We start from the raw sequence: 224,150 nt of genomic DNA, 5'->3' as shown, positions 1-224,150 counted from the left end.
CGGATTCCTGGTCGACCCCGCTGCGCCCGACGCTGCCTGGGCGGAGCCGATCGAGTGCCTGCTCACCGACGCGGACACCCGCTCACGCATGTCCAACGCGGCGCGCGCGGAGGCGCTGCGTTGGACGTGGCGCGCCTCCACTGAGACAGTGCTGGGCTACTACGACGAGGTCATCCGAAGCGCAAGACGGTGACCTCGGCGGTCTCCCCGCCCGCGTACTCGCGGGTCTCGGCGGTTCCGCGCACCGTCGCTGCCGGGTCGATCTCCTGGTACGGCTCCACCCCCGGCCCGCAGGCGTCGACTTTGCGTGGGTCGAACCACTCAATCTCAGCACGGCCGTCAGCTATCACCCCGATGCCGGAGGCCGTCTCCCAGGCCTTGGAGTTGCCGTCAATGCCGGGCACGTCGCCCGGGTCGAAGCCGAGGCGCTGCGCTTCGGCTTTGTCCGTGTACGGGCAAAACACGTAAGCCCGCTCCACCCCCGGCCCCGCCACGTCCGCGACGGTGAAGTCCCCGGCCAGCGCGGCATCCTGCAGCCCCATTTCGGTTCCGTGCGCGCCGCAGCCGGCCAGCGCGAACACGCTGACTGCGGCGGCGAGCTTACGGCGCATGACCATGGCTACTGGATCTCAGCCGGCTCCTTGCGCTCCGGGAAGACGCGCGGGCGCACGCCCGCGATGTCCTCGACAACACGGACCACCTGGTGGGAGTAGCCGTACTCGTTGTCGTACCAGACGTAGAGCACGAGGTGGTTGCCAGAGGCGATGGTGGCCAAACCGTCCACCACGGAGGCGTGGGTGGTGCCGAGCAGGTCGGTGGAGACGACCTCGGGCGAGTTGATGTAGTCGATCTGCTGGCGCAGGTTGGAGTTGGTGGACACGCGGCGCAGGAAGTTGTTCACCTCGTCCTTTTCCACTTCCTTGTCCAGGTCCAGGTTCAGCACAGCCATGGACACGTCCGGGGTGGGCACGCGGATGGCGTTGCCGGTGAGCTTGCCCTCGAACTCCGGAAGCGCCTTGGACACGGCCTTGGCGGCACCGGTCTCGGTGAGCACCATGTTCAGGCCGGCCGCACGGCCGCGGCGGTTGCCCTTGTGGAAGTTATCCGCCAGGTTCTGGTCGTTGGTGTAGGAGTGGACGGTCTCCACGTGGCCGTGCTTGACGCCGTATCGGTCGTTGATGACCTTAAGCACCGGGGTGATGCCGTTGGTGGTGCACGACGCCGCGGACAGGACGCGCTCGTCGCCGATCATGTCCTCGTTGATGCCGTAGACGATGTTCGGGATGTCGCCCTTGCCCGGCGCGGTGAGCAAGACGCGGTCGACGCCCTTGGACTCGAGGTGCTTGGACAGGCCATCGCGGTCGCGCCACGCACCGGTGTTGTCCACCACGATGGCGTTGTCGATGCCGTATGCGGTGTAGTCGATCTCGGCCGGGTCGTTGGCGTAGATCATCTGGATCGGGGTGCCGTTGGCCCAGATGATCTCCTTTTCCTCGTCCACGGTGATGGTGCCGTTGAAGGCGCCGTGCACGGAGTCGCGGCGCAGCAGCGAGGCGCGCTTGATGATGTCGATGTCGCCCTTCTTGCGCACGACCACCGCGCGCAGGCGCACGCCGCCGTACATCGCCTCGCGGGCGATGAGGATGCGGGCGAGCAGGCGGCCGATGCGGCCGAAGCCGTAGAGGACGACGTCGCGGGCCTCCAGCTCGGAGGAGGTGCCGATGACGTCGGCGAGCTCGCGGTCGAGGAAGGCGCGCAGATCCTTTTCGTCGGAGTGCTTGTACTCCTTGGCCAGGCGGCCCAGGTCGATGGACGCGGTGCCCAGGTCCATCTCGACGAGCTCCTTGAGAATCGGCAGCGTCTCGTCGAGGGCGAGCTCCTTTTCGTCGATGCGGCGGGCGTAGCGGTGCGCCTTAATGATGTCGATGTCGGTCACGCCCACCAGCAGGCGGCCGTAGACCGAGGTCACCGCGTTGTGCTCGCGGTGCAGGCGGCTGATCAGCGGCAGCATCTCCTGCGCCAGGGTGAGCTTGTGGTTCCATTCATCGCGGGGGTTCATCGTTTCGGTCAACGTCGCTCCTTCAGCATGTGGGAATCGGGGGCAATTTTCATACCCGTAATCGCCCCCTTACTCTAGCGCCTGCGCGAACCCGCCGGGCAAGGATCCCCTAGCGTGTGTTCATTTTAATTTCATCTCGGAGGTTTAGCGTCGGCAGTGGCCTTGTCCCCCCTGTAAGGAGCCCGCTTCCCATGTCCATATTTTCCCGTCGTGCTGTATGTGTAGTCGCAGCTGCGTCTGTAGCTGTCAGCAACGTTGCGGCTGCCGGCGCCGACACCGCGACGTACTACTCCACAAAGCAGCCCTACTTCCCTGCCGGAACCATCGACAGTTACAGCAAAGCCCCCGAAGGTTTCCAGCAGATCTACACGAGCTCGGTCAACCGCCACGGATCGCGAGGGTTGTCTTCATTCAAGTACGACGACCTCGCCGGCCAGATGCTCACCGCCGCCAAAGAACGCGGTCAGCTCACGGAACTCGGCGAACGCCTCATCCCGCAGGTCGAGGCGATGAGCAAAGCTAACCGCGAACTGACCGGTCCGGGTGAAGGCGGCTACGGCAACCTCACTGCCTTCGGTCGCGCCGAGTTGAACGGCATCGGCGAGCGCAACGCGCGGCGCAACGCGGAACTGTTCGACGCTATCGACCGCGAAAAGCACTCCATTAGTTTCCTGTCCTCCGGTGAGGACCGCGCGATTGAATCCGGCTGGTACTTCGGCAGCGGCCTGCTTGAAACCAATCCGGAACTTACCGACAACCTCACGTACGGTGCGGCCAACGGCCATGTAGAGCTCGAGCCCCGCCGAGACCTCCTCTACGCGCACAAGGACAAAACGGCGCCGAGCTACGAGGCATACAAAGCGTGGGCCGACGGCGACGTACTCGAAGAAAAGGTGGAGCAAGCCTACGCAAAACCCGCATCCCGCGAGGCGGCCACGAGCCTACTGGAAAAGATTTTCGCGCCGGAGTTCATCGACGCGATCGATCACGGCACCCTGACGTTCGTCGGCGTTGAGAAGAAAGACAAGACCGTTGAGGGCATCGTTGATGCCGCCCTGCAGTTCTACAACCTGTACATCATTGCCCCAGCCATGGAGGAAGAGCCGGCGAAGCCCGCCGAAGGTTGGATCTTCGACGAATACATGGATGAGTCCGACGGCCCGACATTCGCATACCTTCTCGATGTCGAGGACTACTACGAGAAGGGCCCAGCCATTGAGGGCCAGACCGTCTCTTACGACAACTTCGAGCCACTGCTCGACCACATGCTCGACGGTGTGCGCGAGCGCGCCGAGGGCGGTGACACCGCGGCCGAGTTCCGTTTCGGCCACGCGGAGACCATCGTTCCGCTAGCGGCGTTATTGAAACTGCCGGGCTCGGAGAAGGGCGTGCCGGCAAACCAGGTCATGGACTACTCCAACTCTTCGTGGCGTGGCGACAAGGTCGCACCGATGGGAGCGAACATTCAATGGGACGCGTTCCAAAACGACAACGACGACACCATTGTCCGGATGCTGTACAACGAGGCCGAAGTTCCGTTCCACTCCGGCTGTGTGCCGATCGAAGAAGGTTCGATGTTCTACACGATCGATGAGCTTGAAGACTGTCTCCCGCTGGGCGCAACCTCAGACCACGCAAAGGCCCGCCTCACCGAGACCGCAACTCCCGTTCCGTCACCAGAAACGTCGTCCAGCAAGATGGGCGCGCCCGAAGCCATCGCGATTGCCGTCGCAGCCTTCTTCTCGGTCTGGGCCCTGCTCGGCCTTGGTGGGGAGGTCATTGCGCGGCTGATGCCCCATTAGCCGAATAGCTCGTTACGCAGGACGTCCCGGTACTTGCCGGGTTCTGGCTGCGGGGCGAAGTTCGGGGACTGGTCCTTGTCCACGAGCACCGCGCGCACCCCTTCCGCAAAGTCCGGCTCGCGCGTCATCAGCGCGCCGAGACGCCGCTCGTTGTCAAGCGCGCCGGCGAGGTCCTGCGTGGCGTTCGCGGCGAACAGTTCGGCGGCGGCTACCAGCGATGATGGCGAGGCCTGCTCGGTCAGCTCCGCCACGCGCTCGGCCAAGTCGCCGTCGAGCCGGGCACGGATTTCATCCCACGGGCCGGTGAAGACGGTATCGATATCGTCGAGAAGCGAAAGCAGCGTCGACTCCCCCGGCTCAAGCGCGATTGTGTCGAGGTAGCCGGGACCGTCGGCGACGATGCCGTCAAGCACCCCGTCGAGCGTGGCAACCTTGTGCGTGGCCAGGCCGGTAGCCAGCATGTCGTCCGGCGACAAACGGTAGCCAGTCAGCCCCAAAAAGGTGCCCAAGCTTTGCGACGGCACCTTCGGCAGATTCTGCAACACCCACGACATGCCTACGTCGGTGATGTAGCCGATGTTCATCTCCGGCATCGAGGCGAAAGCGTCTTCGGTGACCACCATGTGCGACCCGTGCGCGGACACTCCCATGCCGCCGCCCATGATCACCCCGCTGCACAGCGCGATGTAGGGCTTGGGGTAGTTCGCGATATCCAGGTTCATGGCGTACTCGTCTGCGAAGAACGCGTCCACCTCGGCCTCGTGCCCGGTGAGAATGCCGTCGCGGGCGGCGCGCACGTCGCCGCCGGAGCAGAAATGCTTGCCGGACGATTGGATGACCACCTGCTCGACGGCGTCGTCATCGCGCCACTGCTTCAATGTCGCGTCGATGGCGCGGGCCATTTCCGGATTCAGCGAGTTCAGCGCCTTCGGGCGGTCGAGCGTGATCACACCGGTGGTGCCGCGGACTTCGGTCTTCACAAACTCAGTCATGTCACCAGTGTTCCACATCACAGAAGGTACTGTGGGGACAATGCAGACACCACGGTTGATCGCGCTGGACATGGACGGCACGCTACTGGACTCATCCGGCCAAGTACCGGAAGCGTTTTGGCCCTTGCTGGACGCTGCCCGCAACAAGGGCGTGGTGCTCGCGCCTGCCTCCGGGCGCCAGCTGGCCACGCTGCAGGAGATGTTCCCGGACTGCTCCACGTTCATCGCCGAAAACGGCGCGGTGGTCGCCCACGGCGGGCGCGTCGTTTCCACCACCGCCTTGCCCGCTGCTCCGGTCGCCCGGCTGCTGGCCGCACTGCCGAGTGCGCCGTTCGCCGCCCACGCCGTAGTGTGCACCCCTGACGTCGCCGCCACCACTGCCCTGCCGCCCGAGGTGGACGCAGAGGTGGACAAGTATTACGCCTCGCGCACCACGCTTGTCGACGCGCCTTCGGCCCCCACCGTCAAAATCGCCCTCTACATCGAGTCGGACGCCGAACGCGACGCGCTTGCGTGGGTGCAGGATGTGGTGCCGGAACTGCGCGCGGTGGTCTCCGGGAAGCACTGGCTGGACCTGATGCACCCCGAGGCGGACAAAGGGGTGGCGCTGCGCGAGCTCGCAGGCGCGCTGGACATCCCGCTGTCACACACCGCGGCGTTCGGCGACTACCTCAACGACCTGGGCATGCTACGCGCCGCCGGCATCGCAGTGGCGATGGGCAACGCGCACGACGACCTCAAGGCCGTGGCTGATGAGGTGGTGGGCACGAATGCGGAAGGTGCCGCCGTGGACAAGCTCGCCGTGTGGCTTTCATGATCGATTTCGCACAACCTGCCGATCTCGTCGCCCCACAGCTTCTGGGCTGCGTGATCACGCACAACGGCGTGAGCATCCGACTAACCGAGGTGGAGGCCTACCTCGGCGCCAGCGACCCGGCGGCGCACACCTACCGCGGCAAGACCGCACGCAACGCCGCGATGTTCGGCCCGCCCGGCAGGCTTTACGTGTACTGCTCCTACGGCATCCACCACAACGGCAACATCGTGTGCGCGCCCGAAGGGCAGGGGCAGGGCTGCCTCATGCGCGGCGGCGAAGTCGTTGAAGGGGAAGAACTGGCGCGTAAGCGGCGGCAGCGCCCGGACCGGGCGCACATCCCGTTTGCCAACCTCGCTCGCGGGCCGGGCAACTTGGGCCAGGCGCTCGGGCTGTCACTCGGCGACAACGGCGCGCCGGCGCAGTTGACCATGCGCGAAAGCGAGCCCGAGTGGGTGGCCGGCCCGCGCATCGGCATCTCCAAAAACGCGCAGGCGCCGTGGCGGTTTTGGATCCCCCGTGACGCCACGGTGTCTACGCCGCGGGGATACCCGAAGAAGCGCTAGCTACTTCTTCTTTTTCTTCTTCTTGTCCTTGCCTTTGCCGCGCTCGAGGTTGGCGGCGACGTCGGGGACGTAGCGGAACTCGTCACGGGGCGGGCGCTCGTAGTCCGTGATTTCAGGCCGCTCCGGAATCTCCGGCAGATCCGGGGTGATGTGCTCGTAGGGAATCGTCGACAGCAGGTGCGAGATGACGTTGATGCGGGAGCGCTTCTTGTCCTCGCTTTCCACGGTGTACCACGGCGCCGACGGGATATCGGTGTGAACGAACATCTCGTCCTTGGCCCGGGAGTACTCCTCCCACTTGGTGATGGACTCCAAGTCCATCGGCGACAACTTCCACTGGCGCAGGGGGTCGTTGCGGCGCGACTTGAAGCGCTTGTACTGCTCCTCATCGGACACGGAGAACCAGTACTTGCGCAGCATGATGCCGTCTTCGACGAGCAGACGCTCGAAAATCGGGGCCTGGTGGAGGAAGCGGCGGTACTCCTGGGAGGAGGCGAAGCCCATCACTCGCTCAACACCGGCGCGGTTATACCAGGAGCGGTCGAAGATGACGATCTCGCCGGCGGTGGGCAGTTTTTCCACGTAGCGCTGGAAGTACCACTGCCCCTGCTCCCGGTCGGTGGGCTTGGGCAGCGCCTCGATGCGACAGGTGCGCGGGTTCATGTACTGGGTGATGCGCTTGATCGCGGAGCCCTTGCCGGCTGCGTCGCGGCCCTCCATGATGATGACGATGCGCTCGCCGTTTTCGACTACCCACTGCTGCATGGCAACGAGCTCGGCCTGCAGACGCAGCAGCTCCTTCTCGTATGCCTTCTTGGACAGTTTCGGCGGTTTGTTGTCGTGGCTCATAGGTGCAACCGTACCCGCGACCCCCTGTGAGCACTAAAAACGTCCGCTAACCTGAAAAGGTAGATCAACATGGGTTAGGGGCTACATTGTTGAACAATAAATGAGTTATACTCTCCATAGTTCTATTTAATACGGCCACCGACCTGCAAAAACGCGGTAAGTGGCAACTGATTTCAACACGGATGCCATGCTTGCACACAACGTTTCCGCCGAGATCCGCCGAGCGATCTCACGTGGCGAATTCGCCCCGGGGCAGAAGCTCAACGAGGTCGCCCTCGCCGAGCGTTTCGGGGTCTCCCGCAACACGTTGCGCGAAGCGTTTGCGATGCTGACCTCCGAGGGCCTGTGCGAACGCATCCCGAACCGCGGCGTCTTCCTGACCACGCCGTCGCCAGAGTTCGTCACCGACACCTTCCGTGCCCGTGCCGCCATCGAACCCGCCGCCCTGCTGTGGGGCCCCGACCTGGATGTCGAGCGCCTGGACGAGCTGAACAAAGAAGCGCGCGTGGCCATCGAAGAAGAAGACGACGACCTGCTCATCGCCGTCAACCAAGCTTTCCACCACGTCGTGCTCGCTGCCATGGGCTCGAAAACGCTGGGCGACACGATGGACCAGCTTGACGCCTTCCTCCGCCTGGCCACTCTGCCCATCCTCGAGCGCGACCCCGCGTTCAACCGCCGCTTCATCGAAGCCAATGAGCACGTCGTGGAACTGGTCAAGTCCGGCGACCGCCAAGCCGCCTCCGACTACCTACAGGTGCAGCTCATGGAGCAGGCAGCAGCGATCATCGAGATGATCGAGAAGATCAACAACGGCGCCGTCTAGCCCCCTTGAGTGACAGGTCACATGTGCCGGGCTGTATAACTAGGGCCATGCACATCGACCTCAACGCCGACCTCGGCGAAACCACCGCGGGAAACCCGGTCGCTGACGACGCAGCCATGCTGGAAATGGTCTCCAGCGCAAACGTCGCCACCGGCTTCCACGCAGGTGATCCACACTCCATCGCCGGCACCTTAAGCAATGCCGCAGCCCACGGGGTCACCCTCGGCGCGCACGTGGCCTACAACGACCCGGCAGGCTTCGGCCGCCGCTTCATCGACTACGCCCCGGGCGAGCTGGCGGACGAAACGCTCTACCAAATCGGCGCCCTCGACGCACTCGCCCGCGTGCATGGCATGCAGGTGCGCTACGTCAAGCCGCACGGCGCGCTGTACAACACCATCGTCCACCACGAGGCGCACGCCAAGGCCGTCATCGACGGCATCAAAGCGTTCAGCCCGGATCTCGCCGTCATGCTCCTGCCCGGCGGGGTGGCCGTCGACATCGCGGAGAAGGCCGGCTTGCGCGTCATCCGCGAAGCTTTCGCCGACCGCGGCTACAACCCCGACGGCACGCTCGTGTCGCGCCGCGAACCCGGGGCGGTGCTGCACGACCCGGAGGACGTTGCCAAGCGAGTGCTCCAAGTCGCCTCCACCGGCTCCGTGACCGCCATCGACGGCTCCGAGGTCGAAGTTCAGGCGGAGTCCGTCTGCGTCCACGGCGACTCCCCCGGCTCCGTCGAACTGACCCGCAGCGTCGTGCGCAAGCTTCACGACGAAGGCATCCGCATCGAGGCCGTCCTGTGAGCTACGCCGTCAAACGGGTCGGCACCCGCGCACTGATCGTGGACCTGCCGGACCTGAAAACAGTCATGGACTTCTACGCGGCGCTCACCGCCACGCCGCTGGACCACCAAACCGACGTCGTCGCCGCCGCACGCACCGTGCTGGTGACCTTCGACTCACCCACCGCGACCACAAAAGCCGTCGACGTGCTGGCCGGCTACTCGCCCGACACCGCCGACATGGGCACCCCGCGCGACATCAACATCGACGTGCGCTACGACGGCGAAGACATCGACGCGCTTGCGACAACGCTCGGCATGAACGCAGACAAGCTGATCGACTGGCACACCTCCACCACCTGGGTCGCAGCGTTCGGCGGCTTCGCACCCGGATTCACCTACTGCGTACCCGAAGACGCCTCGCGCGCACTCGAGATCCCGCGCCGCGACTCGCCGCGCACCGCCGTCCCCGCAGGCGCGGTGGCGCTGGCCGGCGAATTCTCCGCCGTCTACCCGCGCACCTCGCCCGGCGGCTGGCAGCTCATCGGCACCACGCACACGCCCATGTGGGACTCCACCGCCACCCCGCCCGCGCTCGTCGCCCCCGGCGACCGCGTGCACTACCGCGCCGTCGACGCGCTGCCGGACGACTCCGAAACCGCGCGCAAGCACCTGGCAACCCCGCCGCGCCGGCCGGTGTTCACCCTCGACGACGCCGGTCTGCAGACGCTGTACCAAGACCTCGGCCGCCAAGGCAACGGCAACCTGGGTGTGACCACGTCCGGGTCCTCCGACCGAGCCTCCGCCCGCACCGCCAACGCCGCAGTCGGCAACAAGCGCAACGCCACCCTGCTGGAAAACGTCGGCGGACTGCGCCTGTCCGCCCTGGCCGAGACTGTCATCTGCGTCACCGGCGCTGACGCTGAGGTCACCGTCGGCGGTCGCCCCGCGCCGCTGGCCACCCCGACGATCGTGCCAGCCGGAGCAGAAGTCGTGGTCGCCCCGTCGCGCCTCGGCTTCCGCACCTACGTCGCGGTACGCGGCGGGCTCATCGCCGACACCGAGCTCGACTCGGCCGCCACCGACATGCTCTCCGGCCTCGGCCCCAAACCGCTCGCCGCCGGCGACACCATCGCGATGTCGCTGACCCCGCCGCAGTCCGCCAACTCACTGCTGTCGAACCCGCTGCGCGTCGAACGCGACGGCGCCGATGTCGTCGGCGTCGTGCGCTGCGTACTCGGCCCCCGCGACGACTGGTTCACCGACGAAGCCGTCGAGCGCTTCTTCAACACCGAATTCACCGTCACCGGCGACTCCAACCGCGTCGGGCTGCGCCTCGAATCCGACGCGCCGCTGTCCCGCTCGCGCGACGGCGAGCTGCCCAGCGAGGGCATGGTCGCAGGCTCCGTGCAGGTTCCCCCGTCCGGCCAACCCGTGCTGTTCCTGCGCGACCACGCCGTGACCGGTGGCTACCCTGTCATCGCGACCGTGATCAATGAAGACGTCGACATCGCCGCACAACTCCCGCCCGGCGGAAAACTCCGCTTCGAGCGCTACACCCTGGAAGGTTAAGCATGACTCTTTCTGCCGTACTCATCGCCAACCGCGGCGAAATCGCCGTGCGCATCGCGCGCACCGCACGCGATCTGGGCATCCGCTCCATCGCCGTCTACTCCGAGCCCGACACCGGCGCCCTGCACACCCAGGTCGCCGACGAGGCCTACCTGCTGCCAGGCAAAACCTCCGCCGAGACCTACATGAACATCCCGGCGCTCATCGAAATCGCCCACCGCGCCGGCGCCGACTGCCTCCACCCTGGCTACGGCTTCCTGTCCGAAAACGCGGACTTCGCCCGCACCGTCGAGCAAGCCGGCCTGACCTGGATCGGCCCGTCACCGGAAGCCATCGAGCTCCTCGGCGACAAGCTCTCCGCCCGCGCCCTGGCGGTCGAGGCCAACGCCCCGCTCGCGCCCGGCACCGGCGAGCCGCTGTCCACCTGGGAAGAAGCGCGCGACTTCGCCGACGAACACGGCATGCCGATCGCAATCAAGGCGGCGTTCGGCGGCGGCGGCCGCGGCCTGAAGGTCGTCTTCGACGAAGCCGACATCGAAGAAGGCTTCGCCTCCGCAGGCCGCGAAGCCAAAGAAGCCTTCGGCCGCGGCGAATGCTACGTGGAGAAGTTCCTCACCCACCCACGCCACGTGGAGGCGCAGGTGCTTGCCGACGCCCACGGCAACGTCGCCGTGCTTGGCACCCGCGACTGCTCCACCCAGCGACGCTTCCAAAAACTCATCGAGGAAGCCCCCGCCCCGTTCCTCACCGACGAACAGCGCAGCGCCATCGAAGAAGGCGCACGCGAAATCATCCGCAAGGCGAACTACCAGTCCGCCGGCACCGTCGAATACATCGTCTCCGAAGACGGCACCGTCTCCTTCCTGGAGGTCAACACCCGCGTCCAGGTCGAGCACCCTGTCACCGAGGTCGTCACCGGCGTGGATATCATCGCCGAGCAATTCCGCGTCGCCGACGGGCTGCCCCTCTCCTTCGTCGAAGAAAAGGGCGGGCACGACGGAATCGACCCGTCGATAAGCGGCCACGCGTTTGAGTTCCGCCTCAACGCCGAAGACGTCACCAACGGCTTTGCGCCCTCGCCGGGCACCGTCACCCGCCTCGACCTGCCCACTGGTCCCGGCATCCGTGTCGACACCGGCGTGCGCACCGGCGGCCAGATCCCGCCGTACTACGACTCGCTCATGGGCAAACTCATCATCTGGGGCCCCGACCGCGACACCGCGCTGCGCCGCGCAAAGCAGGCACTCAGCGAGTTCGAGATCGAAGGCGTGCGCACCGTGCTGCCGTTCCACCGCGACATGGTGGAAGCACCCGAAATCAACGGCGACTCGCTCGACGTGTACACGGACTGGGTGGATCACAACTACTCGCCGTCGCAGAAGCACAACGGCGTCGACATCGAGCACATCTACGACGAGCGCCGCGACGTCGTCGTAGAAATCGACGGCCGACTGCACACCATCGGCTTCCCCGTCGCCATGCTCGGCGGCGGCGCGGCCACGGCCCCGGCCGAAGCGGCTGGCCCGGCCGGCGACGAAGCAGGCGCCGTGACGTCGAAGTACGAAGCCACGATCGTGGAATGGCTCGTTTCCGACGGCGACGTCGTTGCCAAGGGCGACCCGATTGCGACCGTCGAGGCGATGAAGATGGAATCGCAGATCAAAGCACCTCGCGACGGGCAGATCTCGCTTGCCGCACAGCAGGGCGAGCGCGTCAAAGCAAACGCCACCATCGCGACGATTTCCTAGGCTCGCGGGTGTTACGCCGTCGTCCGTTGTTGGGCGGCGGCGTTTCGCGTTGCTAGGTGTTTTGTGGTCCGAAAAGTTGGTCGAGTGCTCCGCGGTCGGTGTTTTTGATGTGGTATCCGCGGGGTGAGATCCACCAGGGCGCGCCGCGGATCATAGTGATGTGGCCGCGTTTTCGCCGCCAGGGATCATCGTCGTTGATGCGGTTGTGATAGCGGCATAACGGCACCAGGTTGTTCATGTTGGTCAGCCCACCGTGTTTCCACGCGTGCACATGGTGGATCTCGCACCCTAGCGCGCCGTGGCGGCAGCCCGGAAACGCGCACACGGGCGAGACCATGCAGGCCAGATCGCGTTGTTTCTGGTTGGCGAAACGCTCGGTGTCGTAAAGGTTGACCGCGCCGTGCTCCGGGTGGAACGCTGCGACTTCCAATGCGTCGCCGAACTCATACTCCAGGTACTCGGCCCCGGTCATGGTGGTGCCGTCAGTCAGCGTCAGCACAACGTCGTCACCGTCGCCTGCGAGGATGCGCGCGTGCGCGTCGATGGGCACCATCACAATCGGCCGCGGCGCGGCGGCGACAACCCCGCCGGTTGTGCCGTCCAGGATGCGCCAGAACTCCTCTTCCATCTGGGCTGCGGCCGGAAGCGCGGGGTCGATGTGTTGGCGCAGGCGGTGCTCTAAGTCTGCGGCGTTGCGGTCGGTGGTGTCGATGGTGATGCGTGCCCGGCCGTTGTTCGGTTGCGAGAACGCGACCTGTTTCTTCGCCGGTGCGTTGTCCTCGCGGGGGATGAGCTCGCGGGCGGCGCGCTCGATGGCTTTGTACCCGCCGGTGACATCCAATAGTTCTAGCCGCAGCCGCCACCGCTCCCCGGCATCTTTCACCCCGCCAACACGCCGTTCGATCAGCCCGAGTTCGTCGAGGGAGAATCCGCGGGCTTTTCGTGCGGCGAGGGCTTGTTTGCGGGTGAACTTCGTTTTTCCGTAGTAGACGTCCTGCATCCGTGCCCACGCGTGTGCCTTGTCCGGGGCGATGCCGGCGGCCAGCGCGACGGGCAGGTCGAAGTGCCGCAGTGTCTCCATGGATTCTGCGGCCATCGCCTGGATGAATGCGTCAAACGGGTTCATGGCCCACACGCTAAACCACCTACAACCCCACCCAGACCCAGCCTGTGGATAACCCTCGACGCAGGCGGGAAAGTTGTCCACAGCGGCGCAGTTTATGGAACCTGGTAGGCCAGATCGCGCGCGTCGGTGACGAGCATCTTGCCCGGCGCGTGGCAGATGGCCAGCTCCGGCTTGGAGTGCATCACGATCGACTGCGGCGTTACTCCGCACGCCCAAAACACCGGCACGGTGCCCGCGGGGATGTCCACGGCCTCGCCGAAGTCCGGCGCGTCCAGGTCGTCGATTCCGATTAATCCCGGCTCCCCCACGTGCACAGGCGCCCCGTGCACCGCCGGGTAGCGCGAGGTGATGCGCACCGCGTCAGACACCAAATTCGCCGGGATGGGACGCATGGACACCACCATTTTTCCGCTGAACACACCGGCGGGTTCGCAGTCGATGTTGGTCAGATACATCGGCACATTGCGCCCCTGCACGATGTGCGCCACCGGCACACCGTGTTCGACAAGCGCCTGCTCGAAGGTGAACGAGCAGCCGATGAGAAACGCGACGGTGTCTTCGGTCCAGTAGGAGGTGGCGTCCGAAGGTTCGTCGATAAGCGAGCCCTGCGAAAACACGCGGTAGGACGGGATGTCGGTGCGGATGTCGCCGCCGGCGAGCAACGACGAAGACAGCTGCCCCGCCTCCAGCACGCCGAGCAGCGGGCACGGTTTCGGGTTGCGCTGCGCGAACAACAGGAAATCGAAGGCGTACTTTTTGTCCAACGCAATCAGGTTGGCCTGGACGTAGCCAGCGGAAAAGCCCGCCGTCGTCGCCACATCGGTGGTGCGGAACAACGCGCGGGCTTGCGCCGGGGTCATCGCAGCAGGCTGCATTCCCATCTCGCTACGCCCAGATCGACGGCAGCTTCGAGATGGAAGCCCAACCCATGAGCACACAGCCCACAAGGACGACCAGACCGATGATGAGCGTCCACTTCGGCGGCTCCCACCCCTTGAGCAGATCCTTGCGGAAAAAGCCCGCCCACAGCACGACGGCGAAAGCGATCGGCAAGATCAGGCCGTTGAACGCACCTGCGAAAATGAGCAGCTTCTGCGGAGCAGAACCGGCGACAAGGAACACCACCGAGGAAATCACTATGAACACGACGGTGAGCCAGCCGCGCTTCTTCGGATCGAAGCCCTGCTTGGTCAAAAAGGAGATGGAGGTAAACGATGCGCCGATCACGGACGACAAACCTGCAGCCCACAGCACGAGGCCGAAGGCGCGGCGGCCGAAGTCGCCAGCCGCCTGGTAGAACACGTCGGCGGCGGTGTTGTCCTTGGACAGGGCTACGCCGGTGGCCACCACGCCCAGCACCGCCAAAAACAGCAGCACGCGCATGACACCGGTGACGATAATGCCGGTGACTGAGGACCGGGTCAGGTAGTCGACGTTTTCCGGGCCGGTGTGGCCTGCGTCGATGAGGCGGTGTACGCCGGCGAAGACGATGTAGCCGCCGATGGAGCCGCCGATGAGGGTGGTGATGACGTTGAAGTCGACGCGCTCCGGTGCCACGGTCTGGCGCAGCGCGTCCGCGACAGGCGGGTTGGAGGAGATGGCGACGTACAGCATGAGCAGGATCATCATCGCGCCGAGGATGCCGACGATGACGTCGAGCGCGGCGCCCGCCCGCTTCCACAGGAACACGACGATGGCGATGATCGCGGAAAGCGCGCCGCCGATCTTCGGGTCGACGGCCCCTGCGGTCAGCGCCTGAATGCCCAGGCCGGTGCCGGCGATGTTGCCGATGTTGAACACCAAGCCACCGATGCCGACGAGGACGGCCAGCACCCAGCCGAGGCCCGGCAGGATCTCGTTGGCGAGTTCGCTGGCGCGCATGCCGGAGACGCCGAGGATGCGCCAGACGTTGAGCTGGACAGCGATGTCCACGATGATGGACAGCAGGATCGCAAACGCGAACGCGGCGCCCATCTGGACGGTGAAAACGGAGGTTTGGGTGAGGAAGCCGGGGCCGATGGCGGAGGTTGCCATAAGGAAGATGGCGCCGATCATGGGGCCGATGCCTCGGGCGGCCGCCGGTGCCTTTGCGGGCTGCTGAGCCGCGGTAGACCCACTACGGGTCTGGTCTGGAGTAGTCACTGGGACACCCCTTTCACGAACTGGGAAATGTGACGTGGGAGATATTAGGGCATAAAAGCGCCCTGGGAGACATCGCGTCACACCCGGGCTCCCCCCACCAGGTGGTTTCCCAGCCGTGAGTGGTGCAGCGGAGGCCTAGGAGACCTTGAATTCCGCCATCTCGTCCCACTCGGTCTTGCCCTCGATGAGGGTGTTGATGATGGTCGGGGTCTCGGCGAGGATCGTCGGGAAGAATTCCTGCGCCGCCTTGAAGTGCTCGGAGTTGACGTGCGCTTCGGCGGCGTCGTCCTGGAAGGCCTCGATGAGCAGGTACTCGTCGGGGTTGTCTTCGTTGCGGTACCAGTCGAAGAAAATGTTGCCTTCCTCAGCGCGGGAGGCGTCGGTGAAATCCTTGACCAGCTCGCGGAAGTTCTCCACGTTTTCGGGCAGGGGCTTGAATCGCACGTTGATCAAAATCATGCGCCCCACCCTAGCCTTCGAGCTGCTCGCCGAGTTCCAGCCATTCCATCTCGAGCTCGTCGCGGGTGTCTTTCACCTCGGCGAGTTCTTTGGTTTTCGCGCCGATGGCTTCGAAGTCGCCGGCCTCGGAAAGTGCCGCGATCTCGGATTCGAGCGCGTCGGCGCGTTCGCCTTCCTTCGCGATCTTGCGCTCCAGCGCATTCATCTTCTTGCGCAGCTCGCGCTCTTCCTGGGAGCTTAAACGCTTCTCGACGTCCTCCGGTTTACCCTCCCCCAGGTCCAAGGGCCCAGTCTGGGTTGCCTGCGCGGCTCGGGTGTCCAGGTACTGCTGGATGCCGCCGGGCAAGTTGGTCAGCTTTCCGTCGCCGAACAGGGCGTAGGTGTTATCGGCGATGCGCTCGATGAGGTAGCGGTCGTGGGAGATGACCACCAGTGTGCCGGGCCAGGAGTCGAGGAGGTTTTCCAGCTCTTGGAGGGTGTCGATGTCCAGGTCGTTGGTGGGCTCGTCGAGAAGCAGCACGTTCGGCTCGTCCATGAGCACGCGCGTGAGTTGGAGGCGGCGCCGCTCGCCGCCGGAGAGGTCGCGCACGGGGGTGCGCTGGCGCTTCGGAGAAAAGCCGAGACGCTCCGCGAGTTGGGAGGCCGACAGTTCCTTCTTGCCGAGGGAGATGTAGGCGGCCACATCTTCGACAGCGTCGATGACGCGGCGCTCCGGATCGAGGTCGTCGAGCTCTTGGCGCAGCCAGCCGATGCGGGTGGTCTGCCCTTCAATCCGTTTCCCGGCGGCCAGCGGATACTCGCCGGCGAGCGTGCGCAGCAGGGTGGTTTTGCCGGAACCGTTGACGCCGACGAGGCCGATGCGCTCGCCGGGCGCCAACCTCCAGGTGAGGTGGTCGACAAGGGTGCGCCCGTCCGGGGCGTCGATGCGGGCGTCTTCCAGCTCGATGACCACGCGACCCTGGCGCTGCTTGGAAAAGGCCATCAGCTCGACGGTGTCGCGCGGCGGCGGAACGTCCTTGATCAGGGCCTCGGCGGCCTCGATGCGGTAGCGCGGCTTGGAGGTGCGCGCCGGCGCCCCGCGGCGCAGCCACGCCAGCTCCTTGCGGGCGAGGTTCTGGCGGCGCTGCTCGATCGCGTCGGCTTGGCGGGCGCGTTCGGCGCGGGCGAAGGTCCAGTCGTTGTAGCCGCCTTCGTAGACGTCGACAGCGCCGTCGTGGACCTCCCAGGTCAAGGTGGCCACGGTGTCCAAGAACCAGCGGTCGTGGGTGACCACCACGACGGCGACCTTGCGGCCCATCAGGTGGTCGGCGAGCCACTGCACGCCTTCGACGTCGAGGTGGTTCGTTGGCTCGTCCAGCACCACCAGGTCCAAATCCTGCACGAGCGCCGCGGCGAGGTTGACGCGGCGGCGCTCGCCGCCAGAGAGCTGCCCCACCGGTGTGTCCAGGCCAAGCTCGGCCACGCCGGTGCCCTGCAGAACCTCGCGGACCTTAGCGTTGGAGGCCCATTCGAAGGTCTGCAAGCCCAGCGGCTCGACGACGGCTTGGCCGACCGTCAGGGCGTCGTCAAGCGAAAAGCGCTGGGTGACCACGGCCATGCGCAGGTCGCTGGTGTGCGAAACGCGTCCGGCGTCTGGCGGCTCGATGCCGGTGAGCACCTCGAGCAGCGTGGTCTTGCCGCCGCCGTTGACGCCGACGATGCCGATGCGCTGGCCGGTTTGCACGCCGAGGGAGACACCGTCGAGCAGCGTTTTCAGCCCCCACGTTTTGGAGACGTTTTCCAGGTTGATCAGGTTAGCCATATCGCCTGTTCATCTTACGCAGGCAGCAACTCGTGCAGCCCTCGGCTGCGCTGCAGCTGGGGCGACGATGTGGGCGCAGGCCAACGCGTCCGAATCCGCCTGGTGGTGGTTGAGCGCAAAGACTGGCGCGCAGTACTCGGCGACGGTGGGCAGGCGGTGGTCGACAAGGTGCGGCAAAAGGCGCTGGCTCATGCGCAACGTGCAGTAGAACTGCTCGGGATAGGTGCCCGTGAAGTAGTAGCGGTCCAGGCATCGCCACACAGCCGCGTCGAAGGTGGCGTTGTGGGCGTACACCGGTGCGTCGCCAACGAACTCCACGATCGCGTCGGCGATGTCGAACCAGCTCGGCGCGCCTTCCACGTCGCCGCGGTCGATGCCGTGGATGTGGCTGAACTCGAACAAAATGTATTCCTCGGGCGGGCGAAGATACGTGCACATCTGGCCCACCACTTTCCCGCAGGCGACCTTGACCAACCCGAAACCGGAAGATCCCCTTTAGGCGCCGGCACGCCAGTGTCTAGGGCGCATCTGCGCCACGCTCGTCCTTGTCTGGAGTCGGCAAAAAGGCAGTCGCACTCGTGCCTAAGAAGACGAGGACAAAGAGCACCCATAGCCCTGGGGGAAGGTAAGGCAGCAGCGCCCCCGGGTACGCCGAGACTGCGACATGGACGGCGACCGTGTACCAGATGCCCACTAGGAGCGCTGTCAGCATGGCAACACAGTACGGAAAGAGGATTGCCCAGAACTCTGCTCGTTGGATCCCGCCTTCGGTACGGCCCAGAAGACGCAGTGGTGAGAAGAACTCATGCAAATTGGCCCGCTTGCCCATCACAGAGACCGCGAGGACCAGGCAGATCGCCAGCAGAGTGTAGGCCGCGGTGGGGACGAAGCCGGCGGTTCCGTCGCCGTGGGGCCCGTACATGATCTGGCTATCCATATCCACATGCCGTACCCAATCCTGCGCGGACTCCACCCGGAGATGATCCGGTGCGCTAGCCGATTCGGCGACCACGGGAAGCCCCCATTCCGGTTCAACCGGAGACTCGCTAGAAATACCGGAGAACGGCACCATGAAGTCTGGGTAGAAGGGGCTGTGAGCTTTCACCGGCGCCGCGGGCGAGAGTAGCTGCCCTATCACGTGGTCATTCGATCCGGCCAGAGAATAGTCATTCGCCTTCTCCATCGGTACGGAAGTCTCCCCCGCGGATTCGAAGTCCGAAGGCTGCCAGTAGACCACCCCACGGCAGTCATCGCCGATCTCCTCACATACACCGTCTGCTTCCTGCGCTTCCAGTAGGCGAAAATCTTGGCCAACGACGACTGGGACCGTTTGGAAATTCTGGGAGCCTACGTAATTTGCCGCCCATAACGCGGTCTGTGCGCCCGTGAAGCCTGCCAGCGGAATGGCTACGAGCGCGGTAGCAAGCCCCACCCTCGAGGTCGTCCCGACGGTTTCGGAGGAGCGGATGCCTAGCGCGGGTGCCGACCATCCGCTCACCTTTTTGACCGCTGCAGCTGCCCAGCGAGCTAGCGCCCGGGCGAAGGTGCCGGCAAGTGTGACAGCGAGGAACGGCAAGGTGAAGACGAATATCAACACGACAGGCCCTGGCGGAGTTGTCACCATACACCAGATACCCGCGGCAATATTGACCACTGCGAGCACTAGGCCAACCAGCCCCACCAAGGATTTGGACTTACCTACTGTCGCCGCTCCCCGATCCCCGGTTTTGGCCAGCACCTTGTCGACGTTGAGAATCCCCACGCCGAGGAGGTACAGGGGGACTAAGACCAGCAGTGACGACCAGGCAACGTCAATGGGCGAGCCCCAGTGATCTGGCAGCTGCTTGTTGAGCCCTAGCAGAATCACCTTGAAAAGCGGCGTCGCTAACAACCGTCCCAACACGACCGCCGAAGCGCTTGCCAGAAGCGCCAGGCACGCCCCTTGCAGGAGCATGTGCCTGGTGAAAAACGCCCTGCCTATGCCGAGAACCCGCAGCGCTTGCACGGTATTTCGGTGGTCAGCGATAAAATTCTGATGCGCCAACCGGACCCCGGCGAATGCCGGGATGATCGCAATCAGGCTCATATTCGTCACGCCGGCCTTGAAGTCGCTGCTTCCGCCAGTCGAGAATGCGACGTAAAGGATGGTGCCGACGAGCGTGCCTATTACTACCGCAGCCAGTACGATTCCCCCGATGAAGGGGCGCGCCGTCACCGACAGCTCTCTCCGGTAGGCGGCGGTGGGAGTCATGGGCTTCATGGGCTATGCCCCCATCTGCAGCAGCGTTTTTGCCTGCCCGTCGAAAAGCTCACGGTGGGAGCAATAGACCACTATCGCTCCCCGCTTCGCCGACTGGCGCAACAAGTCCTCGACCACGGTGACATTCGCTCCATCAAGCGCGCTGACGGGCTCATCCATGAGCACCAAGTCCGGTTGGGAAGCTAGTGCCTGGGCCACCGCAACGCGCTGGCGTTGACCCCCGGATAGCTCCGCCGGCAGGGCTTCTGTGAAAGGCTGCATGCCCAACGTGCCAAGCAGCTCTTCCCTGCCCTGGGCGTCGAGGCCCCGTCCGGCGACGTGAACTGCCAGCTCGAGGTTCTCCCGGCAGCTGAGGCTAGGCAGGAGGGTCGGTGCCTGTGGTGCGTACCCGACGTGCGTGGCCCGCCACGAGGTTAGCTTCTTGGCCGCGCCCTTTCCGAACCGTTTACCGTCGATGGTTACTCTGCCTTCACTGGGTGAGCGCAGACCGGCTAACAGATCCAGAACCGTGGATTTACCGCTTCCCGATGGGCCCCGGACTTCGTAGATGCCAGGCCGTGACAACGACAGCGCGGCATCCCGCAGAATATATGGCCCATATTTCGAGTATCGAAAAGAGATTTTATTCCAAACTATTTCGACCATCACAATTCCTGTTGTTAGAGGGCATACGCTACTCGAGCACCACAACATTATCGGCAATTGCACGAACACGTTTATCGTGAGTGACAATTACCCAATTACAGGTGCTGCGATATTCACGTAGCGTTGTAATTGCGTGTGGCGTCGATTAGAGGCATGCCCGGCACATTACGGCGCGCACCGACACAACCGGCCAGAATTTAGCTCATATATTCGACTACGGCGCCTCGGTCTGGGCCTTCGGCGACGAATACCTCGTAGCTGTCGAACTGCTCCGCCAGTTGCTCGGCAGCGAACCGCGCGGCGCCGGCATCGTCGCAGAGCACGGCCACGGTGGGACCCGACCCGGAGACGACCGCGCGGCGGCCAGCGTCTGCGGCTACACCGAGCACGCGCTTGAGCACCGGCCGCATCGACAACGCGGGCACTTCCAGGTCGTTGTGCAGCGCGGCGGCGACGCGCGCCACGTCGCCGGAGGTCAGCGCCTGGGACAGGTCGGTGGCGTCCAAATGCGGCACGAGGGCGGGGTTGCCGTGCCGGAGGTCGTCGAGAAGCGAAAATGCGCCGCCGGTGTTGATGCCAATCTTCGGGTTGATAAACACCCAGTGCAGCCGGCCGCGCGAGAGCATCTCCACCAGTTCGTCGCCACGGCCGGTGCCGAGTGCGGTGCCGCCCATCAGCGAAAACGGGACGTCGGCACCCAGGGATGCGGCAAGCTCGTGCAGCACCTCCGGCGAAAGCGGCTCGCCGTACTCGGCCACTAGCGCGTTGGCTGCCACCAGCGCCGCCGCCGCGTCCGCAGACCCGCCCGCCATGCCGCCAGCGACGAAGACGTGCTTGTCCACCTCGATGCGCACACGCGGCAGCTCGATCCCGGCGCGCTGCGCCACCGCTTCGACGGCGCGCCACGCCAGGTTGCGCGGCCCGTCAATGTCCTCGTCCGGCTCGTCCACGAAAAACGTGGTGCGCATGGATTCGACTACGGGCCCGTCTCCGGGATCGCCGTCGAGAAGCAGCCGCACCACCTCGCGCCGATCCACCGCGTGAAAGACGCTGACCAGGTCGTGATAGCCGTCCGTGCGCGCCTCACCCACGCCGAGATGCAGGTTCACCTTGCCCGGCGCAGAGGCGACGATCTCGCGCACCTGGCCGTCAGCCATGGCGCGCCTCCCCGAGGCGGATAAAGTCGGCCACGGTGAGCTTCTCCCCGCGCAGGCCCGGGTCGATGCCGGCGGCGCGCAGCGCGTCCTCGGCGGCCGCGGCCGAGCCGTAGATGCCGGCCAGCGTAGAGCGCAACGTCTTGCGGCGCTGGGCGAATGCGGCGTCCACCAGCGGAAAGACAGTTTCGCGCAGGTCGCGCGGCGCGGAGTCGGAAACGTCGATGCGCACAAGCCCCGACTCGATGTTCGGTGCCGGCCAGAACACGTGCTTGCCAATCGTGCCGGCGCGCGACACGTCACCGTAGAACGCGGCTTTGACGCTGGGCACGCCGTAGACCTTGGAGCCCGGCTGCGCGGCGAGGCGGTCGGCGACCTCCTTTTGCACCATCACAAGCACTCTGCGTATCGACGGCAACTCCGCCAGCATATGCAGCAGCACCGGCACCGAGACGTTGTAGGGCAGGTTTGCCACCAGCGCCGTCGGCCCGACCGGCAGGTCCGCGCGCGCAACCTGCAGCGCGTCGGCGTTGACCACCGTCAGCCGGTCCGCGAACTCGGCCGCGCGCGCGTCCACGGTGGCAGGCAGGCGGCCAGCCAGACGCGGATCGATTTCCAGCGCGGTGACACTTTCAACCGTGTCGAGCAGCCCCAGAGTCAGCGAGCCGAGGCCGGGACCGACCTCCACCACCCGGTCGCTGGGATCCAGCTCCGCGGCGGCGACGATGCGGCGCACCGTGTTCGGGTCGTGCAGGAAGTTCTGGCCCAGCTTCTTGGTGGGCGTGACGTCGAGCTCGGCTGCCAGTTCGCGGATCTCGGCCGGGCCGAGCAGGTGCGACTGCCCCATCTAGCGGATACCCAGGCTGGCGGTGCAGGCCGGCCAGGCGCCCCAGCCCTGCGAGGCCTGGACGCGCTCGGCAACAGCGATCTGCTGCTCACGGGTGGCCATGTGCGCGCTCGGCGCGTACGCGGTGCCGCCGTAGCCGGCCCACGTGGACGGAGTGAACTGCAGGCCGCCCTGGAAACCGTTGCCGGTGTTGATCGCCCAGTTACCGCCGGACTCGCATTGCGCAAGGGAGTCCCACACACTGCCGTTCGCCACAGCCGGGGCAGCCGCGCCCGTGTTGGACTCGCTTTCCTCAGCCTGCTTGGTGCCGCGCGCGATGACGGCCGGCTTCGCCTTCTTCACTTCCTTTTCCTCAGCGACGCCCTCAGACTCGACCACGCCGTTGACGGTGACGGTGCGGTGGATGACCTTGGTCTCGCCTTGCTCTCCCTGCTCGCGCACCTTCTCCTCGCCCTCGTCGAGGGTGTCGTCTTCGACGTACTCGGCCGGAGCTTCCACCACGACAGTTTCCGGGCGATCGGTGGTGCTCACGCGGTCCAGCACGATGTCCATGCCCGGCACAATCTCGTCGGTAAGCGCGACGTTGAGGCGGTCGTCAGAATCAAAAGTCACACCGCGCGCGGCCAGCAGGTCCCCGACCGTGTTCGCGGCGGCAGAGACGTAGGACAGCTTTCCGCCGTCGCGCAGGGCCACGATCTTCGGGGTGGTGACGGCGACGTTCATGCCGTCTTTTACAGGCTGGTCGCGGTCCACGTCCACGGCGGACGCGCCGGCGACGCCAGCCTGGTCGATCAGCTCGCCGACGGTGCTGGCGGTGGAGGTGATCTGCTGCGCAACCCCGTCGATGACCACGGCGACCGGCTTCGCGGTACGAACGGTCACGGTGTCGCCGTTGGAAAGCTCCTCCCCCGGCGCCGGGTAAACCAGGTCCTCCGGCGCGACCTCGACACCTGCAGAGTCGAGCACGCCGGCCACGTCTGCGGCGTAGGTGCGCACGTTGGTTTCCTCGCCGTTGACGTCCACGGTGACCTGCTTCTGCGTGGCAAGGGCCGTGCCCGCGCCGCCGAGCATGACGGCGCCGGCGACTGAGCCGGCGACTGCACGCTTGGTGGCGGTGCTCTTCGGGTTAATCCGCTTCATCTGACGGGACATGTGTTTCCTCACGGGTCGGTTTGGCTGAAGGTGTTCAGCACACAACCCGGGTAACGATACGGTAACGGCTGCGGCGTTTCAAGGACCGACGCTCCAGCTCACACCCCGTACACCCGCGAGAATGTCTCTCCAATCTCTCGCGCCACATCGGCCACTTCCATGCCGCGCGCATCCGCCAAAACCTTCGCGGTGTGCCCAATCAGTGCCGGCTCGTTCTTCGCCCCGCGGAACGGCTCCGGGGTCATGTACGGCGCGTCCGTTTCCACCAGCAGCTGGCCCCGCGGAGCCAGCGCCGCCGCCTGGCGCAGCTGTTCGTTGCGCTTGAATGTGACGTTGCCGGCGAAGCTGAGCACGTAGCCGCGCTCAATCGCCTCTTTTGCCACCTCCACCGGCGAAGAGAAGCAGTGCAAAATCACGTGCTCGGGCTTCGGCGCATCCGCCAGAATGCGCATCATCTCCTCGTCGCCCTCGCGGTTGTGGATCATCAGCGCCTTGCCGGATTTCACGGCCAGATCGATGTGCCAGCGAAACGCCTCTTCCTGCACCTCGAGCGGCGCGGTGCCCTCTGCGTCGTGCGCGAGCCAGTACGCGTCAATGCCGGTCTCGCCCACCGCCACACAGCGCTCATCCTGCGCCATTTCGGTCAGGCGGGCGCGAGCAGCGTCGTCAAGCTCGTGCGCCCTCGTGGGGTGGATCGCGCACGCCGCGAAGACGCGATCGTGCAAGTGCGCGGCTTCAAGCGCCAACTCCGCCTCCGCCAAACCGTCTCCGACGGTGCAGATGCGCTCCACACCTGCCTCGCGCGCACGGGCGACGAACGCGTCGACCTCTTCTTTCGTGCGCGCGCCGCAAGACGCGAGGTGGGTGTGCGCATCCACCAGGCCGGGAATCGGCTCGGCGGGCACGGGTGTGGGACGCGGTTTCTTTTTGCTCATACGATGCACCCTATGGCATTTGCAGACATCGATTCAGCCACCCAGAGACAAATCGAGGCCGATTTGGCCGAAGCCGCCGGGCGCGGCATCAACGGCTCGCCCGCCGACATCGTCGGCTCCTTCGAAGCCGAGCTGGCCGACTACCTCGCGCTTCCCCCGGATGTGCGCCGCTCCTTCCCCCGCGGCGAGACCGCGCGCCTCTACGGCACCGCGCTCGGCCAAGCGCTCGTACGCGAGGGCTATGCGTGGCAATTGCTTAGCGACGCCTACGGCACCGACCTCGTCGTCGTCAAAGACCCCGGCGGGGCCGCAGAGAAATACACCGCCCCGCTGGTGGTGGTGGACCAGCGCTTCGAGGACGAGGAACCCGGCAAGCTCACCGAGTTCTTGGGGCAATTCCTGTGACCAATTCGATCATGCCGCTGGTCCGGTCGGAGTTTCGCCGACGCGCGCGTCTCATCCCCCACCCGCATGTGGAATGCGGCGCGACCCGCTGGCTCGCTTCCCACGGGCAGGCACTGTTTCCCCACCCCCGCCGCGAAGGTGTGGAACTACTCAGGTCGGGGCGCACCCTCATCTACAAACCGCGCAACCCTAAGGGCTCGCTGCTGTGGCTCCACGGCGGCGGCCACATCATCGGCCACCCGAGCCAGGACGGCCCGTTGTGTGTCAACACCGCCGCGGAAGTTGGGGTCACCGTGATCGCCCCCCGATATCCGCTCTCCCCGGCCCACCCGTTCCCCGCTGGCTTGAACGCGGCGCTTGACACGTGGGCGTGGATGCACGAGCACGCCAGCGAGTTCGGGGAGCCGTTCGCCATCGGCGGCGAAAGCGCGGGTGGCGGTCTGGCCGCCGCGGCATGCCAGCGGCTGTACGACGAAAACGGCCCCCAACCCCGGGCTCAGTGGCTGTTCTGCCCCATGCTGGACGACCGCCCCACCGCGGACCGCAGACGAGACGTCCCGCGTGACAGGCCGGTAGCCAACAACGAGCAGACCCGCTTTGCGTGGACTTCCTACCTGGGCCAAGCGCCAGGAAGGGCATACGTGCCTGAGTACGCGGTGCCCGCTCGTCGAGTGGACTTGTCAGGGCTGCCGCCTGCATGGCTGTCAACCGGCGACATCGAGCTGTTCTACGAGGAGATCTGCAGCTACGCCCGCCGCTTGCGCGAAGCCGAGGTACCCGCGCAGCTGGAAATCATCGAAGGCGCGCCGCACGCGATTGAGCTTTGGGCGTTCGACATCGGCGTGGTTAGACAGATGCTCGCTTCGGCGCGCGCCTGGCTGGGCGACCGGCTCTAGCTACTGCACCGGGCTACTGCACCGGCGCCCACTCCGGGCCGGTCTCGCCCAGCTCCGGGTCCAGCTTGGCAATCAGCGGCTGCGGCTTTGCAAGCTCGGTGCCCGGGACGACGTCGACACGCTGCCACACCGCCTGCTGCTGCGAGTAGTCGCCGGTAATCGTCGGGTAGGTCTGGCCCTTGTCCGGCAGACCGGCGCCGACAAGGTTGTAGTCCGCGTCGTCGACGACTTCCTCCACGCGCGGTTCCGCAGCCCAGATGCCGGTGCGGCCGAGGGTCTCGTGGACCTTCTGCGCGGTGTGGGGCAAATACGGGGTGAGCATGGCGTTGCAGTCGGAGACGACCTGCAGCGCCGTCCACAGTACGGTGGCCAGGCGCTCGCGCTGGCTGTCGTCCTTGGCCAGCTTCCACGGCTCCTGCTCCGCGATGTAGGCGTTGGCCTCGCCCACAACGTGCATGACCTTCGTAATCGCGGACTTGAAGTGGGCCTTGCCCAGCTCCTCGCCGGCGGTGGTGAAGGTTTCCTCGGCCAGGTTGAGGATGCGCTCGTCGGACGCCTCCAGCGGGCCCGGCGCCGGGATCTGGCCGAAGTTCTTGTGCGCCATGGACACGGTGCGGTTGACCAGGTTGCCCCAGCCGTTGGCCAGCTCGTTGTTCACGCGGCGGACAAACTCGTCCCAGGTGAAGTCGGTGTCGTTGTTTTCCGGGCCGGCCACCGCGATGAAGTAGCGCAGCGGGTCCGGGCCGAACTCCGCCAAAAAGTCCTTGACGTAAATGACCACGCCCTTGGACGAGGAGAACTTGGAGCCGGACATGGTCAAAAACTCGGAGGAGACCACCTCGGTAGGCAGGTTCAGCTCGCCAAGCTCGTGAACCTCGCCGCCCTTGGAACCCTTGCCGGCGTAGCCGAGCAGTTCCGCCGGCCAGATCTGGGAGTGGAAGGTGATGTTGTCCTTGCCCATGAAGTAATAGCCCTCGGTGGCCGGGTCCTGCCAGAACTCCTTCCACGCGTCCGGGTTGCCCGAGCGGTGCGCCCACTCAATCGAGGCAGACAGGTAGCCGACCACCGCGTCGAACCAGACGTAAAGCTTCTTCGACGGGTTGTCCTGCCAGTCCTCCACCGGGATCGGAATACCCCAGTCGATGTCGCGGGTCATGGCGCGCGGGCGCATGTCCTCGAGCAGGTTCAGGGAGAACTTCAACACGTTCGGCCGCCACTCTTCGCGGGTGGACAGCCACTGCTCCAGCGCGTCGTGCAGCGCGGGAAGGTCGAGCATGAAGTGCTCGGTCTCGATGAACTCCGGGGTCTCGCCGTTGATCTTGGACACCGGGTCGATCAGGTCTGCGGGGTCGAGCTGGTTGCCGCAGTTGTCGCACTGGTCGCCGCGCGCGTCGGTAGCGCCGCAGATCGGGCACGTGCCCTCGATGTAGCGGTCCGGCAGGGTGCGGCCGGTCGACGGGGAGATCGCGCCCTGCGTGATCTCGCGGATCATGTAACCGTTGTCGTTCAGCCCGCGGAACAGCTGCTGGACCACCGCGTAGTGGTTGCGGGTTGTGGTGCGGGTGAACAGGTCGTAGGACAGGCCGAGCCCGGCCAGATCCTGCACGATCTGGCGGTTGTAACGGTCCGCCAGCTCCTTGACAGTGACACCTTCCTTGTCCGCTTGCACGAGCAGCGGGGTGCCGTGCTCGTCGGTGCCGGAAACCATGAGCACGTTCTTGCCCGACATTCGCTGGTAGCGGGCGAAGACGTCAGAGGGGACGCCGAAGCCGGCGACATGGCCGATATGGCGCGGGCCGTTCGCATACGGCCACGCCACGCACACAAGAACGTTGTTTTCCATGTCCACTACCTTACGTTGACCCCGACTGCCCGGGCGCACCGGCTGAGGGAACTCCTCGGCGCAGCATCATCCACAGCACCCACCCGAACAGGGCACAGACCGCAGCCCACAGACCGAACGCCTCCGAGGCACTCGTCGCGTCAGCGACAAGCCCCAAGAGGGGCCTCGATACAATCATCACAGCGCCACCGAGGAGCGCCACCAGCGACAACATGGTCGCTCGGTTGCTCGTCGTCGCAAGTTCGGAGACCCAAATGTCACAGTACGTCGTGCCCACAGCGTAGAACACCCCGAGTGCGACAAGACTGACAATTGAGACCCACACAGGTGCGGCGTGAGTGAACCCGAGCCACGCACCGAAACACATCGCAGCGATCCCAGCGACGGATCCCACGAGGATCGTCTCGCGTCGCGCAGGGATCCGACCCACCAGCCATGCGCCGGCAAGTTGGGCCAGCGCAAAGCCTGCGAAGAGAAACGAAATGCCCGTCGGATCGAGCCCAGCTTGCAGGCCCAGCGGCTGAAAGACCATCTGAATGCTCCACCCGGCCACCAGAACGATCGCCCCGGCGCCCAGGGCGAGCCGCTGCGGAGGCGAAATCGCTCGTGCTCCCATGCGCAACGCGCGCGCCGAATGCGCATTGCCGCTGGCGCGGTGCGGGATTGCAGGAAGGCCCATCGCAACCGGAATGACTGCAAGAGCGAGTACTGCGGTCACGATGAACGGCAACGTGGGTGCAAGCTCATAGAGCCAACCCGCTGTCACCAAGGAGAAGAGCATCGCAGCCGCCGCGCAGACTCGTCGCACGCGGACGAACTCCGTTGCGCGGATGCTCCCGCCGCCTTCTACCTCACTGCCCAGTTCCCACGCGTAAGCGGTGAGCAGGCCTGACACGAGCGCCCAGAGCACACCCCAGACAGACCAGGCGAGCAGGAGGCCTGCCATATTGCTCACGGAGGCAATCAACAGGAACGTCAACGCAGTGCCCCCGAGTGCGATTCCGAGCGACGCTTTTCGCCCGATTCTGTCCGACAACCAGCCAGCCGGCACTTCTGCGAGGGTGGCCACGAGCCGGAACACGCCGTCGGCGAGTGCTGCCTGACCTACGGTGAAACCTCGGTCGAGGAGAAACAGCAGCCAGACTGGGAACCAGAACTGGACCTCCAAGGCGATGACAATGATGCTTAAGCGCGTGCGCAGGTTCATCACTGCTCGCTCTTCTTCCTCGCAGCGACAAAGGCGATCACCATAAGTACGGAGACAATCGTGGAGATCAGCAAAATGACGTCCATCGGCTGTGTGGCGATCCAGGTGGTGAGTTTTCCCGCACCGAGGTCGTAGACGGTTTGATTCGGATCCGCGGATGCGCTGCGCCCCAGACTCACCACTGCGAGCGCGGTTCCGAGGATGGATGTGACACCGATGACCATCAAAATGAGGTCCGTGAAGAATCCCGCCGAGCGGGCCCGTTCGCTTTCGATAGTGTCCAGCCGCGTCTGGCAGATCTGCAGTTTCATCTGCACGGGGTCAGCCAGCACGTCGTCGAAGTCCCAGACTTCAAGGATGCGTTCGGTTTCTACCCGTGAGCCGGGATTGACGTACTTGCCTACCTCGGATTTCTTCAAGAACAGTGCCTCGGCAAAGTCCATTTCCTGACGTAGCTGCTGGCGCAGTTTGCTGGTGGAGATGTCCTCCGACGGCGACATGGACCACGAAAGGATCTCAGTAAGGTTGCCGTCGATGCGCCCCATCGCGGAATAATAGAATTGGGCGCGCAGCAACGCTTTCCAGTTCTCCTTGACTTCGCTGGCGTTGTCTGCGGTTTCCTTCAGGTAGACGTAGTTCATCCAGTCCGCCGAGTGGGTGATCTCTCGAGTTGTGAGTCTCTCAACGATCTCGTCGGAATGCCTGGAGTTACTCAGCCAGTCGATGGCGAACTGACGTTGATGAGAGGCGCCGGCCTCGATGGCAGGATCGAAGATGAGGGCGCGCGAGGCCCAGGCGTGGACGATTGGCTCGCCGTTGTCGAACACGACGAAATCCTCGTAGTTCGGTGACTCCTTGATCGCCGCACATAGGGTGCCGTAGCTGTCAGCGACGATCCGGTCGTTGACCTCGGTCGCGGCGGCTTGGACGTCACGTTCGATGTCGTGCGCCGTCTGGTCGGAAATGGTGACAGTGAGCGAGGTCTCCACGAGCAGGATGCCGAAGTCGCACAGGCTCCATTCCACGCCGGTGACGTCGATGCCTCGCTCCGTGGAGCAGACGACGTCGCGTGGCACGCTCAGTTGCTGCTTCAGCACGGCGATGTCGTTGGGCAGGTCGATGCTACTGGTCGACTGGTACTGCAGACCGTGCTGGTTCGGATCTTGGCGCATGTGCTGCGCCCCGACCGCAGTGGCGACCCTTTCCCAGAACGCGTGGTTGGCTTGGGTCTCTCGAAACTCCACTCCCGGCTGCACGAGGCAGTGCACGCGCAGCGGGGAGATGAGACGGAACTCTGCCTTAAACACCACTCACCTCCACGTGTTCCAGATCGACGGTGGCGATTCTGCCCGCCAGCGGCCCGTCGAGCATTTTCACTTCGAGTCGGCTGCCGGGGTGCAGCTCGTCTGGCCAGGCGACCACCCGTGCGCGCACGCCGGGCGGAATTGCCCCGAGTGGCTCCCCAGCGGGGTCGGACACCTCGACGAGCCCATCACCGACGAGGATCACGTCGTCAGGGACACCGCCGAGCGAGGACACGAGCTCACGGTAGCGTTCGGACTGCTTGAACTGCTCCAACGACTGGTTGAAGCGTTCCATGACCGCACCCGACAGGTCGCTTTTGCGCACGAGGAAGTAGACGCTGTCTGTGGAGGAAAGCGCGGGGTTGTCACTTTCGACGATTTCGAACCAGCTGGCATCTCCGACGAATTCTGCGCTGGTAAGGGTGGCGTTGCCCACGACATCGGATTCGGCGAGGAGGTCGATCTCACCGTCGCGAAGCGCCTGGAATCCGGCGCTCGTTGAGGGGAAGTCGCGGAAGTCGGCGCCTGAGGCATCAAGCTGCGGCCAGTAGTCGTAGCCATCGATCCTGCCGACTCGGACCTGTGAAAGATCGCCGGCCAGTACCTCGGAAGACACGGGTTCGTCGCTGCGTTTGAACAGGACGTAGCGGAAGTCCACGAGTGGCTCGGAGTACTCGAACTTGTCCAACCGCTCTTCGGATTTCACCATCGGGAAGATGCCGAACGCAGTACCGGCATCCACCTTCTCCAGGCCGCTGTCCCAATTGTCTTCGGTAACCTGCGCGGCGTAGCCACTACTCGCCAGCACCGAGACGACAATTTCGCCGACCGTGCCACCATTCTCCTCCACGGGATTGACATACGGCTCCCAGTCTGAAGTGAGCACTTGCACGGACTGCACAGCGCGCGGGGGCTGGACGCGCACGAGGAGAAACGACGCCACGATCGAAAAAATGCAAATGAACAGCAAGACGAGTCGCATCCAGCGGGTTCGCTGCTTGTCCTTAGTTGGAGGAATCACCTAGTGCTCCTTCCCGTGCGGACACCGACGCATCGTAGAGGTCGCCGACTTTGACGCCAGCATCCTTAGCCACGGATTTCACGGCGTCTTTCATCCGCGCTCCGTCGTCGACAAGCGACAGCACGCGGTCCACCAGGTCTTCCGGTTCCGCGTCTTCGGCGGCGCCGCCCTCGATTACCAAGGTGATTTCGCCGCGAACCCCCTCGGCAGCCCAGTCGGCGAGTTCGGCGAGGGTGCCCCGTTTGACCTCCTCGTAAGTTTTGGTGAGTTCTCGGCAGACTGCGGCACGGCGGGTCGGGCCGAGGACGTCGCGGGCGTCGATAAGCAATTGCTCGATGCGGTGCGGGGACTCGAAGCAACACACTGCGCGGCGCTCGCCGACGAGCGAGGCGAGCCACGCGCGGCGGGCACCGGATTTGCGTGGCGCAAAGCCGTCGAAGATGAAGTGGCCGACGTTGAGACCAGACAACGCCAGCGCGGTTGTCACTGCAGACGGGCCGGGGAGGCACGTCACCGGCACGCCGGCATCGTGCGCCGCGGCGACGAGCGCGAGCCCGGGGTCAGACACAATCGGCATCCCGGCGTCCGTGACCACGAGCACCACACCCGCACGTGCCGCCTGCAGCAGCTCGCCACGGCGCGTCTCCTCGTTATGGTCGAAGTTGGAAACCACCCGCCCACTGATCTCCACCCCAAGCGCGGACGCGAGGGCGCGAGTGCGGCGCGTGTCTTCGGCGGCCACAACGTCGGCCTGGGCGAGCGCCTGGCGCAAACGCTCGGAGGCATCGTCGATATTGCCCAGCGGCGTGGCGGCGAGCACCACACCAGTTGTCGGGAGTGCGGGGTGAGTGTCGGCCATAAAGTCACAGCATACATAGGAAGCGCTAATATCTTCCCCCGTGACCACTATCGCGAGCACCCCGAACCCCGCCGGACCGCCCTCCGGCACCGAGGCAGCGCCGCCCGGCACTTCAGGCGCCCTGAGGCCTACCCGCCCGGCGCCCGAAGCACCTGTGACTGTGCCGTGGACGCGCCGCGACACGATCGCCGCCTGGGCCATCGGAATCTTGGCGCTGCTCACCCGCTTCATCGGCCTGGTGCAACCCACCAGCTCCGACACACCGGTCTTCGACGAGAAGCACTACGTGCCGCAGGCCTGGGACATGGTGCGCAGCTCCTTCAACCCCGTCCTCGGTGGCATCGAGTCCAACCCGGGCTACGGCCTCGTCGTGCACCCGCCGTTGGGCAAGCAGCTGCTGGCTATGGGCGAGACGCTGTTCGGCTACACCCCACTGGGGTGGCGCCTGATGACTGGCTTGTTCGGCACCGCCGTAATTGTCTTCGTGTTCCTGCTGGCGCGGCGAGTGAGCCAGTCCACCAACATCGGACTGCTCGCCGGCATCATCGCGCTGTTCGACGGCGTGCTGCTGGTCTCCGCCAAGTTCGGCATGCTCGACGTTTTCCAGGTCCTGTTCGTGGTGATGGCAGCCTGGACGCTCGCTGGCGACATGCGCCAGGTCCACCACCGCTGGCACGACGCGTGGCTGGCAGGCAAGCTCGAAGACGCTGGCCCCTTCGGCCCGCGCATGGGCTTTCGCTGGTGGCGCTTCGCCACCGGTGTGCTGCTCGGCCTGACGTTGGCGGTGAAGTGGTCGGGCCTGTACTACATCATGTTCTTCGGCCTGCTGTCCGCCTTCTGGGACCTGTTCCTGCGCCGCCGCTACGGCGTTGAAAAACCCATTTCGGGCACTCTGCTTCGCGACGTCCCTTCGGCGCTCGCCTCCATCGTGCTCATCCCCGCCGTGCTGTACCTGTGGTCTTGGCGCGCCTGGTTCGCCTCCGAGACCTCCGTGTACCGGCACTCGCTGTCTGACGGCACCATCGCCGGTTCCGAGTGGCCGTGGCTGACCAATCTGCCGGAGCCGGTTGCCGGCTGGTTCTACTACCACTTCTCGGTGCTGAAGTTCCACGCCTCCTTGACCTCCTCGTCCGGCCACTCCCACCCGTGGGACTCCAAGCCGTGGGCGTGGCTGGTCTCCGCGCGCCCGATCCTCTACTACTCCGCCACGGATCTGGATTGCTCCGTCGCTCCCGGCGACGGCAAGTGCCGCGAGATGATCTACATGTTTGGCACCCCCGCCATCTGGTGGCTGACTGTGCCGGTGCTGCTGTGGGCGTGCTGGGTGTGGCTGACGCGCAAGGATTTCCGCGTCATCGTCCCGGTGGTTGCGTTCGCCGCGGGCTTCCTGCCGTGGCTGGCCGCCTTCGACCGCCAGATGTACTTCTTCTACGCCACCGCCCTGGTGCCGTTTACCGCGGTATTGCTGGCGTTGGCGTTGGGCAACCTGGCTAACAAGGGCGGGCCCGTGACGTGGTCGTGGGTGAACAAGGTCGCGGGCTTTGAAATGCGCTGGGGCCAGCTCGCCGCTGTGGTCTACGTGGCGCTGGTGGTGGCCAGCTTCATCTACTGGTCGCCTATCTTCTACGGCTTCCGCATTCCGGACAGCTACTACGAGTCGCTGATGTGGCTGCCGAGCTGGAAGTAGCGCTCGCAGATAATTTCAGCCCGGCCGGGGTGTGCTCCCCCGGCCGGGCTTTGTGTTTCCCGGTTGTGCTCTCCCGGCGCCGCGGCAGACGTCCTAGTAAGGGCGGGCGTCCAAAAGCTGCCACGCCCGGCGCAACGCCCCGCCGCGGTCGGCGACCCACGTCCACACCAGCGCAACCAGGCTGAGCAGGGGGATGAGCACCCCGGCGAGCTCGAACTGCCCTGTGCCGAGCACCGCGTCGCGCACGGCGAAGCCGACGGTGAAGGTAAACATGGTGCCGACAATCAGCAGTACCCCGGGGATCTGCTGCGGGCGCCACGCCGTGAAGCCGAGCGCCAGCGCCACGCCGAATCGCACGGAGGCGGTGGAGGCGACCACGGGTTCGTCCCCGCCGGCGATGATCAGGCGCACAGCCCACAGCACCCACACCACGGCCATCACGCCGAGGAGTACACGCCCGACAGCGATGCCCACCTCGCGGCGGCGGGCGAAGCGGCGCCACTCGTCGTCCACGCCCGCGAGGATGACGGACGAGAGGTCCTGCGGCGGCGCAAATGCTTCTATGTCATCGCCGTGGAGTTGCTGGGTCAGAGCGAGGGAGCGGTCTAAAAAGGCGCGGCACTCGGGGCACCCGGACACGTGGGCGTCCACGACGGCGTCGTCGAGACCGGACGGTTCCCCATCGATACGCGCGGACAGCGCCTTTTGCACTTCCTCGTGGCTAATCACGGGTGAGCACTCCGTCCAGGCTGGCGCGGCCGGTGCCGAAGACGGTGATGATAAACAGCGACGCGGCCAGCACGAGGACGTATTCCACCCCGCCGCCGTCGACGAAGAAGCCGTGGCCCAGGTGCACGAAGTACCCGGCGGAAAGCACCAGAAGGGCGAGGATGGAGGCGGTGATCGTCGTTAACAGCCCCACCGCCAAAAACGCCCCGCCGATGAGCTCGACCGTGCCGGTGAGGTAGGCGGACAGCTGCGGCTGCGGCACCCCGAGCGCGGCGAATAGGCGGCCGGTTTCCGCCATGCCGATCTCGAACCAGTGGTTGTAGCCGTGGGCCACGAACACCGCACCCAGCACGAGCCGGAGCACAAGCAGCGCGAAGTCGCGGACAGCGGGCCTATTCATGCCGATTAGCGTACCCGTGGAACCGAAGCGGGTAGAACTGAGTCCAATACCTATGACTGAACTTCACCTCACACCAGAACTAGGCTGGCCCGTCAACGGCGAGGACGGGCGTGCGCGCCCGCCGTGGGCGGCACATGATCCGCTGCTGCGCGACTACTACGACACCGAATGGGGCATGCCCGTCACCGACGAGCAGGGCATGTTCGAGCGCGTGTGCCTGGAAGGGTTCCAGGTCGGGCTGTCGTGGCGGCTGATATTGCAGAAGCGCGAGGCGTTGCGCGCGGCGTTTGCGAGCTTCGACCCGGAGGTGGTGGCGGGCATGAGCATCGAGCATTTGCTTGACGACGCTTCCTTGATCCGCAACCGGCGCAAACTGGAGGCTGCGGTGAAAAACGCCCAGGCCACCCTCGGACTAAGGGAGGAAGGAACGCATCTCGGCGAGTTTGTGTGGTCCTACCAGCCGGAGCGGACCCCTGCCCCGCGCACCATGGAGGAGGTGCCCACCCGCTCGGCTGAATCGGAGCAGTTGGCGAAGGACCTGAAAAAGCGCGGCTTCAGCTTCGTCGGCCCGGTAACCATGTACGCGCTGATGGAGTCCACCGGAATTCTGGACACCAACCTGGTGGGCACCTGGCGCCGCGGCGCGTCCGGGGTGTGGGCGTAGGCGCTTTTAGTCGTCGTCCATCTCGGCGAAGGCTTCCTCCACCGAGTCGTGCTCCTCACGGGCGGCCTCCCACACTTCCCTCGCGGCGGAGAGGTTGATAGCGGCGATGATGGCGCCGACCACGATGTCGAACCAGGCCGTCTCCCACACGAACGTGAGCAGGCCGGCGGCGATGATGAGCAGGTTGGCCAACGCATCGTTGCGGGCAGCCAGCCACGCACCGGTAGCTAGCGACGAGCCTTCGCCGCGCAGCTGCATGAGCAGGATGGCGCAGATGACGTTGACCACCAGCGCGCCGAGCGCGATGCCGGTCAGGCCCTCCGGCGACGGCGCGACCGGGTTCATGATCTTGGCAATCACGGTGACAATCGCCGCCACGGCCGGGATGAGAATCAGCGCGGCGAGCACGCTGCCCGCGGTACGTCGCCGTGCAGCCGGCCAAGCCACGGCGAAAAAGACGAGCAGGTTGATGGCCGTGTCTTCGAGGAAGTCCGCAGAATCTGCGAACAAGGACGCCGAGCCGATGGCCACAGCGCCGAAGAATTCGACGAAGAAGTAGCCCAGGTTCAGCAGCGCCACAATAAGCACCGCGCGACGGATCTTCTGTGCCCCCAGAGAATCGGCCACTGTACTGCTCCTTTTGTACTTTGAAATACCGCGAAGCAGTGTAGCCGACCTACAAAACGTCACAGGACCCGGCCAGTTCTTCTTCGAACTGTCCGGGTCCCGTGGGATCTGTGGAGCTAAGGGGAATCGAACCCCTGACCTTCGCATTGCGAACGCGACGCTCTACCAACTGAGCTATAGCCCCTCGGTGTTGAAGTACGTTACTCCTCCCCCGCGCGCAGGCTAAATCGGGAGCGCACGCGGGGTTTTCACCGGAAGTTAAGAGGCGCGGGTGCCGTAGCCGCCGAGCTCTTCGTAGTCGTCGTAATCGGGGCCTTGCGTGGGCGCGAAGCGGGTGGACGGCAAGGTGTCGAAATCCGGGCTTTCGTCGTCCAGGTCCAGCACCACGGAGCCGGCGCGCAGCCGTGCGTCGCGCGGATTCTCATGCGAAGTGCTCATGGCCACACCCATCCGGGCACGACGCAGCTGACGCAGCCGGCGCTGGTGGAGGGCGCGCTCCTGGAGCACCACCCTGCGCAGGGCGATCATGAACCACGCGGTCGTAGCAACGGCCGCCGCGGGCAGCACCCAGGCCCACCCGCCGGCGACAAACGCGATGACGAAGGTGACCACGCACGCCGCGATGAGCACCAGGAGGGTTCGCTGGCGGCGCTGGAAGCGGGTGGCGGTGTTCTTCTTTTCGCGCTCCGGGTCGTAGCCGCCGCGGCCGCGGCGGGAAGCGGCAAAGGCGAGGTCTTCTTCAGAGGCGTTGTCGGCCGTGGCGGTGTCGTCGCTGTCTGCGTCAGCGGCGTCGGCATCCGACTCAGCGTCGTCATCGGTGTCCTGGAGGCGGTCGGCGTCCGCGGCTGCGGCATCGGTGCCGTTCTCGCTGTCAGACTCAGCGGTGGCGCCGTGCTGAGCGTAGCCATAGTCCTCGGGTGCGGTGTAGGACTCGTCGAGGTCGTAGCGGTCTTCCTCTGCGAAGTCTTCGGCCTCTGCGGCTTCTTCGTCGGAATCATCCTCCGCGGTGAGGAGCTTCACGGACGTCGAGCCGCCGGCAGCGTTGGCCGCGACCTTGGTGGATCCGCCCGTGGGTGCGGCGTCAGCCTCTGCTGCCTCGGTGTCTGCGCTGTCGGCGGCATCCACCTCGTCGGCGGAGTCGGCTTCCTCGGCGGCAGATTCCGCCTCGTCATCGACGTGCTCGATCACTTCCCCGTCGACATGGTCCGCAGCGAAGTCGCCCTCCGTGGCGCCCGGGCGGCGGAAGATGGAGCGAAGAGCGGGAGCGTCGTCGATAAGCACCTGCTCATCCGCGTCGGTGGCCTCGACCACCTCGTAATCCTCGTCCTCGCTGTGGCGGTGGATGTCGGCCGCGGTCAGCTTCGGGCGGCGGCGCTCGGCCAGCTGGGCAGTGCCGCCCTCGTGCAGCACACGGGTCTCCTCGTAGCCCTCACCGGAGCGACGGATCGGTTTGTTGTTGCCGATCATCAGCGGGGCGAGAACGATGATCCAGACGACGAGGATCAAAATGATCATTAAGCTCGGGCTGCCCATCGGCATTTGCCACCTTTCCGCGTAAGTTACACCCTCAAATTCAGAAGTCCACGGTATCGGCCCGCGCGCGCCCGAACGGATCGGCGCGCCGTGGAGGACAGCTGTTTTTCGCGCTTAGCGTGCGCGCCCGGCATCGCGCAGGCGCTGCACAGCGGTGGTGGCAAAGTCGTCGACGTTGAGCGCCACGAAGTGGTGGTCGCGCCACTGCCCGTCAATGTGGAGGTTCCGGCGCAAAAACCCTTCCTCGCGGAAACCGTTGTGCTCCAGCACCTTCCCCGAACCGGGGTTGTGCGGCAGGTAGGTAGCGGTCAGGCGGTGCAGCCCCACGCGCCCGAAGGCGTGGTCCACCCCCAGCGCGCACGCGAGCGTTGCCACCCCGCGGCCCATAAACGGCGAGTACACCCAGTAGCCGATCCAGCATTCGGAGACGATGCCGTGCTGGATGTTGCCCAGGGTGACCTGACCCGCGAACTCGCCGTCCACCTCGATCACCAGCGGCACCACCGTGCCTTGGCCGGCCAAGCGTTTCAGGTTCAACCACGTGCTGCGCCACGCCGCGCGTGAGTGCGCGTCCTCCCAACTCCCGTCCACCGTGGGTTCGACGGGTTCGAGCCAATGCTTATCCACGATCCTGGTCCCCGACCACTCCGCCCCGTCGCGGGAGGACAGGGGGCGCAGGCGCACGGAAGCGCCGTCGACAAGCGTGGCGCTGGGCGTGGTCTCGGGCCAGCCTGGTGTGGGCTGGCGGAACATCTCGAACACGATGCGGCGGCTTAGCTGCGTTGGCGGAGGAATTCGACGTCCACGATGTCGCCCGGTCGCACATGCGTCGTCTCTTCCGGCAGGTGGATCATCGCGTTCGCCTCGGCGAAACCGGCGAGCAGGTGCGTCGGCCCAGCCTCCAGTGCGGACAGGGGCTCGACCAGGTAGTCGCCGCTGTCGGCGTCGCGCATCAGCCGGGCGCGGATATAGCCACGGCGGCCCGGAATGGAGCTCAGCTCGCGCAGCGAGCGCGCCTTGACGGTGCGGCGCGTCACCGCGGTCTTACCCAGCGAACGGCGAATTGCCGGGCGGATGAATGTCTCGGCGATCACCAGCGCGCTGACAGGGTTGGACGGCAGGAGGAAGGCGGGCACGCGCTCCTCCCCCATCAACCCGAAGCCCTGGACGGAGCCGGGGTGCATGGCCACACGCGTGGTATCCACCTGGCCCAGCTCGCGCAGAATCTCCTGGATCGGCGCCGCGCCGGAACCGCCCACCGCGCCCGTGACCACAACGAACTCACTTTTTGCGATGTGTCCGGCGACGGTTTCGCGCATGCGGCGCGGCTCGGCGTTGATGATGCCGGCGCGGTGCACGTCCGCCCCCGCTTCCTTGGCGGCTGCGGCGACGACGTAGGAGGCGATGTCGTAGACCTGGCCCAACCCCGGGCCGCGGTCCAAATCCACAAGTTCCAGGCCGTAGCTCATCACGGTCACGCGCGGGCGCGGGTAGACCAGCAGCTTGTCCCGGCCGGCTGCGGCCGCCAGCCCCACCTGGGCGGGGCCGAGCACCGTGCCCTGGCGCACCGCGATGTCCCCCGGTTGGATGTCGTCGCCCGGCTTGCGCACGAAATCGCCCGTGCGCACGGGCCGCTGCGGGGTGACCCGCTTGCGGCCGCGGTCTGTCCACTCCAGCGGCAGGACCGCGTCGGCGAGGGTGGGCAGCGGTGCACCGGTGGCCACGCGCACCGCTTGGCGCGGCTGCAGGCGCAGTGGTTTCTGGGAGCCCGCAGGCACCTCCCCCACCACGGGCAGCGCCTGCTCGCGGACCGGCGGCGGGACGGCGGGGGCATCCTGCTCCTCGCCTTCTTCGCCGCGCTCGGGGCGGCGCTCCGGGCGACGCAGGCCGACGGAGCCGCCCACGTCTACCGCTCGCACGGCAAACCCGTCCACCGCCGCCTGAGGGAAGCCGGGCACTTGTTTGGTGGAGGTGACCTCCTCAGCACACATGAGCCCGAGGGCGTCTGTCAGCGCCACTCGGATCGGCTCAGGGGCGACCGCGGCATCCACTACAGCTGCTAGCTGGTCCTCTACGCTGCGCATGGCCGGTGCCCCTTCCTGTGGTAGTTACGTGCGAGTATTACGCGTTGTCCTGCGTCTTGGCTGCGAGCTCCGGGTGTTCTGCTTCGTACTCGGCGATGATCTTCTTCACCGCGGTGTACAACGCCGGGCCGTACTTCGCATCCCGCAAACCAAAATCCACATTCGCCGGGATATACCCACCCGGGTTACCCAAATCATGGCGCTTGCCCTCATGCACCACCACATGCACCGGATGCCCCTCAGAAATCATCAACTCAATCGCATCCGTGAGCTGCAACTCCCCACCCTTGCCCGGCTCAATCCGACGCAGAGCATCAAAAATGCCCCGATCCAACAAATACCGACCAGTGGCCACCAACGTCGACGGCGCATCCTCCACAGCAGGCTTTTCCACCATGCCACGCACCTTCAACACCTCAACACCATCAACCTGGGCCTCAGCATCCTCCACGTCAAACACGCCGTAGTTGAACACCTCATCGCGAGAGACGTTAAACGCGCACAACACCGACCCACCAAGCTCGCGGCGCACCGCAACCATCTTGTCCATCACACCAACCGGCAACACCAAATCATCCGGCAACATGACAGCCACAACATCTTCATCGTCATCCAACGCCGACTCAGCACAGCCAACCGCATGCCCCAAACCAAGCGGCTCCTCCTGAGTCACCGCCACAGCTTCAATCAGCCCATTGGCACGCGCGACCTTCTCAGCCTGCGCATCCTTGCCGCGGGCAACCATCAACTGCTGCAGCTGCTCAAACTCGCCGAAATGACGCATGATCTCTTCTTTATTCGGCGCGACCACCACAGCAAGACGCTGCGCCCCAGCCGCAGCAGCCTCCTCCGCAATCAACTCAATGCCAGGAGTATCTACCACCGGAAGCAACTCCTTCGGCACCGTCTTCGTCGCCGGCAAAAAACGCGTACCCATCCCCGCCGCAGGCACAACAACCGTCTTCACCGAAGCACTCACGTCCTGCACGGGCTGGTCAGTAGAATTCCGCATAAACGCAAAGCCTACAGCCCACACACGGCACAACCCGGCTACGACCCGGCAGAGTCAAGGAGCGCACACACCAAATTGGACACGCCCCGCCCCCACCCCAAAGCAGCGCTGCGCAGCGCCCACCTCGCGGATCGTCGCGCGTTGCGCGGCACGCAACGCAAGAGCACGCTTGACCAGGCGATTGTCCAGGCCTCATTGGAGTGTCTGGAGGATTTCGGGGCATCCGGCACCAACATCGCCGCCTACAATCCCCTGCCCTCGGAGCCCGGCCCCGCGGATTTCGCGGCCCGGCTCGCGCCCGCCGCCCGCGCTGTGTTTCTGCCCATCTCGTTAGCTGACGGGGTGCTCGCCTGGGCGCAGGCGGGCCAGGACGATGCTCTGGGCTCGCTGGGAATTGCAGAACCGCGCGGGGCTCGTTTCACCTCCGCGGTGCTGCGCTCCTGCGGGATGCTGGTGGTGCCTGCTTTAGCCGTCGATAGGCAGGGGATGCGCCTGGGCAAAGGCGCCGGGTACTACGACCGCGCACTCGCGGGTCTGGACGTTCCGGTCGCGGCTGTGGTTTTCGACTGGGAAGTCGTGGAGGCCGTGCCGCACGACGCGCACGACCAAGCGGTGGACGCGGTGATTACGCCAGAGGGTTTTTTCCGCGTGTAGGGAACCGCGCACCGGGCGCGTGCGTCCAATTGTCATGGACATCTCCGCGCGACTTTCTTCCCTCCGCACCCCTGGCTACCGGCGCTCGGTGTTTCTCCGCAGGGCCGCAGCCATCGTCCTCGTGACGGCCGCCATCGCGCACGTGCTTGTCGACGCCTCACAGTCCGACCCACCCATCCTCACCTTCGCCCGCGACGTCGCGCCCGGCAGCGTGCTCACCGCTGACGACTTGGAGCTGCGCCGCTTACCGGCGGAATCGGTGCCTGAGAATGCGCTGCATGAGTTAGCGCTGGCGGAAGGGCAGTTGCTCGCCGCAGCCGCCGCCCGCGGCGAGGTGGTCACTAATACCCGCCTGGTCGGGCCCGATCTGGCGGGGCTTCTCACCCGCGACGAACCCGACGGCGACACGTTTTCGATGGTGCCGGTCCCGCTCGCGGAACCGGACGTGTTACCCCTTTTGCACCACGGGGCGGTTGTGGATGTGGTGGGGCAAGGCCCGCGCGTCGTCGCGGTCGGCGGCAGGGTTGTCACCTCAGGGGAGGGCGATGCAGTATTGGTGCTGCTCAGGCAGGATGAGGCGGCTGCCGTGGCGGCGGCGTCGCTGAGCGAACCGCTCACGCTCGTGTTGAGCAACCGTCCACCTGCACTTACTATCCCGAATTATGCTTCAAGGTTTTAAAGAATTCATTTTGCGCGGCAACGTCATTCAACTTGCCGTCGGTGTTGTTATCGGTGCGGCATTCACCGCCGTGGTCACTGCGTTCTCCGACGCCATCATCAACCCGCTCCTCGCCGCACTGGGCGGCGTGGACTACTCCGGCCTGGGCTTCCACGTCCGCGAGGGCAACGAGGCGACTTTCGTCGACTTCGGCGCCGTCCTCACCGCCATCATCAACTTCCTGCTCATCGCCGCTGTGATCTACTTCCTGCTTGTTGCTCCGATGAACAAGCTGGATGCCGCCCACAAGCGCCACAAGGGCATCGACCCGGAGGAGCCGGAGCCGACCGACACCGAGCTGCTCACGGAGATCCGCGACCTGCTCGCCGGCCAGAACCCGAACAACGTGCACAAGCCGTTGAACTAGCCGGCCTTCAGGCGACTGGACTGCGAGCTAGTCGCCGTAGTGCGGAGGCCGCTCCGTCTCATAGAACTCGCGGCCCGTCAACCCCGGCTCCTCCTCGCCGAGCAGCACTTCGCGCTCGGCGTCGAGGGCCGGGTTTTCGTTTGCCTCAGTCTGTGGCGCGGTGTCCGCGGACCTGTCGTAGTCCACGTCCGCGACGCGCACCGCTCGCCGTCGTACCCGGCTCATTCACGCCACCTAGACCGAGTACTGGTTCAGCTCGTTGATGAGGTGACTCACCAGCGGAGCTGCAGTGGACACGCCGTCACGGATGGCCTGGCGGCTAGAGGCGAGGTTGAGCACCACCGTGGAACCGGAGACTCCGCAGACTCCGCGCGAAGTGCAGGCGTCCACTGCGCCGCACGCCTGGCCGGAGGCGCGGATGGCCTGGCTGACGCCTGGCACCATCTTGTCAATGACAGCGCGGGTCGCCCCCGGGGTCTTGTCGCGCGGGCCGACACCGGTGCCGCCGAGCGTGAGCACGAGGTCCACGCCGCCGACGACACCGGTCTCGATGGCCTTGCGGATCTCGGACTTCTTGGACTTCACGCGCACCACGCCGTCGACCTGGTAGCCGACCTCGCGCAGCAGCTCCACCACCATCTCGTCGGTGTTGTCGCCGGGCGCGTCGTAGCGGTGGTCGCCCACGAGCACGACGATGGCGCACGGCGAGGTCGGGGAATTTTCCTCCAGCTCGGCGGCGCGCAGCGTGGCATCGTCCGGCTCAGTGATGTCGAGCGCGTCAAACAGTTCCGGCATCGTGGTCAGGCTCCCTTTAGGCAACGTGGCGTGGATTGGACAGATAAGAAGTTACTCGGAACTCAAGGTCACCTCTACCGGAATGGTGTCGGTCTCCCCCTCCCGCTGCACCTCCAGTGTCACCGTCTCGCCGAACTCCTTGGAGCGGGTGGCCGCGATCAGGGCATCTGCTGAGTCGATGGGGCGGTCGTTGAGGCGGGTGATCGTGTCGCCGGTTTTCAGTCCGGCCCGCTGACCGGGGCTGTCCGGCTCCACCCCCGCGACCACGGCGCCGCCGCCCATGCTCTGCATCACGCTGACGCGCACGCCGAGCATCGGCTGGGAGGCCTCTCCCTTTTCGATGAGTTGGTCCGCCACACGCTTGGCAAAGTTCGACGGGATAGCAAAGCCGAGACCGATGGAGCCGCCCTGGCCTCCATCGCCCATGCCCCCGGAGGACAAGGACGCAATTACGGAGTTCATGCCGATGAGCCTGCCGTTGCGGTCCACCAACGGGCCGCCGGAGTTGCCGGGGTTGATCGCCGCGTCGGTCTGGATGCCGTCCATGAGCGAGCTTTCCCCGCCGCCCTGTGAGGCGCGCACGGGGCGGTTGAGTGCCGAGACGATACCGCTGGTCACCGTCGCCGACAGTCCCAGCGGGGAGCCGACGGCGACCACTTCCTGGCCGACGCGGAGGTCGTCGGAGTTGCCGAACTGCATCACCGGCAGGTCGTTGACGCCTTCGATTTTGATCACGCCGATGTCGGTGTTGACGTCGGAGGCAATGAACTGGGCGGGGTGGCGTGAGCCGTCGTTGAGCGTGACCTGCATTTCGGAGCCCGGAGTGTCGGCCCCGGCGATGACGTGGTGGTTGGTCAGCACGTAGCCGTCCGCGGAGATGATGGAGCCGGAACCTTCCGCGCTCCCCCGCGGCGTGGCCACCTCGATGGAGACCACGGCCGGCAGCACCTGCGCCGCCACCTGCTCCACAGAGCCCGAGGGGGCTTCCTTCGGGTCCGCGACCGTCGGGTTACGCAGTTCGCCTTGCGACGTCCCTTCGGCGTCCCCCGACTCCTTCACCGTACTGCTGGAGGTGGAGCTGGTTGCGGATGTGCCGTCGGACTGGGACGAGCCGGCGAGGTAGCCCGCGCCTCCGCCTGCGACGAGCGCGGTGGCCAGTGCGACTGCGAACGCCGTACCGACGGCGCCTTTGCTTCGTCGCTGCTGCGCCGGCGGCTCCGATTGAACCTGGTAGACGCCACTGTTTTCGGGGAAGCTGGAGGTTTCGCCCGGGTAGTTCAGTTCACTCATGAGCCGCTATTATGCCCGGCCGTCCTGTGGTTGGTCTTGAGGGCGTACAGGGCAATTCGTAACACTTGCTGTGCGCTTGCTGTGCGCGCTGACCTTGTGTGTCAGCTGTAACTCTTGCGCGGGATCACACGGGCGGTGTTCCCCGCCGCAGCGCTGTCAGTGTCCGCCGCGTCCGCGGTGTCCGTCTCGGGCGGGTGCCCCGGGAACACGACACGGAAGCGTGCGCCGCCGTCGTCGGATTCCTCCGCCACGATCGTGGCGTTGTGGCGGTCGAAGACCTGCTTGACAATGGCCAGGCCCAGCCCGGAGCCCGGCATGGAGCGCGACTCCGGCGCGCGGTAGAAGCGCTCAAAGACCTTTTCGCGCTCTTCCGGCGGGATGCCCGGGCCGGAGTCGTCCACGATCAGCACCGCGTTGCGCTTCGCCGCCTTCAACGACACACGCACCGTGCCGTCCTTCGGCGACCACTTCGCGGCGTTGTCGATCAGGTTGATGGGAGCGCGTCCCATTGCGAAGCGGTCGCCGTGGATGACCCACGGGTCCGCCTCGAATTCGAACGCCAAGTCGGGGCGGCGGCGCCGCACGCGGTCGAGGGCATCTTCCAGCACCTCGTCCAGGCGGAAGTCCTCCGGCTCGGCGCCCTGAGCTTCGTCTCGAGCGAGGTTGACCAGATCGCCGATGAGGATGGACATCTCCTCCATCTGCGCCATCACATCGCGCTCGAGATCCTTTCGGTCCTGCTCGGAGATCTGGTCCTGGCGGCCGGTGTTGTACAGCATCATCAACAGCTCGATGTTGGTGCGCATGGAGGTCAGCGGCGTCTTCAGCTCGTGGCCGGCGTCGGCCACCAGCTGCGCCTGCCGCGTCTTCGAATCCTCCAGCGTGGAGATCATCTTGTTCACCGAGGTGGTGATCTCCGCGAATTCGTCGTCGCCTTCCACGGGCAACTCGGTGAGCTGGTCGGACTGGTTCGCGGCGTCGATCGCCCGGTGCAGCCTGCGCACCGGGCGCAAACCGACTGCGGAGATCGCCGCGCCAGCGATCCACGCCAGCAGGCCGCCGGTGCCTGCGATGACGAGGGCCGCGGCGCCCCAGCTGCCGGAGACAATGTTGAACACGTCCAACTGCTGCGACATCGCCACGGTCACACCGGAGTCGCTGCGGCGTACCATCACGCGCTCGCCCGCGACCGTCCGTGTCGAAAGCATGTCGCCCGACGACGTCGCGGCGTACGGCCCCGCAACCGGGACCGGGTCGCCGTAGTAGACGTTGGAGCCGGGCGCTGCCGCAGCGACCTTCACCCACGGCATCGCGCGCCGGAACTGCGCGAGTACGTCCTCGTAACCTTCGGCGTCGTCAGCCTCAAGCTCCTGCAGCTGCAGCGCGACCCCGTAAGTGCGCGTGCGCAAGTCGTCATCCATCACCGTCAGCCGGGTCGTCTCCGACAGCCGGTAGGTAAACAGAGCTGTCAGGAGGATGACCACGGCGACGATCAGGCTCGCAAGGACGGAGAGACTGCCCTTCAGGGACCGGCCGGCATTCGCCGGGCGCGTGTCAGCCTCTTCTGCGTAGCGCCGCAAAATCACGGAGCGGCCTCCCGCATGACGTAACCGACGCCGCGCACTGTGTGGATGAGACGGGATTCGCCGCCGGCCTCAGTTTTGCGGCGCAAGTAGCCGATGTAGACCTCGAGGGCGTTGCCGGACGTCGGGAAATCGTAGCCCCAAACCTCTTCCAAGATCGTCTGACGCTCCAGGACGTGGCGCGGGTTCTGCAGCAACAGGTGCAGAAGCGCGAACTCGGTGCGGGTCAGAGAAATTGCGCGGCCGTTACGTGTGACGTCGCGGGTGGAGGTGTCCATGACCAGATCCTCGAACTGGAGGCGGGTCTGGTTCTGCTCCGCCGCCTTACGCGCCTCGGAGCGGGTGCGCCGCAGCAGCGAGCCCACGCGCGCGAGCAGCTCTTCCAGCGCGAATGGCTTTGGCAAGTAATCGTCCGCGCCTGCGTCGAGGCCGGCCACCCTGTCGGAGACGCCGTCGCGGGCGGTGAGCATCAAAATCGGCCCGTCGTAGCCGGAGGAACGCAGCGTGCGGCACACCCCCAGACCGTCCAGCTTGGGCATCATCAGGTCGAGGATGGTCAGATCAGGCTGCTCCACGCGGATCTGGTCGAGCGCATCCTCGCCATCTTCAGCGAGGACGACGTCGTATCCGTTGAAGCGCAGCGAGCGGCGGAGGGACTCGCGAACCGCCTGCTCGTCGTCGGCTACCAGAATTTTCATAGGAATATTATGACTTATATTCTCCTCAGAGTTGAATCGACACGAAAAAACCGGGCCCCACCTGGGGATCCCGGTTAATTCGAAGGGCTAGATAAACCCTTAAAAACTTAGAACTGCTCGACGTCGATCAGACCAGCCTGAGCGGCCTTGACCAGACGGCGTGGGATGCGCACCTCCTGGCCGTCGATCTTGACGGTCTGCAGGTCGGCGTTGTCGGCCTTCCACTGGGAACGGCGCATGCGCGTGTTGGCGCGGGACTTCTTGAACTTCGGAGTTGCCATGGTGAGTCTCCCTTTCCCCTCTACTTGGTTTTCTTCTTACGGCGGGCCATACCACCGAAACGCTGGTTGAACTTCTCCACGCGGCCGGCGGTGTCCATGAGACGCTGTGCGCCGGTCCAGAACGGGTGGGACTCAGCGGTCACGTCGACCACGATGAGCGGGTACTCGTTGCCGTCCTCCCACTGCTCGGTGCGGGCGGAGGTCAGGGTGGAACGCGTCAGGAACTTGTGGCCCGTGTTCGCGTCCTGGAAAATCACCGGGTGGTAATCCGGGTGAATGTCTTTCCTCATATGATTCGTCTCCCTCAGGATTGAACTACGGGTCGGTTCTTCGTGCTCTCGCCACGCGAAGATCGTGCCCGAGTTGGGTGCGAAATGGTCTTTGCATCCGGCGGTCGCCGGACAACCCGCAGTATCTTACAGTTCACGTGCGCGTTTACCTAATTAAGCTCGCTGCTTTACGACGTCCCTTCGGCCCCCACACCTATGCATCGCCACCCACTTTTCCTTCCCGCTGCTGCACTCCTCGCCTTCGCCAGCCTTGCCGCAGCCGACACTGACGCCGCCGCAGCTCTCGCGCTGCGGCTTTTGCCCGTGCTCGCGTTTGCCGCCGGCATGTCCGTAGTGGTCAACCTGGCCGCCCGGGTCCACCTCTTCGAATGGCTGGTGGCCCAGCTCGAGCGCGCTACCTCGAGCCGGGAGGCGGCCTTCGCGGGCTTTTTGACCCTCGCCGCGGCATGCACAGCGTTTTTCTCCCTCGACACCACTGCCATCATGCTCACCCCGCTGGCCATCCAGCTCGCGGCGCGGTTTCACCTACCCCAACCTGCCGTGGTGCTCGCGGTGGTCTGGATTGCCAACCTGGCTTCGATGCCGCTTCCGGTGTCCAACCTGACCAATCTGCTGGCGCTTGGCGGCGGGGCATTCGATTCACAGCAGCACTTCCGCCACGCAGCCCTGCAGCCGGCCTCGGCCGCTTTCGCCGTGGCCGCGGCGGCGTGCTACCTCGCCCGCTTCGCATACCGCGGAGCCGCCGGGCACGTAGAGCACGACAGTCAGCAGCACCACTACCCGCGCCCCGGAGCCGCGCTGTTGGTCCTGTGCGCCACGATGCTCGCCCTGCTCGGCCCGGTGCCCTACTGGGTCACGAGCACCGTTGCCGCCGCCGCGATGTGGATCGCAGTCGGTACTGACGGCAGGCGCGGCGGCATCGCCCCTTTGATCCCATGGCCCGCGCTGGCACTGGCGGCCGCACTTTCAGCAACGGCGACACTGTGCACCACGGCCGGCAACGTCGCGGGTGCGGTGCAGCACCTCCAAGGCGCGCACCCGTGGTTCATCGCCGCCGCAGGCGCAGCGGCCGCGAACGCGATCAACAACATTCCCGCCTACTTCGCGCTTGAACCCGCGGCCGACGACCCACTCAGTGCGATGGCACTACTTATTGGGGTCAATGCGGGGCCGGTGGTCACACCTTGGGCGTCGCTAGCCACACTGCTCTGGGCAGACCAGCTGAAACGCTCTGGCGTGAAGGTGCCGTGGAAGCACTTCACACTCTGGGGGCTGGCGGTGGCTCCTGTGGCGGTAGGCGCCGCGACGGCCGCGCTGCTGGTGGCCGCGTAGTATTCGCGCAGCGCGATTATGAGATAGGCGGGCAAGGCGGTATGGTTGGCTCTCGCTGTTGTCGAAGTACACGTATACGCCTGCGTCAACCGATTGCATTTGCGCCGGTCGCGGACCCTCACTCCGTTTCCTACCTGGCGCTTTACCTCACATAGCGATCGTGTCGTGGGCGGCAAGAAGAGTAAGGAAGCTAACCCATGTCGGCACATTGCCAGGTCACGGGACGTAAGCCGTCGTTCGGCAAGACCGTCTCGCACTCGCACCGCCGCCACTCGCGCCGTTGGAACCCCAACGTGCAGAAGCGTCGGTTCTACCTGCCCTCCGAGGGCCGTACCATTACCCTGAACGTCTCCGCTAAGGGCCTGAAGGTCATCGACCGCGACGGTATCGAGTCCGTCGTCGCTCAGATCCGCGCACGAGGTGAGAAGATCTAATGGCACGTAACGATATCCGCCCGATCATCAAGCTCAAGTCCACTGCGGGCACCGGTTTCACCTATGTGACCCGTAAGAACAAGCGCAACAACCCGGATCGCATCACGCTGAAGAAGTACGACCCGGTTGTGCGCAAGCACGTCGAATTCCGCGAGGAGCGATAATCCATGGCGAAGAAGTCTAAGATCGCTAAGAACGAGCAGCGTAAAGAGATCGTCGCCCGCTACGCGGAGCGTCGCAACGAGCTCAAGGCAATCATCAAGAACCCGGAGACCTCCGACGAGGACCGTCTTGATGCGCAGTTCGAGCTCAACCGTCAGCCGCGCGACGCCTCCCCGGTGCGCGTGCGCAACCGTGACTCGCGTGACGGCCGCCCCCGCGGCTACCTCCGCAAGTTCGGTGTTTCCCGTGTCCGTATGCGCGAGATGGCTCACCGCGGTGAGCTGCCTGGCGTCCGTAAGTCTTCGTGGTAAGGAGGACTCACATTATGAAGCGCAACAATTCGCGTAAGCCGCGCATTGAGCAGTCCCGCCGCCCGAAGAAGAACCCGCTGAAGGCGAAGGGCATCGAGTCGGTCGACTACAAGGATGTTGAGACCCTGCGTCTGTTCATCTCCGACCGCCACAAGATCCGTTCTCGTCGCGTCACGGGCCTGACCCCGCAGCAGCAGCGCCAGGTCGCTACCGCTGTGAAGAACGCGCGCGAGATGGCTCTTCTGCCGTTCACCACCCGCTAATTAGCCGGTTGACGATGACAGCGTAGAGTCTTCGGCTCTTGAAGCACCCGCACTCCCCTCCCCGGAGGGTCGAGAGCGGGTGCTTTTCGTCTATAGTATTCCCGCGCAACTACTCACTCCGATCAGCATCGAGAGGTACACACGGCATGGCGAAACCGGTCGGAAGACCACGCAAGCAGAGCCCCCGCCGCAAGGGCGCCACAGCGCGCGATGAGATCCTTGACGCCGCCTCTGAGCTGTTTACCCGAAAAGGGTTTGCCACCACGTCCACGCACGACATCGCCGAGGCAGTAGGCATGCGCCAGGCCTCGCTGTATTACCACTTCCCGTCCAAGCGCGACATCTTCCTCACGCTGCTGATGAGCACGATCCAGCCAGCGCTCGAGCTCGCGTCGGACCTGGCAAAGACCGACGAGGCCGCGGCGGTGAAGCTGTGGGCCCTGGTGGCAGCAGAATCGCGCATCCTACTGTCGTCGAATTGGAATATTGGCCGGCTGTACCAGCTGCCGGCGCTGCTTTCGGAGGAGTTCACGGAGTACCACGAGGCCCGCCAGCAGCTCGAGGCGATCTTCCGCCGCCTTGCGGGGCAGATCGTGGGCGAGGACGACCCCCGAATCGAGCTGCCGTTCCACATGACGCTTGCGGCGATCGAGATGCGAGACAACACCGGCGTTGCGCCTTATCCGCTTGTCGACGACGCGTTGCCGGCCCCCGCCGTGACCATCGCGGACGCCGTCTTGGATGTGCTCCACACAGACCTGCCCGAGCGCCGCACCGAGCGCATGCTGGAGCTAATGGACCTCGTTGGCGGCGACGAGAACTAGCTAGGGCTGGCAGGCTGCCGCCGGAAGCTGCGCCGTCGACGCGGCAAGTCGCTGCGCGGCAGCGGTGAGCATGTTCTGGCCCGTTTCGTAGGTGCCGTCCGCTGGCAGCGCCGTCAGCGCCACCGGCGACCAACCACCGTCGCCGCGCGCCACGAGACCGAACTGCCTGACGTGGTAGCTGCCCGCGGTGTCCGGGCCCCACCCGCCTTTAAATATCGACCCGACGACGCCGAGGCCGTACGACTGCAAGGGATCTACCTGCCTCATCAGTTGCAGCACCGCACCGCCGCCGACGGAGCAGGCGAGGTTGTTCGCCAGCACCGCTTCATCAGCGACGCTGAGCTGGGTCTGCCCGAAGGTGCTGAATTCGGGGCGCAGCGCTGCGGTATTGACTCGTGTGGGCACTCCAGCGTCTGCGAGTACCGCATCGACTGCCTCCGGCCCGACGGCACTGTAGAGCCGCTGCGCGGCATCGTTGTCGGAGGCGGTGATCGCGGCCCGCACATCCGCCTCAGCGTCCAACTGCGCGAGTGTGGCGGCCACAGCGATGGGCACCTTGATTGTGGACCAGGCCGGGCTCGGCGCCGAGAAACCGGCGGCGACGGGACCGTGCTCCCCTACCGTTGCGACACCGAGCTGGCCGCCAAACGCCGCCGCATTCTCCGCGACGACGGTGCCCAAAAACTCCTCTGGAGTGGTTGCCTGTGAGGTGGGCGCGGCAGGTTCGGCCGCGGGCTGCGCCGGCTGATCCTCGGGGACGAACGAGGTGGATGTCACCACCACGGTGTGCTGTTCGCCGATCCCAGCGCATCCTGCAAGCGCGGCCAAGCAGGCAAGCGCGACGGCACACCCGCGGACGCGTGAAGCTACCAAATCCTGACCCGCGCGTTATTGCCGCCGACGCAGTACACGGTTGCACCGCCCGCACAAGACATGCGGAAGGAGGTCTCGGTGGCCGGGCTGTAAGCGGTCACTGTGATGTCGGGCGAGCCAGTGCGCGCGTACTCCTGCTGAAATGCCAGGTACACGTTAGCGGCGAAGCCGTCGGTGGTCACGCCCGTATCTGGCGCGTAATTGGAGTAGGAACGCTCCTTTTTCGGCGCTGCGGGCGCAGCGGGCGCCGGGGTGTTCTTCTCGGAGCTCGGCAGCGTCTGCGTTTCCACCACGGTGCTGGTTACAGGCTCGCTGGAGCCCGAAAACGCACCGGATCCACCCAAAAATGCCAGCACGCCGACCAGGGCCGCGAGCAGCACGCCGACCAAGGCAATAAGCCAGGCGTTCGGTCCACCGCGTTTCTCTGGCTGCTGGTAGGAGCCCTGGTACTGCTGGTTGTACGCGGGTTGCCCATACTGCTGCGGGTACTGCTGCCCATATGGCTGCTGGCTGTACTCTGGCGGCACTGCCCCGAACTGTTGCGTCTGGCCGATCTCCGGATCCGTCGCATGTGGCTGCTCCGGATTCCACTTACTGGAGCCTTGGTACGTCATGCCCGCGCCTTTCCTGCGGCCACTTTCGAAGTGCCGCCGAACTTTCGTGATATGTCAGCGAAAATTCTAGCCCACCCCCCTAGCCTGCGGACCGCAGGTCAGCGTGATTTTTTAGCAGCGCGACGTGGGTAGGTCTCCGCGCATGGAGGCCAGGCCGTCGGCGAGCTCATCCAGCATGGCGAAGCTGCCCTGATGGCCCTGCGGGCTGTAGGCGGTAATCGCCACCGCGATGTCTCCGTTCGGCCCTGGGATGAGGCCGAACTGCCGTGCCAGGTGGCCGCCGTCGTGGTTGTTCCAGCCGCCCTTGAAGTGGGCGCCGCCGATGCGGCCCAGGCCCCACCGCTGGTAGTCCACGATTCGTCCCATCATCTCCAGCACGGGCTCGTGGCCCGGCACACAGCGCAGACCGGATGCGAACGCGGCTTGGTCGCTGGTGGTCCACATCGTGCTCATCTGGTAGCCCGCGGGGGTGGTCGTGCGCGCGCCGGCCTGCGCGATCACGTCCGAGTACTCGTTGGCTGGAATCTGAGCGAACATGCGGTGGGCCGCCGGGTTGTCCGAACGGGTCACCGCCGCCTCCGCGTCCGGCCGGAACTGGGGCCCGTGGCGCAGCGCGGCGATGGAAAGCGGCACCTTCATGGTGGAAAAGGCTGGCTCCGGCCGGTTGTCGCCGGCGGTGAAGCCGCCCACGGACACCGCTGCGCGTCCGCCGTGGCGGGCCACAACGTCTGCCACGAGGCGATCCAGCTTCGCTTGCACATCAACCGCGGGTGCGGCGGGTGCTGCCTGCCCCGGTTGCGCCGCGGCCTTGGGGGTGGTCAGCGGCAGCGGGAGGCGGATGGCGTTTTTCACCTGCGGCGGCAACTGGTTGTAGGCCTGCACGAACGGCTGCCCGATCACCGGGATTTGGTCGATGGCGGTGTAGGCGGGAGCCGACGGGAGAGTCAAACCGGCGGCAAGAGCCATCGCGGCGAGTTTGGAGGACACGGGACGGACCTTTCTAGTGGGCGAAGTGGCGGGTGCCGGTGAAGTACATGGTCACGCCGGCTTCCTTCGCCGCAGCAATGACCTCCTCATCGCGGATGGAACCGCCCGGCTGGACCACGGCCTTCACACCGGAGTCAGCGAGCAGCTGGAAACCGTCCGCGAACGGGAAAAACGCGTCGGAGGCGGCCACCGCGCCATTGGTGCGGTTGCGGCCCTCGTCCAGGGAGTTCGCGCGGTCCACGGCGAGCTTTGCCGAATCGACGCGGTTGACCTGGCCCATGCCGATGCCTACCGACGCACCTTCGGCCGCAATCAAGATCGCGTTAGATTTGACGCACCGCACAGCACGCCACGCAAACTCCAGGTCCGCCAGGGTCTGCTCGTCCGCGGCCTCGCCGGCAGCAAGGGTCCAGTTGGCGGCGCTGTCGCCTTCGGCCTGGTAGGAATCGCGCTCCTGCACGAGCCAGCCGCCGGCGATCTGCTTGCGCTCCTCTTCGAGCTGCTTCGGCTCCACTTCGAGGATGCGCAGGTTCTTCTTCGTCTGCAGCAGTTCAAGCGCGGCCGGCTCGTAGGACGGCGCGATGACCACCTCGGTGAAGATCGGCTTGATCTGCTCCGCCAGCTCGAGGGTGACCTCGCGGTTGCAGGCGATCACGCCGCCGTAGGCGGAAACCGGGTCGCAGGCGTGCGCCTTCTGGTGCGCGTCGGCGATTGAGGTGTCCGACACCGCCACGCCGCACGGGTTGGCGTGTTTGATGATTGCCACGCACGCGCGCTCGTGGTCCCAGGCGGCGCGCCATGCGGCGTCGGCGTCCTGGTAGTTGTTGTAGCTCATTTCCTTGCCGCCATGCTGCTTCGCGGCGGCCAGGCCCCAGCCTTCGCTCTCGAGGCGAGCGGCTTGGTGCGGGTTCTCGCCGTAGCGCAGCGTAGTGGAACCCTCGCCGGCAGCGTCCGCGCCGAGTTGGGAGGACATCCAGGAGGAGACCGCGGCGTCGTAACGCGCGGTGTGCGTAAAGGCCTCCAGCGCGAGCTGCTTGCGCTGCTCCAGGTCGAAGCCGCCCTGCTGCACAGCCTGAGCTACCTCGCCGTAGCGGGCAGGGTCGACGACCACGGCCACCGACGGGTGGTTCTTCGCGGCGGCGCGGACCATGGACGGACCACCGATATCGATCTGCTCGACGCATTCGTCGTAGCTTGCGCCCGACGCCACGGTTTCTTCGAACGGGTACAGGTTGACCACCACGAGCTGGAACGGCTCGATGCCGAGCTCTTGCAGCTGCCCAACGTGGCTTTCCTTGCGCAGGTCGGCGAGGATGCCGGAGTGCACGCGCGGGTGCAGCGTTTTCACACGGCCGTCGAGCACCTCCGGGAATCCGGTCAGCTCGGCCACCTCGGTCACCGCCACGCCAGCGTCGGCGATGCGCTTCGCGGTCGAGCCGGTGGAGACAATTTCCACCCCCGCCTCGCCGAGCGCGCGGGCCAGATCTTCCAGCCCCGTCTTGTCGTAGACGCTAATCAGGGCGCGCTTAATCTCGCGCTTAGACATTGAACACAACCTTTCCGTTGACAAGTTCGGCGTGGTGCAGCAGATGCACAATCTGCTCGCGCTCGGCCTTCTTAATGCGCTCGTGCAGCTCAAATTCGGTATCGCCCGCCTCGACCTCGACGGCACGCTGTGCGATGATCTCGCCACTGTCCAGCCCGGCGTCGACGTAGTGCACCGTGCAGCCGGTGACCTTGACACCGTGGTCGAGCGCGTCGCGCACAGCGTGCGCGCCCGGGAACGCTGGCAGCAGCGACGGGTGAGTGTTGATGGTGCGGCCAGCGAATTCTTTTACAAACGCAGGTCCGAGCAGGCACATGAAGCCCGCGGAAACCACCAGGTCCGGATCGACGGACGCGACTGCGGCGACCATCTTTTCGTTCCACGCGTTGCGGTTTTCCTCCATGGGCACCACCGCTGTGCGGATGCCAGCGTTTTTCGCTCGCTGCACCGCCGGACAAATTTGATCCGCCACCACGAGGTCGACGCGGTAGCGGCTTTCCTGATTGTCAATGATCGCTTTCAACAACGTTCCGGTGCCCGACGCGAGGACGGCTACCGATTTCGCAGAGTCACACACAGCGATAAGTCTAACTACTGGATTTTGCGGTTGCGCGTTGCCTCACCAGCGCCACCCCGCGCACGAGCGCGCCTGCCAGCGCGACCCAAATAAACAGCGAGGACGCAAGCGTGAAGGGATCCGGCCCCACAATGCCGAAGGCCCCGGCGACGCCGGACGAGAAGATGCCCAGCAAAGCCCCGTAGAACGCAGCCCACGTTGCGGCAGCCGCGACGCCCTCGAGGGACAGTGGCTTGACGACGAACGCATGCGCCAGCACCGCTGCCGGCACCACCAGCAGCGCCGGAGCCCACTGCGGCATGGTGGCGGGGATAGCCGCGAACAAAGGAAGCGGCGGGTAGGCGGCGTTCGACGTCGCGAACAGGTTCACACCGGCGCCGGCGTAATTGAAGCTGCCGCCGAGCAGCACAGCCAGCTGCGCCACCGCGGCGTTGGGCAGGTACAGCAGGCTCAGTCCCGCCAGCGCCACCGCACCACCGACGCCAAGCTGCGGAAACTGGGAGGTGAGCTCGCCGACCCGGCCGTAGCCGAACGCCAGCGCGACGAGGTACACGACGCCGGCGGCAGCGAGCAGGCGCAGCATCAGGTTGGCCGCCCCCGCCGCAGCGTCCACCGCCTGCGCAGGCACCCCGCTGCGCTTAGCAAGGGCGTGCCACACCACCCGGCGCACCCCGAGGACAAATCCGACAAGGTGCACGATCAACGGGTAAGCGAACGCGGACACCGCCGGAGGCATGGACAGCGCATACACGTGGGACGCGTCGAAGACCATGAACAGCGCGATGGCGCTGACCACCAGCGGCAATCCGAGCACAAGGCCCAGCAAAGCGAGCAGGTCGAGCACGCTCACACGCCCCGCGGTGGCCTTGCGCACCTGGGTCGCCACCACCGCCGCTACGGCGACGGCGGGCAACAGGGGCATCGCGGAAAGCGTGACGCCGTCGATACGCAGCGGCACCCCGTGGAGGGCAAACCATGCCTCGCCGACGGCACCCGGGAAGTACGCCAAGTGCCAGCCGCCGATGAGGATGACGGCGAAACAAAGCGCGACAACGCCTAGCACCAGCGCGAGATTGGGGACCAACGCGTACGGGAAATAGTGGCGCACGCGTTCCTTGGTCGTCGTCGGCACTGCTTTGCGCGCGTCCTGGCGCTTGATGCCGGTGAACTTGCGTATTGACGCGCCCTTGCGGCGCTGTCGGCGCGCATCCGACGGGCGCGGCCGCTGGCTGGGTGTGGTGCTCATCGCGTCCTACTTTGCCACCCCGGCCAGCATGCTCCCCACAGTGACACCCGGACGGGCCCCTCCAGCAGACTTCGGGGCGGCGTGGCGCGCGCGTGCGCGAACACGGGGGTGTAACGTTCCCCCGATTACCCACGATTACGCGCGCCTACGCGCGATTTAAGAGTATTTTCAGCATTCATCTTGCTCCGATGAAACCAATTCGTTACAGTAGCCTCTCGTAGATAACAGGAAGGTCACAATCCAGCCGTGAGCAGCGGGAGACGATGACCAACGGAAGATCTCAAAGAGGGCTCATGTTCAACTCCAACAAGCAGGGCGGCAAGCACCGCAAGCAGTCCCCGAACAAGGGGCGCGTAGCCGTCGTTGCAGCGGCGACCGGTGCCGTATCCACCGCCGGCTTCTCCGGCTTGGTTGCCGGTGCCCTCACCAGCAACCAGGGCGGCGAGCAGGACGTGAACATCAAGCTCGCGGCTGAGACCAACGAGCTGCAGAACTCCGGCGCCGGCGCAACCGAGACCTCCACCAAGGAGACCCCGCAGATCCTCGCCATCGCCGAGTACAAGCCCGTCGAGAACCTCTCCGAGCAGCTGGACAAGGCCGTCCAGCACTCCGATGAGGTAGCCCGCCAGGACGAAGCTGCGCGCGCTCCCCTGTTTACCAAGCCAGCGGAAGGTGCGTTCACCTCCCCGTTCGGCATGCGCTGGGGCTCGATGCACACCGGTGTCGATATCGCGAACTCCCCGGGCACCCCGATCCGCGCCGTCGCCGCCGGCACCGTGATCGACTCTGGCCCGGCGCAGGGCTTCGGCAACTGGATCCGTATCCGCCACGACGACGGCTCGATCTCCGTCTACGGCCACATGCAGACCCTGAACGTCGCAGTCGGCGAGAGGGTCGAGTCCGGCCAGCTCATCGCTGGCATGGGTTCCATGGGCTTTTCCACCGGTTCCCACCTGCACTTCGAAATCTGGCCTGACGGCGCCACCCCGTCCGACCCGGCCCCGTGGCTGGCAGCCCGAGGCATCACCCTCTAGAGCCCTCTAGACAATCTCTCCCCCCTTACAACTGGGGCCGTCCGCACACATCGATGGCGGACGGCCCCAGTTTTTGTTTGCCCGAAGTTTACGGGGGTAAAGGTCCTACCCCCGACCCATATACCATGCGTAACATTTTTCACTTCAGCAACACACGGAGTGAGCTGGACGGACACCGAACAGTTCTCAACTTTTCGAACAAACGTGCACGTCACAGCATTGCCAAGGCCCCTTTCGGCGGTTAAATTCAACGCCTGTGTGCGTGGCCGAGACCGCGCCGAGCCCGCTTAAGCGTAAAAACGTTAGAAAAGGTATCCCGCAACAATGAACCGACGTCTCACTTCGAGCATCGCAGCCGTCTCGGCAGCAACGGCGCTGGCGCTCGCCCTCGCGCCCGCCCCCGCCTCCGCGTTTACCGTCACTGTCGACGGCGCCTCCGTCTCGGACGCTGGACAGGCCCTCGGCGCCGTGACCAAGGCCGCCGACTCCATCAAGGAAAACGGCGCGACAATCTCCGCAGGCGACTACAAGATCGTCTACGACCCCCGCGCCCTCGATGCCCCGCTCGCAGCCGCCTTCGCCCCAGCGCAGAGCAGCGACTGGGTCGCACCGCAGCGAGGCCGCACCGCCGACGGCCGCACGGTGGTCACGCCGGCTTCCGGCCACTTCACGTCCGGCTTCGGCCCGCGTTGGGGCACGATGCACCGGGGCATCGACATCGCCAATTCCCTGGGCACGCCGATCTACTCCGTCATGGACGGCACCGTCATCGCCGCGGGCCCGGCTCAGGGCTTCGGCAACTGGGTAGTAGTCAAGCACGACGGTGGCGAGGTTTCCGTCTACGGCCACATGAGCCAGTACGACGTCTCCGTAGGCCAGCGCGTCAAAGCGGGCCAGAAGATTGCCTCCATCGGCAGCGAGGGCCAGTCCACCGGCCCGCACCTGCACTTCGAGATCAAGCCGGACGGCGTCAACCAGGTGGACCCGGTGCCGTGGTTCGCCGCCCAGGGCATCAAGATCTAGCGGGCTAGAGCTTCTCCATGGGCACGCCGCCAATCGTCATGAGGCGGACCGTGCCGGACGAGCCGAAATCGATAGTTACCGTCTCCCGGACGCCGGAACCCTCGACAGCCTGCACCGTGCCCAACCCGTACTTGGCGTGGTTGACCCGGTCCCCCACCGCGAGGTTGAGGTTCTTGTGCACGGTGGTCCCGCTGCCGCCCCTGCGCGAGCGGGCGGGCGGGCGCGAGCGAGACGGTGTTCCCCATGCGTCAGAGCTGAAGGAGCGCTCCGGCTCCAACCGGCGCCAGTCGATGAGGTCCTCCGGGACCTCTGCGAGGAAGCGGCTGGCCGGGTTGGTCACCGGTGAACCCCAGGAGGAGCGGAGGGTAGCGCGGGTGAGGTAGAGCTGTTCCTTGGCGCGAGTAATGCCCACGTAGGCCAAGCGGCGCTCCTCCGCCAGTTCCGCGGGATCGCCCAGGGCGCGCAGATGCGGGAACTGACCGTCCTCCCAGCCGGTGACGAACACGACCGGAAATTCCAAACCCTTCGCGGTATGCAGCGTCATTAGCGTGACCACGCCCTGCTCGTTTTCCGGAATCTGATCCGCGTCTGCGACGAGCGAGACCTTCTCCAAAAACGCCTGCAGGGAGCCAGGGGCTGGCTCCCCTTCCTGCATGACCTCATTGAGTTCCTCGTCCGTCATGTACGCCACCTGGTTGGCGGCCTCGGAGGAAAACTCGCGGGCCACGGAGACCAACTCGTTGAGGTTGTCCAGGCGTGCGCCGTCCTGCGGGTCGTTGGACGCCTCCAGGCCGGCGCGGTATCCTGTGTCTTCCAGCACGCGCGTAATCAGCGCGCCAAGATCGGGCATGCTGGTGACCTCGTTACGCATCTCCGGCATGTCGTCTCTGATCTGACGGATCATCTCCACGAAGCGCGTAATCGAGTTCGTGGCAGCTTTTGCCAGCATGTCGACGTTGCCGGAGGTAGCGTCGACAAGCGATCGCCCGAAGCTTTGACCGTTGCTTTCCGCGTGCAGCGCCACCATCGCCTGCGCCTTGTCGCCGATGCCGCGCTTGGGCACGTTGACGATGCGACGCATGCTCACCGTGTCGTCCGGATTCTCCAGCACCTTGAGGTAGGCGACGATGTCGCGGATCTCGCGCCGCTCGTAAAAGCGGGTGCCGCCGACAACCTTGTACGGGATGCCGGAGCGGATGAAGATGTCTTCGAGCGCGCGGGAGGCGTTGTTGGTGCGGTACATCACCGCCATGTCGGAGTACGGCACTCCCCTGTCTGCGAGCGAGTCAATCTCGGAGGCGATGAACCGGGCCTCGTCGTGCTCGTTGTCCGCGACGTAGCCGACGATCTTCTCCCCATCGCCCTGATCCGTCCACAGCTTCTTCGGCCGACGGCCCTCGTTCTGCGCGATCACCGCGTTGGCCGCGCCGAGGATGTTCTGGGTGGAGCGGTAGTTCTGCTCCAGCATGATCGTTGTCGCGTCCGGGTAGTCGCGCTCGAATTCCTCGATGTTGCGGATAGTCGCGCCACGGAAGGCGTAGATGGACTGGTCCGAGTCGCCCACCACCGCAAGCTCCGGTGCGTCCGGACCGCTGCCGACGAGCGTGTGGACGAGCTCGTACTGCGCATGGTTGGTGTCCTGGTACTCGTCCACCAGCACGTGGCGGAAGCGCCGGCGGTAGTAATCCGTGACCTGCGGGTGCTCCTTGAAAATGCGCACGACCTCCCCAATCAGGTCGTCAAAATCCAGGGCGTTGGACTGGCGCAGGCGGCGCTGGTACTCCGCGTACACCTTTGCCACCGTGGTCTCGAACGGGTTGTGGGTGCGCTCGGCGTTTGCCAGCGCCACATCCGGACCAATCAGCTCGTTTTTCAGGTTGGAGATCCCGTTGGCCAACACGCGCGGCGTGAACTTCTTCAAATCCAGGTTGAAGTCCTTGGCAATCATGCCCAGCAGCCGCCGCGAATCGTCCGAGTCGTAGATAGTAAAGTTGGTGTTCAATCCCGGCACCAGCTGTGCCTGCTGGCGCAGAATGCGCACGCACACCGAGTGGAAGGTGGCCACCCACATCCGCTCCGCCTCCGGGCCGACGAGCTGGCCCACGCGCTCCTTCATTTCGGCTGCGGCCTTGTTGGTGAAGGTAATGGCCAAGATCTGCCACGGCGCAACGCCGCGGTTTTGCAGCAGGTAGGCAATGCGGCGGGTGAGCACCGCAGTCTTGCCGGAACCGGCGCCCGCGACAATGAGCAGGGGGCTGCCCTCGTGGATGACGGCGGCCTGCTGCTGCGGATTCAAACCCAGGGTCAGATCAGTCATGGCCGTAACTGTACTAACGCCTCCGACACGACCCGCGCGGGTGTTCGAACTGGCATAATCTACATCCATGAGCGAGCTTGAAATCCGCATGCCTTCCGGCACAGACGACCCATTATCTGACGCGGAAATTCAGGCGTACCGCAAAGAGATCGACAGGCTCGACCGCGCCATCCTGGACGCGGTGAAGCGCCGCAGCGAAATCTCCCGCGCCATCGGCAAAACCCGCATGGGCTCCGGCGGCACCCGCCTGGTGCACACGCGCGAGGTGGCGATTATCAACCAGTTCCGCGACGAGTTGGGAGAAGAAGGCCCCGGGCTGGCACAGATCCTGCTGCGCCTCGGCCGGGGCAAGCTGGGGTAAATCCCCTATCTGTCCTCGACGGAGCTTGCGACGTCAGCTCTCCTCGACGGAGCTTGCGACGTCGAGCACGACCTCGAACTCCAGCAGCTCCGCCGACTGCGAGACGGGCTTGCGCGGCTGCTCGCCGTCCCCGCCTTCGCGCGACTCGCCGTGCCCGGCGCGGCCTGCACCTTCCCACCACGCGCGGTAGGACTCTTCGTCCGCCCAGCGGGTGAACACGAAGTATCGGTCCTCGCCCTTGACCGGGCGCAGCAGCTGGAAGCCCTCGAAGCCCGGCTGGCCGTCGATGGCATGTTTGCGCGCGGCGAAGCGGCGCTCCAGTTCCTCTCCGGCACCTTCGGGGACGGTGATTGCGTTGATCTTCACAATGCTCATGGGCGCCATTATCCACGGCGTGTCTAGACGGCGCCTGTGCGTGGCGCGACCGCGCCGCATACCCGGCGCGTTTTGGCTACGTTTGATCAAGGATTCTCTAACCGCTCTGTCGACCGCCACGTGGGAGGCTCACATGCACGACATCACGTCCACCAAAAGCTGGGGCAAGCTGGAAAAACTCCATGCGGAAAAGTCCCGCACCACGCTGCGTGACCTCTTCCGGGCGGACGCTCAACGCGCGCAGCGCTACACCTTCGACGCGGCGGGGCTGCGGGTGGATCTTTCCAAGAATCTGGTGGATGAAGACGTCGTCAAGCAGTTGCTTTTGCTTGCCGACGAAGCGAAGCTGAGCGACCGCATCGAGGACATGTTTACCGGCAAGCACGTCAACTCCACCGAGGACCGTGCCGCGCTGCACACCGCGCTGCGCGCCCCGGCGGACAGTGCGTTGGAGGTGGACGGCCAAGACGTCACCGCTGACGTGCACGACGTCCTGGACAGGATGCGTCAGTTCGCCGCCTCCCTGCGCACCGGCGAGTGGGTCGGGCACACCGGCAAGACCATTACCAAGGTGGTCAACATCGGCATCGGCGGCTCCGACCTCGGCCCCGCCATGGCGGCAAAAGCGCTGCGCACCTACGCCACTGCGGGTATTTCCGCGGAGTTCGTCTCCAACGTGGACCCGGCCGATATGTCGCGCGTGCTCGACGAGGTGGATGCGGAAAAGACGCTGTTTATTGTCGCCTCCAAGACCTTCACCACCCAGGAGACCCTGGCCAACGCGCACGCGGCAAAGCGGTGGCTGCTGGAGCAGTTCGACGGGGACGACTCCGCGATTGCGAAGCACTTCGTGGCCGTGTCCACCAACGCGGAGAAGGTGTCCGAGTTCGGCATCGACACCGCCAACATGTTCCCGTTCTGGGACTGGGTAGGCGGACGCTATTCCATGGACTCCGCGATCGGGCTTTCCCTCATGGCCGTGATCGGCCCCGAGGACTTCATGCGCCTGCTCGACGGCTTCCACGCCATGGACAAACACTTCCGCACCACCGCGTTCGAAGACAATGTGCCGGTGCTCATGGGGCTGCTGAATGTCTGGTACCGCAACTTCCACAAGGCGCAGACCCACGCGGTGCTGCCGTACTGCCAGGACCTTTCCCGGTTCCCGGCCTACCTGCAGCAGCTGACCATGGAGTCCAACGGCAAGCACACGCGTATCGACGGCGCAAGCGTCGACTGCGACACCGGCGAGATCTTCTTCGGCGAGCCGGGCACTAACGGCCAGCACGCGTTTTTCCAGCTCATCCACCAGGGCACCACGCTTGTGCCGGCAGACTTCATCGGTTTTGCCAAGCCGCGACAGGACCTGCCCACGGCGACCGGCGAAGGTTCCATGCACGACCTGCTCATGGGCAACTTCTTCGCGCAGACCAAGGTCATGGCGTTCGGCAAAACCCAGCAGGAGATTGAAAACGAGGGTGTGGCGCACGCGCTCGCGCCGCACAAGGTAATGCCCGGCAACCGCCCCACCACCACCATCCTGGCGGAAGAACTGAGCCCGTTCAGCCTTGGGGCACTGATCGCGCTGTACGAGCACATCGTGTTTGTCGAGGCCGCCGTCTGGGGCATCAACCCCTTCGACCAGTGGGGCGTGGAACTGGGCAAGGCGCAGGCGAACGACCTCGCCGCCGCTGTCGCCGGCGAGGAGGAGCCCGACACCGGAGATTCCTCCACCGACGAGTTGATCACCTGGTACAGGAAGCACCGCTAATGGGAGACGCAGTTTCCTCCGAGTCCTACACTCCGCGCCAGCGCACGACCTATCGGCGGCGCCTGGAGGACGAGCTGGAGCGCTTTGACCGCCACCTCCAGGACGCGGATTTCGTGGATCACGGCACGATCGGGCTCGAACTCGAGCTCAACTTGGTGGACGACGCCATGCAGCCCCACCCCAACAACCAGGTGGTGCTGGGGCTGTTGGACGAGGAGTACCAGTCCGAGATCGGCGCCTACAACGTGGAGATGAACCACCCGCCGCTGAGCATCGAGGGTGACGGGTTGGCACGGCTTGCCGAAGGCGTCGCCAAGCGCCTTGAACGCGTCCGCAACGCTGCGGAAGATGCTGGCTCGCACCTGGCGATGATCGGCACACTGCCCACGATGACCTCGCAGTTTTTGGACTCCGAGGAGTGGATGACCGAGGAGAACCGCTACGCCGGCTTAAACAACACCATCCTGGAATCGCGCGGCGAGCTGGTCAAGATCGACCTGCGAGGCGAGGAGAAGTACACCCACTACTTCGACACCATCGCACCCGAATCCACCTGCACCTCCATGCAGCTGCACCTGCAGGTCGCACCGGACCGCTTCGCCAGCGCGTGGAACGCCTCCCAGGCGATCGCCGGTGTGCAGTTGGCGTTGTCGGCGAACTCCCCGCTGTTTTTGGGCCACAAGGTGTGGCACGAATCGCGTATCCCGGTGTTCAAGCAATCCATCGACACCCGCACCAAGGAGCTGATCAACCAGGGCGTGCGCCCGCGCGTGTGGTTCGGTGAACGGTGGATCACCAGCGTGTTCGACCTGTTCGAGGAGAACGTGCGCTACTTTTCTCCCCTGCTGCCGGAAGGACGCATGGCGGCGGGCGCGCCGTTCATGAACGGCGATAATCCCGGCCTGCACTACCTGAACCTGCACAACGGCACGATCTGGCGCTGGAACCGCCCTATCTACGATCCGAACGGAAAGCTCAGCCACATCCGCGTGGAAAACCGGCTGCTGCCGGCGGGCCCCACGGTCACCGACATCGTCGCGGACGCGGCGTTCTACTACGGCCTGGTCAAGGCGCTGTGCAACCAGACGCGGCCGGTGTGGTCGCGGCTGAGCTTCGAGGCGGCCAACCGCAACTTCCTCGCCGGCGCGAAGGACGGCATCGGCGCCGAGGTGGAGTGGCCGACGTTGGGGACGGTGGCTGTGGCGGAGCTCGTGGGCGATTATCTGCTCGACCTCGCGCACGAAGGCCTGCGCACGCTCGAAGTGGACCAAGATTGCGCCAAGAAATACCTCGGGGTGATCGAAGGCCGTGTGCGCACCAGGCAAAACGGTGCAGCGTGGCAGCTTGCCGCGCTGGACAAGGTGGCGGGCGACGCGAAGCCCGCCACCAGCGAGCGCGCCGAAGGCCTCGCCCGAGTGTTGCGCCAGTACATGAAAACTCCCAGGCAGACGCGCCGGTGCACACTTGGACGCTCGAGGTTGAATAGGGCAAGATAGCGCCTTATGCAGAGCATCATCGACTGGATTGTGGGTCTCATGGAGACCCTGGGCGCGCCCGGCGTCGGCATTGCGATCCTCCTGGAGAATCTGTTCCCGCCCATCCCCTCCGAGGTGGTGCTGCCGCTGGCAGGCTTCACCGTCGCGCAGGGCTCGTTGAACATGGTCAACGTGTTCATCTGGTCTGTCCTGGGCTCCGTCATCGGCGCCTACGTCCTCTACGGCGTGGGCGCGTGGCTGGGCCTGGAGCGGCTGCGCAAAATTGCCGACTGGATGTGGCTCGTGCGCACCTCCGACGTTGATGCGGCGATGAGTTTCTTCACCAAATACGGCAAGCCGAGCGTGTTTATCGGCCGCCTCATTCCCGGGGTGCGCTCGCTCATTTCCATCCCCGCGGGCCTGGGCAAGATGAACCTCGTCACCTTCGGCCTGTGGACCTCCCTCGGCTCCGGCATTTGGAACGCCATCCTGATCTACCTGGGCTACGTTCTCGGCGCGAACTGGGAGAAGGCCACCGGCTACGCGGACGCCTACTCCAAGGTGATCTACGTCGTGCTCATCCTGATCATCCTCGGGTTCCTCGTATTCTTCATCCGTCGTGCGGTGCGCGACCGGAACGCTGAGCAGGCGCAGGCTGGCACCGCGGACACCACCAAATAACCCGCTCTAGGTCGCCCTCCCCGCCGAGGAGCCCCTTGGCAATCAGGGTGCCGCACCGCCTGCACGGCTTGTTGTTTCGCCCGAACACGTAGCTCGTCTCCCCCGCCCGCCTGACACCTGTGGTCACGCGGACGGGGGAATCTTTATTCGCCCACATCAGCCGGCGCGCGAGGTGCACATGCTTTTCGACGTCCACGTCCCGCACCAACTCCGCCGGATGCGTCCCCGCGAGAAAGTTGATCTCCGCGCGGTACTCGTTGCCGATGCCTGCGAGGTTGCGCTGGTCCAGCAGAGCCCGGCCGATCTCGCGGTCCGGTTCGGCCTCGATGCGCCTGACCGCCTCGTCGACATCGAAGTCTGGGTCGAGCAGGTCCGGGCCGAGGTAGCCCATTTCTAGGGCGTACTCGCGGGCCGGGAAGACGCGCACCAGGCCGAGCCAAAAGCCAACGAGTTCGATGTCGGCCTTTGGTGCGTCGTTAAGCGAAAGCACCACGCGGGCGGCGTGAGCGGGCTTTTTCCAGCGCGTGCCTGCGCGGTGCATGGACCACGTGCCCTCCATTTTCAGGTGCGTGTGCAGGATCTGCGCCTGATGGTTTGGTGCGCCGAACTGCATGAACAGGTGCTTGCCGTAGGGCCAGACGCGCTCGCAGGTCATGGCGGAAAAATCGACGGTGGCGTAGCGGGGCACGCGGATAGATGTGGCGGTGACCTCGCGGTTTTGCATCCATTGCAGGCGTTTGGAGAGCTGGTAGACAGAATCACCTTCGGGCATAATCGGATTTTATGTTCGACTTCCTGCGCAAGGTATTCAGCACTGGTCCGACTCCGGAAGAATCGCTTGTCGGCTTCTTCCCCGACATGGATGCGGCGATCGAGTGGGCGCGCGGCGTTTTGGAGGAAACGGGCACCGACCCGAAAACGCAGTTTGTGCGCGCGGTGAAAGACGTGCGCGAGGCGAACCCGCGACTTGGACTTTTGGCCGCGAACCACCTGGTAAAGCAGCTAGTTTAGCACGTATGTTCGAACGCTGGTTTGCGGTGTCTGCCGCGTTGCTACATTGACCCCCATCACCCGCGAAAAGTGCGGAAGGGAGGGTGCAATGAGCAACGTCACTGAGCTCGTGGACAAGGTTGTCGACGGCCTCACGCAGCTGCGCCTGCTTCTCGACGATCCTTCGGCCCTCCCCCTCGCCACCATCACCCACGATATCGCGCGCCTCGAACGCGCGATGGACAAGAAGGCCTACGTGGACGCGGCTTTCGCCCAAGCCTGCGTGCTCGCGGACGCGGGAAAGCTGGTCGGCGCGAACTACCCGGACGCCTACCTGACCGAAAAGCTCGGCATCTCCCGGGGCGAGGCCTACAACCGGCTCGCCCGGGCCAAATCGCTCTTCGCGCCGCCGCCCGAACCGGAGCCGGAGGAGTTCCTCTTCGACGACGAGGAAGCCCCGGACAACGACCGCACCGCAGCCGAAGACGCCGCCCGCAAGGCCGCCGACGAGGAGGCCGAGCGCCGCCGCAAGGACCAGGAGGAAGCGCGCAAGCGGGCGGACGAGATCCCCGCCGCGAAGCAGGACATCATCCGCCGCGAGCTGGACAAGCTGCTCAAAGCGGCAGAGGGCGAACGGATGCGCATCTACGCCCGCGCAATGGAGCAGGCGAAGTACCGCGACGAAAAAGACCTGCGCCTTTACGTGAAGCGCCTGGTGGACGCCGCGAACAAGCCCCACGCGAAAGCGAACCCGAACGCGGGCTTTGAAAAGCGCGACGCTTCATTAGGCAAAGAAAACGCCGACGGCACCTTCGATGTGCGCCTGAGCATGACCGCGGGCGACTACGCCCTCTACAAGGCGCTGACGGATAAGGGGCTGGCGCCCAACTCGAACATCCCGGCCGAGCTACAGGGCGAGCGCGATCCGCGCACCCGGGGCCAGCGCCGCTACGACCAGTTCATGCGAATCTTGCGCAAGTACGAGGAGGGCGAACAGGCCGCGAACGGTGGCGCCGCCTCCGTGGTTGTCTCGATCACGTTGGACGACCTCGCAGCGGCCGACGCCACCACGATGTTCCAGACCAACGTCGGCGTGGAGCTCAACGCCTTCGACCTCGTGCGCCTCGGCATGGACGGCACGAGCGACTTTCTTCTCACCGTCGACGGGCTGTCCGGGGTGCCGCTGCACCTCGGCCGTTCGAAACGGCTCGCCTCGGTTGGCCAGCGCATCGCCATGTTCGCCGTCCAGGGTGTGTGCTCCTGGGCTGGCTGCACCGCCTCAATGAGCGAGTGCGAAGCCCACCACATCATCTCCTGGCTGCGCTACGGCACGACCGACATCGAGAACCTCACCGGCCTGTGCCCCACCCACCACAAGTGCAACAACGACCACCGGGACGGCTCCTTCAACAAGGGCTACATGGATTACGACCCCGACACCGGCACCGCCGTGCTGGTCAAGGCCGATGGCACCCGCCACACCAACACCACGGACCCCGCCATGCACTCCGCCGTCAACCGGATCCGGGAGAAACGGGCCCGCACCGGGGCGCCGACACCTGCGCCGTCCACTCCTCCTTCCAGCGCCCCGTGGCCCACCTCCCCGCCACCGAGGCCCGGCGCGCCCAACCCGAGGGTGAGCCACCGGATGCCGCTGCGGCCCTAACGGTTGTCCTGCTGCCCTAGTCGTCGAAGTTCAGGCCCTCGGCCGGACCTCGCCTGTCACTGTCGCCGGTTTGCCGGGCGGGTCCGTCGCGCCCGTCGAGCTCCCCGAGCGCCTCGGTCACGCTGCGCCCGCGCCGCTTCGGGGGCGCCGACGCACGCCCGCCGATCTTCACGCCCTTGTGCGTCACGGTCGCGCCGTACTCCTTGAGCGAGAACGCCGGCCCGCCGTCAAGCTTCTCCACGCCCAGCGGCTGCATCCGCCCGTCGCGCACCGCCTGGGTCAAGGCGCCGACGACCAGTGGCATCGGGTCTCCCACCCCGTCGGGGAAGGTGTCGTAGAAGGTGGTCATGGTTTTGCCGCCGCGGGTGATGTGGGCGGCGAGCAGGCCGTCGATGAGCACCACCATCGCCCCGGCCGAGCGGGTCGCGCCCTGGGACGGCCACGGCAACGCCGCGCCGTAGGGGTTCGCGGGGTCGGTGGCGGCCAGCACGTGCACGTGCGGCTCGCGCGCGCCCGAGGGCCAGCCCACCACATCGTCGGAATCCTGGTGGCCGCGCAGCCGGTCGATGGTCGCCGGGGTGGAAAACTGCGAGGCGCCCAGCCCCTCCACGAGGTAGCCGCGCATCGCCTTGCCGGAGGCCTCGAAACCGGACAGGGTTTTGTAGGCCAGTGCGAACCCACCGAGGATGTCTTCAGCGACCACGGAGCCGCGGGTGACCACCCCGTAGCGGTCCAACAGCGACTCGCCGAGCGCGACCGAGCGGCGGGTGGCGTCGCCATCGGGCGTGGGCGTGAGCGACCAGCGCCCCACCATGTCCGGCGGCACCGCCGAGGCGAAGCTGGTCCGCCCCGAGCGCACCCTGCTGCGCGAGGGCCTGCGGCGCGCCCGGTGCGCCGTCTTCCCGCCCGCCAGGCGCGCCCGGATCGGTGCAAAGGAGTCGGGGGCCAAAAACCCTGCCTCGACCAAGTCCCACATGGCCTCGCGCAGCTCCTCGGTTGTGGTGGTGGGTTCGAGCAGGTCGGAAAACAAGAACCCGCCGCCGCGGCGCACTTTCTCCATCACCTGGGACTGGGTCAGAGAAAGCAGCGGCTCCTCCACCTGAGGCATGAGTTGGGCGGCGTAATCGGCGGGCAGCAGCATGATCCAGGGGTCGCGGGCCCCCGCCTTGCCGGCGCCGACGACGGTGATCTCGCCGGAGGCGGTCAGCTCGTCCAGCATCACCGGCGAGTAGTCCCCCACCCGCGCCGGCAGGATGTGCGTCTCCCAGGCCGAGGCCGGCAGGCGCACCCCGGCGAGCTGCTCCAGCACCGAGTAGACCCCGTCCGCCCCGCGCAGCGCCGGCGTGACCCCCACCGGGGCAACGTTCGACCACGCGGGCAGGAAGCGCCCGTAGGCGGACTGCGACACCGGCCGGGTCTGGGCGCGCGCCGCCGCGAGCGAGCGGGACCGGATGATGCGCAGCACCTCGGCGGCGACGTACTCCTCTTCCTCGATGCCCTGCCGGTAGCGGCCCGGGATGACCTTGTCCTTGTCCACCAGCCGCGACAGCGGCTCGTGCGCGACACCGACCGCGAGCCCGAAGGCGTCGGCGAGGTCCCGGCGGGTAAACGGCCCGCGGGTGCGCACCCATCGGCCCACCAGCTGGGCGAGCGCGTCGGGGATGGTCTGCACCTGGGCGGGCACGCCGGGCGGGATGGGGACGCCGAGGGCGTCGCGAAGCAGGGGCGCGTCCAACACCTGGGCAACGTACTCGCGCCCGCCGATGCGCACCCGCATCATTCGCGCGCCGAGCGCCTGCTCCAGGGAACGCAAGGGGACGGTGGTGTAGAGCGCGAGCTCGTCGATAGGCACGGGCCCCACGATGCGCAGGGTGTCGGCGAACTGCTCGGAGGTCTCCGCACGCCCCACGCGGCGCAGCGACGCGTCGACCTCGGCGATGATGTCGGCATCCAGCAGCTCGCGCAGCTCCACGGTGCCGAGCAGCTTGGCCAACAGCGACGGGTCCAGCGACAGCGCCGCCGCCCGCTTCTCAGCCAAGGGGGTGTCGCCTTCGTACATGAACGCGCCGGTGTAATTGAACAGCAGCGAGGAGGCGAAGGGGCTGGGCTGGTCGGTGGTCACCTCGGCGATGCGCACCCGGCGCGTGTTGATGTCGCGCATGACTTCCTGCAGGGCGGGCAGGTCGTAGACGTCTTGGAGGCACTCGCGGACCGTCTCCAAGATGATGGGAAACGACGGGTAGTTGCGCGCCACGTCCAAGAGTTGCTCGGCGCGCTGGCGCTGCTGCCACAGGGGCGCGCGCTTGCCAGGGTTGCGGCGCGGCAGCAGCAGGGCGCGGGCGGCGCATTCGCGGAAGCGGGAGGCGAACAGAGCGGAGTTGCCCACCTGCTCGGTGACGATGTCGGCGATCTCGTCGGCGTCGAATTGGAAGATCGCCCCGTCCGGTTCCTTTTCGCCTTGCGGCAGGCGCAGCACGATGCCGTCGTCGCCGGCGACCGCTTGGGCGTCCATGCCGGTCTCCTGGGCGACCCGCCAGCCGGTGGCCAGCGCCCACGCGGCGTTGACGCCCTTGCCAAACGGGGTGTGCAGAACCACGCGCCAATCCCCCAGCTCGTCGGTGAAGCGTTCCAGCACGAGCGTCTTCTCGTCGGGCAGGATGCCGGTGGCTTCCTCCTGTTCCTCGAGGTATTGCAGCAGGTTGCGGCGGGCGCGCTCGTCCAGGCTTTCATCCAGCGAGCTTGTTGCTTCTCGACGAAACGCACCTACAGCCTTGCCCAACTCGTAGGGGCGGCCCAGCCCGTCGCCGTTCCAGAACGGCAGCCGGCCGGTGTGGCCCGGCGCCGGGGTGACCTGCACCTGGTCGCGGGTGATGTTCTCGATGCGCCAGCTGGAGGCGCCGAGGGTGAACACGTCGCCGACGCGGGATTCGTAGACCATCTCCTCGTCGAGCTCGCCGACGCGCCGAGGTCCTCTGCCCCCTTCTTGATCGCTCGCGATCAAGAAGACGCCGAACATGCCGCGGTCCGGGATGGTGCCGGCGTTGGTCACCGCCACCCGCTGCGCGCCGGGCCTCGCCTTGAGCACCGAGCCCTCAAGGATGGCGCGCGGGCGCAGCTCGGCGAAGTCGGTCGACGGGTAGATGCCGATGACCAGGTCGATCACCGAGTCGAACACCTCGCGCGCGAGGTCCCGGTACGGCCAGGCGCGGCGCACGGTGTCGTACCACTCGTCCACGTCCAAATCTTCCACCGCGACCGCGGCCACGGTCTGCTGGGCCAGCACGTCGAGCGGGCTGCGCGGGGTGTGCAGCTCTTCGATGAGACCGTCGCGCATGCGGGGCACCGTCACCGCCGTCTGCACGAGGTCAGCGCGGTGCTTCGGGTAGAAGGTGCCCTCCGAGACCGCGCCGACGGTGTGGCCAGCACGGCCCACGCGCTGCAGGCCGGAGGCCACCGAGGGCGGCGATTCCACCTGGATGACCAGGTCGACCGCGCCCATGTCGATGCCCAGCTCCAGCGAGGAGGTGGAGACCACCGCGCGCAGCGAGCCCTCCTTGAGCATAGTCTCGGTTTGGGCGCGCTCGTCCTTGGACACCGAGCCGTGGTGGGCGCGCGCGATCACGGCGGCGGCGTGGCCGGCGGTGTCCACGGACTTCATCAGCTGCGCCGGCGGGCGCCGCGTCGCAGGCGACAGGGCCTCCGGGTCGTGCTCTTTGGCCCACAGCTCGTTGAGTTGACTGGTCAGGCGCTCGGCGGTGCGGCGCGAGTTCACGAACACGATGGTGGAGCGGTGCGCCATCACCTCGTCGTAGATGGCGCGCTCGATGTGCGGCCAGATGGATCCTGCCGCCCCCGGCGGCGGGGCCGGCTCTGAGCCTTCCAACGAGAGTGCATCGTCGAAGACGGCGTCGCCGATGGTGGAGGCGTCCTCGGGCACGGGCAGGTCCGACATGTCTTCGACGGGCACGCTCACGGCAAGCTGCCAGCGCTTCTTTGCGGGCGGGTTGATGATGGTGGTCTTCGGCCCGAGGAAGTTCGCCACCGCCTCGATCGGGCGCACCGTGGCCGACAGGCCGATGCGTTGGAAATCGCCGGCCAAGCGCCGCAGCCGCTCCATGGACAGGGCGAGGTGCACGCCGCGCTTCGTGCCGGCGAGCGCGTGGATTTCGTCCACGATGACCGTGTCCACCGTCTTCAATATGCCCGCCGCTTTCGAGGTGAGCATGAGGTAGAGCGACTCGGGCGTGGTGATCAAAATGTCCGGCGGCTTTCGCACCTGCCGGTTGCGCTCGGACTGCGGGGTGTCGCCGGAGCGCACGCCGACGGAGATGTCGGGCATGTCGCGGCCCAAGCGCTGCGCCACCCGCGCGATGCCGGCCAGCGGCGCGCGCAGGTTGTCTTCCACGTCCACGCCCAACGCCTTCAGCGGGGAGATGTAGAGCACCTTCACCCCGCCGTGGGTGGAGGTCTGCGCGCCGTCGATGGGCAGGGCCTGCTGCCCGGCGCGCTCCACCAGGGAGTTCAGGGACCACAAGAACGCCGCCAGGGTCTTGCCGGAGCCGGTGGGCGCGACCACGAGCGCGTTCTCGCCGTCGGAGATCGCGCGCCACGCCTGTTCCTGCACCGCGGTGGGGGCGGCGAAGACGTCCTCGAACCACCCCGCCACCTGCGGGTGGAAGCGGTTCAGAATCGGTGCGCTCATCACGGCAACCTTAGCGGTAGAGTCAGGCGCATGACTGCTCAGTACTCGGATTCTCGGCTGACCAACCTCATCGCCGAGGGCACCGGCGAGATCTTGAAAGGCGTGCGCGGGGTGGGCTTGCTCCGCGGCCGCGAGCTTGGCGAGGCCGGCGACGAGCTGGCCCAAAGCTGGATCTCCCGGGTGCTCGCGCAGCACAGGCCTGACGACGGGGTCCTGTCGGAAGAAGCCGCCGACGACCACGAGCGCCTGAGCAAGAACCGGGTCTGGGTCGTCGACCCGCTCGACGGCACGAAGGAGTTCGCCACCGGCCGCCAGGACTGGGCGGTGCACGTGGCGCTGGTGGAAGACGGGGTGCCCACCCACGCCGCCGTGGGCCTGCCGGATTTGGGCGTGGTGTTCAAGTCCTCGGACGTGCGCCACGTCTCGGGCCCGTTCGCCGGCAAGGTGGCCATGTCGCGCAACCGCCCCCCGGCGGTGGCGCAGCATGTGGCCGAGGCGCTGGGCTGTGCGGTGGAGCCGGTCGGTTCTGCTGGCGCGAAGGCGATGCACGTGCTGCTGGGCGATTACGACGCCTACGTCCACGCCGGCGGCCAGTACGAATGGGACCAGGCCGCCCCGGTGGGCGTGGCGCTGGCGGCGGGGCTGCACGCCTCGCGCCTGGACGGCTCCCCCTTGCGCTACAACAACGCCGACACCTACATTCCCGACATCGTGATTTGCCGGCCGGAGCTGGCGGACGACATCTTGGAGGCGGCCGCCCGCTACCACGACGAGCACGGCACGTTTGAAGGAGTAGCCCAGTGATTTCCACCCCGTACGAAGACCTGCTGCGCGACGTGCTGGACAACGGCACCGACAAGGGCGACCGCACCGGCACCGGCACCCGCAGCGTGTTCGGCCGCCAGATCCGCTACGACCTGTCGGAGTCCTTCCCGCTTTTGACCACCAAGAAGGTCTACTTCAAGGGGGTCGTCGGCGAGCTGCTGTGGTTCTTGCGCGGCGATTCCAACGTGGGTTGGCTGCAGGACAACGGGGTGCGCATCTGGAACGAGTGGGCCGACGAAAACGGAGAGCTCGGCCCGGTCTACGGCGTGCAGTGGCGCTCCTGGCCCACCCCGGACGGCGAGCACGTCGACCAGATCGCCGAGGCCCTGGAGACGCTGAAAAACAACCCGGATTCGCGCCGCAACCTCGTCTCCGCCTGGAACGTGGCGGAGCTGGACAAGATGGCGCTGATGCCGTGCCACCTGCTGTTCCAGCTCTACGTCGCCGACGGCAAGCTGTCCATGCAAGTCTACCAGCGCTCCGCCGACATGTTCCTCGGCGTGCCGTTCAACATCGCCTCGTATGCGCTGCTGACGCACATGTTCGCCCAGCAGGCAGGCCTCGAGGTGGGCGAGCTGATCTGGACGGGCGGCGACTGCCACATCTACAACAACCACCTCGACCAGGTGCGCGAGCAGCTGTCCCGCGAGCCGCGCGAGTACCCGCAGCTCAAACTGCGCAAGGCGGCCTCGCTGTTCGACTACACCTTCGACGACGTCGAGGTCGTGGGCTACGACCCGCACCCCACCATCAAGGCGGAGGTGTCCGTCTAGTGCTGGGCGCGATCTGGGCGCAAAGCGCCGACGGCGTCATCGGCGACGGCGCCGGCATGCCGTGGCACCTGCCCGAAGACCTGAAGCACTTCAAGGCCACCACGCTCGGCCACCCCATCATCATGGGCCGGCGCACCTGGGAGTCGCTGCCGGTCAAGCCCTTGCCGGGCCGCGTCAACCACGTGCTTTCTTCGCGCGCGCCGGGCGCGTGGTCGCGCGGGGCGTACGTCTCCCCCGACATCCCGGACCTGCAGACGGACGCCTGGATCATCGGCGGCGCCCAGCTTTACGAGGCCACCATCGACGAGGTCGACGTGATCGAGCGGACGCTTATCGACGTCCTCCCGGACATCCCCGCCGCGCAAGCCGTCTACGCGCCCCGGATCGACGGCGAGTTTGAGCTGGTGCGCGACGGGGACTGGAAGACGTCGACAAGCGGGCTGCGCTACAAGTTCCAACGCTTCGAAAGGACCCAACAGTGACCACCCCTGAAACCCCTGAAACCACTGCCCACGTGACCATCTTCGCCGCCGACTGGTGCCCGTTCTGCCGCAAGCTGCGCGAGCGGCTGGACCGCACCGAGACCCCGTACGAAGTAGTCGACGTGGACGCCGACGGCATGGACGAGGTCAACGCGTGGATCGAGTCCGTCAACGACGGCAACCGCATCGTGCCCACCGTGCTGTACTCCGACGGCACCCACGCCACCAACCCGGAGGCCTCCGCGGTGCGCGCGAAGCTGCGCGAGCTCACCGGCGAGGCGTAGCCTCTACCCCGCCTGCACCACAACCATCCAGATGGCAACGAGGTGTAAAACCGCCGCCACGACCGTCGCGGTGTGGAAATGCTCGTGGTAGCCGTAGTAGTGCGCTGATCTCCCCGGCCACTTAAAGCCGTACACCAGCGCACCGAGGGTGTAGATCACCCCGCCCGCGAGAAGTAAGTGCACCACCGCCGCACCCGCTTCGCGCCACAGGGTGGGTAGGAGCGGGACGATGACCCACCCCAGCCCGACGTAGACCACCACATCCAGCCAGCGCGGGTGGTTGATCCACACGAGGTTGAGCGCCACTCCCCCGATGCCGCCCGCCCATGCGACGGCAAGCATCACCGCCGCAGTCTTCGGTTCGAAGACGGTGAGGCACAACGGGGTGTATGTCGCGGCGATGAACACCGAGATCGTGGCGTGGTCCGCCCGGCGCCACCACTGGACGGCGCTGGCGGTACGCCACGGCCAACGGTGGTACATCGCCGAGACCCCGAAAAGCAGAAACAACCCGGCACCGTACATGGTGACCCCGAGGGCCTGGACCCAATGCAGCGTCATCCACGCGAACGTGATCAGCACCGCCGCAGCGAGCGCCGAGAGTATTGCCGCACCAAAGTGGAACCAGCCGCGGATCACGGGGCGCGTGCCTCGATCAGCCACAACGTAGCTGCGCTGCACTTGGCCCTGTTGGAGTTTGTGGTGCGGTTTCGTTGCTGTCACGGATCACCTCCGCTGTCGTCGTTGACATGGCATTTGCCTGAGCCCCTTCCTAACCTACGGTATGGTAGGTAATCTAGCCGAAGTCCCGCAACGCCGCCTCGGCCGCCCACCAGCCGGGCATGCCGTGGACCCCGGCGCCCGGGGCCGTCGACGCCGACGCCATGTACAAGCCTTTGCGCAGGCGGTGCGGTTGACGCAAGAGCAGCTGGGCGCCGTCCATCGCGCCGCCGGCGATGTCGCCGCCGACCAGGTTGGGGTTCCACGCCTCGAGCGCGGCCGGCGGGGTCTCGATCGCCTCCCGCACCACCGCGCGAAAGCCGGGCGCGAACCGCTCGATCTGCCCCGTGATCCGCTCCGCCACCTCGCCCGGGTAGCGCTGCCGGTAGCCGTGCGGCACGTGCGCGTAAGTCCACAGCACCAACCCGCGTGAGGGGTCAGCCGCGTACTGCTGGCTTGCCATCACGAACGGGCGACGGGGCAGCAGGCCGGCGGCCACCTCGTTTTCGGCGCGCACGATCTCGTCGACCGTGCCGCCCACGTGCACCGTGGCCGCCTGCCCCACCCGCGGGTCTGTCCAAGGCACCGGGGCGTCGAGGAGGAAGTCCACCTTGTGCACGCCCGGCCCGTAGCGCCACCGGCGCATCGACCGGGCGCGGCGGGCAGGCAGCGAAGCGCCGTTTAAGCGCACAACCTGCGCGGGCGTGAGGTTGACAACGACGGCGTCGGCGTCTGGCAGCGTGCGCACCTCCTCGCCGCAGCGCACCACGCCCCCGTGCTCCTCCACAATCTGGCGCAGCGCCGCGGTGACCGTCCCGGATCCACCCTCGGCCACCGGCCAGCCCCGCGTCATGCCCAGCGCACCGAAGAGGAGGCCGAATGCCCCTGTCAGCGGGCGCGACGGCGAGGTGATCGCGTGTGTGGCGCTGCCGGCGAACAGGGCGCGGGCCTCCTCGGTACGAAACGCCGCCCGCCCCAGTGCCGCCGCAGGCCACAGGCCGCGGGCACCGAACCGCGCCAGGGCCAGCGGGCGCCTTGGAAGATGCGGCAGCGGGGCGAGCACATCCGCGAGCAGGCCGTCAACACTCTCCACCACCGGGGCGTGCAGCCGCGACCACGCGATATCGTCCACGCCGAGGCCCGCCGCGGTCTGCTCCAGCGAGCCCGCCAGCACCGCCGCGCCGGCCTCCAGCGGGTGCGCCATCTCGTACGGCGCGCGCAGCCACCGCACCCCGTAGCGCTCAAGCTCCAGCGCGCGAAAGGCCGGGCTGGCTGCCCCGAAGGGGTGGCAGGCGGCGCCGAGGTCGCGGAACGAGCCGTCGTCAAGCATCTGTGTGGCGGCCGCGCCCCCGACCTCGCGTGAGCGCTCGCGCACCTCAACCCGCCACCCCGCGGCGGCAAGGCGCGCCGCCGCGGTCAGCCCGTTCGGCCCCGCGCCTACGACCACAGCAGTTCGTTTCACCCTGACCATGCTAAACACCGGTGCTACCCTGCGACAGATGAACAAGAAATCAATTGGATGGGCGCTGCACTGGCTCGTACGCATGGCGGCGTTTGTCATGCTCATGCCCTACGCGGGCGCCAAACTCGTCCTGATGCAGATGGGCCGGCCGGATTTTCCGGAGCTTTTGATCACGCTCGGCGAGAAGTCACCGATGGGGCTGCTGTGGACGTTCATGGGCTTCTCCCCCGTCGTGCAGTTCTTGGCGGGGCTGGCGGAGTTCGTCGCCGCCGTGCTGGTGCTGTTCCGGCGCACCGCGTGGCTGGGCGGGCTCATCGGTTTCGTGGACCTGGCCGTGGTGTGGCTGCTGAACATGACCTTCGACGTGCCGGTGAAGATCCCCGCGGCCATCCAGGCGTTGCTGTACCTGCTGGTGTTGGCGCCGTGGCTGCCGCGGCTGTGGCGCTTTGTGGCCGGGCGCAGCGTCGAGGCCGTGGATGCGCCGCGCGCGATTACGAACGAGAAGGTCCACCGCGTCACCCGCTTCTTCCCCGCTTTGGCTCTGGTGGTCTCCCTCGGCGCGGCCGGGTTCGCAGTGGCCACCAACGTGCCCAAGGCGCTCGACCGCGAGGGCACCGAGCTCTCCGGCCTGTATGCGGTGGCCGGCGGCGACATCGAAGCAGCTCCCGAATTGTCCGACGACCAGCGCTGGGCGGCGATCGCCTTCGGCTCCATCGACGGCCCCGCGGCAGGCAGCTTCCACTGGGTGGAGGACGCCGAAACCCCCGAGGGCTCCTTCCACGGGTTCGTTGCCTTACGACGAGCCTCCGGCTCCCTCCAAGAAGGCTTCTACACCCTCAACGGCGACCGCGTCACCATCCAGCTGACCGCCCCCATGACCGACGACGGCTACAACGCCGCTCCGCGCGGGCCCGTCGTGGAAACCCGCGAATTCACCTGGCTGGCCAGCGAAGGCACGATCGAGCTTGCCCCCGCCGGCGGCGAGGCCTTCGTGCTCACCCCGTCCGAGCTGGGCACCACCCTGCTGGACCGGCCGTTTACGTGGGTCTCCAAGCCGTTTAACCGGTAGGTTTGGCGGAAAAAATTGGCGCCCCAGAGAGGAATCGAACCTCCGACACCGGCTTTAGGAGAGCCGTGCTCTATCCACTGAGCTACTAGGGCAATGGCGTTAGGTTACCGCAGCCTGCTGCCGCGCCGGAAACCGCCGCCGCGCAGGCGCGCCGTTGCCCGCCCGAGTTTGAGCACAAACCGCCACTTGGGGCTAGAGTGACGGATGTGACTACCTTTGATCGCCGCTCATTTTTGAAGTCCGCGGGCGCCCTGACCGCCGCAGCCGCCGTCGCGGGCACCGCCTCGACCGCCCTCTCCCCCGCCGCGCACGCGCAGCAGCGCCGCGTGCTTGGCACCGTGGTGGATTACTCGGCGGCGGTGCCCTCGGCAAGCGCTGTGAAGGCAGCGGGCCACATGGGCGCGGTGCGCTACGTCTCCGAGCGCCGCCCCGGCGCCGAGTGGATGCGCGGCAAGCCGGTAACCATCGGCGAGACGCGCGACTACAAGGCGAACGGCCTGGCGGTGGCCTCCGTTTACCAGTTCGGCCGCGCCGAGACCGCCGACTGGAAACGCGGCGCGCTCGGCGCCGCCGAACACGCACCGAAGGCGATGGCCCTGCACGCCGCGGCAGGCGGGCCGGCCGGGCGGCCAATCTACGTGGCCATCGACGACAACCCCACCCTCGAGCAGTTCAACAACCAGATCAACCCGTACCTCAAGGCCATGGGGGCTGCGTTCAACGCCGCCGGCTTCCAGCTCGGCGTGTACGGCAACTTCTACACCATCGCGTGGTGCCTGGAAGACGGCATCGGCTCCTTCTTCTGGCAGCACGACTGGGGCTCGCGCGGCCAGATCCACCCCCGCGCCAACATCCACCAGGTGGCGGGCCGCCAAGCCTACATCGAGGGGGTGCAGGTGGACGTCAACAACGTGTACGCCTCCGATTGGGGCCAGTGGACCCCGGGGCAAGGCTCGACCCTCGCCCACCTCACCCCGGACGATTGGGCGAACCTTTTGCAGGGCAGCAGCCAACTGTCCTCCTCGTGGCTGAGGTAACGCATTAAAAAAGGGCCCGCGCCGGCGGGCCCTTTTCCTGTTGGTGCCTAGTGGTCGACCGGAGCCTCCACGCCGACACCGGTCAGCGAGCGGACCTCCATCTCGGCCTGCAGCTCGTCGAAGTTGTCAGGCTTGCCCAGGTAGGTACCCACAATGCCAGCGAGGAAGCCGAGCGGGATGGACACCAGGCCCGGGCTGGTCAGCGGGAAGATGGACCAGTCCGCGTTGGGGAACATCGCGGTCGGGCTGCCGGAGACCGCCGGCGAAAGCGCGATCAGCACCAGCGCGGAGATCAGGCCGGTGTAGATCGACGCCACCGCGCCGGTGGTGTTGAAGCGCTTCCAGTACAGCGAGTACAGGATGGTCGGCAGGTTCGCGGACGCCGCAGTGGCGAACGCCAGGGACACGAGGAAGGCCACGTTCTGCTGCATGGCCAGGATGCCCAGGACGATGGCGACGACACCCAACACGACCACGGTGATGCGGGAGACGCGGACTTGTTCTGCTTCGGTGGCTTGGCCGTCGCGAAGCACTGCGTCGTAGACGTCGTGCGCGATCGACGCGGAGGCGGTGATGGCCAGGCCGGCGACGACCGCGAGGACCGTCGCGAAGGCGACCGCGGAGATCAGCGCCATGAAGATGGAGCCGCCGAGCTCGAACGCGAGCAGCGGCGCCGCCGAGTTCGCACCCCCCGGCGCGGCGAGGATGCGGTCCGGGCCGACGAATGCGGCCGCGGCGTAGCCCAGCACGAGGGTGAGCAGGTAGAACGAGCCGATGAGCACGATCGCCCAGGTCACAGACTTACGCGCTTCCTTGGCGGTGGGCACCGTGTAGAAGCGCATGAGCACGTGCGGCAGGCCCGCGGTACCCAGCACCAGTGACAGGCCGAGCGAGACGAAGTCCAGCTTGGTGGTGGTGGTCTTGCCGTACTTCAGGCCGGGCTTGAGAATGTCGCCCGCCTGGTAGCCCTTCTCGGCGATGTAGCTGGAAGCGGTGTGCGAATCGATGGCTTTGTCGAACACTGCGGTCAGGCCACCCTTGGCCATGATGAACGCGAGCACGGTCATGATCAGCACGCCGGCGATGAGCAGCACCGCCTTGATCATCTGCACGTAGGTGGTGCCCTTCATGCCGCCGACCAGGACGTAGATGATCATGATCACGCCGACGATGCCCACGCAGATCGCCTGCGCGGTAAACGAGTGCAGGTTCAGCAGCACGGACACCAAGGAGCCTGCGCCCGCCATCTGCGCGATCAGGTAGAACAGCGAGACAAAGAGGGTGCCGAAGGCGGCGGCGACGCGCACCGGCTTTTGGCGCAGGCGGAACGACAACACGTCCGCCATGGTGAAGCGGCCCACGTTGCGCAGCGGCTCCGCCACCAGCAGCAGCGCGACCAGCCACGCTACGAAGAAGCCGATGGAGTACAAGAAGCCGTCGTAGCCGTTGAGCGCGATCGAGCCGACGATGCCGAGGAACGACGCGGCGGAGAGGTAATCGCCCGCGATGGCGAGGCCGTTTTGCGTGCCGCTAAACGACGCACCTCCGGTGTAAAAGTCTGCCGATTCACTCGTGGTCTTGCCGGCGCGGGTCACGATGTAGAGAGTGACAACGATAAAGATGCCGAAGATCGCGATGTTGAGGATCGGGTTGCCGGTCTCACCCGATTCGGCGGCGAGCAGGTAGGTCTGCATGGGTTAGCCCTCCATCTCTTCGCGGATGTGAGCCGCGCGCGGCTCGATGTTTTTGTTCGCCCACTTCACGTAGATCCAGGTGATCAAGAATGTCGTGAAAAACTGCGCCAGGCCCAGCCAGAGGCCCAGGTTGAGGCCGAGGAAGTCCTTGGCCATCACGTCGGGGGCGAAGGTGGCGAAGACGACGTAGAAGACGTACCAGACAAACGCCGCAATCATCACCGGGAACGTGAACCCGCGGAAGGTGCCGCGGAGATCTTGGAATTCGGGGCTTTGCTGCATGGCCACGAACTCATCAGGAGTTGGTTCGCGGCGTTGCGGGACAGCGGTAGAACCTGCCATTGCCTCGATCCTTTCTTATGCACGGGAATTCGGTCTTGCCTCGCCGGGTCTATGTCATCCCCGACTCAACAATGTGAATGTAACCTATCACACATACAACTGTTCAATGTCTCATAACTCTCTTTATGTTCGCGCATAGAAAAACCGCCCGGCCACGCAGATGCGTAACCGGACGGTGAAAGGGGACCTTCTGCCCTACCCCGGGAAGGTCAGCGGGTCGCCGGAGAGGCGCTCTCCCTGGACAGCGTCGAGGGCGGTGACGTCTTCGTCGTCAAGCGAAATGCCTACCGCACCCAAATTTTCCTCCAGCCGCTTTGGGTTGGAGGTCTTCGGCACCACAGAGCAGCCGAGCTGCAAAAGGTACGCGAGCGAGACCTGCGCCGGGGTCGCGCCGTGCTTGTCCGCCACCGCACGGATCGCCGGGTCGTCGAAGTTGGAGCCGCGGGCAATCGGCGCCCACGCCTCGGTGACGATGTCGTGCTCGTCGTGGTACGCGCGCAGCTCGGGCTGGGTAAACCCGGCGTGCAGCTCCACCTGGTTGAGCACCGGGGTGATGCCCGTGGCCTCGATGATCTCGTCGAGCACCTGCGGGTAGAAGTTGGCCACACCCGCGGACTGCAGGCGGCCCATGCCCTGCAGCTCGGCGATCTGCTCGAACGCGCGCACGTAGGTGCCGTGCTGTGGCCACGGCCAGTGCACGAGGTACAGGTCCACGAACTCGAGGTCGAGGCGCTTGAGCGACTCGTGGTACGCCTCGGCCACCCGCTCCTGGTCGTCGTTCCACAGCTTGGTGGTCACGAACAACTCTTCGCGGGTGACTTCGCCGGCCTTGATCGCGGCGTTGATGGCCTTGCCCACCTCGACCTCGTTGTCGTAGAGCGCGGCGGTGTCGATGTGGCGGTAGCCCAGCTCAATTGCGGTGCGCACGATCGGCTCTACCTCGTCGCCGGCGAGCTTGTAGGTGCCCAGGCCGAGGAGGGGGAAATCGTAGCCGTCGTTCAGGGTGGTCACTGGGATGCGCATGGCCGGCCTCCTAGCTGGCGTCGAGCAGGTCGATGATAAATACGAGCGTGCGGCCGGACAGCGGGTGGCCGCCGCCTGCGGGGCCGTACGCCTTCTCCGGCGGAATGGTCAGCTGACGGCGCCCGCCGACCTTCATGCCGGGGATGCCTTCCTGCCAGCCCTGGATCAGGCCGGTGAGCGGGAACTCTGCGGCCTCGCCGCGGTCCCATGAGGAGTCGAACTCCTCGCCCGTTTCGAAGTCCACGCCCAAGTAGTGGACCTTGACAAACCCGCCGGCCACGGCCTCTGCACCTTCGCCGACGGTGATGTCCTCGACGACGAGGTCTGCAGGTGCCGGACCCTCCGGCTTGTCGATGAACGGCTTTTCCATAGCGTTGAAACTCCTTGCAAGTTTGTGCGCGGTATCAAAAGAAACCGCCGAGAACTTCCGCCCAAAATTATAAGGGTAGAGCAGTTCTCGGCGATGGCACCACGAATTAGCGCTTGCTTATCCGTGACTTCAAGCGCGCTTAGCGCTGGTCACGCGGCACGAAGTTGCGCTGTTGGTAGCCGGTGTAGATCTGGCGCGGGCGGTTGATCTTGGTGTTCATCTCCAACTGCTCGCGGTACTGGGCGATCCAGCCCGGCAGGCGGCCGATGGCGAACAGGACGGTGAAGAAGTCCGTGGGGAAGCCCATGGCGCGGTAGATCAGGCCGGTGTAGAAGTCCACATTCGGGTAGAGCTTGCGCTGGATGAAGTAGTCGTCGTTCAGCGCAATCTCCTCGAGCTTCATGGCCAGGTCCAGAAGCTCGTCGCCGCCGAGGTGCTCGAGCACCTCGTGTGCGGTCTCCTTCACGATCGCGGCGCGCGGGTCGTAGTTCTTGTACACGCGGTGGCCGAAGCCCATGAGGCGGACGCCCTTTTCCTTGTTCTTCACGCGGTTCATGAAGTCGGTGGCGTCGCCGTCGTGGTTGTTCTTGATGTCCTCGAGCATCTCCAGCACCGCCTGGTTTGCGCCGCCGTGCAGCGGGCCCGCCAGGGCGTTGATGCCGCCGGCGATGGAGACGAACATGTTCGCCTGCGCGGACGCGATCATGCGCACGGTGGAGGTGGAGCAGTTCTGCTCGTGGTCCGCGTGCAGGATGAGCAGCTTGTCCAGGGCCTTGGTCAGCACCGGGTCGACGTGGTAGTCCTCGGTCGGGTAACCGAACATCATGCGCATGAAGTTCTCGCGCGGGTTCAGGGAGTTGTCCGGGTACATGTACGGCTTGCCGCGGGATGCGCGGTAGGCGTAGGCGGCCAGCATGGGCACCTTGGCCATGAGGCGCACGGTGGCCTTGTCCAGCTGCTCCTCGTCCAGCGGGTCGAGCTGGTCCTGGTAGTACGCGGACAGAATGTTCACGGAGGAGGCGAGCACAGCCATCGGGTGAGCGTTGCGCGGGAAGATGTTGAACGCGGCCTTGAAGTCCTCGTCCAGCAGGGTGTGGTGGCGCAGGTCGGAGTTGAAGCTTTCCAGCTCGTCGGTGGTGGGCAGCTCACCGTTGATGAGCAGGTAGGACACCTCGTTGAAGGTGGCGTTTTCCGCCAGGTCCGCGATGTCGTAGCCGCGGTAGCGCAGGATGCCTTCGTCGCCGTCGATGTAGGTGATCTTGGATTCGGTGGAGCCGGTGGAGACGTAGCCGGGGTCGAAGGTGACCAGGCCGGTTTCGCCGAGGAGCTTGCCCAGCACGACGCCGTCGTTGCCCTCGGTGGCGCGCATGATGTCCATCTCGTACTCGCCGCCCGGGTAGTGGAGTACGGCCTTGTCCTTGTTCTCAGTAGCCACTGATTTCCCCTTCCAGGTAGTTTTGTCGGCTGTCGTGTGGGACCTTCCAGGGTTACGTCCCGGCAACCTATTTACGTAAGGCACTGTAGCAAAGTTTGTGACGCGTCTGACAACTTGCTCCACCTTCAGAACGCGCCACAGATAACATGCGTGTTTGTGCAAACCTACCCGCGAATCCCAGCGCAGCTGCTCCCCCAAGACGGCCGTTTCGGCAGTGGCCCATCCCGCGTCCGGCCAGCCCAGCTTGAGGCTGTGGCCCGCTCGGATGCGATGGGAACGTCACACCGCCGCGAGCCGGTCAAGCACCTCGTGGCTGGCATCCGGGAGGGCATCGCGCAGCTGTTTGACCTCCCTGACGGCTACGAGGTCGCCCTCGGTACTGGCGGCGCCACCGCGTTCTGGGACGCCGCCGCCTTCGGCCTGATTGAAAGGCGCTCCGCCCACCTGCGTTACGGCGAGTTCACTTCCAAGTTCGCCGCTGCCGCCGCCCGCGCGCCGTGGCTGGACACCCCGATCACCCATGACGGCACCGACTCCGCCGCGTTGGCGGACGCTGAGGTGGATGCGGTCGCCTGGGCGCACAACGAGACCTCCACCGGTGTTGCGGTGCCCGTCGCCCGCGCCCACCCCACCGCGCTTTCGCTTATCGACGCCACCTCTGCCGCCGCCGGCCTTCCCGTCGATATCAGCGCCGCGGACGCGTACTACTTCTCCCCGCAGAAGGGGTTCGCCTCCGACGGCGGGCTGTGGCTTGCGTGCTTGAGCCCCGCCGCAGTCCAACGCATCGAGCGCATCCACGCCAGCGGCCGGTTCGTGCCCGCGTTTTTGGACTTGCACACCGCAGTGGAGAATTCGCGCAAGAACCAGACGTACAACACGCCGGCGGTGGCCACGCTGGTCATGCTCGAAGCGCAGATCCGCTGGATGCTCGAGCACGGCGGCTTGGAGGCGATGGTGGCGCGCACCGCACACTCGTCGCGGATCCTCTACGGCTGGGCCGACGCCCACGAGCTGGCCGAGCCCTATGTGCGCGAGCCCGAATTGCGCTCGCAGGTGGTGGGCACGATCGACTTCGACGAAGGCGTTGATGCCGCCGAGCTTGCTGCGGCGTTGCGCGCCAACGGCGTGGTGGACACAGAGCCGTACCGCAAGCTCGGCCGCAACCAGTTGCGGGTGGGAATGTTTCCCGCCGTGGATCCGGAGGACGTGCGCGCGTTGACTCAATCGGTGGACTGGCTGCTGTCTGCCGGTGTGGGCAGCCGTTGACGTATATAGGCGTCCGTTAAGCTGGACGCGTATCTGCCCGGCGGAAAGGTGACTCATGCGCGAGCTGTACTTCTTGGAGGAGGAGTCGACGGAGACGTTCTTCGTCCTCCGTGACGACAACGGGATGCGCTTTCAATTAGCGCGCACCGAGCTCGAGCCAGTGCTTAGCGACGATCGTTCCGACTCCCCCGCCACCGAACCGCACCCGGTGGCTGAGCAGGCCGCCGAGCCAGAGGTCGCAGAGGCGGAGCAGGCAGAAGCACCTGCACCCGCGCCTGCGCCTGCGCCGGTGGAGCGCACCTTGCCGGAGCCGGACCCGCTGTACGCGACGCCGCTGTCGCTGCGCCCGAACGAGATCCAGGCCCGCCTGCGCGCCGGCGCGACCGCCGCAGAGCTCGCCGAGGAAATGGGAGTGGCCGAAAGCCGCCTCGACGCCTACGCCCACCCGGTGCTGCTGGAGCGCACCCAGGTGGCCGAGGCCGCGAAGCAGTCCCACCCGGTGCGCGAGGACGGACCGGCCAAGCAGACCCTCTTCGAGATCCTGGCCACGGCGTTCGCGGCACGCGGGCATTCCATCAGCGACGCGGAGTGGGACGCCACCCGCGAACAGGGCGACAGCTGGGTCGTCCACGTGACCTGGAAGGCGGGCCTGACGGAAAACGAAGCACTGTGGACCTTCAAGCACGCCATGGGCTCGGGCGCGCAGACGGAGGCGCGCAACGCCATGGCCGCGGACCTGACGGACCCGGACTTCGCCCAGCCGGTGCGCTCCCTTTCCGCTGTGCGCTCCGAGCGCTCCGAGCGCGACGACCGTGAGGACTGGGAAAACCGCGACGGCGATCACGAGGTGGCGCAGTTGCCGGTTGAGGGGCAGCCGGAGGTCGTCGATACGCGTGACGACGAGCTCGAGGGCGAGTTCCTGCGCCACCCCGACGAGGAGGAGCAGCCGCAGAAGCGTCGCCGCAAGGCTGTCACCCCGCACTGGGAGGACGTGTTGCTGGGCGTTCGCACCAATACCAAGCGCCCGAAGCGTTAAACCTCCTAGGATGTACGCATGAGTTTCCCAGCGGTAGTTACGCTTTGGTTCGTCAACACCGCCGATCCCGCCGGCGTGCTCGAGCGCGAGCCGAAAGCCGACCGCGGGTTCGGCCGTAAGCTGCTCGCCCAGGTCAACCCCGCCTGGCCGATCACCCCGATCGGCTCGTTCCCGCTGAACCGCTCCTCGGTGCCGGGGCGCGACGAGTTCTACATCGCGGGCTTTCCGGGGGTGTCGGTGGTACGCACGCTTGTCGACGACGCATCGACGCTGTCCACGAAGACCCCCTGGCTGACGGCCCTGCCGGCCTCCGATGTCTTTGTCATCGCCACCGGCACCGACAGCGACTACGGCGGGTTCGCCCACTTCACCGGCGAGACCGTGGTACGCAGCTTTTGCGCCACCCGCACCCACGTCATTGAGGACACCGGGCTGCCCGAGCCGTTCGAGGCCCCCTACTGGGCCGGCGAGCGGGCGGAGCAGGCGGGCGGCATCGCGCTGCCGTTCGAGCCGCGCGACCTTGCGCTGTCAGCGGAGCGGCACTGGCTGGGCGTGGACATCGGCGCCGATGGGCCGGACATCAACGTGGTCGGCTACGCGGTGGACGGCCGCCCCGAGCCGAAGATCGAGGAGAAGAAGGCCCCCGCAGTGAAGTCCGTGGATGCGGTGGCCGCCAAGTTCGCCGAAAAGTCAAAGGCGTACGACGATTACGAGGACGCCCCGGCAGAGCAGACCAGCGACGAGTTCGCTGAGCTGGCGGACGCCTCGGTCGCGGCCGCGAAGCGCGTCGGCCGGGGGCTGCGCAGGCGCGCCGCCGAGCTGTGGGCTGCCCTGTCGGAGCGCATCCGCCACATCGACAGGTAAGCCTCGCCCCCTCTAGCGCGAGCTCGCGAGCGCTAGCGGTTTCGTTCGTAGAACGCGATGGCGGCGGATGTCGCCACGTTCAGCGAGTCGGTGCCGGGCGCCATGGGGATCTTGGCCCGCACGTCGGTGGCGCGCATCGCGTGCGGGGTCAGGCCGGGGCCTTCGCCGCCGACAAGGAAGGCGACCTTGTCGTGGTCTTGGATGGCTTCTTTCAGCTCCACCGCGTCGTCGGCCGGGGTGAGCGAGACCAACCACCAGCCGTCCTCGCGCAGCTGGTCCAGGGAACGCTGCCACGTGGTGGGCGTGCCCTCGAGGTGGGCGAACGGGGTGCGCAGCACGTGCCCCATGGACACGCGCACGCTGCGCCGATACAGCGGATCGGCGGTGGCGGCGCCGAAGAGCACGCCGTCGACGCCCATGCCTGCGGCGTTGCGGAAGATCGACCCGATGTTTTCGTGGTCGCCGACGCCCTCCAGGATCACGAGGGTGCGCGCCCCGTCGAGCACCTCCGCTACGGACAGCGGCTCCGGTTTATCGGCGGAGACTAAAAGCCCGCGGTGCATGTCGTAGCCGGCGACTTCACCCATGATTTGGCGGGTGATCTGGTAGACCGGCACGCCGCGCCGCTGAAGCTGGTCGCCGTAGTCGGCCATGAAGGACTCTAACCGGCCGCCGAAGCCGAAGACGGCGCGCACGGGGAAACGGGATTCGACCAGCCGGCCCGCCACGAGCGGACCTTCGGCGAAGACGAGGTTTTTGTCTTTGTCCGAGTGTTTGAGGTCGCGGATGTCGTCGAGGCGGGGGTCCGAAGGATCGTCGATAGGCAGGAGCATCTTATCCGAGCGCCGCCATGATCGGGCCCTGCGCGAAGTAGACGACGAACAGGGCGGAGATGAGCCACATGATCCAGTGGATGTCCTTCGCCTTGCCGGCGAACAGGCTCATCAGCGCGAACGAGATGAAACCGACGCCGATGCCGTTGGAGATGGAGTAGGTCAGCGGCATAGTCACGATGGTCAAAAACGCCGGCAGTGCCACGGTGAACTCGGACCACTCGATCTGGCCGACCTGCATCATCATCAGGGCACCCACGATGACGAGGACGGGAGCTGCCGCCTCGATCGGCACGATTTCGTACAGCGGCGTGAAAAACATCGCGGCGAGGAAGAGCACGCCGGTGACCACGTTGGCCAGGCCGGTGCGCGCGCCGTCGGCGATGCCGGCGGAGGAGTCCACGAACACGGTGTTCGACGACGCCGACGTCGCGCCGCCGACGACCGCGCCGAAGCCCTCCACGACCAGGGCACGCTTCATGTCCGGCAGGATGCCGTTGTCATCGGCGAGGCCCGCCTGGCGGCCCAGCGCGGTCATGGTGCCCATGGCGTCGAAGAAGTTGGCCAGCACGAGGGTGAACACGAGCAGAGACGCGGAGATCACGCCGACCTGGACGAATGCGCCGAACAGGTCGATGTTGCCCACCACCGACAGGTCGGGCACGCCGCCGAAGGAGTCCGGCAGCGCTGGCACGGCAAGGTTCCAGCCTTCCGGGTTGTCCGCGGAGGAGCCGGCGCCGGTAAGGGCCTCGACCACCATGGCCAGCACGGTGGTGAGCACGATGCCGATAAACAGGCCGCCGCGGATGCCACGTACCACCATGAAGCCACAGATGAACAGACCGACGATGAACACGAAGGTCGGCCAGGACGCGATGGAGCCGCCGGTGCCCAGCTGCACCGGCACCGTGGTCATCGCGGCGTCCGGGATGCGGCGCACGAAGCCAGCGTCCACCAGGCCGATGGTGGCGATGAACATGCCGATGCCCACGCTCATGGCCACCTTCATGGAGTTGGGGATGGCGTTGAACACGGCGGTGCGGAAGCCGGAGATGGCGAGCAGGACGATGATGATGCCGTCGATGACCACAAGGCCCATCGCCTCCGGCCAGGTCAGGCCCTGCTGCCCCACCAAGGTCACGGCTACCAGGGTGTTAATGCCCAGGCCCGTGGCGATGCCGAAGGGGTATTTCGCCACGATGCCGAAGAGGATCGACATGATGCCGGCGGCCAGTGCGGTGGCGGCGGCGACCTGCGGGATGCCCAGCACCACGCCGTCGCGGTCGGCGGTGGTGCCGATGATCAGCGGGTTGAGCAGCACGATGTAGGCCATCGCGAAGAATGTCACTACCCCGGCGCGCACCTCGGTGCCGACCGTGGATCCGCGCTCGGTGATGTGGAAAAAGGAGTCCAGCGCGCCGCGCGGCTGCGGCTGCCCCTTATGCAGTTTTGCTTCCGTGGTGGTGCTCACGTCGCATTAGTGTCGCACCCTGCCTGCGAAAACGCCAATCGTTGGTGCACCCCAACGATTGGGTCGCGGGCTACTGGCCCACGGTGGTGTCGGAGTGCGCCCCGCAGCCGAAAGAGGAGGCCACCACGTGCCCGTCGGCGGAGTATTCGTTGGCGCACACCCCGAAGTTCTCCCCCACCGGCTCACCCAACGGGATGTAGAAGGCGCAGGAGCGGCACGACAGCGTCGCCTTTTCCGCGAACTCGCTGTTGGGCCCGTACTCGCCGGTGCGCCAGCGCTTCTTCGCGTCCTCGAGGCCGGCAGTGGTGAGGTAGCGCTTGGTCTCGCGGCCGGTGAAGGTCACGGCGTCGCGGGAGAAGGAGTCGTCGGTGACGCGGTCGTCGTCGGGCGCGAGCTCCATGATGTCGCCGGGGCCCAAGTCGCCGGGGCGCAGGCGCTCTGAGTACGGCACCCAGTCGGGCGCTTCGAGCGCGCCTTGCGAGGGCACCAGCGCGACCTCGTTGACGGTGACCCAGTTGGCGCCGTCGGCGCAGGCGACCACGGCGTTCCACTCCCAGCCGGTGTAGCCGGGCACGTCCGCTTCGAAGCGGTGCGTGGCCACGTTGCGGCCCAGGCCGGTCACGCCGATGTGGTCGCCGACTTCCCCGTCGGCGATCTCTGCCAGCGCGTCGCGCGCCGTTGCGACTGCGTCCGCGGACAGCAGCGGGCTGTGGGTGCGCTGTTTGCGGGATCGGTTGTTGGATCGTGACACGGTTCCCCATTATTGCCCACGTGGTGCAGGATGGTTGCCATGGGTCGATTCACTGTTGCCGCCGTCTGCTCTCTGCTCGCGTTCGCCGCCGGCTGCTCCTCCCCCGAAACCGCGGGCCCGGAGACGCAGCGCCTAACCGCGCACGTGCAGGAGCGGCTGCCGTTCGATCAGGCCAGCTTCACGCAAGGCCTCGAGGTTTCCGAGGACGGCACCATCTACGTCGGCACTGGCCAGGAGGGCGAGTCGCGGCTGTACACCCGCACGCCCGCCGGCGAGGAGCAGCGCTCTGTAGACCTCGACCCGCAGTTCTTCGGCGAGGGCATCACACTTGTCGACGACATTCTGTGGCAGCTGACCTGGCTCGACGGCACCGCCATCCGCCGCGACGCCGCCACGCTGGAGGAGACCGGCCGGGCGAGCTACGACGGTGAAGGCTGGGGCATCTGCAAACTGGACGAGAAGGACGAGCTGTTGTTCTCCGACGGTTCGTCGCAGCTGCGCCGCATGGACCCGGACACCTTAGAGGAGCGCGAGCGCTTCACTGTCACCATGGACGGCCAGCCGGTCGAAGGCCTCAACGAGCTGGAGTGCGTCGGCGACGAGGTCTACGCAAACATCTTCACCACCACCAACATCATGCGCATCGACGCGGATTCCGGGAAGGTCACTGCCGTCATCGACGCCTCCGGGTTGCCCAACAACGCGCAGCCCGACCCGAACAACGTGCTCAACGGCATCGCGCACATCCCGGGCACCGACGAGTTCTACCTGGCCGGCAAGCGTTGGCCGGACATGTACCGCGTGACGTTCGAGCCCGAGGATTAGCCAAGTAGGATTTCCCGCCATGGCGAACAAACGCGCAACGACACAGCAGTGGAAAGTCCTTGCCATCGCACTGATGGGCGTGATCATCCTGGTGGGAGGCGTCTACGCCTTCCTCACCTTCCAGGCCAACAAGCCGGGCACGCCGGTGCGCGACCTGAAAGTCTCCGTCGCCGCGGGCGAGGAACGCCAAGACATCCCCACGTACACGGTGTGCGAGCTCGACGTGGAGTGCCCCGGCGGCGACGCGCCGCGGATGCACCTGGCGGATTCCTCCGCCCCCGGCGAGGTGACGATCACGGTGCCCGAAGAAGTCGAGCGCAACAGCTGGCGCCTGCTGCTCATCTACGACGACCCGGCCGCAAACACCGAGCGCGTGTTCACCTCCGGCGAGTCCGGCGAAGAAACCGCGCCGGCTGTCACGGACACGGGCGCGAAGCTGGTTGTCGCGGAGGTGTCCACCCTGGACATTGAAAAAGGCGATGACGGGGAGGAAACTCCCGTCATCGCCACGTGGTCGGTCGGCTTCGACTAGGCCGAAGGTGCGTCGCTAAGCATCCAGCTCGCGGGCGACGGCGCGCAGGATCTCGGCGACCTGGCGGCCCTCCTTGCGGTCCGGGTAACGGCCGTTGGTCAGCGCGGGCTGGACCTGCGTCTCAATCAGGGTCATGACGTCGGCCAGCATGCTGCCCAGCTCCTCCGGCTTGCGGCGGTGCACCGGGCGGCGCTTCGGCTCGTCGAGCACCTTCACGCGCAGCGCCTGGGGGCCGCGGCGGCCGGCGGCGAAATCGAACTCGATGCGCTGGCCGGCGACCAGCTCGTCCACGCCATCGGGAAGCACGGACTTGCCGATGAAGACGTCATCTTCGCCCGGGTTCGATGCGAAGCCGAAGCCCTTTTCGGTGTCGTACCACTTCACCTTTCCAATAGGCATGGGCATCCTCCTTTAAGGTTCCGGTAGCGGCCCGCCTGTTGCAGGCCAAAATAAAGGACTTACATTACACGGCAGCCCCGAAATCCGCGACTGTGGCCCAGAACACGGAAATTCCCGAAGTGCTCAACGACCTGCAGCGATGCCGACCCCGCCAGCCACAGCCACACCATTTCGTGCCAGTTGCGTGACACAATCGTTACAAATGGTTAGGCTGTCCCGAGAATTGGCGGTCAACGACGAGAGGAAACGAATCATGGGACGCCACTCCAAGAAGACCACCTCCACGGGCAAGAAGGCTCTGGCAGGTACCGCAGCAGTTGCAGCACTGGCAGGCATCATCGCCCCGCAGGCAACCGCAGCACCGGATTCCGACTGGGACAAGCTCGCACAGTGCGAGTCCGGCGGCAACTGGGCAATCAACACCGGCAACGGCTACTACGGCGGCCTGCAGTTCAACTACGGCACCTGGCAGGCCTACGGCGGCGGCGAGTTCGCCCCCACCGCAAACCTGGCCACCCGCGAGCAGCAGATCATCGTCGCCGAGCGCACCCTGGCACAGCAGGGCTGGGGCGCATGGCCGGCCTGCTCCGCGCGCTACGGCCTGAACTCCGCGCCGACCAACCGCGACGCGCAGGCGGCACCGGCTCCGAAGCCGGCACCGCAGCCGGCACCGGCTCCCGCTGCACCGGCCGAGGCTCCGGCTGCGAAGCCGGCCCAGCAGGCCGCATCCGTTGAGACCGACGCCCTGTACCGCCAGTTGCGCGACGCCATCAACGCACTGGGCTTCCAGGTCCCGGCATCCGTCCAGGACAACTACGCCGCGAACCGCAACGACTACAACGCGTTCTACACCTCCAACCAGCAGCTCATCGACGCTGCACTGGCAGGCGACTACGCCAAGGTTGCCAACCTCATCGGCGGCAACTTCAGCGCCCAGGTCGACAACACCCTCGCTTCCCTGCAGCAGACCTACCTGCCGCGCTAAACGCGAGATACGAAAACCCGCCCGCCTGCGATGCAGGACGGGCGGGTTTTTGCTTACGCGCCGGCGCCGGGTTTAGCGGTTGATGCGCGTGGTCGGGTGCACGTAGCCGGTCTCCTCCGCCTTCAGCGGCAGGATCAGCTCGTCGCCGAACGGGCTCGAGGCACCGGTGAGCTTGGAGGAAATCTCGGTGACCGGGTGGCCGTTACCAGGGGTGTGCGTGGGCCACGCCGGGTTTGCGCGACCGATCTTCTCTACATCTTTAGCCATGCCCCTCATTCTTTCACGCCGGGGAAGAAAACGCACGTAAACTCACCCCCGCAATGTCTACCTTCCCCGAATTTCTGCATTCGCTTAGCGACGATCAGCTTCGCACCCTCATCCAATCGCGCCCAGACGCCTTCTTCCCCACCCCGCCTTCCGCCGGATCCCTGGCTACCCGCCTGTCCCTGCCCGGCTCGGCGTCGCGGGCGCTGATGCAGCTCACCGCGGCCGACCTTTTGGTGCTGGAGCGCCTGGCGGACGCTGGCGCGGAGCTCGACGCAGTGGACGCGGCCGAGTTCGGGGACATCACCCACCTGCGGGAGCTCGCCCTCGTCTACGGCGCAACCGACGCGCTGCGCATCTCCCCCGGCACCCTGTCCGCGCTGCCGCCGGGCTGGCGGGTCAGCGATACGATGCCGCCCGGCGCGGCCGAGGCTCTGGCGGATCTGCCGGCGCGGCAGCGCAAGGTGCTCGAGACCCTCGCCGCCTCTGGCGGGGTGGGCACGACCGCTGCGGCCACGCCGGATGCGGACCCGGCGGAGCCGGTGGCAGCACTGCTCGCCGTGGGGCTGCTGGTGCGGGTGGACGCCACCACGGTGCGCCTGCCGCGCCCGGTGCGCGACGCGATGCGCGGGATCGCGCCCCGAGAGTTTCCGCTCACCGAGCCGCCTGCCCCCGGGGTAGACCAGGCCGCGGTGGATGAGGCGGCGACCTCGCAGGGCCTCGATGCGGTGCGCCAGATGCGGCAGCTGGTCATGGAGCTTCTCGATGCCCCAGTGGCCCTAAACAAGGACGGCACCGTCGGGGTGCGCGCGGCGGCGAACTTGGAAAAGACGCTCGGCTTTGACCCGCGGCTGCTGATCACCCTCGGCGAGTCCGCCGGCCTGATCGGGCGCGGCAATGTGGACGACGAGGACGTCCTCGCTGCCACGCGCGACGCGCTGACCTGGATCGACGCGACACTTTCGGACCAGTGGGCCATCCTGCTTGCCGGGTGGGCCGCCTCCCCGTGGCGCGCCGACACGGAGGCGAAGCTGCTGTCTGCGGACATGCACGCGCCCGCCGTGCGCCACGCGCGCCTGACCATCCTGCGCCACGCCGGGCGCGCCGACCAGCTGTTATTCCACGCGCCACTTGAAGCCTCCGGGTTTTCGCCGCAGTTGGTCCGGGCGGTGGTGGATGAGGCGGCGTTCGTCGGCGCGCTCGCCGGTGCGCCGGAGCTGGCGCAGTCGTCGCCGCTCAACGCGCTGCTTTCGGGCGCAGACGTCGCCGCCGCCACCCGAACGCTCGTTCCCTCCCCGGTGGACACACTGATCGCCCAGGGGGATATGACCATGCTCGCCCCCGGCCCGCTCGAGCCGGACATGGCGTCCTTTGTGGAACGCATCGCCGAGTTGGAGTCGCCCGGCGTGGCCAGCGTGTGGCGGATCACCGAGGCATCGGTGCGCCGCGGCCTGGACGGCGGGCTCACCGCCGACGAGGTTCACTCCTGGCTGTCCGCCCACGTCATGGGCGAGGTGCCGCAGGCGATCACCTTCCTCATCGACGACACCGCCCGCACTCACGGCGCCATCCGCGCCGGCGCCGCGCTGAGCTACATCCGCGCGGCCGACCCGGCGCTGATCGCTACCGCCGCCGAGCGCTGCGGTCTGCGGGTGCTCGCCCCGACCGTGGCGGTGTCGGACCTGCCGCTGCCCAAGCTCATGTCCCAGCTGCGCGCGGCCGGGATGCAGCCCACCGCCGAGGACGACACCGGCACGACGCTGAACATGGCACCCGAGCCAGCGCTGGTGGCCGCTACCCCGTCGTCTCTTCCCCGCACGCCGCGGGCCACCGAGGAGCAAGCAGAGGCCATTGTGGCAAAGCTCAAGGCGAGCGAGACGGGCGCCGACTCAGGCTCAGGCTCAGGCGAGGCCTTCGAGACGCTGCGCGCGGCCGCGCGGGCGAGGCGGCATGTGACCGTAGGTTTCGTCGATAAGCAAGGGCGCGGCCGCACACTGACCGTGCTGCCGCTGAGTGTCACCGCGGGGCAGGTCGACGCGCTCGACGAGGCCGCCGACCGTGTTGTGCGCATCGCCCTGCCACGCATCACCAACGTGGTGCTGGCCTAGGGTTTCGCGCTCCGGTTGCGGACCTCTCAAAGTTCTTTAAGGTTCCAGTTGTCCCTATCCCGTGTCTGAGAGGGAATTCCCATGCGCTCGCGCTTTATCGCCATTGCCGCGGCGACCTCGATGGTCGCCACCACCCTCGTCGCCCCGGCAGCGTTCGCCGATGTCGACGCCACCAACGACTACATTGCCGCGAACTTCAAGAACCCGTTCGAGCTGCCCACCGACAAGCCGCAGGACGTCGTCCTGCAGGCTGGCGCCACCGAAAGCTCGGTGCTGCTGAACTGGATCACCGCCAAGGGTGTCACCGGTCAGTCGGTGCGCATCCAGGAAAAGGGCGGCGAGACCAAGACCATCGAGGCGAAGTCCACCGATTCCAAGGTCACCGTCACCGAAGGCAAGATCAAGGACCCCGAGGTGGAGCCTGTGTGGGCCACCGTGGCAAACCACAAGGCGAGCATCGACGGCCTGAAGGAGAACACCGAGTACACCTACTCTGTGGGCTCCGAAAAGACCGGCTGGTCCGAGGAGTACACCTTCAACACCGGCACCTACGGCGACAAGTGGAACTTCCTCGTCTTCGGTGACCCGCAGCTCTACAGCACCAAGGACTTGGCCGAGCAGACCGCCGGTTGGAACAACACCGTTACGCAGGCCACCAAGCGCTTCCCGGAGACCTCGTTCCTCTACTCCGCGGGCGACCAGGCTAACCACTCCGCGTTGCAGGAGCACGGCGGCTTCATCTCCCCAGAAGCCCTGCGCAAGTACCGCACCGTGGTGACCATGGGCAACCACGATTACTACCACGCGCCGAGCTACGAGGCGATGTACAACCGCCCCAACGTTGAGGACGAGAACTACTGGTTCACCTACAACAATGCGCTGGTGATCAACATGGACACCAACGACTGGGAGGACTTCGACGACGACGCCGCGTTCCTGCGCAAGGTGGTCAAGGAGCAGGGCGCCGACAAGGACTGGGTCATCCTCACCTACCACCACTCCACGTTCTCCCAGGCGTACCACCAGGAAGACCGCGGGATCCAGTACTGGCGCGAGCGCATGACCCCGGTCATCTCCGAGCTGGACGTGGACCTGGTGCTGGGCGGCCACGACCACATCTACACCCGCTCGCACCTGATGAACGGCTACACCCCGGTGGACTCCGGCCGCGTGGCTGAGAAGGGCGAGACGCTGGAGAAGAAGAAGGGCGAGACCCAGTACGTCACCTCCAACTCCGCTTCCGGCTCGAAGTACTACCAGTTCTTCGACTTCAAGAGCGGCGAGCGAAACGAGGACGTCAAGGAGAGCTTCGACCAGACCGTCAAGGAGAAGACCATCCGCGACTACACCGCGGTGTGGAACCAGAACGGGGTTCCGGACTACACCAACGTCGAGGTCACCCCGGAGGGTCTGACCGTGACCACCTACGACACCGGCGACGGCGATGTGGTGGACGCCTTCACGCTCAAGCACGCAAAGGAGGAAGCTCCGGCGCAGACCGAGGACGGTTCCTCCATGGGCGCCATCGCCGGCATCGTCATCGCGATCGTCGCGGCGCTGGCTGCTGCGGGCGGCGCGGCTTACATGGGCCTGATCCCGGGCGTGCAGCTCCCGCAGTTCTAGCACCCCGCCAAACACCAAACCCCCAAGCGCGCCAAGCACTTGGGGGTTGCCTCGTAGCGACTAGCGGCTGACGCGCTCCAGGATTTCCAGGATGTGCTCGTAGTCCTTACCGGTCGCGGCGGTCAGGCCCAGCTCGCAGGTGCGGTTGGACGACGCATGGCACTCCGAGCCCAGCTCCGCCGCCTGCTCCGCCTCGCGCTTCGTGGCCGCGTGCGTCAGCTCGGGGTGCAGCATGCCGCGGTCGCCCGCGTACCCGCAGCAGTTCCACTCCGCCGGCACGCGCACATCTTCGGCCGCAGCGCCAGCGACGCGCGCAAGCGTATCGACGATCCCGAGGTGCGTCGCCGAGCACGTCGGGTGCAGCGTCACGGAGTCCACCTTGTGCGTGACGTTGATGCGCTCGAGCACCTGGTCCTCCACGAACTCGATGGCGTCGATGACGGTGATGCCGATGCCCTCGGCCATGTCGCGGAAGCCGTGGGTGCAGCTGGACGCGTCCACCACCACAGGCAGGCGCCCGCCGTCGGTGGCGGCGATGATCTGGTCGTTCACGCGGCGCTGCATGATGTCGTGGCCCGTGCTCATGCCTTTCGACGCCCACGGGGTGCCGCAGCACATCCCGTCGATGCCCTCCGGGACCGTCAGGGCGAGCCCGGCGCGCTCCACCAGCTTCGCAAACGCCGCCGAGGCGCCCACGCCGTTAGCCTGCGGGCCGAACATGGAGTTCACGCAGGCCGGGACGAACACGCCCGCCGGCTCCGCGCCCGGTGCGCCGATGCGCTCGCCGAACGCCTTCGAACGCTTCGCGCCGCCCTTGGACAGCTCGGGGCGGTACTGCGGCACGGTGTCATCGCCCACCAGGGTGCGGGCGACGTCGGTGACCTTCTGCACCAGCGAGGTGGGCATGTAGTACGCGCCGGTCAGCGCCGCAGACGCCAAGGTGTTGCCCGGCCCCCACGCCTTCGCGGCGGCCGCCCAGCCGGCGGACTCCACCGCGCCAGCTTGGCCGCGGCGCAGCGACTTGATGAACTTGCCGGTGTCGATCTTGACCGGACAGGCCGTGACGCACATGGAGTCCACGGCGCAGGTGTCGATGCCGTCGTACTGGTAGGCCTCGTCGAGGTGTTTGACCAGTTCGGTGTCGCCGTCCTGGATCGCCTTCGCCCGCGCGCGGCGCACCACGATGCGCTGGCGCGGCGTCATAGTCAGGTCGCGCGAGGGGCACACCGGCTCGCAGTAGCCGCACTCCACGCACGAGTCGATCTCGTCTTCGACCTGCGGGTTGAGCTTGAAGTTCTTCATGTGCTCGCGCTCGTCGTCGGTGATGATCACGCCCGGGTTCATCACCCCGCGCGGGTCGGCGGCTCGCTTGAGCTCCACCATGACCTGGTAGAGCTCGTCGCCGTACTGGCGGCGCACATACGGCGCCATGACGCGCCCGGTGCCGTGCTCCGCCTTCAGGTTACCGCCGGCGCCGAGCACCAGATCCACCATGTCCTCGTTGAACCCGTCGTAGCGCTTCAGGTTTTCGTCGCCTTCGAAGCGGTCGGTGATGAGGAAGTGGATGTTGCCGTCCTTTGCGTGGCCGAAGATGACGGCGTCGTCGTAGCTGTAGGCGTCGAAAAGCTGCTGCAGCCCGCCGCACGTGTCGGCGAGGTCGGCCACGGGCACCGCGATGTCTTCGAGCAGCGCAGTGGTGCCGGACGGGCGCGCCTCAGCGACCTGCGCGTAGAGGCCCTTGCGGAAGGCCCACGCCTTGGCGGCCTCAGCCGCGTCGGTGGTGAACTGCGCCGAGGTTTGCAGGTCGAAGCCTTCCAGCAATTTCGCGCCGGCCTGCTCGTATTCGCGCAGCTGCTCCGCCTCGTTGGCGTGGTACTCGATCAACAGCGCGGCCTGGCCGGACAGCTCGAAGCCGGTGATTTGCTCCGGCACCGAGTCGAAGGTGCGGCCGACCTTGATGGAGCGCGAATCCATCAGCTCCAGCGTGGCCGCCTGCGAATCGAACAGCGCGGGCAGCGAGCGCGTCGCCGCATCCAGCGTCGGGTACACGGCAATGGTGGTGGTCTTCAGCTTCGGCACCTCCACCGTGCGCAGCACCGCCTCTGCAATGAAGGCGAGCGTGCCCTCGGAGGCGACCAGCAGGTGCATGAAGATGTCCAGGGGCAACTCATAGTCCAAAAACGCGTTAAGGCTGTAGCCCATCGTGTTCTTCAGCGCGAAGTGGCGCTCGATGGTGGCCACGGATTCCTTGTTCTCGCGCACGCGCCGCTTCAGGTGCTCCAGCTTTGCGACGAGCTCCGCCTCCTCCCGCGCAAACTGCGCCTCCGCGTCCTTATGCGCCGTGTTGATGACGGTGCCGGACGGCAGCACGAACGTCATCGATTCGATGGTGTTGTAGGTGTTGAACTGCGTGCCGCAGGCCATGCCGGAGGAGTTGTTGGCAATCACGCCGCCCATGGTCGCCGCGCCCTCGGAGGCCGGGTCCGGGCCGATCTTGCGGCCGTAGGGGGCAAGGTGCGCGTTGACCTGACGCACCGTGGAGCCGGGCTGGACGCGCACCCGCGCGCCGCCGTCGAGGACCTCCACGCCGCGGAAATGCTTGCGCACGTCGACGAGCATGCCTGCACCGCCGGCCTGGCCGGACAGCGAGGTGCCGCCTGAGCGCAGCACTACCGGGGCGCCGGATGCGGCCGAGGCCCGGAATGCCGCCGCGACGTCGTGGGCGGTGCGGGCCTCGACCACCACGTCCGGGGTGTAGAGGAAGTGGGACGCGTCGTGGGCGTATTTGATGCGGTCGATGGGGCGGGTGGAAAGGGTCTGGTCGGAGCCGAGTTCGCGGGCGAGATGCGCTGACGGGGAGGAAACAGTTGCAGTCATAGGGCCATGTTATCCCTTCGGAATCGCACGATCTTTCATCGCAACCCCTTGACAAACCGTTGTGTTTATACAACACTTCAACGCATGTCACCGAAGAAGCTACCGAAGGACCCGATTTATAACCGGATCCGCGTCCTCCGAGCCGAACGTGACATGTCGCGTGCCCAGCTCGCGGAACTCATCGACGTCAACCCGCAAACCGTCGGTGCCCTTGAGCGCGGCGACCACTCTCCCAGCCTCGACCTAGCGTTTCGCATCTGCGACGTCTTCGAGCTGCCCGTGGAAGCCGTGTTTTCGCGCACCGAGTTCGCCCCCATGTCGAAGGAGCTGTACACCAAATGAACCGCATCACTTCCATCCGCGACCAAGACCCGTTGAACACCAAGAGGTTCCGCAACCCCCGCGACACCCGCCGGTTGATCGTCGCATTCTTCGCCGGCATCGCTGTGGCCATTGCGGGCACCGTGGCCGGGCAGGTGTCCGATGCTCGTGGGCCGGCGCTTGCCACCCTGGTCGCCGGAATGCTGGTCAGCATGTACTCCTGGTCCATGCTGCGCGGCGCCAACAACAACATCGACACCGCCCCGGATGAACAGGTCGACGAGTACGAGCGCCACGTGTTGGACACTTGGCGCAAGCGCGCACTCAAGGCGTACTCCGCACTCACCGGCATCGGGGGCACCGTCTTCTTGCTGCTCGGGGCGCTGCGCGACTCCCCCAGCTCCACCGCACTCATGGCTTGCGGGTACTTCCTGCTGTTTACCTTCCTCACCGTTTACCCGCTGCCCATGGTCGGATTCGCCATTACCTTCAACCGCAAAGAGGAGGAAAAATGACAACTATCGAAATACGAAACCTGCACAAACGCTTCGGCGGCGTCCAGGCGCTCGACGGCATGGATTTCACCGTCCACGGCGGCGAGATGTACGGCTTTGTCGGCTCCAACGGCGCCGGCAAGTCCACCACCATGCGCATCGCGCTGGGCGTGCTCGCCGCGGATTCGGGCGAGGTGCTCCTCGACGGGCAACCGCTTGACGACGACTCCCGCCGCCGCATCGGCTACATGCCCGAAGAGCGCGGTTTGTACGGCAAAGAAAAGATCCTGGACCAGCTCGTGTTTCTGGCCAAACTCCACGGCGTCGACGGCGCCGCCGCCAAAAAGCGCGGCACCGAGCTGCTCGAACAGCTGGGGCTGGGTGAGCGGCTGAACGACAAACTCGACGATCTTTCGTTGGGCAACCAGCAGCGCGTCCAGCTCGCCGCGAGTCTCATCCACGACCCGGACATCCTCATCCTGGACGAGCCCTTTTCCGGCCTCGACCCGGTGGCGGTGGACGTGATGAGCACGATGCTCACCGACCGCGCCCGCGCGGGTGTTCCGGTGATCTTCTCGTCGCACCAGCTCGACCTGGTGCAGCGCCTGTGCGACCGCATCGGCATTGTCACCCGGGGCCGCATGGTGGCCGAAGGCTCCGTCGACGAGCTGCGCTCGGGCGGGCCGGTGCGCTACCGGGTGGGCACACGCGCACGCGGCTGGATCCCCGAAAGCGCTGTCCTGGTCAGCGAAGGCGCCGACCACGTCGTCGTCGAAACCGCCGCCGTGGATAACGACCAGGCCATCCTGCAGGCCGCCATGGCCGCCGGCCCAGTCCACGAGTTCACCCGCGTCGTGCCGGATCTGGCCGACATGTTCAAGGAGGTTGTGCAGTAATGAAGCCTTACTCCCCTATGCACACGATCACTACTACCGCCAAGCGCGAGGTGCAGATCCTGCTGCTGAAGAAGGGCACCATCATCTCGCTGGTGATCCTCCTGTTGGCCATGCTGGGATTCATCGGCTTCGCCGCCTGGCAAAAAGACAAGGACGAATCCGACGAGGCTGGCCCGGCGGTCGCCGCGGTGGGCGTGGACGCGCAGCTGCTCAACGACGCCGGCTACGACGGGCGCGCTGCCACCGACCGTAGCGAAGCCGAGCAACTCGTCCGCGACGGCGACGTCGAAGCCGCGCTGGTGGCTGAAGGAAACCAGTGGGAGGTCATCAGCGACGGAATGCCGTCGACGAGCATCCTCACCGGACTCGAGGGGCTGTCGCAGCAGTACTCGCGGGCAGAGACCCTGGACAACCTGGGCATCTCCGCCGCAGACTACGAGGCCGCCTCCCCGCAGATCGAAGTCGTACCGGTAGACGTCAACGACGGCGGCGACACCGAGCAGCACTTCATCCGTCTGCTCACCACGTTTGTCGCGCTCTTGGTGGTCATCTTCACCGTGATCACCTTTGCCGCCCAGGTGGGCAGCCGCGTCACCGAGGAGAAGTCCTCCCGCGTGGTAGAACTCGTTCTCTCGTCCGTACGCCCCCTGGACTTTTTGGCCGGCAAGCTGCTGGGAACCTTCGCCATCGGTTTCCTCTCCACCGCCCTGCTGCTTGTGGTGGGTGCCGCAGGCCTGCACTTCTCCGGCCTCGCGGACGACATCGAGCTGGATTGGTCCGTCGTGCCCATCCTGCTGGTCGCGTGGGCGCTGGCGATGCTGTTTTTCGGCGCGCTCTACGCTGCAGCGGGCGCAATGGTGCAGCGCACAGAGGACCTGCAGTCCACCCAGATGCCGATCCTGCTGCTGATCATGGCCACTGCCTACATCCCTGGTTTCGGCTGGATGAGCACCGACGCCACCTGGATGCAGGTGCTGAGCTGGATCCCGCCGTTTTCCATCTTCGCCGCCCCGCTGTCCTACGCCGCCGGCGACTTCACCGCGGCCCAGCTGGCCGGATCCTTCGCCCTCGCCGCACTGGCGACGGTGCTGGCGGTGTGGTTCGCCGCGCGCATCTACAAGCGTTCGATCCTGAACAACGGCAGCGTGACCAAGTGGTCGCAGGTGCTGCGTAAGGCGTAGCGGGGGCTAGCGGAGCTCGTCGATAAGCGCCTGCGCATCCACGTCGCCGCGCTCCGCCGCGACCCGCAACGCGTCGAACTTCTGCTCGCGCTCCTCCACCAGCCGCAGGCCCTCGCGCAGGACCTCGCTGGCGGAGGCGTAGCGGCCGTCCTGAATGAGCTGGGCGATGAACTTGTCGTAACGTTCTCCGAGTACAACTGAAGTGTTCTTAGCCATAACCGGCACGATACCAACGTTTAGGAGAACGACGTATGGCTCTCGGCGACGGCCCACTGATCGTCCAATCGGACAAGACCGTCCTGCTCGAGGTCGCGCACGCGGACGCACCCAAGGCCCGCGCCGCGCTCGCCCCCTTCGCGGAGCTCGAGCGCGCGCCCGAGCACATCCACACTTACCGCATCACCCCGCTGGCGCTGTGGAACGCGCGCGCCGCCGGCTTCGACGCGGAACAAGCCGTGGACACCCTCGAACGCTACTCGCGCTTCCCCGTGCCGCAGGCGCTGCTCGTGGACGTCGCCGAGACCATGGCGCGCTACGGCCGGCTGAAGCTGGTCAACCACCCCGCCCACGGGCTCATCCTGGAGGCCGACGACCCTGCGATCCTGGTCGAGGTCACCCGCAGCAAAAAGATCCAGCCGCTGATAACAAAGCCTATCGACGACCTCACGGTCCCCGTCCACCCCTCCGCCCGCGGCCAAATCAAACAGGAGCTGACCAAGCTGGGCTGGCCCGTGGAAGACCTCGCCGGCTACGTCGACGGCGAATCCCACCCGATCGCCTTGAACCACGACGGCTGGAAGCTGCGCGACTACCAGCAATACGCCGCCGAATCCTTCTGGGAAGGCGGCTCCGGCGTGGTGGTCCTGCCCTGCGGATCCGGGAAAACCATCGTGGGTGCGGCATCCATGGCGCAGGCGCAGACCACCACGCTGATCCTGGTCACCAACACCGTCGCCGGCCGCCAGTGGCGCGACGAGCTGCTGCGCCGCACCACCCTGACACCGGAAGAAATCGGCGAATACTCCGGCGAGAAGAAAGAAATCCGCCCCGTCACCATCGCCACCTACCAGGTAGTCACCCGCAAAACGAAGGGCGAGTACAAAGCGCTCGAGCTGTTCGACTCCCGCGACTGGGGCCTGATCATCTACGACGAAGTCCACCTCCTCCCCGCCCCCGTGTTCCGCATGGCCGCCGACCTCCAGTCCCGCCGCCGCCTCGGACTCACCGCCACGCTCGTGCGCGAAGACGGCCGCGAAGACGACGTGTTCTCCCTCATCGGACCCAAGCGTTACGACGCCCCATGGAAAGAACTCGAAATGGCCGGCTACATCGCCACCGCCGAATGCGTGGAGGTGCGCACCACGCTCACCGACGAAGAACGCCTCACCTACGCCACGGCGGAGACCCGCGAACGCTACCGATTGGCTGCGTGTTCGCGCGGGAAACTGGAAGTCGTCGATAAGCTGCTGGCGCAGCACGAAGGCCAGCAAACCCTGATCATCGGCGCATACGTGGACCAGCTCGAAGAGATCGCCGCGCGCATCGACGCGCCGCTCGTCGACGGCAAGACCTCCACCAAAAAGCGCGAACACGCCTTCCAAGCCTTCCGCGACGGCGAGATCTCCACCCTCGTGGTGTCCAAAGTGGCCAACTTCTCCATCGACCTGCCCGAAGCCGCTGTGGCGATCCAGGTCTCCGGCACCTTCGGCTCCCGCCAAGAAGAAGCCCAGCGCCTGGGCAGGTTGTTGCGCCCGAAAGCCGACGGCGCCGAGGCAGTGTTTTACACCGTCGTCGCCCGCGACACCCTCGACGCCGAATACGCCATGCACCGGCAACGCTTCCTTGCCGAACAAGGCTATGCATACCGGCTCGTGGACGCCGCCGACCTCTAGACTTGTATGCCATGAACGGCATGAAAGTATTTAAGTTCGACGTCGACGAGGACTACGCAAAACAGCACAACGAAATGGTCCGCGACACCCGCAGCCTGGTCGCCTCGGGCGTGGCCATCTTCGTCATCTCCTTGATCGCCGGTATTGCGATCTGGTTCCTCGTCGACCCCGCCTCGCCGTGGCGCTGGCTCGGCTCCGTCGGCCTCGTCCTCTTCGGAATCCTCATGCTGGTCGTGGCCCTGCTCATCCCCCGCCGCGTGGGCGGCGTGCAGGAACTCTACGACGCCCACCCACTCGCGCCGGCCATCATCACCGAACGCGCCGGCACCACCGTCACCCTCACCGCCCTGGCGAACATCAACGTCGACCCCTCCCTGCCCCCGCGCTGGGCCATCACCTCCCGAGTCATGCAACCCCTGCCCAACACCCCCGACAAGGTCGGCACCAAAGTCCCCGTCGCCGCCGTGGGCGCGCAGCGCTCCGCCCGCGACCAGCAGCACTGGCAAACCATCACGCCCATGCCCATCGCGTGGGGCACGCCTGACGAATCCATCGTCACCGAGGCACGAAAGTCCATCCCTCAGGAGCAGTGGAACGTGCTCGAGCGGGCCCGCAAGAAGACCGAACTCGTCGAGCGTTCCAAGAACTCCCTCGTGGAGCTCTAGCGCATCATTTTTTTGGGGGGTGTTGGCTACTACTGCCGGTGTGGTTGTTCGATCGCATACCGGTGTGCGGGGTGCCGGCTGTTTGGGCCCCGGGGTTTCGTGGGACTATTCGGCCAACGCCCCGATATCCCGAATCGTTTACGTGTATAGAACTGCAGCCCGGTGGAGCGGCTGAGCTTCGTAGAATAAGCTCTTCGGGGTTTGCGGGAGGTGGGGGAAGCTCCGATTTTTAGATAACCGACAGCGTGAAAGGAAGACGTTCTTGACTATTTTAGCGGTAAGTGAACTGCCTATTTGGCGCCTGGACGAACTAGTCGAGTCACAACCGCGTACTTCAATCGGGGATCTTCTGCTACGAATCCGCTTCTTTGAGGACAAAGATAGTTTTGCAGAATTTACCGTAAATGAGTTAGTACATCTTTACGGTTATAGCGATTTCTCTTCCTTCGTCAAACAGTACAAAATCTGGCATCAAATCGGAGCATTTGAGTGGCTCCCCGAGCAGCGTGTAAATCAGGAGAAGATCCCTCAGAGCGATTACATGCCCAAGACATTTATCTACGGCGGGAGAGTTGAGTCAATTCCCCCCTCTCAAGAGTGGGGAGTTGACTATTGGGGCACACGCCGATCTCCCATAGAGGATTGGGAGATCCCGCAAAATATCCCCTAGAGAACGCGCGCTACACCGACATGTGCATGCAGGTGTTGACTCAAGACTATTGAGCTGAATGGAGTTTATGCTTACTAGCTCGGCGACCACCTCTAAAACCGGACTCGCAGCGACCTCCCGCTCTCAACCTGTAAAAATGCATCTGAGGTGTACATAATAGCTACACTTTTCTTAAGGAGCGCACAACCCCCACACCACACAGCTTCACCACACGCCTACGCAGACTCCCCCACCAACCGATAGCCTCGCCCCCAACAGCCCTTAGCCTCCGTCGACACCCTTGCGGATGCCGACGGCTCACACTAAGACAGCTACGCGCAAATCACACCAATGTGAGACACGCCGAGCCAGACACACTTTTTGACCCTTAACCCTCAACCGTGACGCCACGGCCTGGGTATGCAGCTCTATTTGGGCATATGAAAAGGCACCCGCTGACACTGTTGTGTGTCAGCGGGTGCTTTTTGTGAAGTTGTTGGGTCGGCGGTAACCTACTCTCCCACTCCCTCCCGGGGGCAGTACCATCGGCGCGGGCGGGCTTAGCTTCCGGGTTCGGAATGGGACCGGGCGTTTCCCCGCCGCTATCAACCACCGACACACCTTGGGGGGCATGCCTGGGTCGCGTGTGCGACTGGTGTATGCAATTGTTCGGCCAACCGACACTGGTGTGTGGTTGGTGTGTTGTGTCAGTGACTGCACAGTGGACGCGAGCACAATTCGTGTTGTGTTTCGTGCGGTGTTTACAACCCTATGTTGGTTGTTTGGTGTTGGTGTTTATTGGTGTATTAGTACCGGTCGCCTCCACACATTGCTGTGCTTCCAGGTCCGGCCTATCAACCCAGTCGTCTCCTGGGAACCTCAAATGAAACCTCATCTTAAAACAGGCTTCCCGCTTAGATGCTTTCAGCGGTTATCCCTCCCGTACGTAGCCAACCAGCCGTGCTCCTGGCGGAACAACTGGCACACTAGAGGTACGTCCGTCCCGGTCCTCTCGTACTAGGGACAGCCTTCTTCAAGTTTCAACGCGCGCGGCGGATAGAGACCGAACTGTCTCACGACGTTCTGAACCCAGCTCGCGTGCCGCTTTAATGGGCGAACAGCCCAACCCTTGGGACCTACTCCAGCCCCAGGATGCGACGAGCCGACATCGAGGTGCCAAACCATCCCGTCGATATGGACTCTTGGGGAAGATCAGCCTGTTATCCCCGGGGTACCTTTTATCCGTTGAGCGACACCACATCCACAAGTAGGTGCCGGATCACTAGTCCCGACTTTCGTCCCTGCTCGACTTGTAAGTCTCGCAGTCAAGCTCCCTTGTGCACTTACACTCTAAACACCTGATTGCCAACCAGGCTGAGGGAACCTTTGGGCGCCTCCGTTACATTTTGGGAGGCAACCGCCCCAGTTAAACTACCCACCAGGCACTGTCCCCAACCCAGATCATGGGCCAAGGTTAGATATCCACTACGGTCAGAGTGGTATTTCAACAACGACTCCACACACACTGGCGTGCATGCTTCCAAGTCTCCCACCTATCCTACACAAACCGCACCGAATGCCAATACCAAGCTATAGTGAAGGTCCCGGGGTCTTTTCGTCCTGCCGCGCGAAACGAGCATCTTTACTCGTACTGCAATTTCACCGGGCCTGTGGTTGAGACAGCAGGGGAGTCGTTACGCCATTCGTGCAGGTCGGAACTTACCCGACAAGGAATTTCGCTACCTTAGGATGGTTATAGTTACCACCGCCGTTTACTGGGGCTTAAATTCTCCGCTTCGGACAAAAGTCCTAACGGGTCCTCTTAACCTTCCAGCACCGGGCAGGCGTCAGTCCGTATACATCAACTTAACCGTCTTCGCACGGACCTGTGTTTTTGATAAACAGTCGCTCCCCTCTCTTCTCTGCGACCCCAACACGCACACCAACCGTATGGAAGGCAACGCGTTGAGGTCCCCCTTCTCCCGAAGTTACGGGGGCATTTTGCCGAGTTCCTTAACCACAGTTCACCCGCTCGCCTGAGTATTTTCTACCTGACCACCTGTGTCGGTTATGGGTACGGGCCGTACACACACATCGCTAGAGGCTTTTCTCGGCAGTCCAGGATCACCAACTTCACCCATTCGGGTTTACGCATCACGCCTCACACTTGTGACAGCCGGATTTGACCTAGCTGTCGTGCCACACGCTTGCACCGCAATCCAATCAGCGGCATAGGCTACCTCACTGCGTCACCCCATCACTGACCTACAACGGATCAGGCCCCACGCATCACCACCAACCATCCCACCGCAAGGGTGGAACACTGTCGGCGGGTCAGGGTGGTTAGTATCACCGCTTCGATACTGGGCGCGTGCATACGGGTACGGGAATATCAACCCGTTGACCATCGACTACGCCTGTCGGCCTCGCCTTAGGACCCGACTCACCCTGGGAAGACGAACTTGACCCAGGAACCCTTAGTCATCCGGCGGGCAAGATTCTCACTTGCCATTCGTTACTCATGCCTGCATTCTCACTCGCATGCAGTCCACCGCTCCTTCCGGTACGGCTTCACCCCACACACGACGCTCCCCTACCCAAACAAAAAATGTTTGCCGCGGCTTCGGCGGTGTGCTTGAGCCCCACTACATTGTCGGCGCGGAACCACTCGACCAGTGAGCTATTACGCACTCTTTCAAGGATGGCTGCTTCTAAGCCAACCTCCTGGCTGTCTTCGCGATCCCACATCCTTTTCCACTTAGCACACCCTTAGGGGCCTTAACCGGCGATCTGGGCTGTTTCCCTCTCGACTATGAAGCTTATCCCCCACAGTCTCACTGCAATGCAACACTATAAACCGGTATTCGGAGTTTGGCTGACGTCGCTAAGATGATAGTCCCGCTCAACCAACCAGTAGCTCTACCTCCGGCAAGCTCACATCACGCTGCACCTAAATGCATTTCGGGGAGAACCAGCTATCACGGAGTTTGATTGGCCTTTCACCCCTACCCACAGCTCATCCCCTCAGTTTTCAACCTAAGTGGGTTCGCGCCTCCACAACCTCTTACAGCTGCTTCACACTGGCCATGGGTAGATCACCCCGCTTCGGGTCCAGGACATGCCACTTGCCACCCTCTTCGGATTCGCTTTCGCTACGGCTCCCCCACAGGCGGGTTAACCTCGCGACATGCCGCTGACTCGCAGGCTCATTCTTCAAAAGGCACGCCATCACACACGAAAAGGTGCTCTGACGGATTGTAAGCGCATGGTTTCAGGAACTCTTTCACTCCCCTCCCGGGGTACTTTTCACCATTCCCTCACGGTACTTAATTCACTATCGGTCACACTGAGTATTTAGGCTTACCGGGTGGTCCCGGCAGATTCACAGCAGATTCCACGAGCCCGCTGCTACTCGGGGAAAACATAAACAACACAACCACACATGCCTTCACGTACAGGACTCATCACCTACTCCGGTGCACCATCCCAGATGCTTCCGCTGACACGTATAAATCATGCTCACAGTCGACAGCCTGCAAACGTCTACGCCCCACAACACCGCACACGCAACCCCTGTCAGGTATCACACGCACACGGTTTAGCCTCATCCGCTATCGCTCGCCACTACACACGGAATCACAATTGTTTTCTTCTCCTACGGGTACTGAGATGTTTCACTTCCCCGCGTCAACCCCCACACAGACTATGTATTCACCTGCGGGTAACACCACACAACTGATGCTGGGTTTCCCCATTCGGACATCCTCGGATCAACGCTTTGTTGGCAACTCCCCGAGGCATAACGCAGCCTCACACGTCCTTCATCGGCTCAGCATGCCAAGGCATCCACCATACGCCCGTAACAAAACACACGGACACACAAACAATCAAGGTATAAACACCAAAACACAAAAAAGAAAGATACTCGCGTCCACTATACAGTTCTCACACAACACAACCCCACCCCACCAGCGCAAACACAAACATTCACACCAGCAGAAAAGCAGGGCCCAAAAGGACAAACCAATGCTGCCCCAGACACCCAACAGTGCACCAACTACATACTCTCATCACGCAAGCAATCAAGCCCACCAACACCATGCAGCACACACCCACAACCAGGCAGTCCAACCACCAACCACATTCTCGGCCGGCAACCAACCACCCACAGGTGCATGTCCACCCAGTGAACAATTTAAAACAAGTGGCAGTCACACACTCGGCGACTCAACCACCACACACCCACAACTGCGGGCAAACAAAAAACTCCTTAGAAAGGAGGTGATCCAGCCGCACCTTCCGGTACGGCTACCTTGTTACGACTTCGTCCCAATCGCCGATCCCACCTTCGACAGCTCCCATGACAGGCCACTGGCTTCGGGTGTTACCAACTTTCATGACGTGACGGGCGGTGTGTACAAGGCCCGGGAACGTATTCACCGCAGCGTTGCTGATCTGCGATTACTAGCGACTCCGACTTCATGGGGTCGAGTTGCAGACCCCAATCCGAACTACGACCGGCTTTCAGCGATTCGCTCACCCTCACAGGCTCGCACGCGCATTGTACCGACCATTGTAGCATGTGTGAAGCCCTGGACATAAGGGGCATGATGATTTGACGTCATCCCCACCTTCCTCCGAGTTAACCCCGGCAGTCTCTCACGAGTCCCCACCATAACGTGCTGGCAACATAAGACAAGGGTTGCGCTCGTTGCGGGACTTAACCCAACATCTCACGACACGAGCTGACGACAACCATGCACCACCTGTACACCAACCACAAAGGGAAACTACATCTCTGTAGCGATCTGGTGCATGTCAAGCCCAGGTAAGGTTCTTCGCGTTGCATCGAATTAATCCACATGCTCCGCCGCTTGTGCGGGCCCCCGTCAATTCCTTTGAGTTTTAGCCTTGCGGCCGTACTCCCCAGGCGGGGCGCTTAATGCGTTAGCTACGGCACGAACCCCGTGGAAGGGACTCACACCTAGCGCCCACCGTTTACGGCATGGACTACCAGGGTATCTAATCCTGTTCGCTACCCATGCTTTCGCTCCTCAGCGTCAGTTACTGCCCAGAGACCTGCCTTCGCCATCGGTGTTCCTCCTGATATCTGCGCATTCCACCGCTACACCAGGAATTCCAGTCTCCCCTACAGCACTCAAGTTATGCCCGTATCGCCTGCAGTCCCGCAGTTAAGCTGCGGGCTTACACAAACGACGCGACAAACCACCTACGAGCTCTTTACGCCCAGTAATTCCGGACAACGCTCGCACCCTACGTATTACCGCGGCTGCTGGCACGTAGTTAGCCGGTGCTTCTTCTCCAGGTACCGTCACAAAAACGCTTCGTCCCTAGCGAAAGGAGTTTACAACCCGAAGGCCGTCATCCCCCACGCGGCGTCGCTGCATCAGGCTTGCGCCCATTGTGCAATATTCCCCACTGCTGCCTCCCGTAGGAGTCTGGGCCGTATCTCAGTCCCAATGTGGCCGTACACCCTCTCAGGCCGGCTACCCGTCGACGCCTTGGTAGGCCATTACCCCACCAACAAGCTGATAGGCCGCGAGCTCATCCCACACCGAAAAAACTTTCCACCACAACATCCAAGAAGTGGTCCTATCCGGTATTAGACCCAGTTTCCCAGGCTTATCCCGAAGTGCAGGGCAGATCACCCACGTGTTACTCACCCGTTCGCCACTCGAGTACCCAAGCAAGCTTGGGCCTTTCCGTTCGACTTGCATGTGTTAAGCACGCCGCCAGCGTTCATCCTGAGCCAGGATCAAACTCTCCACAAAATATGTTTCAGCAGAAACAGGCCGTGAAAAGCCCAATACCCAACCAAAAACAAACCAAACCAACACCACAAAAAACGCAGCATCAGACTGGCACAATCCAAAAATTACAAAGGTTCAACACCACCGACCCCAACCCGACGGGGCAAAACAAGGGCCGATGAAAAAATACGTGAAACATGAAAACCACACCCCACGCACACCGAACCAAACAATGACGCGATCCATCAATGGAATTCAACCACGCCACCACCGGCACACACCCAAACAGGCACGCACCACACAGTGCACGAAAAGGCAGGCAAACACACCCACGCAACAAAAGTACATTGGCACACTATCGAGTTCTCAAACAACACCAGCACACCCACCAGCCAGAACCACAACACGATCCCAACCGAACAAGCGGCTTCACAAGAAGCTACACACCGAAGCAACCAAAAGTCAAACCCAAATTCAACTCCCGTTCACCTCAACGGCAACCCCTATTCACTTAAACCATTCCCCCTGACCGACCAAAGCCGCTCAGAAGCAACAGATGGATATATAACCACGAACCATAAACCAACACAAACCGCCAGTTCAGTGCCGATTTTAGTGATACGCGGCAATCGGCCCATGCGGCCCGTCGATCACCTGCACCGGAGTATTGAAGATCTCGGTGAGTAGATCGTCGCGCATGATCTCCTCCACTGTGCCGAAGGCGAACACTTGGCCGTCTTTCGCGGCGCAGATGTAGTCCGCGTACCGGGCGGCGAAGTTGATGTCGTGCAAAACGATGACGATCGTGCGGCCGAACTGCCGGGCTGCTGTGTGCAGGTGCTGCATCATCTCGACGGAGTGGGAGATGTCCAGGTTGTTCAAAGGCTCGTCGAGAAGCACATAGTCCGTCTCCTGGCACAGCACCATGGCCACATAGGCGCGCTGCCGTTGGCCGCCGGAGAGCTGGTCGAGGTATCGGTGCTCGAGCTCGCCCAGACCGAAAAAGTCGATGTATCGGGAGATGATCTCCTCGTCCTCGGCGGTCAAACGCCCGCCCGAGTAGGGAAAGCGGCCAAAGCCGACGAGCTGGCGCACGGTCAGGCGGGTGACAAAGTGGTTCTCCTGCCGCAGGATGGACACCACTTTCGCCAGCTCTTTGGGGTTGGATGCAGCCACGTCCATCTGTCCGATGCGCACGGAGCCGGAATCGAGGGCGAGCAGCCTGCCAATCATGGTGAGCAGCGTGGATTTACCTGCACCGTTGGGTCCCACCAGCGCGGTGATGCCACCTGCCGGAATTTTCAGTGAGACCGGCCCGATGGCGGTGTCGTCGCCATAAGCCTTGCTCACCTCGTTGAGCTCGATCACAGTCTCCCCTTCCGTAGTACGACGATGAGGAACGTCAGGCCGCCCACCAACTCGATGATGATGGATACGACGCCCTGCGCGTAGAAAATGTGGTTCATGGTGAAGTACGCGCCAGCCAGGATGCAGTAGCCCAGCAGCGCGGCCAGCGGGAACACGTAACGGTGGTCGTAGGTGTCCGCGAGTTGGTACGCGAGCGTGGCCACCAGGAATCCGAGGAATGTCATGGGCCCGACCAGCGCGGTCGATATCGCCATGAGCACCGAGACCAGCACGAGGGTATAAATCGCGTGCTTTTTGTGGTTGACGCCGAGGTTGAGCGCCACGTCCCGCCCCAGCCCGAGCACGTTCAAGCGGCGCGAGTTGGCCAGCATCAGCGCCACCGCGACCACCACCAGCGGCACGGCCAGCGGGTAGTACTGCGGGTCCGCGTTGTTTACCGAGCCGAACAGTCGCGCGGTGAGCACGTCGAATTCGCTCGGGGTAAGCAAGCGCTGCATGAAGGTGGACACGCTTCCCAGTCCCCCGCCGAGCACGATGCCCACCAGCAGCATGGCGTGCATGTTCGGGTTGTCGCCGGCGAGCAGCCAGGTGTAGAGCACCAAGCTCAGCCCCACCATCAAGACCAGCTGCACAACGAACATCTGCAGTGTGTGTGCGTTGGCCAGACCGGCCGCTCCGAGGAAGTAGACAGTCGCGGTGTGGATGGCTACGTAGAGCGCTTCAAACCCCATGATCGAAGGGGTGATGATGCGGTTGTTGGTCACTGTTTGGAAGGCGACTGTCGCCACCGCCTGGCACAGCGCGACCAGCGCCATGGCGATGACGGAAGTCATGCGGCGCTGTGCAATCAGCCAGTAGCCGCGGGTGCCGAATTCCATCGGGTTGCCCCATGCGAGCAGGCCCGCGGTGAACAGCACTGCGGCCACCGCCAGCGCTGCGGTGATCAGCCAGTAGCGCTTTTTGCTTTGCGACGATTGGAACGCTCCGACTTCACGCATGCCGGCCTCGTTTCACAATCAAGGTGATGAAGACGGCCGCGCCGACCACGCCCAAAATGACGGACACCGGCATTTCAAAGGGGGCGATGATGATGCGTCCGAGAAGGTCGCACAGCGTGACCACGCCGATGCCGGTGAGGCAGACCCAGGGAAGGTTGGACCGGAGGTCGTCGCCACGCAACATGCTCACGATGTTGGGGACGATGAGGCCGAGAAACGGCAGGTTGCCCACCACAACTGTGACCACGCCAGTGGCCACCGCAACGAGGCTGGTGCCCACCAGCACGATGCGGTTGTAGTTCAGCCCGATGTTGGTGGCGATGTCCTCGCCGAGGCCGGCGGCGGTGAGGCGGTCGGCGTAGAAGAACACGGCGACGACTACGAAGAGCACCACCCAAAGCACCTCGTATTGGCCGGCAATGACGCTGGTGAACGAGCCGGCGAACCAGATGCCAAGGGATTGCAGCATGTCGGTCTGCAGTGCGATGAACGTGGACACCGCACTCACCACAGCACCGAGCATGATGCCGACGATGGGCACCACCAGGCTGGAGCGCAGCGTGACCCGTTGCAAGAAGGCGAAAAAGACCATGGTGCCGATGAAGGCGGCGCCCACCGCGAGCAGCATGCGCGTCATCACCGACCCATCGGGAAACAGCAGGAACGACGCGAGCAGGCCCAGGCCCGCCCATTCGGTGGTGCCCGTGGTGGTGGGTTCGACGAAGCGGTTTTGGGTGAGCATCTGCATGATCAACCCGCTCATTGCCATCGCGGCCCCCGCGAGCACCAGCGCGATGGTGCGCGGGACGCGCGTGGCGCCGAACATTTCCCACCCGTCGGCAGAGCCCAAAATGTCGTACTGCCCAACTGCCAGCGAAGCGGCCAGAAGCGCGAGAACGAAAACGACGCCCACCCCGAGCTTCCAATCTAAAAGCTTGGGGCGGGTTGCGGTCGGCGTATCAGTCATCGATGACAGGCTACTTTTCCGCCTCGAGCTGCTCGGAGATCTGGTTGAGGATCTCGGTGTAGGTGAATATAGATTCGTTGGTGTACGTATCCGCCGGCGCCACGTACACATGGCCGTCCTTGACCGCGGCCACGTTCTTCAGCGGGGCGGAATCGTTGATCACGGACAGCGCTTCCGGCGAATCCGAGATGGACTTCACGCCTGCGTCGCGGTCCAGCACGAACAGCCAGTCCGGGTTGGCGTTGGCGATGGCTTCGACAGAAATGTCGTCGCCCTGGTGGTCGTCAGAGGCGTTAGCCACCTCCAGCGCTGGGGTGAAGCCGATCAGATCGAACAGCGGGCCCCACACACGGCCCACGCCTGGGGCGACGTAGCCGATTTCACCGCCGGAGACGTTCAGCGCCATCACTTTCTGCTCGGGGTTGTAGGCGTTGCGGGCGCGCTGAACTGCCTCGGTGAACTCCTGGACAGCCTGCTCCGCCTCGGCCTGCTTGCCAAAGATGTCGCCCAGCTCGAGGGTCTGGCGGATCAACTCCCGGTCGAAGGGCTCGTTGTCACGCGGCTCGAAGTCCAGCAGCGTGGCGTCCGGGACGAGCTTTTCAATGTCCTGGTCGTACTTCTCAAACCGCTGTCCGGAGATGATCACGTCCGGTTCGGCGGCGACGATGGCCTCGAGGTTCGGCTCGCGGTGGTTGCCGATGTCAATGATGTCTTCGTCGTCCGCGATGCCCGGAATGGAGTCGGGCACGAGCTGGCGCGCCGCAGCGACCGGCTTGATGCCCCAGGAATCCAGCAGCTCAAAGGAGCGGTTGTCCAGGGCGACCACGCGCTTCGGCGGCACTGCCACCGTCTTGTCGCCGTAGTTGTCGGTCACAGTGACGGTGCTGTCAGAGCCGTCAGACTGCGCGGAGGTCTCCACAGAGGTGGCCGTCTCGCTGGGGTCGGTCTCGGCGGTGGAGCACGCCCCCAGGGCGAGGGTGCCTGCGGTGGCGAGGGCGATCAGAGCGGAACGCGAAAAACGGTTCATGGTCGTCCTCCTTTCTATAGTCCAGGTTAGGGTTACCTGACCCATCTTAGGCTAACCAAACTTGAGAGCCTATCCCGCCCCCGACTTACGCCTTCTCGATCACCGCCGCAAGGCCCTGACCACCGCCAATACACATTGTCACCAAGGCGCGCTGCGCGTCCGTGCGACGCATCCGATGCGCAGCAGTGACCACCATGCGCGCACCTGTGGCGCCGACCGGGTGGCCCAGGGAGATACCGGAGCCGACTGGGTTGAGTCGAGGGTCGTCTTCAGAGATCCCCCACGCGTCAAGCACGGCCAGCGCCTGCGCGGCAAAGGCCTCGTTGAGCTCGATGAGGTCGATGTCGTCGAAGGTCAGGCCAAGCCGATCGAACACTTTCCGGGTCGCATCCACCGGACCGATACCCATAGTCTCCGGCGCCACGCCGGCCATGGCCCAGCCGCGCAGCACGGCGTACGGGTCTAGGCCGAGCGCTTGCGCCTTTTCCCGGGTAGTGACAATCATCGCGGCCGCCCCGTCGTTCTGTCCGGAGGCGTTGCCAGCGGTCACGGTGGCGCCGTCCATCGCCTTGCCCATCACCGGACGCAGCTTGGCCAGGGACTCCTCGGTAGTGCCGGGGCGGATGTGCTCATCTTTGTCCACCACTACCGGCTCGCCCTTGCGCTGCGGGACGGATACCGGGACGATCTCCGCGTCGAAGTCACCGGCGTCCTGCGCTGCGGCCGCGCGCGTGTGGGAGGCCACCGCCAGTTTGTCCTGGCGCTCGCGGGTGATGGAGTACTCCTCGCGCAAGTTTTCGGCGGTTTCAATCATCCCGCCCGGGATCGGGTGGTGCTTGCCGCCGGCCTGTTCGCGCCCTTCCTGCAGGCGATCCTTCAACTCCATGGTCCCGCCTTTGACGCCCCAGCGGACCTTGCCGTCCACGGTGTATTCGGTGTTGGACATGGATTCCGCGCCGCCGGCGATGATCAGTTCCGCCGCGCCCGAGGCGACGTGTGCGGCCGCGGTGGCCACCGCCTGCAGGCCGGAGCCGCAGCGGCGATCCAGCTGCATGCCTGGGACGTTGACCCCCAGTTCAGCGTCGAGTGCGACGACCCTGCCCAGCGCGGGTGCCGCACCGTTCGGCGACGCCTGGCCGAGGATGATGTCGTCCACCGCGTCGCCGGCAATGCCAGCGTCTTCGATCACGGCTTTGACCGCGGTGGCGGCCAGCTCCTGCACCGGCACGCCCACGAACGCGCCGCCGTAGCGCCCCACCGGGGTGCGCTTGGGGTTGCAGATCACGATGTCGTTCGGGTCACTCATTGTCACTCCTTGAGGTTGGTTGTTTGCAGGTCGCGCTCGACGGCGCGCGCCGTCGCCTGCAGCGGGGGCAGCAGCTTGTCGACGACCTCCCGGCACCCCACCGCCCCGGCATGCGCCGAGACGTTCACCGCCGCCACGGTCGCGCCGGACCGGTCGCGCACGGGACACGCGACTGAGCGAAGCCCCATCTCGAGTTCTTGGTCGACGATGGAGTAGCCCTGCCTTTGGACGTCGTCAAGCACCTGCCTGAACGCGTCCTCGCTGGTCACTGTCTCAGGCGTGATGGGCTCGAGTGTGGTGGCGGCGAGGTATGAGTCGAGCTCGCCGGGCGGAAGGCCCGCCAGCAGCACACGCCCCATCGCAGTGGCGTAGGCGGGAAAGCGCGTGCCGATGGTGATGTTGACGCTCATGATGCGGTTGGCCGCGGCGCGGGCGACGTAGACCACGTCGGCACCGTCGAGGACGGTGACCGAGCTCGACTCGTTGAGCGAGCGCGACAGCGCGTCGAGGTGCGGCTGGGCGATGGTGGGAAGCCCTAGGCTGGACAGGTAGGAATACCCCAGCTCCAGGGTCTTTGGGGTGAGCCAGAAGACGGTGCCGTCACTGGCGGCGTACCCCTCGGCGACAAGCGTGTGCAGGAAGCGGCGCGCCGTGGCGCGCGGCAGACCGGTGGCCTCCGCGACCTGGGCGAGAGTCTGCCGGGGGCGCTGCCCGTCGAAGGCACGGATGACCGCAAGCCCGCGGGAGAGGCTCTGAACGAGTTGCACATCACTGCCAGACATGTATGTGATCCTAACCGATACAGGTTCGCTTTGTGAACCCTTGTGCAGTCAGCGCACAACAGTTACGATGCCCACATGATTAACAAGGTGGTTTCTACAGCGGAGGAGGCGGTCGCCGACATTCACGACGGCGCCTCCATCGCCGTGGGCGGCTTCGGCCTGGTGGGCATCCCCGCCAGGCTGATCGACGCACTTCGCGCCCAGGGCGCCGGCGATCTCACGATCATTTCCAACAACCTGGGCACCGACGGCTTCGGCCTGGGCCTGCTGCTGGCGGACAAGCGGATCTCCCGCTCCATCGGCTCCTACCTGGGCACCAACAAGGAGTACGCGCGCCAGTACCTGGAAGGCGAGCTCACCGTCGAGTTCACGCCGCAAGGCACGCTGGCAGAGCGCCTGCGGGCAGGCGGCGCCGGCATCCCGGCGTTCTACACCAAGGCCGGCGTGGGCACCCCGCTGGCCACCGGCGAGATCCCCACCCGCTACAACTCGGACGGCACCATCGCCGAATACTCCCGCCCGAAGGAGCTGCGCGAATTCAACGGCGAGCAGTACGTTATGGAAACAGCGCTCACCCCGGACTTCGCGTTCGTGCACGCGCACAAGGCAGACCGCTTTGGCAACCTCGTGTTTTCCAAGACGGCGCAGAACTTCAACCCGGATGCGGCGGTCGCCAGCAAAATCACTGTCGTGCAGGCGGAGGAAGTGGTCGACGAGATCCCCGCAGCCGAGGTCAACCTGCCCGGCATCTACGTTGACCGCGTGGTGGAAGTCGGCCCGCAGGAAACCGGCATCGAATTTAGGACGGTGAGCGAGTAATGGCCTGGAGCAGGCAAGAGATGGCGGCACGCGCCGCGCAAGAGCTGGAAAACGGCCAGTACGTCAACTTGGGCATCGGCATACCCACCCTCATCCCGGGCTACCTGCCCAAAGACGTTGAGGTCGTGCTCCACTCCGAAAACGGCATCTTGGGCGTGGGCCCCTACCCCACCGAGGACGCGGTGGACCCAGAGCTGATCAACGCCGGCAAGGAAACCATCACTGTGGCCCCGGGCGGGTCCTTCTTCGGCTCGTCCACGTCGTTCGGCATGATCCGCTCCCGCGCCATCGACGTGGCGGTGCTGGGGGCGATGGAGGTCTCCCAGTTCGGCGACCTGGCCAACTGGATGATCCCGGGCAAGATGGTCAAGGGCATGGGCGGCGCGATGGACCTCGTGCACGGCGCGAAGAAGGTCATCCTGCTCATGGAGCACACCACCAAGAAGGGCGATTCGAAGGTGCTGCCGGAGTGCCGGCTGCCGCTGACGGGCGCGAAGTGCGTGAACCAGATCATCACCAACCTCGCCGTGTTCACCGTGGACGAGAAGCAGGGTCTGACCCTGACTGAGCTCGCACCGGGCGAGACGGTCGAGTCCGTGCGCGAAGCCACCGAGGCGCCGTTCGAGGTCGCCATCTAAGGCCCCCACACCACTAAAAGCCCCAGGCCGCGTCTGCGACCTGGGGCTTTCGGTTATCTATCTCGCGTTACTCGAGTGCGCTACTGGTAGTCGCGACCGTGCATCTTCTGAAACTCGATGCCGTGGCCCTGGCCGGAAAGGAACAGCGTGGACGCGTCAAGCTGGAACAGCTGCGGGTTGGACTGCAAGACCATCTTCAGGTCGTCTGCGTCCTTCTGTGCGCCCGGCTCGCACGCCATCTTGGTCTCGGTGAAGTCGCTGAGGTGCAGCGCGCCGGTGTTGTCGATCTGGTACTTGGCGGTGCCGGAGTTGCAGCCGTCGTTGAAGTGGAGCACACCGTTCTCGCGGAAGTCCAGGGTAATGTTGTTGTTCTTCTTCGCCTGCAGCGAGGTATCCAGCGCAGAGGCGAGACGATCATCCGTGAGGTGGTCGGCGTTTTCAGGGATGAGCTGGATCAGGTCGGAGCCGGCCGGGTTCTCCGGTGCCGGGGCGGGATTTCCGCCGAAGCCGGGGACCAAGTTCGAGCTCATCTGCACAAACTGGTCGATGCTGGGTGCTTCAGACCGCTCCTGAGCGTCGGCCGCGCCGACACCGAGGACGCCGCCCGCAAGGGCCACGACTGCGGTCGCTGTGGACAACTTTCTGAAGGTCTTGGTTGAAGTAACCATGGCCCTCACGCTACCGAGCCAAAACCGGGATTCAAGGGGCTTGAGGCAACGCCAACACAACTCCGATTCAACGTTGAATCAGCTCAAAGCTTTGCGACGTCCAAAGGTTGCCCCCGAAAACCACAAACCCGCTGCTCCCGTGAGAAGCAGCGGGTTTCGCGCCGGATGGAGGCGCTGCCAGGTTATCGCGAAAGTTCCAGGGCCTTGCCCTGCGCGACGAGCGCGACGGTGTCCTTGTCAATCCGGTACACGGCCGGCTTCGCCTGCAACATCGCCTTGACCTCGTCGGATTTGTTCATCTTCGACGGGTCGCACAGGCGCTGGGTGACAGCGAGGTTGCCGGCTTTCACGGTGCCGCCGTCATCCAGCGTGTAGGGCGCGCTTCCGGCATTGCAGCCGTCGTAGAAGGACAGCTTGCCGTCCTGACCGAAGCTCACGCTAATGGTGCCGTCACCCTTCGCGGTCAGCGGACCCGCAAGGGCTGCCTTCGCGTCGGCGCCGGTGAGCGGCTTGGCGTCCGCGGGCAGATCGCGCAGGAGCACGTAGTTGCCGCCCTTGTGAATGACAGAGCCACTAAACGCAGACCAGCCCATCTGTGTCCAGCCCTCAATGTCGGTGGGACCGCTGGAAGACATCTGTGCGTTGGCGTTACCTGCGCCGATAAAGCCGCCAGCGAGGGCGGCGAGAGCAGTTGCTGCGGACAACGTCTTTACAGTCTTTGAGGTCATGGGGGCCAACCTACCCGGCCTCGAGCAGCTTGAAACGGTTGCCACGAAGCTTTTAAGTACCCCGGATGCCCCTTTCACCCAACGGCCAGCGAGCGCTAGGACGGCCTAGAAGAGCACGACCTCGGCGGATTCGCTGCCAGCAGGCCACACGGAGTCGTCGTAAAGCGGCGGCTCAGTTTGCTCTCGCGGGTAGCCGCCGAGGATTTCCATCATCCATCTCGGTGTCCCCAGCTCACCGCTGCCAAACTGCTCGCTTTCCATAAAGGACTTCACACCGCAGTCGAACATCGGCTTGTCCGCTAGGTTCATCATGCAGCCGATGTTGCCGGACGGGGTGACAAACAACGCATTTTGCACGGGGCTATCGCCGATGCTTTTGATCGTTCTGATCGGCCGCGCTGCACCTCGGTCGCGCCGCTGCAGCCGACAACCAAGAAGGCCGTGGCGGCGAGTACTGCGATGGTGTTGAGTTTGGGGTTCACGCCACCGGAGACTCAATCCATTTACTTCGACGCTGTTTTGAAACGGAGCAAAAATCCCTGCGACCTCCCCACAAACCCTGAGGAAGCCCTCCTGAGAATGCGCTAATTTGGACCTTGCTCTGGGGCTCTTGCTCAGGGTTTGCCGCGCAAGCCGACGCGATCCGTGACAAATTGCAGGCAACGCACTACCCTACTTGTTGATACGTCACCAAAAGGGGTGTTGAGCAATGAATGCATTCGGTTTCTTAAGTTTCGGGCACTACGCGTTCGGTGGCCAGCGCGGCCCGTCCGCGGAGAAGATCGCCAAAATCCACCTGGAGATCGCCCAGGCCGCCGACGAGATCGGCGTGAACAACGCGTCCTTCCGCGTCCACCACTTCGTGCCGCAGGCCTCCGCCCCGATGCCGCTGCTGGGCGCTGTCGCCGCCACCACCAAGAACATCGAGGTGGGCACCGGCGTGATCGATATGCGCTACGAAAACCCCCTCTACCTCGCCGAAGAGGCCGCCTCCCTGTACCAGCTCTCCGGCGGGCGTGTGGCTCTGGGTGTCTCGCGCGGCGCGCCCGAGGTCGCCGAGCGCGGCTGGGAGGCTTTCGGCTACAGGGGCGAGGCCCCCAACGGCGCGGACGTGGCGCGCGCCCACTTGGACACCTTTATGGCCGCGGTCGACGGCAACGGCTTCGCCACCGCCGCACCCCTCGACCGGCAGTACCCCAACATGTTCCAGCCCGGCTCCGCTCTGCCGGTCTTCCCCATGGCACCAGAACTGCGCAAGCACATCTTCTACGGCTCGGGAACTCACGCTTCGGCGGAGCAGACCGCTCAGGACGGACTCAACCTGATGTCTTCCACCCTGGTCTCCGAGACCACCGCCGAAACGCTCGGCGAGATCCAGGTCGACCAGATCAACCGCTACCGCGCTGCCTGGAAGGAAGCGGGCCACGACTGGACCCCGCGCGTGTCCGTCTCCCGCTCCATTTTCCCCATCGTCGACGGTGCCGACATGCAGCGCTTCGGAATGCAGGCCTCCGGCTCCGACCAGGTCGGGGTGCTGCCGGACGTTGGCGCTTCCACCTTCGGCCGCACCTACGCCGCCGAGCCGGACAAACTCATCGAGCAGCTCAAGGCCGACCCGGCTGTCATGGCCGCGGACACGCTGCTGATCACCATCCCCACCGGCATGGGCGTGGACGTCAACGTGAAGCTCCTGGAAAACTTTGCCACCCACGTGGCCCCCGCACTGGGCTGGCAGCCGAACACCGAGGGCCCCGTCACCGGCTACCCGGCCAACTAGCCCCCGTGCAACAAGAAACCCGCTGGCCGTGTTGTGGCCAGCGGGTTTCCTGTATTTCGGTGGAGCCGCCGGGAATTGAACCCGGGTCCTTCACCACCGCGCCAGGGCTTCTCCGTGCGCAGTTCGCACGTTGTCTCTCATCGGCCCTCCGGATCAGGCGAACATGTCCGAATGACGGGCCCAGTCAGTGAAAGGTGTCCCTTCCAAGGCCCCACTGACAGAGCCGGAAGGCAAGTCCCCTAAGTCGACGCCAGGTACCGGGTCGGGGACATCCCCGGCCTGACGGACACGCAGGTCGCTGGACCTTTCTAATTAGGCAGCGAGGGCGTAGTCACGCTGAGAGTTCTTCTCTGCGTTTATTAGTTACAGCGACGCTTACGGTGGTCTCCTGCCTGCACCGGCACGCTTCCCCTGGCTTAGTAGATGAAGTCGAAACCAGAATCGACCCCTTCAACTACGAAGAAACGTAGGAGAAGGAATTTTAGCGCACGCGCCCGAGAAGCACAAGAGGCTTTACGACGTCAACGCCGGACGCACCCGGAGGAACTCCACCACAGCGTCCGGGCCGGCGTCCACGGCCAGGCGCGCGGCCTTGGCCACCTCGTCGGCGCCCATCTTGGGCATGCCGTCATCGCCGGCGAGCATGTCGGTGTCGGTGCGGCCCGGGTGCAGGGAGGTCACGCGCACCTTGCCTGCTTCTTCCTGCGCCAGAGACTCGGTGAACCCGCGCAGGGCGAACTTGGACGCGCAGTAGGCAGAGTTTTCTGCCATGCCGTGGAATCCGGCGCCCGAGTTGATGGCGATGATGAGGCCGGAGGAACGTCGCAAAGCAGGCAGCAACGCGCGGGTCAGGGTGACGGGCGCGAAGAGATTGACCTCCATGATCTCGCGCCACTTGTCGTCCGTGAGCTCGTCGAGCGGCCCGCCCTCCATCACGCCCGCGGCGAGCACGAGGACGTCCAGCTCCTCGATCTCGCTCGCGGCCTTCAAGATCGCGTCGGTGTCGGTGAGGTCCGCCTCAAACGGCTCGGCGCTCGGCAGCGCAGCCACGATGTCGGAAGCGTCCTTCGACGCGCCCGCGTAAATGTGGTGGTCGCTGCCCAGCTCCTGGGCGACGGCGCGGCCGATGCCGCGGGATGCTCCGGTAATCAATGCCTTCTTCATAGGCACCAACCGTAGCGAAACCGGAGCTTAAGCCTTGATGCCCTTGAGCTTGCGGCCCAGCTCGCGCGTGATTTCGCGGTCCTCGGTGCGGCGCTTGATGGCGCGGCGCTTGTCGTAATCCTGCTTACCTTGCGCAAGGCCCAGCTCAACCTTCGCGCGGCCGTCCTTGAGGTAGAGCGACAGCGGGATCAAGGTGCGGTTGCCGTCGCGGACCTTGCCTTCCAACGAGTCGATCTCGCGGCGGTGCAGCAGCAGCTTGCGGGTGCGGCGCGGCGGGTGGTTGGTCCAGTGGCCGCGCGAGTACTCAGGGATGTGCATGTTGCGCAGCCAGACCTCGCCATTGTCGATGGTGGCAAACGCCTCCACCAGCGAAACCTTGCCCTCGCGCAGCGCCTTGATCTCGGTGCCCTGCAGCACCAGGCCGCACTCCCAAGTGTCCAAGATGTTGTAGTCGTGGCGAGCCTTCCGGTTCGTCGCGAGGACACCGGTGTTTGAAAGCTTCGTCTTCTTGTTCTTCTTGGACATAAGGGGCTCGAGTCTACTACTTGCGCACGTAGGAGCGAAGCGCCACCTGCGCGGCAAGGCCGCCGAGCACCATGGCCACCACGCCCACCAACGGCATGACCGCCCACACGGTGCCGTCCGGCACACGCGCGATGAGCTGGTTGGCGTAGAGATCCCCCAGCAGCGGGTCCACGACAAACTGCTTGCCGGCCCACACCCCGATGGTGGCCAGCACCGCGCCGACAAGCACGCTCAGCACTGCCTCCAGCACGAACGGCGCCTGGGTAAACCAGCGCGAGGCGCCCACCATGCGCATGATGCCGATCTGCTCACGGCGGTTGTACGCGGCCAGCTGCACCATGTTGGCGATGAGGAACACCGCCGCCAGCGCCTGCGCCGCGGCCACCGCGAAGGCCACATTGCGGAAGGTATTCAGCGTACCTGCGGCGGAGCGCACCGTGTCCGCCTGGTCGGAGATGACCGCCACCTGATCCATGTCTCGGATCTTGTCCAGCGGCGCGGTATCCGTCGGGTCCGCCAGCCGCACGTGCAGCGCCGCCGGCAGCGCCTCCGGGCCGGTTTCACGCACCAGCTCCGGCTCGGATTCCTGGAACAGCTCCTTGAAGCGCTCGTAGGACTGCTCACGGGAGCGGAAGGTCACCTGCTCCACGCGGTCGTCGGCCTGCAAGGTGTCGCGCACCTGCCTGCAGCGCTCGGACGAGCAGTCCGTGTCGTTCGCGGAGATATCCTCGTCCAACTCCACCATCACCTCGACGCGGTCCAAGTACAGGTCCTTCGTCTGCGTGGTGGCCTTGGAAATAAGCACGCCGGTACCCACCAGCACCAGCGACAGTGCGGTGGTGATGATCAGCGCGATGGTCATGGTGAGGTTACGGCCGAGGCCTTTGACACCCTCGCGGAAAATAAACTCCCAGTTCACGGCTACCTCCTCACGTCTCCGTACACGCCGTTGACCTCGTCGCGCACGATCTTGCCCAGTTGCAGTTCCACCACTCGCTTGCGCATCTCGTCCACCGCGCGGGCGTTGTGGGTGGACATGACCACGGTGGTGCCCATGCGGTTGATGCGGGCGAGCAGCGCCATGATTTCGTCGGCGGTGCCGGGGTCGAGGTTGCCCGTAGGCTCGTCGCAAAGCATGAGCCTGGGCTTATCCACGAACGCACGCGCAATGGCCACGCGCTGCTGCTCGCCACCCGACAGCTCCTGCGGCATGCGGTTGGCCTTAGAGGCCAGACCGACAAGCTCCAGCGCGTCGGGGACGAGCTTGGCAATGCGCTCCTTCGACTTGCCAATGACCTGCAGCGCGAACGCGACATTGTCGTAGACGTTCAGCCGCGGCAGGAGGCGAAAGTCCTGGAAAACGTAGCCGATGGATTGGCGCAGCTTGTTCACCTGCTTGCCGTTTAAGGCATTGACGTGGAAGTCGTCGAAGTAGATGTCGCCGGAGGAGACGTTTTCCTCGCGGATGAGCAGCTGGAGGAAAGTGGACTTACCGGAGCCGGACGCGCCGATAAGGAACACGAACTCGCCGTCGGGGATGTCGAGCGTGACGTCGTCGAGCGCTGGGCGCGACGACGTGGGGTACGCCTTGGTCACATGGTCGAATCGGATCACGTGGCTCACTCTACCTGTTGCTGATGTGACGATAGTGAATCTTGGCTGGGAACCCCACACATGCAAAGCGCCCCGCTCCCCTTCCACAGGGGTACGAGGCGCTCAGGCGATCGCCTTTAGTCGTTGACGTAGAGGTACTGCTTGTTCACGAACTCGTCAAGGGCGAACACAGACAGCTCGCGGCCGAAGCCGGAGCGCTTCACACCGCCGAACGGCAGCACCGCGGAGAAGTACTGGCCGAGGTTGACGTGGATCATGCCGGTGTCGATCTGGTCTGCAACCTTGATCGCGCGCTCGGTGTCGTCGGAGAAAACGGCGCCGCCGAGGCCCTGGTAGGAGTTGTTGGCCAGCTCCACCGCCTCCTGTTCGGTGGATACCTTGTAAATCTCCGCCACCGGGCCGAAGAACTCCTCGTAGTAGACGTCCGAGCCGACCGGGACATCCGTGAGCACCGCCGGGGTGTAGTAGGCCGACGTGGCGTCCAGCTCACCGCCGGTGCGCAGCTTCGCACCCTGGGCAACGGCGCGCTTGACCTGGTCGTCCAGGTTCTCGGCCGCGTGGCGCGAGGACATGGGGAAGTACTCGTTTTCGCCCGGGTTAGCCGGATCGCCCTTCTTGTAGCCCTCAGCGATGGCGACCATCTCGTCGACGAACTGGTCGTAGATGTCCTCCATGACAATGATGCGCTTGTTCGAGGTGCAAGCCTGGCCAGCGTTGTGCACGCGCTTGTCCCACGCCTCCTGGGCGGCAGCCTTCACATCGGCGGCGTCGAGGATGACGTACGGGTCGGTGCCGCCGAGCTCAAGCACGACCTTTTTCAGGTTCTTGCCCGCGGTCTCCGCAACCTTCGCACCGGCGCGCTCGGAGCCGGTGAGCGAAACACCCTGCACGCGCGGGTCGGCGATGATGTCCTCGATCTGCTCGTGGGTGGCGTAGACGTTGATGTACACCCCGTCCGGCAGGCCCGCGTCCTTGAGCACCTGCTCGAATGCGGCGGCGGACTTCGGGGTGATTTCCGCGTGCTTGAGGATGATGCAGTTGCCGTTCATCAGATTCGGGCCGGCGAAACGCGCGATCTGGTAGATCGGGTAGTTCCACGGCATGATGCCCAACAGCGTGCCCAGCGGCAGGCGGCGCACCACGGCCTTGCCGCCTGGGACGTCAACCTTCTTGTCAGCGGAGTGCTCCGCTGCGTTGTCGGCGTAGAACTGCAGGATGTCGCCGGAAAAGTTCATCTCCCACTCGCCTTCCGGGATGGGCTTGCCCATCTCCTCGGCGGCAATCTTTGCCAGCTCGGTTGCGCGCTCCTTCAGCAGCTGCGCCGCCTTACCCACAATCTCTGCACGCTCCTCGTAGGAGGTCTGGCGCCAGGTCTTGAAGGCCTCCTCGGAGCGGTTCAGGACGTCCTGGATTTCCTGGTCGGTGGCGAAGTCGAAGGTTTCCACCACTTCGTTGGTCACGGGGTTTTGCACGCGGTACTGGTTGGCCATGTTTTTCCTTTCGGGTTACGTTTACGTCTGCTGTGAACTCTATCACTACGCGCCGGGCCTGTAAGCCCCGTCGCTCATTTTGATGCCCTTGTCCTGCCCCATGTAGGAGGTTTCCTGCGTCAACGCGTCGAGCAGCGTCTGGTGGTTTTGCTCCACTTCCTTCGCCAGCGCCTCCGGGTTTGCCCGCAACAGGTCGAAGCGCTGCTGCACGAGCGGCAGGTCCAGCTCCGCAAACGGGCGGGACACGGCGTGCGGCACGTCGAACTGGTCTGCCACCTCGTCGCCGTGCATGAGGCGGGTGGCGGTGTACATCCAGTCGTCGATGGATTCGTCCGGGAACGGCAGCAGCGCCTTCGCGTTGACTCGGAAGCCGTTGAACAGTGCCTCGACCAGAGCGCGGGAAGCGTCGTTCGGCTCGCCGTCGACGAAGTGGATCGCGTCAATGGTCTCCTGCGAGGCATCGATGTCCGTCTCCGGCTCAAGGAGGTCGCCCGGGATGCCCAGCATCAGACCCACCACCTTCCACAGGTAGAACAGGTCCTGCTCCTCCTCAAGCGTGAGGCGGTACCCGAGGTTGCGCAGGTAGGTAAACGCGATGTACGTGAAGTCGAACCAGGTGCGGAACATGTCCAGCTCGCTAATCGGCGCGCCCCACTCGGAATAGTCCAGGCCCAGCTGCGTCTGCACGCGGCGCACGTGCGCGTGCATCGCGCGGACCATGCCGGTGTGGATGTAGCTGACGTTGCCCGGCTTCAGGCCGTCTTTGAGGTAGACCGAGTAGATCCAGTTTGTGGTGTAGGCCAGGCGGTGCACGGCACCTTCCGTCAGCTCGCCGGTGTTGACCAGGATGTCCGCGATCGACGGCGCGGAGTAGGTGTGAATCAGCGCGCCCGGGCCGAGCGAAAGGTTCTGCGCCAGGACCGGGATGGCCAACGCCGCTTTCTGTCCGCGCTCCAGGCGCTGCCAGTCCACTCCGTCGAGGGCGGCATTAATGTCGTCGATAAGCGCCTTGACCTCTGGCAGTGTGTCCTCACCTGCCTCGCCGCGGGCGAGCGCCTCACGCAGGTTCGGCATGACCTCCTTGCTCTTGTGGCCGCTGGTGTACAGGGCGTCGGCGATGGGGTCCATCGCCCAGTACGCCTGCTCGAAACGCTTGGCGCGGGCTTCGCCGAACTTTGCGACGAAAGCTTCGCGGCTGCCACGCGCCGCAGGCCAGTCCGCGCGGTTGTAGTGGTCCTGCGCGAGCGGGTTCTCGGTAAAGGTCTGAGTCATTGTTCGCTCCTTGTGTGGGGATATGGCTGGGCCGCGCCGGTTAGCGCAGGCCCTCCTTGGACGTGTCGTGCAGCTTGTACTCGGCCTTGACGTGCGGCGCCTTTTCGGCGACGTAATCCTCGATCTGCTTGAACACGTCGGACCACGGCGGCTTGCCGTCCGCCGCCTTTTTCGCCTTGGCGGCCTGGGCGCCGGGTAGCGCGTCGCGCACCCGGTAGATCAGCGCCTCGGCCTTCGCCTTGAGCAAGAAGGCGATCTTCCAGTGCAGGTAGGCGGTGCCCTCGAAACGGGAGCCTTTGACCATAAATTTGGTGTCTTCGTCGCCGATGATCAGCGACAGCGCGCCGAGCACCTGCGCCGGCATCTTCGGGTCCAGGTCCTCGAGGATGCCCATGAGTGCGGTGGCCACGCGGACGTGGTAGTCCGACGAGTAGCCGCCGTTGGCGTAGATGAAGTCAGTCATCTTGCGCATCTCGTCGCCGTTTTTGGGGATCAGCCGCTCTTCCGCGCCCATGAGGTAGAGCACCCACGCCCAGTACATGGCCACGTCGTCCCACTCCTCGCCGGAGTGCGGGCGGCCGAAGAACTCGTCCACACCGATGGGCATCAGCGCGAACCAGCCCTCGCCGGAAACCAGGAAGGACGAGCCGATCGGGCGGCCGAACTCGTTGTAGTGCTCCGGACCCCACAGCTTTTCCAGGCCGCGGTTGGCCTGCGCGTGCAGCAGGCGCACGCGCACAGCTGCCTTCAACCCGTCGCTGTAGCGGTGGAACACGCCCTTTTTGCCCAGGTCGACGAAGAACTTCACCGTCTCGATGATGCGGGTGAACGACTCAATTTCGAACATGGCAGTCTCGCCGGTGGCCGCAGAGGTGCGATCTTCCATCGTGGTGGCCCAGTAGGCGAAGCCGATGGAGAGCAGCTCCGCTGACGGGGTGACGTTGTAGTAGGCGATGCGCCCGCGCTCGGCGGCCTCGAGGTCAATCCAGTCCGGGATGTTGTCCACCTCGGAGAAGAACTCCACAAGCTCCGGCGACGGGTCGGCGACTTTGTCTATGCCCTCGTTGAGCGCGGTTTCAAAATCGGCGCGGGATTTTTCTGCGCCGTCGCGCTTGAAGGCCTCCGCGAGCTTCCAGCCAGTTTCGTCGGTCTGCCACATATGGTCGTCCAACAGCTTGGTTTGGAAGCTGGTGTAGCCCTCCCACTCGTCGGCGACGGTGTGCCACCGGTCGAAAAGGTTGTGACGAAGTGTCGCCCAGCCCGGCTTACGGGTGCGGCGCTTTGGAGCCGGGCGCAGCGGCATACCGTCGCGGTAGAAGTAGCGGAAGTCCTCGAAGGGGTTCTCCGACATCGGCAGGATTTCCGGGCGCACCGGGTGTTGGTACTGATGCTCCTTACGAGCATCGACGCTGGCAGTCATGTTTTCCCTTCCATTGAAGATAGGGGCCCTAACAGTGGGCGGATGAGCATGTTGACCTTGCCGCAAAACCAGTGAAGGTGATCTCAACACCACTCACCAGTGTTGAGTGAGCAATAATCACATCTGTCTGTGTTGTCGATCACTTTTGGCGTGCGTTTATACTATCGGTTACAAAACGCGCCGGCAACAGGTTTTGGCGTTTTCTTTCTCAGCCAGAAATTCAGCGAGATTCGCAGTGGAGGACGACATGAGAAGCGGAAGAGGTTTTGGCGGCTTGACCGCGCTTTTCGCAGGCAAGACAAAGGACTCGGACCCGAATGCGCAGGACCGCGAAGACGCAATGCGCAACCGCCAATTCAAGGCAGCAGCGTCCACCGCAGCCGAGGCGGACTCCCCCACCGTCGAGCTGACCGCCGTGGCCGTCGAACGCTCCCACGGCGTCGCGCTGATCACGTTAAAAACCAAAGACGGCTCCCCTATCCCCGGCTACGAACCCGGCTGCCACGCCGACTTTTTGCTTCGCACCGACGACGGCGAAGAGCTCGTGCGGCCATACTCCCTTTTCCCCTTGCACCGCCTCGGCGCCGAAGGCAAGAGCGACGCGGTCTACGGCATCGAGGTCAACCTGGAAAGCAATTCCCGCGGAGGATCCGCCGCCGCCCACAGCATCGAGCCGGGCGACACCGTGCGCATCAAACCGCCGCGCAACAACTTCGGCCTAGCCCCGGATGCGAAGCGCTCAATCCTGGTGGGCGCCGGGGTGGGTATCGCGCCGATCTTTTCCCTCGCCCGCGAGCTACAGATCCAGCAGGCGGACTATTCCGTGCTGTACTTCGCCTCCAGCCAGGAGCGCGCGCTGATGCAAGAGATGATCGATACCTACCTGCACGGGCAGACCAAGAGCATCTTCGCCTCCGGCGAGCGCGAGAAGCAGGCCGGCTACATCGAGGAAGCGCTCGCTGCCTCCGACACCCCGGCGTCTGATACTCATCTCTACGTCTGCGGTCCGCGCGGTTTTATGGACGGGGTGATCGAGGTCGCCTCCGCACACCTGCCCCAGGCCAATATCCACTTCGAGGGTTTCCGCGCCGCGCAGGAGACGCTGGCGGGCAACCACAACGCGGACGGTGCGTTCGAGGTCGTGCTCAACGGCGAGACGTACACGGTGCCCGAGGACGAGTCGGTGCTGGATGTTTTCGAGGACGAGGACGTGCCGATTATGTCGCAGTGCGCGGAGGGCACCTGCGGCACCTGCATCATGCGCGTGGTGGAGGGCACCCCGGATCACCGCGACAGCATCTTCACCGAGGAGCAGCACGAAAACGGCGCGTTTGCCACGTGCGTGTCCCGCTCGTTGTCCCCCAGCCTCACGCTTGAGCGGTGGAGAAACTTGCGTGGCTGACCGCGCCTAAAGCAGCCGCACCATAGCAACGCCGACGAGCACGACGGCGAGTCCGACGAGACGGTACGCCGTGGGCACGCTGCGGCGCCCGCCGGTGCCAACACCGAGCGATTCGAGCACCTGGCCGCAGATGATGTTGCCCACCAACGCGGCGATGACGGTGGTTCCGGTGCCCAACAGCGGTGAAAGGGCCGCACCGCCGAAGACGAACAGCGCGCCGAGCAGGCCGCCGAGCCACATCCACCACGGCCCGGGTGCGACACCGCCAGCCAACGCCTGGCGCGGCCCGGGCATGAGCAGTGCCATGGCGAACAGCAGCACAAGGCCCACCACCAGCGAGATCTGACCGGCCTGGATGGGGCTGCCCAGGGCTCGTCCGAGGTGGCCGTTGACAGCAGTTTGCGTCGCCGAGCCCATGCCCATGACCACGCCGAAGCCGCGAAGCAGCCACAGCGTGGCGCCTTGCGCAGTGCCGTGAAGGGTTGGTCTGCGCCCGATCTCAAGCACCATGACAATGCCGCCGACCACGATCAGGGCGCCGAGCAAGCGCAGCGCCCCCACTGCAACGCGCGGGGATTCGAACAGTCCGAACTGGTCGATGAGCAAGCCCATGATCACTTGTCCCAGGATGGGCAGGATCACGGTTTGCACCGGTCCGAGTTGAGGGAAGAGCACGATGTTGCCGGCGATAAACATCACGCCCATGAATCCGCCGAGCCACGCCCACCACGGCTGCGCGGCCGCCACGGCCATGTCCGGCACGAGCTCGCCGGCGACGGCGAACGCGATGGCGGAGGCGGCGACCACCGCGATGATGAAGGAGAGGAAGGTTGCCCCGATCGGGGATCCGACGCTTTGGCGCAAACGGGTGTTAATTGCGGTCTGGACGGGCACGATCGCGCCCACCAGCATCGCGAGAAGCAGCAGCATCTTTGTCCTCCCTCAACTCGAACAGGCAGCCGGGCGAGAAACGCACCCGGCTGCCTGCCTTCTTCCGCACCGCGACGGCTACTCGTCGGTGGGGATCGTGTCCATGTTCTCCAGCATCTTGGCCACGTAGCCGGTGTTGAACTCGCCGCTGCGGAACTTGTCGCTGTTGATCAGCTGCGCCTGGAACGGCGCGGTGGTGACAACGCCGTCGACCTTGAGTTCGCCGAGCGCGCGCAGGGTGCGCTCAATGGCGTCGTCGCGGGTCTCGGCCCAGCAGATGAGCTTGCCCACCATGGAGTCGTAGAACGGCGGGATGGTGTAGCCGGTCTCGATGTGGGTGTCCATGCGTACGCCGAAGCCGCCTGGTGCGCGGTAGTGCTCGATCTTGCCGGGGCGTGGAGCGAAGTTCTCGTTCGGGTCCTCGGCGTTGATGCGGCACTCGATGGCGTGCCCGCGGATTTGGATGTCGTCCTGGGTCAGGCGCAGCTTCTGCCCGGAGGCAATGCGCAACTGCTCTTGAATCAGGTCCACACCGGTGATCATCTCGGAGACGGGGTGCTCCACCTGGATGCGGGTGTTCATCTCGATGAAGTAGTACTTGCGCTCAATGTTGTCGAAGACGAACTCGACGGTGCCCGCGTTTTTGTAGCCGACCTCCTTGCACAGGTTGATGGCGGCTTCTTGCAGGCCAGCGCGCAGCTCGTCGTCGATCGCCGGCGACGGCGCTTCCTCGATGAGCTTCTGGTTGCGGCGCTGCGAGGTGCAGTCGCGCTCGCCGAGCGCGATCGCGTTTTCGCCGTCCGCGAGCACCTGAATCTCAATGTGGCGGATGTCGGTGAGGAAGCGCTCGATGTAGACCGAGGAGTCGTTGAACGCGGACTGCGCCTCGTTCATGATCTCGTTGAGGTCTTTTTCCAGCGTGTCCTCGGTTTCCACCACGCGCATGCCGCGGCCGCCGCCGCCAGCTGCGGCCTTGATCAAAAGCGGGAAGCCCGTTTGCTTGGCGACGTCTAAAGCTTCCTCGAACTCGGTGACCACACCATCGGAGCCGGGCACGGTGGGCACGCCCGCGGCCTGCGCGATTTTCTTCGCCTCGATCTTGTCGCCCATGCGGCGGATGTGCTCCGACGACGGGCCGACAAAACCGATGTTTTCGTCCTCGACCATCTTGACAAAGTCGGCCTTTTCGGAAAGGAAGCCGTAGCCCGGGTGGATGGCAGCCGCCTTGAACGCCATCGCCGCGGACACGATCAGCTCTGGGCTGTTGTAGCTTTTCGCGGCGTTGGCCGGGCCGATGCACACGGCCTGGTCTGCCTCCTTCACCGGCAGAGAGTCGCGGTCGCCCTCGGAGTAGGCGAGAATCGACTTGATGCCGAGCTCCTTGCAGGCGCGGATGACCCGCAGCGCGATCTCGCCGCGGTTGGCAATGAGGACGCTGTCCAGCAGCTTTTCGGATTCAGCCATGGGGTACCTACTTCGGTTCGATGATCATCAGCGGCTGGCCGTGCTCGACGGCGTCCTCGTTGTCCACGAGGATCTCGGTGACGGTGCCGGCGGTCTTGGCCTCGATGTTGTTCATCAGCTTCATCACCTCGACGATGCAGAGCACCTGGCCGACCTCGACGGTGTCGCCGACCTTGACAAACGGGTCCGCACCCGGCTTCGGGGCGGCGTAGAAGGTGCCCACCATCGGGGCCTTGACCTCGACGCCGTTGCCAGAACCGGCCGGAGCGGCCGCCTTCGGGGCGGCGTCCTTCGGCGCTTCAGCCTGTGCCGGTGCAGGCGTCTCCTGCTGTGCTGCCTCAGGTTGTGCCGGTGCGGGTGCCTCAGCCTTCGGCGCCTCCGGGGCCGGGGCTGCCGCCGGTGCGGGCGCTGCCGCCGGGGCTGCCTTGAGATGGCTCAGGCCGCCCGGAGTCTTGGACAGCGCCAGCTCGATGTCGCCGTACTTGATGCTCAGCTCTTCGATGTCGCCGGACTGGTTGACCCACTCGAGGAGGGACTTCAGCTCGTTGAAGTTGGTGGTCTCAGACATGGTTACTGCTCTCCTTTTTTGGTCAGGTTGATTTCAAGGTCGTCGGTCTTGAGGTGGAATTCGCCGGATGCGGTGGTTTCGTAGATCTTCTGCACAAGCTTGGTCAGCTCGCCGCCAGGCACACCTTCGCCCTGGCCGGCGCGGCCTTCGGCGACGAAGCGGCGCATCTCGTCGACGTTGTTGCCCGGGATGTTCGCGCGCAGCAGCAGGGTGTCGATGTCGTCGTCCGGGTACTGCTCCTTCAGGCCCGGCAGGCGCGGCTCGAGCTCCGGGCGGCCTTCCTGAATCTCGGAAGAGCCGTTGGCCTTGATCTTTTCCAGCGCGTCCGGGTCGATCGGGGCGAGCGGCTCGCCGTAGTGGCCGAGCGCGTACTTCTTAATTTCGTTGGGCACCACGGAGTAGCGCTCGCCGGAGATCACGTTCATCACAGCCTGGGTGCCCACGAACTGGGCAAACGGGGTGATCATGATCGGGTACGCGAGTTCTTCGCGCACACGGGCAGTTTCGTAGAGCAGATCCTCGAAGCGGTCCGACAGGCCCGCGGTGGCCAGCTGGGACTCGAAGTTGGTGAGCATACCGCCGGGCAGCTGGTGCATGTAGTGCACGCCGTCGAACGCGCGCGGCTTGCCCACCGGCTTGTCCTCGCGGTCCGCGATCTCCTGCAGCTTCTTGCTGGCGTTGTCCACGCGCTCGTCGTCGATGTTGACGGTGTAGCCCAGCGCACGCAGGTCCCGGGCCAGCGCCTGGGTTGCCGGCTGGCCCTGGCCGTTGGCCAGCGGGGCGATCGACGTGTGAATGGAGTCCACGCCGAGCTCGGCCGCGTAGATGTAGGTCAGCGGCGACAGGCCGGTCAGGGAGTGGGTGTGGACCTCCAGCGGCAGGTCGTTGCCGATCGCGCTGCGGATCGCCGGGATCAGCGTCTTCATGCGGTCCGGGGTGAGCAGGCCGCCGGCGTCTTTGAGCATGATGCGGTCCACGTTGGTGCGCTCGACCAGCTCCTGGGCCTTGTCAATGTAGAGCTCGTCGGTGTGCACCGGCGACAGGCAGTAGGACAGGCAGCCGTAGGTCTCGGCTCCGAGTTCCTTGGCCAGGATGAGGGTGTCGGCGATGTTGTCGATGTCGTTGAGGCCGTCGAAGGCACCGATGACGCGGAAACCGTTCGCATAGAGGCGCTCGACCCAGGCATGGATGACGTCGTCAGGCAAAAAGTCGAAGGACGCCAGGTTGCGGGATCGCACCATGGAGCGGAACTTCGTGTTCGGCGCCGCCTCGTGGACCTTGCGCACACGCTCCCAGGGGTCCTCCCTGAGGTAGCGCACCGGCACGTCGAACTGGATCGGTGCAACCAGGTCCACATGCTCGAAGCCGGCGTTGGTGACGTCGTCGAGCAGGTCCATGATGTGCTCGGTACGCATGCGGGTGGCCCAAATGGACTGGTGCGCGTCGCGCAGCGTGGTGTCGATGATTTTGATTTCGCGCTCGCTGTCCGCAGGTCGACCGCCCGCGGCGAAGATCTCAGCGAGGCTTTCCGTGCTCAGCTCTTCTGGACTGAGTGCAGCCATTGCTCCTCCTTTGTTACGCCAGACCGTGGCAACTGCCGTGTGGCTAGCCACCGTTGCGCTCAATGTACGCGCCACAAAGTGTGGCGCGCGACTCATTTCCTAACAAAGTTGTGAAACCGCACCTTGTCCACCGATATGCAAGGTAAGCCACTCCCCCCGTTCGTGGGTGCGCATGGAGCACTCGAGTTCGCATAACGAACACACAACTAAAGGTGCAACCACGGGAACGGGCTGGTCAGAGCGGTTTCGGCAAACTGCGCGACTGCTGTCAAATCGATCTTGGGTGTTTTGCGTCATTCCCACGCCGGGAACGTGACCCAGCTAATACATTTCCGTTCAAGCACCCGAGCCCGAAGGAGGACCCGTAAGTACGAAACAACGATTTGATCTGGGCACAACCCATATCGCGGCGGAACGCCCAGCCGACAGGAAGTCGCTGGGCGCCAGCCTCATCGGACAGCTCCTCGAATGGTTCGAGTGGAGCTCCTACGCTGTATTCGCCCCGTTTATCGCAGCCGCCTTCTTCGACAAATCCGACCCCACCTCCGCCCCTGCTGGCCACGTTCGGCGTCTTCGCCGTCGGATTCCTGGTCCGCCCGCTCGGAGGCATCGTCTTCGGCCGCATCGCGGACCGCGTGGGACGCAAGAACGTGCTCATGATGACGATCATCATCATGGCGGTCTCCGCTGTGATCATCGGCGTAATGCCGACCTACGAGCAGATCGGCATCTGGGCCTCCGTGGGCCTGCTGCTGGTGCGCGTGATTCAAGGCTTCGCGCACGGCGGTGAATCTGCAACCGCCAACAGCTACATCCCCGAGATTGCCCCGCGCGATCGCCGCGGAAAGTGGGGCTCGCTGGTCTACATGTCCATCTTCGGCGGCTCCGTGATCGCCTACACCCTCGGCGGAATCATCTCGCTTGTGCTTTCGGACGAGCAGATCGGCGCCTGGGGCTGGCGCGTCCCGTTCTGGCTGGGTGCGGCAGCGGCCTTCGTGGCCCTCTACCTGCGCCGCCACATGCAGTAGTCGGAGCACTTCAACGAGATCCAGGAGGGCGGGGCGGACTCCTACGACCACCTCGCCGAGACGCGCCCCCAGACCCCGGCGCGCGCGAACTGGGCCAACATCTTGCTGGTCATCGGCATGGTCTCAGGCGTGACCGCGGCCCACTACACCTGGACCTCCTACGTTTCCACCTACGCCATCACCCACGAGGGCATGTCCACCCAAGGCGCGTACTGGGTGTCCGTCTTCGCCCAGACCTGCGGCCTGATCGCCCTGCCGCTGTGGGGCGCACTTTCAGACAAGATCGGCCGTAAACCAGTCATGTACACCTTCGCCATCGCGGTGGGCCTGCTGCAGATCCCGCTGATGGGCATGATCGATTCCCGGCCGTGGACCATGCTCGTCGCTGCCACCGTCGCCGTCGTGGCGGTGGCCGCGGGTGGCGCGCTGCTGGCGCCGGTGATGGCGGAGGTCTTCCCCACGTCCCAGCGCACCAGCAGCATCGGTTTCGCTTACTCGCTGTCAGTGGCCGTGTTCGGCGGCACCGCCCCGTACATCTTCCAGTGGTTTGCCGCCCACGATTTAACGCACATCTCCGGCATCTACGTGGTGGTGCTGTGCGTGCTCACGCTCATCAGCATGAAGATCCTGCCTGAGACCAAGGGCATCGACCTTCGCGACGCCTAACGTCCCCCGCCCCCGGGCGCAGCAGCGGCAACCGCTCCTGCGCCCTTTCATATTGCGCGGCTTAATCGGACTCTTGCTGCTGCGCCATGCGCCAGCGGATGCCGGCCTCCAAAAATCCGTCGATGTCGCCATCGAGCACCTTCTGCGGGTCGCCCACCTCGTACTCCGTGCGCAGGTCTTTGACCATCTGGTACGGGTGCAGCACGTAGGAGCGCATCTGGTTGCCCCAGCTGGCGTTGCCGCCGGCGCCAAGCGCGTCCATCTCCGCCTTTTCTTCCTGGCGCTTCTTCTCCAGCAGCTTCGACTGCAGCACGTTGAGCGCCGACGCCTTGTTCTGAATCTGGGATTTTTCGTTTTGGCAGGTCACCACAATGCCGGTGGGAATGTGGGTGATGCGCACCGCGGAGTCGGTGGTGTTCACGCTCTGCCCGCCGGGGCCGGACGAGCGGTAGACGTCGACGCGGATGTCCGAATCCGGGATGTCGATGTGGTCGGTCTGCTCCACCACGGGCAGCACCTCCACCTCGGCGAAGGAAGTCTGTCGGCGGCCCTGGTTGTCAAAGGGAGAGATGCGCACGAGGCGGTGCGCGCCCTGTTCCACGGAGAGCTGGCCGTAGAGGTATTCGCCGTGCACGACGAAGGTGGCGGATTTGATGCCGGCCTCCTCGGCGTAGGAGATGTCGTAAACATCCACCTTGTGTCCCGCCTTTTCGGCCCAGCGGGTGTACATGCGCATGAGCATCTCGGCCCAGTCCGCCGCGTCCACGCCGCCGGCGCCGGAGCGGATGTTCACCACGGCCTCGCGCTGGTCGTACTCGCCGGAGAGCATGGTTTGCACTTCCAACGAGTCGATCTGCACGGCTACGTCGGCCAGCTCCTCGTCGGCCATGGAGGCGTCGCCTTCTTCTTCCGCCAGTTCGTACATCACCGGCAGGTCGTCGATACGCGAGCGCAGCGAGGTGACCTTCTTCAACCGCGCCTGCACGTTGGAAAGCTCGGTGGTGACCTGTTGGGCGTGCGCGGGGTTGTCCCACAGGCTGGGGTCGCCGGCTTGCGCTTCGAGCTCGCGGGCGCGCTCACGTAGCACGTCGAGGTCCATCACCTTCTCAATTGTGGAGAGGGTGGAGCTTAAGTCCTTGATTCGTGCTTGAGTCTCCGGCTGCATAAGGGGGAAGTCTAGCGAACCGCCTGACGCGGCGGCCAAGACGGGATACAGTGGCCTGCGACCCCACACGGGCGCCCGGGGCACCGGGCTGAGATCGCGCTTTGGCCTGCGCGAGCACCGTTCGAACCTGTCTGGTTAGCACCAGCGAAGGAAGTAAGGAGATGGTCATGTCTGAAAAGCATGCCGACTTGTACGCAAACGAAATCCACCCGAAGCACTCCTACGCCCCAATTATGCGCGACGGCCTGGAGGTTCCGGAGACTGCGATCGAGTTGGACGACTCCCCCACCGGCCCGAACGCGCCGTTCAAGATCTACCGCACGCGCGGGCCGTACGCGGAGCCGGAGGTGGGCCTGCCCAACCTGCGCGGCGAGTGGATCACGGGCCGCGGCGACGTAGAGGAATACAGCGGCCGCGAGCGCAATCTGCTTGACGACGGCCGTTCCGCCGTCAAACGCGGCAGCGCCAGCGAGGAGTGGCGGGGTGAATCGCGCAATCCGCTGCGCGCCAAGGACGGCAAGCGCGTGACCCAGATGGCGTACGCGCGCCGCGGCGAGATCACCCGCGAGATGGAGTTTGTGGCGCTGCGCGAGCACTGCGACCCGGAGAAGGTGCGCGCGGAGGTCGCGGCGGGGCGCGCGATCATCCCGAACAACGTCAACCACCCGGAAAGCGAGCCGATGATCATCGGCAACGCGTTTTTGACCAAGATCAACGCCAACATCGGCAACTCTGCGGTGACCTCGTCCATCCGCGAGGAGGTGGACAAGCTGCGCTGGGCCACCCGCTGGGGCGCGGACACGGTCATGGATCTGTCTACCGGCGACGATATCCACGCCACCCGCGAGTGGATCCTGCGCAACTCCCCCGTGCCGATTGGCACGGTGCCGATCTACCAGGCGCTGGAGAAGGTCGGCGGCGTCGCCGAGGACTTGACGTGGGAGATCTTCCGCGACACCGTCATCGAGCAGTGCGAGCAGGGCGTGGACTACATGACCGTGCATGCCGGCGTGCGTCTGCCGTACGTGCCGCTGACTTCCAAGCGCGTCACCGGCATCGTCTCCCGCGGTGGCTCCATCATGGCCGGCTGGTGCCTGGCGCACCACAAGGAGTCCTTCCTCTACGAAAACTTCGACGAGCTCTGCGAGATCTTTGCCAAGTACGACGTCGCGTTTTCGCTTGGCGACGGCCTCCGGCCCGGCTCTGTGGCCGATGCCAACGACGCCGCCCAGTTCGCCGAGCTGAAAACCATCGGCGAGCTGTGCAAGCGCGCCTGGGACTACGACGTGCAGGTCATGATCGAGGGCCCGGGCCACGTGCCGCTGAACATGATCCAGGTCAACAACGACAAGGAGCAGGAGTGGTGCGGTGGCGCACCGTTTTACACGCTCGGACCCCTGGTCACCGACATCGCCCCGGGCTACGACCACATCACCTCTGCCATCGGCGCCGCCAACATCGCGGCCGGCGGCACCGCCATGCTGTGCTACGTCACCCCGAAGGAGCACCTGGGCCTGCCCAACCGCGACGACGTGAAAACCGGCGTGATCACCTACAAGGTCGCCGCTCACGCGGCGGACGTGGCGAAGGGGCACCCGGGCGCGCGCGACTGGGACGACGCGATGAGCAAGGCCCGTTTCGAGTTCCGCTGGCACGACCAATTCGCACTCTCGCTGGATCCGGACACCGCGCAGTCCTACCACGACGAGACGCTGCCGGCGGAGCCCGCGAAAACGGCGCACTTCTGCTCCATGTGCGGGCCGAAGTTCTGCTCCATGCGCATCAGCCAGGACATCCGCGACGAGTTCGGCGACCAGATCGCAGATCTCGGCATGCCGGCCTTCGACTTCGACGCCGGGCAGAAGCCTGTCACCGGGGCTGCGGCGCGAAGCGGAGAGCAGGAGATGGCGCAGGAGTTCCGCGACCTGGGCTCGAACGTGTACTTGGAGGAAAACGAGGACACACGCGCAGCTTCCCCGTCTGCGCAATAATGGCCGCGTGACCGATACGCAAGCCTTTATCTCTGACCACCGAAACGACTCCGATGCCGAGCTCGCCGAAGCGTTGGTGCGCCACGCGGGCCAGCTCGCCCTGCGCATGCGTGCGCAGGGCGTGGGCACGGACTACAAAACGTCCATTTCGGACGTGGTGACGGACGCCGACCGTGCGGCCGAGGCGTTTGTCGCCGAGGTGCTTGAGGCGCTGCGCGGCGACGACGGCGTGCTCGGAGAAGAAGGCGCGTCGCGCGCCTCTCAAACCGGCCGCACCTGGGTGATCGACCCGGTGGACGGCACGTACAACTTCTCGCAGGGCTCCGGCTACTTCTGCTCCGCGCTGGCGCTTGTAGACGACGCCTCGGCGCGCACCCCCGCCATCGGCGCAGTGCACCGCCCCGCCACGGACACGACGTGGCTGGCGGTCGACGGCACGGCCACGCGTGACGGGGTGGAGTTGGGGATGTTGCCGGAGGCGTCGTTAAGCGAAAGTGCTTTGGTGACGTACCTGCACCCCACGGACATGGCCGTCGACGCGCGGCGCGAGGTGTGGCTCAAGCCCGTGCGCGAGGCGGCGACAATCCGCATGATGGGGGCCGGTTCTGTGGACCTGGCCAACATCGCCTCGGGCCAGATGGGCGCGTGGCTGCAGCACAGCGTGGCGGACTGGGATTGGCTGCCCGGCAAGGCGCTCGTTGAGGCCGTGGGCGGGCGGGCCGAGAAAGTCGACGCAGGCGGGGTGACCTGGTGCGTTGCCGGCAACCCACGGATGGTCGCCGACGTAATCGCAGCCCTGGAGAGCTAAGGCAGGCGGAACCCGCCCGGGATGTCTGCCAGCACCGAGTCCATGCGCAGCGCGGCTGTCGGCGCGTGGATGGGCCCCTGCAGCGGCGTACGGCACGCCACGTTCAGCGGCGGGCCCCAGATACCGCCGCTGACCAGGCCGATGACGCGGTCGTCCACCATCAGCGGCGCGCCGGAATCGCCCTGCATGGCGCAGACGTGGTTGGTGTTGCGCGCCTCCCAGTCGCTGAAGGTGTAGCCGCAGGTGGTGCCGGAGGCCACGCCCGTTTTGCACACCACGCCGCCGGGACGCACTGGCGCGCCGCCGAGGTGGTTGACGGTCACACCGTTGTAGGAGCGGGTGACCTCCGTGTTCGCACCCAGGGTGATCACCGCGTAGTCCAGCTGCGGATTGACGTGTGTGATGGTGCCGGTGCGGCCGAGCTGCCAGGCGTCCGCGGAGCTCACCGCGTCGCCCACCTTGCCGCAGTGCCCGGCGGTGATGGCGATCTTCTCCCCGCGGTCGTTGTAGCCGGCCGCGGTGGTGGTGCACATGACTTCCTTGCCGGGCTCGGAGCCGACGTAGAGCGGGGTGCTCGGGCCATAGAGGGCGCGGCCGTGGCGCATCGCGTCCTCCGCCTCCGGGGGTGTGCGCGGGGCGTCGAAAAACGAGCCGGGCACGCGGTGCAGCACTTTGTCTGCCAGCGGCTTGGCCGCCAGCGTCTTGGACACCGGATCGGTGCGCCAGACGTAGTTGAGCACGTCGCCGACCGGTGCCTCCGCTTCTTGGGCGTGCGCCGCTGGGCTGCCTGCGACCACCGAGGTCACAAGCAGCATCGTGGCGGCGAGAAGGCGAGCGGCGGGCGAACGGCGCATAATTTCCCCAATCACATTGGCAACATGAGTAACAACAGAGATATTCAACCACATCTCTTTCGGCTTTGGGAGCGCTTCGGCACAGCTTCCGCGCACGTAGCCCGCTCCCCCGCAGTCGGGTAACTTATCGCCCATGCACGACAGCCGACAGCACACAGCCACGCAACCCCGCCTGATCGTTCCCGACCTCGCCCGCGGCACCGCGCTGCTTGGCATCGCCATGGCCAACGTCGCCCAAGCTTGGATCATCAACGACTGGTCGGAGGACCAGTCCCGCGTCGGCTGGTCCGTCGGCGGCGTGCGCCCCGACAGCGTGCTCGACCAGTTCGGCGCGGTGTTCGCCGCCATGTTCATCCACGTGCGCGGCCTGCCCATGTTTTCCACGCTGCTGGGCTTCGGCTTCGGGCTCGTCGCCGCCAGCCTCTACCGTAAGCACTACCCCGCCAAGCAGGCCCGGCGCGTGCTGTGGCGCCGCTATGGCTTCCTCGCGCTGTTCGGCCTCGCCCACAGTTTCTTGCTGTTCTACGGCGACATCATGCTCACCTACGGGTTGGTGGGCATCGCGCTGGCCGCCATGCTCACGCTGAGCTCGAAAACGCTGCGCATCATCGCCTACATCATCCTCGGCCTGTTCACCGCCTTCGGCACATTCGGCGCGGTAGCGTCCGTGTACTTCGATGCCACCGAGGGCTTCATCGAATCGGACCCCACCATCACCTTGGACACCCCGGCCGCGTACTTTTCCTCCAACTTCTCTATGGCGGTAGGCATGCTTGGGCTGCAGCCGTTCGCAGCGCTCCAGCTGTTGGCGCTGGCCCTCATCGGATACGTGTGGGCGCGGGAGCGGGTGCTTGTCGACGTCGCCGCGCACCGGCGCACCCTCACCACCTGGACCGTGATCACCGGGCTGATCGTGCTGTGCGTCGGCCTGCCCTGGGGCCTGGCCGCCGCCGGCGTATTGCCCGCCGAGTGGGAGATGCCGTTTTTCGTACTCAACCAGGCAGTGGGGTATCTCACCGGGCCCGGCATCCTGGCGGCGCTGGCGCTGGCTACGGACCGGCTGCACAACGAGGTCCCTGGCTGGGCCCGCGCCTTCGTCGCCTTGGGCAAGCGCTCCATGTCCGGCTACCTGGCGCAATCCGTGCTGTTTATCCTGCTGTGCACGCCGGCGTTTCTGGGCATCGGCCTCGAAGCCTCGGTGACCGGCAAGCTGCTCATCGGCTTCGCCGTCTGGGCAATCAGCCTGCTCCTCGCGGTGGCCCTGGAGCGCGCGGGCAAGCAAGGCCCCTTCGAGTGGGCGCACCGACACCTTTCCTACGGCAAGACAGGAAGGATTGAGCCGAAATATGATCAGCCTCAAGTCACTGCATGAGATGACGCCGCTTGAGATCCACCAGCTGTACAAGCTGCGCGTGGACGTCTTCGTGGCGGAGCAGAACTGCCCCTTCAACGAAATCGACGACCAAGACGCGCACCCGGACACCCGCCACATCCTCGCTTGCGACGGCGATACCGTGGTCGGCTGCGGTCGCGTCTTCCCCACCGGCACCGGCTCGCGCTTCGGCCGGTTTGTGGTCCACCCCGACCACCGCGGCTCTGGGCTCGGCCCGCAGATTGTGCGCGCCGGCATCGAGTACTCCGAGCGCTTCCCCGGCGATCTCGTCGTCGAGGCCCAGGCTGGGCTGGTGGGCTACTACGAGCAGTTCGGCTTGGTTGCCGAGGGCGACGAGTTCCTCGACACCGGAATCCCGCACCGCCGGATGCGGCTGCAGCGCGGGCAGTAGCGGCTAGTCGGGACGCCGCTCGTCGACAAGCGTCTCGCTCTCGCCGCTGCGGTCGAGGCGGAAGCCTTCCGGGAACTTCCAGGAGTCGTCCTCCGCGTCGTACTCCAGCTCGGGGCGCTCCACCTCGTTTCCTTGCGAGTCGTAGCCCGGCGCGGGCTTGTTCTCGCCCTCCTCGAGCTTTTCCGCCGTATCGGTTTTCTCCCAGGTGCGCGAGCGGGTCTTGCGTGCCGCTGCGGAATCGTCGTTCATCGCCTTGACCAGCGAGTACATCATGATGAAGTACATGAAGAAGAACGGCAGGGCGATGATGATCACCACTTGCTGCAGCGCGTCGATGCCGGAGTCGTTGATAAACAGCAGCGCGCCGGTGACCAGCCCGACGGCGACGACCCAGCCGACCCGGTAGTAGGTGGGCGACTTGTTCTCCTCGCCGGAGGCGAACATGTCCAGCACCATCGCGGCGGAGTCCATGGAGGTGACAAAGTAGAACACGATCACCACCAGTGCCAGGGCTCCGGTGACAGTGTAGAGCGGGTAGTCCGCCAGCAGGGTAAACAGTGCCTGCGGCGTGTCGCCGTCCTCGACGACCGGCTTGGTCAGCACGCCGGGGTTCTGCTCTTCCATGTCGATGGCGGCGCGGCCGAAGATGGAGAACCAGAGCAGGTCGAACGTGGTGGGCAACAGCAGCGTGCCGCCGATGAACTCGCGGACGCTGCGGCCGCGGGAGATGCGGGCGAAGAACATGCCCACGAACGGCGACCAGCAAATCGTCCACGCCCAGTAGAAGGCAGTCCAGGTGGCGTGCCAGCCCGGGTTGTCGTTGTAGGAGTCAACCCAAAACATCAGCTCCGGCAGCGACTGGGCGTAGATGCCGAAGGATTCGGTGATCTGGCCTAATAGCTTCAGCGTGGGGCCGGTGACCAGCACGAAGATCATCAGCAGCACGGTGCCGGCGATGTTCAGGTTGGACAGGATTTTCACGCCTTTGTCCAGGCCGGTGGCCACCGAGATGGAGGCGGCCAGTGTGATAGCGCAGATGATGGCGATCTGCACGGGGGTCACCAGAGGGACGTCCCAAAGAATGTTCATGCCCGCAGAGACCTGCAGCACGCCGAGACCAACGGAGACGGCGAGGCCGAAGACGGTGCCGATGATGCCTAAGGCGTCGAGAAGCTTGCCCGGCGCTTCGTAGACCTTGCCTCCGAGCAGCGGCGCGAACATCGACGACATTCGCGCGGGCATCTTTCGCTTATAGACGAAGTAACCTACGGCCAGCCCCGGCAGGGTGAAGATGACCCACATGTGGATACCGAAGTGGTAGTAGGTGAACTGGAACGCCTGGATGATCGCGTCGCGGCTCATGGATTCGTACCCGCCGCGCGGCGGGTTGTAGGCGTGGTTGAGCGGCTCGGCCGCGCCCCAGAACAACAGCGTCGCGCCCATGCCGGCGGCAAAAAGCATGGCGAACCACACCGGGTAGGAATACTCCGGCTCATCGTCATCGTCGCCCAGGCGCAAGTTGCCGTAACGGGAGACGAATACGCAGATGAGAAACACCAGCGTGGCGGAAATGCCGCCGATGTAGAGCCACGTGAAGTGGTCCATCAGCCAACCGGAGATGGCGGCGTATGTTTGCCGCGCCTGGTCGCCGAACGCCAGCGTGACACCCACGAAGACCAAAATGAAGCCGAGAGCGGTGAAGAAAATAAGGGGATCGGATTGCAAACGGCGTGTGCGCGCCATGCGGAGTCCTAACTGGAGATGAGAGAAAAGGTTCGAAATAGCGGCGTTAGCGGCCCGGCTTGATCAGCGCGCCTGCCGCAGACGACGTCACGGCGGAGCCCACCAGCACCCCGACGGTGTAGAGGATTCCGGTCACCCCCAGCATCTGCAGCAACCAACCGAAAAACAACGCGCCGACAACGGCGCCAGCAATGGCAACGACCCAACGGCCCATGAGGAACACACCTTCCAAGCTTTGTTGATGAATTTGCTGTATGTCCGCACCACGGTACCGGCTTGCTAAGATAAGTCCCCGGAAAATGGGGTTGAGAGGACGATTTCACGTGGTGTCGAACGAACAGAAATTGCTCGAGCGCTTCATGTGGCTTTCCATCGCGGCGGCCGTGCTGACCATTGCGTTGAAGGCCACCGCAGCATGGGTCACCGGTTCCGTGGGGTTCCTGTCGGACGCGATTGAATCCGGTATCAACCTCATCGCCGCGGCAGTGGGCCTGTGGGCGTTGAAGCTGTCGGCAAAACCCGCGGACGCGAACCATAACTTCGGCCACTCCCGTGCCGAGTACTTCTCCGCCCAGGTGGAGGGGTCGCTGATCTTGCTGGCTTCTGTGGCCATCATCGTCACCGCCGTGGACCGGCTGATTCACCCCGTGCCCGTGGAGCAGCTGGGCATCGGCCTGGCCTTTTCCATCGTGGCCACCGTAGTCAACGGCGTGGTCGGCGTGGTCCTCATCCGCGCAGGCAAGAAGTACCGCTCCACTACCCTCGACGCGGACGGCCACCACCTGCTCACGGACGTGTGGACCACCGTCGGCGTCATCGTCGGCATGTTCCTGGTGTGGCTGACCGGCTGGCAGCCGCTCGACCCGATTGTGGCACTGGTTGTGGGCCTGAACATCTTGTTCACCGGCTACAAGCTGCTCAAGGGCGCGATCCAGGGGCTGCTCTCCGAGGCGCTGCCGGAGGAAGAAACCGCCACCGTCCACAACTATCTCGACGAGTACGCCAAGGACCACGGCGTGAGGTTTACCTCCGTGCGCACCACAGCGGCCGGGCGCGAGCGCATGGTCAACTTGGTCATGCAGGTCCCGGGCGGCTGGACAGTCGACACCGCGCACGACCACGCCGACGCCATCGAGGAAGGAGTGGCGGCTGCGCTCGGCGGCGCGGAGACGATCGTGCACGTGGAGCCGCTGGGCCACCCCACCCGCACAGGGCCGATGACGGTCTAGGCTGGCTGGCATGGCTGACTCGATCAAGGACCCAGAGGTGTACGAGGCCCTGCTGCGCGAGGGCAACTCCAAGTCCAAGGCCGCGGCGATCGCTAACGCCGCGGCGCGCGACGGCCGCAGTGAGGTCGGCGAGCGCGGCGGCGAGGCCGGCTCCTACGAGGACTGGACGAAAGACGAGCTGTACAAGCGCGCCCAGGAGCTGAATATCGAGGGCCGCTCCGAGATGACCAAGGACGAGCTGATCAAGGCGCTGCGTGACTAGGCTCGATCTACGCTGCTACTTCGTCACCGGCCAAGGCCCTGACGTGGTCGAACGCGCCCGGGCAGCGGCGGCCGGCGGCGCGGGCGTGATTCAGGTGCGTTCAAAGCCGATTTCCGCGCGCGAGCTTTACTCGCTCTCCCTCGCCGTCGCCGAGGCGGTTCACGCCGTCAACCCGCGCGCGCGAGTGCTTGTCGACGATCGCGTGGACGTCGCCCTCGCCCTGATGGACAAAGGCGTCGCCGGGGTGCACGTGGGCCAAGACGACTTGGATGTGCGCGTGGTACGCGAGCTGCTCGGCCCGGACGCGATCATCGGCTTGACCACGGGCACGCTCAAACTGGTGCGCGCCGCCAACGAGGTGGCTGATGTAGTCGACTACATCGGCTGTGGGCCGTTTCGCGCCACCCCGACGAAGGACTCCGGTCGCGCCCCCATCGGTTTAGAGGGCTACCCGGAGCTGGTTGCCGCCTCCGAGTTGCCGCTGGTGGCCATCGGCGATGTCACCGCAGACGACGCCTACGCGCTTGCGGCTCAGGGCGTGGACGGGCTGGCGATCGTGCGCGGCATCATGCACGCACAGGATCCGGGCGCGTATTGCGCACGCGTGGTTGCGGAGTTCGAAAGGGCCCAAAAGGCCGACGCTTAGGCGCTACCCTTGAAGGCTGTGAATATCTCGGTCGTCGGCGCAGGCATCATTGGTTTGACCACCGCACTCACACTCGCGGACCGCGGCCACACGGTCGCAGTGCACGACCCGGCGCCAGCCTCCGGCGCAACCCATCACGCAGGCGGCATGCTCGCCCCGACGGCGGAGGTGGTGTACAAACAGGACCCGCTGTTTCCCCTCATGCGTGCCTCTGCCGAGTGGTACCCCCAGCTCATCGCGCTGACCGCCAAGTACTCGGATTTGCCCACCGGCTATCGCACGGACGGCACGCTTGTTGTCGCCCGCGACACCGCGGACAAGACCCATCTGGATGAGCTGCGCGAGTACCAGTCCCGACACGGCATGGCTGTGGACAAGCTCACCGTGCGCCAGGCCCGAAAGCTCGAGCCGGCGCTCTCCCCCGCCATCAACGGCGCTGTCAGCATCGACGGCGACCACCAGGTGCAGCCCCGCCTGTTTACGCGTGCGCTTATCGACGCCTGCCGGTCCGCGGGCATCACCTTCACCACCGACCGCATCGACAGTCTTGAACAGCTCAAAGAGGCCGACCAGGTGGTCGTTGCCAACGGTCTCGGCGCGCAACAGCTCGTCGCGGGCCTGGACCTGCGCCCCGTCTACGGCGACGTTCTGCACTTGCGCGTGCCCGAGCACCAGTACCCGCTGCTTACCCGCGTGGTCCGCGGGTTCGTGGAAGACCGCCCCGTCTACCTCATCCCCCGCGAAGACGGCACGCTGACCATCGGCGCGACCACCCGCGAGGACGGCCGCGGTCAGCCCCAGGTCCAGGGCATCCACCAACTCATGCGCGATGCCATCGAGCTTGTGCCCGCCCTGGAGGAGTGCGACTTTATCGAGGCCACCGCCGGGGCTCGCCCGGGCACCCCGGACGACCTGCCGTATTTGGGCCGGGTGGACGAGCGCACCGTCGTCTCCACCGGCTACTTCCGCCACGGGATTTTGTTGGCGGGGTTGGGGGCACGGGTTGGGGCGGAGCTCGTCGATAGGCAAGAGCCCTCAATAGACTTATCCGCGTGCGACCCGAGGAGGCATTCATGAACATCACGCTCAACGGAGAAGCAGCCACCACCGCCGCCACGACGGTAGAGGAACTGGTGGCGGAAGTCCGCGCGCCCGCCGACGGCACCGCGGTGGCCATCGACGGCGATGTGGTGCCGCGCTCGCAGTGGCAGCGACCGCTGCGCGAGGGCTGCGCCGCCGACATCCTTACCGCAGTGCAAGGAGGCTAAACGTGCTGGAGATTGCCGGAAAGCAGTTCGGCTCGCACCTGATCATGGGCACCGGCGGGGCGAGCTCCTTTGACATGCTGGAGCAGGCGCTTGACGCCTCCGGCACGGAGCTGACCACGGTGGCGATGCGCCGCCACTCCGCCACAACCGGCGGCGGCGAGAGCGTGTTCGACCTGCTGAAGCGCCTGGACATCGCGCCGCTGCCGAACACCGCGGGCTGCCGCACTGCGCGCGACGCGGTGATCACCGCGAAGCTGGCGCGCGAGGCGCTGGGCACCGACTGGGTGAAACTCGAGGTCATCGCGGACGACCGCACGCTGCTTCCCGACGTGGTGGAGACCGTGGACGCCTGCGAGATGCTCGTCGACGAGGGCTTTACCGTGCTGGCCTACACCTCCGACGACCCGGTGGCCGCCAAGCGCCTAGAGGATTTGGGCGCGGCGGCGGTGATGCCGCTGGGCTCGCCGATCGGCACCGGGCTTGGAATCCTCAACCCGCACAATATCGAGCTGATCTGCTCGCGCGCGGAGGTGCCAGTGCTTATCGACGCTGGCGTGGGCACCGCCTCCGACGCCTCGCTCGCCATGGAGCTGGGCTGCTCGGGCGTGCTGCTGGCGAGTGCGGTGAACCGCTGCCAAAACCCGGTGGCGATGGCGCAGGCCATGCGGCACGCGGTGGAGGCCGGCAGACTTGCGCGCACCGCCGGGCGGATTCCGAAGCGCGAGCACGCCGTGGCGTCCTCCACCTTCGACGGCCTGGCCAGCTGGGCGGACGAGGTTCTGTAAGTGCTGCCCGACAACGAACTCAAGCGCACCGCGCGTCAGATGAACCTGCCCGGCTTCGGACCGGAGCAGCAACAGCGTCTGCACAACGCCCACGTGCTGGTCATCGGCGCGGGCGGGTTGGGCTGCCCCATCATGCAGACGCTGGCCGCCACAGGCATCGGCCGCATCACGGTGTGGGACGACGACACAGTCGATCTGACCAACATTCACCGCCAGATTCTCTTCGGCGCGTCCGACGTGGGCCGCAAGAAGGTCGACGTGGCCGCCGAGCGGTTGCGCGCCCTGCAGCCGGACATCCAGGTCACGGCAGTGAACGACCGGCTCACCCCCGACAACGTCATCGCGGCGCTCGAGGGCATCGACCTGCTCATCGACGGCTCCGACACGTTTGCCACCAAGTTCATGGCCGCCGACGCCGCCGAGGTCACCGGCACGCCGCTTCTGTGGGGGTCGGTGCTGCGCTACCGCGGCGACATCGCACTGTGGCACTCCGGCCCCGGCGCTCCTGACACCGGTGTGGGGTTGCGCGACCTCTACCCCACCCAGCCGGATGCGGATTCCGTTCCAGACTGCGCCACCGCAGGCGTGCTCGGCGTGACCACCTCTGTGGTCGGCTCGCTCATGTCTACTGAGGCGGTGAAGTTCCTCGCCGGCATCGGCGACGTGCAGGTGGGCAGGCTGCACATGTACGACGCGCTCACCTGCACGTTGCGCCAATTCAACGTCGTCCGCGATGCGGCGCGCCCGTTGGCCACCGAGCTGGGCACCTACGTCGAGGCGTGTTCCGTGAGCCATGAGGGGCAATCGCTTTTCGACGCCCTCACGGCCCACCACCTACCCTCCCTCGACGTCCGCGAACCGCACGAGAAGGCGATCGCGGATCTGCCCGTGCCGGGGATAAACCTCCCGCTCAGTGAGGTGGAGCGGGATCCGGAGTCGGTATCGAGGGTGCTCGAGCAGTTCTCGCCCGGCGACGAGGTTGTTGTGTATTGCGCTGGTGGTGTGCGCTCGGAGCGATTCGTCGAAAAGCATGCGGCCCTGGCCGAAACATTGGGAATTTCTTTGAAATCTTTGCCCGGAGGCGTGCAACGCTGGACATAAACTGCAATACTTTTGTCATGCAGATCACAAAGACCGCCCCCATCGTTGCTACAGCCACCCTCATCGCCGCCGCTGCCGCGCTCGCGCCGGCCGCATCCGCAAACAGCGCCGCCTACTCCAACACCGCAGGCGACGTCCGCTGCGAGATCTACCAAGTCAACGGCACCACGAAGACCATCTGCGTGTCCGACCCCGCACGCAAGGCACAGCCGGAGTGCAACCCGCCGGGGCAGCTCGCCCCGGCCGTCAGCGTCGGTGGCGGATCCGCCGAGGTACACTGCTGGAACCAGGGCTTTACCAACCCGCCCCAGAAGCTGAACCCCCTGCAGGTCAAGCAGCTCGGCTCCGCCTACATCGCCCCGGATTTCTCCGGCAATCTGTACGTGGCGGACATTGCCACCCGCGCGATCATCCGCGCCGGCGCCACCAACCAGGTGCTGTTCAAGCTCTAAACCCAAATTCACAAACACCCGTTCGACTGTGAAACTATTCGCGTCGGGCGGGTTTTTATAATGTCCGCTTGTTCCACCACAACCGCATAAAGGAGGCGCCCTTGGGCGAGATATTGAGAGCCGCCGTCCGCTGCGCACAGCCGCCGTCGCTCTTCCCCCGAGAACTGTATATGTTGGCCGACATCGCGCTTAACGCCGACGACCACTCAGGACCCGTCCTGGACACCGATGGCACCGTGCGCGAGGCCCGCAGAGGTTACGTGCGAGGACTGGGAGATCCAAAGGACACACTCGGACTGAAAGCGAACATGCTGGAAACCCGCATGTTCATCTTCATCGCCACGGGCTGGCTCGCACCGGTCCAAGGCCCGGAGCACGACGGCGCGTACCAGCTCAACGTGCCCCGCCTGCAGCGGCTGCTCGACGCGGCGGAGGCGTCGATGGCCAGCGGTGAGCCGGATCCCGGCGCGCTTGCGCAGGCGGACCGGGAACTGCCCGGCGACTTTGACGCCGAGGCCCCGGATCTTTCAGACCAGGTGGACCGCCTGCTGGTGCACAACCCGGCTGTATAGATTGGGTTGCTCTTAGGACGCGCTCCCCTCTTGCCGGCGGATGCGGCCCCGGCGCGCAAACCACGCCACAGCAAAGGAGAGAACGAGTGCGACGAGCACGCCAAGGTTGGCATCTGCCCAGTGCTCGCCGACCAGCGGCAGGAGGTAGCCCTGCCAGTTGTTCCAGGCCGCTTCCTCCGCGAAGAGGTTGGCCACCAAGCCCCACCCGATCACCGAGGAGACGGCCAGGATGCTGATGGAGACCCAGTCGACGGCGCCGTAGCGCCCTTTGGCGTTGTAAAGCGCGTGCTCATCGTAGTCCTTGGTGCGACAGTAGATGTCCGCAATGAGGATGCCCGCCCAGCTGGCTAGCGGCACGCCAAGAGTGATCAGGAAGGATTGGAACGGCCCGAGGAAGCTTTCAGCGAAGAAGACCACCCAGATGGTGCCGAGGGTGAGGATGACACCGTCGATCGCGGCGGCCGCGGGGCGTGGGATATTGATGCCCAAGGTCAGAAGTGTCAGGCCCGAGGAGTAGATGCCCAGCACCGCGCCGGAGACCAGCGCCAGCACCGCGGTGATCAAAAACGGCACGAGCACCCAGGTGGGAAGCACCACGGCAAGCGCGCCGATGGGATCGTCCGCGATCGCCTCCGCCAGCGCCTCGTCGGACGCGGCGAGCAACAACCCGAAAACCACCAAAATCGCAGGAGCGATAGCGCCGCCGAATGTGTTCCAGAAGATGATGGCGGAATCCGGGGTGTCGCGGCGCTGGTAGCGCGACCAGTCGGCGGCGATGTTGATCCAACCCAGGCCGAAGCCCGTCATCACCATCACCAGCGCACCGACCACGCTGCCCGTAGAACCGGAGGGGATGGCTTGGACCGCGGCCCAGTCGATGCGCGGGATGGTCAGCGCCATGTACAGCACGGTCACCGCGCCGGTGATCCAGGTCAGCACTGATTGCAGCTTCATGATCGTGTGGTAGCCCAGCACCGATGCTGCCACGATCAGCCCGGCGACGATCACGGTAGCGATGACCTTGGTAGCGGTGCCCGGGTTGCCGCCGAGCTCGCGGATCACCGTGGTGGTGGCCAGCACCGCCATAATCGACAGGAACGTCTCCCAGCCGATGGACGTCAGCCACGAGACGATGCCCGGCACCTTCTGCCCCTCCACGCCGAACGCGGCGCGCGAGAGAACCATCGTCGGCGCGGACCCGCGCTTGCCGGCCACGGCGATGAGCCCGCAGAGGAAGAACGAGAAGGTCACCCCGAGTGCGGTCACCAGCGCGCCCTGCCAGAACGACAACCCGAACCAGAGCACGAACGAGCCGTAGGAGATGCCGAAGACTGAGATGTTGGCGGCGAACCACGGCCAAAACAAATCGGAGGGTTTCGCGGTGCGCTCGGATTCGGGGACGATGTCGATGCCCAGGGTTTCCACCACGGGCGTGGTGCTGCGCACCTGTGTGTTGTCTGTCATACACAAACTATACGACGTGCTCACGCACGCATAATGGCGTTATGAAGTTTCTTGCGCTTTCCACCAGCGTCCACCGCTACACCGGCTCCGGCATCCACACCGGCATGTGGCTCGGCGAGTACACGCACTTCTACGACGTGCTCACCGAGGCCGGCCACGAGGTCACCCTCGCCAGCGTCGACGGCGGCGCCGTTCCCATCGACCCGGTGAGCCTGAAAACCCCGGTGATCCAGCTCGGTGGCACGAACAAACGCTACGAGGACCCCGAGTTCATGGACCAGCTCGATAACACCCCGGCAATTTCCGACGTCGACCTCGACGATTACGACGGCATCTACCTCATCGGCGGCCACGGCACCATGTTCGACTTCGCCGCCGACGAGGTGAAGAAGGCCGTCGCCCACTTCGCCGACAACGACAAGATCGTTGCCGCGGTCTGCCACGGCCCGTGCGGTCTGCTCGATGTTCCCCTTGCCAGCGGGCGCATGCTTCTCGACGGCCGCCGGGTCACCGGCTACTCCTGGACCGAGGAGAAACTCGCCCGCCGCACCGAGGAAGTCCCCTTCAGCCTGGAAGAGAAACTGCGCGCCCAAGCCGGCGAGTACACCACCGCCAAGATCCCGATGACCAAGCACGTCGTCGTCGACGGCAAGCTCATCACCGGCCAGAACCCGACGTCGGCTGCGGGTGTGGGCGAGGCTGTGCTGAAGACGCTTGGGAAATAACGCCCTCCTTATCTAGCCCACTCGTTCGATCACGGGTGGGCTTTCCGCTTTTCGTGTCGTCCCTACCGGATAGAGGGTGTCAGGAAATTTGTGTGTGAGGCTCTGATCTAAAAGGAGTTTCACCGATAATGACTACTGTGTCACCGAAGAAAGGCCACGACCCGTCGAGGGTCAACGCGATCAGCGAGAAGCTGATAGATAGCCCCGAGCTCGCAAAGCTCATAGGGGAGCTGTCCACCTCCACCGACGACGCCAGCGAGCTGGTCAAGGGGGCTTTTGCAGGCATCGATCAACGCCGGCCTGCAGGCGGAGATGGATGCCCATTTGGGCTATGAACACTCCGACCGCAAAGCTAAAGCCCAGGTAGAGAATGCTGGTGGTGATCACCGAAACGGGTAATACACCAAGACCGTGGATTCTGGCTAAGGCCCGTTGGAAGTGACGTGCCCAGGGATCGGGCAGGCACGTTTCAGCCGCAGATGGTGCCCAAGGGCGCGCGCAGGCTCACCGAGCTCGACGACATGATCATCTCCCTATACGCGGGCGGGATGATGGTGCGTGATATCCAGCACCACCTTGTGACCACCCTCGGGGTGGACACGAGCCCGGATACCATCAGCACGATTACTGACGCGGTGCTTGAGGTGATGCTGTGGCAGAACCGCCAGTTGGACGAGTTCTACCCGGCGATCTTCCTCGACGCGCTTCGGGTGAAGATCCGCGACGGCCACCGTGTGGTCAATAAGTCCTGCTACATGGCTGTCGGTGTAGACATGGACGGCATCAAACATATCCTGGGCTTGTGGAACGCCGATAACAAAGGCGCCGCATTCTGGGCGTCAGTGTGCGCTGACCATGCCAACCGCGGGATCCAAGACGTATTCATCCTCTGCTGCGACGGACTCAAGGGCCTGCCCGAGGCGGTGGAAGCGACCTGGCCGAATTCCATGGTACAAACCTGCATCGTGCATCTGATCCGGGCGGCGAGCAGGTGGGTGTCCTACCAGGACCGCAAACCCGTATCCAGTGCTTTGCGGGAGGTCTACACCGCGCCGAACGAAGACACCGCGCGTGCCGCCCTGGACGCGTCCGAGCTGGGGACGGAAGTATCCGCAATCGGTCAAGGTGTGGCGAGATGCGTGGGATCGGTTCGTGCCGTTTCTGCAGTTCCCGCTGGCAGCCCGCAGGGTGCTCTACACCACGAACTCCATCGAATCGCTGAATGCTGAACTGCGCAAAGCCACCCGTAACCGCGGCCAATTCCCGAACGACACCGCGGCGCTGAAGACCCCATGGTTGATGATCTGCAACATCGAGGACAAGCGCGCCGCTCAGCGTGCGAAGAAGGCGAAACGGGCAACTGAGTGCAACGGCTACATTGAAGAGGCGAAAGCCAACGGGTGGAAACAAGCCATCAACCAGCTAGCCGTGGCGTACCCTGACCGGTTCGCGGACTACTTGTAAACCAAGCCCCGCACACAAAGAATCGGACACTCTCGCGCTATGTCGCCCGCGACTACGAAGAAGCAAAGAAGTACCCCGAAGAGTCAATGCGTTGGCTCGCCGAGAACTTCATTCCCGGCGGTATCGACGCAGTCGCCGGCGGGGACATGAACTTCGACGAATCGACGCCACACATCCAGTTTCAGGCGGACACCCTCTCCCCTCATCCGGACAAGCCCGGTACGCTGCGTTGCCGCCCTGGCATCGCGTACAACACAGACCCCACGGTGCGGTACAAAGACGACCCGAAGAAGGGCAAGCAGATATCGGGCCAACAGAAGTTCATCGATGCACAGCGAGGGCTTCGTGCACACATGCACTCGTTGGGTTATCCGGTCGAGCTGGAAGTCTCTGAACGACACGACGAGTCGCTGAACCTCGACCGCTACACCGAGCAGCAAGACCGAGAGCGGGATCTCAAGAACCGCGAAGGTGAAGTGGAAGTCAAGAAGCGCTCCGTGCAGCGCGACATGGACGCGATCGAGCGTGATCGCGAGCAGGCAGCAAAAGAACTCAAGCAGGCCCAAGAAGCCAACGAGAAAGCGCAAAGTGTGCTGCAGCACGCCGAAGAACAGGCCCGCGCTGTTGCTGAGCGCGCACTTCGTGAATCACGCGAGAAAGCCGAGCAGGACGCCGAACAGACCATGGGCCTTGCCGAAGCGCAAGCAGACGAGCTGCTCGAACGAGCCGAAGAGACTGCACGGGCCAAGGCGGGCGAGATTACAGCCGCAGCTCGCAGCGAAGCGGAGTCGATCACACGTGAAGCCGACGAGGCCCGTAAGCAGGCTGAGCGCGACGCCGAAACGATCCGCAGCAAAGCACGAGATGAGGCCACGAGCATCCGCGACGAGGCCACACGCGACGCTGCAGTAACGCGCAAGGATGCCCGCGATGAGGCTGATCAGATCCGCCGCAACGCGCACACGGACGCCGAAGATGAAGCCGCCATCATCATCGAAGAAGCGGTGAAGTCAGGACAACAGTTGGAGCACTTGGATAAGAAGTTCCTGGTGCAAGAACTGCATCGCAGCCCAGAGTTGCTTGAGCGTTACACGCTGTTCAGGCAGTCGCAGACCTCAGGCAAGAAGGGCGGGGCGCAGCAGCGCGCACGCGAGCGCATCGAGAAGCGCCGCCAGCGGAAGCAACAGCAGCGTGATCGTGATGGCGGTATGGAGTTGTAGCGCTGCTCTCCCCTGCCCTGTACGGCCTTCTGCGGGCCTAACAGGGTGCCGTCGGCGTCGTCGGCCATCGGCTGCGGTTAAACGGCTGATATCCAGCGAAAATCGAAGAAATCTGGGCCACGCTGAGCGGAGTGTCACTACGCTGCGCAGCGAATTGGCCTGTTAAGTGGCGGAGAGAGTGCGCAGCACGTCGGCCGGGACAAAGGCGCGTGTGCTGCGCAGAAGAGACGCCCGCAGAAGGGCCGGCAGAATGACGGTGTCATTCTGTTACGCAGTAAAGGTGTCAATAGACTGGCGAGCCACTTCACTGCCCAATTTGCGTGTCATTAAAGTGTCGGGGCGTTTCATTGCGCAGTAAACGTGTCGATGAAATGGCTGCCCAATACACAGTGCAATCAACGTGTTAATGAAATGTCGCAGACACTACGCAGCGCAGTGAATTGTGCAGCAGAAAAGCCAGTCAATGCGCCACTGAACCGCACAACGAAACAGCACGGATGATGTGCAGCACATTGGCGCGTGAAATGCACCGTGAAATGTCAGTGCACCTAGAGCTGCACCACCGCTACTCCCCCGCGACGTCCGTACGACGACTTTGACCTGGCGTAGACATAGAGAAAGCGCTGGGTGTTGCTCCCAGCGCTTTGCTTGTGCGACCTGAACTGGTCTGTTGTTGTCAGTCGTTACTTCACAACCGGGGTGAGGACTGCAAGACCGCTTGAAGGAACTCGCTTCTGATCACCTTTGGAGTCGTGAGCCGAGAGGTAGACGGTAACGGTGCCTCCGCCTCGGACATCGAGAGTACGCTCAACGACCTGACCGGCCGGGACAGTAAACGTGCCAAGGAGTTGCCCGTCTCGCTTCACCGTAACCCGGCTTTCGATCGTCCGAAAGGTCACGCCGGTGCCAAAGAACGACTGAAGCCCTCAGGGACGGCTGTCGGTCAATTGAGGGAGATCCCCGCGTCGTTGAGCGCTGCCCGCCCGGCGGGAGTGAGACGCACGGCCCGGGTACGACCCCTGCGGGAAAGCCATTCCTTATCCAGCAGAGTCTTGCAGATTCCCGTGCCGAGAGGGCCGGCGAGGTGGAAGCGGCGTTCGGTGGAGTCCATGCACGACCTGCCCGTGTCGAGCATCTTCGGGGGCACACCCCACTGTATGAACAAGCGATGACCTTGATTAGTGACCTGACAGTGCGAGTCGATGAACTCGTGCTCTTCCAGTTGTTCAGCCAGGCGCACCCCGAGCTTACCGGCGAGGTGCTGATAACAGGTGCGGCCTTCACGTAGGTTCGCATTCGCCCGTGACGCGCTGAGGCTGTGAGGAGTGGGCAGGGGCGAGCGGGCGACCACGCCAAGGCTCTCGACCACTCGTGCGATGTCTTCCCCGGCCAGGCGAATGTAGCGGTGCCGGCCCTGCCGAATGTCGTGGACGAGACCGTGGGTGACGAGCACGTCAACATGCTCGCTCGCCGTCGACCGGGCCAGGCCCGCGTACCTGCCCAGTTCACCAACCGTCCAGGCCCGCCCGTCCATGAGCGCAGCACACATGGCCGCCCGCGACGAGTCAGCCAGAGCCGACGCGACTGTCGAGATATCCGGGACCGCTTCAGGAAACACGCGCGCAACCATGTCTCCAGTGTGCACCCGGAACTGTTCGGTGACGACCGAACAATCGCAGGCGTAGTTTGAACTCACCAGATTCATTGCATCAGGAGACGAAGGGAGCGATCGCGATGAACGGGGACCGCCAACGGCTACGCGGGCACTACGATGAGGACTTCTACAAGCGCACCTACTTCGGCCACCCGCCCGCCGAGGCTTCGCTGGAGTCTCGCGTATGACCGCGCATCGGCGCACGGCGCTGGTCGCGACCCTCCTCGGTTTCTTCATCGTCATGCTCGATACGACCATCGTCAATGTCGCCCTCGCCGAGATCGGCACTGACCTCGACATGACGGTGGGCTCGCTGCAGTGGGTCGTCGACGCTTACACCCTCGTGTTCGCCGCGTTCCTTCTCACAGCTGGGGCCGCATGCGACCGTCTCGGGGCCCGCAGGGTCTACCTCGCTGGCCTGGTGGTCTTTGCTGTGCTCTCGGCCGTGTGCGCCCTCGCTCCCACAGGCGGGTTCCTCGTCGCTGGTCGCGCCGTCCAGGGCGTGGGCGCGGCAGCGATCGTGCCGGGCTCTCTGGCATTGCTGTCGGCTGTGTACGACGATCCGAAGGAACGAGCACGCGCCATCGGGCTGTGGGGCGGCGCAGGAGGTGTTGCCGCCGCGATCGGACCGGTCCTGGGCGGAGCGCTGGTGTCGACGATCGGGTGGCGGGCGGTGTTCTGGGTCAACCTCCCCATCGTCGCGATCGGCTGTCTGCTCACCTTGTGGGCAATTCCCGTGCTCACGGGCAGTCGCGCGAGACGGGTGGACCTACCCGGACAGGTGCTCTCCGTGCTCACGCTGGTGGCAGTAACCTATGCAGTCATCACCGCAGGCGAACACGGATGGTCACCCTGGCAGGTAGCCGTGCTGATCGCCGGGGGCGTCTTCCTCGCCCTGTTCATCATCGCAGAGCGACGACACCCGGACCCGATGCTGCCGATGGCCTTGTTCACTCGTGCCCGGTTCTCCGTGGCCGCAATGGTAGGGCTCGCGCTCAACTTCAGCTTCTTCGGACAACTCTTCGTGCTCTCCCTCTTCTTCCAGCAGTACCTGGGATACGAGCCGTGGCTGGCAGGCCTCGCGCTGGCACCACAAGCGTGCAGCGCCGTGGTCGCGTCACCGCTGGGCGGCCGTGCCGTCGCCCGGTGGGGCGCGTTCCCCACCATGCTCACCGGCCTGGTAGTCGGCACGATCGGCTTCAGCAGCCTCGTGCTGCTCACCGCAGAAACCCCTTACGTGGTGGTCGCGGTGTTGACCTTCACAGCTGGATTCGGGATGGCCTTCGCGATGCCGGCCGCGACCTCGGCCGCAGTGGCCTCGGCCCCGCCGGAACATGTCGGCATCGCAGGAGGAGTCATCAATGCCGCCCGCCAGACCGGCAGCGTCGTCGGCGTCGCAGTCCTCGGCGAAATGGTCGCCAGTGGAGCGTTCCTCACAGGCTTCCACACAGCCGTCGCGGTCGCCGGTGGAGTCTTCGGTGCCGCAGCGCTCGTAGTTGCTGCCACCATCATCAGTCACCTACAGGAGCCAGTTACACCTGAAGTTTAGAATCATTGTGTGATGAAGCACCATCGGAGGAGGTCGAAGAAGCTGCTCTCCCCCCCCCAACTTTGCAACAGCACCTATACGAGCCAGGTGCGCGTCATGCGGGCAGCCCATTCAACAACGGCTGCACCAGTCAACGCTGCGTCGGTCGCGGCCTGTGTTTGTTTTGTACTCCATAGTCCATTAACTGCTAGCATCGCGGACATGGGTAGACCACGAACGTTTGACGAGGCGACGGTGCTGGATGCCGCGGCCGCGCAGTTCAGGGTGCGTGGATTCGCGGACACGTCGACTGAGCAGTTGTGCGCGGCGGCCGGGGTGCGGCGGAGCAGCCTGTACAACGCCTTCGACTCCAAGGATGAGCTGTTCGTTCGAGCACTGGAGCGCTATGTCGAGGTCACTGGTGAGAGTCAGGAGGCGGTGCTCGCCGATGCCGAACTGGATGGCTTCGCACGCGTGAGCGGTGTTCTGAATCTCATGATCGCCGAGGAGTACGAGGCGTCCACTGAAGGGCACGCGGCCGGGTGCATGGTCGTGACGACACGCATGACGCCGGACCGCGGCAGTCAGGACCCGCGCGTCGCCCGCATCCTCGACCGTGCACTGGGACGCCAGCTCGCGATGCTGGAGCACGCCGTCAGGGCCGGCAGGTTCGACGGCAGCCTCCGGCCGGACCTGGACGCTCGGGACACCGCACTGCTGGTCGTCACCCTGATCTCAGGGATTCGCGTCATGGCACAGGCCGGCTCCGCACCCGAGGAACTGCGGCGGATCGTCGCACTCGGCCTCAGTGCCCTGACACCTTGATACGCTACTACTGAGAAATCCGTGAGCTGTCGGGCTCACCTGCACCTTTATTTTGTACTAGAGAATCCACATTGGAGACCGAGCAATGAAGAAATACCTGTACGTACTGATGCTCACGATCATGGTGGTGGTCATGAGCGAGTTCCAGACCGCGGGGATGATGCCGCAGATCGCCGCAGACCTGGGCGTCTCGACCGGCCAGGTCGGGACGGTGGTCACTTTGTACGCGCTCGGCATGGCGCTCGGAGGCCCGCTGCTGGTGTACCTCCTGCGGCATCGCCCACCTAAAGCCTCGCTGTTGATCGTCATCGGAACCTATGCCGCGCTGGAGGTCCTGGTCCCGCTGATCCACGAGTTCTGGTGGCTGGCACTGCTTCGCGTCCTGACCGGATGCCTCTCCGGCGCCGCCTATGGCATCGCCGTGTCCTACAGCGCCCGACTGGCCCCGAGTCCGGAGAAGATCGGCGAAGCAGTGTCCATCGTGCTCGGCGGCATCATGATCGGAACCGTCATCGGCCTGCCGCTGTCGCACTTCCTCGCGGCCCGCTGGGGCTGGCAGTCCAGCTTCTACACCCTAGGCATCGCGGCCTTCGCCGTGTTCCTCATCAGCCTGCTCACCCTGCCTGCCCGTGAAGCCGCCACCCAGGAAGCCGCCGCACAGGACCTGCGCAAGCTGCGCTCGCCGAAACTCTGGTCCAGATACCTGGTCAGCCTGCTGACCATCGGCGCAGCCTTTGCCGGCTTCTCCTACTTCACCCCGCTGCTGGAACAGAACGCCGGCTTCGCGACGAATACGACGACCCTGATCCTGCTCGCCTACGGGATCGTGTCCTTCATCGGCAACCTCATCGTCGGCAAGTTCGCCGACCAGCACGCCATCGGCATCCTGCGCATCGGACACACACTGCTATTCATCTCACTCGCGCTCCTTGGAGCCTTCAGCAACGCACAGCCGCTCGTGCTGGCCATGGTGCTCATCGTAGGCGTCGCCGGAGTGCCGATGAACCCCGCCCTGGTCGCCCGCGTCGCCGAAATCGGAGGAACCGGGAACATGGTCAGCACGGTGCACACCTCCCTCATTACCATGGGCGTCGCCCTGGGATCAGCAATCGGCGCGCTCGCCATCGGCCGAGCCGGTGACGATCCCTCCGCAGCCATGTGGATCGGAGCAGCCTTCGCCGTTCTCGCCACACTCACCCTCGCAACACAAGCACGAGGCAGAAGACAACCTCTTCGACCGCCCCATGCAACTGAAACAGTAGATTGTGTCTGATCTGCTGATCTGATCAGATCACATCTCCAATCGGCAGGCCCGTCGATCTCCTGGACCATCAAACAGACGTAGCTACTTTCGCATCCCAACGGCGTTCTCGTCACCATGTAGCGCTGTGGAGGCGATGCACTCATTGCGGAAAGGGCAAGGCACGATGTTTGTCTACGGGCAACCGAACCCGGACGCGGTGATCGTCAACCGGGTCTTCGAGACGGCCTGAGAACGCCCACACGCAGCGGCCATCAGGGAATGAGAAACTGAGTCTTCGCTGCTCTCCCCCCAACTTTGCAACAGCACCTGAAATGGGGACCGACGGTCTCAAGGTCCGGGGCGACATTCGCAGGGGTCAGATCTTGTATTTCTGGGAGTCGTAACGGGTACCTGGTCTTGTAGGCCCAGGAGCTCCCACAGGTGGTCGACAACCTGCACTGGGCTCTTCCGGGGGCAAGGTTGGATGAATCGCTCTTCCGGGGGCGAGGTTGGATGAATCCCATCTCAGCGACACGGGAACTGTACGAATCGATGTATGGGTCGACCACGACCTCGGCGGATCTAGTATTTTGAAGAGAAAAAATAACCCCGCAGGGAAACCTACGGGGTGTTGTTGTAACTAGAACGGTGCTTGTTCAGCGTCTGCGAGCGCTGCGGTCGCAGCGTCGTTGCCTCGACGGGCTGCTCGGGCCGCGGACTCCTTCTTGGAATCAATCAACTGCACCGTGTCGATGCGTGCGACCAGCGGGTAGTGCTTCACACCGTCCTTGTCGGTGTAGACGTCGGTTTTCAGCGAGTAGCTCACCGCGACGCGATCGCCGGAGCCGATGCAGCCGAACACGCCGGGGTTCTTCGCGTCCTGGACGTAGCCGGTCAGCTCCACGATCTCGGACTCAACCTTGCCGGTGGCCTTGTTCTTGAAGGTGTTGCGCGCATAGACGCTGAGTTTCACCGTCGCGCCGCCGTTTGCGTGCTCGAACAGCTTCGGTGCGCGAGCTGCGTTGCCGACGATGGTGCCGTTGTTGAATGGGTTGGACATGGTGGTTCTCCTTACGTGAGGGGTGTGAATTGCCGTGCAATTTGGGTACTTAAGCAGCGGCTTTGCTGCTGCGGGGTGGTTGCGCTGTCGTTACAGCACTGCCCAGGGCAGCGGTGTGCCTGCCGCCTCTAGGTCGCGCAGTTCTTGCGCTGCGCCCGGATCGGCGTCCTCGCCGTCGATGCCGTCGGCGAGCTGGTAGAGCAGTTCCAGGTCGGTGTGGATGAAGTCGCGCATCAGGTGCCTCCTTGTTCGGATTGATGGTCAATCCGTCTGTTGGAGACAGCTCTGGTGTCTAGGGGTCGCTCCCCTGTCTCGTTGAGGTATCTGTCTTCGCAAGCCACGGCCCCGCGAGAAAAAGAAACCCCGTTGCATCGCTGCAACGGGGTGTGTGGTGCTACTCGGTGAACAAGATCGTGCGGGTCTTCTCGGCGCCCTCGCGGACGAGTTCAACCATCCGCTCGCCTTGGCCGATGTCGGTCAGCTTGGCCACCAGCGAGGCGAAGTTCTCCTTCGGCCCGATCTCGGTGGCTCGCTGCGCAGCCACGCCAGCTAGCCCCGGTTGGCCGGTGGCGTGGGCGAGCACGGCAACAGTGGCGGTGAGCTGCGCACGCATCCCCGGCCAGCTGGTCGGGACAGCGCGCATAACCTGCTCTATGAACGCAAGGCCAGCCTGCGGGTCATCGAGCAGTGCCGCAAGCAGCGTGTCTCGCAAGCGCGGCGTGGTGAAGCATTTCAACGCAGACCGAACAGCACGAATGCTCGGCTGGGTCATCTCCGCCGCCGCCTGTTCGTATTCACGCTGCAGCATGTCGGAGAACATGGGCGGGACAAAGGCTAGCGCGTCTTCGATGATGTCGGCGTGCTCGGCGGCGTCGATGCCGTGATCGGTGCTGTTCAACCGTGCCTCGATGTCGCCTTTGCTCGGCTCCGGCAGCTCGCCGGTGTGCTCTAGCATCTGCTTAAGCGCCGCCGATGCGGCGACCTCGCCGACAACGCCGTGGCGCGGCTCGTCGATGAGCGGATGCTGGTACACGGACCACCACGCAGCCCCGGTGACGATCTCGGGCACCTGCACCACCCCGAGCAGTGGCGGTAGGTGCACTGCCCCGCTGGTGAGATACGTGGCCGTCTCGTCGAAGATCGGTTGCGCAATGTCATCGCTGATCATGTACGCGATAACAGCGTCGAGTTCGAGGTGGTGGACCCAGGCTGCGAACCGCTCGCGGCTCTCGGTGAGCTTCTCCACGGCCTCGTCCAGGTCGAACCGTGCGACCGGGCCGAGGCGGATGGTGTCGGCGCCCTCGTCGTCGACGAAGAACGCGAGGATCAGCGAGTTGTTCGGGTAAAACCCGAGGATGCCGGGGAGGTTCGCGAGAATCTCGCCGTGGGATGCAAGCGTGTGAGAATGGGTGGACATGGCAGTGCTCCTTTGCACGAATACGGGGTGTATGTGGTCAATCCCGTATTCGGCCCGGCTCTGCCGGTCGCAGGCGTATCCCAGCAGTGCAGCACTCATGTGTGCCGAGCGTCGCTAGCGCAGCCTGATGCCTTCTCGCCGGGTGCGAGCGCTAGCGACGCAGCCTGTGCCTAAGCGTCGGCTTCGATGCGCTTGAGAGCGCGATAGATCGTCGGCCGCGAGACGTTGAGTGTCCTGGCTACTGCGCTGACGGACTTGCCGCCCTCAATAAACTTTCTCCCGAACGCCACGGTTGAGCAGTCTCACCCCCCGAGATAGGCAGACCCCCCGAACTGCCGGCTCCCGTGGCGTTCCTTCGTTGCCGCCGACCTCGCAATCACTAAACAATGCCCCGAAAACCTGCGCCGCTTCGTTGGAGCGTCGCAGTTCCGTTTGGTGCAGGATTTTGACCCTAGTGCACCAGCTAGTGCACCAAATGGTGATCCGCTCACAAAATGAAGAAGGCCCCTACCAGCATTTGCACTGGTAGGGGCCTTATCTTAGTAGCGGGGGCTGGATTCGAACCAACGACCTCTGGGTTATGAGCCCAGCGAGCTACCGAGCTGCTCCACCCCGCGTCGGGCGTTTATGTGATTATCGCCTGTCGCCGTAACCGGCAACGTGGAATTACTATACATACACCAACGATTAGCGCCAAACCCCCTGTTCAAAGGTGGTTTGGCGCTATCGTTTCTGCCCTCGAGTGGCGCGCTGGCGCGCGCCGTGCCTACTGGACCTACTGGGCCCGCTGGTACTCCTCCACCGCGCGATCCAGGCGGTCCAGGGCGCGGCCGTACTCCTCGAAGGAGCCGTCGCGTGCGCTCTCCAGGTTGCGCAGGGCGTCGTTGATGTTGTTCATCGCCTCGTCCTTGTTCACCTGCGGAGCGTCCTCGCTGCCCTCCGGCTGGGCCTCGCCTTCCGGCTTCGCCTCCTGGTTCTCGCCTTCCGGCTTGGCGTCGCCGCCGGCGTTCTCGTCCACAACCTCGATGTCCTGGGCGGCCGAGGAGTGGATGCCAACCTGGTCAAGCGCCTGGGAGATCGTCGGGGCGTAGCCCACCTGGCCGCGGTAGAACACCAGCACGCGCAGCAGCTTCGGGAAGGCCGATGCCTGGTCCTTGCGCTGCGAGTAGATCGGCTCGATGTAGAGGATCTCGCCGCCGCCCACCGGCAGGGTGAGCAGGTTGCCGTTCTTCAGGTCGTTGGTGCCCTCCCACAGCGTGCGGTCGCGGGCAACCTGGTCGGAGGACATCAGGGCGTCCTGCGCCTGCTTCGGGCCCTGGGTCTGCTTGTTCGTTGGCAGCACGCGCACGGTGATGTCGCCGTAGGTCTCCGGGTCGGAGGACACCGCCATGTGCGCGGACAGGAACTCGCGGTTCAGGCCGCGGAACGGGGTGATCAGCTGGAACGACGGCTTGTCCGTCTCCGGGTCGGCCGCCACCACGTAGTACGGCGGCTGGTTCAGCTGGCCGCGGCCCTCCGGCGCGGTCGGGTCGTTCGGCACGGACCAGAAGGCGTCGTTGTTGAAGAACACGCCCGGGTCATCCACGTGGTAGCGCGCCAACAGGTCGCGCTGCACCTTGAACAGGTCCTCCGGGTAGCGCAGGTGCTCACGCAGAGAATCCGAGATGTCGGACGCCGGGCGCACCGTGCCGGGGAAGGTTGCCTGCCACGCCTTGAGCACCGGGTCGGATTCGTCGAAGGCGTAGAGGTCCACGGAGCCGTCGTAGGCGTCGACGGTGGCCTTGACGGAGTTGCGGATGTAGCCCACGTTGTCCGTGATCAGGCGCTGCGTGGTGCCGTCCGGGTTCAGCGCGTCCTGCGTGGTGGACTGCAGGGAGGTGCGCGTGGAGTACGGCAGCTGGCTCAAGGTGGTGTAGCCGTCCACGATCCACTTCACGCGGCCGTCCACCACGGCCGGGTACGTCTTCGAGTCCGTGGTCAGCCACGGCGCGACCTTTTCCACGCGCTCGCGCGGGTCACGGTCGTAGAGCACCTTGGAGTCTCCGCCCACGCGGTCGGACAGCAGGAAGTTCAGCTCCTGGTACTTCACCGTGTAGGCGAGGCGGTTGAACACGTTGCCGATGTCAACGCCGCCCTTGCCCTCGTAGGTGTAGGTGGAGTTGTCCGTGTCGTACTCCACCGGGCCCTGGCCGGTCTCGCCCACGATGGCGTAGTCCAGGCCGTCTTCTGCGGAGGCGATGACGGGGCCGTAGTAGATGCGCGGCTCGTCGACCTTGATACCCAGTTCCTCAGCGTCCTCAGCGGCCTGGGCGGCGGCGTTGGACTGCAAGTCGGAGACGGTGAAGATCGGAAGCCCGCCGCGGGTGGAGCCGGCGTCCTGCGCCGCCTCGTCCACGGTGTTGGCCTGGGCAGCGATGAAACCGTTGCCGTGGGTGTACACGGTGTGGCGGTTAATCCAGTCGCGCTGGTTTTCACTCAGGGAGTTCGGGTTCATCTCGCGGGCGGCGACCACGAAGTCGCGCAGCTCGCCGTCCACGTCGTAGCGGTCCATGGCCAGCTGGTCCGGGAAGCCGTAGAAGTTACGCAGCTGCTGGTTTTGGGTAAACGTCGGAGAAATAATCTCCGGGTCCAACAGGCGCAGATTCGCAATCGTGGCCTCATCTTTCGCCACATCCGTGTTGGAAGTGTCGCCCGAGCCCCAGTTGTCCAGGTAGGTCACCTTGTCGTCCGTGAGGCCGTAGGCCTCGCGCGTAGCCTCGATGTTGCGGCCGATGTAGTCGTACTCCTTGGCCTGGCGGTTCGGCTTGACGGAGAACTGCTCCATCAGCGCCGGCCAGACGTTGCCCACCACCAGCGAGGACAGCAGCATCAGCACGGTAGCCAGCACCGGGATGCGGAAGTCGCGGTAGACGATGGAGGCGAAGAACGCGGCAGCAACCACTACGGCGATGACGGTGAGGATGATCTTTGCCGGCAACATGGCGTTGACGGTGGTGTAGGAAGCACCGGTGAAGATGTCGTTGCGTCCGAAGAGCAGGTAGTAGCGCTCCAGCCAGTAGCTGACCGCCTTGAGCAGCATCCACAGCCCGGCGGTGACGGCGAGCTGGATGCGGGCATCCTTGCTGATGTAGCCGGATACACCGGAGACCCGGTTTCCAATGCGGATGCCGCCGAGCAGGTAGTGGGCGGCGGTGCCGACGAGGAAGGCCACCAGCAACAGCAGCGACAAGGTGTCCACCACTGCGGAAATGCCCGGCAGAGTAAACGCGTAGAAGCCCAGGTCGCGTCCGAACTCAGCGTCGGAGGAGCCGAACTGTCCGCCGTTGAACCAGAGCATGAACACGCGCCACATGCGCTGCCCGGCTAGGCCGGACAAGATAGCCACCACGACCGGCACCCACACCAGCAGGCCGCGAACGGATTGCTGCACCTGCTGGCGGTACTGGGCCGCCTGGTCGAACGGGGCGGCGTCTTCCTTCGGCCGGCCGCGCCAGGCAAACCTGGCGGCGGCCCAGGTAATCAGACCGCCGACAATGGCGAAGATGGCAAATAGCACCACCCGAGCCAGGATCACACGATTGAATACGCCCCTGAAGTCCACTTCCCCGAACCAGAGGAAGTCGGTGTAGAACCCGACCGCCATCGGTAACAGGATGAGGATGATGCCGAGGACACCGAGGGTTGTGAGCAACCCAGTGTTCGGTTTCTTGGCGCGTGGTTGTGGCCGATTGAGGCGGGTAGCCAAGCCTGCTCCTTAGGAATTAGTGTGTGCAACGCAGTTAAGCTTCAAGCTTAAATACTCCAACGTCCAAGTTGTCCGGAGGGTTCCCGTGCGCGAACAGCAAGCATTAAATAAGGCCATGCTGGAGGCCGTCGAGTTCGTCCACGCAGAAGGGTGGGATGCGCCGCCGACACTGTTCGGGCTCGTGCCCACGCAAATGCTTGTCGACGAGCTGGTTGACCTGGATGATTCTTCCCCGCTGACCCTGGTGGTCCAAGACCTGCCGGAGCACATTTTGCCCGGCTCGGAGGAGCTCGGCGAGTACGTCTCGCGCATCGCCTGGCCGCGCGAGGTCGAAGGCGTGATCCTGGCGCAGGAGATTGTGTTCAAGGACGCCTCCGCCGGCGCGGACGCCGAGCCGCGCCCGGCGCGCCTGTTTTCCGGGGTGCTGCGAGACGAAGACATCGAGCAGACGCTGCTGCAGCTGCGCCTGACCGAAGAGGAGCTGGAAGAGCGCGGGGCCTTCGCCCAGGACGACATCGAGCTGCGCGGCGGCCCGGGGGTTGCCCCCGGTGTGGTGGCGGCGCTGCGCTACGGGCTCGAGCAGGACCCGGACGAGCTGGTTTAGGATGACACACGTGTTCACTTCCCGGTCCCGTTCCCTTCCCCTGCTCGCTGCGGCTGCCGCAGCGGCGCTGACGCTTTCCGCGTGCTCGGACGATTCCGACGCGGACGCGGGCGATACCCGCGCCCCGGAGATCACCTCCACCGAGACCCCACCCAGCGACACTGATACCGCTACCGACACCGCCACCGAGGCCACCACGGCCGACGAGTCGGAGACAGCCGGAGAGACCTCGCGGGAAACGGCTGAGGAATCAGCGGGGCGAACGAGCACAGCCACTACCAAGAAGTCGGCGACGGAGACGACGTCGTCAAGCACAAGCTCCCGCAAGCACGAGGCGCAGGCGCTGGATGAGGTGCGCGAGCTCTTTGCCACGCTGGCGCCGCCGGAGTTCTTCGACCAATTCGACGACTGCTCCGCGGGCGGGCTCAGCGGCACCTACGACTGCTCCGGCGAGAGCATCGGGCAATTCCAATTCTTCGACTCCGAAGCGAAGGCCGCCTCCACAACACAGCTGCTGACCGAGCTGCGCTCCTCCCGCGTGGTGGAAGACAACGGCGACCGCGTGGTGGGCTGGTCCACGCTGGGTACCTCCGCGATCATCACTGTGGTGGACAACCGCGCCGGCCAGGTGATGCAGCAGCTGATCTCCTCCGACCAGGAAGACCCGCGCCAGCGCATCTACGACCTGGGGCTGGCGAAGAAATAGCGAGAAGTAGCTAGCAGGAGGGCACGTCGCGCCCCGCGGCGTAGTCCTCCAACGCGTCCACAGCCTCGGTGAGGTTGCCCACCTTTGCCACCGTCATGTGCTCGGTGTGCACCCGCTTGACCGCGTCGCAGTTGCCCGCCGGCGCCAAGAACAGCTCCGCCCCTTCATCTTCCGCAGCGCGGAGCTTGTGCTCGATGCCGCCGATCGGGCCTACCTCGCCGTCTTCGTTGATCGTGCCGGTGCCGGCGACGAACTTGCCTCCGTTGAGCGCGCCGGGGGTGAGCTTGTCAATCACAGCCAGCGAAAACATCATGCCCGCGCTCGGGCCGCCGATGTCGTTGAGGTTGTAGTTCACGTGCAGCCCGCCGGCGGGCTCGGACGTCATCAAAATGCCCAGCATGGGTTGGCCCTTCTCGTGGGGGTTCTCCCCCAGCGTTACCGTCTCGGTGCGCTCGGCACCGTCACGCTCGACGGTGACCTCCACTTCTTCGCCCGGCTCCATGGCGCGCACGGCCTCCTGCACCCCGCCAGGGGTCGTTTCCGGCTTGCCCGCAACGGCGGTAATCAGGTCCCCTGGCTGCAGGATGCCGTCAGACGCGCTGCCTTCCACCACGTCGTGGACCGCGACCGTGGTGGGGCGGTCAAGGTAGTGCATGGCGGCGACGGTGGCGGACGCCTCCGAGGCGACGAAGGCCTGCTGGTTGGCTTCGCGCACCTGCTCTTCGTCCAAGTCCGGCGGCATGATCTGCTCCACCGGGACGATGGTGTCGTCCGTGGCAATCCAGCGCCCCAGGGCCTGGCCCAGCGTCATGTTCGTGCGCACCGACACCGTGGTCATGTTGAGCTGGCCGCCGGTATCGAGCGTTTCTGCGCCCACGACGTCCACCACGGGCTCGCCGCCGACCTCGCCGAGCGTGTCAAACATGGGGCCCGGCCCCTCCGCCGCGTACGGGACGGTGAGGCGGATATCGGTGCCCGGGATGTGGTCTGCGGTCAACGCACCCGCAAGCAGCACCACGGGAATGGACCCCCACACCAGTGTCGACCACCGCCGGTTCCGTGCTTCGCGCGCTTTGGACATAGGCGCAGATTCTAGCGCAGGCCGCTTGAAACTCCGTTGCTAGCTCTCAGCGAACCCATGAGCTGTCAGGCTGGCTGTATTCTGGCGGCTATGACTAACGGATTTGGTTTCTCCTTTCCAAACGACTCGAACGACGACGGCGACAACGACGCCAACAAACGTGGCGACGGCAACGGCCGCGACAACGACGGCCGCGGCGACGCGTCCAACCCGTTTGCGGCGTTCGGCTTCGGGGGAAGCTTCGGCGGGGGCAAATCCGGTGCGGCAGGCGGGGGCGGCCTCGGGGACATGTTCAACCAGCTCGGCCAGATGCTCTCCGGCATGGGCACGTCCATGAACGCCCAGGACAAGAGCGACGCGGTGAACTTTGAGCTGGCGGCCCGGATGGCGCGCCAGCGCATCGCGGGCGCCAACCCCGTCTCTGACGCGGACACCCGCGCGGCGGAGGAGTCCGTGCGCCTGGTGGAGCTGTGGCTGGATGAGGCAACCGACCTGCCGGCCAGCGGCGCAACCGCGAAGGCGTGGAACGCCGAGCAGTGGCTCAACCAGACGATGCCGATGTGGAAGCGTCTGGTCAACCCCGTGGCGGAGCACATGAACCGCGCGCAGCTGGACAACATGCCAGAGCAGGCCCGCGAGATGATGGGCCCGATGGCTGGGATGATGAACCAGATGAACTCCATGCAATTTGGCATGAAGCTCGGCCACGCCCTCGGCGACCTGGCGCAACAAGCGCTCACCGGCACGGACTTCGGCTTGCCGGTCGCCCCAGCCGGCACCGCAGCGCTGCTGCCGCGCAACATCGCCGAGATTTCCAAGGGCCTCGACCTGGCGGGCCAGGAAGTGATGGTCTACATCGCCGCCCGCGAGGCCGCGCGCCAGCGTCTGTTCCGCCACGTGCCGTGGCTGGTGGAACGCATCGTCTCCTCCGTCGAGGAGTACGCCGCGGGCCTGGAAATCGACACCTCGCACATCGAGGAGATCGCCCGCAACCTCAACCTCGAAGGCGGCGACCCGCAACAGATCCAAGAAGCGCTGCAGAATTTGCAGGGCGAAGACCTCTCCCCTCGCGTGGGCACCCGCAACGCCGGGGCGACCTCCCGCCTGGAAACCCTCATCGCGCTTGTCGAAGGCTGGGTCGACGTGGTGGTGGCCGAGGCGCTGGGCGAGCGCATCCCCTCGACGCCGCAGTTGGCGGAAGCGTGGACTCGCCGCCGCGCCACCGGCGGCTCTGCCGAGCAGGCCTTTGCCAACATCGTGGGCATCGAGCTCGGCGCGCCCCGCACGCGCGACGCTGCGGAGCTGTGGCGCCGCATCGACACCGCCGTCGGCACCGAGCGGCGCGACCAGGTGTGGAACCACCCGGACTTCCTCCCCACCGCAGAGCACCTGGACAACCCCGCCGCGTTCATTGACACGCTGCTGGACGACCAGCCGGACACCGACTTCGACGACGAGTTTGCCAAGCTCGAGCAGGAGTTGCGCGACAACCCGCAGCTCAAGCGCGAAGACGGCGACGGCAAGGACGACGGCCGCGAAGACGGCACGGAACTTTAAGGGCCACGCTTCTAGGCGCCGAACTTGAGAGGCGCCTACCCGAAGCGCTGGTAGGCCTCCAGGTAGCCGCGTGCCCGCTCCGCGTTGGGCGCCCGATCCGCCCACGCGTAGAACTCCTTGCTGTGATTGGGGATGAACGTGTGCGTCAGCTCGTGCACGATCACCGCGTCTAGCACGTAATCCGGCACCTGCTTGAGCCGGTCGCTGATGCGGATATCGCCCGTGGCCACGGTGCACGAACCCCAGCGCGAACGCTGGTTCGACACCCACCGGATAGAGCCGATGCGCGCCTGGCCTTCCAAAACGGCGGTGTTGAGGGAATCGGCGCGGGCCCGCAAGGAGGCGTCGTCACGCGGGCGCGCCTTGGTCTTTTGCTCCAGCTTTGAAAGCATCTGCTCCACCGCCTCCCGCTCCTGCGCTTTTGTGAAGTGGGCGGGAATGCGGATCTCCGCCACCCCGCCAACCAATTTCGCCTGCACAGAACGCGTTCTGCGCGCAGAGCGGATCACGCGGTACGGCGTCGCGGCGCCGTCAGTTTTCCTGCCAGCCATGGCAATGCATTGTAGGATCCCGCCGTGGGGGTGGATGCAACGATGATCAACGACCACACGCGGGTAAAACTCGCCTTCGGCGCACACCCGTTTCTGCGCGCCAACAACGTCATCCAATTCGGGGCGGACGCTACGCGCACGGGCATGGTGACCACGGACAACGCCGAAGAAGTCTCCGCGCTGCTCGCCGGACTTGTCCGAGGACGGCAGCTGGGGTGGGTGGTGGACCAGCTCAGCGCAGCCATCGGGGCGGACGCCGCGCGAAGCCTCGCAGACGACCTAGTCAGCTACCGCGTCCTCGTCCCCGCGGCGGCACCTGGTGTACTGCTGGTGGGACACGGACCGCTCGCGGCGGCGCTGAGCGCGCAGCTGCGCGACGCCGGCGTGCAGGTGCGCAGCCCCGCCCGCAACGAGGCGCTGGCAAAGTTTCTGCTCCGCGGCGACCGGTGGATGCCCGTGGCCGCAGTCAACGCCACTGCCCTGTTCAACGAACTGGCCGCGCACACCCGCCAACGCCGGGGGCCCGTTGTGCCGGTGACGCAAACGGACGCACGGGTCATAGTCGGCCCCGTATGCGCCCGCCCCGGCCCGTGCCCGCTGTGCGTGCGCCTCTACCTGTTGGACCGGGACCCGAACTGGCCCGTGGTGGAGCAGCACGCGCCGTTAAGCGTCAAGGGCGAACCGACAGCTGCGGCCGCGGGGGCAGCCGTCGCTTCAGTGGTGCTGCGGCGCCTCGCCGGAGTTCCGGACCCGCCCGGGGTGTCCGCGCCCGCGCCGCGCGCAGGCCACCTGACGGTGGTGGACCCGTTCGCGCCGGTGCCGGTGACCGCGGCGCAGCTGCCGCCGCACCCGGACTGCTCCCTGTGCTTCTAGGTGCCCGCCTAGCGGAACTGCTCCAGCACGCCCAGCACCCCCGCGCCGTAGTTGTCCACCTTCACCGGGCCGATGCCGGAGACCCCGAGCAGTTCCCGCTCGTCTATCGGCATCGCCTCCGCGATCGACATCAAGGTCGCATCCGTAAACACCACGTACGCCGGCTGCCCGGCCGCGCGCGAGACGTCGAGCCGCCAACGCTTCAGCGCCGCGTAGACCGCCTCGTCGAAGTTCGGCTCGCACTCTTCGTGCCTGCCCAACGCCTTTTCCGCCGGCGTGGCCAGCAGGTTGCGGCACACGCTGCAGCGCTTCGTGCGCTTGAGCCGCTCCGGCGACTTCTCCACCTCGAGCTCAGGCACCAGCCCGTCCAAAAAACGTGACCGGGAGCGGTTTTTGTGCCCGCCCTCCTGCCGCGCCAGCGACCACGACAAATGCAGGTGCTCGCGGGCACGGGTCACGCCGACGTAGAACAGGCGGCGCTCCTCTTCAATCTGCTCGTCGCCCGCCTTGATCGCGTGCGAAATCGGCAGAGTCTTTTCCACCAGCCCGACCAAAAACACCGCGTCCCACTCCAAGCCCTTCGCGGCGTGCAGGCTGGCCAAGGTCACCCCGTCCACCGCCGGCGGCTGCTTCGCGTCCGCCCTCCGGCGCAGCGAGACCATGACCTCTTCCATGTTCGATGCCTCGCGGGTGCGCATGATCTCCTCGATCAAGTCCACCAGGGCGCTGAGGGACTGCCAGCGCTCCCGCGCCTGCGCACCCTCCGGCTCCGTCGGTGTCAGCCCGAGCGGGGCCAGCGCGGCACGCGCGACGCGCACCGGATCATCCGGCAGGTCCGCCCGTTTCGTCGCGCGCACCAGCTGCGCGAACGCCTCGCGGATCTCCGCGCGCTGGAAAAAGCCCTCGCCGCCGCGGACCTGGTAGACAATCCCTTCGTCCGCCAGCGCCGCTTCGAAGGCGGCGGACTGGGCGTTGATGCGGTACAAGATTGCGATTTCGCGGGCCGGAACGCCGTCGTCAAGCAGCTTGCGCACCCGCCGGGCCACAGCGCGCGCCTCGGACGGCTCATCGTCGTAGCCGTTGAACTGCGGCTGCGGGCCGTGGCCGCGCATGCCCTCGAGTTGCAGGCGCGTGCCCGCGATACGGCCCGACGCCTTGCCGATGACCGTGTTGGCCAAATCCGTGATCTCCACCGTCGAGCGGTAGTCGCGCTGCAGCTTCACGACGGTCGCGTGACCGTACGTCCGCGAAAAATTCAACAAGTAATCCGGAGTCGCACCCGTAAACGAGTAAATGGTCTGGTTGGCATCGCCCACCACCGTCAGGTCGTCCCGCGTGCCCAGCCAGCCTTCCAGCACCCGCTGCTGCAACGGCGTGACGTCCTGGTACTCGTCCACCACAAAGGACTGGTACTGGGCGCGGAACTCCTCCGCCACCGCCGGCGCGTGCTCCAGCGCCCCGGCGACGTGGATGAGCAAATCGTCGTAATCCAGCAACATGCCCTCCGGGCTCGTCTTCGCCTCCTCGTAGAGGCGGTAGACCTGGGCGACCTTCTGCGCGTCCGCCGGCGGGGTGCGCGCAGAATCGCCGATGCGTTGGACGTAATCCTCCGGGCCGATCACGCTGGACTTGGCCCACTCAATCTCGCTGAGCAAGTCGCGCACCATCTCCTTGCCGGTGTCCAAGCCGGCGGCGCGGGTGGCGCGGGCGACGAGGGGAAACTTGTTGTCCAGCACCCGCCACGGCAAATCACCCGCGATTTGGGGCCAGAAGTACCGCAACTGGCGCATCGCCGCCGAGTGGAACGTGCGCGCCTGCACCCCACCGATGCCCATGGCGGTGAGACGGTCACGCATTTCACCAGCCGCACGCTTGGTAAACGTCACCGCCAGCACGCGCGTTGGTGCGACCTGCCCGCGGTCGATGAGGTTGGCAATGCGGTAGGTGATCGTGCGCGTTTTGCCCGTGCCCGCACCGGCGAGGATGCACACCGGCCCGCGCGGCGCTTCCGCAGCGACACGTTGGTCGTCGTCGAGCACGCTGAGGTCTATGGCCACGGGTGGGCTCCTTCCAAAAAGTGTGGTTCGGTTCGTGCCCAGCGCTCGATCAGCGTGCGGGCGATGGTGCCTTCAGCGGCCAAGCGCAACGTGGGCAATTCCTCGCGGGTAGCCCAGACCACACGCGACAGTTCCCCATCGGTGGGGCCGTGGGCATCCACGTCCGCGCTGCGCGCCGTCATCCCCAGCATCAGCGCACCAGAGGCCGGCCACGGTTGGGAAGACACGTAGCGCACGTCGGTTGCGCGGCGGCCGGTTTCCTCCCGCACCTCCCGCGTAAACGCCGCCTCCAGCGTCTCTCCCACATCCACGTACCCCGCCACGAGCGTGAAGTAGCCGGGCCGGCGGGAGTTTTCTACCAGCAAAATGCGCTCGCCGGCGGGGTCTTCCACCACGCCGATCACGCACGGGTCCAGCCGCGGGAAAATCGGCGTGCCACTGGCGCCGCGAGCGACAATGCCGCCGTCGCCCCACTGCAGCTCAGAGCCGTCCGTGGGATCGAAACGGTAGCGCTCGCGGGCGCGGACAAGGCCGATAGCGCGCGCGGCCAGCGGGTGGTTCGCGTGGGAACGGGCATCGCCGGTTGCGCCCGCCGGCCCGGCGAGATCAGCGGCGTCGATACCGTGCACACGGGCCGCGGTGACCTCCGCAGCGATACGGACGTGGCTGGACGTGGCGGCGGCGGCCGGAGGGACGTCGATAAGCAAAGGCTCCCCGTTCGCGCCGAGCGGGAAGCGCCCGGCGGCATCGATGAGCAGCAACATCGCGCTAGTCCTGGCCGGTAATCGCGCCGTTCATGCGCACGTACAACAGGCGATCGCCCGGCTCCACCGTCTCCGCCTCAGGGGAATCGATGCGGTAGAGCTCGCCCGAGCGCACCACACCCAGCACAATGTCCGCCAAGTGGCGGGGGTTTGCACCGACCTCGTCGTCCGCGATCTGGCGCTCCGCCACCGCGAACCCCTCGTCCGGGCTGAGCAGATCCTCCATCATCTCCACCACCGGCGGAGTGACGGTAGCGATGCCGAGGAGGCGGCCCGCGGTCTCAGACGAAACGATCACCGAATCCGCACCAGACTGCATGAGCAGGTGCTGGTTCTCGCTTTCCCGCACACTGACCACGATCATCGCGCTCGGCGCCATCTCGCGCACCGACAACGTGATCAGCACCGCCGTGTCGTCCGAAGACGGCGCCACAATTACGGAACGCGCCCGGCTGACAGCCGCCACCCGCAACACGTCCGACTTCGTGCCGTTGCCGTGCACCGTGATCAAACCGCGCTTTTCCGCCACCGTCAGCGCGGCGGGGTCCGGGTCGATGACCACGATCGACGACGGCGCTGCGCCGCCTGCGATAAGCGCATCGATGGCGGACCGGCCCTTGGTGCCGTATCCGATGACAATCGTGTGGTTACGCACGCTATTCCTCCACTGTTGGATCCGGAGCGTCTTGCGGGAATCCTCCGTGAGCACCGACAAGGTGGTGCCGACGAGGACCATGAGGAAGGCCACACGCGCCGGTGTGACCAGGAAGATGTTGACCAGGCGCGCCGACTGCGTCATCGGCGTGATGTCGCCGTAGCCGGTAGTAGACAGCGTCACCGCGGAGTAGTACAACGCGTCGATGAACGTTAGCGGCTCCGAGTAGCCGTTGCGATCCAAGTACGCCACAAACGCGACAGCGACGATCAGCAGCAGCGCGTAAGCGAAACGCCGGGCGATCAGCGCCCACGGCGTAGCGCGAGCCGCCGTCGGAATATTGACCACGTCCAGCAGGCTGTGCACCGGGATCTCGGTGAGGTTTGTCGCGTCTGCGCGTAGCGACAACAGGCTCCGAAGCTTCACTACTGCCGCTCCTCGCTTTCCATCTCAGTTCCATCGCCTTGCAGGCCCGCATCAGCGGCCGAGCCTGCCGCCGCGCCGCCAAGCATTGTCTCCAGCTGCGCGAGATCCGGCAAAGCATGCGGCGCGAACGTCTCGCCGGTACGTACGTAGAAAAATACAGCCCGCACCGGCTTGCCGTCACTTGCGATACGGCGCCACGCCTCACGGTAGACCGCCAGCTGCAGTTGCGCCGATTCCATCGCGTCCCGGCCGGGCTTTTCACCCGTCTTCCAGTCCACCACAACCCAGCCGTTTTCATCCGAAAACACCGCGTCCATGCGCCCGCGCACCACCGAATTGCCCAGCGCGAGCTCGAAGGGGTGCTCCACATACGCCGGGGTGCGGTTGGCCCATTCGCTTGCCTCGAAATTGCGCTGCAGCCGCTCCAGCGTGGTGCGGTCCACCTCCGCCTCGTCGCTGCCCGGCAGCTCGTCTTCAGTCAGCAGAGGGCGCGCGCCGTAGAACTGTTCCAGCCACTCGTGGAACGCGGTGCCGCGCTTGGCGTAGGTGTTGGGCTTAAACGGCACAGGACGGCGCGCACGCCGCGCGAACTGCTGCGGGTCTGCCTTCAGGGCGACGACGTCGGAGGCCGTGAGCTCGCCCGGCATCACCACCGCCACATCCGCGGCCTGCGCCGCCTCGTGCTCCTCGATCAAGGCTGTGGCATCGCGTTCCCACAGCGCGAACAGCTCGCCGTCGGTGTAGTCCGGCAACTCGTCTATCGCGGCACGCACTGCCTCCGCGGCGGCGAGGTCCTGCTGCGCTGGTGCATAGTGGGGCCAGCGGCCAGTCTCCGGTGCCGCAGCCTGGCCGGGGGCGCCTGCTTCGTTGCCGGGCTGGGCTGTGCCGGTGTCGAGCCCGTCGTCCCACACCACCACGCTCGATTCCGGGACGCGCTCGCGCATCGCGGCGAAGTGGGAGTACGGCTCGGCTTCTTTCGCCGCCCCGTCGCGGCGGCGCGAACCAGTGACGATGAGCCGTTTCGCCGCTCGGGTCACCGCCACGTAGAACAGCCGGGAGGTCTCCTCCGCCAAATCGCCGGCGACCTCCTTGAGCCAGGCCTTGCCTGCCTTCTCAAAGTCGGTGCGGTTTTCCACCTCCGCGAACACTGGGTAAATGTCCGGGTCGCCGAACGTGTCGGTGGGCAGGTAGCGGGTGAACGTGAGGAAAGTCTCCGTCTTGGCCTTGTACGTCTCCGCGTCCGCGTGTAGCACCGCAACCGTGTCCCACTCCAGGCCCTTGGCCTTGTGCGCGGTGAGGATCTGCACGCGGTCTTCCTTGACCGCCACCGCCCCCGGTGTCAGCCCGTCCTCGAAGGCGCGGGCGAGGTCGAAGAAATTCAGCAGCCCGTCCAGACTCGCCCCGGGGTAAGCCGCGACCTCCTCGAGCAGTCGGTCCAGGTGCACCGCGCCCGTTGCGGATCCTCGGGCGAGCACCTCCGTGCGAATGCCAAAGACGTGGATGATGTCTGCAAACAAATCGCTCAAGCGCTTGCCCAGGCTATGCGTGCGCAGCCACCGCAGTTTCGCCGCGGTATCGCGCATCCGCACCAGTCCCTCCTCGCTGTAGCGCTCCGGCTCGCCCAAATCCGCCAACGCGTCCGTGAGGCCTTCCGGCTTGTCCGTGCGGGCGGAGATTTCCGCGGCACGCGCCACTAAATCTGCGAGCTGCTCATGCAGGTGCTCCTCCGCTCCGGCAGCCGCATCCGCCTCCTCCTCAGCAGCCTCGTGTGCACTGTTGGCCCCCCGCAGGTTTTTCGCTCGCGACGCCAGCGCATTTAGGTCGGCCAGCCCCAGCCCGACTGCAGGTCCGCCGAGGATGCGCAACGCCGCTGCCGTGTCCTCCGGGCGCACCAGCATGGTGGCAATGGCCACGGTGTCGGCGACCTCCGGCACGTCTAAAAGCCCGGCAAGCCCCACGATCTCGTAGGGCACCCCGCGCGCCTCAAGCGCCGCAGCAAGCGGCGGCGAGTGCCGGTTTTTCCGCACCAGCGCCGCCGCCGAAAACGGCAGTCCACCTTCTTGCGCAGCCCGGTATTCCTGCGCGAGGCGGTCCGCAACGAAATCGATCTCGCTCTCCTGGTCGGGGAAAAACCCCAAAGTCACGTCACCGGCATCCGCACCGGGGCGAGCCGACAGAGCCGCAACCGCTCTGCTTTTCCCTGTACCGAGCACCGCGTCGGACACGCCGTTCGCCAACGCCAGCACCTCCGGCGGGTTGCGCCAGGAGGTGGTCAGCTGCTTTTTCGGCGCCGTGCCGTCAGCGGTGGGGAAATCCTCCACGAACGCTTCCAGGTTCGCGGCCGTGGCGCCGCGCCAACCGTAGATCGCCTGCATCGGGTCCCCCACTGCCGTCACTGTCAGCGCGGGGTCCGCGCCGTTGCCGAACAGGCTGCGCAGCAGCACTCGTTGCGCATGGGAGGTGTCCTGGTATTCGTCCAGCATGACCACGCGGAAGCGGGAGCGTTGCGACGCCCCCACCACCCGGTGGTCCCGCGCCAACTGCGCGGCCACCGACATCTGTTCGTTGAAGGTCACCACCCCGCGACGGCGAAGCTCCGCGCCGAGCTCTTCCACCAGGGGCAGCAGATTCGCGCGTTCTTCCTGCTTGGAGCGCCAGCGGGTGAGCACCTTCGTGAACTCCACCCGCGCGCGCGGGCCGGTCGGGTACGACTCCGTCTCGGCGAGGAAATCGTGCGCGTGCTCGCGCACCCAACCCGGCGCGGCGAGCTCGTTGCCCATGGAGGTGTTCAGCGCCAGCAGGTCCTCCACGACAGTGGCGAGCGAGGGGTTGGATCCCAGCTGTGTGAGCAGCCCGCCGGAGTAGTTGACCACCACGTCGGTGGCGATAGCGTGCAGCTCCGCGTCGGTGATCAGCCTCGCGTCCGGCTCCACCGGCACCAGCAGTCCGTACTCGCGGATGAGTTCCCCGGCGTATGAGTCATAGGTCGATACTGTCGGCGCGATGACCTGGAGATGTTCCGCGAGCTCGCCGGACGGGTCCAGCCGACGCACCAACTCCGTGTTCTGCGCGAGCGCACCCAGCCGGTCTCTGATGCGCTTGCCCATCTCCTGTGCCGCCTTGCGGGTAAACGTCAGCCCCAGCACCTCGTCGGGGCGGGCGAACCCGTTGGCCACTAGCCACACCACACGTGCGGCCATGGTCTCGGTTTTTCCGGCGCCGGCACCTGCGACGACCAGCAGCGGGCCCGGGTCCGCACCGATGACGTCCGCTTGCTGTTCGGTGGGCGGGTACTGCTGCCCCAGGTAGCGCGACAGCAGCACCGGTGACATGGGGTTCGGGTTAGGCATGGTGAATCGTCGCTCCTTCCGGCTGAACGGGGCACAAAGCGCGCACCGCGCAGCGGTCGCACTGCGGGCCGGTCACGGCCATAAGTGTGGGGCCTGCGATCTCTTCGGGCAGCCCGTCGAGCGCGGCCGCAAGCTCGGCAAATTCTTCGTCGGTTTTGGCGGCTTGCTCGCGCGTGGTCAGAGAAGTCTTGCCAGCGTTCGGATACACCAGCACCGCACCGCCGACCTCGAGTGGATCGGTGTCATGGGCTGCGGTGACCACCTTGCCGTCGACGAACTGGCCGTGCGACAGCGCCAACTGGTAGGTGGCCAGCTGGGGGTTGTCCGCTGTCGCAGCAACGGTCGGCGGCGTCGCCCCGGTTTTCAGGTCCACGATGTGCACCGCCCCGCGCTCATCGCGCTCAAGCCGGTCCAGCCTGCCGCGGATTCTCACGTGCTCGCTGACCTGCACGTCCACGTCCGCCTCCACAGCGAGTTGCTCGAAGGCGCCGCGACTGGCCTGCAACCATGAATATGTGCGCTCGAGCATGGCCCGGAAATCCGCGATGTCGCGCTCCACTTTCCACTCGGGCGAGCTATCCGCCGCCCGGCGCGCCGCCACCGTCGCCTCGAGCGCCGCCTCTTCGTCGACGCCTTGGCCAAGTGCTTCGAAAAAGGCGTGCGCCATCGAGCCGTAGACCATGTCCAGCGTTTCGTTCAGGCCGGCCATCCGCTCCAGCACCGCGCGCATGGGGCACGCGAGCAGCTGCTCCACGCGCGACGGGGACAGCGCCGGCGCAACGTTGAGCGCTGTGCTTGTCGACGGCTCCGTGGTCGACCACCACTGCCCCGGCGCCGCCCCCAACACACCAGCGTGTGCGAGACGCGCAAGCTGTCGCGCCGCTTGGCGGCGCTGCGCTTCTGCCGCGTCCGGGTCTGTGAGCACGCGGCGAAACTCCGCGATGAGATCGTCGTGCGCGAGCACTCGCACCACAGACACATCGTCATCGGCGTCTGCCCCCTGCACACGTGTGCTGCGTACCGCCTCCTCTAGCGTGCCCGCAACACGTACTGGCCGCGCCGTTATGCGAAAGTCCCGGCAGAACTCCTCCACGAAGCGGGACCGCTGCTCAACCTCATCGCCGTCGTCGCTTTCCACAGCAGTGACAAGGAGCTGCTCGGTCGCACGGCTGGTAGCTACCGTGAACAGCCGGCGTTCTTCGACCAGGCGCTCGTTGACGTGGGAAACCGGCACTGCCGGATCCACCCCCTCGTCGATGAGGTCCACCAGATCCTCCTGGCGGAATAAGGAACCGGTCTCCCCCAAGCTCGGCCACGCCATCTCTTGCACCCCGGCCACAATCACGCGACGAAACTCCCGGCCGGTCGCGCCGTGCGCAGTCAGAAGCGCAACGGCGTCCGGGGTGGCGTTGCGGCGGTCGCGCACACCTGTGGGCAGTTCTTGTTCGGTGATTGAGGCGACGAAGGACTCGATGCCTGCGCTCGGCCTGCGCTCGGTGTGGTCGCCCGCCGCATCGAACAGCGCCATCACGGCGTCCAAGTCTCGGTCCGCCTGCGAACCTGTTGCGCCACCGCGCAACGCCGCGGCCAACAGGCGGTTGGACAGGCCCGTGGCGTGCCATAGTGCCCAGAGCACTTCCTCGACGCTGCCCCCGTCTGCCAGCGCCGCACGCCCAGCGTCGAGCACGTCGCGCACGTGCCGCAGGATGTCCAGCTCCCGGTCCGTGAGCACCGTGCCGAAATCTGGTAGCCCGGCCTGCGTAACAAGCAGTTCACGCAGGGTTTCTTCCGCGCGCGTCTCCGGCGCCCAACGGCGCAGGCCTCGAAGCAGCCGCCGCAGGGTCACCGGGTCCGCACCGCCGACCGGGCTGAGCAGCAAATCCCTCCACTGCGCGGCCGACAGCTCCTCGTACAGCGCTCGAACGCCTAACAGCAGCGCCGCGCCAATGCGCTGCTCGCCTAACACCAGGTCCGTGGGGTTGAGCGAGACGGGTACCCCAGCGTGCAACAGCGCTCGCCGCACCGGCTCCAGCAGCGGTGTGGAGCGCACCACCACTGCCATGTCCCGGTAATCCACTTCGTCTTCGAGGTGAGCGCGGCGCAACGTGTCGGCGACCAACGCGAGTTGGGTGCCGCCGCTGTCTGCGATTGCGGCGGTTTTCTCCGGTGTTCTGCGCGTGGCGCCGAGGTCGATGACCTGGTGGTCCAATCCACCCATGGTGCGGAAAAACTCCGGCGAGGCGCCGCGGAAGTGAAACACAGACTGCTCCATGTCGCCGCCGACCACCCCGAGTTCCGCCTGCGCTAAGAGCCGCTGCACCAACTTCGCCGACGCTGGCGCGAGGTGCTGTGCGTCATCGACGATGACGGTGTGCCACTGCGCCGGCAGCTCCACCTCGAGCGCGGCAGCAACCAGCTCCGAGGCAGACATCCTGTGCGCGCCAGACAGCGCCATCACCTGCTGGTACTCGCGCAAGAAGGAGCCCGAAGCGGACCAGATGTCAATGCCGTGGCGCCGACCTAACTGGATGAGTTCTTCCGGCCCTAAACCGCGCTCGATGGACCGCAGGAGGAAGTCTCGCAACTGGCGGGCAAAGCCCACCATCGGCAGCGCAGGCCGCAATTCCTCGGGCCAACTGCCCCCACCGTCCTCAGCGTGCCCTTGCAGCAGCTGTCGGATCACCGCGTCTTGTTCGGCGCCGGAAATAAGGCGCAGTTCACTGTCGAGCTCTTGGCGCACAAGCGCGAACGCCAATGAGTGCACGGAGCGCACGACCGGCTCGTCTGAGACGAATCCGGATGCCGCCAGCGTGTCTGACAGCTCCGCACGCAGCCGCGCGCCAGTCTCCTTCGAATCCGTAAGCACCAACACCCCGCCCGGGCCTGCGTTTCCGCCGTGCTCGGCGCCAATTTCCGTGCACCGCCGAATGGCCGCCGAGGCAGTATCCAACAGAAAGCTCGATACTCCCGACCCCGGCTCTCCCGTGACTTTGTAGAGCCCTGCTTTGGGTAGCTCCACCGGCCATTCGCGCGCGTGCGCCGGACGCGAGCGCGACACGAGGTACGCCCTCGGTTCGAGTGCGGTCGGGGGCACCGGGGAAGGTCGAGTATTGGCCATGCCGAAGATTGTGTCACTCACTCCGACACAAGTAGCGCTTCCACCAACTCAACTTTCGAACGTATGTCCGAACCGGCGGCCTTTGCGCAGGCCGCACGGTATTCCAGAGCGCGGCGCACGAGCGCCTCCAAATCCGGCACGTGCGCCCATCGCTCCAGCACGGCCGCATCCACCAGCCCGGCCAGCAGTCCGTCCACAATCACCAGAGCCGCACTCAAACCTCGGGGGCGCAGGCCCGACGAGGGCACCAGGTCTGTCAGCGTCGGCACTGCGTCTCCTGAAAAGAGCAGGCAGGAGGCGAAGTCCACGTGCGCCACCACGTCGTCAGGCTGCGGCGTGTAACCGTGCCACACCGCCCGCTCGGCAGTGGCAAACACGTCGCCCCGGTCGGCGGAGGGCGCTTCGATGCCAGCCGCGGCTTCGTCGTAACGCAAGGCGGCAGCGACTGTTTCGTCGATACGCGAAAGCACTCGTCCCTCGACGAACTCGTTGGCCTTAAACCCTCCGACAACGAGGCGCCCGTCAGTGGCGCGCACCGGGCGGGATACGGCAATGCCGGACCCGAACTCGCCTGCGTGCTCTCGCACCTTGCCAGACCACGCTGCGGTAGCGCTGGCCCGGGCAACGACGACCCTGCCGAAGCGCACGCCGTTGTCCCACTCTGGCCCCAGTGGCACGCCGGCGCGGCCATCGAGCTGGAACGCCGACAAAACGTGGCCGGGGATATCACCCGGGGTGCGCGAATCCTTGTGCTCGCCCACAGACAGCCCCCTTACTGCACCGCCGGACGCGGGTACGGCCACGGGTTCGGCCGGCACGTGTCCGGGTTGTCCGGGTACGGCTCTTCGGGGCTCATGGCCCGCAGCTCGGAGTTTTTCAGGCTCAGGGTCTGCTGCATCATAGTCGGCGCGAGCGCGTTCGGCGCCGGGCAAGCCTCGTGCTCCGCAAAGCCCACTGCGTGGCCGACTTCGTGGTTGATCACGTACTGGCGGTAGCTGCCCACATCCCCCTGGAACGGCACCGCACCGCGCACCCAGCGCGACTCGTTGATCAATACCGTGTCTTCACCAGTGATGCGGGTGCGGCAGCTCGTCTCGGTACCCAACTGGGCCCCGCATAGCTCAGCCGTAGTATCCAGGGACGTCAGCCGGATTTTCAACGTCGGATCGTCACCGGCGCCGACGTGCTCGAAGCGGAAGCGCGGATCGTTGGTCCAGCCGCGGGGATCGCTCAGCGTCGCGTCAACCATGTGCGCGAACGCCTGGTCCCCGCCGTAGCCGGAGGTGTCAATGCCGTGCTCCACCTCGACGGTGTAGCGCACCACCAATTCGGTCCCCTCGCCCGCGGTCATGCCGGGAGTGCCCACCTCGTAGTACGTTCCTTCACCCTGAGTGGTGTACGGCCCGCCCGGCGGCAGGTCATGGGGGTCAAACTCGCCTTCCGCAATCTTTGCTGGTTCCAGCGGCGCGACCCCACCATCCGCGTCTTCTTCGAGCGACGCCGGCGAAGACGCTTCTGCCTCCTCCGAAGCCGTGGTCGTCCCCAACGCTACGTCCTCGGGATTTTGGAACATGTTGATCAGCATGAACACCGTGATCACTGCGAGCACAGGGATGGCGTAAGCGCGCCAGCCGTACTCGCGCGCGAACTCCGCCAACTTGCTGTCTTCTACCGCGCCCTCGTGCGCGAACTGCGGCCGGGCGGGGCGGATGTCCCTTCCACGCGTCGTGCGCGTGCGCGACCGGCGGCTCGGACGGGAGGCGTGCTCGCCGCGGCGACGGCGGTGTTCCGTCCTCGACGTGTCGTCTTCGGGTTCAAACTCCCAGGAGTCGAACCAATCGCCGAAATCGTCGTCGCCGGACTGGCGGTGCGCCTTACGGGACTCGTTGTCCCACGCGCCCCGCTCATGTGCGCCGTGCCGTTGTGCCATAAATGCGTAATTTAGCGCATGAACCCGACGGAGCGGGCCGCGGTATTGCCCTGCTCCACGTACACGATGCGCTCGGTTCGGATGAGGTAAGCGCGACCCTTGTCGTCCTCCAACTTGAGCGTGGCCTGGTCGCCTGCGATGGCCTGCTCCACGGTGGAGATGATGTCGTCTTGACCTTCAGGCAGTTTGATCGTCAGTTCGCGGGGGCTGTCTGCAAGACCGATCTTGATATCCATGGTGTCGCTCACTGTCCTTCACTTCATTCGCTTCGGCGTTACGCCGCGGTTACGCGGCGGCGGGCTCATCGGGCCTATCTAGGCCCGCCCGCGCAGTAGCCCCATTGTAACGGCCTGCCGTTAAGATGAACGCGTGCCCTATTCAGCTGAGAGTGAACACAACCGCGCCGAAGCCGGCGCCCCGGCCGGCAAAAAGACACAGCCGCCGACGTTTGCTCAGCTGGGTGTCGCCGCCGAGATCGCCGACGCGCTCGCCGCACGAAACATCGTCCGCCCGTTTTCCATCCAGGAGTTGACGCTCCCCCGCGCTTTGATAGGCCGCGACATCATCGGCCAAGCCCGGACAGGCATGGGCAAAACGCTCGGCTTCGGCGTGCCGCTGCTGGACCGCGTCTTTGACGACGCGGACATCGACGAGCTCGACGGCACTCCGCGCGCGCTGGTTGTCGTGCCCACGCGTGAGCTCGCGGTGCAGGTGGGCGACGACCTCACCCACGCCGCTTCCCAGACCCCTGTGCGGGTGACCACCATCTACGGAGGGCGCCCCTACGAGGATCAGATCGCCGCGCTGGCGGATGGCGTGGACGTGGTCGTCGGCACGCCGGGCCGCCTCATCGACCTGTATGACCGCGGGGATCTGGCCCTATCTGCGGTTGCCATCCTGGTGCTCGACGAGGCGGACGAGATGCTGGCTATGGGGTTTTTACCGGACATTGAGAAGCTTTGGGCAGCGGTGCGCCCTGACGCGCAGACCATGCTGTTTTCTGCGACGATGCCGGGGCCGATCCTCGCCTTGGCGCGGGCGAAGATGCGCAAACCGGTCCACATCCGGGCTGAAGCGCCGAGCGCGTCGCGCACCCACGACACCACCCGCCAGGTGGTGTTGAAGTCCCACCGCATGGACAAATCCGAAGTCGTCGCCCGTATCCTGCAAGCTCAAGGTCGCGGGCGCACCATCATTTTCGCGCGGACGAAGCGCTCCGCGGCGGAGCTGGCGGACGATCTCGCCGGGCGCGGCTTTACTGTGGCCACGGTCCACGGCGACCTCGGCCAGCGTGCGCGCGAGGAGTCCCTCGATGCTTTTCGACGTGGTGCGGCCGACATCTTGGTCGCCACCGACGTCGCGGCCCGGGGCATCGACGTCGACGATGTCACCCACGTGATCAATTTCCAGACTCCGGACGATCCGATGACGTACGTCCACCGCATCGGCCGCACCGGCCGCGCGGGAAAGAACGGCACGGCTGTGACGCTGGTCGGCTACGACGAAGTGCGCAAGTGGGCGGCCATCAACGATGAGCTGAAGCTGGGCATCCGGGATTTGCCCGAGTGGTTTTCCACCTCACCGGAGTTGCATGAGGCACTGGATATCCCGGAGTCAGCGACGGCACGCGTTGGGCGCCCGCGTAAAGTGCTCGGGGCACGCCCAGCACAAGCTCGAGGAAGGAAACGGCGATGAACGCTCCCTTGCGCCGCACCCGCGGAGATCTGCTCGCTACTGGAGTGATCGCAGGCGTCTCAGCACTGCTGCTGGGCACCGCATTCTTTACTGCCCCCGCGCGCGACGCACACCTGGTCTCGGCTGCAGAAGAACAGCAGGACTTCGGCCAACTCGCCGTGGTGCCGAAATCTTTCAGCGAAGGCTTCACGCTGCCGGACACCTCCGGCCGCGACCAGCCGCTGGTGGCGAACGGTTTGATCATCACGTACAACGACCACACGCTGACCGCTACCTCTCCGGAGGGCGAGACGGTGTGGACGTACGAGCGACCCAACGAGCTGTGCTTGGTGGATCAGGCCTGGGGCAAGGTCGTGGCCACTTACCGCGACAATGCGGGCTGCGGCGACGTGGTCGCCATCGACGCGAAAACGGGCAACTACGCAGGCACCCGTTCGGCCATTGCGCCGGAAAACGTAGTGCGCCTCGCGTCCAACGACCGTGTCGGCTACGCCAGCTCCTCGCGCGCCGAGGTGTGGCGCTCCGATCTGGTGCGCACCGTCGAGTACGGCTACGTGGAGGCGAAGCAGGAGCCGGACATGCAGCCGCACGAGTGCACCATCACCTCGGCACTGACCCGCACTGAGCTGGTGGCAATCACGGAGGTCTGCAACGACGGCACGTATTTGCGCCTGCAGGAGGCCACGCCGGAAGATTCCCGCAAGCCCGAGGTGCTCGCCGACGTCGAAATCAGCCCGGACGCCTACCTTGTGTCCATTTCCCAGGACGCGGCGGCGGTGTATGACCCGACCACCTCTGAGGTCCGCGGCTACAACACGGAAGGCACGAACATCAGTTCCTCGTCGGTGCCGCAGATGGACAGCCCAGAAATCGGCCCGGACGGCACGATCAAGAACTTGCCGGTGGCGGACCTGCCGCACCATATGTCGTACTGGGAAAACAATTCCCTGCTGCTCATGGAGCCGTCTGCCCTTGCCGTGACCGGTGTTTTCCAGGGAGCATTGGGTACCGGCTTCTCCGCCGGGGAGAAGTTGCTCTACGCCTCTGACGGCGGCATCGCGGTTGTGGACTGGGATAAAAACGCGGTGGACAAGATCATCCCGGTCAACCGTGGTGGCTACACCGGTCCAGTCCACATCTCCTCCGCCGGGGCTACGGTGGTGGAAAAGCGCGGCGACGAGGTCGTGGTAATGAAGGCGAACACCTAATCCCCCTGTCCCCCTAGCGCGGCGCTTTCTAGCGCCGCGCTTTTCGTTGCGCGTAACGCGCTTCGTTGAACTCGCGCGATGCGGGGTGGAAGATCCCGATCAGAGCGAGTGCAGCCGATGCCAACGTGGCCGCGCCCAACAGCGGAATTCCGCCGCGGAACATGTAGATGGCTACACCGGCCAAAATCGCCTCAACCAGCACCACCGCGCCGATCGCACGCGGGTTGCCCCGCAGCGTCGACACGGCGGCGAACCCGACGTAGCCGAAGATGATGAGTAGGAACAGCGCGGTGCCGATGTTGACGTAGTTGGCCGCCGGTGACTGCGATTCCAGCGTGGAAGTGTGCTCGGTGAATTGAGAGATGATCAGGGATGCCACATAGACGACGATGGCGGCGCACTGCACCAGCACAACGATTGCGCTGAAGCGCATGAGTGCGGGCACGGTTCCGGGCGTGGTCTGAACGGGCTCGTTGTTGGTTTTCACATCGAAGTAGTGTAGGCCCCACTCCCGTGGGCTCCCATTCACCCGGAGCGATTTGACGGTGACACAAGCCTCAGCGGACTACCGTTTTCGCAGTTCAAAACCATAAAACAGCCAGCATTCCCCGGCCACTCCCAGAACTCCGCCAGATAAATACTGGGTTACATTCTATGATTCCAGTCACAATTTGGCATACACCCCTAGCGCAGTGTAGGTGAACGTGCCATTATTTCCGGGTAGCAAAAACAACGGGCTGGTTACACAGCCCTTAACCCTCCGCCACCACAGGGTTAACGCCCGGTAAACCGGAAGACGGGTCCCGCATCCAACGGGAAGCTCCGCCTGGTGCCAGGAATCAAACTTCGTTTGCAACGCATCCGCTCGACGCGGGTGTTTGTGGTGCGCACGTAATTGCACATGGAACACACACCCGATCTTTAAAGGAGAGTCATCATCATGGATTGGCGCCACGAAGCTATCTGCCGCGACGAGGACCCGGAACTGTTCTTCCCGGTCGGCAACTCCGGTCCGGCCCTGAGCCAGATCGCCCAGGCCAAGCTGGTCTGCCACCGCTGCCCCGTCACCTCCCAGTGCCTGAAGTGGGCACTGGAGACCGGTCAGGACGCCGGCGTCTGGGGCGGCCTGTCCGAGGAGGAGCGTCGCGCGCTCAAGCGTCGCAACAAGGCACGCGCCCGCAACCGCGCCCGCCTCTCCGCATAACAGGGCTCCGGATTACCCCGTGCGCTGCACGGGGCGATACAGTGGAACATCTGTAACCGGTTACCCATATTCAAGGAGGCCCCATGAGCAAGCGTGGTCGCAAGCGCAAGGATCGTCGTAAGAAGAGCGCAAACCACGGTAAGCGCCCTAGCGCATAAGCGCTGCAACGAAGTGTAAAAGCGGGTTCTTCCCTATTCGGGAAGGACCCGCTTTTGGCTTGCCGCCTGGCCTTACTACTTGTTCATGAACAGGACACCGTAGCCGATACCCAGGGCAGCGAGGGCGACGACCACACCACCGATGATGGCTGCGACGTTGACTTGGGAGCCAGCAGCCTTGGAGTCGACCTTCTTTTTGGCTTTCTTCTCGGCCTTCACCTCCTTGGCAGGCTGCTCAGCCTTTTCAACCTTTGCCGGTTCCTCAGTCTTTTCTGGCTTTTCGACCTCGACAGGCGCTTTCTGCCCCACCGGCTTCCCGGTGGGGAGCGAGCCCGGCATCGCTTCTGCTTTGTTGGCCGCGTGACCCACCTGCGGGGCATTGTTGTCGTCCGCGACCTCGACCGGCGCGGGCTTTTCCACCTCAATACGCTCTTCCGGCTGCTCGATCTCGACCTCGTCCTCCGCCTTGGCGCGAGCGCCGATGGATTCGGCGTAGGCGCCGATGCGGATGTTGTCCATCTCCAGCGAATCCCAGTCAGCCGGCACCAAGAGCTTGCCTTCCGGAGTATCCGCGAAGTACGGCTGTTCGGAGTAGTTGAAGTAGTCGAACTGGCGGTCGTAGTTCATCACCGAGTGGTACGCCTCTTGCATCGGCGACCCCTCAGCAATGCTGCCGGTGTACTTCTGTGCTCCCCAGTGGCGCAGGCCGAGAGTGTGGCCAAACTCGTGCAGGATGGTGTTGCGTACCTGCTCGTCCGTTGCACGGCCGCCCGGGTTTGCAACGTAGAAGGAGTTGTCGCCCACCAGGGACAGGCCCGTCGTGTTGGAGCCTGCGCGCATCCGGTCGCCGAGCACGCCAGGACGGAAGATGTTGGCGCGATCGCCGAGATCCTCCACCGTATTCAGCAGCTGGATCGCTTCGTGGATGCTGCCGTCGAAGTACACGGGGCGGTAATCCAGGGTCTCGCCCCCGAAGCGCTTCGCGTAGTGCGGAATATTCGAGTAATGCGCGCCGGCATCGATGTGAAGGGTGATGCCGTGCGCATCGAACAGATTCACTAGCTCGTCCAAGGACTGCTTGGACGGGGCGTAAGAGGCACGGTTCGCGTCTGCACACTCCTGAAGCTTGCGGGTATCGCAGCCGAGGGTGTCGTATTCGGATGCCATCCAGTTCAGCTGGACAAACAGGTCCGGGCGGTTCGGGTCCGCGCCCCAGTCCGGCAGAGGGATCTCCGTGCCGTCGGCCAGCACGACCCCCTCTTGTTCCCAGATGTCCGGGAGACCGTCACTGTCGGAGTCCGCCATGGCAGCGGTGTTGCTAACCATGGGAGCCAGCTCGAATTCAGCTGCCGCTTCTGCGACGTTCACGCCGGAGAAGGCGATTGCTGCAGCGAGGCCCGCTGCGACACTGTTTCGGAATGCTGCTCGCATCTCGGTTTCTCCTTGGATTCAGTCCCGGTTGCTTGGGGCTTTTTCTCTTTGTTACAGCCAAGAGTTTATGCACTGTTTATGCGCAGGTAAAACGCAGAAAGAATGCCTGAAAAATTCCCCAAATCGTTGAACATTGTTTACGGATTGTTCAACGTTTCTACACGTTCTTGCCTGCGGATTGTTCACCAATCCACCGTTGTGGATATGATCTTTAAAAACATTGTTCAACGATCTGCTCCGTCCCCGTGGAGGATGGTTGAACAATCCGCCGTTAATGCATTTTATGCGTGTCGAGACATATCCACACATTGGAGCCAATCCCCGCTATGACCTGCGCCTTTGCACGTATAGACAATTCATAGTTTCTCAGTTATCGGTTTTTCCATTCCCCGAACCCCGCGGACAGGCCAGATTGTTCAAAAGTCCGCGGATTGTTCACCAATCCCGCGTTACGCTCTACCCCCGCTTTTTACCCCCGTTGCGGGACGATGGGGCGTCGATAAGCAAACAACGCTCCTCCCACACGAAAAACCCGCAGCCGAAAGGCTGCGGGCAACCACGAAAAAGCGCCTAGCGGTAATGAACTTCGGTGTAGGTCACCGTGGTGAGAGAGGCAACGATGCGCTGGCGCAGAGGTTCTGGGGCCTTGGCCGGCCCGCAACACTCGCGCACTATGGCGCGCACGTCACGCTCGGACTGGGCAACGGCAAGACACTCCGGGCACGCGGCCAGGTCCTTGCGGATTTCCTCCCTGCGCGCCGGCGGGGTGTCCGCATCGAACAGCTCGCACAGCAAGCGGTGAGTGGCTTCGCAGCCATGAGCGTCGGTGTGGGTGTGTCCGGTGGACATTACTTCTCCTTCGCGTCCTGTGCGGTGTCTTGCGTGCCGGCAGTGCCAGCAGTGCCGGCGGATGTTGCCATATCGGCGTGGTCGAGGCCGATGCCTCGCTCCTGTGCCACGTCTTTCAACATCCCGCGCAGCTGTTTTCTTCCGCGGTGCAATCGGCTCATCACAGTGCCGATGGGAATGTCCATCACCTCCGCGATTTCCTTGTAGGCCATCCCCTCTACATCCGCGTAGTAGACCACCATGCGGTAGTCCTCGTTCAGCGCGTTGAGCGCGTCCGAGATCCGGGAGTTCGGCATGGATTTCAGCGCCTCAACCTCGGCGGACTCCAAGCCGGTGGAGTCGTGGGAGCTGGAGGTGTAGAGCTGGTTGTCCGTCACCTCGTCCGCAGACGTCTCCAGCGGGCGGCGCTGCTTTTTGCGGTACGAGTTAATGTACGTGTTGGTCATAATCCGATACAGCCACGCCTTGAGGTTGGTGCCCGGTGTGAAGCTGCCGAAGTTTTTGTAGGCCTTTAAGTAGGTCTCCTGCACCAGGTCTTCTGCGTCTTGCGGGTTGCGCGTCATGCGCAGCGCGCCGCCGTACAGCTGGTCCAAAAGCGGCATCGCTTCCTCGTCGAAGCGGGCCTTCAGGTCGTCGCTTACGCCGTTGTCCGGCTCGGTTTCGGGCATGCCCGCCATTGTAGGGCCCCATTTGTGCGCCGCTACCCTGTCCCCATGGCCGAGAAGACTCACGCACTGTCAGCACTCAAAGGCACCGCGCACGAGGTGCTCACCTACTCCCCCGGCCAGGACCACTTCGGCGAGCATGCCGCAGCCGAGCTCGGACTGGATCCGGCTGCGGTGCTCAAGACGTTGGTCATCGCCCACGAGCGCGACTTGGCTATCTGCTGTGTGCCAGTGGCCGGGCACCTGTCGCTCAAGGCCGCGGCAAAGGCGCTCGGCTGGAAGCGCGCGGAGATGGCGAACCCGGCCAAAGCGCAGCGCGCCACGGGTTACGTCGTCGGCGGCATCTCCCCGCTCGGCACGATGCAAAAGCTTGCGACGCTTATCGATGCCTCCGTGGCCGACCTCCCAGCCATCACCGTCTCTGCCGGCCAGCGCGGCCTTTCGGCCCGGCTGGCCCCGCAGGACCTAGCCGCGCTGACTGGGGCGCAGTTCGCCGAAATCAGCGCCCCCTAAGCGTCGCTTCCGCCCATCAACCCCATCAACCCCATCAACTCCGCGTAATCGTTGCGGGTGTTGCCCACCTCCTGGGCTGCCTCGTTGAACACCAGCTGCTCCGCCACACGCGAGGGCCGCACGAGCTCCAGCGCCTCCTGCGGGGTGCCGTCGACCCAGGTGCGGATCTCGTCCGCGCGCAGAAACAGCGGCAGCCGGTGGTGCAGCCAAGCCATGTTCTCTGTCGCGTCGGTGGTCACCATTGTCGTGGAGAGCCGGTCCAGTCCCGTCTCCCACAACGCAGCGGCGAACAGCATCCCCTCCGCCGCGCGCACGAAGTAGGGCTGCTTGCCGTTTTCCGTCTGCTTCCACTCGTAGTAGCCGTCGAGCACCATCAGGCCGCGGCGGGCTTTGAACGCGCTGCGAAACGACGGTTTTTCCGCCACGGTCTCGCCGCGGGCGTTAAACAGCGGCGGGCCGGTTTCGTCCTTCTTCCAGGTCGGCAGCAGCCCCCAGCGTGCGGCGTCGATACGCGCGTGGCTCTCCGCCACCCTGATTAGCGGTACCTGCTGGGTCGGCGCGATGTTGTAGCGCGGCGGCGGGGTGCCGTCGGGCGCATCCACGTCCGAAATGCCGGGCAGCGCCTCCACTGCGTCAATGAGGTCCTCACCTGAAGTGAAAAGAACGAATCGTCCACACATGCGCTCCATTATTATTGCCTGCATGACCGAGATGTGGCCCGCACCGTTTCATCCCAGCCCCATCACCCACACGCAACGGGTGCCGGGGTCGAAATCCATGACCAACCGCGCCTACATTCTTTCGGCGCTCGCGTCCGGGCCGTCCACCATCACAGGAGCGCTACGCTCGCGCGACACGGACCTCATGGAGGCCGCGCTGGCCGCCATGGGCACCCGCATCGAGCACGACGGCGACACCATCCGCGTCACCCCGGGCGAGCTGCACGGAACCGAGGTGGACTGCGGGCTGGCCGGCACTGTGATGCGTTTCGTGCCGCCGGTCGCGGCGTTCGCGGAGGGGCCCGTGCTTTTCGACGGCGACGCGCACGCCCGCAACCGTCCTATGTCCACCATTCTGGACGCGCTGCGCGCCTTGGGCGTCGACGTCGCCGGCGAGACGCTGCCGTTTACGGTCCACGGCACCGGCTCCGCAGAGGGCGGACCGGTGGAGATCGACGCGTCCGGTTCGTCCCAGTTCGTCTCCGGACTGTTGCTGTCAGCCGCCCGGTTCGAGCGCGGTGTGCAGATCCGCCACACGGGCGCCACCTTGCCATCCCTGCCGCACATCGAGATGACGGTGGCCATGCTCGCAGACACCGGCGTGCGCGTGAAGGCCGAGCAGAATTCCTGGTCTGTGGGCACGCAGGAGATCCGCGGCACGCACTGGGTAATCGAGCCGGATCTGTCCAACGCCGCCCCGTTTTTGGCCGCGGCGGCCGTCACCGGCGGCGAGGTGCGCATCCCCCACTGGCCGGTCGTCACTACCCAGCCGGGCGCGACCATGCACCCCATCCTGGAACGCATGGGGTGCGAGGTGGAGCTCGTCGCCGAGGGCGCGGGCCACACTCTGCGTGTGCGTGGCCCGGAGCCGGGCACCCTGCGCGGCATCCGCATCGACATGAGCGACATCGGCGAGCTCGCCCCCACCGTCGCGGCGATCGCCGCCTGCGCCACCACCCCCAGCGAGCTGACCGGCATCGCGCACCTGCGCGGACACGAAACTGACCGCCTGTCGGCGCTGGCGCGCGAGATCAACGAGCTGGGCGGCGATTGCGAGGAGCTTGGCGACGGGCTTCGCATCACCCCCACCCGCATGCGTGCAGGCGTCTGGCACACCTACGACGACCACAGGATGGCCACCGCCGGCGCCATCATCGGCTTGGTGGTCAAGGGCATGGAAGTGGAAAACATCGACACCACGTCCAAGACCCTGCCCGGATTCGCCGAGATGTGGTCGGAGGTGGTGGCGCAGTAATGGGCCGCAGCTTCGCCGACTACGACGAGTCCGACGTGCGCGTGCGCCCCGGCAAGGGGTCGCGGCCGCGCTCGAAGAACCGCCCGACGCACGACGACGCCGAATTCGGTCTCGTGGTGGCTAAGGACCGCGGTCGCTGGGGCGTGGTGCTCGACGGCTCCGGCACGCGCCTGCAGTGCACCCGTGCCCGCGAGCTGAAGCGCACCTCCATCGAGGTCGGCGACCGCGTCGGCGTTGTCGGCGACACCTCCGGCGCCAAGGACACGCTCGCCCGCATCGTCAAACGCGAAGAGCGCTCCTCGGTGCTACGCCGCACCGCCGACGACACGGACCCCTACGAGCGCATCATCGTGGCCAACGCGCAGCTGATGCTCATCGTGGTGGCCGCGGCAGATCCGCCGCCGCGCACCGGTTTTGTGGAGCGCGCGCTCATCGCCGCGTTCGTCGGCGGCGTGACGCCGGTGGTGTGCGTGACCAAGTCGGATCTCGCCGACCCCTCAGACTTCGAGCGCGAGCTGGCGGACATGGGCGTTCAAGTGCTGCGCACCGGCGTCGACGACGGTGTCGACGCGCTGGGCGAGCTGATTCGCGGTCGCATCTCCGCGTTGATCGGCCACTCCGGTGTGGGCAAATCCACGCTGGTCAACCGCATCGTGCCGGACGCTGAGCGCGAAACTGGCGCGGTCTCCGGCGTAGGCAAAGGCCGGCACACCTCCACCCAGTCCGTGGCGCTGGAGGTGCCCGGCGGTGGCTGGATCATCGACACCCCCGGCATCCGCTCCTTCGGCCTCGCGCACGTCGCCCCCGAAGCGATCGTTGAGGTGTTCCCGGATCTGGCGCTAGCCGCCGAGCAGTGCCCGCGTGGCTGCACGCACCTCGGCCCGCCAGCGGACCCGGAATGCGCCTGGGACGAGCTGGACCCGGCCTCACCCGTCGGCCGGCGCGCACTTGCGGTGCGGGGCCTGCTTTCGGCCCTGCACTCCAACAACGACTGGGAGTTAAAGCAGCTCGACGAGCACCGGTAGCTCGCTCGGGTCGTAGAACGCCATGTAGTTGTCCTGGGCATCCCCCACGGCCAACTCGGCGTCCTCATCGCCCAGATCGGCGGCGTCGACGACCTCGATCGCCTTCGCGGTAGCCGCTTCGGCCTCAGCGATGTCCACGTGGATCGCCGCGACATCCTCCAAAGACACGGGGCCGGCGAGCTTGACCACGGATTCTCCCATCTCCGGATCCGGCGTGGCCTGGCTGTCCGGTACGTCGGCCGAGACAACCACGCGGCGGTGCGGGTGGCGCTCCTCGTCGCCGATGGCCAGCAGACGGATCGAAGCCAGCGCCGCGTCGTCGAACGCGACCGCCTCAATCTCTTCCTGGTCGCCGGAGGTGAAAAACTCGTGCAGCGCCTCGGTGGCGGCGAACGCCCAACCGTTGCGCGCGTGGATCAGCCGGTGCTCCTCCAAGGAGGCGAGCATGCCAAAGGTTGCGGGAAGGTAGACGCGCACTAGAACTCGCCCTCGACGTCGAACAGGGACTGGATCTCCACCGCGGTGCGGTCGATGGCGGTGTGCAAAATGCCGATCATGTTGTACTCCACCGCCGCGCGGACGTTCATGATGTCGTCGTCGACCATCACGCAGTCGTTCAAGTCCACGCCGATGGCGTCAGCCGCGGCCTGGAACGCGGCGCGCTCCGGCTTTTCAGCCCCGATCTCGCCCGAGAGCACCACAGCGTCAACCACGCCGTTGAACTCCCACTCGCGGATCTTTTCCGCCATCTCGCCGTCGCCCTCCTCGTTGGAGAGGATGCCCACGGAGATCTCTTTCTCCTTCACCGCCTGGATGAGGGGCTTCCAGCGCTGCTCGTCCTCTGCACCGGTGTCCAACACGCCTGCGTAATCGATGATCAAGCCCTGCACGGAATCCCTCTTTCGTTGGTTGCGTCGCGGATGCCTAGTTTAGTGTGCACACCCTTTACACGGGCGGCTACGAACGGGAACAATGATACCTACCCCGCAGCCTGCCCGTCCCCCTCCACCACGCATTCCCGTGCGAGCGAGGGAGGAACACCCGCCATGTACTACACCGCCCCAGGCCACAGGCACATCCAAGTGCTCGTGCCGCAGGCGCACCGGGCGAGCGCCGCGCTTTCCCGGCCCGCAGGCACTGACCGGCCCGCGGGTTCGGTCACGCACACACCTGCCGCCGATGTCGAGCCGGTTGTCGCGGAAGCGCTCAACGCCGCGCTGAGCAAAGACCGGGCCACGTCCATGATGGCCTGGCGCTTCGCCCCGGCCGTGCGCGCCCACATCCGCGCCCGTCAACGCGCCGCCGTGCTGGCGAGCCAGAACAAACGAAGCGCCCCCGCGGCGGGCAGAGTGCGAATCCGCACCTGCCACGCCCGCGAGGGCGGGGAATTCTTCGGCACCGTCGAAGCTGCAGACGGCACCAAGAAGGCTTACGCAGCGAAGATCCAGGACGGCAAGCTGATCTCCTTCAAGGTGTTGTAAGCGTCAGCTCGTCGCCAAGCAACCTGCTAGATGGCGGTGGAGCCACCCTCAGCAGCCTGCTGCGGCGCCTCGTCCTGCGACTCGAACTGCTTGCGCATGGCGAACAGCTGGCGCACCGTCTCTTCCTGAATGCCCTCGTTCATGGCGTTGAACATGTCGCCGCCTTCTTTCTGGTACTCCACCAGTGGGTCGCGCTGCGCCATCGCGCGCAGGCCGATGCCCTCCTTCAGGTAGTCCATCTCGTAGAGGTGCTCGCGCCACTTCGTGTCGATGATCGGCAGGATCACCATGCGCTCGAGGTTGCGCATCTGCTCCTCGCCACCGATGGCGGAAACGTTCTCCTCGAGCTGGTCGTACTGGGCGTTCGCGTCGTCGAGCAGCGCCTGACGCAGCTGCTCGGGAGTCAGCTCGCCGGCGCGGCCGTACTCGTCGCCGTCGACGAGCTCCTGCGCGGACACCTTCGGGCCGTAGAGGGAATCGAGCGCGTTCCACAGCTCGTCCAGATCCCAGTCCTCCACGTAGCCCTCGGCGGTCGCGCCGACGACGTAAGCGCCGATGGTGGACTCGATCATGCGGCGCACCTGGCCAGCGATGTCCTTGGAGCCCAGGATCTCCTGGCGCTCGCGGTAGACCACCTTGCGCTGCTCGTTGAGCACCTCGTCGTACTTGAGCACGTTCTTGCGCATCTCGAAGTTCTGGTTCTCCACCTGAGACTGCGCGCCCTTAATAGCGTTGGAGACCATCTTCGCCTCAATCGGCACATCGTCCGGCACGTTGAGGCGGTTCATCATGTTTTCCATGGACTGTCCCACGAAGCGCACCATGAGCTCGTCGCGCATGGACAGGTAGAAGCGGGTCTCGCCCGGATCGCCCTGACGCCCGGAGCGGCCGCGCAGCTGGTTGTCAATGCGGCGCGACTCGTGGCGCTCCGTGCCGATGACGTACAGGCCGCCGGCCTCTCGCACCTCGTCGCCGAGCTGCTGGGAACGCTCCTTGGCGGCCGGCAGCTGCGCGTCCCACGCCTCCTGGTAGCTCTCCTCGTCTTCGAACGGGTCCAGGCCCTGTGCCTGCAGCTTCGCGTCCAGCAGGATTTCCGGGTTGCCGCCGAGCACGATGTCGGTACCGCGGCCAGCCATGTTGGTGGACACGGTCACCTTGCCGGGCAGGCCCGCCTCAGCGATAATACGGCCCTCTTCCTCGTGGTACTTCGCGTTGAGCACGTTGTGCTCAACGCCCTTGCGGGTGAGCAGCTGCGACAGGTACTCCGAGCGCTCCACGGACGTGGTACCCACCAGCACCGGCTGGCCCTTGGCCGCGTGCTCCGCAATGTCCTCGGCAACTGCGGCGAACTTGGCCTCCTGGGTCTTGTAGATCAGGTCGTCGCGGTCGCGGCGCTGGTTCGGACGGTTCGGCGGGATCTGCACGACGTCCATCTTGTAAATCTGGTGCAGCTCTGCCGCCTCAGTCTCAGCCGTACCGGTCATGCCGGACAGCTTGTCGTAGAGGCGGAAGTAGTTCTGCAGCGTCACCGTCGCCAGGGTCTGGTTCTCGTTTTTGATCTCCACCTGTTCCTTGGCCTCGATGGCCTGGTGCATGCCCTCGTTGTAGCGGCGGCCCGCCAGCACGCGACCGGTGAAGCCGTCCACGATCATCACCTCGCCCTGGCGGATGATGTAATCCTTGTCGCGCTCGAACAGCTCCTTCGCCTTGATGGCGTTGTTGAGGTAGCTGACCAGCTGCGAGTGCTCCGGTGCGTACAGGTTGTCAATGCCCAGCTGGTCCTCGACGAACTCCACGCCCTCCTCGGAGATGCCCACGGTGCGCTTGCGGTGGTCCACCTCGTAGTGGATGCCCTCGCGCATGCGCGGGGCGAGCTGGGCGAACACGGTGTAGAACTGGCTCGAGCCGTCCACGGGACCGGAGATGATCAGCGGGGTACGCGCCTCGTCGATCAGGATGGAGTCCACCTCGTCAACGATGGCGTAGTTGTGGCCGCGCTGCACGATGTCGTTGACAGAGCGCGTCATGTTGTCGCGCAGGTAGTCGAAGCCGAGCTCGTTGTTGGTGCCGTAGGTGATGTCGGCGTCGTACGCCTTCTTGCGCTCGGCCGGGCGCATGTCCGACAGGATCACACCCACCTCAAGGCCCAGGAAGTGGTGGATACGGCCCATCATCTCGGCGTCGCGCTTTGCCAGGTAGTCGTTCACGGTGACCACGTGCACGCCCTTGCCGGACAGCGCGTTGAGGTACGCGGGCAGCACCGAGGTCAGGGTCTTGCCCTCACCGGTTTTCATCTCGGCGACGTTGCCGAAGTGCAGGGCTGCGCCGCCCATGATCTGCACCTTGAAGTGCTTCTGCCCCAGCACACGCCAGGAGGCTTCGCGCGCGGTGGCAAACGCGTCGAGCAGGATGTCGTCCAGGCTGGCGCCGTCGGCGAGCTGCTCTTTGAACTCGGCGGTCTTGGCCTTGAGCTCCTCATCGGTCAGCGCGGAGTACTCGTCGTCGAGTGCCATCACCTGATCGGCGATTTTGGCGAGGCGCTTGACGGTGCGCCCCTCACCGGCGCGGAGCAGCTTTGACAGTCCAAACACTTCTGCAAAGTCCTTTACTGATGGATGACAGGGCCATGGTGATACAAACCGCCATTGTACGCACGCCTGCCCCGGTATAGACAACCTCATAGGCACTCCACAGCAAAGCCTTTTGCTTGGTAGCGACACCTGCCCCGGACCGGAGCCTTTTCAGGGCCCAGTCCGGGGCAGGTGTTGCGATGTCGCGCCGCGAAAAACGGACCTACTCAGCGACCTCCGCATCAGCCTCAGGCGCAAGCTCGATCAAGCCGTAATCGAAAGCGTGACGGCGGTACACCACCGCCGGGCGGTTGGTCTCCTCGTTGACGAAGAGGTAGAAGTCGTGCCCCACCAGCTCCATCTCGCTGAGCGCGTCGTCCACGCTGCGCGGAGTGTCGGAGTGCACCTTGGAGCGCACGATCTGGCCGGGAGTGAGGTCCTCGACCTGGTCAGCGTACGGGTCCACGTCGTACTTGCCGGCCTCCTTCGCCGCACGCTCTTGCTCGGCCTTGGCGTCCGCCTCCATCTCAGCGGCGATCACGCCGGTGCTCTTCGGCGCGCGGTGGCCGGACAGTGCGATGTTACGGCGTGCCTTAACCTTGCGCAGGGAGCGCTCCAGCTTGTCCACCGCAGTTTCGAGGGCCGCGTAGAAGTTCTCTTCCTTGGCTTCCGCGCGGGCCAGGTGGCCCGAGCCCGTGGCGGTGATCTGGATGCGCTCCGCCTCCGCCTCGCGGCGGGGGTTCGGCTCGTGCTTCAGCTCCACGTGGAACGACTTCAGCGTCGGGTCAAGCTTTTCAATCTTGGCCAGCTTGCCGTTTACTCGTTCCTGAAAGTGCTCCGGGACCTCGACGTTGCGCCCGGTGATGGTGACCTGAGCTTCCGGGCTCAGTGTCTCACCTTGGGCCGGATTGCGGTCTGCAGAAGTCATCTGCGTCCTCCCTTGCGGTAGTAGGAACTGTGTCCACCACCACCATACAACTGGTTATGACCAATTCCGTCGGTTTCGGTGAAAGTATGCGCAAAACCACCCTTTAAGCCGCGCACAGCGTCACACAGGCGGCCACGTCTGCGCCCCGGGAGAGCAATACAGCGGTGCTGGCTTGCAGTGTCGCACCCGTGGTGACCACGTCGTCGACCACCACAATCCGTCCTTTCGGCACCCCGGTGATGCGCACGCGCCCGGCCAGGTTGCTGCGCCGCGACGCCTCGTCCAGGCCGGACTGGTCGGCCGCGCGCGGGTCGAGCGCCAGCACGGCCGTGACTGCCCGCCCGCTTGCCCGGCACACCTGCTCCACGGGGTCCCCGCCGCGGGCACGGGCGGATCTCGCTCGTGTCGGCGCGGGCACGAGCACCGCCTGGTCCGGAATCTCACCGCGCGCCTCCAGGTAGTCCAGCGCGGCGGCAAGCACGGCGCCGACGTGGCGGCGCACCGCCAGATGGTTGCGCTCCTTCATAGCCAAGATCACGCCGCGGTGCGGGTCCGCGTAGGGCCCGAGGGCGAACACCGGGGCGTGCGGGGCTGTTTTGGGAAAAACTCGCTGCGGCGGGGCGGCCAAGCCGCGCCGGCACGCGCTGCACAGCAGCTCCCCCGGCCGGCGGCATCCCGCGCACCAGCGCGGCAGCAGCAGCTCACTCGTTTGCGCGAACACGTCCCCCATGTGCCATCCCCCTTCCCGAATGGGAGGTTAGCGCGAGGTGATCGGCAGCGCACGCACACCCTCTAGGCCCGGCACCTCCCGCCAGATCGGGTTGTCGGCGCCGGACGCGGGCACTTGCAGCAAGGCGTTGGCGTCGGTGACGTACAGCGTGCTCGGGGAGGCGGCTACCGCCACCACCGGCGCGGAGATGTTGCCCGCGGACATGGCGGTCATGGAGGAGCCGTCTTGTTCCACGCGCATCACCGGCGTGGAGGTGGTTGTGCCCACCAGCAGCGAGCCGTCCGGGCTCCACTCGGCGGAGATGACGCTGCCGGCCAGCTCTTGGGCGTACTCGTAGACGTTGACGACGGAGCGCTCGCCGGAGGTCTGCCGGCGCACTATGCCCGTGTAGAGGTGACCGTCGATGACCATCACCACCCGAGTGCCGGTTCGCGACAGCCGCAGCACCGAGATGTTGCCGTTGACACCTTCCGGCAACTCCACCTTCACCTCGCCGGTGGTCAAGCTGTCGGTGGCCGCGGACTGTACCGTGCGCAAGATCCGCTTGCCGTCGGCCACCGCCCACACCGCCGAGGCATCCGGCTCGAAAGTGGGGCGGGTGAACGTACCCGCTCGCATGACCTCCGACTCCCGGCCACCGAAGGTGCCGACACGGAAGATGTCGTCCGCCGCGTCGCCGGGTGCGCCGAACACGGCCGCCCATTCGCCGTCGCCGGCAATATCGACTGACGTGACGTCGGACGCGGAACCGAGGCTGCCTTCCACCGCCTGCGTCGACTCCGCCCCGACGCGCACCACTTTGCCCCCGGTCAACGCATACAGCGTGGTTTCGCCGACCGATTCCACGATCGGGCTCGCGGCGATGAAGTCGTCGGTGTCGAGGCTGTCCGCGCCGTCGATAAGCATCTCACCGTCCGCCTTGAGCACGTACGGCCCGGTCACGCCCGCGGTGGCGAGTGTCCAAACCACCTGCGCGGCGAAGCGGGCGCGCTCTTCCTGGCTGACCCCGGAAAAGCCGGTGAAGGTGTAAGCGCCGTCCTGCTCGCCGGTGTAGGACACGCTCGACGGCAGCGAACCTGTCAGCGCCGGCCGCAGACGCTCCGACGGGCCCTCCATGAGCAGCCCGATCAGGTCGCTGGCCAACGTCTCGCGCTGCGAATGCACCCAGCGGCGGTCCGTGACCAACTCACGGTCGTCCGCGTCGAAGAAGTACAGGTTGTAGGGCTGGTATTGATTTCGCAGCTCCGTGCGCTCGAGCACCACCCCTTCGGGCAGGGAGGTGATGCGCCACTGTCCGTCCACCATCTCCATGTCGATCGTGGCTTCGTACGTGCCGCGCTCCGGAGAGTAAGACCCGCCCTGCCGGATCGCGCCCACCACGTGCCCGTGCACCGAGTAGCTGCGCTGCCCCACCGACGAGCCCGGCAGGGTGGTCATGCCGATGTTGTCTACCACCAGCTTTTGCCCGTTGGGGTCCCAGGCCGCCGCGGCCGCGTCTGTCAGGTAGGCGCGCGCCGCTTCGTAGTCCGCATCCGAGCGCGCGGAAGCGGCGTAGAAGTCGCGCAGCAACAGGTCGGGTTCTTGCCCGTCTTTCGGCCCGGCCGCCTGCGTCTCAGTCTCCGAGGGGGAAAAGGTGCGGATCACGTGCGGCGCCGAGTTCGTCGGCAGCGAGGCACATCCGGCCGCGGCCATGGTCGTCGCCGCCACCAGGCAGGCAAGGGTTTTACGCGCGCGCATCGCTATCCTCCTGAAGCGTTTGCTTATCGACGTCCTCCGGTTCGCCGCTCGCCCCGTCTCCAGCGCTCCCGCCTGCTTCGGCCGCGTCCGCCTCGGCCGCGTCAACGACGTCGGCTTGGTCCGCCCGCGGGGCCTCGAGCGGCAGCGGAGCCTCAGTGAACCCGGCTTCGACGTCGCGCGGCAGCACGAGACGGAACTGCGAGCCCACACCGAACTCGCCGACCGCGTCCAGCACGCCGCCGTGCAGCTGCGCGTCCTCGCGCGCGATGGCCAGCCCGAGCCCTGTGCCACCGGAGTGGCGCTTGCGGGATTTGTCCGCGCGCCAGAAACGGTTGAACACCAGCTCGTCCTCGCCGGGCTTGAGCCCCACGCCGCCGTCGGTCACGGTGATCGCCACCGCCTCGTCGTTCGAGCGCATCCGCACCGTGACGGGGTTGCCCTCAGAGTGGTCGATGGCATTGGCGATGAGGTTGCGCACCACCCGTTCGATGCGGCGGGCATCCCCCTTAAGCATCTGCGGCTCGTCGGGAATGTCGAAGATGACGTCGACGTCGAGCTCCTCGGCCAAGTGCTGCGTTTGCTGCCAGGCGGACTCCACCGGCTGGCGCGCGTCCACGTTCGCCTCGGACAGCTCGGCCACGCCGGCGTCGTGGCGGGAGATCTCCAGCAGGTCGTTGAGCAGGGCCTCGAACCTGTCCAGCTCCGTCGTCATCAGCTGGGAGGCGCGCCTGGTGGCGGGCTCGAGCGAATCCTCGTTCGCCGCGATCATGTCGGCCGCCATGCGCACGGTGGTCAGCGGCGTGCGCAGCTCGTGCGAGACGTCCGAGGTGAACTGGCGCTGCAGGGAGCCGTACTCCTCCAGGTTCGCAATCTGCTTGCTCAGCGTATCGGCCATGTCGTTGAAGGACATGGCCAACACGGCCATCTCGTCCTCGCCGTCGACAGGCATGCGCTCGCGCAGGTGTCCGGACGCGAAGCGCTGCGCCGTGCGGGAAGCGGAACGCACCGGCCCGACAATCTGCTGGGAAGCCAGCCAAGAAATGCCCATCAAAAGCACCACCACAATCACCGCGGCAGAGGCCAAAATGCCCCGCATCAGCGCAACCGTGGAGGCCTCACTTTGCATGTTCATGACCAGGTACAGGCGCAGGTTCGGCACCTCTGCGTCGGTGGGGGTGCCCACAATCAACGCGTCGTAGGCGGAGCCGTCCGGCCGTTCCACAGTGGCAAACTGGTACGCCACGTTGCCGTGCGCGACGTAGTCGCCCAAGCGCTGCGGAATCTGGTACGCCTCCGGCGAGGAGGTGACCTGGCCGTTGGGGGATTCGACCACCAGTACCGGCTCGTAAAAGCTCGACGAGTCTCCGCTTTCCTGGGCGCGCTGCGTCAGCCCGGCGCGCGCGGAGTTCAACCGGGCCTGCAGGGAAGCAGACGTCCCCGAGCTGGTCAGCTGGTACTCCACCGTTGTGCGAGCGCGCTCAATTTCTACGGTGGCCGTTTCAATCTTGGCGGCGGTGATGCGGTCGGTGACCACGGAGGCCAGCGCGAAACCGAGCACCGACATCACGACCGTGGACACCAGCAGCACTGTGCCCACGAAGCGCACCTGCAGCCTCGTGGACCAGGCGTGCCGCACACGGTCGCGAACACGACGTATGGCGTCCAGGTGCTACACCTCCGCCTTGCCGGTCTTGTATCCCACACCGCGCACGGTGAGGATGATCTCCGGGTTTTCGGGGTCGTGCTCGATTTTGGAGCGCAGACGCTGCACGTGCACGTTGACCAGGCGGGTATCGGAGGCGTTGCGGTAGCCCCATACGGATTCCAGCAGCTGTTCGCGCGAGTGCACCTGGTTGGGCTTGCGCGCCATTTCCACGAGCAAGTCGAACTCCAGCGGCGTCAGCTGGATCTCTTCGCTGCCGCGGGTGACCGTGTGCTGAGGCACGTCCACGGTCAGATCGCCGACCTCCAGCACGTCCGCCGGAGACTCGTCCGTGCGGCGCAGCCGGGCGCGGATGCGGGCGACGAGCTCCTTCGGTTTGAACGGTTTAGTGATGTAGTCGTCCGCACCGGACTCCAGGCCCAGCACCACATCCACCGTGTCCGTTTTCGCGGTCAACATGACAATCGGCACCGCAGACTCCTTGCGGATCTCGCGGCAGATGTCGATGCCGTTCATCCCCGGCAGCATCAGGTCCAGCAGGATCAGTTCCGGGTCGAAGGAGCGGAAGGCGGACACCGCCTCAGCGCCGTCCGTGACGGAGCTGGTTTGGAAACCCTCAGCCTCCAGCACGATGGTCAACATTTCGTTGATCGCCGGGTCGTCGTCCACCACGAGGATCCTCGGGGCCATGCGTCCTCCTCTTTCAGTCACGCACTTTTTGCACCGCGCCTGCGTCTATGGCGCCAGTTCACTCACTGCCTGCATGATAACCGCCGGATCCGACGTGCGAAGCCACTGGCTCGCCCAGCTTTGCCGCGCCAGCTCCACGTAGGCCTCGAACGTTGCTGCCTGCAGCGCCGCGTCGCGCTCGTAGCGGTCGCGGGCGCGCGTCGCGTCCTGCTCCTCGCGGGCCTCTGCGCGCTCGCGCGCGACGTCCGGAGTGGTATCCACCAACACCTGCAGGTCCGGCTTGGGCAGGGCGAGCTTTTCAAATTCCAGCTCGTAGACCCACTTCACCGCCGCTGGATCCCCTGTGCGGGCGCTGGTGTAGGCCGCGTTCGAGGCGACGTAGCGGTCCAAGATGATGATGCGGTCCGGGGCACCCGCGAAGCCGTCGAGAAGCTGCTTGGTCCCATGCCTGTCCAACGCGAACATGGTGGCCATGCCGAACGCGGAGTCCGTCAGATCGCCCATCCGTCCGTGCAGGGCGTCGTGCGCGAGCTGCGCATGGATGGACTCCTCGTAGCGGGGAAAAGCCAACGTCTGCGCCCCGAAGCGCTCCTTGACCGCGGTGACGAGCGTGTTCTTGCCCGCGCCGTCGATACCTTCTACTGCAACGATCATGCGGTTAGGCCAGCGCCTCGAGGAACTGCTCCAGATCCACGTCCGTGTCCGCTTCCTCGAGCACAGCGGCAGCGGACTCCGTCAGCTGCTCGTCCATCTCGTCCGGCCGCTCCCGGATAAACGGGTAGGTCTCTGCGATCTCGCCCGCAGAAAACGGCGCGCCCGCCCAGATCGCGGCAATAGTCGCAGCCGCTTGGCCGTTGAGCAGCTCGTCCTCAGACGGGTCCTGCTTGGCGGCGAGGAGAACCGCGTCGCGGACTGCCTCAAACACCTCCTCGAAATCGAGGTCAACCAGCTCGTCAAGGAAATCGTTGTTGGTGTCGACCGTGAAAATCTGCTCGTCCCACGTACTCACTGCGGCGCTCCTTCCGTTGGTGCGCGGGCGGGCGCCCACGCGAAGTATTTCCACCATCTGTATACGGCATAACGCCGCTGCGGGGCGGAGGAACGCACACCCCAATACCACTGAGGGGGTTCCAATCTTCACGATTGCGTGCTATAAACAGTGCTACTAACCCAAACGTTATAAAGTTGTAATGAATTCGAGGGGCGAAAACGACCTCCGGGAGGAGCCACCGTGGAAGGGACGACACGCCGGGTAGCCGTGTTCTTCGGCGCAGGTGTACTACTCGCGGCCTTAGTCGGATTCACCGTGTGGGCCACCTCCTCGCCCGGCCAGCACAACCGCGCCGGATTCACCGCTGAAGCAGCGGGCACCACGGAGCCAAGCGCAGCTGAAACGACGTCGAGCCCGACTACCGCGACTGTCACCGAAAGCGAAACCCGCACGCACACTGTGCACAGCTCTGCACGCAACGCGGGTGCGACAGGCAACGGGGGTGCGGCGCAGGCGGAACCGGGGCCGGGCCGCGCGGGTGCAGCCATGCCGTCCGCTTACAAGGCGGAGTCCGACCCGTACCTGCCGCCGCACGCAGTCGTGGCACCGGCGGAAGGTCAGGCACAGCCTTCCCGCGTCTACCGTCCGTCCAACATCGTGCCCACCGCCGCGCCGAAGGCCGCCCAGCAGGGCAACCGTCAGGTGGAGGAGCCGGCAGGCGCACAGAACCCCACCACTGCCCGCTCCACGTCGCAGCCGACTCCTGGCAGCACGCCTGCGAAGGAGCCGCAGAACAGCGAAACCGCGCAGCCGAGCAGCTCCGTCACCCCGACGCCGGGTGGTTCTGCAACCCAGCCGTCCGAAAGCGTCGAGCCTGCGCACACCCCCGCACCGGAGCCGTCGAAGCGGGAGGAGTCCTCGCAGCAGGAGGATGGCTCGGCAAACGAGCCGGGCAGCACCGAGCAAAGCTCCCAGCCCGAGCCGGCGGGCGAGATCCCCGCTGAGCAACCGCAAGCTAACGCCGCGGCGCAAAGCGCTCCCCAAGGGCCGGAAGGTACGCTTGCTGAGACCGTGCCGGAAGCGGCCGCAGCCGAACCGAGTCAAGCCCCGCCAGCCTCTCAGGCTCCCGACGCAGCCCCCGCGGGCCCGACGCGAGTGGCCGGCAAGGAAGACGTCGCGGGCTACCCGCAGGAAAACGGCGGCATCACCCCACGCGATGTCTTTGACAAGATCACCGGGATCAGGCCCCAGTAGCGCGCGGCTCTAGACCGTCGCGACGAATACTTCGGCCGCGCCGTCCGCGATAAGTTCGCTCGTCCCCTCGTTGGCCGGGACCCACGCAGCGTGGCCCTGCGTCAGGGTGAAATCCCCGGCGCGCACCGTGCCGGACGTGCACAACACGATCGCAGGGCCGTCGTCGTCGAGGTGCAGCGCTTCGCCATGGTCAAGCGTGTGCATGCGCACCGCGAAACTGTCCACCGGCAGCTGGAACTCCACGCCGCCATGAGACGGGGCAGTTGCCGCGCGCGGATTTTCCAGCGTGCTGAAGTCCAGCACGCGCACAAGCTCCGGCACATCGACGTGCTTGGTGGTCAGGCCGCCGCGCAACACATTGTCGGAATTGGCCATCACCTCCACGCCCAAGCCGGACAGGTAAGCGTGCAGCTGACCTGCGCGCAAGAACGCCGCTTCGCCCGGCTCGAGCGTGAGCACGTTGAGCAGCAGCGCCGCCAGCACTCCAACGTCGCCCGGGTACGCCTCGTTGAGCTCGAGGAAGACGCCTGCCGACTCCAGCATCCACGCGGGGTGAGAAGGATCGTCCACGAGGTTTCGCGCCGCCCGCTCCACGGAGCTGATCAGCTCCGTGCGCGGTTGGTGCGGCAGTGAAATCAGGGTGGTAAACAGCGCCCGCAGGTCCCCCTCCCCTTCTGTGGGCAGCAAGGTGGCGTAGCGGTCCAGCTCGGGGCTGCCCAGCGCGGCGAAGAACGCGGCGGTGTCTTCCACAGGGCGGAACCCGGCGAGCGCGCGGAACTGCGTCAGCGCCACAATCAGTTCCGGCTTGTGGTTCGGGTCTTTGTAGTTGCGGTTCGGGCTGTTGAGCTCGATGCCCTCAGCGTTTTCCCGCGCGTAGCCCTCCTGCGCCTGCTCCAGAGACGGGTGGGCCTGGATGCTCAGCGGCGCGGCTGCCGCCAGCAGCTTCACCAGAAACGGCAGCTGGTCGCCGTGCTGCTTCTGCACGCGGGCGCCGAGTGCCGCCGCCGGATCGTCCGCGATCGCGGCGTCGAGGCCCCGCCCGTCCACCGTTGCCGGTGCCGCGGGGTGCGCGCCGAACCAGAGCTCGGCCTGCGGCTGCTGGCTGGGCGAGGGCTCGCCGCGCAGCTGCGGGATCAAAGTGCGCGAACCCCACGGGTAGGGGCGCAGAGCTCCTTCGAGGTGCTCCATGACTCTCCTTCTACTCCTCCGTGTCGGCGTCGGGCGCATCGGCGGAAAGCGCCGTCGCCGCGTACGCCCGTGCGAGCAAACGCACCGCGCGGACAGCCGAATCGGTTGCGTCCGTTTCCACGGACTCGGTCCGGCTTCCCGCTGGGACCACCGGATCGGTGGCCTCGCACGACCAAACAACGGTTGTTAAACCTACCAGTTCTGCCGGACCATCGAGGTAGGGGTCGTAGAAGATATCGCCCGGCCGAGCACCCGCATTGCCCTCCTGAGCACGCTCGACGGCGTGCGGCAGCTCGTGGGCGCCTACCGCGCTCGAGGCAATGCCGTGCGTCGACCACACCGCGGCGGCCAGCTCGGCGACCGCCTCGCCTGCGCGCCCGAAGCCGGTGTGCAGCACTCGGGCGCCCTCGGCGTGCGCCCGAAGCTGGCGGGCGGCGTTGACCGCGATGTCGCGGCGCGGGGAAACACCTTCGAGTTCCGCGTCCACTTCCGCCGCGAGTAGCTCGAAGCGCTCGGCCACCATCTCTGCAGGTTGGTGCAGGCCAGAAAGCACCGCGCCCACCGCCGCACAGGTGCGCAGCGGCGAAGCGCCGGAGGTGTCGGGCAGGGCGGGGATGACGGTGGTGGCATTCGGTGCGTCGTCAAGCAACGGCCCCTGCTTCGGACCGGCCACAACCGTTTCTGCGCCGCGATCCGCGGCGGTGATCAGGCCGCGCAGGCAATCCTCGTGCTGCGCGTTCTCGCCGACGACGACCACGACGTCCAGTGGCCCGACGTAGCCGGGCAACACGTCTGCGATCACCACCGGGACCTGCAGCGGTGCGGCAAACGTGCACACCGCGCGGGCCGCGGCGGCCGCGACCTGGTCGGTGGCCAGCACCACCACGCTGCGCGGGTCGAGGCCTCGCAAACCAGCGAGCGAGGCCGCAGCTTGGCCGACGGCGCGAATCTGCGCCCCCTCGTGCGCGACATCGAAAAACAGGGTGTCTTCCCGGGAAAGTCCGCTCATACCGCGCGAGCCTACTTGCGCTTACGCGCGGATGATGGCCAAAATCTCGCTCGTCAACGCGTCCACTTCCTCCTTCGTGGGCGCCTCCGCGTTCAGGCGCAGCAGTGGCTCGGTGTTGGAGGCGCGAACGTTGAACCAGGCCTTGGAGTCTTTCAGCTGCACGGTCACGCCGTCGAGCGTGTCCACGGTTTCAGCGCGGTCTGCGAACGCGTCCACCACCCGCTGGGTGGCGGCGGCCTGGTCGGCGACCTCGGAGTTGATCTCGCCGGAGGCGGCGTAGCGGTCGTACTCTTGCATCAGCGCGCTGAGCGGGCCGTCCTGCTCCGCCAGCGCCGCCAACACGTGCAGCGCGGCGACCAGGCCGGAGTCCGCGTTGAAGAACTCGGAGAAGTAGTAGTGGGCGGAGTGCTCGCCGCCGAACAGCGCGGAGTGCTGCGCCATCTGGGCCTTGATGTAGGAGTGGCCCACGCGCGTGCGCACAGCGGTGCCACCGTGTTCCTCAATGATCTCAGGCACCGCACGGGAGGTGATCAGGTTGTGGATGATCGTCGCACCCGGGTGTTGCGCCAGCGTGCGCGTGGCAATCAGCGCGGTGATCGCGGACGGGGAGACGGCCTCGCCGCGCTCGTCCACCACGAAGCAGCGGTCCGCATCCCCGTCGAAGGCCAGGCCGATGTCCGCACCCTGCTCCACCGTGAACTTCTGCAGGTCCACCAAGTTCTTCGGGTCCAGCGGGTTGGCCTCGTGGTTGGGGAAGGTGCCGTCGAGCTCGAAGTACAGCGGGCGGATGTCGATGTCTAGCTTGCCCAGCACCGCCGGCACCGTCATTCCGGCCATGCCGTTGGCCGCGTCCACCGCGACCACCAGCGTGCGCCCCGTCGGCACGGGCACCAGTTCGCGCAGGTAAGCGGCGTACTCGTCGAGGGCGTCATGCTTGTCGACGACCCCAGGTTCCCCACCAAAATCTGGCACCCCTTCAAGGATCATGCGGGCAATCTCACCCAAGCCCGTATCCGTGGACACCGGCGTGGCTCCGGCGCGGCACAGCTTGATGCCGTTGTACTGCGCCGGGTTGTGCGAGGCGGTGAACATCGCACCCGCGCAGCGCTGCGTGCCAGCCACGAAGTACAGCTCGTCCGTGGAGGTCAACCCCAGCAGTGTGACGTCGAGCCCCTGGCTGGCGGCACCCTCGGCGAACGCTTCCGAAAGCGACGGCGAAGACGGGCGCATGTCGTGCCCCACCGCAATGCGGGTCTCGCCTTCTTTTCGCAGGATGTGCGCGAAAGCGGCTCCCGCGACGCGGACGAAGTCCTCGTCGATGGTCTCCCCCACAACGCCGCGGACGTCGTACGCCTTAATCACGCTCTTCAGCGTCTCTGCAGTGTGCTCAATAGCCATGCGCGATATCTTATCGCGCCGGGTGCGCAGCGCCCGCTTACTCGCGCCTGCGTCGCGGCTACTCGCCGTCCTCGCGCAGCGCGTGCCTGCCGCGCGGTTGCTCATCCGGTTCTGTACCCGGGTCGGGTTGCGTGTCCGGGTCGGGCACGATGCGCAGGTGCGAACGGCGCGCGGCCTTGTGCGCCGCAATCTGGTCTTCGACGCGCTTGGTGCGGTGCACCGGGTGGTTCGAGGTTTCCGGGTTATTGAAGTCTTTGTCCGCGGAGTATTCGATCGGGTCCTGGCCGGTTTCCACCAGCCCGGTGGTCACGCGCCCCGCCTCGCGCACGGCTTCTGCGAGTGCGGTGATGTCGGTGTTCTCCTCGTCCAAGTCTCCCAAGTCATCGTCGTCGAGCTCGACGTGCTCGACGCGCACCAGCTCCCACCCCACCGGTGCAGTGATGTGGGCGGAGTGGCGCTCACACAGGTCCCACGCATGCGGGTCCGGGGTTGGTGCGAGCGGACCGATCACTGCCGTCGAATCCGCGTACGCGTAGATCAGCGTGGCCACAGCGGGCCGGCCGCACCCTGGGCGGCAACAACGGCGGTAAACATTCACGGCGCCAAGTCTAAACCCCAAGTTGAGATTTCGGCGACGCAACGCGGCGCGCCCACGCCAACGGCGCGGGGAAGCGCAATAGCATTGCCACCTATGAGCTCCACCGGCCCTTCACACGTGCAACCGGCCCGAAACCGCCACGGCCGGGGCGTGCGCGGCCCCATCCTGCCCGTGGGCGTGCCCCGCTACCGCACGCGCGCCAATGCCTTCGACCAGCTGGTCATCGACGCCTACGCCCCACTGCACAACCAGTACTTCACGGAACTGGCAGGGGTGGACTTGGCGGTGGACACCATTCCGCGCATGCGGCTCAGCCCCGACATGACGGTTTTTCCGGACGAGATCATCGCCGACGGGCCCGTACCGCTCGGGCGCGTGCTGCAGGCGGGCGTGGACAGGCGCGGCAACCCCACCCGCGCCCGCTTCGTGGTCTTCCGCATGCCCATCGAGCACCGCACCGCGAACACGCAAGAGCGGTCAGAACTCATCACCTGGGTTCTGACCGCTCTTGTAGCCAACTACCTCAACTTGGACCCGAGAATGATCGACCCGGGTTTCCCCTGGTAGACCATCCCCGGCCTTCGCCGATTAGCCGATCTGCTTTTTCAAGCGGCGACGCTCACGGTCCGAGAGCCCGCCCCAGATGCCGAAACGCTCGTCGTGCTCGAGTGCGTATTCCAGACACTCGTCACGCACAGCGCAGGCCTTGCAAATCCGCTTCGCCTCGCGGGTGGAGCCACCCTTCTCCGGGAAGAACGCCTCCGGATCGGTTTGGGCGCACAGCGCCTGATCCTGCCACTCCTGCTCGACGGCGCCGAACAACTCGTCGAGGGTCATCCCTCCTGCGGCCGCGCCGCGGAGGATGGCGTCCGTTTGGTTTTCCACGCCATTACCTTCCTTAGTTGCTTGTCGGTCGTATAAGAGTGGTGACCGCAGTTCCCGGGAAGCGGGCCCTGCGGATAACACTGCTGTGATTACACACCGCGACACTAAATAGCTGCAACCAGAATTCCGGAGTTTTCGCTCCCGCCGACCCATTTCCCACGTCGCCCGTCACACAAGTCACACGAGTCACAACGGGCGCTGATCGGGGGTAGATATAGGGGGTACTACATGTAGTACCCCTGCGATTTCAGGCAACTAATTGCCGGTTTTGGCGTGTCGCTTACGCGTCCGGGGAAAAACGCACTCCCGAATCCGGGATTTCCACGCCCGGCCACACACGCATGCCAGCCTGCAGCTCGCAGCGCGCGCCGATGCGGGCCCCCTCACCGATGACGCAATCCGTAACCCGCGCGTTCGCGCCAATCGTCGCGCCTGCGGCGATGATGGAGTTGCGCACCATGGCCCCCGGCTCGATGGTCACGCCGTCGAAGATCACCGAGTCGTCCACGCGCGATCCGGCGCCGATCTCGCAGCCGCGGCCCACAGCGGTGCCGCCCATGAGAATCACGCCGTGGGCAACGCCTGCGGATTCGTCCACAAGCGACTCGCCCGTACGCCCCTCCAGCAACGGCGAGTAGGCAATGCCACGCACCACGTCCGAGGACCCCTGAACAAAATCGTCCGGGCGGCCCATGTCGCGCCAGTAGGACGAGTCCACATGGCCGACCACCTTCGCACCCGACTCCAGAAGGCCCGGGAAGGTATCGCGCTCAACCGAGACCACCCGCCCAGCAGGAATCTGCTCAATCACGGAGCGTTTGAACACGTAGCAGCCCGCATTAATCTGGTCGGTCGGCGGATCCTCCGTCTTTTCCAAGAATGCCTGGACGTTGCCGTCCTCGTCCGTCGGTACCGAGCCGAACGCGCGCGGATCCGGCACGCGCACCAGGTGCAGAGTCACATCCGCGTCCTTATCCACGTGCGTGGTCGCGATGGCGGACAGGTCTGCGCCCGAGAGCACGTCGCCGTTAAACACCATGGCGTTGTCGTAGCGCAGCTTGTCGTAGACGTTGCGGATACCGCCGCCGGTGCCCAGCGCCTCTTCCTCTACGACGTACTCGATCTCCAAGCCGAACTCGGAACCGTCGCCGAAGTACTCCTCAAACACCTCAGCCTTGTACGACGTCCCCAGCACCACGTGGCGCATGCCCGCCTGGCGGATGCGCGCCAGCAAGTGCGCCAAAAACGGGTAGCCGGCTGTGGGCAGCATCGGCTTCGGAGTAGAAACCGTCAGCGGACGCAAGCGAGTGCCGCGCCCGCCGACCAGGATCACCGCATCCATTTCGGTGACTGCTCCGTCGGGCGCCTGAGTTGCGCCGTTGTGCTCCGAAGTTGCCATTGCCTGTCCTTTTCTTCTCGCTGATCTTCGATGTCCGGAGAGCGCCCGGATCGTCTATGTCTTAACCGCCCGGCGCGGCGAGCGCAGCCCGAGCTGGAAGGCGCCGCGCACTTTCAGCCCCAGCCACAACGCCCAACGCAGCGGCGCCTGCCACGCGTGCGGGTGCCGGTCGCGCTGGAAGCGGTAGGCCGACCCATGGTGCGCGGGCACCGTGACTTTGCGGAACTTCCCCGCCACGTGCCCTTGGTCGTGCAGGATGACTGACGACGGGCAGTACAGGTTGTCCCACCCCGCCCGGGAGAGCCGGTCGCCGAAGTCGATGTCCTCTAAGTACATGAAGTAGCGCTCGTCGAAACCGCCGATAGCGTCGAAGGCATCCCAGCGCACCAGCAGGCACGCCCCGGAGAGCCACCCTGCGGTGCGCTGGGCGTGCATGTTGGCGTTGGCCTGGTAGGCGCGGGAAAACGGGTTGCCAGGCCAGACGTCGTAAAGCACCGCATGCCCGATGCCCGTGGCAAGGCCGGGCACCTCGCGGGCGCTGGGGTAGGCGGACCCGTCCGCCTCTTCAATCCGCGGCCCCGCCGCACCCACGCGCAGGTCCGCGTCGATGCAGCGAAGCAGCTCGTCCACACTGCCCGGGCCGAACTCCACGTCCGGATTCACGATGAGGAAGTAGTCGCCGCGAATCGCCCCAGTGCGCCGACGCTGCGCGAGCGCTGCCACCGCCGCGTTGATGGCGGCACCGTAGCCGATGTTGCCGCCAGTGGAGAAGAACTCGACGTTGCCGTGCTCGGCGGCGGCGCGCTGCGGGGCCCCGTCAGTGGAGCCGTTGTCCGCGCAGACCAGCAGCACCTCTCCTGTAGACGCCGCATCGAGCGAGGCGATCAGGTGCGACAGATGCTCGCCGGGCGAATACGTCACCGTAATCACCGCCAGCGGCGCGTCAGAGGCGGTCGAGTTTGAAAAATCTGCGTTCACAATGGCTGGAATCATACCCACGGCAAAGGCTGAAAACGGTGTACGGCACAGGGCTAAACCAGTGTTTGGATGGGTTTGGCCGGGTTTGGACGGTGATGTCGTATACTTCCCCGCGTGACTGACCCCAACCGGCGCGCCCGCGACATCCAGGCGGCACCCTCGCGAACGCGCGACGTGTCGCAGTCCGGCCACCCGGTAGTCAAGGGTGTCCTAGCGGCGGTGTCCGCCCTGGCGCTGACTCTGTCAGGCGTGGGCTACTTCTCCGTCGGCCGCTTGGGCGGCCAACTTTCCGCCTCCGAGCTGGACGTGAGCTCGCAGAGCAGAACCAAAGGCAAGAAGGACGCCGACGCCCTTGACGGCGCGGTGGATATCCTGTTGGTCGGCTCGGATTCCCGCACCGACGCGCAGGGCAACCCGCTGAGCGAGGAAGAGCTCTCCCGCCTCAACGCCGGTGTGGCGGACGGCGAGATCAACACCGACACGATCATGGTCATCCGCGTACCCGAGGACGGTTCGAAGGCGACAGCCGTGTCCATCCCGCGCGACACGTACGTCCACGACGAGACATACGGCAACCTCAAGATCAACGGCGTGTATGGCGCTTATGCAGCGGACAAGCGCGAGGAGTTGATTGAAGAGCACGGCATGTCCGAAGGCCAGGAGCTGGAGCAGCAGGTTGCGCGCGCGGGCCAGGAAGGGCTTATCGACGCAGTGGCCAACCTCACCGGTGTGGAAGTCGACCACTTTGCACAGGTGGGCCTGCTCGGTTTCGTCCTGCTCACCGACGCAGTCGGCGGAGTGACCGTGTGTTTGAACAACGAGGTGAACGAGCCGCTGTCTGGCGCCCGCTTCCCCGCCGGAGTGCAAACGCTCAACGGCACCCAGGCACTGTCTTTCGTACGCCAGCGCCACGACCTGCCACGCGGCGATCTCGACCGCATCGTGCGCCAGCAGGTGTTCATGGCCTCCCTGGTGCGCAACATGCTCTCGGCGGGCACCTTGACCAACCCGGCTCGGCTGCGCGAGCTGGCCAACGCGGCGGAGCGCTCTGTCACCCTGGACAAGGGGTGGGACGTGGTCCGCTTCGCCCAGCAGCTTTCCGGGCTGGCTGGCGACAACGTCACCTTCACCACCATCCCGGTGACCTCCGTCAACGGTGTGGGCGACTACGGCGAGTCCATCATCACCGTTGATGTGCCCGAGGTGCACCGGTTCATGGAGGACACCGTGGAGGCCGACGACGGCTCCGAGGGCGAGAACTCGTCAACGGAGACGAGCTCCTCTTCTGCCGCAGATTCCTCCGTGTTCAGCGCCTACAACGTCACCGTGCTCAACGCCGGCGGCGTGCCGGGGCAGGCCGGCCGGGTGAGCGAGGAGCTGGGCAAGCAAGGCGTCGAGGTGGCCGAGGTGGCCAACGCCATGGAAGGGCTGTACGCCCAAAGCCAGGTGCTCGCGCCGGACGCGGACGACCCGGCGGCGCAGGAGCTCGCACAGCTGCTCGGCGGTGTGCCGGTGGTGGCCAACGCCACGCTCGAGCCCGGCAGCCTGATCGCGGTGGTCTCCTCGGACTACGCGGGTCCCGGAATGTTGACTGCTGAGGAAGCCGAGCAAGACGCCCCGGTTGGCACGCCTGGCGAGGACTTCGGCGCCGCCGAGATCGCGCCGGAGATCACCGCAGACGGCGACAGCCCGCGCTGCGTGAACTAACGGCGCGCAAGCCGCGCGCCCGCCCCGAACGCCCACCTGCGTTCCACGAGTTGGGAAACTTATTCCACGAATTTTTGCCGTACCGAAGGAATCCAGGTAGATGCTTTGGTAGAACCAGAGTGTATGACCAACACCACACGACCCAATCCGCAGCAAGATACGGCACAGCCCGCGAAACCTGGCGCTGCTGACCGTGTCTTGCACACCATTGAGAAGGCGGGAAACAAGCTCCCCGAGCCGTTCACCCTCTTCCTCCTGCTCTTTTTCATCACCGCGGTCATCTCCACGCTCATGGCCTGGTCCGGTGCGCAAGTGCAGGTCCCCGGCTCCGACGAGGTCAAGCCGATCCACGGCCTCTTCACCAAAGATGGTCTGGCGTGGTTCACGGTCAACCTCGGTGAAAACTACGTCGGCTTCCCGCCGCTGGTCTACGTCATGCCCATTATTTTGGCTGTGGGCATCGCGGAGCGCTCCGGGATGCTCTCCGCCCTCATCCGCCGCTTGTTCGGTTCCGCGAACAAAGCCATCCTGCCTTACGCGGTGGGGCTGATCGGCGTGTCCGCCTCCCTCATCGCCGACCCGGCATTCATTGTCATTCCGCCGCTGGCCGCGATGGTGTTCAAGGCCGCCGGCCGCCACCCGGTGGCCGGCTTGCTGGGCGGGTTCGCCTCCGTCGGCGCGGGCTACGCCACCTCGATTCTGCCCGGCTCGCTCGACGCGCTGTTCGCCGGCATCACCAACTCCGTGATGGAGGTGCTGCCCAGCCTGCAGGCCAACGAGGTCACCGTGATGTCCAACTACTGGTTCAACGTGGCCTCCGCATCCTTCCTCGGTTTTCTCGCCGGGCTGCTCATTGACAAGGTGTTGGAGCCGCGCCTAGTCAAGCAAGGTGTGCCCGCCGAGATCGCCAAGGGAGACCACGCCCCGGACTTGGACGACAAGGGCAACGAGATCACCGCGGAGCTCACCCCGGCGGAAAAGTGCGGCCTGGCCGCCACCCTGTGGGCCACGCTCTTGCTCACCGTCGTGGGCACCGCCGCCGTGCTGGTGCCTAATTCCCCGTGGCGCAACGAGGAGGGCACCTTCCTGCCGGACTCGCCGTTGATGGAGTCCTCCGTGTTCATCGTCGTGCTCTACTTCGTGGTCATGGGCCTGGTCTACGGCCGGGCAGCCGGCACCATCAAGCGGGTGACGGACGTGACCGAGATGATGGGCGAATCCATCAAGGAAATGACAGGGTTTCTCGTCCTCGCGTTCATCCTGGGCCAGTTCATCGCCCTGTTCAACTGGTCCGGCATCGGCGCCTGGACCGCGGTGAGGGGCGCGCAGGCGCTCGAGGCCGCCGGCATCGACGGCTTCGGCGCAATCCTCACCTTCGTCATCCTCGCGTCCTGCCTGAACCTGCTCATCACCTCCGGTTCCGCGCTCTGGACGCTCATGGCCGCGGTGTTCGTGCCCATGTTCGCGCTGCTCGGCTTCGATCCGGCGTTCATCCAGGCCGCGTACCGCCTGGGTGATTCCGCAACGCAGATCATCACCCCGCTCAACCCGTACATCATTGTCATTCTCACCCAGCTGCGCCGCTACGAACCCAAGGCCGGCATCGGCACCCTGATGTCGCGCCTGATCGTGTTCACCGTGTCGTTCTGGCTCTTCTGGGTGGTGCTGCTGTTCATCTGGTACCAGTTCGACCTGCCGCTGGGCCCCGGGGCGTCGATCATGCTGGCGTCGTAAAGCAATTGCCCCTTACGATGGGCGGGCATGAGCATGCTCGCACCATTGATGCAGACCGATCCCGCCGCACCGCGCTTGACCGTCTACGACGACGCGCGCGGCGTGCGCATGGATTTCTCGGCTCAGACGCTGGACAACTGGGCCAGCAAGGTGGCCAACATGCTGGACGAGGAATTCGAAATCGAGGGCGGCATCGCCATCGATCTGCCCGTGTCCTGGCAGGCGGCCGTCATCGCCATCGGCGCGTTCAACTCCTCGCGCACTCCGCTTATTGACGCCTCCGGCACCCCCTCCCCCGACGTCGTCTTCACCACTGTGGACGGCGCCGCCCGGTGGAGCGACGTGCCGGACTGCGTGGTCGTCTCCGACGACCCGTTCGGCCGCGGCGTGGTGGAAGCCGGCGGTGAACTGCCGGTCGGCACCGTCGACTTCGGCCCCACCGTGCGCTTCTACGGCGACGCCTACTTCGGCTCCTCCCCAGAGCTGAGTTCCTTTTCGGCCCCGGGCGTCGAGGCGGAGCGCTACCTCGTGCAGGACTGGCACACCACCGAAGAATTCGTCAGCTCCGTGCTCGCCCCAATCGCCGCGGGCGGTTCCGTGGTCGTCGTAGCGGGTCTGGTCTCCGCCGAGCGGCTGCAGGAGATCGCCGAGGCGGAAAAAGTCACCCGCTTCATTGACGGGCAGTAGCCCTCCATCGGCTATTCTGTGGCGGATATACCCGCCAACGCCGACGAAGGACCTGCCCATGCTCACCCGCTCCATCTCCCGCCGCGCCATCGCCCCCGCACTCGCTGTCGCCGTGGCGGCAGGCGGTTTCGCTCCGGCGGCCACCGCTGCACCGGCGGGCACCCCAAACACTCCGAACACTGCAGTCCAAAAGGCGTCCGGCCCGGGCAGCTCCGACTTCACCCAGGCGGAGGTGGATAACGCGAAGCGCTTCGCGGGCCTGCTCGCAGGCATCCTCGCCATCGTGGCTACCCTGGGCACCGCCGGCCTGTACTTCGCCGGCCCGCACCTGGGCATTCAGCTGCCCGGCGTGCAGAAGTAGGGGTCCCAGGGCTGCGGGTTCACCCCGGCGGCTACCGCCCAAAAACGCGGCGCACGAAACGCCGCCAAACCACCCGCGTGACGGAATGCGGCAGCGCCACCACTTCGCGCGCGTAGTTTTTCATCCGCGACGTCTCCGGCGTCGGCGCGGCAATCACGCGCACCGGAATGGCTAAGTGCCACGCCCACACCCGCGTGCGCGGGACGTGGAAACTGCTAGTGACCACAGTCAGGTACTCCGCTTCCGGGAACAGTGCCCGGGAGCGCTCCAGGTTTTCGTTGGTGGAGCGCGCCTGCGGCTCTTTAACTATCGACGCCTCCGGCACCCCGCGGGCCAGCAACCAGTCGGCCATCACCTCCGCCTCGCCGGAGCCGGACACCACCAACGGAGCTGGTGCGGCCTGCCAGACCTGCAGTGCTTTGCGCAGCCGGAATTCGAGCATGCGCGACGGGCGCCCGTCGATGATGCGGGCGCCCAAAACGACGATGGGGCTATTCACCCATCAGGCGCTGGCGCAGCGCCTCGTCTTTGCGCTCCACCTCGCTGGCCATGCGGGCCTGGTAGTCCACCATCTGGCGCTGCACCGACGGGTCGTCCGCCCCCAAGATGCGCGCGGCGAGCAGGCCCGCGTTTTTCGCGCCGCCGATGGACACGGTCGCGACCGGAACCCCGCCCGGCATCTGCACGATAGACAGCAGCGAATCCAGCCCGTCGAGGGTGTCCAGTGCGCGCGGGATGCCGATGACGGGCAGCGGCGTGGCTGCGGCGACCATGCCCGGCAGGTGAGCCGCACCGCCGGCGCAGGCGATGATCACCTTGAGTTCGCGGGTGTGGGCCTCCTTGGCGTAGGCCAGCATCTTCTCCGGCGTGCGGTGCGCGGAGACCACACCCACCTCGAACGGGATGCCGAACTCGGCGAGTACCTCCGCGGCCGGGGCAACGGTGTCCCAGTCCGAATCGGAGCCCATGATGATGCCAACTTGCGGCTGTGCCAACTGTCTAGTCCTTCCAGGTTGCGTGGATGATGTAGTGCGCGGCGTCCTCCGCCACCGCGAGCGCCTCGTCGACGCTGTCCGCGCACACGTTGATGTGGCCCATCTTGCGGCCTGGGCGGTGGTCCTTGCCGTAGAGGTGAACCTTGGCCTGCGGGTACTTACGCATCACCGCAACGACGCGCTCGGCCATCGGGGTGTCCGGGTCTTCGTCGCCGCCGAGGGTGTTGACCATCACCGTCGCCGGAGCCAGCGTGTCGACGGCCCCGAGCGGCCAATCCAGCACCGCGCGCAGATGCTGCTCGAACTGGGAGGTCACACACCCGTCCTGCGTCCAGTGGCCGGTGTTGTGCGGGCGCATGGCCAGCTCGTTGACGCTGACCTCCGGGCCGTTTTCGCCCTCGTACTCGAACAGCTCCACCGCCAGCACGCCGGTCACGCCGAGGCCCTCCGCGACGCGCACGGCCAGCTCCTCGCAGTGCTTCGCCAGCTCGGCGGACATGTTCGGCGCAGGTGCGATAGCAACCCGGCAGATGCCGCCGTCCTGGCGCGACTCCACCACCGGCCAGGCGCGCACGTCGCCGGAGCGGTTGCGCGCCACCATGGCGGACAGCTCGCGGGTGAACGCGACCTTTTGCTCCGCCATCAGCGGCAGGTCGCGCCCGAGCAGCTCTTCCACCAGCTCGGCGCACTCATCCTTCGACTTCGGAAACCACACGCCGTGGCCGTCGTAGCCGCCGCGGGTGGCCTTCAGGCACACCTGGCCGTCTTTTTCGCCCCAGAACGCCTCCGCATCCGCTTTCGACTCGATCGCGGCGAAGGCCGGCACGGGCAGGCCGGCCTGAGAAAGCCGGGTGCGCTGCTCGAGTTTGTCCTGGGCGTAGATCAAGGCGTCGGGGCGGGGCTCGACGGTCACGCCGCCGTCGATAAGCATCTGCGCGTACTCGTTGGGCACATGCTCGTGGTCGAACGTGACCGCATCCGCGCCGTCGGTGACCGCCCGCAGATCCTCCAACTTGGTGTAATCGCCGAGGCGCACGTCGCCGAAGACCTGCGCCGCGGAAGCCTCCTTGCTCGAGGCGAGCACGCGGGTGTCCACCCCAAGCTCGATCGCGTCCGTTTGCATCATCCGTGCCAACTGGCCGTCGCCGATGACGGCGACGACGGGCATCCCATAGGCGTTACTCACCCTGCACACTCTAGTCGCCCCTCCGACTAGCATCGCAGCCATGTCTGCAACGATCGCCCGCCACACCATCTTCCAGAACTCCCTGATGACCGCGCTGCTCGACGGCATCTACGACGGCGAGCTTTCCATCGGCGACATC

At 65.4% G+C, this 224,150-nt stretch carries 215 protein-coding genes, 3 tRNA genes, 3 rRNA genes, 1 other RNA gene, 4 pseudogenes and 1 riboswitch (2 of these 227 cut by a window edge); of the genes and pseudogenes, 94 read left to right on the top strand and 132 right to left on the bottom strand.

From position 1 onward, the window contains the following. Window positions 1–193, top strand: the 3' end of a protein-coding gene (locus CFOUR_RS03580) for a glycosyltransferase family 4 protein (RefSeq protein ID WP_085957413.1). Its footprint begins 935 nt before the window's first position; 193 of the gene's 1,128 nt are visible here — the last part of the coding sequence; its start codon lies off the left edge, out of view; it ends in the stop codon at window positions 191–193. Here the strand turns inward: CFOUR_RS03580 and CFOUR_RS03575 are convergent. Both CFOUR_RS03575 and CFOUR_RS03570 read right to left on the bottom strand, forming a co-directional pair. After that, window positions 171–611: a hypothetical protein gene (locus tag CFOUR_RS03575; protein ID WP_143338997.1), complete on the bottom strand. Its 441-nt coding sequence runs from the start codon at window positions 609–611 to the stop codon at window positions 171–173. The two genes, CFOUR_RS03580 and CFOUR_RS03575, sit on opposite strands and share 23 nt — an antisense overlap. 8 nt (window positions 612–619) lie before the next feature. Further along, the gene (locus tag CFOUR_RS03570; protein WP_085958408.1) at window positions 620–2,059 is read right to left on the bottom strand and encodes a glyceraldehyde-3-phosphate dehydrogenase; all 1,440 of its coding nucleotides are present in this window, start codon (window positions 2,057–2,059) and stop codon (window positions 620–622) included. Window positions 2,060–2,250: 191 nt separating this feature from the next. On the opposite strand from CFOUR_RS03570, the gene CFOUR_RS03565 reads away from it, so the two are divergent. Then, window positions 2,251–3,861: a histidine-type phosphatase gene (locus CFOUR_RS03565; protein WP_085957411.1), complete on the top strand. Its 1,611-nt coding sequence runs from the start codon at window positions 2,251–2,253 to the stop codon at window positions 3,859–3,861. Here CFOUR_RS03565 and CFOUR_RS03560 read toward each other — a convergent pair. Beyond that, the gene (locus CFOUR_RS03560) at window positions 3,858–4,853 is read right to left on the bottom strand and encodes a 3-hydroxyisobutyryl-CoA hydrolase (RefSeq protein WP_085958407.1); all 996 of its coding nucleotides are present in this window, start codon (window positions 4,851–4,853) and stop codon (window positions 3,858–3,860) included. The two genes, CFOUR_RS03565 and CFOUR_RS03560, sit on opposite strands and share 4 nt — an antisense overlap. A 40-nt stretch (window positions 4,854–4,893) precedes the next feature. Here CFOUR_RS03560 and CFOUR_RS03555 point away from each other — a divergent pair, with 40 nt between their 5' ends. Both CFOUR_RS03555 and CFOUR_RS03550 read left to right on the top strand, forming a co-directional pair. After that, window positions 4,894–5,670, top strand: a complete 777-nt coding sequence (locus CFOUR_RS03555; protein ID WP_085957410.1) for an HAD family hydrolase — start codon at window positions 4,894–4,896, stop codon at window positions 5,668–5,670. Next, the gene (locus CFOUR_RS03550) at window positions 5,667–6,233 is read left to right on the top strand and encodes a DNA-3-methyladenine glycosylase (RefSeq protein WP_085957409.1); all 567 of its coding nucleotides are present in this window, start codon (window positions 5,667–5,669) and stop codon (window positions 6,231–6,233) included. The genes CFOUR_RS03555 and CFOUR_RS03550 overlap by 4 nt, the downstream gene beginning before the upstream one ends. Here CFOUR_RS03550 and ppk2 read toward each other — a convergent pair whose 3' ends face one another. After that, window positions 6,234–7,082, bottom strand: a complete 849-nt coding sequence (gene ppk2, locus CFOUR_RS03545) for a polyphosphate kinase 2 (RefSeq protein ID WP_085957408.1) — start codon at window positions 7,080–7,082, stop codon at window positions 6,234–6,236. A 160-nt stretch (window positions 7,083–7,242) separates the two neighbouring features. On the opposite strand from ppk2, the gene CFOUR_RS03540 reads away from it, so the two are divergent. The 4 genes from CFOUR_RS03540 to CFOUR_RS03525 all read left to right on the top strand — a co-directional run bounded on the left by CFOUR_RS03540 (window position 7,243) and on the right by CFOUR_RS03525 (window position 12,009). Next, window positions 7,243–7,908 carry a GntR family transcriptional regulator gene (locus CFOUR_RS03540; protein ID WP_085957407.1) on the top strand — a complete coding sequence of 222 codons (666 nt, stop codon included), beginning with the start codon at window positions 7,243–7,245 and terminating at the stop codon, window positions 7,906–7,908. A gap of 47 nt (window positions 7,909–7,955) precedes the next feature. Next, window positions 7,956–8,711 (top strand): LamB/YcsF family protein, encoded by a 756-nt coding sequence (locus tag CFOUR_RS03535; RefSeq protein WP_085957406.1) that lies wholly within the window; start codon window positions 7,956–7,958, stop codon window positions 8,709–8,711. Window positions 8,712–8,776: 65 nt separating this feature from the next. Then, window positions 8,777–10,261, top strand: a complete 1,485-nt coding sequence (locus CFOUR_RS03530; RefSeq protein WP_435383890.1) for a 5-oxoprolinase subunit B/C family protein — start codon at window positions 8,777–8,779, stop codon at window positions 10,259–10,261. Between the two features lie 2 nt (window positions 10,262–10,263). Beyond that, a complete protein-coding gene (locus CFOUR_RS03525; protein WP_085957404.1) occupies window positions 10,264–12,009 on the top strand; it encodes an acetyl/propionyl/methylcrotonyl-CoA carboxylase subunit alpha in 1,746 nt (581 codons plus the stop codon). Window positions 12,010–12,061: 52 nt separating this feature from the next. Here the strand turns inward: CFOUR_RS03525 and CFOUR_RS03520 are convergent, their stop codons facing one another. The 12 genes from CFOUR_RS03520 to CFOUR_RS03465 form a co-directional block, all read right to left on the bottom strand. Continuing rightward, entirely contained in the window at window positions 12,062–13,135 is a 1,074-nt protein-coding gene (locus CFOUR_RS03520; protein WP_085957403.1) for an HNH endonuclease signature motif containing protein, read from the bottom strand. 92 nt (window positions 13,136–13,227) lie between these two features. After that, window positions 13,228–14,010, bottom strand: a complete 783-nt coding sequence (locus tag CFOUR_RS03515; protein WP_413540797.1) for a putative hydro-lyase — start codon at window positions 14,008–14,010, stop codon at window positions 13,228–13,230. A 10-nt stretch (window positions 14,011–14,020) separates the two neighbouring features. Then, window positions 14,021–15,190: an NRAMP family divalent metal transporter gene (locus CFOUR_RS03510; RefSeq protein ID WP_085957401.1), complete on the bottom strand. Its 1,170-nt coding sequence runs from the start codon at window positions 15,188–15,190 to the stop codon at window positions 14,021–14,023. Window positions 15,191–15,412: 222 nt separating this feature from the next. Next, on the bottom strand, window positions 15,413–15,736 hold the full coding sequence (locus tag CFOUR_RS03505) for a putative quinol monooxygenase (RefSeq protein ID WP_085958406.1): 324 nt from the start codon (window positions 15,734–15,736) through the stop codon (window positions 15,413–15,415). A 10-nt stretch (window positions 15,737–15,746) separates the two neighbouring features. Further along, a complete protein-coding gene (locus CFOUR_RS03500; protein WP_085957400.1) occupies window positions 15,747–17,537 on the bottom strand; it encodes an ABC-F family ATP-binding cassette domain-containing protein in 1,791 nt (596 codons plus the stop codon). 9 nt (window positions 17,538–17,546) lie between these two features. Then, the gene (locus tag CFOUR_RS03495; protein WP_179154808.1) at window positions 17,547–17,939 is read right to left on the bottom strand and encodes an exonuclease domain-containing protein; all 393 of its coding nucleotides are present in this window, start codon (window positions 17,937–17,939) and stop codon (window positions 17,547–17,549) included. Between the two features lie 115 nt (window positions 17,940–18,054). Next, window positions 18,055–19,797 carry an FtsX-like permease family protein gene (locus CFOUR_RS03490; protein ID WP_085957398.1) on the bottom strand — a complete coding sequence of 581 codons (1,743 nt, stop codon included), beginning with the start codon at window positions 19,795–19,797 and terminating at the stop codon, window positions 18,055–18,057. Window positions 19,798–19,800: 3 nt separating this feature from the next. Further along, complete coding sequence (locus CFOUR_RS03485) at window positions 19,801–20,442, bottom strand: ATP-binding cassette domain-containing protein (protein WP_179154807.1); 642 nt, start codon at window positions 20,440–20,442, stop codon at window positions 19,801–19,803. Window positions 20,443–20,639: 197 nt separating this feature from the next. Continuing rightward, window positions 20,640–21,599 carry a 4-(cytidine 5'-diphospho)-2-C-methyl-D-erythritol kinase gene (locus CFOUR_RS03480; protein ID WP_085957396.1) on the bottom strand — a complete coding sequence of 320 codons (960 nt, stop codon included), beginning with the start codon at window positions 21,597–21,599 and terminating at the stop codon, window positions 20,640–20,642. Continuing rightward, a complete protein-coding gene (gene rsmA / locus CFOUR_RS03475) occupies window positions 21,592–22,443 on the bottom strand; it encodes a 16S rRNA (adenine(1518)-N(6)/adenine(1519)-N(6))-dimethyltransferase RsmA (RefSeq protein ID WP_085957395.1) in 852 nt (283 codons plus the stop codon). Before rsmA ends, CFOUR_RS03480 begins: the two co-directional genes overlap by 8 nt. Further along, window positions 22,444–23,595 carry a resuscitation-promoting factor gene (locus tag CFOUR_RS03470; protein ID WP_085957394.1) on the bottom strand — a complete coding sequence of 384 codons (1,152 nt, stop codon included), beginning with the start codon at window positions 23,593–23,595 and terminating at the stop codon, window positions 22,444–22,446. A gap of 98 nt (window positions 23,596–23,693) precedes the next feature. After that, window positions 23,694–24,530, bottom strand: a complete 837-nt coding sequence (locus CFOUR_RS03465; RefSeq protein WP_085957393.1) for a TatD family hydrolase — start codon at window positions 24,528–24,530, stop codon at window positions 23,694–23,696. Between the two features lie 12 nt (window positions 24,531–24,542). Between CFOUR_RS03465 and CFOUR_RS03460 the strand changes: the two genes are divergently transcribed. Both CFOUR_RS03460 and CFOUR_RS03455 read left to right on the top strand, forming a co-directional pair. Then, window positions 24,543–24,935 carry a DUF3806 domain-containing protein gene (locus CFOUR_RS03460; protein WP_085957392.1) on the top strand — a complete coding sequence of 131 codons (393 nt, stop codon included), beginning with the start codon at window positions 24,543–24,545 and terminating at the stop codon, window positions 24,933–24,935. Further along, window positions 24,932–25,831, top strand: a complete 900-nt coding sequence (locus CFOUR_RS03455) for an alpha/beta hydrolase fold domain-containing protein (RefSeq protein WP_101706377.1) — start codon at window positions 24,932–24,934, stop codon at window positions 25,829–25,831. The genes CFOUR_RS03460 and CFOUR_RS03455 overlap by 4 nt, the downstream gene beginning before the upstream one ends. A 13-nt stretch (window positions 25,832–25,844) precedes the next feature. Here the strand turns inward: CFOUR_RS03455 and metG are convergent, their stop codons facing one another. The 5 genes from metG to rsmI form a co-directional block, all read right to left on the bottom strand. Then, window positions 25,845–27,674, bottom strand: coding sequence for a methionine--tRNA ligase (gene metG / locus CFOUR_RS03450; RefSeq protein WP_085957391.1), 1,830 nt, complete (start codon window positions 27,672–27,674; stop codon window positions 25,845–25,847). A 10-nt stretch (window positions 27,675–27,684) separates the two neighbouring features. Further along, the gene (locus CFOUR_RS03445; protein ID WP_085957390.1) at window positions 27,685–28,881 is read right to left on the bottom strand and encodes an MFS transporter; all 1,197 of its coding nucleotides are present in this window, start codon (window positions 28,879–28,881) and stop codon (window positions 27,685–27,687) included. Further along, window positions 28,881–30,188, bottom strand: coding sequence for a hypothetical protein (locus CFOUR_RS03440; RefSeq protein WP_143338994.1), 1,308 nt, complete (start codon window positions 30,186–30,188; stop codon window positions 28,881–28,883). Before CFOUR_RS03440 ends, CFOUR_RS03445 begins: the two co-directional genes overlap by 1 nt. Beyond that, window positions 30,181–31,128: a substrate-binding periplasmic protein gene (locus tag CFOUR_RS03435; protein WP_179154806.1), complete on the bottom strand. Its 948-nt coding sequence runs from the start codon at window positions 31,126–31,128 to the stop codon at window positions 30,181–30,183. Before CFOUR_RS03435 ends, CFOUR_RS03440 begins: the two co-directional genes overlap by 8 nt. Window positions 31,129–31,189: 61 nt before the next feature. Then, complete coding sequence (rsmI, locus tag CFOUR_RS03430; protein ID WP_085957387.1) at window positions 31,190–32,065, bottom strand: 16S rRNA (cytidine(1402)-2'-O)-methyltransferase; 876 nt, start codon at window positions 32,063–32,065, stop codon at window positions 31,190–31,192. Window positions 32,066–32,105: 40 nt separating this feature from the next. Here rsmI and pmt point away from each other — a divergent pair, with 40 nt between their 5' ends. Beyond that, complete coding sequence (pmt, locus tag CFOUR_RS03425; protein WP_085957386.1) at window positions 32,106–33,752, top strand: protein O-mannosyltransferase; 1,647 nt, start codon at window positions 32,106–32,108, stop codon at window positions 33,750–33,752. 93 nt (window positions 33,753–33,845) lie between these two features. On the opposite strand, the gene CFOUR_RS03420 is transcribed toward pmt, so the two are convergent. Both CFOUR_RS03420 and CFOUR_RS03415 read right to left on the bottom strand, forming a co-directional pair. Then, window positions 33,846–34,481, bottom strand: coding sequence for a zf-HC2 domain-containing protein (locus tag CFOUR_RS03420; protein WP_290179974.1), 636 nt, complete (start codon window positions 34,479–34,481; stop codon window positions 33,846–33,848). Continuing rightward, a complete protein-coding gene (locus CFOUR_RS03415; protein ID WP_290179972.1) occupies window positions 34,474–34,881 on the bottom strand; it encodes a DoxX family protein in 408 nt (135 codons plus the stop codon). The genes CFOUR_RS03420 and CFOUR_RS03415 overlap by 8 nt, the downstream gene beginning before the upstream one ends. Before the next feature lie 52 nt (window positions 34,882–34,933). Between CFOUR_RS03415 and CFOUR_RS03410 the strand changes: the two genes are divergently transcribed. Then, the gene (locus CFOUR_RS03410; protein WP_085957385.1) at window positions 34,934–35,545 is read left to right on the top strand and encodes a DNA-3-methyladenine glycosylase I; all 612 of its coding nucleotides are present in this window, start codon (window positions 34,934–34,936) and stop codon (window positions 35,543–35,545) included. Between the two features lie 6 nt (window positions 35,546–35,551). Here CFOUR_RS03410 and CFOUR_RS03405 read toward each other — a convergent pair whose 3' ends face one another. The 6 genes from CFOUR_RS03405 to CFOUR_RS03380 all read right to left on the bottom strand — a co-directional run bounded on the left by CFOUR_RS03405 (window position 35,552) and on the right by CFOUR_RS03380 (window position 40,801). Further along, the gene (locus CFOUR_RS03405) at window positions 35,552–36,172 is read right to left on the bottom strand and encodes a cation efflux transmembrane domain-containing protein (protein WP_230471780.1); all 621 of its coding nucleotides are present in this window, start codon (window positions 36,170–36,172) and stop codon (window positions 35,552–35,554) included. Window positions 36,173–36,283: 111 nt separating this feature from the next. Beyond that, window positions 36,284–36,356: transfer RNA gene (locus tag CFOUR_RS03400), tRNA-Ala, on the bottom strand. A 74-nt stretch (window positions 36,357–36,430) separates the two neighbouring features. Then, window positions 36,431–37,687 (bottom strand): divisome protein SepX/GlpR, encoded by a 1,257-nt coding sequence (gene sepX, locus CFOUR_RS03395; RefSeq protein WP_290179970.1) that lies wholly within the window; start codon window positions 37,685–37,687, stop codon window positions 36,431–36,433. 132 nt (window positions 37,688–37,819) lie between these two features. Further along, the gene (locus CFOUR_RS03390; RefSeq protein WP_085958404.1) at window positions 37,820–38,458 is read right to left on the bottom strand and encodes a GNAT family N-acetyltransferase; all 639 of its coding nucleotides are present in this window, start codon (window positions 38,456–38,458) and stop codon (window positions 37,820–37,822) included. Window positions 38,459–38,478: 20 nt separating this feature from the next. Beyond that, the gene (glp, locus tag CFOUR_RS03385) at window positions 38,479–39,789 is read right to left on the bottom strand and encodes a molybdotransferase-like divisome protein Glp (protein ID WP_290179968.1); all 1,311 of its coding nucleotides are present in this window, start codon (window positions 39,787–39,789) and stop codon (window positions 38,479–38,481) included. Window positions 39,790–39,826: 37 nt separating this feature from the next. Then, window positions 39,827–40,801, bottom strand: a complete 975-nt coding sequence (locus CFOUR_RS03380) for a UTP--glucose-1-phosphate uridylyltransferase (protein WP_290179966.1) — start codon at window positions 40,799–40,801, stop codon at window positions 39,827–39,829. A 75-nt stretch (window positions 40,802–40,876) separates the two neighbouring features. Between CFOUR_RS03380 and CFOUR_RS03375 the strand changes: the two genes are divergently transcribed. Genes CFOUR_RS03375 through mscL form a run of 3 tightly spaced genes read left to right on the top strand, consistent with a single transcriptional unit; the run spans window position 40,877 to window position 42,540 of the window. Beyond that, window positions 40,877–41,455: a 5-formyltetrahydrofolate cyclo-ligase gene (locus tag CFOUR_RS03375; protein WP_290179964.1), complete on the top strand. Its 579-nt coding sequence runs from the start codon at window positions 40,877–40,879 to the stop codon at window positions 41,453–41,455. Window positions 41,456–41,489: 34 nt separating this feature from the next. Beyond that, window positions 41,490–42,134, top strand: a complete 645-nt coding sequence (locus CFOUR_RS03370) for an SAF domain-containing protein (protein ID WP_085957381.1) — start codon at window positions 41,490–41,492, stop codon at window positions 42,132–42,134. Then, window positions 42,118–42,540, top strand: a complete 423-nt coding sequence (mscL, locus tag CFOUR_RS03365; protein WP_085957380.1) for a large conductance mechanosensitive channel protein MscL — start codon at window positions 42,118–42,120, stop codon at window positions 42,538–42,540. The genes CFOUR_RS03370 and mscL overlap by 17 nt, the downstream gene beginning before the upstream one ends. Window positions 42,541–42,567: 27 nt before the next feature. Here mscL and CFOUR_RS03360 read toward each other — a convergent pair whose 3' ends face one another. The 7 genes from CFOUR_RS03360 to CFOUR_RS03330 form a co-directional block, all read right to left on the bottom strand. After that, window positions 42,568–42,765, bottom strand: a complete 198-nt coding sequence (locus CFOUR_RS03360) for a hypothetical protein (RefSeq protein WP_143338990.1) — start codon at window positions 42,763–42,765, stop codon at window positions 42,568–42,570. A 9-nt stretch (window positions 42,766–42,774) separates the two neighbouring features. Beyond that, window positions 42,775–43,335 carry a MogA/MoaB family molybdenum cofactor biosynthesis protein gene (locus CFOUR_RS03355; RefSeq protein WP_085957379.1) on the bottom strand — a complete coding sequence of 187 codons (561 nt, stop codon included), beginning with the start codon at window positions 43,333–43,335 and terminating at the stop codon, window positions 42,775–42,777. A 51-nt stretch (window positions 43,336–43,386) separates the two neighbouring features. Then, complete coding sequence (locus tag CFOUR_RS03350) at window positions 43,387–44,625, bottom strand: S1C family serine protease (RefSeq protein ID WP_085957378.1); 1,239 nt, start codon at window positions 44,623–44,625, stop codon at window positions 43,387–43,389. Window positions 44,626–44,726: 101 nt separating this feature from the next. Further along, complete coding sequence (locus tag CFOUR_RS03345; protein ID WP_290179957.1) at window positions 44,727–46,211, bottom strand: HAMP domain-containing sensor histidine kinase; 1,485 nt, start codon at window positions 46,209–46,211, stop codon at window positions 44,727–44,729. Continuing rightward, complete coding sequence (locus CFOUR_RS03340) at window positions 46,208–46,906, bottom strand: response regulator transcription factor (protein ID WP_085957374.1); 699 nt, start codon at window positions 46,904–46,906, stop codon at window positions 46,208–46,210. Before CFOUR_RS03340 ends, CFOUR_RS03345 begins: the two co-directional genes overlap by 4 nt. 107 nt (window positions 46,907–47,013) lie before the next feature. Then, window positions 47,014–47,187 carry a 50S ribosomal protein L32 gene (gene rpmF / locus CFOUR_RS03335; RefSeq protein ID WP_034999483.1) on the bottom strand — a complete coding sequence of 58 codons (174 nt, stop codon included), beginning with the start codon at window positions 47,185–47,187 and terminating at the stop codon, window positions 47,014–47,016. Between the two features lie 20 nt (window positions 47,188–47,207). Continuing rightward, window positions 47,208–47,477, bottom strand: coding sequence for a type B 50S ribosomal protein L31 (locus CFOUR_RS03330; protein WP_085957373.1), 270 nt, complete (start codon window positions 47,475–47,477; stop codon window positions 47,208–47,210). A 195-nt stretch (window positions 47,478–47,672) separates the two neighbouring features. Between CFOUR_RS03330 and CFOUR_RS03325 the strand changes: the two genes are divergently transcribed. The 6 genes from CFOUR_RS03325 (at window position 47,673) to CFOUR_RS03300 (ending at window position 50,803) form a co-directional block, all read left to right on the top strand. After that, window positions 47,673–48,809 carry an SLC13 family permease gene (locus CFOUR_RS03325; protein WP_085957372.1) on the top strand — a complete coding sequence of 379 codons (1,137 nt, stop codon included), beginning with the start codon at window positions 47,673–47,675 and terminating at the stop codon, window positions 48,807–48,809. Between the two features lie 197 nt (window positions 48,810–49,006). After that, entirely contained in the window at window positions 49,007–49,243 is a 237-nt protein-coding gene (gene rpmB, locus CFOUR_RS03320; protein ID WP_038610488.1) for a 50S ribosomal protein L28, read from the top strand. Next, window positions 49,243–49,407, top strand: a complete 165-nt coding sequence (rpmG, locus tag CFOUR_RS03315; protein WP_006841072.1) for a 50S ribosomal protein L33 — start codon at window positions 49,243–49,245, stop codon at window positions 49,405–49,407. The genes rpmB and rpmG overlap by 1 nt, the downstream gene beginning before the upstream one ends. 3 nt (window positions 49,408–49,410) lie before the next feature. After that, window positions 49,411–49,716, top strand: coding sequence for a 30S ribosomal protein S14 (gene rpsN / locus CFOUR_RS03310; RefSeq protein WP_034999472.1), 306 nt, complete (start codon window positions 49,411–49,413; stop codon window positions 49,714–49,716). A gap of 11 nt (window positions 49,717–49,727) precedes the next feature. Beyond that, a complete protein-coding gene (rpsR, locus tag CFOUR_RS03305) occupies window positions 49,728–49,979 on the top strand; it encodes a 30S ribosomal protein S18 (protein WP_172796731.1) in 252 nt (83 codons plus the stop codon). Window positions 49,980–50,125: 146 nt separating this feature from the next. Then, window positions 50,126–50,803 carry a TetR/AcrR family transcriptional regulator gene (locus CFOUR_RS03300; RefSeq protein ID WP_085957376.1) on the top strand — a complete coding sequence of 226 codons (678 nt, stop codon included), beginning with the start codon at window positions 50,126–50,128 and terminating at the stop codon, window positions 50,801–50,803. Here CFOUR_RS03300 and CFOUR_RS03295 read toward each other — a convergent pair whose 3' ends face one another. The 6 genes from CFOUR_RS03295 to CFOUR_RS03270 form a co-directional block, all read right to left on the bottom strand. Then, window positions 50,804–51,580: a serine hydrolase gene (locus CFOUR_RS03295; RefSeq protein WP_290179952.1), complete on the bottom strand. Its 777-nt coding sequence runs from the start codon at window positions 51,578–51,580 to the stop codon at window positions 50,804–50,806. Window positions 51,581–51,669: 89 nt separating this feature from the next. Beyond that, window positions 51,670–52,290: a hypothetical protein gene (locus tag CFOUR_RS03290; protein ID WP_085957371.1), complete on the bottom strand. Its 621-nt coding sequence runs from the start codon at window positions 52,288–52,290 to the stop codon at window positions 51,670–51,672. A 111-nt stretch (window positions 52,291–52,401) separates the two neighbouring features. Next, the gene (locus tag CFOUR_RS03285; protein WP_085957370.1) at window positions 52,402–53,277 is read right to left on the bottom strand and encodes a serine hydrolase; all 876 of its coding nucleotides are present in this window, start codon (window positions 53,275–53,277) and stop codon (window positions 52,402–52,404) included. Window positions 53,278–53,290: 13 nt separating this feature from the next. Further along, on the bottom strand, window positions 53,291–54,823 hold the full coding sequence (gene purH / locus CFOUR_RS03280) for a bifunctional phosphoribosylaminoimidazolecarboxamide formyltransferase/IMP cyclohydrolase (protein WP_085957369.1): 1,533 nt from the start codon (window positions 54,821–54,823) through the stop codon (window positions 53,291–53,293). Further along, a complete protein-coding gene (purN, locus tag CFOUR_RS03275) occupies window positions 54,816–55,400 on the bottom strand; it encodes a phosphoribosylglycinamide formyltransferase (RefSeq protein ID WP_230471778.1) in 585 nt (194 codons plus the stop codon). The genes purH and purN overlap by 8 nt, the downstream gene beginning before the upstream one ends. A 10-nt stretch (window positions 55,401–55,410) precedes the next feature. Continuing rightward, window positions 55,411–56,646, bottom strand: a complete 1,236-nt coding sequence (locus tag CFOUR_RS03270; RefSeq protein ID WP_085957367.1) for a cell division protein PerM — start codon at window positions 56,644–56,646, stop codon at window positions 55,411–55,413. Between the two features lie 293 nt (window positions 56,647–56,939). Here CFOUR_RS03270 and CFOUR_RS03265 point away from each other — a divergent pair, with 293 nt between their 5' ends. Further along, window positions 56,940–57,680, top strand: a complete 741-nt coding sequence (locus tag CFOUR_RS03265; protein ID WP_085957366.1) for a M23 family metallopeptidase — start codon at window positions 56,940–56,942, stop codon at window positions 57,678–57,680. A 324-nt stretch (window positions 57,681–58,004) separates the two neighbouring features. Then, window positions 58,005–58,703 carry a M23 family metallopeptidase gene (locus CFOUR_RS03260; RefSeq protein ID WP_085957365.1) on the top strand — a complete coding sequence of 233 codons (699 nt, stop codon included), beginning with the start codon at window positions 58,005–58,007 and terminating at the stop codon, window positions 58,701–58,703. 4 nt (window positions 58,704–58,707) lie between these two features. On the opposite strand, the gene pcrA is transcribed toward CFOUR_RS03260, so the two are convergent. Continuing rightward, window positions 58,708–61,020, bottom strand: a complete 2,313-nt coding sequence (gene pcrA, locus CFOUR_RS03255) for a DNA helicase PcrA (RefSeq protein WP_101706374.1) — start codon at window positions 61,018–61,020, stop codon at window positions 58,708–58,710. A gap of 67 nt (window positions 61,021–61,087) precedes the next feature. Here pcrA and CFOUR_RS03250 point away from each other — a divergent pair, with 67 nt between their 5' ends. Beyond that, window positions 61,088–61,381, top strand: coding sequence for a chorismate mutase (locus CFOUR_RS03250; RefSeq protein WP_085957363.1), 294 nt, complete (start codon window positions 61,088–61,090; stop codon window positions 61,379–61,381). Between the two features lie 33 nt (window positions 61,382–61,414). Here CFOUR_RS03250 and CFOUR_RS03245 read toward each other — a convergent pair whose 3' ends face one another. Then, entirely contained in the window at window positions 61,415–61,756 is a 342-nt protein-coding gene (locus tag CFOUR_RS03245; RefSeq protein WP_085957362.1) for an antibiotic biosynthesis monooxygenase family protein, read from the bottom strand. Window positions 61,757–61,889: 133 nt separating this feature from the next. Here CFOUR_RS03245 and pgi point away from each other — a divergent pair, with 133 nt between their 5' ends. The 3 genes and pseudogenes from pgi (at window position 61,890) to CFOUR_RS03230 (ending at window position 65,683) form a co-directional block, all read left to right on the top strand. Further along, complete coding sequence (pgi, locus tag CFOUR_RS03240) at window positions 61,890–63,527, top strand: glucose-6-phosphate isomerase (protein ID WP_085957361.1); 1,638 nt, start codon at window positions 61,890–61,892, stop codon at window positions 63,525–63,527. Then, window positions 63,527–65,013 (top strand): annotated as a pseudogene (locus CFOUR_RS03235) (glutamate-cysteine ligase family protein). Before pgi ends, CFOUR_RS03235 begins: the two are co-directional and overlap by 1 nt. Before the next feature lie 16 nt (window positions 65,014–65,029). After that, on the top strand, window positions 65,030–65,683 hold the full coding sequence (locus tag CFOUR_RS03230) for a DedA family protein (RefSeq protein ID WP_085957360.1): 654 nt from the start codon (window positions 65,030–65,032) through the stop codon (window positions 65,681–65,683). Here the strand turns inward: CFOUR_RS03230 and CFOUR_RS03225 are convergent. Further along, the gene (locus tag CFOUR_RS03225; protein ID WP_085957359.1) at window positions 65,613–66,455 is read right to left on the bottom strand and encodes a DNA-formamidopyrimidine glycosylase family protein; all 843 of its coding nucleotides are present in this window, start codon (window positions 66,453–66,455) and stop codon (window positions 65,613–65,615) included. The two genes, CFOUR_RS03230 and CFOUR_RS03225, sit on opposite strands and share 71 nt — an antisense overlap. 11 nt (window positions 66,456–66,466) lie before the next feature. Here CFOUR_RS03225 and CFOUR_RS03220 point away from each other — a divergent pair, with 11 nt between their 5' ends. Both CFOUR_RS03220 and CFOUR_RS03215 read left to right on the top strand, forming a co-directional pair. Beyond that, window positions 66,467–66,694, top strand: coding sequence for a hypothetical protein (locus CFOUR_RS03220; protein ID WP_085957358.1), 228 nt, complete (start codon window positions 66,467–66,469; stop codon window positions 66,692–66,694). Between the two features lie 88 nt (window positions 66,695–66,782). Further along, complete coding sequence (locus CFOUR_RS03215) at window positions 66,783–68,339, top strand: HNH endonuclease signature motif containing protein (protein WP_290179940.1); 1,557 nt, start codon at window positions 66,783–66,785, stop codon at window positions 68,337–68,339. Window positions 68,340–68,355: 16 nt separating this feature from the next. On the opposite strand, the gene CFOUR_RS03210 is transcribed toward CFOUR_RS03215, so the two are convergent. Continuing rightward, entirely contained in the window at window positions 68,356–73,041 is a 4,686-nt protein-coding gene (locus CFOUR_RS03210) for an ATP-dependent helicase (RefSeq protein ID WP_290179938.1), read from the bottom strand. Window positions 73,042–73,071: 30 nt separating this feature from the next. Here CFOUR_RS03210 and CFOUR_RS03205 point away from each other — a divergent pair, with 30 nt between their 5' ends. The 4 genes from CFOUR_RS03205 to CFOUR_RS03190 are packed head-to-tail and all read left to right on the top strand — an operon-like array spanning window position 73,072 to window position 75,405. Next, window positions 73,072–73,845 carry a 3'(2'),5'-bisphosphate nucleotidase CysQ gene (locus CFOUR_RS03205; RefSeq protein ID WP_290179937.1) on the top strand — a complete coding sequence of 258 codons (774 nt, stop codon included), beginning with the start codon at window positions 73,072–73,074 and terminating at the stop codon, window positions 73,843–73,845. After that, window positions 73,842–74,639: a thymidylate synthase gene (locus CFOUR_RS03200; RefSeq protein ID WP_085957355.1), complete on the top strand. Its 798-nt coding sequence runs from the start codon at window positions 73,842–73,844 to the stop codon at window positions 74,637–74,639. Before CFOUR_RS03205 ends, CFOUR_RS03200 begins: the two co-directional genes overlap by 4 nt. Beyond that, complete coding sequence (locus CFOUR_RS03195) at window positions 74,639–75,121, top strand: dihydrofolate reductase (protein ID WP_085957354.1); 483 nt, start codon at window positions 74,639–74,641, stop codon at window positions 75,119–75,121. The genes CFOUR_RS03200 and CFOUR_RS03195 overlap by 1 nt, the downstream gene beginning before the upstream one ends. Continuing rightward, window positions 75,118–75,405 (top strand): mycoredoxin, encoded by a 288-nt coding sequence (locus tag CFOUR_RS03190; RefSeq protein WP_085957353.1) that lies wholly within the window; start codon window positions 75,118–75,120, stop codon window positions 75,403–75,405. Before CFOUR_RS03195 ends, CFOUR_RS03190 begins: the two co-directional genes overlap by 4 nt. A 3-nt stretch (window positions 75,406–75,408) precedes the next feature. On the opposite strand, the gene trhA is transcribed toward CFOUR_RS03190, so the two are convergent. Next, window positions 75,409–76,128, bottom strand: coding sequence for a PAQR family membrane homeostasis protein TrhA (gene trhA, locus CFOUR_RS03185; RefSeq protein ID WP_085957352.1), 720 nt, complete (start codon window positions 76,126–76,128; stop codon window positions 75,409–75,411). A 73-nt stretch (window positions 76,129–76,201) separates the two neighbouring features. Next, a complete protein-coding gene (locus tag CFOUR_RS03180) occupies window positions 76,202–77,587 on the bottom strand; it encodes a phytoene desaturase family protein (RefSeq protein WP_290179931.1) in 1,386 nt (461 codons plus the stop codon). A gap of 37 nt (window positions 77,588–77,624) precedes the next feature. On the opposite strand from CFOUR_RS03180, the gene CFOUR_RS03175 reads away from it, so the two are divergent. Next, a complete protein-coding gene (locus CFOUR_RS03175) occupies window positions 77,625–78,656 on the top strand; it encodes a hypothetical protein (protein ID WP_143338989.1) in 1,032 nt (343 codons plus the stop codon). A 16-nt stretch (window positions 78,657–78,672) separates the two neighbouring features. Here the strand turns inward: CFOUR_RS03175 and CFOUR_RS03170 are convergent. Further along, a tRNA-Arg gene (locus CFOUR_RS03170) sits at window positions 78,673–78,748 on the bottom strand. Between the two features lie 114 nt (window positions 78,749–78,862). Between CFOUR_RS03170 and CFOUR_RS03165 the strand changes: the two genes are divergently transcribed. After that, window positions 78,863–79,693: a DUF1906 domain-containing protein gene (locus tag CFOUR_RS03165; protein WP_353959388.1), complete on the top strand. Its 831-nt coding sequence runs from the start codon at window positions 78,863–78,865 to the stop codon at window positions 79,691–79,693. Between the two features lie 47 nt (window positions 79,694–79,740). Here CFOUR_RS03165 and CFOUR_RS03160 read toward each other — a convergent pair whose 3' ends face one another. The 5 genes from CFOUR_RS03160 to CFOUR_RS03140 all read right to left on the bottom strand — a co-directional run bounded on the left by CFOUR_RS03160 (window position 79,741) and on the right by CFOUR_RS03140 (window position 84,557). Next, window positions 79,741–81,387, bottom strand: coding sequence for a monocarboxylic acid transporter (locus CFOUR_RS03160; RefSeq protein WP_085957349.1), 1,647 nt, complete (start codon window positions 81,385–81,387; stop codon window positions 79,741–79,743). Between the two features lie 3 nt (window positions 81,388–81,390). Beyond that, window positions 81,391–81,729, bottom strand: coding sequence for a DUF485 domain-containing protein (locus CFOUR_RS03155; protein ID WP_085957348.1), 339 nt, complete (start codon window positions 81,727–81,729; stop codon window positions 81,391–81,393). Between the two features lie 195 nt (window positions 81,730–81,924). Next, a complete protein-coding gene (locus CFOUR_RS03150) occupies window positions 81,925–82,752 on the bottom strand; it encodes an aldo/keto reductase (protein ID WP_085957347.1) in 828 nt (275 codons plus the stop codon). Window positions 82,753–82,762: 10 nt separating this feature from the next. Next, a complete protein-coding gene (locus CFOUR_RS03145) occupies window positions 82,763–83,122 on the bottom strand; it encodes an FKBP-type peptidyl-prolyl cis-trans isomerase (protein ID WP_085957346.1) in 360 nt (119 codons plus the stop codon). A 139-nt stretch (window positions 83,123–83,261) separates the two neighbouring features. Continuing rightward, on the bottom strand, window positions 83,262–84,557 hold the full coding sequence (locus tag CFOUR_RS03140) for a citrate synthase (RefSeq protein ID WP_085957345.1): 1,296 nt from the start codon (window positions 84,555–84,557) through the stop codon (window positions 83,262–83,264). Between the two features lie 156 nt (window positions 84,558–84,713). On the opposite strand from CFOUR_RS03140, the gene serC reads away from it, so the two are divergent. From serC to CFOUR_RS03125, 3 genes are read left to right on the top strand one after another with little or no spacing between them, the layout of a single operon-like run. Further along, window positions 84,714–85,823, top strand: a complete 1,110-nt coding sequence (gene serC / locus CFOUR_RS03135) for a phosphoserine transaminase (protein WP_085958400.1) — start codon at window positions 84,714–84,716, stop codon at window positions 85,821–85,823. Window positions 85,824–85,878: 55 nt separating this feature from the next. Beyond that, window positions 85,879–86,859, top strand: coding sequence for a septation protein SepH (gene sepH / locus CFOUR_RS03130; protein ID WP_085957344.1), 981 nt, complete (start codon window positions 85,879–85,881; stop codon window positions 86,857–86,859). A gap of 18 nt (window positions 86,860–86,877) precedes the next feature. Then, window positions 86,878–87,723: a DUF6928 family protein gene (locus CFOUR_RS03125; protein WP_085957343.1), complete on the top strand. Its 846-nt coding sequence runs from the start codon at window positions 86,878–86,880 to the stop codon at window positions 87,721–87,723. Between the two features lie 32 nt (window positions 87,724–87,755). Here the strand turns inward: CFOUR_RS03125 and CFOUR_RS03120 are convergent, their stop codons facing one another. From CFOUR_RS03120 to CFOUR_RS03110, 3 genes are all read right to left on the bottom strand, one after another. Then, window positions 87,756–88,556, bottom strand: a complete 801-nt coding sequence (locus tag CFOUR_RS03120) for a TrmH family RNA methyltransferase (protein WP_085957342.1) — start codon at window positions 88,554–88,556, stop codon at window positions 87,756–87,758. A gap of 1 nt (window position 88,557) precedes the next feature. Then, the gene (locus tag CFOUR_RS03115; protein WP_085957341.1) at window positions 88,558–90,027 is read right to left on the bottom strand and encodes an NCS2 family permease; all 1,470 of its coding nucleotides are present in this window, start codon (window positions 90,025–90,027) and stop codon (window positions 88,558–88,560) included. Window positions 90,028–90,097: 70 nt separating this feature from the next. Further along, a complete protein-coding gene (locus CFOUR_RS03110; RefSeq protein ID WP_085957340.1) occupies window positions 90,098–90,778 on the bottom strand; it encodes a DUF3027 domain-containing protein in 681 nt (226 codons plus the stop codon). A 39-nt stretch (window positions 90,779–90,817) separates the two neighbouring features. Between CFOUR_RS03110 and CFOUR_RS03105 the strand changes: the two genes are divergently transcribed. Both CFOUR_RS03105 and CFOUR_RS03100 read left to right on the top strand, forming a co-directional pair. Then, entirely contained in the window at window positions 90,818–91,603 is a 786-nt protein-coding gene (locus CFOUR_RS03105) for a glutaminyl-peptide cyclotransferase (protein ID WP_085958399.1), read from the top strand. Window positions 91,604–91,622: 19 nt separating this feature from the next. Further along, entirely contained in the window at window positions 91,623–92,135 is a 513-nt protein-coding gene (locus CFOUR_RS03100; protein ID WP_085957339.1) for a DUF2771 family protein, read from the top strand. 15 nt (window positions 92,136–92,150) lie between these two features. Here the strand turns inward: CFOUR_RS03100 and CFOUR_RS03095 are convergent, their stop codons facing one another. Further along, window positions 92,151–92,534, bottom strand: coding sequence for a cold-shock protein (locus tag CFOUR_RS03095; RefSeq protein WP_085957338.1), 384 nt, complete (start codon window positions 92,532–92,534; stop codon window positions 92,151–92,153). A 253-nt stretch (window positions 92,535–92,787) separates the two neighbouring features. Between CFOUR_RS03095 and CFOUR_RS03090 the strand changes: the two genes are divergently transcribed. Then, window positions 92,788–93,519 (top strand): resuscitation-promoting factor Rpf1 domain-containing protein, encoded by a 732-nt coding sequence (locus CFOUR_RS03090; protein ID WP_290179919.1) that lies wholly within the window; start codon window positions 92,788–92,790, stop codon window positions 93,517–93,519. 72 nt (window positions 93,520–93,591) lie between these two features. On the opposite strand, the gene CFOUR_RS03085 is transcribed toward CFOUR_RS03090, so the two are convergent. Continuing rightward, window positions 93,592–93,786 (bottom strand): hypothetical protein, encoded by a 195-nt coding sequence (locus tag CFOUR_RS03085; protein WP_085957328.1) that lies wholly within the window; start codon window positions 93,784–93,786, stop codon window positions 93,592–93,594. A 53-nt stretch (window positions 93,787–93,839) separates the two neighbouring features. On the opposite strand from CFOUR_RS03085, the gene CFOUR_RS03080 reads away from it, so the two are divergent. Both CFOUR_RS03080 and CFOUR_RS03075 read left to right on the top strand, forming a co-directional pair. After that, on the top strand, window positions 93,840–95,891 hold the full coding sequence (locus CFOUR_RS03080; RefSeq protein WP_290179917.1) for a helicase-associated domain-containing protein: 2,052 nt from the start codon (window positions 93,840–93,842) through the stop codon (window positions 95,889–95,891). Between the two features lie 81 nt (window positions 95,892–95,972). Further along, window positions 95,973–97,514 carry a purple acid phosphatase family protein gene (locus CFOUR_RS03075; protein ID WP_085957336.1) on the top strand — a complete coding sequence of 514 codons (1,542 nt, stop codon included), beginning with the start codon at window positions 95,973–95,975 and terminating at the stop codon, window positions 97,512–97,514. A 60-nt stretch (window positions 97,515–97,574) separates the two neighbouring features. Here CFOUR_RS03075 and CFOUR_RS03070 read toward each other — a convergent pair whose 3' ends face one another. Further along, window positions 97,575–100,391: an FAD-binding and (Fe-S)-binding domain-containing protein gene (locus CFOUR_RS03070; protein ID WP_085957335.1), complete on the bottom strand. Its 2,817-nt coding sequence runs from the start codon at window positions 100,389–100,391 to the stop codon at window positions 97,575–97,577. 84 nt (window positions 100,392–100,475) lie between these two features. On the opposite strand from CFOUR_RS03070, the gene CFOUR_RS03065 reads away from it, so the two are divergent. Genes CFOUR_RS03065 through CFOUR_RS03050 form a run of 4 tightly spaced genes read left to right on the top strand, consistent with a single transcriptional unit; the run spans window position 100,476 to window position 103,283 of the window. Further along, entirely contained in the window at window positions 100,476–100,733 is a 258-nt protein-coding gene (locus CFOUR_RS03065) for a helix-turn-helix transcriptional regulator (protein ID WP_085957334.1), read from the top strand. Then, window positions 100,730–101,227, top strand: a complete 498-nt coding sequence (locus CFOUR_RS03060) for a hypothetical protein (RefSeq protein WP_085957333.1) — start codon at window positions 100,730–100,732, stop codon at window positions 101,225–101,227. The genes CFOUR_RS03065 and CFOUR_RS03060 overlap by 4 nt, the downstream gene beginning before the upstream one ends. Next, a complete protein-coding gene (locus CFOUR_RS03055; RefSeq protein ID WP_085957332.1) occupies window positions 101,224–102,102 on the top strand; it encodes an ABC transporter ATP-binding protein in 879 nt (292 codons plus the stop codon). The genes CFOUR_RS03060 and CFOUR_RS03055 overlap by 4 nt, the downstream gene beginning before the upstream one ends. Continuing rightward, entirely contained in the window at window positions 102,102–103,283 is a 1,182-nt protein-coding gene (locus CFOUR_RS03050) for an ABC transporter permease (RefSeq protein ID WP_085957331.1), read from the top strand. Before CFOUR_RS03055 ends, CFOUR_RS03050 begins: the two co-directional genes overlap by 1 nt. A gap of 6 nt (window positions 103,284–103,289) precedes the next feature. Here CFOUR_RS03050 and CFOUR_RS03045 read toward each other — a convergent pair whose 3' ends face one another. Next, the gene (locus tag CFOUR_RS03045) at window positions 103,290–103,499 is read right to left on the bottom strand and encodes a type II toxin-antitoxin system ParD family antitoxin (RefSeq protein ID WP_085957330.1); all 210 of its coding nucleotides are present in this window, start codon (window positions 103,497–103,499) and stop codon (window positions 103,290–103,292) included. 35 nt (window positions 103,500–103,534) lie between these two features. Here CFOUR_RS03045 and CFOUR_RS03040 point away from each other — a divergent pair, with 35 nt between their 5' ends. From CFOUR_RS03040 to CFOUR_RS03030, 3 genes are all read left to right on the top strand, one after another. Then, entirely contained in the window at window positions 103,535–105,175 is a 1,641-nt protein-coding gene (locus CFOUR_RS03040) for a DNA repair helicase XPB (protein WP_085957329.1), read from the top strand. 11 nt (window positions 105,176–105,186) lie between these two features. Then, window positions 105,187–105,840, top strand: coding sequence for a DUF3239 domain-containing protein (locus CFOUR_RS03035; protein WP_329955421.1), 654 nt, complete (start codon window positions 105,187–105,189; stop codon window positions 105,838–105,840). A 262-nt stretch (window positions 105,841–106,102) separates the two neighbouring features. After that, window positions 106,103–106,510 carry a hypothetical protein gene (locus tag CFOUR_RS03030; protein WP_143338987.1) on the top strand — a complete coding sequence of 136 codons (408 nt, stop codon included), beginning with the start codon at window positions 106,103–106,105 and terminating at the stop codon, window positions 106,508–106,510. A 478-nt stretch (window positions 106,511–106,988) separates the two neighbouring features. Here CFOUR_RS03030 and rrf read toward each other — a convergent pair. The 9 genes from rrf to CFOUR_RS02985 form a co-directional block, all read right to left on the bottom strand. After that, a 5S ribosomal RNA gene (gene rrf / locus CFOUR_RS03025) occupies window positions 106,989–107,106 on the bottom strand. A 168-nt stretch (window positions 107,107–107,274) separates the two neighbouring features. After that, a 23S ribosomal RNA gene (locus CFOUR_RS03020) occupies window positions 107,275–110,362 on the bottom strand. A gap of 401 nt (window positions 110,363–110,763) precedes the next feature. Next, window positions 110,764–112,281: ribosomal RNA gene (locus CFOUR_RS03015) — 16S ribosomal RNA — on the bottom strand. The 16S, 23S and 5S rRNA genes sit together here, the layout of an rRNA operon. Before the next feature lie 591 nt (window positions 112,282–112,872). Then, window positions 112,873–113,628 (bottom strand): iron ABC transporter ATP-binding protein, encoded by a 756-nt coding sequence (locus CFOUR_RS03010; RefSeq protein WP_085957809.1) that lies wholly within the window; start codon window positions 113,626–113,628, stop codon window positions 112,873–112,875. Next, window positions 113,625–114,626 (bottom strand): iron chelate uptake ABC transporter family permease subunit, encoded by a 1,002-nt coding sequence (locus CFOUR_RS03005; RefSeq protein ID WP_085957808.1) that lies wholly within the window; start codon window positions 114,624–114,626, stop codon window positions 113,625–113,627. Before CFOUR_RS03005 ends, CFOUR_RS03010 begins: the two co-directional genes overlap by 4 nt. Continuing rightward, window positions 114,619–115,593 (bottom strand): ABC transporter permease, encoded by a 975-nt coding sequence (locus CFOUR_RS03000; protein ID WP_101706393.1) that lies wholly within the window; start codon window positions 115,591–115,593, stop codon window positions 114,619–114,621. The genes CFOUR_RS03005 and CFOUR_RS03000 overlap by 8 nt, the downstream gene beginning before the upstream one ends. A gap of 10 nt (window positions 115,594–115,603) precedes the next feature. Beyond that, complete coding sequence (locus CFOUR_RS02995; RefSeq protein WP_085957807.1) at window positions 115,604–116,620, bottom strand: siderophore ABC transporter substrate-binding protein; 1,017 nt, start codon at window positions 116,618–116,620, stop codon at window positions 115,604–115,606. 85 nt (window positions 116,621–116,705) lie between these two features. Continuing rightward, a complete protein-coding gene (locus CFOUR_RS02990) occupies window positions 116,706–117,926 on the bottom strand; it encodes an acetyl-CoA C-acetyltransferase (RefSeq protein ID WP_085957806.1) in 1,221 nt (406 codons plus the stop codon). 2 nt (window positions 117,927–117,928) lie between these two features. Then, window positions 117,929–118,708 (bottom strand): IclR family transcriptional regulator domain-containing protein, encoded by a 780-nt coding sequence (locus CFOUR_RS02985; protein WP_085957805.1) that lies wholly within the window; start codon window positions 118,706–118,708, stop codon window positions 117,929–117,931. Between the two features lie 75 nt (window positions 118,709–118,783). Between CFOUR_RS02985 and CFOUR_RS02980 the strand changes: the two genes are divergently transcribed. Both CFOUR_RS02980 and CFOUR_RS02975 read left to right on the top strand, forming a co-directional pair. After that, complete coding sequence (locus CFOUR_RS02980) at window positions 118,784–119,527, top strand: CoA transferase subunit A (RefSeq protein WP_085957804.1); 744 nt, start codon at window positions 118,784–118,786, stop codon at window positions 119,525–119,527. Beyond that, window positions 119,527–120,165, top strand: coding sequence for a CoA transferase subunit B (locus CFOUR_RS02975; RefSeq protein ID WP_085957803.1), 639 nt, complete (start codon window positions 119,527–119,529; stop codon window positions 120,163–120,165). Before CFOUR_RS02980 ends, CFOUR_RS02975 begins: the two co-directional genes overlap by 1 nt. An 80-nt stretch (window positions 120,166–120,245) precedes the next feature. Here the strand turns inward: CFOUR_RS02975 and CFOUR_RS02970 are convergent, their stop codons facing one another. The 3 genes from CFOUR_RS02970 to CFOUR_RS02960 all read right to left on the bottom strand — a co-directional run bounded on the left by CFOUR_RS02970 (window position 120,246) and on the right by CFOUR_RS02960 (window position 121,918). Then, the gene (locus CFOUR_RS02970; RefSeq protein WP_085957802.1) at window positions 120,246–120,833 is read right to left on the bottom strand and encodes an META domain-containing protein; all 588 of its coding nucleotides are present in this window, start codon (window positions 120,831–120,833) and stop codon (window positions 120,246–120,248) included. A 182-nt stretch (window positions 120,834–121,015) separates the two neighbouring features. Then, entirely contained in the window at window positions 121,016–121,561 is a 546-nt protein-coding gene (locus CFOUR_RS02965; protein WP_085957801.1) for an META domain-containing protein, read from the bottom strand. A gap of 105 nt (window positions 121,562–121,666) precedes the next feature. Then, window positions 121,667–121,918, bottom strand: a complete 252-nt coding sequence (locus CFOUR_RS02960) for a hypothetical protein (protein WP_085957800.1) — start codon at window positions 121,916–121,918, stop codon at window positions 121,667–121,669. A 352-nt stretch (window positions 121,919–122,270) separates the two neighbouring features. Between CFOUR_RS02960 and CFOUR_RS02955 the strand changes: the two genes are divergently transcribed. Continuing rightward, on the top strand, window positions 122,271–123,338 hold the full coding sequence (locus CFOUR_RS02955) for an LLM class flavin-dependent oxidoreductase (RefSeq protein WP_085957799.1): 1,068 nt from the start codon (window positions 122,271–122,273) through the stop codon (window positions 123,336–123,338). 57 nt (window positions 123,339–123,395) lie between these two features. Here the strand turns inward: CFOUR_RS02955 and ssrA are convergent. The 8 genes from ssrA to CFOUR_RS02915 all read right to left on the bottom strand — a co-directional run bounded on the left by ssrA (window position 123,396) and on the right by CFOUR_RS02915 (window position 130,823). Continuing rightward, window positions 123,396–123,787: a transfer-messenger RNA gene (ssrA, locus tag CFOUR_RS02950) on the bottom strand. Between the two features lie 64 nt (window positions 123,788–123,851). Further along, a complete protein-coding gene (locus CFOUR_RS02945) occupies window positions 123,852–124,502 on the bottom strand; it encodes an SDR family oxidoreductase (RefSeq protein ID WP_290179900.1) in 651 nt (216 codons plus the stop codon). Window positions 124,503–124,529: 27 nt separating this feature from the next. Continuing rightward, window positions 124,530–125,027 (bottom strand): SsrA-binding protein SmpB, encoded by a 498-nt coding sequence (gene smpB / locus CFOUR_RS02940; RefSeq protein ID WP_085957797.1) that lies wholly within the window; start codon window positions 125,025–125,027, stop codon window positions 124,530–124,532. A 16-nt stretch (window positions 125,028–125,043) separates the two neighbouring features. Next, entirely contained in the window at window positions 125,044–125,946 is a 903-nt protein-coding gene (ftsX, locus tag CFOUR_RS02935; RefSeq protein WP_101706392.1) for a permease-like cell division protein FtsX, read from the bottom strand. Window positions 125,947–125,948: 2 nt separating this feature from the next. Then, a complete protein-coding gene (gene ftsE / locus CFOUR_RS02930) occupies window positions 125,949–126,641 on the bottom strand; it encodes a cell division ATP-binding protein FtsE (RefSeq protein ID WP_085957796.1) in 693 nt (230 codons plus the stop codon). A gap of 116 nt (window positions 126,642–126,757) precedes the next feature. Beyond that, on the bottom strand, window positions 126,758–128,131 hold the full coding sequence (locus CFOUR_RS02925) for an NAD-dependent succinate-semialdehyde dehydrogenase (protein WP_085957795.1): 1,374 nt from the start codon (window positions 128,129–128,131) through the stop codon (window positions 126,758–126,760). A gap of 45 nt (window positions 128,132–128,176) precedes the next feature. Continuing rightward, entirely contained in the window at window positions 128,177–129,403 is a 1,227-nt protein-coding gene (locus CFOUR_RS02920) for an oxygenase MpaB family protein (protein ID WP_085957794.1), read from the bottom strand. A 40-nt stretch (window positions 129,404–129,443) separates the two neighbouring features. Then, entirely contained in the window at window positions 129,444–130,823 is a 1,380-nt protein-coding gene (locus tag CFOUR_RS02915; protein ID WP_230471823.1) for an oxygenase MpaB family protein, read from the bottom strand. A gap of 274 nt (window positions 130,824–131,097) precedes the next feature. On the opposite strand from CFOUR_RS02915, the gene CFOUR_RS02910 reads away from it, so the two are divergent. Beyond that, on the top strand, window positions 131,098–132,225 hold the full coding sequence (locus tag CFOUR_RS02910) for a PDR/VanB family oxidoreductase (RefSeq protein WP_179154831.1): 1,128 nt from the start codon (window positions 131,098–131,100) through the stop codon (window positions 132,223–132,225). A gap of 6 nt (window positions 132,226–132,231) precedes the next feature. Here the strand turns inward: CFOUR_RS02910 and CFOUR_RS02905 are convergent, their stop codons facing one another. The 4 genes from CFOUR_RS02905 to CFOUR_RS02890 form a co-directional block, all read right to left on the bottom strand. Then, window positions 132,232–133,155 carry a DMT family transporter gene (locus tag CFOUR_RS02905; RefSeq protein WP_085957792.1) on the bottom strand — a complete coding sequence of 308 codons (924 nt, stop codon included), beginning with the start codon at window positions 133,153–133,155 and terminating at the stop codon, window positions 132,232–132,234. Between the two features lie 78 nt (window positions 133,156–133,233). Continuing rightward, entirely contained in the window at window positions 133,234–134,619 is a 1,386-nt protein-coding gene (gene accC, locus CFOUR_RS02900; protein WP_085957791.1) for an acetyl-CoA carboxylase biotin carboxylase subunit, read from the bottom strand. Between the two features lie 7 nt (window positions 134,620–134,626). Continuing rightward, window positions 134,627–135,187, bottom strand: coding sequence for an acetyl-CoA carboxylase biotin carboxyl carrier protein (gene accB, locus CFOUR_RS02895; RefSeq protein WP_085957790.1), 561 nt, complete (start codon window positions 135,185–135,187; stop codon window positions 134,627–134,629). 2 nt (window positions 135,188–135,189) lie between these two features. Beyond that, complete coding sequence (locus tag CFOUR_RS02890) at window positions 135,190–136,749, bottom strand: pyruvate carboxylase subunit B (protein WP_085957789.1); 1,560 nt, start codon at window positions 136,747–136,749, stop codon at window positions 135,190–135,192. A 388-nt stretch (window positions 136,750–137,137) separates the two neighbouring features. On the opposite strand from CFOUR_RS02890, the pseudogene CFOUR_RS02885 reads away from it, so the two are divergent. Further along, window positions 137,138–138,443 (top strand): annotated as a pseudogene (locus CFOUR_RS02885) (MFS transporter). Window positions 138,444–138,504: 61 nt separating this feature from the next. Here CFOUR_RS02885 and prfB read toward each other — a convergent pair. Further along, window positions 138,505–139,608 (bottom strand): peptide chain release factor 2, encoded by a 1,104-nt coding sequence (gene prfB / locus CFOUR_RS02880; protein ID WP_085957788.1) that lies wholly within the window; start codon window positions 139,606–139,608, stop codon window positions 138,505–138,507. 57 nt (window positions 139,609–139,665) lie between these two features. Then, window positions 139,666–139,778, top strand: a riboswitch (TPP riboswitch). Between prfB and thiC the strand changes: the two genes are divergently transcribed. Together thiC and CFOUR_RS02870 are read left to right on the top strand one after the other, a co-directional pair. Next, complete coding sequence (thiC, locus tag CFOUR_RS02875; protein WP_085958457.1) at window positions 139,776–141,599, top strand: phosphomethylpyrimidine synthase ThiC; 1,824 nt, start codon at window positions 139,776–139,778, stop codon at window positions 141,597–141,599. It overlaps the preceding riboswitch by 3 nt. Window positions 141,600–141,606: 7 nt before the next feature. Next, the gene (locus CFOUR_RS02870; protein WP_290179890.1) at window positions 141,607–142,407 is read left to right on the top strand and encodes an inositol monophosphatase family protein; all 801 of its coding nucleotides are present in this window, start codon (window positions 141,607–141,609) and stop codon (window positions 142,405–142,407) included. Here the strand turns inward: CFOUR_RS02870 and CFOUR_RS02865 are convergent. Further along, window positions 142,404–143,261: a chymotrypsin family serine protease gene (locus CFOUR_RS02865; RefSeq protein WP_085957787.1), complete on the bottom strand. Its 858-nt coding sequence runs from the start codon at window positions 143,259–143,261 to the stop codon at window positions 142,404–142,406. The genes CFOUR_RS02870 and CFOUR_RS02865 overlap by 4 nt on opposite strands. 133 nt (window positions 143,262–143,394) lie before the next feature. On the opposite strand from CFOUR_RS02865, the gene CFOUR_RS02860 reads away from it, so the two are divergent. Together CFOUR_RS02860 and CFOUR_RS02855 are read left to right on the top strand one after the other, a co-directional pair. Next, a complete protein-coding gene (locus CFOUR_RS02860; RefSeq protein WP_085957786.1) occupies window positions 143,395–144,633 on the top strand; it encodes a DUF418 domain-containing protein in 1,239 nt (412 codons plus the stop codon). Next, on the top strand, window positions 144,608–145,045 hold the full coding sequence (locus CFOUR_RS02855) for a GNAT family N-acetyltransferase (protein WP_290179888.1): 438 nt from the start codon (window positions 144,608–144,610) through the stop codon (window positions 145,043–145,045). Before CFOUR_RS02860 ends, CFOUR_RS02855 begins: the two co-directional genes overlap by 26 nt. 3 nt (window positions 145,046–145,048) lie before the next feature. Here CFOUR_RS02855 and CFOUR_RS02850 read toward each other — a convergent pair whose 3' ends face one another. Together CFOUR_RS02850 and CFOUR_RS02845 are read right to left on the bottom strand one after the other, a co-directional pair. After that, window positions 145,049–146,788 (bottom strand): BCCT family transporter, encoded by a 1,740-nt coding sequence (locus CFOUR_RS02850; RefSeq protein WP_085957784.1) that lies wholly within the window; start codon window positions 146,786–146,788, stop codon window positions 145,049–145,051. 46 nt (window positions 146,789–146,834) lie between these two features. Beyond that, on the bottom strand, window positions 146,835–147,002 hold the full coding sequence (locus CFOUR_RS02845) for a glycerol dehydrogenase (protein ID WP_085957783.1): 168 nt from the start codon (window positions 147,000–147,002) through the stop codon (window positions 146,835–146,837). A 145-nt stretch (window positions 147,003–147,147) separates the two neighbouring features. Here CFOUR_RS02845 and CFOUR_RS02840 point away from each other — a divergent pair, with 145 nt between their 5' ends. The 9 genes from CFOUR_RS02840 (at window position 147,148) to CFOUR_RS02800 (ending at window position 153,103) form a co-directional block, all read left to right on the top strand. Then, window positions 147,148–148,017 (top strand): cation diffusion facilitator family transporter, encoded by an 870-nt coding sequence (locus tag CFOUR_RS02840; RefSeq protein ID WP_230471901.1) that lies wholly within the window; start codon window positions 147,148–147,150, stop codon window positions 148,015–148,017. A gap of 10 nt (window positions 148,018–148,027) precedes the next feature. Beyond that, the gene (locus CFOUR_RS02835; protein WP_085957781.1) at window positions 148,028–148,279 is read left to right on the top strand and encodes a DUF7218 family protein; all 252 of its coding nucleotides are present in this window, start codon (window positions 148,028–148,030) and stop codon (window positions 148,277–148,279) included. Further along, window positions 148,272–148,925, top strand: a complete 654-nt coding sequence (locus CFOUR_RS02830; protein WP_085957780.1) for a thiamine phosphate synthase — start codon at window positions 148,272–148,274, stop codon at window positions 148,923–148,925. Before CFOUR_RS02835 ends, CFOUR_RS02830 begins: the two co-directional genes overlap by 8 nt. Window positions 148,926–148,934: 9 nt before the next feature. Continuing rightward, complete coding sequence (thiO, locus tag CFOUR_RS02825) at window positions 148,935–150,002, top strand: glycine oxidase ThiO (protein WP_085957779.1); 1,068 nt, start codon at window positions 148,935–148,937, stop codon at window positions 150,000–150,002. After that, on the top strand, window positions 149,999–150,193 hold the full coding sequence (gene thiS / locus CFOUR_RS02820) for a sulfur carrier protein ThiS (protein ID WP_085957778.1): 195 nt from the start codon (window positions 149,999–150,001) through the stop codon (window positions 150,191–150,193). The genes thiO and thiS overlap by 4 nt, the downstream gene beginning before the upstream one ends. 2 nt (window positions 150,194–150,195) lie before the next feature. Beyond that, window positions 150,196–150,978, top strand: a complete 783-nt coding sequence (locus CFOUR_RS02815) for a thiazole synthase (RefSeq protein WP_085957777.1) — start codon at window positions 150,196–150,198, stop codon at window positions 150,976–150,978. 39 nt (window positions 150,979–151,017) lie between these two features. Next, on the top strand, window positions 151,018–152,079 hold the full coding sequence (locus tag CFOUR_RS02810; protein WP_085958456.1) for a ThiF family adenylyltransferase: 1,062 nt from the start codon (window positions 151,018–151,020) through the stop codon (window positions 152,077–152,079). A gap of 17 nt (window positions 152,080–152,096) precedes the next feature. After that, complete coding sequence (locus tag CFOUR_RS02805) at window positions 152,097–152,531, top strand: hypothetical protein (protein ID WP_085957776.1); 435 nt, start codon at window positions 152,097–152,099, stop codon at window positions 152,529–152,531. A gap of 170 nt (window positions 152,532–152,701) precedes the next feature. Continuing rightward, a complete protein-coding gene (locus CFOUR_RS02800; protein ID WP_085957775.1) occupies window positions 152,702–153,103 on the top strand; it encodes a hypothetical protein in 402 nt (133 codons plus the stop codon). Between the two features lie 12 nt (window positions 153,104–153,115). On the opposite strand, the gene CFOUR_RS02795 is transcribed toward CFOUR_RS02800, so the two are convergent. Further along, on the bottom strand, window positions 153,116–154,567 hold the full coding sequence (locus tag CFOUR_RS02795; RefSeq protein WP_085957774.1) for a purine-cytosine permease family protein: 1,452 nt from the start codon (window positions 154,565–154,567) through the stop codon (window positions 153,116–153,118). Between the two features lie 41 nt (window positions 154,568–154,608). Here CFOUR_RS02795 and CFOUR_RS02790 point away from each other — a divergent pair, with 41 nt between their 5' ends. From CFOUR_RS02790 to CFOUR_RS02780, 3 genes and pseudogenes are all read left to right on the top strand, one after another. Next, on the top strand, window positions 154,609–155,292 hold the full coding sequence (locus CFOUR_RS02790) for a type 1 glutamine amidotransferase domain-containing protein (RefSeq protein WP_085957773.1): 684 nt from the start codon (window positions 154,609–154,611) through the stop codon (window positions 155,290–155,292). Between the two features lie 128 nt (window positions 155,293–155,420). Next, window positions 155,421–156,756: pseudogene (locus CFOUR_RS02785) on the top strand (IS256 family transposase). A gap of 86 nt (window positions 156,757–156,842) precedes the next feature. Next, on the top strand, window positions 156,843–157,976 hold the full coding sequence (locus CFOUR_RS02780) for a coiled-coil domain-containing protein (protein ID WP_230471821.1): 1,134 nt from the start codon (window positions 156,843–156,845) through the stop codon (window positions 157,974–157,976). 943 nt (window positions 157,977–158,919) lie between these two features. On the opposite strand, the gene CFOUR_RS02775 is transcribed toward CFOUR_RS02780, so the two are convergent. Then, window positions 158,920–159,681, bottom strand: a complete 762-nt coding sequence (locus CFOUR_RS02775) for an ArsR/SmtB family transcription factor (protein ID WP_179154830.1) — start codon at window positions 159,679–159,681, stop codon at window positions 158,920–158,922. 133 nt (window positions 159,682–159,814) lie between these two features. Here CFOUR_RS02775 and CFOUR_RS02770 point away from each other — a divergent pair, with 133 nt between their 5' ends. From CFOUR_RS02770 to CFOUR_RS02755, 4 genes and pseudogenes are all read left to right on the top strand, one after another. Continuing rightward, window positions 159,815–161,179 carry an MFS transporter gene (locus tag CFOUR_RS02770; protein WP_085957772.1) on the top strand — a complete coding sequence of 455 codons (1,365 nt, stop codon included), beginning with the start codon at window positions 159,815–159,817 and terminating at the stop codon, window positions 161,177–161,179. Window positions 161,180–161,380: 201 nt separating this feature from the next. Further along, window positions 161,381–161,983, top strand: coding sequence for a TetR/AcrR family transcriptional regulator (locus CFOUR_RS02765; RefSeq protein ID WP_042529878.1), 603 nt, complete (start codon window positions 161,381–161,383; stop codon window positions 161,981–161,983). An 85-nt stretch (window positions 161,984–162,068) separates the two neighbouring features. Further along, the gene (locus CFOUR_RS02760) at window positions 162,069–163,256 is read left to right on the top strand and encodes an MFS transporter (protein WP_085957771.1); all 1,188 of its coding nucleotides are present in this window, start codon (window positions 162,069–162,071) and stop codon (window positions 163,254–163,256) included. Between the two features lie 115 nt (window positions 163,257–163,371). Further along, window positions 163,372–163,476, top strand: a pseudogene (locus tag CFOUR_RS02755) (IS6 family transposase); the annotation flags it as partial. A gap of 390 nt (window positions 163,477–163,866) precedes the next feature. On the opposite strand, the gene CFOUR_RS02750 reads toward CFOUR_RS02755, so the two are convergent. The 6 genes from CFOUR_RS02750 to CFOUR_RS02730 all read right to left on the bottom strand — a co-directional run bounded on the left by CFOUR_RS02750 (window position 163,867) and on the right by CFOUR_RS02730 (window position 169,394). Next, window positions 163,867–164,286, bottom strand: a complete 420-nt coding sequence (locus CFOUR_RS02750) for a single-stranded DNA-binding protein (protein ID WP_085957770.1) — start codon at window positions 164,284–164,286, stop codon at window positions 163,867–163,869. A 90-nt stretch (window positions 164,287–164,376) separates the two neighbouring features. Next, on the bottom strand, window positions 164,377–164,520 hold the full coding sequence (locus CFOUR_RS02745; RefSeq protein ID WP_005291046.1) for a hypothetical protein: 144 nt from the start codon (window positions 164,518–164,520) through the stop codon (window positions 164,377–164,379). Window positions 164,521–164,680: 160 nt separating this feature from the next. Beyond that, window positions 164,681–165,703 (bottom strand): DUF4192 domain-containing protein, encoded by a 1,023-nt coding sequence (locus tag CFOUR_RS02740; RefSeq protein ID WP_085957769.1) that lies wholly within the window; start codon window positions 165,701–165,703, stop codon window positions 164,681–164,683. A 170-nt stretch (window positions 165,704–165,873) separates the two neighbouring features. After that, complete coding sequence (locus tag CFOUR_RS11360) at window positions 165,874–165,993, bottom strand: helix-turn-helix domain-containing protein (protein WP_085957768.1); 120 nt, start codon at window positions 165,991–165,993, stop codon at window positions 165,874–165,876. Window positions 165,994–166,246: 253 nt separating this feature from the next. Next, a tRNA-Met gene (locus tag CFOUR_RS02735) sits at window positions 166,247–166,320 on the bottom strand. 158 nt (window positions 166,321–166,478) lie between these two features. Beyond that, the gene (locus CFOUR_RS02730; protein WP_230471820.1) at window positions 166,479–169,394 is read right to left on the bottom strand and encodes a UPF0182 family protein; all 2,916 of its coding nucleotides are present in this window, start codon (window positions 169,392–169,394) and stop codon (window positions 166,479–166,481) included. A gap of 169 nt (window positions 169,395–169,563) precedes the next feature. On the opposite strand from CFOUR_RS02730, the gene CFOUR_RS02725 reads away from it, so the two are divergent. Further along, the gene (locus CFOUR_RS02725) at window positions 169,564–170,052 is read left to right on the top strand and encodes a PPA1309 family protein (protein ID WP_085957766.1); all 489 of its coding nucleotides are present in this window, start codon (window positions 169,564–169,566) and stop codon (window positions 170,050–170,052) included. A gap of 1 nt (window position 170,053) precedes the next feature. Further along, complete coding sequence (locus CFOUR_RS02720) at window positions 170,054–170,758, top strand: hypothetical protein (protein ID WP_085957765.1); 705 nt, start codon at window positions 170,054–170,056, stop codon at window positions 170,756–170,758. A gap of 10 nt (window positions 170,759–170,768) precedes the next feature. Here the strand turns inward: CFOUR_RS02720 and CFOUR_RS02715 are convergent, their stop codons facing one another. Continuing rightward, window positions 170,769–171,839, bottom strand: coding sequence for a YlbL family protein (locus tag CFOUR_RS02715; RefSeq protein ID WP_085957764.1), 1,071 nt, complete (start codon window positions 171,837–171,839; stop codon window positions 170,769–170,771). Window positions 171,840–171,929: 90 nt separating this feature from the next. On the opposite strand from CFOUR_RS02715, the gene CFOUR_RS02710 reads away from it, so the two are divergent. Continuing rightward, window positions 171,930–173,396 (top strand): zinc-dependent metalloprotease, encoded by a 1,467-nt coding sequence (locus tag CFOUR_RS02710; protein ID WP_085957763.1) that lies wholly within the window; start codon window positions 171,930–171,932, stop codon window positions 173,394–173,396. A 35-nt stretch (window positions 173,397–173,431) separates the two neighbouring features. Here the strand turns inward: CFOUR_RS02710 and CFOUR_RS02705 are convergent, their stop codons facing one another. After that, a complete protein-coding gene (locus CFOUR_RS02705) occupies window positions 173,432–173,947 on the bottom strand; it encodes a M48 family metallopeptidase (protein WP_290179872.1) in 516 nt (171 codons plus the stop codon). 24 nt (window positions 173,948–173,971) lie between these two features. Between CFOUR_RS02705 and CFOUR_RS02700 the strand changes: the two genes are divergently transcribed. Further along, entirely contained in the window at window positions 173,972–174,820 is an 849-nt protein-coding gene (locus CFOUR_RS02700) for a hypothetical protein (protein ID WP_290179870.1), read from the top strand. Window positions 174,821–174,828: 8 nt separating this feature from the next. Here CFOUR_RS02700 and CFOUR_RS02695 read toward each other — a convergent pair whose 3' ends face one another. Genes CFOUR_RS02695 through CFOUR_RS02660 form a run of 8 tightly spaced genes read right to left on the bottom strand, consistent with a single transcriptional unit; the run spans window position 174,829 to window position 187,356 of the window. Then, window positions 174,829–176,877: an ATP-dependent DNA helicase UvrD2 gene (locus tag CFOUR_RS02695; RefSeq protein WP_290179868.1), complete on the bottom strand. Its 2,049-nt coding sequence runs from the start codon at window positions 176,875–176,877 to the stop codon at window positions 174,829–174,831. Then, the gene (locus CFOUR_RS02690; RefSeq protein ID WP_290179866.1) at window positions 176,868–177,641 is read right to left on the bottom strand and encodes an NAD(+) diphosphatase; all 774 of its coding nucleotides are present in this window, start codon (window positions 177,639–177,641) and stop codon (window positions 176,868–176,870) included. The genes CFOUR_RS02695 and CFOUR_RS02690 overlap by 10 nt, the downstream gene beginning before the upstream one ends. A 4-nt stretch (window positions 177,642–177,645) precedes the next feature. After that, the gene (locus CFOUR_RS02685) at window positions 177,646–178,722 is read right to left on the bottom strand and encodes a potassium channel family protein (RefSeq protein WP_085957758.1); all 1,077 of its coding nucleotides are present in this window, start codon (window positions 178,720–178,722) and stop codon (window positions 177,646–177,648) included. Further along, entirely contained in the window at window positions 178,722–182,072 is a 3,351-nt protein-coding gene (locus tag CFOUR_RS02680) for an ATP-dependent helicase (RefSeq protein ID WP_085957757.1), read from the bottom strand. The genes CFOUR_RS02685 and CFOUR_RS02680 overlap by 1 nt, the downstream gene beginning before the upstream one ends. Continuing rightward, the gene (locus CFOUR_RS02675) at window positions 182,065–185,190 is read right to left on the bottom strand and encodes an ATP-dependent DNA helicase (protein WP_085957756.1); all 3,126 of its coding nucleotides are present in this window, start codon (window positions 185,188–185,190) and stop codon (window positions 182,065–182,067) included. The genes CFOUR_RS02680 and CFOUR_RS02675 overlap by 8 nt, the downstream gene beginning before the upstream one ends. A gap of 17 nt (window positions 185,191–185,207) precedes the next feature. Continuing rightward, the gene (locus CFOUR_RS02670) at window positions 185,208–185,951 is read right to left on the bottom strand and encodes a hypothetical protein (protein ID WP_101706391.1); all 744 of its coding nucleotides are present in this window, start codon (window positions 185,949–185,951) and stop codon (window positions 185,208–185,210) included. Window positions 185,952–185,962: 11 nt separating this feature from the next. After that, a complete protein-coding gene (locus CFOUR_RS02665) occupies window positions 185,963–187,120 on the bottom strand; it encodes a DUF3152 domain-containing protein (protein ID WP_329955429.1) in 1,158 nt (385 codons plus the stop codon). A gap of 11 nt (window positions 187,121–187,131) precedes the next feature. Next, the gene (locus tag CFOUR_RS02660) at window positions 187,132–187,356 is read right to left on the bottom strand and encodes a DUF3107 domain-containing protein (protein WP_085958452.1); all 225 of its coding nucleotides are present in this window, start codon (window positions 187,354–187,356) and stop codon (window positions 187,132–187,134) included. A 220-nt stretch (window positions 187,357–187,576) separates the two neighbouring features. Here CFOUR_RS02660 and CFOUR_RS02655 point away from each other — a divergent pair, with 220 nt between their 5' ends. Both CFOUR_RS02655 and CFOUR_RS02650 read left to right on the top strand, forming a co-directional pair. Continuing rightward, window positions 187,577–188,815 (top strand): DEAD/DEAH box helicase, encoded by a 1,239-nt coding sequence (locus CFOUR_RS02655; protein ID WP_230471898.1) that lies wholly within the window; start codon window positions 187,577–187,579, stop codon window positions 188,813–188,815. After that, window positions 188,812–190,023 (top strand): Rv3212 family protein, encoded by a 1,212-nt coding sequence (locus tag CFOUR_RS02650; RefSeq protein ID WP_085957754.1) that lies wholly within the window; start codon window positions 188,812–188,814, stop codon window positions 190,021–190,023. The genes CFOUR_RS02655 and CFOUR_RS02650 overlap by 4 nt, the downstream gene beginning before the upstream one ends. 28 nt (window positions 190,024–190,051) lie before the next feature. Here the strand turns inward: CFOUR_RS02650 and CFOUR_RS02645 are convergent, their stop codons facing one another. Continuing rightward, window positions 190,052–190,510, bottom strand: coding sequence for a hypothetical protein (locus tag CFOUR_RS02645; RefSeq protein WP_085957753.1), 459 nt, complete (start codon window positions 190,508–190,510; stop codon window positions 190,052–190,054). Between the two features lie 453 nt (window positions 190,511–190,963). Here CFOUR_RS02645 and CFOUR_RS02640 point away from each other — a divergent pair, with 453 nt between their 5' ends. Then, window positions 190,964–191,227, top strand: a complete 264-nt coding sequence (locus tag CFOUR_RS02640) for a WhiB family transcriptional regulator (protein WP_034997533.1) — start codon at window positions 190,964–190,966, stop codon at window positions 191,225–191,227. An 83-nt stretch (window positions 191,228–191,310) separates the two neighbouring features. After that, window positions 191,311–191,385 carry a 50S ribosomal protein bL37 gene (locus CFOUR_RS11380; RefSeq protein WP_096030696.1) on the top strand — a complete coding sequence of 25 codons (75 nt, stop codon included), beginning with the start codon at window positions 191,311–191,313 and terminating at the stop codon, window positions 191,383–191,385. A 75-nt stretch (window positions 191,386–191,460) separates the two neighbouring features. Here the strand turns inward: CFOUR_RS11380 and CFOUR_RS02635 are convergent, their stop codons facing one another. From CFOUR_RS02635 to CFOUR_RS02625, 3 genes are all read right to left on the bottom strand, one after another. Continuing rightward, the gene (locus tag CFOUR_RS02635) at window positions 191,461–192,816 is read right to left on the bottom strand and encodes a zinc metalloprotease (RefSeq protein WP_085957752.1); all 1,356 of its coding nucleotides are present in this window, start codon (window positions 192,814–192,816) and stop codon (window positions 191,461–191,463) included. 570 nt (window positions 192,817–193,386) lie between these two features. Beyond that, complete coding sequence (locus CFOUR_RS02630) at window positions 193,387–193,665, bottom strand: hypothetical protein (RefSeq protein ID WP_085957751.1); 279 nt, start codon at window positions 193,663–193,665, stop codon at window positions 193,387–193,389. Then, window positions 193,665–194,333 (bottom strand): sigma-70 family RNA polymerase sigma factor, encoded by a 669-nt coding sequence (locus CFOUR_RS02625; RefSeq protein ID WP_085958451.1) that lies wholly within the window; start codon window positions 194,331–194,333, stop codon window positions 193,665–193,667. Before CFOUR_RS02625 ends, CFOUR_RS02630 begins: the two co-directional genes overlap by 1 nt. Window positions 194,334–194,378: 45 nt before the next feature. Between CFOUR_RS02625 and CFOUR_RS02620 the strand changes: the two genes are divergently transcribed. After that, complete coding sequence (locus CFOUR_RS02620) at window positions 194,379–194,843, top strand: aminoacyl-tRNA deacylase (protein WP_085957750.1); 465 nt, start codon at window positions 194,379–194,381, stop codon at window positions 194,841–194,843. Here the strand turns inward: CFOUR_RS02620 and CFOUR_RS02615 are convergent. Next, window positions 194,840–195,523 carry an SOS response-associated peptidase gene (locus tag CFOUR_RS02615; protein WP_085958450.1) on the bottom strand — a complete coding sequence of 228 codons (684 nt, stop codon included), beginning with the start codon at window positions 195,521–195,523 and terminating at the stop codon, window positions 194,840–194,842. The two genes, CFOUR_RS02620 and CFOUR_RS02615, sit on opposite strands and share 4 nt — an antisense overlap. A gap of 22 nt (window positions 195,524–195,545) precedes the next feature. Between CFOUR_RS02615 and aroA the strand changes: the two genes are divergently transcribed. Both aroA and rsgA read left to right on the top strand, forming a co-directional pair. Next, on the top strand, window positions 195,546–196,817 hold the full coding sequence (gene aroA / locus CFOUR_RS02610; protein WP_290179858.1) for a 3-phosphoshikimate 1-carboxyvinyltransferase: 1,272 nt from the start codon (window positions 195,546–195,548) through the stop codon (window positions 196,815–196,817). Next, window positions 196,817–197,842, top strand: coding sequence for a ribosome small subunit-dependent GTPase A (rsgA, locus tag CFOUR_RS02605; protein ID WP_085957748.1), 1,026 nt, complete (start codon window positions 196,817–196,819; stop codon window positions 197,840–197,842). Before aroA ends, rsgA begins: the two co-directional genes overlap by 1 nt. Here rsgA and CFOUR_RS02600 read toward each other — a convergent pair. Together CFOUR_RS02600 and CFOUR_RS02595 are read right to left on the bottom strand one after the other, a co-directional pair. Beyond that, window positions 197,816–198,319, bottom strand: a complete 504-nt coding sequence (locus CFOUR_RS02600) for a DUF6912 family protein (RefSeq protein WP_085957747.1) — start codon at window positions 198,317–198,319, stop codon at window positions 197,816–197,818. The genes rsgA and CFOUR_RS02600 overlap by 27 nt on opposite strands. Next, window positions 198,319–198,732 carry an HAD family hydrolase gene (locus tag CFOUR_RS02595; protein WP_085957746.1) on the bottom strand — a complete coding sequence of 138 codons (414 nt, stop codon included), beginning with the start codon at window positions 198,730–198,732 and terminating at the stop codon, window positions 198,319–198,321. The genes CFOUR_RS02600 and CFOUR_RS02595 overlap by 1 nt, the downstream gene beginning before the upstream one ends. 156 nt (window positions 198,733–198,888) lie before the next feature. On the opposite strand from CFOUR_RS02595, the gene CFOUR_RS02590 reads away from it, so the two are divergent. Further along, the gene (locus tag CFOUR_RS02590; protein ID WP_085957745.1) at window positions 198,889–199,323 is read left to right on the top strand and encodes a hypothetical protein; all 435 of its coding nucleotides are present in this window, start codon (window positions 198,889–198,891) and stop codon (window positions 199,321–199,323) included. Window positions 199,324–199,349: 26 nt separating this feature from the next. Here CFOUR_RS02590 and secA read toward each other — a convergent pair whose 3' ends face one another. The 8 genes from secA to CFOUR_RS02550 form a co-directional block, all read right to left on the bottom strand. Beyond that, window positions 199,350–201,914, bottom strand: coding sequence for a preprotein translocase subunit SecA (gene secA, locus CFOUR_RS02585; RefSeq protein ID WP_085957744.1), 2,565 nt, complete (start codon window positions 201,912–201,914; stop codon window positions 199,350–199,352). A gap of 202 nt (window positions 201,915–202,116) precedes the next feature. Further along, window positions 202,117–202,821, bottom strand: a complete 705-nt coding sequence (hpf, locus tag CFOUR_RS02580; protein ID WP_085957743.1) for a ribosome hibernation-promoting factor, HPF/YfiA family — start codon at window positions 202,819–202,821, stop codon at window positions 202,117–202,119. A gap of 103 nt (window positions 202,822–202,924) precedes the next feature. Beyond that, on the bottom strand, window positions 202,925–203,551 hold the full coding sequence (locus CFOUR_RS02575; protein WP_085957742.1) for a ComF family protein: 627 nt from the start codon (window positions 203,549–203,551) through the stop codon (window positions 202,925–202,927). Between the two features lie 27 nt (window positions 203,552–203,578). Then, a complete protein-coding gene (gene lpqB / locus CFOUR_RS02570) occupies window positions 203,579–205,288 on the bottom strand; it encodes an MtrAB system accessory lipoprotein LpqB (RefSeq protein WP_085957741.1) in 1,710 nt (569 codons plus the stop codon). After that, the gene (mtrB, locus tag CFOUR_RS02565; RefSeq protein ID WP_085958449.1) at window positions 205,275–206,852 is read right to left on the bottom strand and encodes an MtrAB system histidine kinase MtrB; all 1,578 of its coding nucleotides are present in this window, start codon (window positions 206,850–206,852) and stop codon (window positions 205,275–205,277) included. The genes lpqB and mtrB overlap by 14 nt, the downstream gene beginning before the upstream one ends. 105 nt (window positions 206,853–206,957) lie before the next feature. After that, window positions 206,958–207,641 carry an MtrAB system response regulator MtrA gene (mtrA, locus tag CFOUR_RS02560; protein ID WP_085957740.1) on the bottom strand — a complete coding sequence of 228 codons (684 nt, stop codon included), beginning with the start codon at window positions 207,639–207,641 and terminating at the stop codon, window positions 206,958–206,960. Window positions 207,642–207,686: 45 nt separating this feature from the next. Continuing rightward, entirely contained in the window at window positions 207,687–208,295 is a 609-nt protein-coding gene (locus CFOUR_RS02555; protein ID WP_085957739.1) for a dTMP kinase, read from the bottom strand. A gap of 4 nt (window positions 208,296–208,299) precedes the next feature. Continuing rightward, window positions 208,300–208,650, bottom strand: coding sequence for a DUF4259 domain-containing protein (locus CFOUR_RS02550; RefSeq protein WP_085957738.1), 351 nt, complete (start codon window positions 208,648–208,650; stop codon window positions 208,300–208,302). A gap of 222 nt (window positions 208,651–208,872) precedes the next feature. Here CFOUR_RS02550 and CFOUR_RS02545 point away from each other — a divergent pair, with 222 nt between their 5' ends. After that, window positions 208,873–209,886 carry a hypothetical protein gene (locus tag CFOUR_RS02545; protein WP_143339014.1) on the top strand — a complete coding sequence of 338 codons (1,014 nt, stop codon included), beginning with the start codon at window positions 208,873–208,875 and terminating at the stop codon, window positions 209,884–209,886. Between the two features lie 9 nt (window positions 209,887–209,895). Here CFOUR_RS02545 and manA read toward each other — a convergent pair whose 3' ends face one another. From manA to CFOUR_RS02525, 4 genes are read right to left on the bottom strand one after another with little or no spacing between them, the layout of a single operon-like run. Then, a complete protein-coding gene (manA, locus tag CFOUR_RS02540) occupies window positions 209,896–211,074 on the bottom strand; it encodes a mannose-6-phosphate isomerase, class I (RefSeq protein WP_085957736.1) in 1,179 nt (392 codons plus the stop codon). Window positions 211,075–211,084: 10 nt separating this feature from the next. Further along, entirely contained in the window at window positions 211,085–212,083 is a 999-nt protein-coding gene (locus tag CFOUR_RS02535) for a hypothetical protein (RefSeq protein ID WP_290179849.1), read from the bottom strand. A 21-nt stretch (window positions 212,084–212,104) separates the two neighbouring features. Next, complete coding sequence (locus CFOUR_RS02530; protein WP_085957735.1) at window positions 212,105–213,481, bottom strand: phosphomannomutase/phosphoglucomutase; 1,377 nt, start codon at window positions 213,479–213,481, stop codon at window positions 212,105–212,107. Between the two features lie 58 nt (window positions 213,482–213,539). Beyond that, window positions 213,540–214,079 carry a DUF3499 domain-containing protein gene (locus CFOUR_RS02525; protein ID WP_085957734.1) on the bottom strand — a complete coding sequence of 180 codons (540 nt, stop codon included), beginning with the start codon at window positions 214,077–214,079 and terminating at the stop codon, window positions 213,540–213,542. A gap of 93 nt (window positions 214,080–214,172) precedes the next feature. Here CFOUR_RS02525 and CFOUR_RS02520 point away from each other — a divergent pair, with 93 nt between their 5' ends. After that, on the top strand, window positions 214,173–214,646 hold the full coding sequence (locus CFOUR_RS02520; protein WP_085957733.1) for a metallopeptidase family protein: 474 nt from the start codon (window positions 214,173–214,175) through the stop codon (window positions 214,644–214,646). Window positions 214,647–214,667: 21 nt separating this feature from the next. Here CFOUR_RS02520 and CFOUR_RS02515 read toward each other — a convergent pair whose 3' ends face one another. From CFOUR_RS02515 to CFOUR_RS02505, 3 genes are all read right to left on the bottom strand, one after another. Then, a complete protein-coding gene (locus tag CFOUR_RS02515; RefSeq protein WP_171194374.1) occupies window positions 214,668–214,916 on the bottom strand; it encodes a WhiB family transcriptional regulator in 249 nt (82 codons plus the stop codon). Between the two features lie 328 nt (window positions 214,917–215,244). Next, entirely contained in the window at window positions 215,245–216,363 is a 1,119-nt protein-coding gene (gene manB, locus CFOUR_RS02510) for a mannose-1-phosphate guanylyltransferase (protein WP_085957730.1), read from the bottom strand. Between the two features lie 54 nt (window positions 216,364–216,417). Continuing rightward, window positions 216,418–217,356 (bottom strand): glycosyltransferase family 2 protein, encoded by a 939-nt coding sequence (locus CFOUR_RS02505; RefSeq protein WP_085957729.1) that lies wholly within the window; start codon window positions 217,354–217,356, stop codon window positions 216,418–216,420. A gap of 99 nt (window positions 217,357–217,455) precedes the next feature. Here CFOUR_RS02505 and CFOUR_RS02500 point away from each other — a divergent pair, with 99 nt between their 5' ends. The 4 genes from CFOUR_RS02500 (at window position 217,456) to CFOUR_RS02485 (ending at window position 221,830) form a co-directional block, all read left to right on the top strand. Then, window positions 217,456–219,048: an LCP family protein gene (locus tag CFOUR_RS02500; RefSeq protein ID WP_085957728.1), complete on the top strand. Its 1,593-nt coding sequence runs from the start codon at window positions 217,456–217,458 to the stop codon at window positions 219,046–219,048. A gap of 123 nt (window positions 219,049–219,171) precedes the next feature. Continuing rightward, a complete protein-coding gene (locus CFOUR_RS02495) occupies window positions 219,172–220,782 on the top strand; it encodes an AbgT family transporter (RefSeq protein ID WP_085957727.1) in 1,611 nt (536 codons plus the stop codon). A 27-nt stretch (window positions 220,783–220,809) separates the two neighbouring features. Further along, on the top strand, window positions 220,810–221,469 hold the full coding sequence (locus CFOUR_RS02490; protein ID WP_085957726.1) for a TIGR03089 family protein: 660 nt from the start codon (window positions 220,810–220,812) through the stop codon (window positions 221,467–221,469). A 58-nt stretch (window positions 221,470–221,527) separates the two neighbouring features. Next, a complete protein-coding gene (locus CFOUR_RS02485; protein ID WP_290179845.1) occupies window positions 221,528–221,830 on the top strand; it encodes a hypothetical protein in 303 nt (100 codons plus the stop codon). Window positions 221,831–221,861: 31 nt separating this feature from the next. On the opposite strand, the gene CFOUR_RS02480 is transcribed toward CFOUR_RS02485, so the two are convergent. From CFOUR_RS02480 to CFOUR_RS02470, 3 genes are read right to left on the bottom strand one after another with little or no spacing between them, the layout of a single operon-like run. Continuing rightward, the gene (locus CFOUR_RS02480) at window positions 221,862–222,272 is read right to left on the bottom strand and encodes a YdcF family protein (protein WP_230471896.1); all 411 of its coding nucleotides are present in this window, start codon (window positions 222,270–222,272) and stop codon (window positions 221,862–221,864) included. A gap of 49 nt (window positions 222,273–222,321) precedes the next feature. Further along, window positions 222,322–222,798 (bottom strand): 5-(carboxyamino)imidazole ribonucleotide mutase, encoded by a 477-nt coding sequence (purE, locus tag CFOUR_RS02475; protein WP_085958447.1) that lies wholly within the window; start codon window positions 222,796–222,798, stop codon window positions 222,322–222,324. Window positions 222,799–222,829: 31 nt separating this feature from the next. Continuing rightward, entirely contained in the window at window positions 222,830–223,993 is a 1,164-nt protein-coding gene (locus tag CFOUR_RS02470) for a 5-(carboxyamino)imidazole ribonucleotide synthase (RefSeq protein ID WP_085957724.1), read from the bottom strand. 58 nt (window positions 223,994–224,051) lie between these two features. Between CFOUR_RS02470 and budA the strand changes: the two genes are divergently transcribed. Then, window positions 224,052–224,150 carry the 5' end (the start) of an acetolactate decarboxylase gene (gene budA, locus CFOUR_RS02465; protein ID WP_085957723.1) on the top strand. The gene runs 642 nt beyond the window's last position, so 99 of the gene's 741 nt are visible here — the first part of the coding sequence; the start codon lies at window positions 224,052–224,054; its stop codon lies beyond the right edge, outside the window.

This window comes from Corynebacterium fournieri, from assembly GCF_030408775.1.
GTDB lineage: Bacteria > Actinomycetota > Actinomycetes > Mycobacteriales > Mycobacteriaceae > Corynebacterium > Corynebacterium fournieri.
This window is presented reverse-complemented; position numbering and strand designations above follow the sequence as displayed.

Coding starts and splice junctions, on each gene's coding strand:
- CFOUR_RS03330 (WP_085957373.1), bottom strand. CDS start 47,477: ATGAGGAAAGACATTCACCCGGATTACCACCCGGTGATTTTCCAGGAC.
- mtrA (WP_085957740.1), bottom strand. CDS start 207,641: ATGGCCCCGAGGATCCTCGTGGTGGACGACGACCCGGCGATCAACGAA.
- metG (WP_085957391.1), bottom strand. CDS start 27,674: ATGGAAAACAACGTTCTTGTGTGCGTGGCGTGGCCGTATGCGAACGGC.
- CFOUR_RS03525 (WP_085957404.1), top strand. CDS start 10,264: ATGACTCTTTCTGCCGTACTCATCGCCAACCGCGGCGAAATCGCCGTG.
- CFOUR_RS02770 (WP_085957772.1), top strand. CDS start 159,815: ATGACCGCGCATCGGCGCACGGCGCTGGTCGCGACCCTCCTCGGTTTC.
- CFOUR_RS02515 (WP_171194374.1), bottom strand. CDS start 214,916: ATGACCCTCGACGAGTTGTTCGGCGCCGTCGAGCAGGAGTGGCAGGAT.
- CFOUR_RS03080 (WP_290179917.1), top strand. CDS start 93,840: ATGTCTACCTTCCCCGAATTTCTGCATTCGCTTAGCGACGATCAGCTT.
- CFOUR_RS02780 (WP_230471821.1), top strand. CDS start 156,843: ATGCGTTGGCTCGCCGAGAACTTCATTCCCGGCGGTATCGACGCAGTC.
- CFOUR_RS02800 (WP_085957775.1), top strand. CDS start 152,702: ATGTTGGCCGACATCGCGCTTAACGCCGACGACCACTCAGGACCCGTC.
- CFOUR_RS03560 (WP_085958407.1), bottom strand. CDS start 4,853: ATGACTGAGTTTGTGAAGACCGAAGTCCGCGGCACCACCGGTGTGATC.
- CFOUR_RS03060 (WP_085957333.1), top strand. CDS start 100,730: ATGAACCGCATCACTTCCATCCGCGACCAAGACCCGTTGAACACCAAG.
- CFOUR_RS03300 (WP_085957376.1), top strand. CDS start 50,126: ATGGCGAAACCGGTCGGAAGACCACGCAAGCAGAGCCCCCGCCGCAAG.
- rpsN (WP_034999472.1), top strand. CDS start 49,411: ATGGCGAAGAAGTCTAAGATCGCTAAGAACGAGCAGCGTAAAGAGATC.
- CFOUR_RS03000 (WP_101706393.1), bottom strand. CDS start 115,593: ATGACTGATACGCCGACCGCAACCCGCCCCAAGCTTTTAGATTGGAAG.
- CFOUR_RS02995 (WP_085957807.1), bottom strand. CDS start 116,620: ATGAACCGTTTTTCGCGTTCCGCTCTGATCGCCCTCGCCACCGCAGGC.
- CFOUR_RS03445 (WP_085957390.1), bottom strand. CDS start 28,881: ATGAACCTGCGCACGCGCTTAAGCATCATTGTCATCGCCTTGGAGGTC.
- CFOUR_RS02855 (WP_290179888.1), top strand. CDS start 144,608: ATGATCAGCCTCAAGTCACTGCATGAGATGACGCCGCTTGAGATCCAC.
- CFOUR_RS03350 (WP_085957378.1), bottom strand. CDS start 44,625: ATGAGTGAACTGAACTACCCGGGCGAAACCTCCAGCTTCCCCGAAAAC.
- accC (WP_085957791.1), bottom strand. CDS start 134,619: ATGGCTGAATCCGAAAAGCTGCTGGACAGCGTCCTCATTGCCAACCGC.
- CFOUR_RS03050 (WP_085957331.1), top strand. CDS start 102,102: ATGAAGCCTTACTCCCCTATGCACACGATCACTACTACCGCCAAGCGC.
- CFOUR_RS03565 (WP_085957411.1), top strand. CDS start 2,251: ATGTCCATATTTTCCCGTCGTGCTGTATGTGTAGTCGCAGCTGCGTCT.
- rsmA (WP_085957395.1), bottom strand. CDS start 22,443: ATGGGGCAGTCGCACCTGCTCGGCCCGGCCGAGATCCGCGAACTGGCA.
- CFOUR_RS03570 (WP_085958408.1), bottom strand. CDS start 2,059: ATGAACCCCCGCGATGAATGGAACCACAAGCTCACCCTGGCGCAGGAG.
- CFOUR_RS03055 (WP_085957332.1), top strand. CDS start 101,224: ATGACAACTATCGAAATACGAAACCTGCACAAACGCTTCGGCGGCGTC.
- glp (WP_290179968.1), bottom strand. CDS start 39,789: ATGCGCAGCGTAGAGGACCAGCTAGCAGCTGTAGTGGATGCCGCGGTC.
- CFOUR_RS02845 (WP_085957783.1), bottom strand. CDS start 147,002: ATGGGCCGTTGGGTCGTTGCCATTGCTGGCGCCGTTGTCGGCGCGTTG.
- CFOUR_RS03360 (WP_143338990.1), bottom strand. CDS start 42,765: ATGAGCCGGGTACGACGGCGAGCGGTGCGCGTCGCGGACGTGGACTAC.
- CFOUR_RS02975 (WP_085957803.1), top strand. CDS start 119,527: ATGGCCTGGAGCAGGCAAGAGATGGCGGCACGCGCCGCGCAAGAGCTG.
- CFOUR_RS02470 (WP_085957724.1), bottom strand. CDS start 223,993: ATGCCCGTCGTCGCCGTCATCGGCGACGGCCAGTTGGCACGGATGATG.
- purE (WP_085958447.1), bottom strand. CDS start 222,798: ATGGGCTCCGATTCGGACTGGGACACCGTTGCCCCGGCCGCGGAGGTA.
- sepH (WP_085957344.1), top strand. CDS start 85,879: ATGCGCGAGCTGTACTTCTTGGAGGAGGAGTCGACGGAGACGTTCTTC.
- CFOUR_RS02965 (WP_085957801.1), bottom strand. CDS start 121,561: ATGACCTCAAAGACTGTAAAGACGTTGTCCGCAGCAACTGCTCTCGCC.
- smpB (WP_085957797.1), bottom strand. CDS start 125,027: ATGTCCAAGAAGAACAAGAAGACGAAGCTTTCAAACACCGGTGTCCTC.
- CFOUR_RS03085 (WP_085957328.1), bottom strand. CDS start 93,786: ATGGCTAAAGATGTAGAGAAGATCGGTCGCGCAAACCCGGCGTGGCCC.
- CFOUR_RS02690 (WP_290179866.1), bottom strand. CDS start 177,641: ATGTTGCTGCTCATCGATGCCGCCGGGCGCTTCCCGCTCGGCGCGAAC.
- CFOUR_RS02635 (WP_085957752.1), bottom strand. CDS start 192,816: ATGCGAGCAGCATTCCGAAACAGTGTCGCAGCGGGCCTCGCTGCAGCA.
- CFOUR_RS03290 (WP_085957371.1), bottom strand. CDS start 52,290: ATGACGTACCAAGGCTCCAGTAAGTGGAATCCGGAGCAGCCACATGCG.
- CFOUR_RS02790 (WP_085957773.1), top strand. CDS start 154,609: ATGAAGTTTCTTGCGCTTTCCACCAGCGTCCACCGCTACACCGGCTCC.
- CFOUR_RS03325 (WP_085957372.1), top strand. CDS start 47,673: ATGCATCGCCACCCACTTTTCCTTCCCGCTGCTGCACTCCTCGCCTTC.
- CFOUR_RS02555 (WP_085957739.1), bottom strand. CDS start 208,295: ATGATCGTTGCAGTAGAAGGTATCGACGGCGCGGGCAAGAACACGCTC.
- CFOUR_RS03550 (WP_085957409.1), top strand. CDS start 5,667: ATGATCGATTTCGCACAACCTGCCGATCTCGTCGCCCCACAGCTTCTG.
- CFOUR_RS03075 (WP_085957336.1), top strand. CDS start 95,973: ATGCGCTCGCGCTTTATCGCCATTGCCGCGGCGACCTCGATGGTCGCC.
- CFOUR_RS02575 (WP_085957742.1), bottom strand. CDS start 203,551: ATGGGGGACGTGTTCGCGCAAACGAGTGAGCTGCTGCTGCCGCGCTGG.
- CFOUR_RS03040 (WP_085957329.1), top strand. CDS start 103,535: ATGGCTCTCGGCGACGGCCCACTGATCGTCCAATCGGACAAGACCGTC.
- CFOUR_RS02620 (WP_085957750.1), top strand. CDS start 194,379: ATGGCCGAGAAGACTCACGCACTGTCAGCACTCAAAGGCACCGCGCAC.
- CFOUR_RS03410 (WP_085957385.1), top strand. CDS start 34,934: ATGACTGAACTTCACCTCACACCAGAACTAGGCTGGCCCGTCAACGGC.
- rsmI (WP_085957387.1), bottom strand. CDS start 32,065: ATGGCCGACACTCACCCCGCACTCCCGACAACTGGTGTGGTGCTCGCC.
- CFOUR_RS03520 (WP_085957403.1), bottom strand. CDS start 13,135: ATGAACCCGTTTGACGCATTCATCCAGGCGATGGCCGCAGAATCCATG.
- CFOUR_RS02810 (WP_085958456.1), top strand. CDS start 151,018: ATGAACCTGCCCGGCTTCGGACCGGAGCAGCAACAGCGTCTGCACAAC.
- CFOUR_RS03005 (WP_085957808.1), bottom strand. CDS start 114,626: ATGCGTGAAGTCGGAGCGTTCCAATCGTCGCAAAGCAAAAAGCGCTAC.
- CFOUR_RS02530 (WP_085957735.1), bottom strand. CDS start 213,481: ATGGCTATTGAGCACACTGCAGAGACGCTGAAGAGCGTGATTAAGGCG.
- mtrB (WP_085958449.1), bottom strand. CDS start 206,852: ATGTCGGTGCTCGGTTTCGCGCTGGCCTCCGTGGTCACCGACCGCATC.
- CFOUR_RS02665 (WP_329955429.1), bottom strand. CDS start 187,120: ATGGCACAACGGCACGGCGCACATGAGCGGGGCGCGTGGGACAACGAG.
- CFOUR_RS02640 (WP_034997533.1), top strand. CDS start 190,964: ATGGATTGGCGCCACGAAGCTATCTGCCGCGACGAGGACCCGGAACTG.
- hpf (WP_085957743.1), bottom strand. CDS start 202,821: ATGACTTCTGCAGACCGCAATCCGGCCCAAGGTGAGACACTGAGCCCG.
- CFOUR_RS03220 (WP_085957358.1), top strand. CDS start 66,467: ATGTTCGACTTCCTGCGCAAGGTATTCAGCACTGGTCCGACTCCGGAA.
- CFOUR_RS02905 (WP_085957792.1), bottom strand. CDS start 133,155: ATGCTGCTGCTTCTCGCGATGCTGGTGGGCGCGATCGTGCCCGTCCAG.
- CFOUR_RS03250 (WP_085957363.1), top strand. CDS start 61,088: ATGAGCGAGCTTGAAATCCGCATGCCTTCCGGCACAGACGACCCATTA.
- CFOUR_RS02805 (WP_085957776.1), top strand. CDS start 152,097: ATGCAGATCACAAAGACCGCCCCCATCGTTGCTACAGCCACCCTCATC.
- CFOUR_RS02765 (WP_042529878.1), top strand. CDS start 161,381: ATGGGTAGACCACGAACGTTTGACGAGGCGACGGTGCTGGATGCCGCG.
- CFOUR_RS02945 (WP_290179900.1), bottom strand. CDS start 124,502: ATGAAGAAGGCATTGATTACCGGAGCATCCCGCGGCATCGGCCGCGCC.
- CFOUR_RS03100 (WP_085957339.1), top strand. CDS start 91,623: ATGGCGAACAAACGCGCAACGACACAGCAGTGGAAAGTCCTTGCCATC.
- CFOUR_RS03510 (WP_085957401.1), bottom strand. CDS start 15,190: ATGATCGGCGCCATCTTCCTTATGGCAACCTCCGCCATCGGCCCCGGC.
- CFOUR_RS02915 (WP_230471823.1), bottom strand. CDS start 130,823: ATGACTGCCAGCGTCGATGCTCGTAAGGAGCATCAGTACCAACACCCG.
- lpqB (WP_085957741.1), bottom strand. CDS start 205,288: ATGCGCGCGCGTAAAACCCTTGCCTGCCTGGTGGCGGCGACGACCATG.
- CFOUR_RS02955 (WP_085957799.1), top strand. CDS start 122,271: ATGAATGCATTCGGTTTCTTAAGTTTCGGGCACTACGCGTTCGGTGGC.
- CFOUR_RS03490 (WP_085957398.1), bottom strand. CDS start 19,797: ATGAAGCCCATGACTCCCACCGCCGCCTACCGGAGAGAGCTGTCGGTG.
- CFOUR_RS03265 (WP_085957366.1), top strand. CDS start 56,940: ATGTTCAACTCCAACAAGCAGGGCGGCAAGCACCGCAAGCAGTCCCCG.
- CFOUR_RS03225 (WP_085957359.1), bottom strand. CDS start 66,455: ATGCCCGAAGGTGATTCTGTCTACCAGCTCTCCAAACGCCTGCAATGG.
- CFOUR_RS02495 (WP_085957727.1), top strand. CDS start 219,172: ATGACCAACACCACACGACCCAATCCGCAGCAAGATACGGCACAGCCC.
- CFOUR_RS02740 (WP_085957769.1), bottom strand. CDS start 165,703: ATGTCCACCCATTCTCACACGCTTGCATCCCACGGCGAGATTCTCGCG.
- CFOUR_RS02630 (WP_085957751.1), bottom strand. CDS start 193,665: ATGTCCACCGGACACACCCACACCGACGCTCATGGCTGCGAAGCCACT.
- CFOUR_RS03090 (WP_290179919.1), top strand. CDS start 92,788: ATGGGACGCCACTCCAAGAAGACCACCTCCACGGGCAAGAAGGCTCTG.
- CFOUR_RS03160 (WP_085957349.1), bottom strand. CDS start 81,387: ATGCAGACCTACCTGCTCGCCGCCGAATCGGGTGAGACCGGCAACCCG.
- CFOUR_RS02710 (WP_085957763.1), top strand. CDS start 171,930: ATGACTAACGGATTTGGTTTCTCCTTTCCAAACGACTCGAACGACGAC.
- CFOUR_RS03575 (WP_143338997.1), bottom strand. CDS start 611: ATGCGCCGTAAGCTCGCCGCCGCAGTCAGCGTGTTCGCGCTGGCCGGC.
- ppk2 (WP_085957408.1), bottom strand. CDS start 7,082: ATGAGCCACGACAACAAACCGCCGAAACTGTCCAAGAAGGCATACGAG.
- mscL (WP_085957380.1), top strand. CDS start 42,118: ATGCTTCAAGGTTTTAAAGAATTCATTTTGCGCGGCAACGTCATTCAA.
- CFOUR_RS02625 (WP_085958451.1), bottom strand. CDS start 194,333: ATGCCCGAAACCGAGCCGGACAACGGCGTAAGCGACGACCTGAAGGCC.
- CFOUR_RS03125 (WP_085957343.1), top strand. CDS start 86,878: ATGAGTTTCCCAGCGGTAGTTACGCTTTGGTTCGTCAACACCGCCGAT.
- CFOUR_RS03485 (WP_179154807.1), bottom strand. CDS start 20,442: ATGGTCGAAATAGTTTGGAATAAAATCTCTTTTCGATACTCGAAATAT.
- thiC (WP_085958457.1), top strand. CDS start 139,776: ATGTCTGAAAAGCATGCCGACTTGTACGCAAACGAAATCCACCCGAAG.
- CFOUR_RS03150 (WP_085957347.1), bottom strand. CDS start 82,752: ATGCGCATCCCAGTGACCACCCTGAACGACGGCTACGATTTCCCCCTC.
- CFOUR_RS03415 (WP_290179972.1), bottom strand. CDS start 34,881: ATGAATAGGCCCGCTGTCCGCGACTTCGCGCTGCTTGTGCTCCGGCTC.
- CFOUR_RS02590 (WP_085957745.1), top strand. CDS start 198,889: ATGTACTACACCGCCCCAGGCCACAGGCACATCCAAGTGCTCGTGCCG.
- CFOUR_RS03500 (WP_085957400.1), bottom strand. CDS start 17,537: ATGGCTAACCTGATCAACCTGGAAAACGTCTCCAAAACGTGGGGGCTG.
- CFOUR_RS03515 (WP_413540797.1), bottom strand. CDS start 14,010: ATGCAGCCTGCTGCGATGACCCCGGCGCAAGCCCGCGCGTTGTTCCGC.
- CFOUR_RS02480 (WP_230471896.1), bottom strand. CDS start 222,272: ATGCTCGAATTCCGGCTGCGCAAAGCACTGCAGGTCTGGCAGGCCGCA.
- CFOUR_RS02760 (WP_085957771.1), top strand. CDS start 162,069: ATGAAGAAATACCTGTACGTACTGATGCTCACGATCATGGTGGTGGTC.
- CFOUR_RS03105 (WP_085958399.1), top strand. CDS start 90,818: ATGGGTCGATTCACTGTTGCCGCCGTCTGCTCTCTGCTCGCGTTCGCC.
- CFOUR_RS03460 (WP_085957392.1), top strand. CDS start 24,543: ATGGCATTTGCAGACATCGATTCAGCCACCCAGAGACAAATCGAGGCC.
- CFOUR_RS02715 (WP_085957764.1), bottom strand. CDS start 171,839: ATGTCCAAAGCGCGCGAAGCACGGAACCGGCGGTGGTCGACACTGGTG.
- CFOUR_RS02660 (WP_085958452.1), bottom strand. CDS start 187,356: ATGGATATCAAGATCGGTCTTGCAGACAGCCCCCGCGAACTGACGATC.
- CFOUR_RS02985 (WP_085957805.1), bottom strand. CDS start 118,708: ATGTCTGGCAGTGATGTGCAACTCGTTCAGAGCCTCTCCCGCGGGCTT.
- CFOUR_RS02750 (WP_085957770.1), bottom strand. CDS start 164,286: ATGTCCAACCCATTCAACAACGGCACCATCGTCGGCAACGCAGCTCGC.
- CFOUR_RS03205 (WP_290179937.1), top strand. CDS start 73,072: ATGACTGCTCAGTACTCGGATTCTCGGCTGACCAACCTCATCGCCGAG.
- CFOUR_RS02980 (WP_085957804.1), top strand. CDS start 118,784: ATGATTAACAAGGTGGTTTCTACAGCGGAGGAGGCGGTCGCCGACATT.
- CFOUR_RS03230 (WP_085957360.1), top strand. CDS start 65,030: ATGCAGAGCATCATCGACTGGATTGTGGGTCTCATGGAGACCCTGGGC.
- CFOUR_RS02725 (WP_085957766.1), top strand. CDS start 169,564: ATGCTGGAGGCCGTCGAGTTCGTCCACGCAGAAGGGTGGGATGCGCCG.
- rpmF (WP_034999483.1), bottom strand. CDS start 47,187: ATGGCAACTCCGAAGTTCAAGAAGTCCCGCGCCAACACGCGCATGCGC.
- CFOUR_RS03175 (WP_143338989.1), top strand. CDS start 77,625: ATGAACAAGAAATCAATTGGATGGGCGCTGCACTGGCTCGTACGCATG.
- CFOUR_RS02890 (WP_085957789.1), bottom strand. CDS start 136,749: ATGGCTGCACTCAGTCCAGAAGAGCTGAGCACGGAAAGCCTCGCTGAG.
- manA (WP_085957736.1), bottom strand. CDS start 211,074: ATGGAGCACCTCGAAGGAGCTCTGCGCCCCTACCCGTGGGGTTCGCGC.
- CFOUR_RS02720 (WP_085957765.1), top strand. CDS start 170,054: ATGACACACGTGTTCACTTCCCGGTCCCGTTCCCTTCCCCTGCTCGCT.
- accB (WP_085957790.1), bottom strand. CDS start 135,187: ATGTCTGAGACCACCAACTTCAACGAGCTGAAGTCCCTCCTCGAGTGG.
- prfB (WP_085957788.1), bottom strand. CDS start 139,608: ATGCAGCCGGAGACTCAAGCACGAATCAAGGACTTAAGCTCCACCCTC.
- CFOUR_RS03355 (WP_085957379.1), bottom strand. CDS start 43,335: ATGCCGGAACTGTTTGACGCGCTCGACATCACTGAGCCGGACGATGCC.
- CFOUR_RS03215 (WP_290179940.1), top strand. CDS start 66,783: ATGAGCAACGTCACTGAGCTCGTGGACAAGGTTGTCGACGGCCTCACG.
- CFOUR_RS02925 (WP_085957795.1), bottom strand. CDS start 128,131: ATGGCCAACCAGTACCGCGTGCAAAACCCCGTGACCAACGAAGTGGTG.
- rpmG (WP_006841072.1), top strand. CDS start 49,243: ATGGCACGTAACGATATCCGCCCGATCATCAAGCTCAAGTCCACTGCG.
- CFOUR_RS02835 (WP_085957781.1), top strand. CDS start 148,028: ATGGCTGACTCGATCAAGGACCCAGAGGTGTACGAGGCCCTGCTGCGC.
- CFOUR_RS03145 (WP_085957346.1), bottom strand. CDS start 83,122: ATGGAAAAGCCGTTCATCGACAAGCCGGAGGGTCCGGCACCTGCAGAC.
- CFOUR_RS03095 (WP_085957338.1), bottom strand. CDS start 92,534: ATGCCTATTGGAAAGGTGAAGTGGTACGACACCGAAAAGGGCTTCGGC.
- CFOUR_RS02745 (WP_005291046.1), bottom strand. CDS start 164,520: ATGCGCGACTTCATCCACACCGACCTGGAACTGCTCTACCAGCTCGCC.
- CFOUR_RS03505 (WP_085958406.1), bottom strand. CDS start 15,736: ATGATTTTGATCAACGTGCGATTCAAGCCCCTGCCCGAAAACGTGGAG.
- CFOUR_RS03470 (WP_085957394.1), bottom strand. CDS start 23,595: ATGTCCCGTCAGATGAAGCGGATTAACCCGAAGAGCACCGCCACCAAG.
- CFOUR_RS02535 (WP_290179849.1), bottom strand. CDS start 212,083: ATGAGCGGACTTTCCCGGGAAGACACCCTGTTTTTCGATGTCGCGCAC.
- CFOUR_RS03210 (WP_290179938.1), bottom strand. CDS start 73,041: ATGAGCGCACCGATTCTGAACCGCTTCCACCCGCAGGTGGCGGGGTGG.
- CFOUR_RS02680 (WP_085957757.1), bottom strand. CDS start 182,072: ATGCCTAACCCGAACCCCATGTCACCGGTGCTGCTGTCGCGCTACCTG.
- CFOUR_RS03155 (WP_085957348.1), bottom strand. CDS start 81,729: ATGGCAGGTTCTACCGCTGTCCCGCAACGCCGCGAACCAACTCCTGAT.
- pgi (WP_085957361.1), top strand. CDS start 61,890: ATGCACGACATCACGTCCACCAAAAGCTGGGGCAAGCTGGAAAAACTC.
- aroA (WP_290179858.1), top strand. CDS start 195,546: ATGACCGAGATGTGGCCCGCACCGTTTCATCCCAGCCCCATCACCCAC.
- CFOUR_RS03465 (WP_085957393.1), bottom strand. CDS start 24,530: ATGAGCAAAAAGAAACCGCGTCCCACACCCGTGCCCGCCGAGCCGATT.
- CFOUR_RS03380 (WP_290179966.1), bottom strand. CDS start 40,801: ATGCGGAATTCTACTGACCAGCCCGTGCAGGACGTGAGTGCTTCGGTG.
- CFOUR_RS02650 (WP_085957754.1), top strand. CDS start 188,812: ATGAACGCTCCCTTGCGCCGCACCCGCGGAGATCTGCTCGCTACTGGA.
- CFOUR_RS02860 (WP_085957786.1), top strand. CDS start 143,395: ATGCACGACAGCCGACAGCACACAGCCACGCAACCCCGCCTGATCGTT.
- CFOUR_RS03555 (WP_085957410.1), top strand. CDS start 4,894: ATGCAGACACCACGGTTGATCGCGCTGGACATGGACGGCACGCTACTG.
- CFOUR_RS02485 (WP_290179845.1), top strand. CDS start 221,528: ATGCTCACCCGCTCCATCTCCCGCCGCGCCATCGCCCCCGCACTCGCT.
- CFOUR_RS02840 (WP_230471901.1), top strand. CDS start 147,148: ATGTGGCTTTCCATCGCGGCGGCCGTGCTGACCATTGCGTTGAAGGCC.
- CFOUR_RS02520 (WP_085957733.1), top strand. CDS start 214,173: ATGAGCTCCACCGGCCCTTCACACGTGCAACCGGCCCGAAACCGCCAC.
- CFOUR_RS03260 (WP_085957365.1), top strand. CDS start 58,005: ATGAACCGACGTCTCACTTCGAGCATCGCAGCCGTCTCGGCAGCAACG.
- CFOUR_RS03390 (WP_085958404.1), bottom strand. CDS start 38,458: ATGTTCCGCCAGCCCACACCAGGCTGGCCCGAGACCACGCCCAGCGCC.
- CFOUR_RS03065 (WP_085957334.1), top strand. CDS start 100,476: ATGTCACCGAAGAAGCTACCGAAGGACCCGATTTATAACCGGATCCGC.
- CFOUR_RS02990 (WP_085957806.1), bottom strand. CDS start 117,926: ATGAGTGACCCGAACGACATCGTGATCTGCAACCCCAAGCGCACCCCG.
- CFOUR_RS02505 (WP_085957729.1), bottom strand. CDS start 217,356: ATGATTCCAGCCATTGTGAACGCAGATTTTTCAAACTCGACCGCCTCT.
- CFOUR_RS02775 (WP_179154830.1), bottom strand. CDS start 159,681: ATGAATCTGGTGAGTTCAAACTACGCCTGCGATTGTTCGGTCGTCACC.
- CFOUR_RS03120 (WP_085957342.1), bottom strand. CDS start 88,556: ATGCTCCTGCCTATCGACGATCCTTCGGACCCCCGCCTCGACGACATC.
- CFOUR_RS02705 (WP_290179872.1), bottom strand. CDS start 173,947: ATGGCTGGCAGGAAAACTGACGGCGCCGCGACGCCGTACCGCGTGATC.
- CFOUR_RS03045 (WP_085957330.1), bottom strand. CDS start 103,499: ATGGCTAAGAACACTTCAGTTGTACTCGGAGAACGTTACGACAAGTTC.
- CFOUR_RS03270 (WP_085957367.1), bottom strand. CDS start 56,646: ATGAGCACCACACCCAGCCAGCGGCCGCGCCCGTCGGATGCGCGCCGA.
- CFOUR_RS02970 (WP_085957802.1), bottom strand. CDS start 120,833: ATGGTTACTTCAACCAAGACCTTCAGAAAGTTGTCCACAGCGACCGCA.
- CFOUR_RS03535 (WP_085957406.1), top strand. CDS start 7,956: ATGCACATCGACCTCAACGCCGACCTCGGCGAAACCACCGCGGGAAAC.
- thiS (WP_085957778.1), top strand. CDS start 149,999: ATGAACATCACGCTCAACGGAGAAGCAGCCACCACCGCCGCCACGACG.
- manB (WP_085957730.1), bottom strand. CDS start 216,363: ATGGCAACTTCGGAGCACAACGGCGCAACTCAGGCGCCCGACGGAGCA.
- purH (WP_085957369.1), bottom strand. CDS start 54,823: ATGTCTAAGCGCGAGATTAAGCGCGCCCTGATTAGCGTCTACGACAAG.
- CFOUR_RS02795 (WP_085957774.1), bottom strand. CDS start 154,567: ATGACAGACAACACACAGGTGCGCAGCACCACGCCCGTGGTGGAAACC.
- sepX (WP_290179970.1), bottom strand. CDS start 37,687: ATGATCATTTTGATCCTCGTCGTCTGGATCATCGTTCTCGCCCCGCTG.
- CFOUR_RS02865 (WP_085957787.1), bottom strand. CDS start 143,261: ATGCGCCGTTCGCCCGCCGCTCGCCTTCTCGCCGCCACGATGCTGCTT.
- CFOUR_RS03370 (WP_085957381.1), top strand. CDS start 41,490: ATGGACATCTCCGCGCGACTTTCTTCCCTCCGCACCCCTGGCTACCGG.
- CFOUR_RS02920 (WP_085957794.1), bottom strand. CDS start 129,403: ATGACTCAGACCTTTACCGAGAACCCGCTCGCGCAGGACCACTACAAC.
- CFOUR_RS03070 (WP_085957335.1), bottom strand. CDS start 100,391: ATGACTGCAACTGTTTCCTCCCCGTCAGCGCATCTCGCCCGCGAACTC.
- rpmB (WP_038610488.1), top strand. CDS start 49,007: ATGTCGGCACATTGCCAGGTCACGGGACGTAAGCCGTCGTTCGGCAAG.
- CFOUR_RS02850 (WP_085957784.1), bottom strand. CDS start 146,788: ATGGCGCGCACACGCCGTTTGCAATCCGATCCCCTTATTTTCTTCACC.
- CFOUR_RS02615 (WP_085958450.1), bottom strand. CDS start 195,523: ATGTGTGGACGATTCGTTCTTTTCACTTCAGGTGAGGACCTCATTGAC.
- CFOUR_RS03035 (WP_329955421.1), top strand. CDS start 105,187: ATGAACGGCATGAAAGTATTTAAGTTCGACGTCGACGAGGACTACGCA.
- CFOUR_RS03530 (WP_435383890.1), top strand. CDS start 8,777: ATGGACTTCTACGCGGCGCTCACCGCCACGCCGCTGGACCACCAAACC.
- CFOUR_RS03480 (WP_085957396.1), bottom strand. CDS start 21,599: ATGGCTGACGGCCAGGTGCGCGAGATCGTCGCCTCTGCGCCGGGCAAG.
- rsgA (WP_085957748.1), top strand. CDS start 196,817: ATGGGCCGCAGCTTCGCCGACTACGACGAGTCCGACGTGCGCGTGCGC.
- pcrA (WP_101706374.1), bottom strand. CDS start 61,020: ATGACTGATCTGACCCTGGGTTTGAATCCGCAGCAGCAGGCCGCCGTC.
- CFOUR_RS03245 (WP_085957362.1), bottom strand. CDS start 61,756: ATGAGCATTGTGAAGATCAACGCAATCACCGTCCCCGAAGGTGCCGGA.
- CFOUR_RS02675 (WP_085957756.1), bottom strand. CDS start 185,190: ATGGCCAATACTCGACCTTCCCCGGTGCCCCCGACCGCACTCGAACCG.
- CFOUR_RS03340 (WP_085957374.1), bottom strand. CDS start 46,906: ATGAAAATTCTGGTAGCCGACGACGAGCAGGCGGTTCGCGAGTCCCTC.
- CFOUR_RS02490 (WP_085957726.1), top strand. CDS start 220,810: ATGAGCATGCTCGCACCATTGATGCAGACCGATCCCGCCGCACCGCGC.